Origin of the sequence: Streptomyces longisporoflavus (assembly GCF_014649775.1) — a bacterium.
Classification (GTDB): domain Bacteria; phylum Actinomycetota; class Actinomycetes; order Streptomycetales; family Streptomycetaceae; genus Streptomyces; species Streptomyces longisporoflavus.
In genome coordinates, this window is sequence record NZ_BMTR01000015.1 from 55,802 (window position 1) to 234,904 (window position 179,103).

Consider the following 179,103-nt stretch of genomic DNA (forward strand, 5'->3'; position numbering starts at 1 on the left):
GTGATCGCCTTGCCGTCCGAGTCGCACTTGCCGTTCTGCGGCGTGTTCGTCGAATGGGCGCGCGCGATGCTGCCCTTGACGCCGGTCTTCGTGGTGAACGGCTCCGCCTTCTTGGTGAAGGTGAGGCTCTTCTTGTCCGGTTGCGTGTAGCCGCCGAAGACCCACCACGGCACCTGGTTGACCGCGACCTCGTCGGTGCTCTTCGCGCCGTTCGCGCCCTTGGTGCCGACGGCGCCGAGGGAGGTGTCGTCCTTCGTGCCGTCCTTGTCGTCGTCGGACGAGCACCACTTCGACTTGTAGACCGCCGGTGCGGACATGCCGATGAGGGTGGTGCCGTCACCCTTCTTGGCGTCCTCGAAGCCGATGAAGGTGTCGGGCGTCTGCACCTCCCAGTCGGCCGGGACGTCGAAGGCGGTGCCCCACTTGGGGTTCACCACGACCTGCCAGCCCTTGACCACCGGCTTCGGGCCCTTGTTCGTGCCGCGCTCGGTACCGCCGTCGTCCGTGGAGACGTCCGAACCGGGCTTCTGGGACGCCGACTTGGTCGGAGCCTTGGAAGGCTTGTCGTTCGCCTCGTCGTCCTTGTCACCGCCGAGCACCAGGAACCCGGTGACACCGGCGGCCACCACGACCGCCGTCGCCGCGACAATGGCGACGAGCTTCGTCTTGTTGCCGTTGCCGCCGCCCCCGTCACCGCCGGGCTGCGGCGTCACCCCCATCGGCGCGGTCGGCGCGCTCCACTGCCCCTGCGGCCGGCCCGGCTGCCCCGGCCCCTGCTGCTGATAGGGATTGGGCTGCTGGTATCCCGGCTGCTTGTACGGGTTCGGCTGCTGGTACCCCGGCTGCTGGTACCCCGGCTCCTTGTACGGATTGGGATTCTGGTCCTGCGGGTTCTGCTCGCCCCCGGGCGGCTGCTGTCCTGGCCACATGGCGGGAAACGATACGGGGTCAGGACACCGGGGCAGCGCGGCAGCCCCTGGTGGCAGGGCCTGTGGTGGGGCCTGCGGCGGGGCGGTCGCTCAGGATGGGGACCCGTTGTCGTATTCGCGCACCGTGCTGAGCATCTTCTTCACCGTCGCGTCCGGGACTTCCCCGCTCACGCCCTTGGCGCCGAAGAACGACCACGAGACGAACTTCCCCTCGGAGTCCTTGAATCCGAAGGTGGTGGCCTTGCCGTCCGAGTCGCACTTGTCGTCCTTGGCGACGCCGGAGACCGAGGACGTGGCCACGCTGCCCCGGATGCCCGACTTGGTGGTGTAGGACTCCACCGCGCTGGTCTTGATGTTCTGCCGGTCGGGCTGGGAGTACTGGCCGTACACCCACGTCGCCGAGTTCTCCCTGGCGATCTCCTCGGTGCTCTTCGCGTCGCGGTTGCCCTTGCTGCCGGCCTCGGCGAGCGGCGTGTGGTCCTTGACGCCGTCCCGGTCGGGATCGCTCGTGCACCACTGCTTCTTGAACACGGCGGGCGCCATCATCGCGATCAGGATGCTGTCCTCGTCGTCGGCCTCCCCGACGGCGTCCACCCAGTCCTGCGACTTGAGCTCCCACTGAGGGGGCGCGTCGAAGGCGATGCCGCGCTCGGCGTTCACGACCGTCTGCCAGCCGGCGATCGTCGGCTTCGGCCCGCCGTCCACGCCGCGTTCGGTGCCACCGGACTCGGCCGGTCTCGTCGGCTCGGACGCGGAGGATCGCGCGGGACCCGGCTTCGCGTCGTCCTCCTTGTCACCGCCCAGGACCAGGAACCCCGTCACACCGGCGCCCACTACGACTGCGGCCGCGGCGACGACGGCGATGACCTTGGTCCGGTTGCCGCCCCCGTCGCCCCGCGGGCCCCTGCCGCGCCGCCGGGGACAGTGGGAGCGTTCCAGGGCGCGGGCTGCTGGTATCCCGGCTGCCGGTACGGATTCGGCTGGTCCGGCCCGCCCCCGGGCTGCTGCTCTCCTGGCCACATGGGCAGCAACGATAGGCGATCGCGATCTACGTCCGGGGACTCCTGGCCAAAGAACGCTACTCGTGGGTAACATCGCGCCATGAGCGCTGACCAGATGTCGATAGGCGAGATGCTCGCCGCCACCGTGCCGATGGCCCGGACCCTGAACCTCGAGTTCCGTGAGACCACGCCCGACAAGGCGGTGGTCGCCCTGCCCGACCAGGCCGAGTACCACAACCACGTCGGCGGGCCGCACGCCGGAGCCATGTTCACGCTGGGGGAGTCGGCCAGCGGCGCGATCGTGCTCGCCGCGTTCGGGGAGCAGCTCTCGCGGGCCGTACCCCTCGCCGTGAGCGCCGACATCGCGTACAAGAAGCTCGCCATGGGGCCGGTGACCGCCACCGCGACCCTGGGCCGCCCGGCCTCCGAGGTCGTGGCCGAGCTGGACGCGGGGCAGCGGCCCGAGTTCCCGGTGGCGATCGCGATCCAGCGCGAGGACGGCGCCGTGACCGGCGAGATGACGGTCGTCTGGACGCTGCGCCCCAATAACTGAGTCGCGTACGGGCGTTCACTTCCGTACGTTCGTTGAACACGGCGGCGCCACGTCGGCCGGGCCACGGGGGTCCCGACCGGCGAGGCGCCGTCTTTCGTTCACCTTATTGACACGAGTCAGTGACGGTCATAGTTTTCCGCCGCCAGGTGTCGACGTCATCCAGGGAGTCGCCGCATGAGACGCAGGAGAACCACGGCAGCCACGGCAACCACGAAAAGAGCGGCAAGAGCGGCACATGCGGGAAGGGCGAGGCGCATGGCGTCCGCCCTCGTCGTCATGGCCGCCGCCGCGGCCCTGCTCACCCCGCACCCCGCGCAGGCCGCCCCCGGCAAGGGCACGCTCGTGCGTACGGACGCGGGCTGGGTGCGCGGGGAGTCCACGGCCGAGGGGCGACAGTTCCTCGGCATCCCCTACGCGCGCCGGCCCGTCGGCGACCTCCGCTGGAAGGAGCCGCGGCCGGTCAAGCCCTGGCAGGGTGTCCGCGGCGCGACCTCGTTCGGCAACCGCTGCGTGCAGAGCGCCAGTTGGGACCCCGGCTACGAGAACCCCAGTCACACGGAGGACTGCCTCGACCTCAACGTCTACACGCCCGAGGGGCAGCGCGAGCAGCGCCCCGTCCTGGTCTGGCTGCACGGCGGCGGGCTCACCGCGGGCGCGGGGGAGGACATCGTGCCCGACTCCTTCGCCCGGCGTACCGGCACCGTGGTCGTGACCGTCAACTACCGCCTCGGAGCGATGGGGTTCCTCGCCGGGGACGGGCTCGACCCGGAGGCGTCCGACGGTGTCTCCGGCAACTACGGCATGCTCGACCAGCAGGCCGCCCTGCGCTGGGTGCGCGCCAACATCGACTCGTTCGGCGGCGACCGGCGGCGCGTGACCATCGCGGGCGAGTCGGCGGGCGGTCGTTCGGTCTGTACCCAGCTCGCCTCGCCCACCGCCAAGGGCCTCTACCGCGCGGGCATCGTGCAGAGCGGTGCCTACGGCGACTGCGCGGCCCGCGAGCGCAAGGACGCCCTCACGCAGGGAGCCGCCTTCGCCGAGAAGGCGGGCTGCCCCGACCCGGCGACCGCCCTCGCCTGTCTGCGGAAGAAGCCTGCCGAGGAGATCCTCGCGGCGCAGGCCGGGTTCGACTGGGGCCCGGTGGCGGGCGGCGACTTCCTGCCGGTCCAGCCGGAGCAGGCGTACAAGAACGGGAGCGCCTCCCGCGTGCCGGTCCTGAACGGCGCGAACAGCGACGAAGGACGGCTCTTCGCCTACGGACAGTTCGACGCGCAGGGCAAGCCCCTCACCGAGGAGCAGTACCCGGCCGCCCTCACGCGGGCGTACGGCGCCGATCTTGGCGCCAAGGTCCTCAAGCGCTATCCGGTGTCCGGGCACGCCACGCCCACGCACGCGTACGCCGCCGCCCAGGGCGACCGGATGTTCGCCTGTACGGCGCTGCGCATGGACAGGGCGCTCGCGGGCCGCGGCCCCGTCTACGCCTACGAGTTCGCCGACCGCACCTCGCCGCCCTTCGCCTCGATCCGCGAGGCGGGCAAGACGTTCGACTTCGGGGCGACCCACGTCAACGAAGTGCAGTACCTCTTCAAGCACTTCGGTCTCCCGACACCGCTCAACGCCGAACAGAAGGCCCTGGCGCGGCAGATGGTCCAGTACTGGGGCTCCTTCGTCCACGGCGGCGCGCCGCGCGCGGAGGGCCAGCCCACCGCCCCCGACCAGCGGACACAGCCCGGCCGCGTGCTCTCGCTGCGCACCGCCTCCGCGGGCGGCAACGAGCTGAGCGCCACCGTGGCCCGTGAGCACCAGTGTGACCTGTGGGACCGCGAGGACTCCGCCCCGGCCGACGCCGGGTGAGCGGGTAGGCTGCCCGGCGTGCGCGCTCCGGGGGGATCGCGCACGCCGGGTACACGCACCATCAGCACAGGAGGAACCGGCGTTGCACGTCCAGGAATGGCTGGAGACCGTACCGGCCGTCAGTATCTACGCGCTGGTGGGCGTGATCATCGGTCTGGAGAGCCTGGGCATCCCGCTGCCGGGTGAGATCGTCCTCGTCTCGGCCGCGCTGCTCTCCTCCCAGCACGGCGAGCTCAACCCCGTCATCCTCGGGATCTGCGCCACGGCAGGCGCCATCATCGGCGACTCCATCGGGTACGCGATCGGACGCAAGGGCGGCCGGCCGCTCCTCGCCTGGCTGGAACGGAAGTTCCCCAAGCACTTCAGCGCCGCGAACGTCGGCAGCGCCGAGCAGTCGTTCCAGAAGTGGGGCATGTGGGCGGTCTTCTTCGGCCGCTTCGTCGCCCTGCTGCGGATCTTCGCCGGGCCGCTCGCGGGCGTCCTGCGCATGCCGTACTGGAAGTTCCTGATCGCCAACGTCCTGGGCGGCATCGTGTGGGCGGGCGGCACCACCGCCGTCATCTACTACATCGGTGTCGTCGCCGAGGACTGGCTCAAGCGGTTCTCGTACTTCGGTCTGGCCATCGCCGTCCTGATCGGCGTCGGCTCGATGCTGCTCGTCAAGCGCCGCGCCAAGAAGTCGGCGGCGGCGCGCGAAGCGGGGAACCGCCCGGAGCCGGCGGCCGAGCCGGTGCCCGTTCCGGCCGCCGACTGAAACCTCACCCGGCGTGGGCGTCCCGGTGGGCCTTGGCCAGTTCGACGTACATCGTGCCGTTGAGCGTGACGCCCGCGCGCTCCTCGTCCGTGAGCGGCCTGCGCACCTTGGCCGGCACGCCCGCCACGAGTGAGCCGGGGGGCACGACCATCCCCTGCGGTACGAGCGCCTGCGCCGCGACCAGCGAACCGGCGCCGATCACCGCGCCGTTGAGGACCGTCGCGCCCATGCCGATCAGGCAGTCGTCCTCGACGGTGCAGCCGTGCAGGACGGCGTTGTGGCCGACCGAGACCCGCTCGCCGATCTTCATCGGGAAGCCGAGGTCGACGTGGAGGCTGCAGTTGTCCTGGATGTTGCTGTCGGCGCCGACGACGATCGGCCCGCCGTCGGCGCGGAGCACCGCCCCGTACCAGGTGCTCGCACCGGCGTGCAGCGTCACCTCGCCGATGATGACCGAGGTGGGCGCGGTGAAGGCGTCCTGATCGATCTTCGGGTTCTTGCCGCCGAACCCGGTGATGAGTGCCTCGTGGCCCATCGGATCTCTCCATTCGTACGTGTCTCGCGCCTGGCGGAACCGTACGGGACGGGGTGGGTCCGCCGCCCCGTGGGGTGAAGATCACAGGGTTGCGGACTCACCGGGCCGCGCGGGGCTGAGTAACGTGAGCGCGTGCCGAAGAACAGGAACACGTTCTCATCCGCGGTCGCCGCCTGGCGGCGCCGCGCGACCCAGCGCGCCGTCCACGCGAGCTGGGCGTGGGTGCAGCGGACGGGCGCCGTCACCGCGCAGCGGCCGGGGCGGCTGCGGTTCGGCGCGCTCGGCGAGGGGACCAAGCTGGCCTTCCCGCAGGGGACCGTCTTCGGTGAGCCGTGGATCCGCATCGGCGACCACTGCATCATCGGCGAGCAGGTCACGCTCACCGCCGGGATGATGCCCGACCTCGACCTCGGCCCCGACCCGATCCTGCGGATCGGCAACGGCGTCGTGCTCGGTCGCGGCAGCCATGTCATCGCCGACACGACGGTGACGATAGGCGACGACTGCTACTTCGGGCCCACGGTGTACGTGACGTCCACCAACCACTCGTACGACGATCCGCATGTGCCCATCGGCAAGCAGTGGCCGCGGATGGAGCCCGTCGAGATCGGTCCCGGCTGCTGGATCGGCACGAACGCGGTGATCCTGCCGGGGGCGCGGATCGGGCGGAATGTCGTGGTGGCCGCGGGTGCGGTCGTCCGCGGTGACGTCCCCGACCACGCCGTGGTGGCCGGGGCGCCTGCCCGGGTCGTCCGCCGCTGGGACGCGGAGGCGGGGTGGCAGCCGCCGCTGCGGACGCCCGCGCCGGTGCCTATTCCTGACGGGGTCACGCCGGAGCAGTTGCTTGCGCTGGGGGAGTTGGAGGGGTAGCCGCGTCTTCTGCCGTCTGCGGGTGCCCTGTGGCTGGTCGCGCAGTTCCCCGCGCCCCTTCGGGCGCAGTTCCCCGCGCCCCTTCGGGCGCAGTTCCCCGCGCCCCTTCGGGCGCAGTTCCCCGCGCCCCTTCGGGCGCAGTTCCCCGCGCCCCTTCGGGCGCAGTTCCCCGCGCCCCTTCGGGCGCAGTTCCCCGCGCCCTCTTGCGAGGAACTGTTCAGCTCGCCAGCAATACCGTGCCCACCAGAGCCAGGCCCGCTCCCGCCGCCTGTACCCCGCGCAGGCGTTCCTTCAGTACCGCCCGTGCCGCCAGTGCCGTGATCACCGGGTACGTCGAGGAGAGCACCGCGGCCAGGGTGATCGGGCCGTTCTGGGCGGCGATCGAATACGTGCCGTTGGCCGCGACGTCCGCGAGGCCCACGAAGGCGAGCGCCGGGAGGGCCGCCCAGATCAAGCGCAGGCCCGTGCCCTCCGGGAGCGCGGCGCCGCCGCGCTTCACCGAGACGAACAGCGCGGTGCCGCCCGCGGCGACGTTCGTCACGCGCTGCACGAACAGGGCGAGGAACAGGCCGGTGAGGTTGCTCGACGCCTCGGCGATGAGGGCGAGCACAGCGCCGAAACCGAAGGCCGCGAGGAGGGTGAGCAGGATCGCCTGCCGCTGCACGGGGGCGCCGCGCAGTTCGGGGCCGCCCGCGAGCACGATGCCCACGATGGCGACGGTGAGCCCGGCGAACTGCGGGACGCCCGGCCGCTCGCCGAGGAAGAGGCCGACCGCCACCGGTACGACGACGCCCACGGAGGCGAGCGGTGAGACGACGCTCATCGGGCCGATGGCCAGCGCCTTGTAGAAGGCGAGCATCGCCACCGGGCCGAGGAGACCCGCCGCCACCGCGAACCAGAGCTGCGGCCCCCACTCCGTCCAGCCGCCCGTGGCGACCACGATCACGCCGAGGACGACCACGGCGATGGTCTGCGAGGCGACGACCACGGTGAGAGCGGGGATGCGTCGGGTCAGCAGTCCGCCGCCGAAGTCGGCCAGGCCGTACAGCAGGCTGGTGGCCAGCGCGAACAGTGCTGTCATCGGAATTCCTCGCAGTACAGTGTGGTGAACCATTAAGTGCACCACACCGTAGTTCAATATATTTGACTCTGTCATCCAAAATAATGGACGGAATGTGTCGGACCTCGATCAGCTCACCCAGTCGCTCGCCCGCAACCTCAAGCGCTGGCGCTCGGAACGGGGCTTCACGCTCGACGCGCTCGCGGCCCGCGCGGGCGTCAGCCGCGGCATGATCATCCAGATCGAACAGGCGAGGACCAACCCCAGCGTCGGCATCACGGTGAAGCTCGCCGACGCCCTCGGCGTCAGCATCACCACCCTCCTCGACTACGAACAGGGCTCGCACGTCCGCCTCGTGCCGCCGGAACAGGCGGTGCGGATGTGGTCCACGGAGGCGGGCAGCAGCACGACACTCCTGGTCGGGACCGAGGCGCGTGGCCCCTTCGAGCTGTGGGCGTGGAAGCTGATGCCCGGCGACGGCAGCGACTCCGACGCGCACCCGCCGGGGACCATGGAGCTGCTGCACGTCGCCGCGGGCGAACTCACGCTCTTGGTGGACGGCGTGGAGCATCAGGTGCCCGCCGGGTCGGCCGCCTCGTTCGAGGCGAACGTGCCGCACGGCTACCACAACAAGGGTGCCGAGCCGGTCGAGATGACCATGTCCGTGTCCGTGCCGCCGGCGCACGCCTCGTCGTACTGAGTTCCGCGGCCCGGGGCTCCACGGCCCGCCGGGTTTGTTAGCGTGCGGCCATGCGTGCACCCATGGGGAACTTCGACGACGTTCGCGCCGCGCCCGAGGCCCTCGACCTCCTGGTCGCGCCCGTCGCCGAAGCCCTGCGCGGCTGGAGCGGAAGCGTCCCCGCCGAGCAGGTCATCCACGTCGACACCGACCCGCAGTGGGCCGACACCGCCACCTTCGTGGAGCACTACGGCCGGGACATCCTGGAGCAGTCCGCGAACTGCGTGGTGGTCGCGGGCAAGCGCGGCGGCGCGTCCTCGCTCGCCGCGTGCCTGGTCCTCTCCACGACCCGCGTCGACGTGAACGGCGTCGTGCGCCGCCAACTCGGCGCGCGCAAAGCCTCGTTCGCGACGATGGACACGGCGATCGGCGAGACCGGCATGGAGTGCGGCGGCATCACCCCGATCGGCCTGCCCGCCGACTGGCCGCTGCTCGTGGACGCCGCCGTCGTCGACCTGCCGTACGTCCTGATCGGCAGCGGGAGCCGCCGGGGCAAGCTCATCGTGCCGGGCAAGGCGTTCGCCGAGCTGCCCAACGCCGTGGTACTCGAAGGGCTCGGCGTCGCCTGAAGCGGGGCTCGCGTCGACCGGCGTGGGGCTCGCGTCGACTGCCGCAGGCGGGGCCGAGCCGGCTCATCCGCAGACCCCCTCCTCGCGCAGCCGGGTGATCTCGTCGGGGTCGCGCCCCAGCTCCGCGAGGATCCGCTCGGTGTGCTCGCCCGCGGCAGGCACCGCATCCATGCGCGGCTCCACGCCGCTCAGATTCGCGGGCGGCAGCAGCGCCTGCACGGGCGACGAGCTGCCCGGAATCGCGACCTCCCGCCAGCGTTCGCGCTCGCCGAGCGCGGGGTGGTCGAGGAACTCGGCGACCGAATTGACGCCCGCGTTCGCGATGTTGGCCCGGTCCAGCAGCTCCATCGCCTCCTCGCTGCCGAGTTCGGCGAACCGCGCGGAAATGATCGCGTCGAGCTCCTCGCGGTGCGCGACACGGTCGGAGCCGGTGGCGAACCGCGGGTCGTCGGTCAGCTCGGGCCGCCCGACGACCTGCTCGCACAGGGCGGCCCACTCGCGCTCGTTCTGAACGGAGAGCAGCACGTCCTTGCCGTCGGAGGCGGTGAACGGGCCGTACGGGGCGACGGTCGCGTGCCGGGCCCCGACGCGCGGGGGCTGCGTGCCGCCGTAGCGCGTGTAGTACGCGGGCTGGCTCATCCACTCGCCGAGCGCGTCGAAGAGGGACACGTCGACGGCCGGTGCGCGGCCGGTGGTCGCCCGGGTGAAGAGCGCGGTCAGGATGCCGGTGTAGGCGTACATCCCACCGGCGATGTCCGCGACCGAGATGCCGGCCCGCACCGCCTCGTCGGGCGTGCCGGTCAGCGAGAGCAGCCCCGTCTGACACTGCACGAGCAGGTCGTACGCCTTCCGGTCCGCCCAGGAGCCGCTGATGCCGTAGCCGCTGAGGGTGCAGGGGATCAACGAGGGGTAGCGGGCCTGGAGTTCGGCGGCGCCGAGGCCGAGTCGGTCCGCGGCGCCGGGGGCGAGGTTCTGCACGAACACATCGGCTCCCGCCAGGAGTTCGTGCAGGATCACGAGGCCCTCGTCGGACTTGAGGTCCAGGGTGAGGGACTCCTTGGAACGGTTGAGCCAGACGAAGTAGCTGGCCTGCCCGTGCACGGTGGTGTCGTAGCGGCGGGCGAAGTCGCCGCCGCCGGACCGCTCGACCTTGATCACGCGAGCGCCGAGATCGGCCAGCTGCCGGGTGGCGAAGGGCGCGGCGACGGCCTGTTCGAGACTGACGACGGTGATGCCCTCCAGGGGGAGCTGACCGGACGGATCGTGGTGCGGCGCCATGACTGCCTCTCGTTCGCGGGTGCTGTCCGAGTCGTTACGATCACACAGACCGGCCCCCCGACCGGCGGTGGACGCCCGTCTCGTCAATCGTCCTCGCCCACGACCGACTTGGACACGAGCCGCCCGTCGGCGAAGCAGAGGCGGTAGCCGTCGGACGACATGAAGCGCGTGCTGTAGTACGTGCAGTCCTGGCCGCGCGGGGTCGGGGGAGCACCGTCCGGAGGGCCGTCCCTGGTGAAGTCCGGGAGCCGTGACTCCACTTCGTCGCGCGGCTGCCCGGCCGTCAGGCCCTCGTACACCTCCCGGTCGAGGACCGAGAACACGGAGCTGACCAGGCTGAGAGGGATCATGAGGAGCAGGATTCCGGCGAGGACCGCGAGCGGGGCCAGGACCGCCTGGGCGAGCCGTCGTCTGAGCTGCCGCCTGGCCTGTTCCTGTTCGCGGGCCGACGCGGTCGGCCGGGGCGGGTCCACGGCACGCGGGGCGGCGCCCGTGGCGGGCAGTTCGGCGATCACCTCGAAGCCGCCCTCGTCGGTGGGGGCCGCGCGCAGGGTGCCGCCCGCCAGGCGTACCCGCTCGTCGAGGCCGACCAGGCCGCTGCCGCTCGACGCGACGCCGGGCAGGCGCCCCGCCGCGGGGGCCGGGTCGTTGGTCACCGTCAGGCGCAGCATGTCACCGTCCCGCGTGATCCTGGCCCGGACCTTCGCGCCCGCCGCGTGCTTGGCGGCGTTCGTCAAGGACTCCTGGAGCACCCGGTGCACGGCGAGGGCGACCATCGCCGGCGGGTTCTCCGTGGCTCCCGACCGTTCGAGCGTGACATCGACCCCGGAGGCCCGCGCGCGCTCGACCACGGTGTCCGCGCTCTCGTCCGACGGGGCACGGGGCGGCACTTCGTCGTCGGCCCGCAGTACGCCGATGATCTCCCGCAGCCGTTCGGTCGCCGCGCCCGCGGCCTCGCGCAGTTCGCCGACGGCCGCCTGCTGGCGGGCGTCGAGCGTGGGATCGACCTCCAGGACGCCCGCCTGGACGGCGATGAGGGTCAGGTCGTGGCCGAGCGAGTCATGCATGTCGTTCGCGATACGGGCCCGCTCGCGGATACGGGTGCGGTCCGCGACGGCCCGCTGCTCGTGCTCCATGCGCTCGGCCAGCCGCCAGCCGGTGGCCATCAGGTCCGCGAACTGGCGGCGGAAACGGCCGAGCAGCCAGGGCAGCACCACGGCGGTCAACAGCGTCAGGAGCATCGTGGGCCAGCCCCACAGATCGCTCGCCACGACCGCGCAGAGCACGAGTCCGGCCACCGCGAGCGCCCCGAAGAACCACAGCGCGGGGCGCATCGCCACCGTACGACTGCCGGCGAGGTACCCGAACACGGCGAGTGGCGCCCAGTACGCGGGCGTCAGCATCTCCGGGTCGCTCAGCAGGCTCAGCGCGACCGGCACCGCGAGGGCGGCGAGCGGCCGGCGCCTGCCACACGCCACGGCGGCCCCGAGCAGCGGGACGCCCGCGGCGGCCACGACCGCGTCACGCCCGTCGAGACCGAAGACGCCCGAGACCGGCGGTACGCACAGCAGGAGCCAGAGTCCGATGTCGAGGAGTCGGGAGAACCAGCCTTGTGTGCGGCGCATCCGCACAGGATCGCCGATCACGCGGGGCCCGCGCCTCTGCCGAAAGTAGGGGATCGTTCCTGTGGGCCTCTGTGGGTTCGTGAGTCCCGGGCTGCCTATTGCGCGCCGACAAGGCCCGCCTCGTACGCGAGGATCGCCGCCTGTACCCGGTTCTTGAAGCCGAGGCGGGCCAGGACCTGGCTGACGTACGCCTTCACCGTGCCCTCCACGACATGCAGCCGCCGGGCGATCTCCGCGTTCGACAGACCGGCGCCGACCAGCGCGAGCACCTCGCGCTCGCGTGCCGTCAGCTCTTCGACGCGGGCTCGCGCGGTGGTCTGCCTGCCGAGCTGCCCCGCGCCGAGGTGGGAGATGACCCGCCGCGCGATCGACGGGGAGAGGTACGCGCCGCCCTCGGCGACGGCCTGCACCCCGGCGATCAGCTCGCGCGGATTGCCTGACTTGAGGAGGAATCCGGCGGCGCCCGAGCCGAGCGCGCTCGCGATGTACTCGTCCTCGGAGAACGTGGTGAGCATCGCCACGGCCGTGTCCGGCGCGACCCGGCTCAGTTCGGCCGCCGCCCGGAGGCCGTCGAGGCGGGGCATCCGGATGTCGAGGAGGCAGACGTCGGGGCGGTGCGCCAGCGTCAGCTCGATCGCCTCGCGCCCGTCGCCCGCCTCGGCGACGACCTCGATGCCTTCGGCGGCGCCGAGGATGGCCCGCACCCCGGCCCGGATCATCGCCTCGTCGTCGGCAAGCAGCACTCGGATCATGCGAGCACGCTACCCGGCCCGGCAAGACCCGGGCCCCGAGGAGGACTTGGGGGGAGGGGACGAGGCTGCTCACACCGCGGGGCCTGACCAAGAGATACGGCGAGAAGACCGCGGCCGACGCATCGACGCATCGATGCGCTGTCGATCGCCGAGCCGCAGCGGACCCGGCGGCGGCCTGTACTTCACTTCACTTCCTGCTCACGGCGGCTGCGGAGACGGGGACTTCGCGCACGTGGTGGCCCGGGCGTGCGCCGTCGCCGTTCATCTGATGCTCATGAGTGTCCTGACCGTCGGCCTCGCGGCCATCGTGCGCAGTTCAGCCGGGACCACCACCGTGCTGTTCGTGCTGCTGCTCATCGTGCCGACGATCCCGCGATCGACTCCCCTCGACGCCCCCATCGACTCCCCTCGATTCCCTTCGACTTCCTCACGAACCTGGCGCAGTTCCTGCCCGGGCGGCGGGCACGCAGTTCCTCACGGGCGACGCGGATCTCTCGGTCCCGCCGCCGGACTCCCGCTCCCGGCCACGGCTATCCCCAGGCGTCGCGACGCCTGAGCCGCCTCCGCCGGCCGGGGCCGACCCTTCTCGAACGGAGACCGGATCTGTCATGTCCTCGACATCCACCGCCGCCACGCCCGCTGCCCCTCCTGTCACCAGCACCTACGTCACCTACGTCACCTCCATCGCCGACTCCGAAGAGCAGGTCCGGGCCGCGCAGCGACTGCGGTACCGCGTCTTCGGCGAGGAGATGGGTGCCAGGCTGCACACCCCTCTGCCCGGCCACGACATCGACCCGCACGACGATCTCGCGGACCACCTGATCGTCACCGACACCACCACCGGCGAGGTCGTCGGCACATACCGACTGCTGCCACCGGGACGGGCCGAACGCGGCTACTCGGACGGGGAGTTCGACCTGATCGCGCTGGACGGGTTGCGGTCCTCCACGATCGAGGCGGGCCGCTCCTGCGTGCACCCCGACCACCGCAGCGGTGCCGTGATCAACCTCATGTGGTCGGCGCTCGCCCGCTATGTCCTGCTCTCCGGCCACCGCTATCTGGCGGGCTGCGCCTCGGTCCCGCTCGCCGACGGCGGCAAAGCGGCGTCGAGCGCCTGGCTGCTCGGCACCTCCAAGCACGCGTCGCCGCCCGAACTGCGCGTGCATCCCCGGCGCCCCTGGGTGCCCGCCGGGCCGCCGGTGGAGCGGCCCGCCTACGCCGACCTGCCGCCGCTGCTGCGGGGCTACCTGCGTCTTGGCGCGTGGATGTGCGGGGCGCCCGCGCACGACCCGGAGTTCGACGTCGCCGACTTCTTCGTGCTGCTCGACATGGACCGGCTCGGCGACCGTTACCGCCGCTACTTCCTGGGGGAGACACGATGAGCGCCGGGGTTCTGTGCACCCCGGCCTGCGTCACGCGCTCGGCGTCACGGGTGCCGCCGGCCGAAGTGGTCCGCCGGTACGCGGCGTTGTCGTACGCGATAGGCCGGGGCGTGGCGCAGGGCGAGCGGCTCGCCGAGCCCGGCACGCTGCAGGCGCGGGCCAGGGCGATCCTGGACGCGCTGGGCGTGGGCATCGAGGAGGCGCCCCGGCGGCTGACGGTGCGCGGATCACGCCCGGGCACCCTGATCGTCGCCAACCACATCTCCTGGCTCGATGTCGTCAGCCTGCTCGCCGTGGAGCCGGTGACCGTCCTGGCCAAGCGGGAGGTGGGCCAGTGGCCGGTCATCGGCGCGCTCGCCCGACGGGCCGGTACCCAGTTCATCGACCGCGACGGGCTGCGCCAACTGCCCCGCTCCGTGGCCGACCTGACGGCCACACTGCGCGCGGGCCGCTCCGTCCTCGTCTTCCCGCAGGCGACGACCTGGTGCTCCGTGCCCGGCGGCCGGTTCCGCCGGGCCACCTTCCAGGCGGCGGCCGACGCGGGCGCGCCCGTGCGTCCCGTCACCATCCGCTACTACCAGCACGGCGCCCGCAGCACCACGGCCGCCTTCCTCGGCGACGAGACCTTCGGGGCCTCGCTGCACCGCGTCGCCCGCGCCCGCGGACTGACCGTACGGGTCACCGTGCACACCGCGCTGCACGGCTGCGACCGCCGGCAACTGGCCGCCGAAGCCCAGAGGGCCGTCGCCGCCCACGAGACATCCGCCCACATCTGAGCCATCCCGCGGCTCCCGGGAACTCGGGCGGATCCCGGGAACTCGGGGCCCTGCGTCACCGACTCCTGAACAGGCACGGCCGCGTCGGTTCCGTGCTGTCGCGGTCACAAGTGTCACGAGTGTCAGGAGAGCGGCGATGAGCGATCGCCCCCGCCTTGCCCCGCTCTGCGGGTTTCTCGCCCTGCTCGCGGTGGTCTTCGCGGTGTCGTACGGGGTGGGGGCGGCCGTCGGACCGGATGAGCCGGGCGGGCGGCGGCCCGTGACCGAGACCGGGACGGAGACAGAGACGGAGCCCGGGACCGAGAGCGATGGGCACGATATGGATGGGCACGATATGGGGGGCATGCGCGGTACGCACTCGGGCGGTCACCGATAAATCCTGAAGCTGTCTGAGCGGACCGGGGTCATTTCACGTACCCACCCGGGAAAGAAGTGGCGCGAATGCAAGGATGGCCCCGCCATGACTGCTGGGTGGTGTTCTCGCGCGGTACGGGCTGCGGTGTTCGCGGCCGCCTGCGTGCTGCTCGCTGCCCTGGGACACGTCCTGATGTCGGGGTCCCCGGTGCCCGGCTGGACGCTGGCCGCCGGAGCGGTCGGAGTCGGCGGTACGGCGTGGGCGCTCGCCGGGCGCGAGCGGGGGCTGCCGCTGGTCGTTGCCGTGACGGTGGCCGCGCAGGCCGCGTTGCACTCGGCGTTCTCCCTGGCGCAGGCCGTCGCGCAGCCAGCGGGCGGGGCCCCGCTCGTACGGCGGTGGGTGCAGAACATGCTCTGCGCGGCGCCGATGGGCGCCGACGCGACCGGCAGGGGGCAGGGCTCGGCGATGTCCGCGCCGATGCCTGCCTCGGGGGCGGCCCCCGGGGCGGTGTCCGGGGCAATGCCCATGCCTGCTGTGCCCGCCATGCCTGACATGAGCTCGATGTCCTCCATGTCCTCCATGGAGCACATGGACCACATGGGCGGCGGCCACGACATGAGCGGCATGTCGCCGACCGGCATGCTCGCCGCTCACCTTCTCGCCGCCCTCCTCTGCGGTCTCTGGCTCGCGCACGGCGAACGCGCGGCCTTCCGTGTCGCGCGGGCCTTCGCCGGGTGGCTCGTCGCCCCGTTGCGGGTTCCTCTCGCGCTGCCCGCGCCCGCCCACCGTCCCCGCGTCCGGCCCCGTCTCCACCGTTCGGCGGGCCGGCCGCGGCAGTTGCTTCTCGTGCACGTCATCACTTCCCGGGGTCCGCCCGCGGGGACCGCTGTCGCCTGACAGCTGGTTCCCCGATGCCGTAGCCGCGCGCCATGCCGCTCGTCCCCACGGCTCGGGCATCGGCCGCGCGCACTCCTGCGCGGCCGTACCCCCATCACCCGGATCCGCCGGACGCAGCACAAGGTGCGCCGTCGATGAGACAGGCACGCAAGCGCACCGACACACCGACACACAGGCGCACTATGCGTACGGCGTGTCCGGATCCCGGATTCCCGAGAAGGACACCAGGTGATCATTCCTGCCCTGCCCAGCTCACCCGACGAGTCGATAACGGCCTGGGCGCTCGCCGCCCGCGCCGGTGACCCCGAGGCCGTCGAGCACTTCGTACGTGCCCTGCACCGCGACGTCCGCAGGTACGTGACGTACCTCGGCGGCGACCCGCAGGCCGCCGACGACCTGACGCAGGACACGTTCCTGCGGGCCCTCGGCAGCCTGCACCGTTTCGAGGGGCGCTCCTCCGCGCGCACGTGGCTGCTCTCGATCGCCCGGCGCGCGGTGATCGACAGCCTGCGGCACGCCGCCGCCCGGCCCCGCCTCTGCGACACGGACGACTGGCAGTCCGCCGCCGAGAGGGCCCAGCCGAGAGGCCTGCCGGGCTTCGACGACGGCGTGGTTCTGGCCGACCTGCTCGCGACGCTGCCCGACGAGCGGCGTGAGGCCTTCGTCCTCACCCAGCTCCTCGGCCTGCCCTACGCGGAGGCCGCGCTGCTCACCGGCTGCCCGGTGGGCACGGTCCGCTCGCGCGTGGCGCGGGCCCGCATCTCGCTGATGGAGCGACTGCGGGACGCCGAGTGCCCCGCACTTGTGGGGTCCGCGGCCTGACGCCCGCCCCCTGAACGGCCGCCCGGCCCCCGAGCCGGGCGGCCGCTCCGGCTCCCAGCCCAGTGCGGAGGCCAAGCGCCGCTCCGTACAGGACAGGCCCGCCTGCCGCAGCGCGGCCAGCCGGGCTCCGGCGTGGCGGAGCGCCGGGAGAGGGCGTTGCGGCGGGTGGGGTGAGGCGCGTCCCGCGCCCCCGAAGGGGCGCGGGGAACTGCGCGCTCAGCCCCCACCGGGCCCGCGGCCTGTCGCCGCGCCGCCCAGCGGAGCGTCACCGCAACATGGGCAGTTCGATCGCCGGGCAGCGGTCCATCACCATGTCGAGGCCCGCCGCCCGCGTCCGCTCGTACGCCGCCTCGTCGATGACGCCCAGTTGGAACCACACCGCCTGCGCGCCGATCGCGACGGCTTCCTCGGCGGCCTGGCCCGCGAGGGAGCTGTTGAGGAAGACGTCGACGACGTCGATCTTGAAGGGCACGGCGGAGAGGGACGGATAGCCCTTCTCGCCGTGCACCGTCTCGGCCTTCGGATGGATCGGGACGACGCGCTTTCCGTAGCGTTGCAGGACGCTCGCGACCCCGTACGCCGCTCGTTCCTCGTTCGTGGACAGGCCCACGACCGCCCAGGTGTCCCCGAGTTCCGTCAGGATCTTGCGCACTGTTGCCGGATCGCCGTACACGTCCCGCTCCCTCCGCCGCCGGTGGTTCAGCCGATGGTCGGCCGATGGTCAGGTGACCGCGTCAGACGTTCACGCCGAAGTCCGAGGCGATGCCGCGCAGTCCACTGGCATAACCCTGGCCGACCGCACGGAATTTCCACTCGGCGCCGTGCCGGTAGAGCTCGCCGAAGACCATGGCGGTCTCGGTCGAGGCGTCCTCGGAGAGGTCGTAGCGCGCGATCTCCACGTTGTCGGCCTGGTTCACCACGCGGATGAAGGCGTTGCGGACCTGGCCGAAGCTCTGGCCGCGGTTCTCGGCGTCGTGGATGGAGACCGGGAAGACGATCTTCGTGATCGTGGCGGGCACCGCGGCGAGGTTCACCTTCACGGCCTCGTCGTCGCCCTCGCCCTCACCGGTGAGGTTGTCGCCGGTGTGCTCGACGGAGCCGTCGGGGCTCTTGAGCTGGTTGTAGAAGATGAAGTGCTGGTCGTCGACGACCTTCCCCGAGTCGTCGCAGAGCAGCGCGCTGGCGTCCAGGTCGTAGTCCGTGCCGGTGGTCGTACGGACGTCCCAGCCCAGGCCGACCAGGACGGCGGTGAGGCCGGGGGCCTCCTTGCTGAGCGAGACGTTGCCGCCCTTGGCCAGGGAAACTCCCACGATGTCCTCCTGAGGTCCTGAGGTGATGTGCGTACCGGCCGTGGTCAGGGCCGGATCTGAAAAACTACAACACTGTAGAAGTTGCCGGTGTGCCGCGTGTGTGCCGGGTGCCGCCACCGTTTCCTGCTACTGCGTCCCGATACGATGTGGCGCTCTCCGAGCGGCCGTCAAGAGCCACCGCGCCGTAGACACAGGCCGGTGCGGCGCGGTGGAGCCGGTCAGAGGTCGAACTCGTGCGGCGGCAGGTCGAGCGCGAAGCACGCCTCCCGTACGACGGCACGCTCCGTCTGGTCGAAGTCGCCGTCCGCGCCGCCGATGACGATGCCGATCTGGATCACGGCTCGCGCCTCGGCGGGCTTCTTCTTCGCCTTGGCGACTTCCTGCAACACGCTGACCTTGCCGAACGCGAAGTCGGCGGTCAGCTTGTCGACGTACGTGTCGAAGCGGCGGCGCAACTCGTCGGCGGGGAAGTTCTGCAGCACCTCGTTGGTGGCGATGAGCTGTGCCACGCGCTGGCGTTCGGACGGATCGATGGTGCCGTCCGCGGCCGCCACGAGGGCGCACATCGCCATACTGGAGTCGCGGAAGGCGCCGCTCTTGAGGTCGTTCTTCTTTGCCATGAGCTGGGTCTGCATCGTCGATGCGGATTCCTTGACGCGGTCCCACAGGGCCATGAGTGCTCCGTATGTCGGTGAGTCGGTGAGTCGGTAAGTCGTTGGGTCGGTAGGGCGAGGTTTTTGTTTCTACAACACTGTAGAAACTAGCAGGCGGGCCGAGTGGTCCGCCCGTCGCAGGGAGGACGGACGATGACCGCAGCCGCACAGGAACTGCTCGACGCCGTGACGGCGGAGCTCGCGCCGGACGCGGCGGCCAACCCACTCGTACCGCGGCTCGCGGACGGCACGGCGAACCGTTCCGCGATCACCGCTCTCGCCCTGGAGCAGCGCTCCGTCATCCCCGCCGACCGCCGCTCCTTCCTGCACCTGGCCGCACGCTCCGCCGACGCCGGCGAAACCGAGTGCGAGACCTTCTTCCGCACCCTCGCCAAAGGGGAGACGCTCGCCTTCGACCGGCTCGGAGCCCTCGTCGCGGCATGCGGAGTGGACAAGGCCGGCGCCGACGCGTACGAACCCCGGGCGGGCTGCCAGGCCTATCCCGCGTACGTGGCCTGGCTCGCCCTGAACGGCGCCCCCGCCGACGCGGTCCTCGCCCTGACCGCCAACTTCGCCGCCTGGGGCGCCTACTGCGCGACCCTCGCCGACGCGCTCCCCGCGCACTACGGCTTCAGCCAAGAGGCCTGCGGCTTCTTCGCGTTCTTCGCCGAGCCCGCGCCCGACCTGGAGAGGCAGGCGCTCGCCGCGGTGGGCGCGGGCTTGGGCCGCGGCCTCGACGCGACCGGTTCCGCTCTGCGGTACGGGAAACTGTTGCAGCGCTACGAGGCGATGTTCTGGGAGACGCTCGCCGACCCGGCGCGCGGCCTCTGACCGCCTTCGCCCCCGACCGCCGCGCCGCTACTCCCCGCGCTTACCCCCGCGCCTACCCCTCGCGCAGCTCCGCCAGTTGCACCACGAGCCCGCGGATCAGCGCGTCGAGCCCCGCGGCGAACGCCTCCTCGGCCCGCCCCGCCTTGCTGCCGCCGGCGGTGCTCTCCAGCGCGGCCGCCAGGACCGGGACCCGGGGCGCGTGCCCGGCCGGGTCGATCATCAGCGGCGGCGCCACGAGGTCGAGCGCCGAGCCGAGGAGGAAGGACTCGACGCTGGTCAACGCCCCGATCAGCCGCTCCTGCGGCCATCCGCCGCGGGCAAGCGCGGCCACGACCGCCTCGTACATGCCGAGTGTGGCCGGTGAGCTGATGGTGGTGGTGGCGAGCAGGTCGATGGAGTGCGGGTGCCGTGCGAAGGCGTCGCGGTACGAACGGGCCCATGCGGCAAGGGCGTCGGGCCACGGCAGCGTGTCGAACGCGGAGACGTCCATCTCCTCGACGATCAGGCGCCGTACGCCCTCGATGACCTCGGCGCGGCCGTCCAGATGGTTGTAGAGCGAGGCGGTCCTGACCCCGAGCCGCGAGGCGAGGCGGGGCAGGCTGAAGGCGCCGGCCCCCTCGGCGTCGATCAGCGCGAGGGCCTCCCGCACTATCAGGTCCGCGCCGAGCAGCGGTACGCGCGGTCTCCCTCTGCCCATGGTCCCGTAACTCCCTTCCGCGGATGCGCTCTTCACAGCCGCCCGCGTGCAGAGTACGGTCCTGCTCAGCCCGGACTAAAGGCTTTAGTTTTCGGGCCGCCCCCGCCCGAGCCCCCACAGCAGGCCGGAGTAGCCGCGTGACCGAACCCGCCCCGCACGCCGCCAAGGGTCTGAGCGGCGGCGCCGTCGGCACCTGCGACCTCGTCTTCTTCGTGGTGGCCGCCGCGGCGCCGCTGACCGTGATGGCCGGCGTGGCACCCCTGTCCATCGGCATGGCCGGCCGCGCGGCACCCCTCGGCTATCTGCTTTCGGGGCTGCTGCTCGTCGTCTTCGCCGCCGGCTTCACCGCGATGAGCCGCTTCGTGCGCAACGCGGGCGCCTTCTACGCCTACATCGGGCGCGGGCTCGGACGCCCGGCGGGAGCGGGGTCCGCGTACGTCGCGCTCTACTCGTACAACGCCATCGAGGTCGGACTGCTTGTCGCCTTCGGATGGTTCACCGAGTCCGGGTTCCAGGACCTGACGGGGGTCCGTGTCGCCTGGTGGATCTGGGCGATCACCGGACTCGTCGCCATCGGGGTGCTCGGCTATCTGAAGGTCACGCTCAGCGCCAAGGTCCTCGGCGTCGCCCTGGTCCTCGAAGTCCTCGTGCTCCTGGTCTTCGAGGCCGGGGTCTTCGCGCACGGCGGCGGGCCGCAGGGCCTCGACCCGGCCGCGCTCTCCCCGCGGCACCTGGGCGGCGAGGGCGTGGGCGGCATGTTCGTGCTCGCCGTCGGCGCCTTCGTCGGATTCGAGGCGACGGCCGTCTACGCCGAGGAGGCACGGGAACCGGAGCGCACGGTGCCGCGTGCCACCTGCATCGCCGTGGCGTTCCTCGCGCTCTTCTACACCTTCACGGTATGGATGATCATCAACGCGTACGGGCCCGACCGCGCGCAGGCCGTCGCCGGCGGTGAGGGCGGCGCCGACATGGTCTTCACGGCCACCGAGCGGTTCGCCGGGGCGTGGGCCGCCGACTCCATGCACGTACTGATCATCACCAGCGCCTTCGCCGCGACCCTCGCCTTCCACAACGGCGCCGCCCGCTACTTCTACGCCCTGGGCCGCGAGGGGCTGCTGCCGCGCCGCCTGGGCACCGTGGCCCCCCGGACCCGGGCACCCGCCACGGCGGTCGTCACGCAGTCGGCCATCGCGCTCGTCGTGATCGGCGTGACCGTGGTGAGCGGCGTTGATCCGTACACCGTCACCTTCCTGTGGAGCAACGGCTCCGGCATCCTCGGCGTGATGCTGATGCAGGCACTCACCGCCCTCGCCGTGTACGGATTCTTCCGGCGCGACCGCAGGGGCATGCCCGCCTGGCGGGTGGCCGCGGCCCCGCTGATTGCCTGCGCGGGTCTCGCCGCACTGATCGCCCTGGTATGCGCCAACCTCGATCTCCTGACCGGGGCGTCGGCCGCGGTCAACGCGGCGCTGATCGCTCCGCTGCCCGCGCTGTTCGCGGCGGGAGCGGCACTGGCCCTGCGGATGCGACGGCGCGAACCGCAGGTGTACGAACGGCTGACGACGGTGGACGCGGAGAGCGTGTGACCGGGGAACGGAGCGGCATGACGGACGGGACGCCGGGCGAGACGGCGGACGGGACGGTGACCCGGGTCTTCCTGGGGCGGGTGCGCACGGGAAGCCCCGCTCACGGCGACTCCACGGCACTGGCCGTGCGGGGCGGGCGCGTCGTCGCGCTGGGCGACGAGGCCCGCGCGCTCGCCGAAGTGGCCGAAGAAGTCGTCGAGTCGGGCGACGGGCTGCTCATGCCCGCCTTCGGCGACGGCCACGCCCATCCCCTCTTCGGCGGTCTGGAGAGCTTCGGCCCGCAGATCAAGGACCTCACCTCCGTTGAAGCGATCGTCGCGGAAGTCGCGCGGTGGGCCCACGCACACCCGGACGCGGAGTGGATCGTGGGCGCGTCCTACGACCCCGCGCTCGCGCCCGACGGCGAGTTCGACGCCCGGTGGCTCGACGCCGCCGTGCCGGACCGGCCCGTCGTGCTGCGGGCGTACGACTACCACACGGTGTGGTGCAACACGGAGGCACTGCGCCGGGCCGGCGTGCGCGACACGACGCCCGAGCCGCGCCTCGGCTGGATAGTCAGGCGCCCCGACGGCTCGCCCCTGGGCACCCTGCGCGAGTGGCACGCCTGCGACCTGGTGCTCGACCAGGTGCCGGCCCGCGACGAGGCCGAACTCGTCGAAGCCGTGCGCCGCGCGTGCCTGGCGTACGCGCGAGCGGGCATCACCTGGGTGCAGGACGCCTGGATCGAGCCGGAGATGGCGGAGGCCTATCTCGCGGCGGCCGGGCACGACGCGCTGAGCGTCCGCGTCGACCTGGCCCAGCGCGCCGACCCCGACCGCTGGCGCGACCAGCGCAAGCAGTTCGACGCCACGCGCGCACGCGTGCGCGCCGAGGGCGGCCCGCTGCTGTCCGCGCGCACCGTGAAGTACTTCAGCGACGGCGTGATCGAGGGCGGTACGGCCGCCCTGCTCGCCCCCTATCTGGACGCGCCGCACAGCTGCGGCATGCCCGTGTGGGAGCCGCGCGCGCTCGCCGAAGCGGTGTGCGCGTTCGACGCCGACGGATTCGAGACGCACATCCACGCCATCGGCGACGCGGGCGTACGGGCCGCGCTCGACGCGGTGGAGGCCGCGGTGCTCGCCAACCCCGCCAGGGACCGGCGCCCCGTGATCACCCACGTCCAGCTCGTCGACCCGGCCGACCTGCCGCGCTTCGCCGCGCTCGGCGTCGTCGCCAACTTCGAGCCCCTGTGGGCACAGCCCGACCCGCTGCAGACCGATCTGTCGATGCCGCGGATCGGCGCCGAGCGGTCCGACCGGCAGTACCCGATGGGAGAGCTCGCGCGCGACGGCGTGCGGATTTCCTTCGGCAGCGACTGGCCCGTCAGCTCGTACGAACCACTGGAGGGCATCCAGGTCGCGGTCACCAGGCGCACGTTCGACGGCGACCCGGAGGGCGGCTGGATACCGCGGCAGCGGCTCACCGTGGAGCAGGCCCTTGCCGCGGCCACCAGCGGGGTCGCCCACCAGGCGGGCGCGGACGACCGCCTCGCCCTCCTGCCCGGTGCGCCCGCCGACCTGGTCCTGCTCTCCGCCGACCCGCGCACGGTGGACCCGATGGCCATCCGGCACGTGCGGGTGCTCGGCACGTGGCTCGCGGGAGCGGCTACGTACCGGGCGGGGGAGGAGTGAGGGGCAGGACGATGGCGGTGACGGCGATACCGTCACGTATCAGCCAAGAACCCCTGAAACCCGTCAGCTCGCGCCCCGCCAGCCGCGGCCCCGGCACCAGGAGGGCCGCCGTGAACGTGCCGTCCGGTGCCAGGTCCACCCGCGCGTCCTCGAAACCGAGCCAGCGCCCGGTGAGCGGGAACCACGTCTTGTAGACGGACTCCTTGGCGCTGAAGACGAGCCGGTCCCAGGGAACGTCCGGATGCCGGACGCCGAGCCCGGCGAGCGCGGCGCGCTCCGTCTCGTCCGTGATCAGATTCAGGACGTCGGCGTCGGCGAGCGGGGCGGCCGGCTCCGCGTCGATGCCGACGGACGAGACCGCCGAGTCGCGGGCGACGACGGCGGCGCGGTAGCCCGTGCAGTGCGTCATGCTGCCCACGATGCCCTCGGGCCAGCGCGGCGCGCCCCTGGGGCCCGGCAGGATCGGTACGGGCTCCACACCGAGCCCGGCCAGGGCGGTACGGGCACACTGGCGGACCGTGGCGAACTCGCGGCGCCGCTTGTCCACGGCCCGCGCGACGGCTTCCGCCTCCTCGGGGAAGAGGAAGGGATCGGCCGCGTCCTCGCGGGTCTCCACGACGGTCACGGGCTCGGCTGCGAGCAGTGTCCCCAACACGTCGGTGCTCCGGGGGACTTGGCGTACGCGATTCTCGGGTGACGTCACAACGGATCACCGTACCGGGGCCGTGGCCTGCGCGGGGGCCTACTCTGGCGGGATGCACGACGAGTACCGCACAGTGGCCCGCGAGGCCGTGCACGAGACCGAGATCAACCGCTCGCGCTTCCTGTGCGCCCTCGCCCCCGCGGCCACCGAGGAGGAGGCCCAGGCGTTCGTCGCCCGCATCCGCAAGGAGCACCCGTCCGCCTCGCACAACTGCTTCGCGTACGTCATCGGGGCCGACGCCGGGGTGCAGAAGGCGAGCGACGACGGAGAGCCCGGCGGTACCGCCGGTGTGCCGATGCTCCAGATGCTGCTGCGCCGCGACATGCGGTACGTCGTCGCCGTCGTGACCCGCTACTACGGAGGGGTCAAGCTCGGCGCCGGAGGACTGATCAGGGCCTACGGAGGCGCGGTCGGCGAGGCGCTCGACGCGGTCGGCACCCTGACCCGCAGGCGCTTCAGGCTCGCCACCGTCACGGTCGACCACCAGCGCGCGGGCAAGATCCAGAACGATCTGCGCTCGGCCGGGCGCGAGGTGCGCGACGTGCGCTACGGCACCGCGGTGACCATCGAGATCGGCCTCCCCGACGCCGACGTCGAGGCCTTCACGGCCTGGCTCGCGGACGCGACCGCGGGCAGCGCGGTCTTCGAGCTCGGGGGAGAGGCGTACGGCGACGCCTGACGCCCGGCGGGGCGCGCGCCGGCGACGGAGTCGGGGTTCGTGATGGGGCAGGGGCCGGCAGGCGCTAGCGTGGTGGGTGCTGTCGGCGGGGCCCGTGCTGGGGCGGTCCTCGTTCCGTGGCACCGGAGGGGTTGAGTGAGTATGCGGGCCGGAGCGGCGTCTTGAGAATTCTGCACACGTCCGACTGGCATCTGGGCCGGTCGTTCCACCGCGTGAACATGCTCGGCGCCCAGGCCGAATTCATCGGTCACCTCATCGCCACGGCGCGTGAGCACGAGGTGGACGTCGTCGTCGTGTCCGGTGACGTGTACGACAGGGCGGTCCCGCCGCTCGCCGCCGTCGAGCTGTTCGACGACGCGCTGCACCGGCTCGCGGACCTCGGCATCCCGACGGTGATGATCTCCGGCAACCACGACTCGGCGCGCCGCCTCGGTGTCGGCGCCGGGCTCATCGGCCGCGCGGGCATCCACCTGCGCACCGCGCCCGCCGCCTGCGGAGAGCCCGTGGTCCTCGCCGACGCTCACGGGGACGTGGCGTTCTACGGCCTGCCCTATCTCGAACCGGCGCTGGTCAAGGACGAGCTCGGAGCAAAGCGCGCGGGTCACGAGGCGGTGCTCGGCGCCGCCATGCAGCGGGTGCGCGCCGATCTGGCCGGCCGGCCGACGGGCACCCGCTCCGTCGTCCTCGCCCATGCCTTCGTCACCGGCGGCGAGGCGAGCGACAGCGAGCGGGACATCACGGTCGGCGGAGTGGCCGCCGTGCCCTCCGGAGTCTTCGACGGCGTCGACTACGTGGCCCTCGGCCATCTGCACGGCAGCCAGGCCATCAGCGAGCGCGTGCGCTACTCCGGTTCCCCGCTGCCGTACTCGTTCTCGGAGGCCGCGCACCGCAAGAGCATGTGGCTCGTCGATCTCGGCCCGGCGGGAGAGATCGCCGCCGAACGCGTCGACTGCCCCGTGCCGCGCCCGCTCGCCCGCATCAGGGGAGACATCGAGACGCTGCTCGACGCCCCGGAGCTCGCCGCCCACGAGGAATCCTGGGTCGAGGCGACCCTCACCGACCCGGTGCGCCCCGACGACCCCATGGCCCGCCTCTGCGAGCGCTTCCCGCACACCCTCAGCCTCGTCTTCGACCCGGAGCGCGCCCCCGAGGACCCCGATATCTCCTACGCCCGGCGTCTCGAGGGGCGCACCGACCAGCAGATCGCGGAGGACTTCGTGACCCATGTGCGGGGCGCGGGGCCCGACGAGCGCGAACAGGCGGTGCTGCGGGCCGCGTTCGACACGGTCCGCACCGACGAGACGCTGCGCGAGGTGGCCCGATGAGGCTGCACCGGCTCCGGATCACCGCGTTCGGCCCCTTCGGCACCACCCAGGACATCGACTTCGACGAACTCTCCGCCGCCGGGCTCTTCCTGCTGCACGGACAGACGGGCGCGGGAAAGACCTCCGTCCTGGACGCCGTCTGCTACGGCCTGTACGGATCGGTGCCCGGCCCCCGCCAGGGCAGCGGCCAGGGTGTGACGCTGCGCAGCGACCACGCGGAGCCCGGTGTCCGGACCGAGGTGTGCCTCGAACTCACCGTCGCGGGCCGCCGGTTGGAGGTCACCCGGCAGCCGCCGTGGGAGCGCCCGAAGAAGCGCGGCACCGGCACGACCACGGAGAAGGCGCAGAGCTGGCTGCGTGAGTACGAGCCGGGGGAGGCTGGGCAGGCCGGTGCCTGGAAGGACCTCAGCCGCTCCCACCAGGAGGTCGGCGAGGAGATCACCCAGCTGCTCGGCATGAGCAAGGAGCAGTTCTGCCAGGTGGTGCTCCTGCCGCAGGGTGACTTCGCGCGGTTCCTGCGGGCCGACGCCGAGGCCCGCGGCAAGCTGCTCGGGCGGCTCTTCGACACGCACAGGTTCGCCGCGGTCGAGCAGCGGCTCGCAGAGCAGCGGCGCGAGGCCGAGGGCGCGGTACGGGAGGGCGACGCGGAGCTCCTCGCCGACGCGCACCGGATGCAGCAGGCCGCCGGGGACGCGCTCGACGCCGCGCAGTCGCCGCTGCCCGATCTCTCGCCCGGTGATCCGGGGCTCGCCGACGCCGTCCTGGCCTGGGCCGCCGTGGCCCGCACCAGCGCGCGCGAACGGCACACGATCGCCGGGTGCGCCCTCACGGCCGCCGAGTCCGCGCAGGCCGCTGCGGGGCGCCGCCTCGACGACGTACGCGAACTCGACGCCCTGCAACGGCGGTTCGCCCTGGCGCGGGAGCGGGCCGAACGCCTCCGGGAGCGCGCGGACGAGCACCGGCAGCGGCAGATTCGGATGGAGCGGGCCCGCAAGGCGGAGACGGTCGCCCCCGCGCTCGGGCTGCGCCGGGCCACCGAGGAGGAGCACCGCCGCGCCACCGACGAGGAGGCACGCGCGCGCGGCCACCTGCCCGCCACGTTCGCCGACTCCGGTTCCGCGGGCCTCGCCGCCGCCGCGCGCAAGGCCGCCGAAGAACTCGGCGGCCTCGAATCCGCCCGGCGCGCCGAGCAGCGCCTCGACGGACTGCGTACGGAGCGCACGTCCCTGGAGCGCGAGGAGCGGGCCGACGACGAGCTGCTGCGCGAGGCCGCCGGCTGGCTCGACGGCTGGGCGGCGAGCAGGACCGCACTCCAGGAGCGCATCGACTCCGCACAGGAGGCGGCCACGCGCGCGGAGCACCTGGCGGGCCAACTGGAGCCGGCGCAGCGCAGGTTGGACGCGGCCCGTCGCCGCGACGGCCTCGCGCGGGAGGCGGCGGCCGCCTTTGAGCGCACTCTCGCGGCCCGCGAAAGCACCACCGCGGCCCACGAACACTGGCTGGCCCTGAAGGAGCAGCGCCTCACCGGCATCGCCGCGGAACTGGCCGCGGGCCTGAGTGACGGCGACCCGTGCGCGGTCTGCGGCGCCACCGAACACCCCGCGCCCGCTCCGAAGGACGCCGGTCACGTCGACCGCGCCACGGAGGAGTCGGCGCTCGCCGCGTACCGGCAGGCGGAGGAGCGGCGCGCGGAGGACGAGCGGCAGCTCGGCGAGGTCCGCGAGTCCCTCGCGGCGGCCCGCGCGGCCGCCCTGGGCTCGACCGGCGGGGACTTCGACGACGAGGAGCAGACAGACTCCGCGGACGGTCCTTCCGTCGAGCGACTCGCCGGACTCGTCGAGAAGCTGCGGGCCGAACACGCCGACGCGCGGAGCAGCGCCTCCGGACTGCACGCCGCCCGCGAAGCCCTCGCGCAGGCCGAGCGTGAGCACGACCGCAGGGTCGCCGTACAGCAGGAAGCCGCTGTGCGGGCCGCCTCACGCACCACCCTGCGGGACTCCCTCGACCGCGAACAGGCTTCTCTGGAAGCGGAGTTGAGCCGGGCGCGGGGTGCCAGCGGCAGTGTCGCGGCACGCACCGCCCAGCTGGAGCGCCAAGCCGCGCTCCTGACCGACGCCGCGGAGGCCGCGCGCGTCGCAGACGACACCGCCCAGCGGCTCAAGGACGCCGACGCGCGACTCGCCGACGCCGCCTTCCGCGCCGGGTTCGACACACCGGGGGACGCGGCCGAAGCCCTGCTCGACGATGCCGGCCACCGCGAGCTCCAGCACCGTATCGACGAGTGGCGCAACGAGGAGGCGGCGGTGCGCTCCCTCCTCGCCGAACCGGACGCCGCCGCGGCGGCCGAGCAGCCCCCGGCCGATCTCCGGGCCGCGCAGGAGGCCGCCGAGCAGGCCGACAGGCGGACCCGCGCGGCCGCCTCCGCGCTCGACGCGGCCGCGCGGTGCTGCGCCGAACTCGACCGGCTCTCCGAACGGTCGGCCGCCGGAGCCATGCGGCTCGCGCCGCTGCGCGCCGAGTACGACCGCGTGGCACGCCTCGCGGGACTCGCCGCGGGCACATCGGCGGACAACGAACGCAAGATGCGCCTGGAGTCCTACGTACTCGCCGCCCGGCTCGAACAGGTCGCGGCTGCGGCGACCGCACGGCTGCGGCGCATGTCGTCGGGCCGCTACACCCTCGTCCACTCCGACCACCGCACCGGGCGCGGCCGTTCGGGCCTCGGCCTGCACGTCGTCGACGCCTGGACGGGCCGCGAGCGCGACACGTCCACGCTCTCGGGCGGCGAGACCTTCTTCGCCTCCCTCGCCCTCGCGCTCGGCCTCGCCGACGTCGTCACGGACGAGGCGGGCGGCGTACGGCTCGACACGCTCTTCATCGACGAGGGCTTCGGCAGCCTCGACGACCAGACCCTGGACGAGGTGCTCGACGTCCTGGACTCCCTGCGCGAGCGGGACCGCAGCGTCGGCATCGTCTCGCACGTCGCCGACCTGCGGCGACGTGTCCACGCCCAGCTCTGGGTCGAGAAGGGGCGTGCGGGTTCGGTCGTACGGCGTCGGGGCGGGGCGTGAGGGCGGGCCGGTGTGCGGCGCGGCCGGGGTCAGTTGCCCAGGGGGCGCCTCGGCAGGGGCGAGGAGTAGACGATGCTCGTGGTCACCGACCCCAGGGCGCCGATCTTCCCCGCCACCTCCTCCAGATGGCTCATCGAGCGCGCCGCGACTTTGATCACGAAGCAGTCGTCACCGGTGACATGGTGCGCCTCCAGTATCTCCGGGGTCGCCTCGACCAGGTCGTGGAACGGCTTGTAATTGCCGTTCGGGTAGCGCAGCCGCACGAACGCCAGGATGGGCAGGCCGAGGCGCTCGGGGTCGACCACGGCCGCGTACCCCTGGATCACGCCCGCCTCCTCCAGTCTGCGGACCCGTTCCGTGACGGCGCTCGGGGACATGGAGACGGCGCGCGCCAGTTCGGCGTAGCTGGCGCGGCCCTCGCGCTGGAGGACATCGAGGATGCGCCAGTCGGTGGCGTCCGTGGAATAACCGGTCATGCCTGAGAGGTAACAGGGGAATCCCCGGCCGATCAAGAGGCAGGCCGGGGATCGGCTCTTCTGGGGCGACGTCTGCGCCCGTAGATTTCTGGCCATGAGCACAGCGACGAACACGCGACCGGCGTCCGCCACTGCCCCCGCGACCACGAGTGTCCCGAACCCCGTCCTGCGGGTCGCCCCCGCGACCCCGGCTGCCGCCGCCGCGTACTTCGGTGCGAGCCTCGCCTTCCACGCCGACGTGTCCGACGTGGCGGCGGCGCTCGCCGCCGACGGCGATCCCGGCTTCGTCGTGGTCGACTCCCGCTCGACCGAGTCCTGGGACCAGGGCCACATCCCCGGCGCGATCCACCTCCCCACCGCGCTCATCGCCGAGCAGGCCGAGCAGCTCCTCGACAAGTCCGTGCCCGTCGTCACCTACTGCTGGGGCCCCGGCTGCAACGGCGCGACCCGCGCCGCCCTCGCCCTCGCCCGACTGGGCTTCCAGGTCAAGGAGATGCTGGGCGGCTTCGAGTACTGGGTGCGCGAGGGGTTCGCGTTCGACACCTGGCAGGGCGGTGAGCGGCGCGCTCCCGACCCCCTCACGGCTCCGCTGGACGCGGATAACTGCGGCTGCTGAGGCGGGACGGGGCAGGGCGGGACGGCGGGCGGGTCGCGCGGGTGAGGCGGACCCGCCCCGGCCTCAGAGCGCCGACAACTCGTCCACCAGGTCGTCGAGCCCCAGCGACCCCTGCGAAAGGGCGGCCATGTGCCACGCCTTCGCGTCGAACGCGTCACCGTGGCGCTGCCGCGCGTTCTCGCGGCCGAGCAGCCAGGCCCGCTCGCCCAGTTTGTAGCCGATGGCCTGGCCGGGGATGGAGAGGTAGCGGGTCATCTCGCTCGCCACGTAGTCCGCGGGACGGCTGCAGTGCGCGGCGTAGAACTCCTGCGCCAGGTCGGGGGTCCAGCGCTCGCCCGGGCGGAAGGGCGAGTCCGCCGGGATCTCCAGCTCCAGGTGCATGCCGATGTCGACGATGACACGCAGCGCCCGCATCATCTGCGCGTCCAGGTAGCCGAGCCTGCGTTCGGCGTCCGTGAGGAAGCCGAGCTCGTCCATGAGCCGCTCCGCGTACAGCGCCCAGCCCTCCGCGTTGGCGCTGACCAGGCCGATGGTGGCCTGGTAGCGGGAGAGGTTCTCCGCGACGTGGGCCCACTGAGCCAGCTGGAGGTGATGGCCGGGCACGCCCTCGTGGTACCAGGTGGAGACCAGGTCGTACACGGGAAAGCGGGTGTCGCCCATGGTCGGCAGCCAGGTCCGGCCGGGGCGCGAGAAGTCCTCCGAGGGGCCCGTGTAATAGGGAGCCGCCGCGCCGCCCGGCGGGGCGATGCGGGACTCCACCCTCCGTACCCGCTCGGCGAGTTCGAAGTGGGTGCCGTCAAGGGCCTCGATCGCCTCGTCCATCAGCGCCTGGAGCCAGACCCGTACCTCCTCCACGCCCTCGATGTGCGTGCCGTGCTCGTCGAGGTGGGCGAGCGCCACCCACGGCGTGGCGGCGCCGGGCAGGATCTTCTCGGCCTCGGTGCGCATCTCGCCGAGCAGCCGGTGGAATTCGGACCAGCCGTACGCGTAGGCCTCGTCGAGGTCCAGATCGGCGCCGTTGAAGTAGCGGGACCAGCGGGCGTAGCGCTCGCGGCCCACCGTGTCGGGGGCGCCCTCGATCGCGGGCGCGTAGACGTCCCGCATCCAGTCGCGCAGTGCCACGACCGACGCGGTGGCGGCGCGCGCGGCGGCGTCCAGGTCGGCGCGGAGCGAGTCGGGGCCCTCCGCGGCGAACTCCTCGAACCAGCCGCGGCCCTCGCCGCCGGGCCCCGCCCACTCGCCGAGCTGCTCGATGAAGACGGCCGTCGGCCGGGGCGGAGCGAACAGCTTGCGCTCCAGGCCGAGTTCGAGCGAGGCACGGTATCCCTCGTACGCGGCCGGCACGGCCCGCAGCCGTTCGGCGATCGCCGCCCAGTCCTCGTCCGTCTCGTCCGGCGTCACCGTGAAGATCTCGCGCACCGCGTGCGGGATCGTGTGCAGATTGCCGACCGCGCGCAGCCCCTCGTCGGCCTCGTGCACGGCGAGTTCCGCGGTGAGCCGCTCCCGCAGGAGGCGCGCGCACCTGCGCTCGGCGTCACTGTCGCCGCCGGGCAGCCGCTCCGCGTCGTCGAGCCGGGCGAGCGTGGTGCGGGCGAGCTCCGCGACGGCTTCCTGGCCCGCCGGAGAGGTGTCGGGAAGCTTGCTGTGGCTCGCCCTGACGCCGAGGAACGTGCCGTTGATGGGGTCGAGGGCGATGAGCTCGTCGACGTAGGCATCGGCGACCTGACGCGGCAGCGGCCCGGCGCTCGTGTTCGGACTCGGGATGGTTGTGTCTGACATGCGGACATACTCGTACGCGGAAGACCCCCGCGTCATCAGGATTGGCCGGAGCTTTCCCCTTGGTCATCGGCCTCCGGTCCCGGCGGCAGGAGCGGCCCGCACTCCCACTGCTGGAAGATCAACCGGGTCTCCACGCGCGCCACTTCGCGCCGTGCGGTGAACTCGTCGAGGACGAGCCGCTGGAGGTCCGCCGTGTCGGTCACCGCCACATGCACCAGATAGTCGTCGGGTCCGGCGAGATGGAACACCGACCGGGACTCCGGCAGCGCCCTGATCCGCTCCACGAACGGTCCGACCAATTCGCGCCGGTGCGGCCGCACCTGCACGGAGAGCAGCGCCTCCAGGCCGCGCCCGAGTTTCGCCGGATCGAGCCGCAGCTGATGGCCGAGGATCACGCCGGACCGGCGCAGCCGGGAGATCCGGTCCAGACAGGTCGAGGGCGCGACACCCACCCGGGACGCGAGATCGCGGTACGTGATCCGGGCATCGTTCTGCAACAGCCGCAGTATGCGAAGATCCACCGGGTCCAGTACGACAGAGTCAGCCACTCGCCGAACGTAGCACGGGATTCAACCACCAGACACCGGTCTTTGTTCAGACTTCCACCCATGGACACGAACACGGAATCCCGCACCGGATCCGGCCTCCCGGCCGCCCCCACGGCATGGCCGCGCGCCCTCGCCACCGAGGCCGTGCACGCCGGACGCGACGACCTCGCCGGGCTCGGCCTGCACGCCGCGCCGATCGACCTGTCCACCACGTACCCGTCCCACGACACCCGCGGGGAGGCGGCGCGCATAGACGCCTTCGCCGCCGACGGCGCCCTGGACGACGGTCCGCCCGTCTACGCCCGCCTCGCCAACCCGACGGTCGCGCGCTTCGAGACCGCCCTGGCCCGCCTCGAAGGTACCGAGAGCGCGGTCGCGTTCGCGAGCGGCATGGCGGCGCTGACCGCGGTCCTTCTCGTACGGGGAGCGGCCGGCCTGCGTCATGTCGTCGCGGTCCGCCCGCTGTACGGGTGCAGCGACCACCTGCTGACCGCGGGCCTGCTCGGCTCCGAGGTCACCTGGACCGACCCCGCGGGGATCGCCGACGCCATCCGCCCCGACACCGGTCTGGTGCTCGTCGAGTCGCCCGCCAACCCCACCCTCGCCGAACTCGACCTGCGCGCGGTGGCCGACGCCTGCGGCACGGTGCCGCTCCTCGCCGACAACACCTTCGCGACGCCCGTGCTCCAGCGGCCGGTCGAGAGCGGGGCGCGGCTCGTGCTGCACAGCGCCACCAAGTACCTGGGCGGACACGGCGACGTCCTCGGCGGAGTGGTCGCGTGCGACGAGGAGTTCGCGCGGCAGCTGCGGCAGGTCCGTTTCGCCACCGGCGGGGTGCTGCACCCGCTCGCCGGATACCTGCTGCTGCGGGGCCTTTCCACCCTGCCGGTGCGGGTACGTGCCGCCTCGGCGAACGCGGCGGAACTGGCGCGGCGCCTTGCCGCCGACCCGCGCGTGCGCCGCGTGCACTATCCGCGGCTCGGCGGCGCCATGGTGGCCTTCGAGGTTCACGGCGATCCGCACGCGGTGACCGCCGGGGTGCGGCTGATCACCCCGGCGGTCAGCCTCGGCAGCGTCGACACGCTCATCCAGCATCCGGCGTCGATCAGCCACCGGGTGGTGGACCCGGCGGACCGGCGCTCGTCGGGAGTGAGCGAAAGTCTGCTGCGGCTTTCGGCCGGGCTCGAGGACGTCGAGGACCTGTGGCAGGACCTCGACCATGCTCTCGGCCCGGGCCCGTCCGCGTCAGCCGCTGCCCCCGCTAGTGCGTCTGCTCATGCTGGGAGGGGTCGTACGGCAGGTGTTGTGAGCTGACCGGTGTCGCTTCGAGGCGGGCGGTGATGACCAGGGTGCCCTCCTCGATCTGGTAGTCGAGGGGGAGCCCCAGACCGCGCATCGCGGCGACCATGCCCGTGTTGGACGCCTGCGTCACCGCGTACACGCTCTCGCAGCCCGCCTCGCCGGCCATCGCCACCAGGCGGCCGAGCAGTTCACCGCCGATGCCGCGGCGCTGCCAGTCGTCCTCGACGAGCAGGGCGATCTCGGTCTCGTCGCCGTCCCAGAGCAGATGACCGAGGCCGACGATGCGCCCCGACGCCGTCTGCACCGCCAGGGTGCGGCCGAACCGCGGGCTGAGCAGGTGGTTGAGATAGCGGTCGGCGTCCCGGACCGGACCGTGGTACCGCATGCCGAGCGTGCGCTGCGAGCAGCGCGCGTGCATGGCCTTGGCCGCCTGGACGTCGGCGGTGTCGGCCCGGCGCACGGTGATGGCGCTGCCCTCGGAGAGCGTCAGTACGTCCTGGCTGTGCGGGATGCGCGGGCCGAGCCGGGTGTCGAGCTCGACCAGGGCACGTGCGCGGGCGAACTCGGTGGGCGTGAACGGCAGGTACGGCCGCTCCACGGTGATCACTTCGCCTTCCGGCGCCCGCAGCCGCAGCACCGTCCCCTCCAGGGCGCCCTCGACGGACTTCTCCGCCTGCGGTCCGGATGAGCCCTGCGGCTTCGCGGGCAGCGACCGGATGGTGCAGCGGCCCAGCAACTGGCGCAGTGCGAGCGGGAGTTCGGCGGCGTCCAGGGCGGTGCGGGTGGCGAGGCCCAGGATGCGGGTGGGGGCGTCCACCAGGTCGTGGGCGTCCGCCCGCTCGATCCAGGTGCCCGAGCCGCCCGCGTGCGCGACACCGCGGGTGATCTCGGCCGCGGGCAGGTCGGCGGGCGCGCGCAGCAGGAACTCGTCGACGGTGCCTTCGGCGAGCGGGTGCGTCTGGAGGCTCAGGATGTCGACCTTGCCGTACGCGAGGGCCGTGCACAGGGCGGCGAGCGAGCCCGGTTCGTCCCGCACCGTGGTGCGCATCCGCCACAGCGTCGTCGCCCCCGCCGAGGTCTGCGCGGCGGCGGCCCCGGCCTGCTCCATGGCCGTCACGGGCCCGGGCAGTCGCTGGCCGTGCTGGTCGTGCTGGTCCCGACGCCCGGTGGTGTGCGGCCGGGCGCCGGTATCGTCCGCCGCCGGGGGCGCGTGGTTGTGGCGGCGTGCCCACCATGTGTGGAACCCGACCGTGGCGAGCAGCGCCACGGCCGAGATCACGAGCAGGGCGGGACCGTCGGGCCCGTGCCCGACCATGTTCGCCACCGCGTCCGCCACGGCCACCGCCGTGAAGAGGGCGGCGAGCTCCACCAGATCCCGCCGCCAGTGGTGGACAGGGCGGCCGTGTTTGGTTCGCTTCACATCAGGCATGTCTGCACTCATACAGCCACTGTGGAGGAAGGGTGTTGCGTGATCACGAACGTTCTGTGACTGACGAGTTAAGAGGCCTTCTGCCCGTTTAATTCCTCTTTGCTCGCCCTTGGTGTCCGGGCATGCGCTTTCGTTGTGCGCTCGGGGCCATGATCACGCCTGTCCCACCCGCCCCGGCTGCAGCACCTCGGTGAACAGCACCCCGCCGCCCTCCTGCCGCAGCCGCACGGTCAGCTCGCCGCTGTCGCCGTCGATGTCGACCTCGCCGAAGTACTGCGGGGTCTCGGCCGGTGACGTGTTGGCCCGGTTCGGTGCCTTGACGAAGCGCTGCTCGGGACCGAACGTCCCGTCGAGTTTGAGCGCCTGGAAACCGCCCGCGGCCAGCGGCCCGGAAACGAACTCCCAGAACGGCGCGAAGTCCTTGAACGCCGCGCGCGAGGGATCGTAGTGCTGGGCCGACGTGTAGTGCACGTCGGCGGTCAGCCACACCGTTCCGGTGACCTTGCGGTGCTTGATGTGCCGGAGGAGTTCGGCGATCTGGAGCTCGCGGCCGAGCGGCGCGCCCGGGTCGCCCTGGGCGACGGCCTCGAAGTTCGCCGAGCCGTCGGGCACGACGAGGCCGAGCGGCATGTCGGATGCGATGACCTTCCAGGTGGCGCGCGAGCGCGAGAGCTCGCGCTTGAGCCAGCTCAGCTGCCGGGCGCCCAGGATGCCTGTGGTGTCGTCGGGCTGCCGGCCGGGTGAGTTGGCGTTGCGGTAGGAGCGCATGTCCAGGACGAACACATCGAGGAGCGGGCCGTGCCGCAGCACGCGGTACACCCGCCCGTCCTCGTCGCCCGGCGGCAGCGTCGAGATGGGGTAGTACTCGCTGAAGGCCCGCAGGGAGCGCCCGGCGAGGACGTCCACGTTCTTCTCCGTATAGCGGGCGTCGGTCAGGATCTGCCCCGGATACCAGTTGTTGCGCACCTCGTGGTCGTCCCACTGGACGATCGAGGGGACCTGCGCGTTGAAGCGCCGCAGGTTCTCGTCGAGCAGGTTGTAGCGGAAGGCGCCCCGGAACTCCGCGAGCGACTCGGCGACCTTCGACTTCTCCTCCGTGGTCACGTTCCGCCACACGCTGCCGTCGGGCAGGGTGACGCTGGGCAGGATGGGCCCGTCGGCGTAGATGTTGTCGCCGCTGCACAGGAAGAAGTCCGGGTTCCTGCGGCGCATCTCCTCGAAGACGCGCCAGCCGCCGCGGTCCGGGTTGATGCCCCAGCCCTGGCCCGCGATGTCACCGGACCACAGGAAGCGCACCCCCTCCTTGCGCCCCTTCGGCGTCGTACGGAACGTGCCGGTGACCGGCTCTCCCGTGCGTCTGGGGTCGTCGGGGTCGGCCAGGACCACGCGGTAGTGGATCTGCTCGCCCGCGGGCAGCCCGCGCAGCCGCGTCGTCCCCGTGAAGTCGGTGTCCGGGCCGAGCAGCGGCCCCTTCCAGCGAGTGGGGTTGCGGAACGACTCGGTGGCCGACGTCTCCACGATCATCCGGGCCGGCCGGTCGGAGCGCACCCACACCAGACCCGCGTGCGCCGTCACGTCACCGGCCTGCACGCCCCACTCGGCCCGCGGGCGCCCCGACCGGGCGAACGCCGGAGCGGCCCCGGCGATGGACGGCACGGCGAGCGCCGCCGGTACGGCGAGCGAACCGCGCAGCACACTGCGCCGGCGCGGGGACGGGCTCGGCTGAGGATGTGACATGAATGCGCCTCCAGTGACAGGTCGGACCAGTGTGCAGGGCCACAACTAGCGGTGCGCGGCGGCGCACACGCAAACCACAAGTGAACAACTGCCGGAGACGCAAGGGAACCGGTGTGCGAACGCCGTGTTGTCCACATCCCCGGTCGCCGTCGTCTACATCCCCGGTCGCCGGTCGGAAGTCGCACCTCCCCGCCGCGCGCCCGAGGTCTGACGGCCGATGCGCGAAGATCCGGCGGCTGCCTACGCTCGGGGCGGCGGAGGCACGCGATCGAACGCGCCGCGTCGGCGCGTCACGTCGACGCGCCAGGCACCACGCATCACGCACACGCAACAGCACCACGCATCACGTCGCCGCATTACGAGGGGGAGCCCCATGCCTTTCAACGGTCAGAGCCACATCCGCATCGCCCGCCCGTCCCGCGACCTCGCGGCGGCGGAGCGCTTCTGGGTGACGGGCCTCGGCCTGGACGTCGTGTGGCGGTCGGAGGGCGGCGACGCTCCCGGCGAGCACGACCTGCTGATGGTCGGCAGGCCGGACGCGTCCTGGCATCTCGAACTCGTCCACGAGGCCGGCAACCCGGTCCTGCCGCGGCCCACGGAGGAGGACCTGCTCGTCATCTATCTCGACGAACCGGTCCCCGACGAACTTGTGGCCCGCCTGGAGGTGCACGGCGGCACACGTGTCCTGTCTCCCAACCCGTACTGGAACGAGTGGGGCGTCACCGTCGAGGACCCGGACGGCTACCGCCTGGTGCTCTGCACGCGCGCGTGGTCCAACTCCTGAGCCGCTCCGGCGAGGAGCCGCACCCCCTCGGCGATCTGCGCGGGCGTCAGGTGGGCATAGCCGAGCACGAGGCGCACGTCCGGGCCGGTCGCCGAGCCGTAGTCGCCCAGCGTGCGCAGCGCGACCCCGGCCGCCGCGGCCCGCCGCAGGAAGGCCTCCTGCGGGCCCCACCGGCCGGGCAGCCTGGCGATGACGTGCAGACCTGCGGCGATGCCGGTCACCTCCGTACCGGGAAAGTGCTCGTCGAGCGCCGCGACGAGCGCGTCCCTGCGTTCGCGGTAGGCGCGCTGGCAGCGGCGCAACTGGCGGTCGTAGTCGCCGCGTTCGACGAAACGCGCGAGCAGGGCCTGGTCGAGTGCCGGGTTGCCCAGGTCCATCATGCGCTTGCGGGCGACGACCTCGTCGATCATCGACTCCGGTGCGAGCAGCCACCCCAGGCGCAGCCCGGGAGCCAGCGACTTGCTGACCGAGCCCGTGTACGCGACATGTTCGGGGTCGAGTCCCTGCAACGCGCCCACCGGGGCGCGGTCGTAGCGGAAGTCCCCGTCGTAGTCGTCCTCGATGATCAGGCCGTCCACGGACCGCGCCCAGTCGAGGAGTTCGGCCCGCCGCGGGGCCGAGTAACCGATGCCCAGGGGGAACTGGTGGGCGGGCGTGGTGACGACCGTGCGCAGTCCCTGTTCTCTCAGTACGCCGGTGTCCACCCCCTCGTCGTCGACGGGGACCGGCACCGTGGCGACCCCCGCCGACGCGAACAGCTCGCCGTGCTGCGGGCTTCCGGGGTCCTCGACGCCGACGGCACGCTCCCCGCGCGCGTGGAGCACGAACCCGACCAGTGCCATGGCCTGGGCCACGCCGGAGCAGACGACGATCCCCTCCGGGTCGGCGACCACCCCCCGGCGGCGCACGAGAAGTCCGGCGAGGGCCGTCCGCAGCCGGGGCAGGCCCCGCGGATCCGGGTAGCCCAGTGCGTGGTGGGGCAGTTCGGCCAGGACACCGCGGTGGGCCGCCGCCCACGCGGCGCGCGGGAACAGGGACAGATCGGGGGTTCCCGCGATGAAGTCCACGCGCGCGTGGACGGGCCGCGGCGCCAGATCGCGCGTGCCCGGAGCGGCTCTCCGTGCCGCGCCGCCCACCCAGGTTCCCGCGCCCCGGTCGCTGCGCAGGTACCCCTCGGCCGTCAACTGCTCGTACGTCTCCGTGACGAGCCCCCGTGAGACACCCAGGTCGGCGGCGAGCGACCGGCTGGACGGCAGCCGCGTCCCCGGCGCCAGCTGCCCGGATCTGACCGCGTCGCGCAGCGCCGACCGCAGGCTGCGGCCACGGCTGCGGGCGGGTGCGGACGCGGCGGGCAGCAGCAGCTCCCAGGCGGGGGTTCCGGCCGCCGAAGTCATCGGGATGCGCCTCCTGTACGTGAGGGACCACAAGGAGCCCGCGGAAAGTGGTCCCCGAACAAGCCCCGGAAGTGGACCTTAAACCGGTCCGCGTCCGTTCCTAGCGTCAGGGGCATGAACACGAACCTCACCCGCGGGTCCCTGCTCGCGGCCCTCGCCTGTCTCCTCGTCGGCGGCTCCTTCACCGCCAACAGCCTCCTCGGCGACTACCCGTACGCGGGCGGCCAGTTCCTGCGCTACGGCCTGGCCTGTCTGCTGCTCCTGCCGCTGCTCGGGCGGGGCGGGACGGCGCCGCTCGCCCGCCTCACCCGGCGTCAGTGGGGGCGGCTCGCGGTCCTCGCGGCGGTCGGCATGGTCGGCTTCAATTTGGCGATCCTCGCCGCCGAGCGCACCGCGGAACCGGCCGTGCCGGGTGTCTTCGTGGGATGCGCGCCGCTCGTCGTGGCGGTCGTCGTGCCGCTCCTGGAAGGGCGGCAGCCGCAACGGGCCGTCATGTACGGGGCTCTGATCGTCGCGGCGGGAGCCTTCACCGTGCAGGGGTGGGGGCGTACGGACGCCGTCGGCATCCTCTTCTCGGTGTGTGCGCTCGCGGGCGAGGTGGGGTTCGCGGTGCTCGCCGTTCCGGTGCTGCGGCCGCTCGGCCCGAAGCTGCTGTCCGCCACGGTGTGCGGGATCGCCGCCGTCGAGTCCGCCCTCATCGGGGTCGTGGTCGACGGCGGGGGCTTCCTGCGGATGCCCGGCACCACCGAGGCGGCGGCCCTGCTGTGGCAGGCGGCGATCGTCACCGTCATCGGGTTCGTCTGCTGGTACTCGGGCATCCAGCGCATCGGCGCCGAGCGGGCCACCCTCTTCTCCGGTCTGATCCCCGTGGCGGCGGCCTTCACCGCCCCCCTGGTCGGGACCGGCGCCTACGGCGTCCCCCAGGCCGTGGGAAGCGCCCTCGTCGGCGCCGGGGTGGCCCTGGGCTCCGGCGTGCTACGCGGCCGGCGACCGGCGGCACGTGTCGAGGACGACGCGCGCGACGAGGGCCGGATCGTCGTTCATCGGGACGTGCCCGCAGCCGGGAAGGCGCACGAGGCGGGCCTCGGGGACGGCGTGCTTGGCCCGGACTCCCTGGCGGCGCAGCAGGATGCGGTCGCGCGCACCCCAGGCGACGGTGACCGCGAGTCCGGGCACGTCGTCACCGAAGAGCACGTCACGCCCGGCGGCGAGGGTCTGCTCGAACCCCTTGGCGTCGCGCAGCGCGAGCGTCTCGGCGACCACGGCCTCGGGTGACCGGCGGCCGGGGCGGGCGTAGATGGTGCTGGTGAGCGCGGCGCGCCCGGCGGCGGACCGCGAGAGCCGCTCTATCAGCGGCAGCGGAAGGAGCCGCGCCCCGCGCCGCATCGCGAGCAGGGTGTTGAAGGCGTAGCGCCGCTCGCCGGGCGTCCAGAAACCGGCGGGGGACAGGGCGGTGACCGAGCGCACGAGCTTCTCCCGGCCGAGCTCCAGGGCGAGCAGCCCGCCGAGGGAGTTGCCCGCCACATGCGGCCGCTCGATGTCCAGGGCCTCGCACAGCGCACCGAGCACGGACACCACCGTGGTGATGTCGTAGGGAAGCTCGTCCGGAAGCGCGGGGGACTCGCCGAAGCCCGGCAGGTCCACGGCTATCACGTCGTACTCGGCGGCCAGGATGCCGAACACCGGGTCCCATGCCTGGCGGTGGTGGCCGATGCCGTGCAGCAGGAGCAGCGGCTCGCCCTCGCCGGCGCGTTCGTAGGCGACGGACAGGGTCCGCGGGCCGCCGGACGATTCGACGCTGAAAGACACCTCTGCGGCCATTGCTGCTCCAGTCCCCGCCGCCCGGCGGCGGTCCTCAGACACCTTAGACACCTTGTCAGCAACAATTACCGCTCAGTAGCCTCCAGTTCAAGAGGGCGGGGGCCGCGAGAGCCCGACCGTCGGTGTGGGACGCGCCGCACCCGTTCCGCCTGGACAGCGGGCGGCCGCGTCCGCTGGGATGGACGAGTGGCGACCGACACCGTGACCGACGTCTTCGAAGAGCACCGGCCCGTCCTGATGGGCGTGGCCTACCGCATGCTCGGCCGGGTGGCCGACGCGGAGGATGTCGTGCAGGAGGCCTGGCTGCGCTGGTCGGCGGCCGATCAGGAACAAGTGCGCGAGCCGCGTGCCTACTTGGTGCGCGTCACCACACGGCTCGCCATCGACCGGCTGCGCCACGTGCAGTCCCGGCGCGAGTCCTACGTGGGCCCGTGGCTGCCCGAACCGCTCGTCACCGACTACGGCCCGACCGTCCCGGACACCGCCGAGCAGGCGGTGCTCGCCGACTCCGTCTCCATCGCCGTCCTTGTCGTACTGGAGTCCCTGTCACCCCTGGAGCGGGCGGTGTTCGTGCTGCGGGAGGCCTTCGGATTCCCGTTCTCGGAGATCGCCGCCACGCTGGATCGCGGCGAGCCGGCCGTGCGCCAGCTCGCGGCGCGGGCCCGCAAGCACGTCGACGAGGGGAAACCGCGCTACACCGTGGATCCGGGCGAGCGGCGCGACCTGACCGAACGGTTTCTCGCCGCGGCGGCCGGCGGCGACCTGGACGGCCTGATGTCCCTGCTCGCTCCGGACGTACGCCTGGTCGGCGACAGCGGGGGCAAGGCGAAGGCGCCGCTGCGCGTCATCGAGAACGCCGACAAGGTGGGCCGTTTCCTCGACGGCGCGGCCCGCAGGGGCGTACCGGGCGGAGCGGTCGTCGAGACCCGGTTCCTGGAGGTCAACGGCGCCTATTCCGCGCTGATCCTGGTCGACGGCAAGCCGGACTCCGTCTTCCAACTGGACGTCGTGGACGGGCGGATCGCCAACGTCTACATCATCCGCAACCCGGACAAGCTGCTCGGTTTCGCCTCCTAGAACGCGGACGACAGACCCCCGTCACTCAAGGCGGGGGTTTTGTCTTGTTCGCAACGTGCGCGTGGACCGACGCCAACATCGCGTGAATGCTCTGTGGCATCGTCCCTGTGCGCGCTGTAACGGATCGAGGATTGGTCTTGACCAAGGGTGGGTGCCGCTCTATCGTCGCCAGAGATAGTGCAGGAACCTTTAATAAACAAGGCGCTAAAAAGCAGCCGGCACACGGGGATTGCGGAGGACAGGGTGGGGACCACGCAGCTGGAAACGGCTCCGGAGCCGAAGTACTGGCACCTCAAGACCGTGCTCAGCGAGGCACTCGACTCCGAGTTCGCCGTCGGCGAGATCCTGCCCAACGAGCGTGATCTCGCGGCCAGGTTCGGCGTCGCGCGCGCCACGCTGCGCCAGGCACTGGAGCAGCTGGAGCTCGAAGGCAGGCTGCAGCGCCGCCGCGGCGTCGGCACGACCGTCGCACCGCCGCGGGTGGGCGTGGCCGTCGGTTCCGCGCAGGGCACGTGGCCGGGCGAGGTCGGCGACGCCTGGCAGCCCGCCGACTGCGCACCGGCGGTCCCGCCCGCGGACGTGGCCCGCATGCTCGAGACCGCCGCCGACGAGCAGGTGCACGTGGTGCGCCGTACGCGCGTCTCGCACGGCCAGCCGGTGGCCGCCGAGCTCCTGTACGTACCGGCGTCGTCCGTGGCCGAGCTCTCCGCCATCGACGCTCCGTCCGGACCCTCACGCGCGCGTGGCGTGCTGCGCGAACTGCACCGGCTCGGCCTCGAAGGACAGGACCGCGCCGTCGAGCTCGGCTCGGCCCGCGCGGACGACGCCAAGGCCCTCGACCGGCTGCCCGGCGCCCCGGTCCTCGTCGTGACGACCCGCTTCTTCGCCGAGGGACGCACCGCCGCGGTGTCCGTGGCGACGTACCGCGCCGACACCTGCCGTCTCACGTTCGGTGACGCGGGCGGCGTCGAGATCCACCACGGCCCGGAGCGCCAGGCCTCCTGACCCCGCTCTTCCCGTGCACGGCGCGTCGCCTCAGCGGCGCGCCGTCACCGTTCCCTCCACCGCGAACAGCTGCTCCTCGACATGGTCGAGGGCAAGGCGCAGCGCGCCCGTCGCGATGGCGGCCTCGCCGAGCATCGACAGGGCCACCCGGGGCGGGCGCAGGCAGTAGCGGGCCAGCTCGCGGCGCAGCGGCTCAAGGACGCCGTCCAGACCGGCCGCCCAGCCGCCCACGACGACCAGTTCGGGGTCCAGGGCGAGCACCAGCGCCGCCACGTCGTGCACCAGGCGCTGGATGTACCGCTCGACGGCCTGCCGCGCCCGCTCGTCGCCCTCGCGCGCGTGGGCGAACACCTCTGCCACGGCCTGCTCGTCGAGCGGGTGCAGCGGCTCGTCCGTGGTCGAGAGGAGCGTCTCCGGGGTCACGTCACGGCCAAGCAGGTGCAGGGCGCCGATCTCCCCGGCGGCGCCGCCGTACCCGCGGTGCAGTCGCCCGCCGATCAGCGCGCCGGCTCCGGGGCTGAGCCCTGCAAGGACGAACACCACGTCGTCGGACTCGGTCGCCGCGCCCTTCCAGTGCTCGGCCACCGCCGCCGTGTTCGCGTCGTTCTCCACCAGGACCGGGCACTTGAAGGACCTGCGCAGACGCTCGCCCAGCGGCAGCCCCGTCCACTCCGGCAGCGCGGTGCCGAGCCGGACCGTGCCGTCCGCCTCCACGATGCCGGGGCTTCCCACGCCCACCGCGCGCAGGGAGCTGCGGGCGATCCCGCCACGGCGCAGCAGATCGGCGACCGCCGTGCGCAGGCGCTCGATGCGCTCGTCCGCCGAGGCCGTCTCGGCGACGTCCCTGGCCGTCGTGCCCATCACCCGCCCGTCCAGATCCGACAGGACGGCGGCCACCCGGTGCGGGCCGATCTCCAGGCCGAGCAGATGTCCCGCCTCGGCCCGGAAGCGGAACCTCCGCGCGGGCCGTCCCTGGCGTCTTGCCGCGCCTTCCTCGGCGGCGGTCTCCACCACGAGCCCGGCCTCGATGAGCCCCTCGACCACGCCCTCGACGGTCGGCCGGGAAAGGCCGGTCACCCGGGTGATCTCGGTGAGTGTCGCGAAGTCCGCCGCACGCAGAGCGTGCAGCACCACCGCGGAGTTGATCCGCCGCAGCAGAGAGGGATCCCCGCCGGTCAGCCGCCCCAACGTCCGTCCTCCCAGCTCGTGCGCATGATGGGCGGATCGTACTCGCCGGGGCCGACCACTGCGAGTGCCGGGCCCACCCGTGACGCAGAGTGCCGACCGGTCATGGCTACCCCGGCGCGACGAAACCGGACTCGTACGCGGTGATCACCGCCTGCGTCCGGTCGCGGGCCCCCAGCTTCGCGAGCACGGAACTCACATGGGACTTGACCGTCTCGGCGCCCACGATCAGCTCCCCCGCGATCTCCGCGTTCGACAGGCCGCGCGTCATCAGGCGCAGCACGTCCGACTCGCGCTCGGTGAGCGCGGCCCGCTCCAGGGCGGCCCTGGCCGCGGTGTTGCCCGGCCGCTGCCCGTACTCGCCGGCCAGTTGCCGCACCGCGGCGGGGAACAACAGCGACTCGCCCTCGGCGACGAGACGGACGGCGTTCACGATCTCGGCGGGCCGGGCGCGCTTGAGAAGGAAGCCGTCGGCGCCCGCGCGCAGCGCCTCGTACACGTACTCGTCGTTCTCGAAGGTCGTCACCACGAGGATCTTCGGCGGGTCCTGCACGGTGCGCAGGACCGCGCGCGTGGCCTCGATGCCGTCCAGGAGCGGCATGCGGACGTCCATGGCGACCACGTCGGGCCGCAGTCGGCGCACCAGGGGGATCACCGCGGCGCCGTCGGCCGCCTCGCCCACCACCTCGATGTCGGGCTGCGCCTCCAGGACGGCGCGCAGACCGGCGCGTACGAGGGGTTCGTCGTCGACGAGGAGGACAGTGACCGGCATCCGGTCAGCGTAGGTCACCCGAGCGGCAGCTCGACGTGCACCTGCCATTCGCCGTCGCGCGGACCCGTGGCGGCCCGCCCGCCGAGCAGCGTGGCCCGCTCCCGGATGCCGCGCAGGCCGCTGCCGCCGCGGCCGGTGATCTCCGTGCCCGCCGGCAGCGCGTTGCTCACGTCGATCTCCAGGGCCCTCTCGCCGACCGCGACCCGCACCCGTACCGGCACGGGCCCGCAGTGCCGCAGCACGTTCGTGAGGGCCTCCTGGAGCATGCGGTAGGCCTCGCGGGAGACCGGGCCCGGCACACGCTCCACGGGGCCCGACACGTCGGTGTCGACCTTCGCTCCCGAAGCCCGTGCGGAAGCGAGGAGTTGGTCGGCTTCGGCGAGTGTGGGGCGCCGGCTCGCGCGCTGTCCGTCCTCGCGAAGGACACGCAGTACACGCTCCAGGTCTTCCAGGGCCGCCCGGCCCGTCTCCTCGATCGCGCCGAGCGCGCGGTCGGTGAACGCGGGGTCGGCAGCGGCCCGTGCGGCCCCCGCCTGGACCACCGCGACGGTCAGCGCGTGGCCTATGGAGTCGTGCAGTTCCCGCGCGATCCGGTTGCGTTCCAGGAGCTGTTCGGTGCGCTCCTCCAGGGCGGCGAGGCGCTCTTTGGGGGAGGGACCGAGCAGTTGCCGGGCGGCCGACGTCATCAGGCGGCCCGCGGCCACCATCACCGCCAGGAGCACCACGATCGGGACCGGCACGAGCAGCGCGTTGGCCGGGTCCGGTCCCGGCAGGGGAAGGAGCAGTCCGGGTTCCTCGGCAGGGTCCGACGACGCCGCGCCCACCAGTGCGAGCGAGGTCCCCAGGAGCTGAATCGTCACCAGCATCGCCGCGCAACCGGCCTCCAGACGCAGCACGAGCCACACCGCCGTCCTGCCCCGGTCGCTCCAGGACGCGGAAGGGGCGACGGAGACGCCGGAATCTCCGTCGTCCCCCGGCACGCGCGCGTGCTGCCCCGGAAACAGCATCAGCCGGGCCTGCAACCCTTCCGCCCGGCGCATGGACGGCAGCACGGCGGTCGCAGCCACGAGCGGGATCGGCTGGACGGCGATCAGCAGCCAGTCGGCGACCGACGGGTCGCTGAGCCCGGGATAGATGAACGCGAGGATCAACGCGATGGCCGCCCCGATGAGCAGGTGCAGCCAGCGCGTATAGGTCACCGCGCTGGTGACCGGCCGGAAGAAGCGGGGCATCACGTCATCGTGCCAGCCGCACACGCCCGTCCGGCTCCCCCGTGAGGGGGAGACGAACCCCCTGGCCGGGGGAAGTGCCCGCCCCTGTCCGCCCGCGAGTGTGGACCCATGACCAGCATCGACGTCCAGAACCTCACCAAGGAGTACGGCACCACCCGCGCCGTGGACCAACTGACCTTCACCGTCCGGCCGGGGAAGGTCACCGGGTTCCTCGGCCCCAACGGCGCCGGCAAGTCCACCACCATGCGCCTCGTCCTAGGCCTCGACCGGCCCACTTCGGGCACCGCGACGATCGGCGGCCGCCCCTACGCGAGCATCGACGAACCCCTGCACCACGTGGGGGCCCTGCTCGACGCGCAGGCCGCGCACGGATCGCGTACCGCACGCAACCACCTCCTCGCCCTCGCCGCCGCCAACCGCATCCCCGCGCGCCGGGTGGCGGAGGTGCTCGAAGAGGCGGGGCTCGCCGCCGTGGCGGGGCGCAGGATCAAGACGTTCTCGCTCGGCATGCGCCAACGCCTGGGCATCGCGGCCGCGCTGCTCGGCGACCCGCACGTCGTCATGCTGGACGAACCGTCCAACGGCCTCGACCCCGAGGGCATCCTCTGGATCCGCGAGCTGATGCGGCGCCTCGCCCGGGAAGGCCGTACGGTCCTGGTCTCCAGCCATCTCATGAACGAGACGGCCACGTTCGCCGACCACTTGGTGGTCCTCGGCAGGGGCAGGCTCCTCGCCGACACCTCGATGCGGGACTTCATCGCGGCGCACAGCAGCCCGCGGGTACGGCTGCGCACCCCCGAGAGCGACCGGCTGCGCGGCCTCCTGACGGACAAGGGGTACGCGATGACGGCGCAGGACGAAGGGCGCTGGACGGTGGAGGGCGCGCAGGCCGAGGAGATCGGGTCCATCGCCGCGGGGCACGGCATCGCTCTCCTTGAACTCTCCGACGAACAGGCCTCCCTGGAGCAGGCCTACCTCGCCCTCACGGCCGACGACACCGAGTTCGCCGCCACCGCCACGACGCCCCGCCAGGAGGCTTGACCATGTCGACGACCGCCGTGCTCCGCTCGGAGTGGATCAAGATCAGGTCGGTGCGTGCCAGCCTCGGTTCGCTCATCTCCGTCTTCGTGGCCACCCTCGCCATCACCGTGCTCGCGTTCGCCTCGGTCGGGACGGCGGAGGCCGAAAACGCCGACTACGAACCGCTCTTCTTCGCCTTCTACGCACTCAACTTCGGCCAGGTCGCCGCCATCAGCTTCGGTACGACGGCGATGTCCTCGGAGTACCTGAACGGCGCGCTGCGCGTCTCGCTCTCCGCGGTGCCGCGCAGAGGGCTTTTCTACGGGGCCAAGGTCGCGGTGGTGGGCGCGCTTGCGCTCGGCGTGGGCCTCCTGACGAGCTTCGCGGGGTTCTTGTCCGGCCAGGCGTTCATGGGGGAGTACGCCATCGGCCTCGGCCATGACGGTGCCCTGCGGGCGTGCGTCGGCGGGGGCATCTATCTCGCGCTGATGGCGCTGCTCGCCGCGGGCCTGACCACGCTGCTGCGCAGCGGGGTTGCCGTCCTGAGCATCCTCATCCCGTTCACGCTCATCGTGCCCTTCGTGATCGGGGATGTCGCGAACGGTGTCGCGGGCTTCCTGCCGGACCGAGCGGGTCAGCAGATCCTGCACGAGAACCCGACGGGAACTCTGGGACCGTGGGCGGGACTTGCCGTCACGGCGGCATGGGCGGCCGCGGCGCTGCTCGCGGGCTGGTGGGCGCTGCGGCGACGCGACGCGTGAGGCGTATGTCCGGATCGTGACGCCGGGGGCCTGACGGCGGGCCAGTTGTCAGTGGCGGCCGCTTTACTGGATGCCATGAGTACCGCACAGCATCTCGCCGCGATCGACCTGCTGCGCTCACGGGAGTTCCCCGCGGAGCACGGCAGGTCGGCGGGCGGCGACGGCGGTCCGGGGTATCGCATCGCCGAGTTACTGACGAGTGACGGCTTCTGGGAGGACGACGGCACGCAGTGGGAGGCGACCGCCGATCAGTACGAGGCCGAGCGTGACGGCCTGTCGGTCCTCCTCGCCGACCGCTGGGGCGAACCGCAGATATTCAGCCTGGGGGGCCTCTTCGAGCGGACGCTGAGCGGTGGCGAGGACGGGACGGGCGAGGACATACCGGAGCCGTGGGGCTCGCTGAGCTCCTCCGTGCCGGACCTCCACCTGTGGCGGGCCGACGGGAGGTGGATCGCCCTCGGCGTCTCCCAGTGGGACAGGGAACTGCCGTTCCAGCTCCTCGCCGTCGTCACGGAGATCGATCCCCCGTAGCAGGCGCGTTTGTGCCGGGTGCGTCCGCGGCGGGCGCCTCCGCAGCGGGCGCGTGGAGGACATGGATGCGGATCGGGCGACCGCAGTGGTGGTCGACGGCGCCCCGCTCCACGCGCATCCCGAGCTTGTTCATGACGCGTTCGGAAGCGTTGTTGCCCACCTGGACGATGCTGACGACCCGCTCGAGGCCGCGGTCGGCGAAGCCGAAGTCGAGAGCGGCCCGTGCCGCCTCGGTGGCAAGGCCCCGCCCCCAGAAGGGACGCCCGAGCCGCCAGCCGATCTCCACCGCGGGCAGCACCTCGGGGAGGTAGTGCGGCACGGAGAGCCCGGTGAACCCGGCGAGTTCACCGGTGGCGCGGATCTCCACCGCGAAGAGCCCGAAGCCCTCGGTCTCCCATTCGTGCTCCCACATAGCGATGCGGGAACGCGTCTGCTCCTCGTGCTCGTGGACGGAGCCATCGCCGATCCACCGCATCACCTCGGGATCGGAGTTGATCACGGTCATCGGGGCGACGTCCGACGCGCGCCAGCGTCGGAGTATGAGGCGCGGCGTCCGGATCAGGGGCATCGCGGGTCAGCCCCGACCGCTGGCGAGGCCGAGTTCGTCGCCTTCGCGCGGGGCGAAGTGGCGGGCCACGTCGGCGTCGGTCACCTGCGTGAGCTCGGCGGGGGACCAGTGCGGATCGCGGTCCTTGTCGACCACCTGTGCGCGGATGCCCTCGACCATGTCCGGCGCGGTGATCGCGGCGGCCGATACGCGGTACTCCTGGTCGAGCACCTCCTCCAGCGAGCCGAGGTCGCGGGCCCTGCGCAGGGCGGCGAGCGTCACCTTCAGGGCGGTCGGCGACTTGCCGAGGATGGTCTCGGCGGCCTCCTTGGCCGCGCGGTCGCCCGAGTCGTACAGCCGCTCCACGATCTCCTCCACGGAGTCGGCGCAGTAGCAGGCGTCGATCCACTGGCGGTGGGCGGCGAGCTCCCCCTCCGGCGCGGCGGTGGCGAACTCCGCGACGACCTCGCTCACATCACGTTCGGCCAGCGCGGCCGTGAACTCCGGCAGGCGCTCCGAGGGTACGTAGTGGTCGGCGAGGCCGCACAGCAGCGCGTCGCCCGCTCCCACCGCCGAGCCGGTCAGCGCGAGGTGCGTGCCCAGTTCGCCGGGCGTCCGCGTCAGCAGATACGTACCGCCGACGTCCGGCACGAAGCCGATCCCGGTCTCCGGCATGGCGATCCGGGAGCGCTCGGTGACGATCCGTACGCTGCCGTGCGCCGAGACGCCGACCCCGCCGCCCATCACGATGCCGTCCATCACGGCGACGTACGGCTTCGGGAAGCGGGCGATGCGGGCGTTGAGCCGGTACTCGTCACGCCAGAAGGCCACGGACGCGGCGCCGCCGCCCGCGCGGATGTCGTCGTGGATGGAGCGGATGTCGCCTCCTGCGCAGAGCCCGCGGTCGCCGTTGCCGGAGAGGACGACGGTGGTGATGTGCTCGTCCCTCTCCCACGCGGAAAGGGCCTCGTCCATCAGGCGGACCATGGCGTGGTTCAGCGCGTTGATCGCTCGGGGACGGTTCAGCGTGATGTGGCCTGCGCGGCCCTCTGCGTGGAGGAGGACGGGGGCCTCCTCGTTGGCTGCTGTGGTCATGGGGGCAAATCTAGACGGCCGCTTCGCGGCGGATGTCTCCCGCCCACCCGGCGGATGTCTCCCGCATCGCGCCCTCGACGCAGAACAACCCCCTAGCCGTCCCCCTGGAACGCCCCCAGAATCCGCTCCGCCGCCAGCGTCGCCGTCAACGTGCCCTCCCGTACCCGCTGCTCCAGGTCAGGGGCCAGCTCTCGTACCGCCGCATGCCCCCGCAGCCGGTCCAGGAGTTCGTCGTGCACCATCGTCCACGTCCAGTCGACCTGCTGGTCGCGCCGTTTGGCGGCGAGACGGCCCGTGGAGTCGAGGAGCGTACGGTGCTGTTCCAGGCGGTCCCAGACCTCGTCGAGGCCGCTGGACTCCCGGGCGCTGCAACTGAGCACCGGCGGCGTCCAGGCGGCGTCGGCAGGGTGCATGAGCCTCAGGGCGCCCGCCAGCTCACGCGCCGCCGAGCGCGCGTCACGCTCGTGCGGGCCGTCCGCCTTGTTGATGGCGAGGACGTCCGCGAGTTCCAGGACACCCTTCTTGATGCCCTGCAACTGGTCGCCCGTACGGGCCAGGCTGAGCAGCAGGAACGAGTCGACCATGTTCGCGACCGCCGTCTCCGACTGGCCCACGCCCACCGTCTCCACGAGCACCACGTCGTACCCTGCCGCCTCCATCACCACGATGGACTCGCGCGTCGCCTTCGCGACCCCGCCGAGCGTCCCGGCGGTGGGCGAGGGACGCACGAAGGCGGCCGGATCCACCGCGAGACGTTCCATCCTCGTCTTGTCGCCGAGGATCGAGCCGCCCGTCCGGGTCGACGACGGGTCGACGGCCAGGACCGCGACCCGGTGCCCGAGCCCGGTCAGCATCGTGCCGAGCGCGTCGATGAACGTCGACTTGCCGACACCGGGCACCCCGCTGATGCCGATCCGCCGCGCCCGCCCGCTGTGCGGAAGCAGCTGGGTCAGCAACTCCTGCGCGAGCGCCCGGTGTTGCGGACGGGTCGACTCGACGAGCGTGATGGCGCGCGCGATCTGCGCCCGCTTCCCGTCGAGCACGCCCTTGACGTACGCGTCGATGTCGATCCGCGGCGCCGCCATGCTCACAGCTCGTGGCCGAGGTCGGCCGCCAGTCGCTTCACCAGGTCGTACGCGGCATCCGGGATCACCGTGCCGGGCGGGAAGACGGCAGCGGCACCCATCTCCAGGAGCGTCGGCACGTCCTGCGGCGGGATCACGCCGCCCACGACGATCATGATGTCCTCGCGGCCCTCGGCGGCCAGCTCCGCACGCAGCGCCGGTACGAGGGTCAGGTGGCCGGCGGCGAGCGACGAGACGCCGACGATGTGCACGTCCGCCTCGACGGCCTGGCGCGCGACCTCCGCCGGGGTCTGGAAGAGCGGGCCGACGTCCACGTCGAAGCCGAGGTCGGCGAAGGCGGTGGCGATGACCTTCTGCCCGCGGTCGTGGCCGTCCTGGCCCATCTTGGCGACCAGGATGCGCGGCCGGCGCCCCTCGGCCTCCTCGAAGGACCCGACGAGCGTACGGGTGCGTTCCACGGACGGGGACGAGCCTGCTTCGGTGCGGTACACACCGGAGATCGTACGGATCTGCCCCGCGTGCCGCCCGTACGAGCTCTCCAGGGCGTCGGAGATCTCGCCGACCGTGGCCTTCGCGCGGGCCGCGTCGACGGCCAGGGCGAGGAGGTTGCCCTCCAGGCCCGGGCCGGGGTCCCGCCCGGCCGCCGCGGTGAGTGCCCGCAGCGCGTCCTGGCAGGCCGCCTCGTCGCGCTCCGCGCGCAGGCGTTCCAGTTTGGCGATCTGCTGGGCCCGCACCGAGGAGTTGTCGACCTTCAGCACGTCGATCTGCTCGTCGGTCTCCACGCGGTACTTGTTGACGCCGATGACCGGCTGGCGCCCCGAGTCGATCCGCGCCTGCGTACGCGCCGCGGCCTCCTCGACACGCAGCTTCGGGATGCCCGCGTCGATGGCCTGCGCCATGCCGCCCGCGGCCTCGACCTCCTCGATGTGCTGCCAGGCGCGGCGAGCCAGGTCGTGCGTCAGCTTCTCGACGTACGCGCTGCCGCCCCACGGGTCGATCGTCCGCGTCGTGCCCGACTCCTGCTGGATGAGCAGCTGGGTGTTGCGGGCGATGCGCGCGGAGAAGTCGGTCGGCAGGGCGAGCGCCTCGTCCAGGGCATTCGTGTGCAGCGACTGGGTGTGGCCCTGCGTCGCCGCCATCGCCTCGACGCACGTACGCGTGACGTTGTTGAACACGTCCTGCGCGGTCAGCGACCAGCCCGAGGTCTGCGAATGGGTGCGCAGCGAAAGGGACTTGGCGTTCTTCGGGTCGAACTGCTTGACCAGCTTCGCCCAGAGCAGGCGCGCCGCGCGGAGCTTGGCGACCTCCATGAAGAAGTTCATGCCGATCGCCCAGAAGAAGGAGAGCCGCGGCGCGAACGCGTCGACGTCCAGGCCCGCTTCCTGACCGGCCCGCAGATACTCCACGCCGTCCGCGAGGGTGTACGCGAGCTCCAGGTCGGCCGTCGCGCCCGCCTCCTGGATGTGATAGCCGGAGATCGAGATGGAGTTGTAGCGCGGCATCTTCTGCGAGGTGTACGCGAAGATGTCGGAGATGATCCGCATCGAGGGCTTGGGCGGATAGATGTAGGTGTTGCGGACCATGAACTCTTTGAGAATGTCGTTCTGGATGGTCCCGGCCAGCTTCTCCGGCGGTACGCCCTGCTCCTCGGCGGCCACGATGTACAGCGCGAGTACGGGGAGCACCGCGCCGTTCATCGTCATCGACACCGTCATCTTGTCCAGCGGGATGCCGTCGAAGAGCTGACGCATGTCGTAGATCGAGTCGATGGCCACGCCCGCCATGCCGACGTCACCCGTCACGCGCGGGTGGTCACTGTCGTAGCCGCGGTGCGTGGGCAGGTCGAAGGCGACCGAGAGGCCCTTCTGTCCGGCCGCGAGGTTGCGGCGGTAGAAGGCGTTGGACTCCTCGGCCGTGGAGAACCCGGCGTACTGGCGGATCGTCCAGGGCTGGTTGACGTACATCGTCGGGTAGGGGCCGCGCAGATACGGCGCGACACCGGGGAACGTCTCCAGGAAGTCGAGGCCTTCGAGGTCGGCGCCCGTGTAGAGCGGCTTGACCGCGATGCCCTCCGGGGTCTCCCACACCAGGTCGTCGTCGGCCTTGCCGGTGGACTCCTTGACGGCGCTGCGCCACTGGTCCTCGGCAACTTCGGAGGTGGCGTCGGGCGTCAGGCCGACGCCGGTGAAGTCGGGGATCGCCATTACGCCACTCCCATGTGGTCGAGGGTGGAGGAGAGCACGGACACGGCGTCGCAGCCCGCGAAGACGTACGCGTCGACGGCTGCGGACTCGGCGGACTCGGCGGGGCGCCCCGCGAGGAACACCCGCCGCGCGCCCGCCGACTTGAGCGCCTCGGCGACCTCGGCGGCCTGCTCCTCGTAGAGCGCGTCGCTGGAGCACAGGCACGCCACCGTGGCACCGCTGGCCTTGAACGCGTCGGCGGCCGTCGTCGCGTCCACCGTCGCCGGGTCGTGGACGGCTTCGATGCCGCCTGCCCGGAAGAGGTTCGAGGCGAAGGAGGCCCGCGCGGTGTGCGCGGCCGCGGGGCCGAGCGCGGCGAGGAACACGCGGGGGCGGGCCCCCGTAGAGGCCAGGTGCTCGTCCGAGCGCGAGCGCAGGACCTCGTAGGCCTCGTCGCGGCGGACGCGCGGCAGACCGCCCGCCGCCCCGGCCGGCGAGGCCACGCGCTCGACCGGTCGCTCCGTCAGGTTCGGGAACTCGCTGACGCCGGTGATCGGTTCACGCCGCTTGGCGAGCTTCTCGCTGCGCTTCGCCCAGGTGGCGGCGAGGCGTTCACCGATCAGGCCGGAGCGCAGGGCCGCCGCCTGGCCGCCCGCGCGCTCGATCTCCTGGAAGAACTCCCAGCCCGCGTGCGCCAGTTCGTCGGTGAGCCGCTCCACGTACCAGGAGCCGCCCGCCGGGTCGATCACGCGGGCGAGGTGCGACTCCTCCAGGAGGATCGTCGAGGTGTTGCGGGCGATGCGGCGCGCGAACGCGTCCGGCAGGCCGAGCGAGTGGTCGAAGGGCAGGACGGTCACCGAGTCCGCGCCGCCGACGCCCGCACCGAGGCAGGCCACCGTCGTCCGCAGCATGTTCACCCACGGGTCGCGGCGCGACATCATGACCGGCGAGGTCACCGCGTGCTGGCGCTGCGCCCCCGCGTCCGGGGCGCCGCAGACCTCGGCAACGCGGGCCCACAGCCGCCGGGCCGCCCGCAGCTTGGCGATGGTCAGGAACTGGTCGGCGGTGGCCGCGTACCGGAATTCCAGCTGGGCGCAGGCCGCCTCCACCGAGAGCCCCGCACCGGTCAGCTCGCGCAGGTAGGCGACCGCCGTGGCGAGCGACGCGCCGAGCTCCTGCCCGGCCGAGCCGCCCGCCTCGTGGTACGGCAGGGCGTCGACGGTCAGCGCGCGGAGGTTCGGGTACTCCCGGCCGCACAGCCGGGCCAGTTCGACCACGTCAACCGGGTCGAGCCGTTCACCCGTGCGTGCCTCGTGGCCGAGGGGGTCCGCGCCGAGGGTGCCGCGCGCCGCGTCCTTCGGGACGCCCCGCTCCTCGTAGAGACGGAACAACTCACGCGCCGCGGGCCCGACTTCGCTGCCCGCGTCCAGGGCGACCGGTGCCAGGTCCAGATAGACGCCCTGGAGGGCGCGCGCGATGCCGGAGACGGGGAGCGTGCCGGGTCCGACGCCGAGCCACAGCGAGGTGACGCCGTTCTCCAGGTCCGCGAGCACGGTCTCGTTCGTGCCGGCGGGGTCCGCGGTCGCATGCCGCTGCCGTACGTCCCAGCCGGCCGCGGCACTGCCTGCGGCGGTAGCGCCCCTGACAAAGGGGGCGAAACCCGGATAACCGGCGTCAGGCGCGGTGTCACGGGCGGTGTACAGCGGGCGGGTGCTGAGCCCGTCCTCGAGTGCGGTGGACAGCGTTTCCTCGGCGGCCGGCCCCGATACGTCCTTACCCGATTTGCGCAGCACGCCTTCCACCAGGCGCTGCCACTGCTCATGGGTCGCATCAGGGAACTCGGCGGCCAGGGAAAGCCCGTCGTCAGGCAGGACCGTCATGGGCAAGATGCTAGGGCGCAACCCCTGGCACTGGGTGCCGTACAGGGCTGTGACCTTGGCCTCTTCCGAACGCTATTGATCTCAAACGAGCAGGCGGCTACGGCGGGGCGGGCGCCGGGGCCCGCCGCGGACACATCGCGACGTCAAGCCCGTCAAGCCACCGTCAACGCGGCGCCCGCCCCCGTCAACGTCCCGTCATGGAGGACGGGCGGCACTGGGGCCCGGGCATAGCTTCGGTACAGGCCCCCTGGTTCCCGGCCGGAGCCGGAGGGCCCCCGTTCACCCGAGCAGCTGCTCAAGGAGGAACCCCCATGACCGAGCCCCAGTGCGGCGAGGACCCCGAGCCCTGCGAACCCGGCCCGGCCGGACCGCTCTTCGTCCCCGTCCGGCCGGGACCCGCGGGCTGCGTCGCCCGCCTGTTCCGTACGCCCGTCGGCGGCCGTACCGCCGTCGCCTTCACCAGCCCGCAGCGGCTGAGCGCCGCCCTCGGCGACCGCCAGGCCTGGATCAGGCTCTCGGAGCCCGCGCTGCGGGCGCTCACCGAGCCGCTCGGCGTCCGCGAGGTGACCGTCGACCCGCGGCTCGCGGCCCACCCCGTCGCCGCACCCGGAAGGCGCGTCCCCGTGTGGCGCGAGTGGGACCGCGAGGCGGCCGGCGCGCCGCGCGTGACCGGGGCCGCCGTCGTGGTCGGCGCCCTGACCGCCTGGACCGCCTGGACCGCCTGGACCGGCTGACCGGCTGACCGGCTGACGGCACGGACGCGAAGCAGCAGCGGAAGAGCACGAGGACGAGGCGAAGAGAGAACCTGCCATGACCACCCTGCACGAACCCCTGGCGCCGGGCGCCACCGCCGACGACGACCTGTCCGTCTGGCCCGCGACCACCGCGCGGCTCGCCCACGGCGACCTCGCCGTCGGCGGCGTACCGCTCACCGAGATCGCCGGACGCTTCGGTACCCCGGCCTACCTCATCGACGAGGACGACGTACGCACACGCTGCCGCACCTACCTGCACGCCTTCCCCGGCGCCGAGGTGCACTACGCCGCCAAGGCCTTCCTGTGCCGGGCGATGGCCCACTGGGTCGCCGAGGAAGGGCTCGGGCTCGACGTCTGCTCGGCGGGAGAGCTGGAACTCGCGGTGACCACGGGCTTCCCCGCCGAGCGCGTCATCCTGCACGGCAACGCCAAGAGCCCGCAGGACCTGAATGCCGCGCTGCGGCTCGGTGTCGGGCGCATCGTCATCGACAGCGCGTCGGAGATCGCGCGGCTCGCGGCGGCCGTGCCGCCGGGCAGCCGACAGAAGGTGCTGGTCCGGGTGGTGCCGGGCATCGCGGCGGGCGGCCACGCCAAGATCCGCACCGGGACCGACGACCAGAAGTTCGGTCTGTCGATCGCCGACGGCTCCGCGCAGCACGCCATCGCCCGTGTCCTCGGCCAGCCAGGCCTCGAACTGACCGGCCTGCACTGCCACTTGGGCTCGCAGATCACCACCGAGAAGCCGTTCCTGGCCGCCGTACGCCGGTTGGTCGGCCTGATGGCCCGCGTCAAGGAGCAGCACGGCGTCATCCTCCCCGAACTGGACCTCGGCGGCGGCCACGGCATCGCCTACCGCCCCGGCGAACCGGCCCTCGACATCACCGCGCTCGCCCGCAAGGTGCGCGCCGCGCTGACGGAGAGCTGCGCGGCGGCCGGACTCGCCGTGCCCAAGCTGCTCGTCGAACCGGGCCGCGCCATCGCGGGCCCCGCCGGGGTCGCCCTCTACCGCGTGCTCGCCGTCAAACGCACCGGCGGACGCACCTTCGTCGCCGTGGACGGCGGGATGAGCGACAACCCGCGGCCCGCGCTGTACGGCGTGCGGTACGCGCCGCGCCTGATCGGCCGCCGCTCCACGACGCCGCCCGCGCCGGTGACGGTCGTCGGGCGGCACTGCGAGGCGGGCGACGTGCTCGCCTCCGACGTCGAACTGCCGGGCGACGTACGGCCGGGAGACATCCTGGGCGTGCCGGTGGCCGGTGCCTACCACCTCTCGATGGCGTCCGGCTACAACCTCGTCGGACGCCCGCCCGTGGTGGCCGTCGCGGACGGGCACGCGCGGCTCCTGGTGCGGCGCGAGTCCCTGGAGGACTTCCGCAGCAGGGACGTCGGCCTGTAACCCCCGGGGCCCGCGCCCCTCAGGAGCCGAGATAGCGCAGGACGGCGAGCACGCGGCGGCTGTAGCCGGTCGTCCCGGCCAGTCCCAGCTTGTCGAAGATCGCGGCGATGTACTTCTCGACGGCACTCCGCGAGACGTACAACTGCTCGGCGATCGCCGCGTTGGTGTGCCCCTGCGCCATCTTGCCGAGCACCTCGCGCTCCCGCGGCGTCAGTCCCTTGAGCGGGTCCGTGTGGCTGCTGAGGGTCAGCAACTGCCGTACGACTTCCGGGTCGAAGGCCGTCTGGCCCGAGGCGACCCGCTCAAGGGCGTCCAGGAACTCGTCGACCTGGACGACCCGGTCCTTGAGCAGATAGCCGACGCCCTCGGTGGCGGTGGTCAACAGCTCGGTCGCGTAACGGCGTTCGACGTACTGCGAAAGGACGAGCACGCTCGTCCGCGGCCACTTCGCCCGGATCTCCAGGGCGGCCCGCAAGCCCTCGTCGGTGTGCGTGGGCGGCATGCGCACGTCGATCACGGCGGCGTCCGGCGGATCGTCCGCCACGGCGGCGAGCAGGGCCCGCGCGTCACCGACCGAGGCGGTGACGGTGTGCCCCTCGTCCGCGAGCAGCCGGGCCAGGCCCTCCCGCAGCAGCGTCGAGTCGTCGGCGAGCATTACGCGCATGGCAGCTCCGCGGATATGAGAGTGGGCCCTCCGGCGGGGCTGGCCACGGTGAGGGTGCCGTCCAGGGCGGCCACGCGCCGGGCGAGCCCGAGCAGACCGCCGCCGGACGGATCGGCGCCGCCCTGCCCGTCGTCCTCGACGCGCAGGTGCAGCACGGCGCCGCGCCGCTCGGCGCGGACGGTGACGAGGGTGGCGCCGGAGTGCTTGACGGCGTTGGTGACGGCCTCGGCGGCGACGAAGTACGCCACGGCCTGCGCGGTCGGGGGCGGGGTTTCCCGCAGGTCGCAGTCGAGCCGTACGGGGATCGAGGCGCGCTCGGCGACCGTCTCCAGGGCGGCCGCGAGCCCGCCTTCGTCGAGCGCGGCGGGGTAGACGCGCCAGGCGACGTCGCGCAGCTCGACGAGGGCCTGCTGCGTCTCCTCGTGGGCCTGCGCGAGGAGCCGGGCCGACTTCTGCGGATCGGCGGCGCGACGGGCCCGGCCGAGGAGCATGCCGAGGGCGACGATGCGCTGCTGGACGCCGTCGTGCAGATCGCGTTCGACGCGGCGCCGCTCGTCGTGCACGGCCTCCACGACCCCGGCGCGGCTGGCGACGAGTTCACCGATCCTGCGCTCCATGAGCTGCCCGTCGTTCGGGCCGAGGAAGCGGCGTGCGTGCCGTTCGTCGGCGAGCGCGACGCCGTACGTTCCCTGAACGCACAGGTAGAGCAGGAAGAGGCCGGCGATCGAGGAGAGGATCAGGGTGCCGGGGGCGCGGATGTCGGCGACGAACCAGCCCCAGACCGCGAGCGAGGCGTAACCCGCCCCGAGCAGCGCGCAGGCGAGCACCACCCCGCCGAGCAGGCCGAAGGACCAGCGCGACGCGATGTAGTTCACGGCGGGGCGACCGGTGGGTGCCGCCGCGAGCTCCGTGCCGAAGAAGGCGGCCATACGGCGCCGCTCCAGTTCGGCGAGCCGGCGGGCACCGGCCTCGATGCGGGCCTCGGCGCCGCGCCCGGTGCGCCGCCCGAGCGTGGCGAGCAGCCACACCCCGGCCACCAGGGCGAAGGCCAGCTCGATGACCGCGGTGACGGCGCCGGCGAGTACGCCGGCCGTCACCCGGAGCCAGCGCTGTAGATGCGTACGCATGATCGATCACGCTAGCCCGGGGGCCGGGACGCGGGGACTGCGGAAAACCACAACGCCGCCCTGCGGTCCACCGCACACGACGTCTGTGGCCCCCCTCATACCGCTGCGGCACCGCCGCTTCGTACCGTCGGGAGCATGATCCTCAACTCGGCGCACGAAGCCACCGCCGCAGGCGAAGAACCCGCCAGCGGTGTCGCGGGCTGGGCCACCGACCTCATGGACACGCTCGGCGCCGTCGGCGCCGGAGCGGCCATCGCCCTGGAGAACCTCTTCCCGCCGCTGCCCAGCGAGGTGATCCTGCCGCTCGCCGGGTTCGCCGCGAGCCAGGGCAAGTTCAGCCTCCTCGCGGCGCTGTTCTGGACCACGGCGGGCTCCGTGATCGGCGCGCTCGCGCTCTACGCGGTCGGCGCGCTGCTCGGCCGGGAACGCACCCTCGCCATCGCCGCCCGCCTGCCGCTGGTGAAGGCGTCCGACATCCAGCGCACGGAAGAGTGGTTCGCCCGGCACGGCACCAAGGCGGTCTTCTTCGGCCGGATGATCCCGGTCTTCCGCAGCATGATCTCGGTCCCGGCGGGCGTCGAGCGGATGCGGCTGCCCGTCTTCCTCGCCCTGACGACCGCGGGCAGCCTCATCTGGAACGCCGTGTTCATCCTGATCGGCCACGCGCTCGGCGCACGCTGGCACCAGGTCACCGACCTGGTGAGCCTGTATTCCAAGGGCGTCCTCGCCGCGGTGGCACTGGCGGCGCTGACCTTTGCGGTGTTGCGGGCGAGCGCCCCGAAGGGGCGCGGGGAACCGCGCGACAAGCCACGACGCGCCCGCAGAAAGGGAAGCCCCCGCCGAGAGTCCTAAAGAATCGCCCCCGGCGCGTAGGAAGCGGCCTCGGGGTGCTCCTTGAGCACGGCCTCGATCTGCGCGACGACGGCGGAGACCTGGTCGCCCGCCGCGCCCGTGAAGGACAGCTTGTCGGCCATGAGCTCGTCGAGCTCGGCGCGCTCCAGCGGAATCCGGGAGTCGGCGGCGAGCTTGTCGAGGAGTTCGTTGCGCTCGGCGCCCTGCTCGCGCATGGCGAGGGCGGCGGCGACGGCGTTCTCCTTGATGGCCTCGTGCGCCTCCTCGCGGCCGACGCCCGCCCGCACCGAGGCCATCAGGACCTTGGTCGTGGCGAGGAAGGGGAGGTAGCGGTCCAGCTCACGAGCGACGACGGCCGGGAAGGCGCCGAACTCGTCGAGGACGGTCAGGAACGTCTCCAGGAGCCCGTCGAGCGCGAAGAACGCGTCGGGCAGGGCGACACGGCGCACGACCGAGCAGGAGACGTCGCCCTCGTTCCACTGGTCGCCCGCGAGCTCGCCGGTCATCGACGCGTAGCCGCGCAGGATGACCGTGAGGCCGTTGACGCGCTCGCAAGAGCGGGTGTTCATCTTGTGCGGCATCGCGGACGAGCCGACCTGACCCGGCTTGAAGCCCTCGGTGACGAGCTCGTGCCCGGCCATCAGACGGATCGTCTTGGCCAGCGACGAGGGGCCGGAGGCGAGCTGCACCAGGGCGGTGACGACCTCGTAGTCCAGGGAGCGCGGGTAGACCTGGCCGACCGAGGTGAAGGCGCGGTCGAAGCCGAGGTGCCCGGCGATGCGCTGCTCGAGATCGGTGAGCTTGTCGGCGTCGCCGCCGAGCAGGTCGAGCATGTCCTGGGCCGTGCCGACGGGGCCCTTGATGCCGCGCAGGGGGTAGCGGCGCAGCAGGTCGTCGACGCGGCGGTAGGCGACGAGCAGTTCGTCGGCGGTCGTCGCGAAGCGCTTGCCGAGGGTCGTCGCCTGCGCTGCGACGTTGTGCGAGCGCCCGGCCATGACCAGCTCTGCGTACTCGCCCGACAGCTTCCCGAGGCGCGCGAGGACCGCGACGGTGCGGTCGCGCACCAGCTCCAGGGAGAGGCGGACCTGCAGCTGCTCCACGTTCTCGGTCAGGTCGCGGGAGGTCATGCCCTTGTGGACCTGCTCGTGCCCGGCGAGCGCGTTGAACTCCTCGATGCGGGCCTTGACGTCGTGCCGCGTGACCTTCTCGCGCTCGGCGATCGACGCGAGGTCGACGTCGTCGATGACCCGCTCGTAGTCGGCGATGGCGGCGTCCGGAACCTCGATTCCCAGGTCCTTCTGCGCCCGCAGGACGGCGAGCCAGAGCTGACGCTCCAGCTTGACCTTCTGCTCGGGCGACCAGAGGGTGGCGAGCTCGACGGAGGCATAACGCCCGGCGAGGACGTTCGGGATACGGGGCTTTGCAGGCGCGGCAGTCACGTGCACGGAGTTTACCTGCCGTCCGACCTGGCCTTTGACCGTCCCTACAGTCCGCGGGGCCCGGGGCATTGGAGCATCGTCCAGGGGACGCCCGGGTGCCCGCCCCCGCTGTGCCGCAACTCCTGGTGATCCACGTGCGTCTAGGCTTCGAGCATGGAGCAGCGCGAGATCATCCAAAGAGTCGTCGGCATCCTGACCGAAGCGATCGAGATGCGCCGACAGGTGCGGGAGAACCCGGACGGCGAAGTCGAACCCAGCGGCGCGGTGGGCACGATGCTCGAGGAGATGCTGCCGCGCATCGAGATCCCGGCGGACGCCTCCCCGATCGAGGTCGCCGAGGTGGTGGGCCGGGAACTGAGTCCCGTCATCGAGCAGATCACCTCGGCCTTCGCCTTTTCCTTCGCCCAGCTCGCCGAGGCCCACGACGAGGGGCGCACCGACGTGACATCGGCGGACGTACTGCAGTCGATCGCCCTGCACTTCGAGGACGAGGTGGAGGACTGAGGACGAGGGAGGACTGAGGACGAGAGGAGGACCAGGGACCCCCGCAAGGACCCCGGGGCCCGCGCACGGCCGATCTATGCTGTGACGCCTGATGCGGCGGGGGTGGGCGAGGGATGGATCAGGGACTGGCGGCCATACTCGGCGCCGCCGTGGGGGCGATCGCCACCGGGGCGGCGGCGCTCGTCACGGCGTCGTCCGCGTCGCGTCTGAACAAGAGCAAGGCGCGGCAGGAAGCGTGCCTCGCCTATCTCACCCTGCTGGCACAGATCCGTGTGGACCTCGTCGACCTCGGCCGGCGCTCACGGCCGCATCCGGCCGATCCGTACGAGCCCCTCGATGCCGCGACCGCGCGGGCCCGCGCCGCCGACATCGACGCCCGGTACCGCGAGCTCATCACGAAGCACGCGGTACTGATGCTGGCCGGACCCCGCCGGGTCTACCGGCAGGCGGTGCGGACCTCGGACCTGGTGGCCGAACCGCTGATGCTCGTCCTGCGGTGGAGCGCGGGCCCCGCCCCGTCCGCGGTCCCCGCCGAGCACGTGCAGGCGTTCGACCGCGGCATGGAGGCCCTGGCCCGCGGCCTTGCCGAGTTCGCCGACACGGCCAGGGAGAGTACGTAGGGCGTGCCCGAGCGCGAGGGGCCCTCGCGCTCAGGTGCGCGGGTCCTCGTACGGCAGCAGTTCCGGCCGCTTGGCCGGCAGGCCGTCCCCGGAAGAGCGGCCCGTGAGGCGGCGGCCTATCCACGGGACCAGGTGCTGCCGGGCGAAGCGGACGTCGGCCACGCGTCGCGCCGCCCAGTTCGGCGGTGCGGTGGCCGGGAGCACGGCGTTCCAGTCGTCCTCGGGGTCGTAGCCGAGGGACTGCCACACGGCTTCGGCGACCCTGCGGTGGCCCTCGGCCGTCAGGTGCAGCCGGTCCACGTCCCACATGCGCTGATCGCCGAGGACGGCCGACCCGTACAGGTCCACGACCGTGGCTCCGTGGCGCGCCGCCAAGTCGTCGATGTGGACGAAGAGTTCTTCCATGCGGGGGCGGAAACGCTGGAACACGGGGCCGTTCCGGCCGGGGCTGTGCATCAGGACCAACTGCTTGCAGGCGGGGGCGAGGCGCTCGACCGCCTCCTCCAGGAGGTCGCGTACGCGGCCCATGTCGCACTTGGGGCGCAGCGTGTCGTTGAGGCCGCCCACCAGGGTGATCACGTCGGGCTGCATGGCGGCCGCGACGTCCACCTGCTCGGCGACGATCTGCCCGATGAGTTTCCCGCGCACCGCGAGGTTCGCGTACCGGAAACCGGGGGAGACGGCAGCCATCCGGGCGGCGAGCAGATCGGCCCAGCCGCGATAGGTGCCGTCGGGCAGCAGGTCCGACATGCCCTCGGTGAAGGAGTCGCCGACGGCGACGAGACTGGTGTAGTTGGCATTCATCTGCATGGCAAGGAGCGATCGTACATGGAGCTACGACCCTTCGCCGTGGCAGCGGACGCGGCCACCGTGGCGAGCTGGCCGGCCTCCGCCGACGAGGTGGCCCTGTGGTGCGGCCTGCGGGAATTTCCCGTGCCCGCGCGGGTCGTCGCGGGATGGCAGCTGGGCGAGGACGTGCGGGGCCACGTCCTCGTGCAGGGGGAGCGGCTTCTCGCGTACGGGGAGGTGTGGTGCGACGAGGAGGAGGACGAGGCGGAACTCGCCCGCATCATCGTGGCGCCCGATGCCCGTGGGCGGGGCGTCGGCCGGAGCCTGGTGCGCGGCCTTGCCGGTCTCGCCCTGCGGGTCGGCTACACCGAGATCTTCATGCGCGTCCATCCGGGGAACGCCGCCGCCCTGCGCTGCTATCGCGGGGCCGGGTTCGTGCCCGTCGATCCCGCTCTGGCCGCGGAGTGGAACGCCCCGCAGCCGGTCAGCTATGTGTGGCTGCGGCATGCGGGGGCGTGAGGCGTCCTACTCGGCCGGAGTGCCGGCTTCCGGGTCGGTGGTCGTACGGCCGATCAGCCGTTCGTAGCGCTGCCGGGCCGCCTGCGGAGTGCCGAGGCCGAGGCCGAAGGCGATCTCCGGCCAGGTCATGCCGCGCCCGCGCGCCATCTTCAGGAGGGCGGCCTCCACGTCGTCCATATCCGCGCGTGCCGTCGGCACGAGCGTCAGGGCCGCGGTGATGTCCGCCTGGTCCACCTCCGGCTCGTCTTCCGCGCGGTCCGCGATCCCGGTCATCAGGAACGTCACGAGCCGTACCGCCTCGTGGGGGAGCACCATCGTGGCGTGCACCTGCCTGTGCCGCTGTTCGGGGGTGGCGGCGTGCCGTTCGGCGATGCGGAAGAGGGAGGCGGGGGCACGACCCGCGCGCACCTGGTCGGGGTGCGTGGGGCTGAAGGGGTCGGTTTCGTCGGGCTGGGGCTGGGGCTGGGGCTGCTGCGGAGTGGCGGGCATGGGAATCAGCATCTGCGGCACACTTCATGTTGTCAATGCTTCGTTGTGAACAGTTTGTTTGCACCGGCCTCGGGTGATCCAGTCGCCGGTCGGGGAGTGGTGTGGAACCGTAGAAAACGTCACAAATGCCATCTGCGGTCGACTCGCGGTCAACTCGCCGTCATCCCGCGGTCAACCTGGTGAGAGGGGAAGCCCGTGTCATCGAAGCGACGCCGGAAGAAGAAGGCACGCCGTAAGAACGCGGCCAACCACGGCAGCCGGCCCCAGTCCTGACCGCCGTCCGCGCGGCGGATTCCGGGTGATCCCGTCAGCACCCTTGCCACCCGGGTCAACGGGTGAACAATGGTGCAATGTTGGAGTTGTTGCGAGAAGTCGGCGTGGAACTGCCGGGCGGCGCGGGGCTGTTGAAGTTCGGGATGACCCCCGGTGAGGTCCTCGAGCTGCTGCCTCCCGACCGGGTCACGCACCACCGTCAGTGCATGGGGCTGACCCTGGGCCAGTACGCGGAGCTTCGGCACGCGCACGACGCCTGGCTCGGCGGCCTCCTCTACGAACCGGAGTGGAGCTTCGACGCCGAACTCGACGGGGTCGTCCTGGGGTTCGGCGGTGGTGGCCCCGGGGCCACGGAACGCCTCGCCCGCGTGGAGATCCAGGCGCGGGCCCGGACGGACGGGCCCGAGGCGATCCCGGTGGCCTGGGACGACATCGACCTGTTCGGCTACCCCGCCGCGGAGATCGTCGCCGTTCTGCCCGGCGTCGCCGCGGCGCCGGACGCGCCGCCGCTCGCCGAGATGGGGGTGGACGAGCTTGGCCTGCGGCTCTCGCGGGCCACGCCGACCGCGGAGCACTGGGAACGGGTGACCCTCCTGGGGCCCGGAGCCGGCAGCTGGGGCGCCTGCTGCGCGGGCGGGCTCGTCTGCGCGGAACAGGGGGACGGGCTCGTGGGGATCATGTATTGAGGGGCTGAAGGGCTGAGGGGCCGAGGGTCATGTGCTGAGCGGCCGTACCGGGCGGCGGGGCCTCGGTCGCCGGGGTCACCGCCCGGCACCGCACCGGCCGGGCCACGGGCCGCCGGGATCAGCGGCCCGCCGCGTCCTCCAGCGCCGCCAGTATCCAACTCCGCGACTCCGCCGGGTCGATGACCGCGTCGATCTCAAGGGCCGCCGCGGCGTTCACCGCCTTGCCGTGTTCGTACAGCTCGGCGACTCGGGCCTCGAACGCCTGCTGCCGTTCAGCGGGATCGGCGATCGCGGCAAGCTCCTTGCGGTAGCCCAGACGGACGGCGCCCTCGAGGCCCATCCCGCCGAACTCGCCGCTCGGCCACGCCGCCGTGGCCACGGGCGCACGCGTGGAGCCGCCCATCATGGCCATCGCGCCGAGCCCGTACGCCTTGCGGAGAACCAGGCTCACCAGCGGGACGCGCAGCTGGGCGCCGGTCACGAAGAGGCGGGAGAAGTGCCGTACGGTCGCGGTCCGTTCGGCGTCCGGGCCCACCATGAAGCCCGGCGTGTCGCAGAGCGAGACGACCGGAAGCCCGAACGCGTCGCACAGCCGCAGGAAGCGCTCCGCCTTGTCCGCCGCGTCGCGGTCGATCGCCCCGCCCAGATGACCGGGATTGTTGGCGAGCAGCCCCATCGGCCGCCCCTCGACACGCACGAGCGCCGTGACGATGCCCGTACCGAAACCGCGCCGCAGCTCCAGGACCGAGTCCGTGTCGGCGATGCCCTCGATCGCGGCCCGCACGTCATAGGCACGGCGCCGGTTCTCCGGCACCGCGTGCCGCAGCAGTCGCTGGTCAGCGGCCTCCCAGCCGCCTGCGTCCCCTTGACCGTACGAGCCTTCGTCCCCTTGGCCGTACGAGAAGTAGGCGAGGTACTGCCGTGCCACCCGCACCGCTTCGGCCTCGTTCTCCACCGCGATGTCCACGACCCCGTTCGGCACCTGGACGGAGAGCGGGCCGACCTCTTCGGGGCGGTACACGCCGAGACCGCCGCCCTCGATCATCGCCGGCCCGCCCATTCCGATGCTGGCCTCCGGCGTCGCGATGACCACGTCGCAGCAGCCGAGCAGGGCGGCGTTGCCCGCGAAGCAGCGCCCCGACGCGATGCCCACCAGCGGGACCTGCCCGCTCAGGCGGCCCATCTGGTGGAACGTCGGCACGTCGAGACCGGCGACCGACGCCGTGTCGGTGTCTCCCGGGCGCCCGCCGCCGCCCTCGGCGAACAGCACGACGGGCAGCCGCCGTTCCCCGGCCAGCTGGAGCAGCCGGTCCGTCTTGCGGTGGTTGCGCACGCCCTGGGTGCCGGCGAGCACGGTGTAGTCGTACGACATCGCCACGCATCGCACGCCGCCGATGCGGCCGGTGCCGGTGACCATGCCGTCGGCGGGCGTCGAGGCGATCAGGTCGTCCAGGGAGCGGCGACGGCGCTGGGCGGCGACGGCGAGCGCGCCGTACTCGGTGAACGTGCCGTCGTCGCACAGGTCCCGGATGTTCTCGCGTGCGGTGCGACGCCCGATGCGGTGGCGCTTGGCGACGGCCTCGGGGCGGTGCTCGTCCAGGCCGAAGGCGTGCCGGGCCCGGACTTCGGCCAGGTCGGGGCGGACGGCGTCCGGGTCCACGGCCGTCTCGACGTGCGCCGCGGCGGCCTCGTCCGCCGTCGACGCGTCGACCGTCACCAAGGGGCGGCCCTCCGCCGTGGTGTCACCCACGCGCGCGTGCACGGCGGTCACGGTGCCGGAGGCGTCCGCGCGCAGGACGTGCTCCATCTTCATCGCTTCGAGTACGAGCAACTGCTGCCCCGCCACGACCTGTTCGCCCACCGCGACGTCGACGGTGACGACGGTCCCGGTCATGGGGGCGGCGATCGTCGCGTCGCCCGGCACCGCCCGCGGCAGCTGCGGTTCATCGGGCAGCAACTCCGCGATGTGCTCGGCCACGAAGCCCGTGTGTGCTCCGCCCGCGGTGAAGCCGGGGTGGGCGAGAAGCGCGCGGAGCAGCGGAATTCCGGTGCGTACGCCTTCGACGGTGAAGTCCGCGAGGGCGCGGGACGCGCGTTCGCAGACCGCCGCGAAGTCCCCGTGGGGGACGTGCGTGATGACCTTCGCGAGCAGCGAGTCGTAACGCGCCCCGATCTCCGAGCCGTTGCGCGCCGCGGTGTCCACCCGCACCCCGGGGCCCGTCGGCAGGTCGAAGCGGGTGAGCGTGCCCGTGGAGGGGAGCGCGGTGCCGTCGGCGGTCGGGGTCTCGGCGTTGACGCGCGCCTGGAGCGCGTAGCCGCGCGGCTCGGGCGGCGGGCCCGAGAGGCCCAGCGACACGAGCGAGTCGCCCGCGGCCAGGCGGAGTTGTGCCACCACGAGGTCGACGCCCGTCACCTCCTCGGTCACCGTGTGCTCCACCTGGAGGCGCGGGTTCGCCTCGATGAAGTGGAACTCCTCGTCCGTGACCAGGAATTCGAAGGTGCCGAGCCCCGCGAAGCCGCACTCGCGGGCCATGCGAAGCGCCGCGGAGACAAGTTCCTCCCGCATGGCCGCGGACAGGCCGGGCGCCGGAGCGATCTCGACGAGCTTCTGGTGGCGGCGCTGGGCGCTGCAGTCCCGCTCCCAGAGATGGGTGACCTCGCCGGTCGTGTCGCCCAGGATCTGCACCTCGATGTGCCGGGCGCCGACCAGGAGTTCCTCCGCGTAGAGCTCCGCGCGCCCGAAGCCCTGCAAGGCCTCCGAGCGGCAGCGCTCCCAGGCGTCCGCCAGGTCGTCCGGGTGCAGCACGGCCCGCATGCCGCGCCCGCCGCCGCCACCGACGGCCTTCACCATCACCGAGCCCGACGGGCCGAGCCCGGCCAGGAACTCGGCGGCCCCGGCGAGGGTCGTGGCACCGTCGGTGCCCGCCAGGACGGGTACGCCCAGGCGTACGGCGAGCTCACGCGCGCGTGCCTTGTCGCCGAACAGGCCGATCACCTCGGGGGAGGGGCCCACGAACCGCAGCCCGGCTTCCGCGCAGCGCGCCGCGAAGTCGGCGTCCTCGCTCAGGAAGCCGTATCCGGGGTGCACCAGTTCGCACCCGGAGCGCCGGGCCGCGGCGAGCAGCGCGTCCCCGTCCAGGTAGGCGGCGGGACCCGCCCCGCCCAACGGCTGCGCCTCGTCGGCCAGTCGCACATGCCGCGCGGCGGCGTCGTCCTCGGCGTACACGGCGACCGTACGCAGGCCGGCCGCCGCGGCGGCCTGCAGGACGCGGACGGCGATCTCCCCGCGATTGGCGACGAGTACGGCGGCGGAACCCATGGAGCCCTCCTGAAGTCCTCCGGAAGTCTGGCGCCGCCATGCTCATTGACATTGGCGTCAACGTCAATAAGCTCGCCGCGTGGCACGCAACCAACAGCCCTGGGCGACCCGCACCGCCCGCGACCGCAGCGACGCTCCGGCCCGCGGGCGGCTCCTGGACGCCGCCGAGACCGTGTTCGCCCGGCGCGGCTACGGCGCGACGACCATCGCCGACATCACCGCCGAGGCGGAGGTCTCGCGGGCGGGCTTCTATGTGTACTTCGCGTCCAAGGAGGAGATCTTCCGCGTCCTCGCGGTGCGCGTGCGGGACGCGTTCCTCGCCGCGCAGGACGTGCCGGGTGTCGACCAGGACGACGTCCGCGAGGTCGTCGGGGCGTCCACCGCAGCGTTCATCGCCGCGTACGCCCGGCATCTGCCGCTCCTGCGTCTCCTCGAACAGCAGGCGCAGACCGACGACGACGTGCGCGCCGTGTGGCAGGAGACCCAGGAACGCCCGATCCACCGCTCCGCGCGCTACATCCGCCGTCTCGCGGCCGAGGGCAGGGCCGCTCCGGTCGCCGATCCGCTCGCCGTGGCCCGGGCGGTCGGCGGCATGAGCATCCAGTTCGCCCGTCTCACGGCGAGTGACCCGAGCGGGTACGACGCGGCCGTGCGCGACGTGACCGCCATGTTCCTGCACCTGCTCGGAATCGGTCCCGACCGCTGATCTCCCGTGGCCGGCCTGCGTGGCTCACGACTGCCGGCGGGTGAGCGAGGCCAGATGGTCCCAGGCGGCCCGCGCCGTGAAATCGGCCTGGCCGCCCCGCAGCAACAGGCCCGCCGACGCGAAGGCCTCCGCGTCCGCGTGGGCGGTGACGTAGGGGATCGCGATGCAGCGCATGCCCGCCGCGTGCGCCGCCGCCGCCCCCGGAGCGGCGTCCTCCAGGACGACGCAGTCGGCCGGGTCCGCGCCGAGGAGCGCGGCCGCGGCCAGGAAGACGTCCGGTGCGGGCTTGCCGTGCGCGACCTCGTCGGCCGAGACGACCGTGGTCAGGAACGCGTCGAGCCCGGTGCCGGAGAGGATCGCCTCGATGGCGGCGCGGGACGACCCGGAGGCCACGGCCATCGGCACTCCGGCCCCGTGCAGCCGCTCGACGAACTTGCGCATCTGAGGGAAGACGTGGGTGTCGGCGCGGGCCAGGGCGAGATAGCGCCGGTCGAGCTCGGTGAGCAGTTCCGCCACCGGTACGCCGATGCCGTACCGGTCCTTCCAGGTGGCGAGGGTCTCCCGGGTGCCGATCCCGACGTACCGCTCGTTCTCGGCCCAGGTGTACTCGACCCCGTGCTCGGCGAGCAGCTCGCGCGAGGCCCCGTAGTAGTTCGGCTCGCTGTCCACGAGAGTGCCGTCGAGATCGAAGATGACGGAGATGCCGCCGAGGTCGCTCATGCCGTCAAGCATGCCAAAGCCGCAGATCACCGCTGCTGAGGGGCGGCGGCGGCCCGGCCGATCGACTCGACGAGCGGAAGCAGGCGGTGCGGGACACGCTCGCGCAGGGCCATCTCCGTACGGGTACGGACCACGCCCGGCATCTGGATCAGCTGCTGGACGACATCCTCCAGATGTCCGTTGTCCCGGGCGACGACGCGGGTCAGCAGATCACCGCCACCGGTGATCGAGAACGCCTCGATGATCTCCGGCACGGCGGCAAGCGCGTCGCCCACTTCGTCCAGATGCCCCTGCGTGACCTCGATGTGCACGAAGGCGAGCACCGGATGCCCGAGCGCGGCAGCCGAAAGCGACGGCCCGGTCCCGGTGATGACCCCGTCCCGCTCCAACCGATCGAGCCGAGCCTGCAAAGTCCCCCGGGCAACCCCGAGCACCCGCGCATACTCCCGCACGCTGGTACGGGGCTGCTCCAGAAGGAGCCGCAGAATCCGGGTGTCGAGCTCATCGACGGCCATGACGCAGGATCTCCCCGACTAGGAGGGGCGGAACCTCGCGACTGTACCAATGGAACAGTCCGGGCCGCCTCAGCGAGCGCGCTGGACCGCCCGTACCGCCTCGATCAGGGCCGTGATGCCCCGGTCCGTCTTGGTGCGGGGGCAGCCCGCGTTCAGGCGTAGGTGGCCCGGGGAGCCGTAGGACGTGCCGGGCATGATGGCTGTCTTTTGTGTTTCGATCAGTTCGCGTTGCAGGGCCTCGTCGCTCACGCCCAGGGGGCGTACGTCGATCCAGGCGAGGTAGCCCGCTTGGGGCGGGGTCCAGTTCAGGGTCGGGAACGCCTCGGTCAGGCGGTCGGCGATCAGTTGGAGGTTGCCGCGCACGTAGGTGCCCAGGGCGTCCAGCCAGGGGGCTCCCTCCCGGTAGGCCGCGATGTGGCCCACCAGGGACAGCACTGCCGGTGACGAGAGGCCGTCCGCTTCCTTGAGCCGGCGCAGGTACGCGTCGCGAGTGGCCGAGTCGCCGAAGATTCCGTAACTGCCCGTCAGAGCAGGGATGTTGAAGGACTTCGAGGCCGATGTGACGATCGCCCAGCGGTTGCCCTCGGCGGAGTGCAGGGACCAGGGGCGGTGGACGTAGGGGGGATGCGCGAGGTCCGAGTGGATCTCGTCGCTGATCACCGCGACGCCGTACCGCGCGCACAACTCCGCCATGCGGTCGAGCTCGGCCTCCGTCCACACGTGGCCCGTGGGGTTGTGGGGGGAGCACAGGAGAAGGATCGACGTGGTCGGCAGGGCCAGCAGGCGTTCCAGTTCCTGCCAGTCGCCGAGCCCGCAGCCGAGCAGCCGTCGTTCGTGCGCGGCGATGGTCTTGGGGAAGGCGTCGTAGGTCGGGGTGTGCACGACGACGCCGTCGCCGGGGCGCGACCACAGGCGCAGGAGCTGGGAGATCTGGTAGATCACGGACGGGCCGTAGACGATCGACTCCGGGCGCACCTCGGCCGCGTGGCGCGTGCCGTACCAGTCGACGACCGCGGAGAGGAAGTCGTCCTGGCGCCAGCGCGAGTAGCCGAGCACGCCGTGGTCGAGCCGGCCGCGAAGCGCCGAAAGCACCTCGGGCGCCGTCTCGAAGTCCATGTCCGAGATGGTGAAGGGCAGCAGGTCGGGGACGCCGAAGCGGTCCTCCACGTAATCCCACTGCGTACACCAGGTGCCGTGCCGGTCGACCGGGGCGTCGAAGTCGTAGAAAGGTGCGGGCACCGGTCAGCCCACCTTGACCATCGGCGCGATCGCGTCCTTCACCGACTGCACCTGCGGGCCGATGATCACCTGGACGTTGTGCGCGTCGAGCTTGATCACTCCCACCGCTCCCAGCTTCTTCAGACGCGCCTCGTCCACCTGCTCCGCGTCCGCGACCGTCATGCGCAGCCGGGTGATGCAGTTGTCCAGGCTCTGGATGTTCCCGGCGCCGCCGATCGCGTCCAGGATCGCCACCGCGTCGTACTTCCCCGCGATCAGTTCCCGCGGAGCCGCGTCCGTCGAGTCCGTGGCTGCCTCGTCCTCCGCCGCTTCCTCCTCCGCGGGCTCGTCGCGGCCCGGCGTCTTGAGGTCGAAGCGGACGATGGCCCAGCGGAAGAGGAAGTAGTACGCCGCGAACCACACCGCGGCGATGACCGGGATCAGGTACCACTTCGTGGTCGTGCCCTGCAGGACGCCGAACACGAGCCAGTCGATGACATTGCCGTCGGTGTTGCCGATGAACACGCCCAGTACGGCGGCGGTCAGGAACCCGAGGCCGACGAGGACGGCGTGGATCAGGTACAGCCACGGCGCGATGAACAGGAACAGGAACTCGAGCGGCTCGGTGATGCCGCCGACGACGCACGCGACGACGCCGGAGACCAGGAGCGCCTTGATCTCCGGGCGCATCTTCCTGTTCGCGCAGTGGTACATCGCAAGGGCCGCACCCGGAAGCCCGCCGAGGTAGACCGCCATCTTGCCCTGGGACAGGAAGTGGGTGGCGTTCGTGACCGACTCGCCGGGCGCGCCGGAGCAGTTGAGCTGCGCGTAGAAGAGATTGAGGGCGCCGGAGACCTGGTCACCGCAGACCGCGCCCGAGCCGCCGACATCGGTGAAGCGGAACATGGCGACGAGGATGTGGTGCAGGCCGATCGGCCGCAGCAGCACCTCGCCCATGCCGAAGAAGAACGGGCCGAAGACGCCCGCGTGGCCGATCGCGCGCCCGATGTCGGTGATCCAGCCGTTGAACGTCGGCCACACCAGCGGAATCAGCAGGCCGAGCAGGCTGAGTACGAGCGTCGAGATGATCGGGACGAACCGCAGACCGCCGAAGAAGGCCAGCGCGTCCGGCATCCGCTGCGTACGAAACCGCTGGTGGAGGACGCTGACAACGATGCCAACAGCGACGGCGCCGAGCAGTCCCGTATCGATGGACTGGATGCCGATCACATCGGCGATGCCGTAGTGGGCGATGGCCTTCTCGTCCTCGAGGTCCACGCCCTTGGCGGTGAGGTAGAAGTTCACCGCCAGGTTCATGGCCGCGAAGCCGACGAAACCGGAGAACGCCGCGACGCCCTTGTCCTCGCGGGCCAGGCCCAGCGGGATGGCTATCGCGAACAGCACGGGCAGGAACTTGAAGGCGACGAGGCCGGTGCCGGCCATCCACGTGAAGACGAGGTGGAAGCCCTCGCCCTGGAGGAAGGTCAGATTGTCCGTGACGGCCTCGCTGGAGAGCGAGGAACCGATGCCCAGCATGATGCCGCAGAACGCGAGCAGGGCCACCGGGAGCATGAACGTCTTGCCGAGGCCCTGGAGGAACTCCCAGAGCGCGGACTTGGTCTTCTGCATGTGTGCGGGTCTTTCGGGCCTGAGCGGAGGCGTGCAATGACCGGCCCGTGGATACGGTGTGCGCGCCGCGGGCCAGGACGGCGGCCGGTCACATGCCGGCCGCAGGGATCGCCTGTCGATCAGCGTGGAAAGTCCGTCGATCCACGCCGAAGGTCGATCGATCCGCCCCGACGGATGAGATCACAGCAGCTCGTGGACTGTCCATGGTCGAAAGTCCCGACCCCCCTGGGCGTCCCCCGGCCCGGTGCCGGGCGGCGTCAGGCGGCGTCAGCGGAGCGGCACGTCAAGGCGGGCCTTGCGGTGGCTGAACGTGGCGATGGAGTGCGGCCCGTGGTAGTTGCCGACACCGCTCTCGCCGACGCCGCCGAACGGCAGGTCGGGGACGCGGAGATGAGCCATCGGAAGGCCGAAGCCGAGCCCGCCCGACGAGGTCTCGTCGGCGAGGCGCTGCCGCGTCGTCTCGTTCTCGGTGAATCCGTAGAGGGCGAGCGGCTTGTCGCGGTCGTTGATGAACGCGATCGCCTCGTCGAGCCCGTCGACGTTCACGATCGGCAGTACGGGACCGAAGATCTCCTCCCGCATCACCGGCTCGTCGGGCTTCACGTCGGTGAGCACGGTCGGCGCGATGTAGACGTCGTCGCGGTCGCTCTGCCCGCCGAACGCCGTCGTTCCGGAGTCGAGGAGGGCGGACACCCGGTCGAAGTGCCGCTCATTGACGATCCGCCCGTACGTCTGGGAATTCTTCGGGTCAGCGCCGAACACCCGCTCCACGGCCGTGCGCAGCTCCTCGGCCAGCGCGGCGGCGGTGTCCGGGTCGGTGAGGACGTAGTCGGGGGCGACACACGTCTGTCCCGCGTTGCGGAACTTGGCCTCGGCCAGGCGTGTGGCTACGGCGGCCACGTCCACGTCACGGTCGACGAACGCCGGTGACTTGCCGCCGAGTTCGAGGGTGACCGGGGTGAGGTGCTCGGCGGCGGCACGCATCACGATGCGGCCGACGGTGCCGTTGCCGGTGTAGAAGATGTGGCCGTACCGCTGGGCGAGCAGCGCGGTGGTCTCCGGCACGCCGCCCTCCACGACGGCGACCGCGTCCGTGTCCAGGTACTCGGGGATGAGCCGGGCGATCAACTCCGAGGTGGCCGGGGTGACTTCGCTGGGCTTCAGGACGACGGCGTTGCCCGCGGCGAGCGCGCCCACGAGGGGGACGAGCAGCAGCTGGACGGGGTAGTTCCACGGCGCGATGATCAGGACGGTGCCGAGCGGTTCGTACCGCGTACCGGCGGTCGAGCCCTCGGGCAGCCCCGCGAGCGCCTCGGGCGCGAGCGGCTGGGGGCTCAGCCACTCCTCCAGATGGGCCAGCGTGTGGTCGATCTCCCGTACGGGGAAGTCGACTTCGGCGGTGTACGCCTCGGTGCGCGGCTTGCGCAGATCGGCGTACAGGGCGTCCGCGATGTCCTCGCGGTGCTCCGTGAACAGGGAGCGCAGCTGGGTGAGCTGCTGCCTGCGCCAGGCCAGGGGCTTGGTGCGGCCGGAGGCGAAGGTGGCCCGGAGCCCGGCGACGAGCGCCTCGGGGTCGAGTGCTTCGGGGGCGTTCATGAGGGTTCTCCTCGGGGTCTGTGCGTGTGGGGGGGGTGCGTGTGTGTGGGGCGGGGAGAAGGGAGTGAGGTCAGCCGGCCGGCGTCGTGACCGGTGAGCCGAGGAGTCCGGTCAGGAGCGCGTCCGTGGCGGGGACGAACAGATCGCGCCCGTCGGACACGGACTCCAGGCCCATGACGAGGGCGATGCAGATGTCGGCGGCCTCGCCGGGGTTCGCCGAGGCGGGGGTCCCCGCCTCGGCGAACAGATCGACGAGTATCCGCCGCAGCGAGCCGGTGAAGCCGTGGCAGATGTCGCCGAAGAGGCGGGTCTTCTCGTCGAGGAGCTCGGCGGAGTGCGGCGAGTCCCCGGCCAGGCGCAGGACCAGGTCCAGCTTGGCGTCGAGGACGCCCCGGATGCGCTCGGCGATCGGGGCGTCCTCGGCCGCCGCCTGCCGGGCACGCGCGAGCGCCTCGGCGTGCAGGCGCTCGGCGAGCTTGCGGAACGCGTCGTCCTTGTTGCGTACGTACTGATAGACCGCTGACCGGGACACGCCCATCGTGGAGGCGATGTCGTCCATCGTCGTGCGCCGTACGCCATACCGGGTCAGGGAGTCGTAGGTGGCGTCGAGGACCTCGTCGAGCCGGTCGGTGGCCATGAGGTCAGGCCAGCTTCTTGAGGAGCTCGTCCGCCAGGGGCGCCGCGGACGCCGGGTTCTGACCGGTGATCAGGTTGCGGTCGACGACCACCTTGGGGGCCCAGGCCGGGCCCTCCCGGAAGTCGGCGCCCGCCGCGACGAGCCGGTCCTGGAGCAGCCACTTGGCCTTCTCGGCGAAGCCGGCCTGCGTCTCCTCGGCGTTGGTGAAGCCGGTCAGTTCGTACCCGGCGAACGCGTTGGAGCCGTCCTGGCGGGTGGCCGCGAGCAGCGCGGCCGGGCCGTGGCAGACGACGCCGAGCGGCATGCCGATCTCCAGGGCCGTGGTGAGGAGCCTGCCGGATTCCGCGTTGACGGCGAGGTCCTCCATCGGCCCGTGCCCGCCGGGGTAGAAGACGGCGGCGTAGTCGGCGAGGTCGACCTCTTCCAGCTTGAGCGGTTCGAGGAACTCGCTGCTCTCCGCGAGGCTCGCCGCGACCTTGTCGGCGGCCTCCTGGCCGCCGTTGACCTCCGGCGCGAGGCTGGCCTGGTCGACGGTCGGCACGACGCCGCCCGGTGTCGCGACCACGACCTCGTGTCCGGCGGCCTTGAACGCCTCGTACGGCGCGACGGCCTCCTCGGCCCAGAAGCCGGTCGGGTGCTGGGTGCCGTCGGCCAGCGTCCAGTGGTCGGCGCCGGTCACGACGAACAGAATCTTGGACATGTGTCTCTCCGAGGCTGTGATGTCTGACGTTCTGTGCTCAGAGCGTCAGGTGGTGCTGTCCTCGAAGGTAGGCGGGTGTACCCGATGAAATCCAATAGGCTGACCCATATGGGAGATAGGAATTCCGATGGGTCGACGGGAATAGCGACGGAAGGAGGGGATGCGGCGGGAGCGGCGGGAACCGCTCCGGATGCCGCCGCCGGGGGCCCGCTGGACCTGAACCTGCTGCGTACGTTCCTGGCCGTCCACCGGTCGGGCTCTTTCACCGCCGCGGCCCGTCTCCTCGGCCTTTCGCAGCCCACCGTCACCACGCAGATCCGGGCCCTGGAGCGGCAGGTCGGCAGGGAACTGTTCGAGCGGCTGCCGCGCGGTGCCGCCCCGGTGCCGTTCGCGGACGCCCTCGCGGCGCGTGTCGTCGATCCGCTCGACGCCCTGGCCGCGGTCACCGGACACGGCGGCCCTCTCGACGGCGCCCCCGCGGAACCCGTACATCTCGCGGGCCCGGCGGAGATGCTCTGCCACTGCGCGCTGCCCGCGCTCGCGCCGCTGGTCGAGCAGGGGGTCCGGCTGCGCGTGACGACGGGCCTGACGGACCGGCTCCTGGACGAGCTGCGGGCGGGACGGCACGATCTGGTGATCGCCACGGCCCGCCCCCGCGGGCGCTCCCTGAGTGCCGTGCCTCTCGCGGACGAGGAGTTCGTCCTGGTCGCCGCGCCCACATGGGCCGAGCGCATCGGCGGCGTCGGGCGGATCGCGGCCGACGGCCCCGCCGTGCTGCAGGGCACGCCGCTTGTGACGTACGCCGAGGATCTGCCGATTGCCCGTCGCTACTGGCGGCACGTCTTCGGCAAGCGGCTGACCTGCGAGGCTTCCGTCACGGTCCCGGACCTGCGCGGCGTCCTCTCGGCCGTCGTGGCGGGCGCCGGATTCTCCGTGCTGCCCCGCTATCTCTGCCGTGACGCGCTGGCCGCCGGCGCGCTGGTCCTCCTCCACGACCCGCAGGACGCCCCGATCAACACCGGCTTCCTGGTGCAGCGCCCCGGCTCCGCGGACAACCCGCATGTCGCCCTCGTGCGCGACCACCTCGTCCGGTCGGCCCGCACCTGGTAGCCGGGCGCGCCGGCTACGCGCCCGCCGCGTCCTCGGCGATCCGCTCCCACTGGGCGCCCATGGCCGCGGCCAGTGCCTGTGCGGCCGACAAGGGCCGGACCATCACCATGAACTCGTCGATCAGTCCGTCCTCGTCGACGTGGAGGAAGTCGCAGCCGGTGATCCGCCGGTCGCCGACCCTCGCCTCGAAGACGAGGGCGGAATCGCGTCCTCCGGCGTCGTTGATCTCGCGTACGTACCGGAAGTCCTCGAAGACCCTGGTGACGCCCCGCAGGATCGCGGAGGTCGTCGCCTTGCCCGTATAGGGCCGGAACACGACCGGACTGGTGAAGACGACGTCATCGGCGAGCAGGGCCTCCATCGCCGCGTGGTCGCCGGCCTCGACTGCCTTGCGGAAAGCCTGCATGGGCACACCCCGGTTCTCGTCGATAGTCGATGGTAGTCAATTTGTTGAGTAGGTGCGTTGGAGAGTAATCACATCGGTGTACGGTGTCCAGATGTCTCTCAAGTACGCGGTGCTCGCGGCGCTCCTGGAGGGCGAGTCGTCCGGATACGACCTGGCCAAGATCTTCGACGTGTCAGTGTCGAACTTCTGGTCCGCGACGCCGCAGCAGCTCTACCGCGAGCTGGAGCGCCTTGCGGGGGACGGCCTGATCGACGCGCGTGTGGTGCAGCAGGAACGCAGGCCGAACAAGCGGATGTTCACGCTCACCGAAGCCGGCCTGCGCGATCTGCACGCCTTCGCCGCCGAGCCGCCCCGGCCCATCGCCATCCGGGACGAACTCATGGTCAAGGTGCAGGCCATGGACGGCGCCGACCCCGCCGCCACCCGCGCGCTGATCGAGGAGCGCATGGAGTGGTCGCGCGGCAAACTCGCCCGCTACGAACGGCTGCGCCGCCACCTCCTCGGCGGCCGCGACGAGACGGAGTACCTGCGCGACGCCGAGCGCATCGGCCCCTACCTCACACTGATGGCGGGCCGCTCCCTGGAGGAGTCGAACCTGCGCTGGGGCGAACAGGTCCTCGAGATTCTCGACCGGCGCTTCAACTACGCGGGTACAACCGGTACTTGAGGAGACAGGAGTGGAGAAAGAAGTGGACGAGAAGACGGCACTTGACGCGGTGTCCGAGGCAGCGAAGGCCGGCGTGGAAGCAGCGCCGCCGCGCGCGGTGCTCACCGACTTCGGCGGTGTGCTTACGACCAGTGTGTTCGACTCGTTCCGCTCCTACTCCGCGCGGGTGAGCGAGGATCCGCTGCTGATCGAGCGGCTGTTCCGGGAGGACGCGGAGTCGTCGGCGCTGCTCGTGGAGCACGAGTGCGGGCGGCTCAGCGAGGCCGATTTCGAGCGGGGCATCGCGGCGCGGCTGCGCGAGAAGGGCGTGGAGGTGGAACCCGCGGGGCTCGTCGCCGCGATCGGGGCGGGGATGCGACCGGACGAGAAGATGATCGCGGCGCTCGTCGGACTGCGGGCCAGGGGTGTCCCGGTGGCGATCGTGTCGAACGCCCTGGGCGACGACTGCTACCGGGGATACGACATGGAGGCGCTCGCGGACGTCGTCGTGATCTCCAGCGAGATCGGCTCCCGCAAGCCGGGCCGCCGCATCTACCGGACGGCCTGCGACCGCCTCGGCGTCGAACCGCCCGCCTGCGTCATGATCGACGACCTGGAACACAACCTGAGCGGAGCGGCCCGCCTCGGTATCCGGGGCCTGCACCACGTGGACAGCACCGAAACGGCGCGCGCCCTGGGCGAGTTGTTCGGCGTCGACTCGCTCACGGAGGCCTGAGGTCTGAGGTCTGAGGCCTGAGGTCTCAGGCCCCACGCGCCGGAGCCGGCCGGCGGCCGTCCGCACGCCGGGCCCGGGGGTGCCGGGCCCGGCGTGAGCGATTTGCCTCGCTAGCCTGCCGCGTACACGTCCTCGACGTAACGCCCCTGCGCGGTCAGCTCAGCCAGCCACTGCTCGGAATCCGCCGCCGTGGCTCCCGGCGTGCGCTCCCGGTGCAGTGTGCGCAGGGCGTCGCGCACGCCCGGTGCCATGCGCGAGCCGTCGCCGCACACATACACCCGGGCTCCGGCCGCCAGCAGGCCCCACACCTCGTCGGCCTCCGCCGCGACGCGGTGCTGCACGAAGGCCGCCCCGTCGACGGGGGAAGCGCTGAAAGCAGGGCGCATCGAGACCGCGCCGGCGGCCTCCGCGGCGCGCAACTCCGCCGCGTGCAGGAAGTCGGCGTCCGGAGCGTCGCACCCGAAGTAGCAGACGGCGGGCGCGAGCCGGGCTCCCTCGGCCGTCAGCTTGGCGCGGTCCGCGATCGTGCCGCGGAACGGCGCGAGCCCGGTGCCCGCGGCGATCATGATGACGGGCGTCGGGTCCGCGTGGTCGATGCGGAAGGCATCGCGGCACGGCTGGACCCTCGCCAGGACGGTGTCTCCCGGGCGCACCGCGTTGAGGTGCCCGGAACCCGTGCCGCGGTACAGCGCCCCGCTGCCCGAGCGGGCCGGGGCCTCCAGGAGGGACACCATCAGGTCGGCGTGCCCGGGGCGCACCGCCGGCGAGGAGGACACCGAGTAGTGGCGGGGCCGCAGCGGCGTGAGCACGGCGAGCAGACGCGGCCACTCCAGGGCCCCGCGCAGTGCCGGGCAGTCCTCGACCAGTTCGAGCAGCGTGCGCCCGTCGGCCGCGCGGGCCGCGTCGTCACCGGCCAGGGCGTCCAGGAGGGCACGCTCCGGCGGGCAGGGGTTGGCCGCTGCGAGCACCGCCAGCTGGCCCGCGGTGGGCCGCCCCTGCAACTCCACGTGGTGGGACAGGAGTTGGCGCACCGTCAAGGGGCGGTCCAGGGCGAGCCCGTCCCGGCGGGGGCGGCTCGCGCGGATGTCGAGAACCGCCTCCGGGTCCACGCCGAGCGCCGCGGCGGCCCGGTCGACGAGCGCGGGGTCGTTCACGGGCAGCACGCTGAGATGGTCGCCCGTGCGATAGGTGACGCCGTCGGGCAGAGCGAGCCGTACGAAGCGCTTCCTGCGGGGATGTCCGGGCGCGGTCAGGTCGTAGGCCTCACTGACCGTCATCGGGACGAGCCCGTGCCGCTCGGCGATCGCGTCCAGAGGGCCGCCGGTCAGCTCGCGGACCTCGTACGCGTCGAAGGAGGCAGCGGCGTCCGGGGCGTCCGGCGCGTCGGGGTCGCCGTACCGCTCCAGGAGAGCCGTCCGCAGCCGCGCCGTGAACTCCCGCACGGCGCCGCCGAGATCCCCCGAGGCGTCGGCCGCCGTACGCTCCAGGAGCCGGTCGCCGCCCAGCTCCGCGAGCCGCTCGTCGAAGCGCGTCGGTACGTGCTGGTACGTGGCGGCCCAGTTGCGGTCGCCCACCCCGAGGACCGCGTACGTGACGTTCTCGGCGGTGGCCGCGGGGGCGCCGTCCAGCCAGGCGGCGAACACGGTGGCATCGTCGGTGGGGCGGCCGTTGTACGAGGCGGCGGTGATGACGACCGGACGGTCGGCGGGCAGCCCGCCGGCGTAATCGTCGAGCGGCGCGACCTCGGTCTCGCAGCCCACCGACGCCGCTTCGTCCGCGAGCCGCGCGGCGAAGTCCCGGCAGGTCCCGTAGTTGCTGCCGTGCAGGAAGAGCGCGCGGGTGCCGGGCGCGACACGAGCGGGCAGGGCGGCGGCGTCGGGCACAGCAGCCGCCGCACCGGAGGTGCTGCCCGGCAGTGCGCCGTGTACGCGGTCGGCGGCGGTGCGCGGTGTCAGCGTGAGCGTGAAGCCGTCGGGCTTGAGGGTGAGCGTCTCCTTGACGGTGAGGCGGTAGTCGGCGTGGTCGTGCAGCCGGTAGCGGTGCACCAGCATCCCGAGCAGCATGGTCGCCTCGTGCAGCGCGAACTGCCGCCCGATGCAGGCCCGTTCGCCGGTGCCGAACGGCTTGAACGCGTGCGGGGAGCGCGCGGCCTCCGCCTCGGCGGTGAAGCGCGAGGGGTCGAACAGCTCCGGGTTGTCGCCCCACACCGGCTGCCGGTGCAGCATCGGAGCGAGCACGGTGACGCCCTGCCCGGCCCGCAGCGGGATACGGCCGCCGAGGAGCGTGTCCTCGCGGGCGTGCCGGCCGAACGCGGCGGCCGTCGGCCACAGCCGCAGCGCTTCGTTGAGCACCTGACGCGTGTACGTGAGCCGCCCGACGTCCTCGAAGGTCGGCTCGGGATCAGTGGCGTCGCCCCACAGGGCATCGACCTCGCGCCGCACGAGGTCGAGTACGGCGGGGTGCTTGGCCAGGTAGTACAGGGCGAACGACATCGCGCCGGACGTCGTCTCGTGCCCCGCGATCAGGAAGGTGATCACCTGGTTGCGGATGTTGGCGGTGTCCAGCCTCGAGCCGTCGCCGGGGTGCGCGGCGCTGAGCATGAGGCCGAGCAGATCCTCGGCGGGCCCGGCGCCCGGCGTGCCGTCGGCCCGCGCGGAAATGACGTCGTCGACCACCTGCGCCAGGTAGTCGGCATCGGCCCGGAAGGCCGCGTCGGCCGCGGCGTGGTCACTGCCCGGCGTACGGCTCAGGCGGGTCATGCTCCACTCCAGGCAGCGGACCATGGACTCGATGAAGGGATGCGGCTCGGCCCGCTCGAACGAACCGAAGTCGTAGCCGAACCCGGCAAGACCGATCGTGTCCAGGGTCATCCGCGTCATGTCGCCCGGCACGTCCACGGGACGCCCGTCCCGCGCGCCGCGGTCCCACGCCTCGACGAGCCGCCGTGCGACGCGCAGCATCGTCGGGTGGTACGTACGCATCGAGCCGAGCGCGAAAGCGGGCATCAGGATGTCGTGCGCCCGTGCCCAGTTGGGCTCGTCGTTGTACGCGGTGAACAGTCCGTCGGCGGTGAACTCCCGCACGTTCTCCAGGGCGGGTCCCACATGCTTGGCGAAGCGGGACTCGTCGGCGAGCTCGGTCACGAGATCGAGGTCGCTCACGAACAGCGCGTCGCGGCCGTGCAGCCGCCGTCGCAGCACGGGCCCGTGGCGGCGGATCAGGTCCATGGCCTGCTGCAGCGGGGCGGGCCCCGGCCCGGTGGCGGAGATGTCGATCAGCGGCACACCGTCGAGGCCGGATCCGGCGTCGCGGGGGAGCGGTGCGGTGGTGGTGGGGGGCATGGCGTGACAACTGCCTTTCGCCGTACGGAAGTCACTGCTGCCCTACCTTCGTCGCCGCTCCCCGGCGGATTGCACCGTCCCACTACATGATTGTGTAGTGATGAACAATGCCCTGCTCTTGACTGCTCCTGGCTGGAAGGAGTCGCTCCGTGGACTCCGTGACCTCCGAGGACCACGGGACGCCCGTGCGGTCCGCGGACTCCGTGCTGTGGCGCAACCGCGCCATGCTCCTCTTCAACCGCATCCCGATGCCCGTCGCGGTGTGCGACGCGAACGGCGCGATCATCCTCGCCAACCCGGCGATGACGGCGGAGTGGGGTGAGACCTCCGGGAGCCTGCGGGGCCGCAGCGTGCTGGAACTGTTCCGCCCCGAGGAGAAGACACAGGTCCTGCGGATCGCGGAGGCGGTACGGCTGCGGCGCCGCTCGCGCTATCCCGTCGCCGTGCACTGGCAGGCTCCCGACGGGACGCGGCGGCACGGCGAGCTGACGGCGGAGCCGGTGAGCGACACGGTCGATGAGGTTCCCGGCCTGCTGGTGCTGCTCCGGGTCCTGGGCGAGGACCCCGCCCCCGCCGAGGCGCCTGCCGCAGCGGCCTCCCCGGCCGAGGCCAGGATCCTGGCCCTCCTCGCCGGTGGCGCGAGTACGGCGCAGGCGGCCCGCGAGACAGGCCTCACTCCGGACGGCGTCACCTACCACCTGCGCCGTCTCGCGGAGCGCTGGGGCGCGGCGAACCGGACGGAGCTGGTGGCGCGTGCGTACGTGCTGGGGGTGCTCACTGCCGGGGTGTGGCCGCCGGCTGCCTGAAGCGGGCCCGCCGGGTCAGTTCGGGGTGTCGCTCGACGCGGACGAGGCCTTGCGGTACTCGGCGTTGATGCGCTGCGCCTCTTCGAGCTGATCCTCGAGGATCACGATGCGGCAGGCCGCCTCGACCGGGGTGCCCTGGTCCACCAGTTCGCGGGCGCGCGCGGCGATCCGCAGCTGGTAGCGGGAGTACCGCCGGTGCCCGCCCTCCGAGCGCAGCGGTGTGATCAGTCGTGCTTCACCGATGGCCCGCAGGAAGCCTGGTGTGGTGCCGAGCATCTCGGCGGCCCGCCCCATGGTGTAGGCGGGATAGTCGTCGTCGTCCAGACGACCGGTAAGCGGGGTATCCGCAGTCATGTCACCTCTTTATGCCACGCGTCGAGGGGCCCTGGTGCCGTACGGCACCAGGGCCCCGAAGGAAATTCAACACCATCTGTCGGCCCAGTCGCTGCGCCGACCTACTGTTTCCGCCGTCCGGCCCCAGAACAGAACAGGGGCGGGAAGCGGGGATCGCTGATGCGTGACCGAGGACCACCTTCCAATCCGGGGTCTTGCTGCACCCGGCCGAAACGATCCTGGCCGGGCGATCCTGATGGCGTCTGCTCCTCCGTTTCTCCCGCTTGGTCTATAGCTACGGGAGAAACCCTAATCATGTGATCGCGCAATGTCTACTGTCGCGAGCATAGATTTTGTGTGACGCGTGGAGCGGTGCGCTACCCGCGGACGGGGGTGCCGAGCAGTGTCGACGCGGTCTCGAGCGGGGTGAGGGCGCGCGGTGCGGGGGCCTCGGAAGGTGTACGGCAGGTGAAGCCGAGGAGCGTCATGGCGCGGGTGACTTCCCCGGCGCTGAAGTCACGGCGGTCCTGCCGGGTGATGACCGCGCCCACCTGCTTGATGGGGTAGTGGCGGCGGCCGATGATGACGGAGTCACCCGTGACGGGCTCGGGCTTGACCCCCTTCATCGCGTCGAGCACCCCATGCTTGGTGAGGTCGAACGGGAAACGGGCGATGACGCAGCGCATGATGCCTCACAGATGCGGAGAGGGGCCGGTGACGGGGGAGGGGCGATCAACGCGCGAGGGCGAGAACGTCCCGTAGGCGGACCTGGTCCGTGTAGAGGGGGCTTTCACGGACGGCGATGAGCCGGGCCCTGGTGATCAGGCCCGTACGCTGGTCGTTCTCGTCGCACAGGAACAGATGGCGGGCTCGTGCGCCCGCCATGACCGAAAGGGCGAGCTCGACGGTCATGTCGTCACGGACTCGCGGTCCGCCCGAAGTCTGAACCGGCGTCAAAGGTGCCTCCTGCTGAGGGTGGGTGTACTGGACGGTCGTACAGGCTCTAGGCCGCCGGGCTGGAAGCGGACGGCCCCTGCGCGGCGGGACCCTGTGCGGCGCGGCGCGGTGCGCGGTCGGCGCGCCGGTCCCTGGGACTGCGGCGGCTGCGTGCGGAGGAGGCACCGGAGCGGCGGGGGCGCTCCGTGACCGGCGCGGTGATGGTGACCGGGACACCCGAAGGGGCCTGTGCGCCGGTGATGCGGTTCAACTCCTCGTCGCCGGAGCGCACTTGAGCGGTCTGCGGGGTGATGCCCGCGGCGGCCATCAGGCGGCTCATGTCGCGTCGCTGGCCCGGCGTCACGAGCGTGACGACGCTGCCGGACTCGCCGGCGCGGGCGGTACGCCCGCCGCGGTGGAGGTAGTCCTTGTGGTCGGTGGGCGGGTCGACGTTCACGACCAGGTCGAGGTTGTCGACGTGGATCCCGCGGGCCGCGACGTTCGTCGCCACCAGGACCGTCACATGGCCGGTCTTGAAGTGGGTCAGGGTCCGCGTGCGCTGCGGCTGGGACTTCCCGCCGTGCAGCGCGGCGGCGCGGACGCCGCTGCTCAGAAGGTGATCGGTGAGCCGGTCGACGGCGTGCTTGGTGTCCAGGAACATGATCACCCGGCCCTCGCGGGCCGCGATCTCGGTGGTCGTACGGTGCTTGTCCGCGCCGTGCACGTGCAGCACGTGGTGCTCCATCGTGGTGACCGCGCCCTGAGAGGGGTCGACGGAGTGGACCACCGGGTCGGAGAGGTAGCGGCGGACCAGCAGGTCGACGTTGCGGTCGAGCGTGGCCGAGAACAGCATCCGCTGGCCCTCGGGGCGTACCTGGTCGAGCAGCGCGGTGACCTGGGGCATGAAGCCCATGTCGGCCATCTGGTCGGCCTCGTCGAGGACGGTGATGCCGACCTGGTCGAGGCGGCAGTCGCCGCGGTCGATGAGGTCCTTCAGGCGGCCGGGCGTGGCGACGACGACTTCCGCGCCGGACCGCAGCGCGCCGGCCTGCCTGCCGATCGACATGCCGCCGACCACCGTGGCGAGCCTGAGCCGCAGGGCGCGGGCGTACGGCGTGAGCGCGTCGGTGACCTGCTGGGCCAGTTCGCGGGTGGGGACGAGGACCAGGGCGAGCGGCCGGCGCGGCTCGGCGCGCAGACCGTCCGTACGGGCGAGGAGCGCGAGGCCGAAGGCGAGGGTCTTGCCCGAGCCGGTGCGGCCACGGCCCAGTACGTCGCGGCCCGCGAGGGAGTTGGGCAGCGTCGCCCCCTGGATCGGGAACGGCACGCTCATGCCCTCGCGGCCGAGAGCGGCGAGCAGCGGCGCCGGCATCGCGAGATCCGCGAACGCCTCTACGGCCGGGAGTGCGGGAGTGACCGTGACCGGCAGGGCGAATTCGCCCTGCGGCGCGGATGGCCGACGGCCGCGGCCACCGGCCGAACGGCCCGGAGCGCCGGAGCGCCCGCGGGACGGCGCGCCGTGGCGGGCGTAGGAGGAGGGGGCGTTCGTGCGTGTGCGGTTCATGCGGAACCTTCCTTGATGCGGCGCGTACCAAGGAAATTCCGCGGTGCAAGCGCGAGAGCGCGGCGCGGAGATTCGCGAGAACGGCCGGGGAGATGCGTGCGGCGAATCCGGCGGCAAATTCTGCGAGCGGATGCGCGGGAACGAGTGACGTTCCGGACAGGGGCGGCGCGGCGGGGAGACGAAACCGATGACGAGGTCACGGTTTTCGTACCGCTGATCCGAGGCCCTGGATGGTGCGGTAAATGCACGAGCTGGGGCCCGCACCCCAAGGTGCGGGCCCCAGCTACGAAGTACGCGTGAGCGTCAGGCGGGAACGATGTTCTCGGCCGTCGGGCCCTTCTGGCCCTGGGCGATGTCGAAGTTCACCTTCTGGCCTTCCTGGAGCTCACGGAAGCCCTGGGCGGCGATGTTCGAGTAGTGGGCGAAGACGTCGGGGCCGCCGCCGTCCTGCTCGATGAAGCCGAAGCCCTTTTCCGAGTTGAACCACTTCACGGTGCCATTAGCCATGTCTATCTCCTTCGGGGCAGTGCCCGGAGTCCGCACTGTGCAAAACTCCGCGTCGCCGCGATGATTACCCCGCCGGAAATGACCGGAAATACAAAAGTGCTCTCACCGGCCGGCAAAGGCGATGAGGGCACTTGAAGTTTCTTGGGAACCACAACTGCAACTGAGAACGACAGTAGCACGGTGCAGTCGGATCTGCGCGGTCAGCAATTCAATTCCGGGCGTCACGCAAGAAATACTCAGAGCGCCTCGCGGTGATTTCTCATACGGCCGGCACACATATTGCTTCGCTCGAAACACAGCGTTTCTCCGCGGCTGCCGCGGCGGATGCCGCAGCGGGGCCGCAGCGAGGGCTCATCCGGCGGCGAGGACCAGGGCGTAGGAGCCCAGGCCGACCATACGGCTGCCGGGGACCGGCGTCGGGTCGCGGCCGATGTACAGATCGCCGACGGCGCCCGTTTCCGGGTCGAAGGTGACTTCGGTCAGCGTGCCGATGTCCTCGCCGAACTCGGTCAGGATCCGTTTGCCCAGCAGCCTTTTGTGCGCCCGTGAGTGCGGGCTCTCCCGGCCCGCCTCGGCCGCGGCGGTGTCGACGATCACCGCGTCCGGACCCATCCCGCGCACCTGCGCCCACGGCACGCTGTCGCCGCTCCCGGTGCTCTTGAGGTACAGCTCCGAGACCCGGCAGGCCAGCGGGTCGATGCCGAGGCCGGCCACCTCCCCGGCGGGGAGCGCGTCCTCGGCGCTGATGACGGAGAGGCCCAGGACCTGGCTGAGCAGCATCATCGCTCGGTTCCCTTCCTCAAGTCCGCCGCGGCCAGGTCGTCCACCGCCCGCTCGGCCAGCCGCGCCGGTATCACCAAGGTGTCCCCGGTCATGGCCAGCCGGCCGTGCGCCGGCAGGAACGCCCGGCGTTCGTGCCGCCCCATCGCCTCGGTGGTGGCGACGTGGAAACCGGCCACCCGGCCACTGGTGCCGCCCTCGACCACCGCGTCCAGTACGGTGCCCAACTCAAGCCCCGCGTCGCTGAGTACGCGGGCGCCTCGCACCTGCCCGGAGCCGGCCTCGCCCTTGTCCACGACCGCGTCCCTGGCCTGGAGCACCTCGACGGCGGGGATCATCACCGCGTCGGGGCCGAGCGCGTGGACGCCGGACCAGGGCAGGCTCTGCTTGAGGGGGCCGGAGAGCAATCCGCGGCCCGCCAGGGTGAAGCCGGTGATCTGCCCGCCCGCCGCGTCGAAGACGGTGTCCTTGATCTGCGCGACGGCTTCTCCGCCGAGCGTGACCACGGGCCGCTTGGTCAGGTCGGCGACGAGCATCAGCGTGCTCATCGCATCCCCCCGCGTCCCCCGCGCCGGCCCCGGCGGACCACGATCGCGCCGCCGCCGCGGCGCCTCGCCTGCGTTCCGAGGATCGCACCGGCCAGCAGGAGCAGTGCCACAAGCACCGCGGTCAGCCACATCCACCAGATCACGGCCGTCCCCTCCCTGTCTTCCCTGTCCTGCTCATCCCGCGGGGCGTCCGAGTTCCCCCGAATGGGGCTTCCATACGGAAAGTCAAGTCACGGGAATGTAACGGGAGATGGTGGGTAGGAGCCCGTGCACGGCGCGCTCCCGCCCCCGGGAGCGCCCACTGTTCAGGGAGTGACGATGGTGGCCTCGACGACCAGCAGTCAAGGACCGACGGTGTCGGTCGCCGAACGACATACCGCCGGCCCCGACAGCGAGACCGACTCCGACACCGCCGCAGCCGCTCGGACGGCCGCCGAGCAGCCTCAGCCTTCCGCGGGCGGACGCCGCATGGCCGAGGTGAAGGCTCTGTCCAAGGCGCTCTTCGCCCGCCTGGACGCCGTGGAGGAAGGAACCCCCGAACACGCCTACGTACGCAACACGCTGGTCGAACTGAACCTCAACCTCGTGCAGTACGCGGCCCATCGGATGCGCCCGCGCGACGAATCGTACGAAGACGTCGTCCAGGTGGGCACGATCGGCCTGATCAAGGCGATCAACCGCTTCGACCTCCAGCGGGGCGTGGAGTTCCCCACCTTCGCGCTGCCGACCATCATGGGCGAGATCAAACGGTTCTTCCGCGACACCACCTGGGCCGTGCGCGTCCCCCGTCGGTTGCAGGAACTCCGCCTGGACCTGGTGAAGGCCACCACCGATCTCGAGCAGACGAACGGGCACACCCCCACCACGGCCGAACTCGCCGAACACCTGGACCTGGACGAGGCCGAGGTCAGCGAGGGCCTGACCGCCGCCAACGGCTACACCACGGCCTCCCTGGACTTTCCGGCCGACGGCGTCGACTCCGACGACAGGCTGGCCGACCACGTGGGCTACCGCGACCCGGAGCTGGACAAGGTCGAGGACCTGCACACCCTGAAGCCGCTCATCGCCGCGCTCCCGGAGCGCGACCGCAAGATCCTCGCGATGCGCTTCGCCGCCGACATGACGCAGAGCGAGATCGGTGCGGAGCTGGGCATCTCCCAGATGCACGTCTCGCGCATCCTGACCCGGATCCTCGGTCGGCTGCGGGCCAAGCTCCTCGACAAGAAGTAGCCGGACTCCTCGTCGGGAGGCGGCCCGCCGGAGCTCTCGGCAGGAGCAGCGGGGCCTTTCGGCAGGAGGTGGCGAGGGCGCGCCCCGATATGTTCCGGGAGAGGCTTCTGTGCCGTCTCGGTACGATGGGCCGCGGGGGTGCGATGTCCACGGAGACCCATCGCCTGACCATCACCGAGCTCGCGAGTTGCTCCGACTGCGCGGTGCTGCGGGTCAGCGGCGAACTCGACCAGTCCTGCGAGGAGTTCTTCCTGCGTACCCTCGGCGCCCGTGTCGAGGCCGGGCACCGGCATCTGGTCCTCGACGTGACGGCGTTGATGTTCTGCGACTCGCGCGGGCTGAACTGCCTGCTCGCCGTGCGCTGGCTGCTCGCCCGCCGCGACGGCAGGCTGCTGCTCGCGGGCGCGGGGCGGCGCCTCTCGGAGATGCTGGCGCTGACCGGCAGCACGGAACTGCTCCCCGCCCACCGCACGGTCGGCCGGGCCCTGCTGACCCTGCCGGGGGACCAGCGCCCCCTGTGGCCGCCGGCAGAGCCGTAGGAGCAGTGCGCCGAGGAGCGCGCCGACCGAACGGCCGCCCCACGAGGCTCAGTGGCGGCCGCGGAACTTGCCGAGCATGCGCCGGGCCTGCGCCCGCTTCCGGGGATCGGCCGAGGCCCGGCGGGCCTGGCGGACCGTGCGCTGTCCCTGAGGGCTACGCACGTACTGCTTGATGCGGTTGATGACTCCGGGCATGGCGACTCTCCTCTTCCTTGGCTCTTCCTTGCCGCTGCGTTGACTCCGCATTGGTGTCGAGAGCGCACGGTTACCCCGCCCCCTGCTCCCGAAACGGGGGGGAGCGCCGCGCCGGCCGGGGCGTGGTCCGTTGGCCCGCTCGTGGCTCGGGACGAGCGTACAAGAGTGGGCCAATGGCACAGTGAAACGTGTGCCTGTTGAGCCAGGAGGACTCCAGATGGTCTGATGTGTCTGTCGATGGCGCTGCGGATTTCCGCGGCGCCTTTTTCATGGAGGCAGTTCGAATTTCTGGCGGTCAGTTCGACGGAACTGGACGCGAAAGGGGCGGGGAAGCTGTGCTGAAGAGCGTGTTCACGGCGCCGGACCCGGGGCGGACGCGGTTGCGTTTCGCCACCCGGGCCGTCATCGGCATCACCCTCGCGGTGACCGTGTGCGGTCTGGCCGGGCACTCGCTCGCCGCGGCGATCACCGGTGGGCTCGCGGCGCTGCTCGCTCTCTTCACCGTGGGCGACGCGACGGTCAGGGGGCAGGCCGTCACCACGGCCCTGCTGCCCGCCGTCGGGTTCCCCGTGCTCGCCCTCGCCGCGGCACTGCACGACGTGCCCGTGGCGCGGGACGCCGCATTCCTCGCCGTGATGGGCGTCGGCGTGTACGCGCGCCGGTGGGGGCCGCGCGGGCACTCGCTCGGGGTCTTCGCCTTCATGATGTTCTTCGCGACGCAGTTCCTGCACACGGGGCCGGGCCAGCTGCCCGAGCTGTTCGCCGCCATCCTGCTGTCGCTGTGCGCCTCGTCGGCCGTGCGGTTCGGCCTCTGGTGCTACGAGCGCCGCCTGCCGCCCCCGGCCGTGCCCGCACCGCCGGGCGGCAGGGGCCTGGCGAGGACGACCACGCGCCAGGCGGTCCAGGCGACGCTGGGCGGCGCCTTCGCGCTCGCGGCCGGACAGGTGCTCTCCGACCAGCGGTGGTACTGGGCCGTGGGCGCCACCTGGTGGGTGTTCGTGAACACCGCGTCGAGCGGGGAGACCCTGGTGCGGAGCTTCCGGCGGGTGCTCGGCACGGTCATCGGCATCGTCGCCGGCTTCGTCCTCGCGATCCCGCTGCACGGCGCGCCCGTGCCCTCGGCGATCATCGTCGCCGTCAGCGTCTTCGGCATCTTCTACACGGCCGCGGTCTCGTACACCTGGATGATGCTGGCGGTCACCGTGATGGCCGGCGTGCTCTACGGCCTCCTCGGGGTGCTCGACCCCGGGCTGCTCGCCCTGCGGGTCGCGGAGACCGGCGTGGGCGCGCTCGGTGCCGTACTCGCCGTGCTCCTCGTGCTGCCCGTCACCACCCACGCCACGACCAACGCCTGGATCGAGCGCGCCCTGCGGTGTGTCCACGTGTGCACCGCCGAGGCCGCGGCCCGGCTCGCCGGTTCCCGCAGCGCCGATCCCGCGCCGCGCGTCGCCGAACTGGAGCAACTGCTCGGCAAGGTACGGATCTCGCTGGCTCCGCTGGTACATCCGTTCAGCCCGCTGCGGGCCCGCAAGGAACGCGCCCGACAGGTGCTCGCCCTGCTCGACGCCTGCGCCCGCGAGGTACGCGGGCTCGCCTCGATCGCCGCGGACCCCGAGGCCTCGCACGACGACCGGCTCGCCGCCGCCTGCTGGCGCGTGGAGGCCGCCGTGGAGGCGCTCACCTCGCCCGAGCCGGGGCGCGGACCGGCCGCCGATGCCGTCACCGTGCCGCAACCGGCCGCCGCCGAGCCCGTGCTCGCCCATCTGCACGGCCTGGAGAAGGCACTCGTCGAACTCGCCGAGCCGCTGCGCACCCCCACCCGTACGCCGCTGATCGGGGCCTGAGCAGGCACGATCCCCGCCGCCGGCCGAAACCGGACGGGTCACGCCGATCGATGGGACCGAACGGCGAGACATGAGGTGGCCCATCGCGTGGTAGACGGACTTCCGCTCCTTCGGGCGCCGGGCCGAGCCGTGCGCCTCCGCCGGAGGGTGCTGCCGGACCATGAGGCGCGCGGCCGAGAGGGATGCTGACCATGCCGGAGGAATCACCGTCGATCGTGCATGACGTGTCGGTCGCGGCAGCCGTCGGGCGACACGCGCTGCCCAACCGGCTCTGTACCGCCTTCACCCAATCCCTGGGCGCCCAGCGGGCAGCCCTGTCCTGGCTGCCCCGGCTCGAACACTGGCAGCTCCTGCACGCCACCGACGAACACGCCCTGCAGGCCGAGGCCGCCCAGTTCACCCGCGCCGACGGCCCCTCGGTCAGCGCGGCACTGGGGATGCAGCCCGTGTTCGTGCCCGACCTGCGCGACTACCCGTGCCGCACCGGACCGCCCCTGACCGAGGAACTGCCCGGCACCCGGCGGGTCCTGGCGCTCCCGCTGCACGCCCGTCACACACCCGTCGGCGTGCTGTGCCTCTACTACACCGAGCACACCGACGTGACCCCCACCCACATCACCCACGCCCAGCGCGCCGCGGCACTCGCCCTGGACGCCCTGATGCGCTGGCGGCCCGTGCACGCGGGCAGCGGATGCCGGCGCCCGGTGTGGACCACAAGCACTCGCGCCGCGCGCTGGGAGCGCATCCACCGGGCGGCCGAACATGTCGCCGCCCGCCAGGACTGCGCCGTCGCCGAGGGGCTGGCGTGGCTGCAGGAAGTGAGCGCCGGCGACGGCCACTCGCTGCTCGACGTGGCCGACTCCGTCCTGCAGCCGTCCCGCGCCCACCACACCGACACGCCCGAAGGAGGCAGCGGCCGTGAACGAGCCCGTGAACGAACCCGTGGAAGTGCTGCTTGACCGCGTCCGCGAACGCGGAGGCTACGTACGGCGCCAGGAGGCCGCCGGGGCGGTACAGAGCGTCCTCGAGGTCCTGGGCGCGCATCTGGTGGGGGACGACCGCACGGATCTTGCCCGGCTGCTGCCCCGGCAGTGCGGCCCGCTGCTCTCCGAGGGCGCACCGGCCAGCGAACCCCTGACGCCCAAGGCCTTCATCGCGGAGGTGGGCGCCCGTGTCGACGTCGACGCGGCAGGGGCCCGCCGTGCGGTCACGGCGGTGCTCGCCACGGTCGCCGAGGTCGCCGACGACGCCCTGCTGCGCCGCATCCTCACCCAGCTCCCGCCGGGTCACGCCGGTCTGTTCGGCCGTACGGACCCCACATGACGATCGGCGCACCATCCCGCTCGCAGCTCACCGCAACCCTTTGACCGGAGGTCGTGATGGCACGGACGGTTCCACAGGGCAAGACCGTGAAGGAATCAGGGAGCCGGAACGCTCCCGGTGCGCCGCCGCTCTCCGGCTGGGCGCGTGCGATGGCCATGCTGCTGGCTTTCGCGGGGACGGTGGTCTTCGCCGTCCTCCTCGCCCGCCTGACGCTGGAGCCCTCGGCCGCCTCGGAGTCCCTGACGCACAGCAATCTGCGCCCCGGCGATTCGATCCGTGACTATCTCGCGCAACCCGCGTTCCGCGACACCGTCAAACAGCTCGGCGGCAACATCGTCCTGGGACTGCCCTTCGGCATGCTGCTTCCGGTGCTCGTGCCCCGCGCCCGCGGGCTCGTGCGCGTCATCGTCGTCACGGCCCTGGTGATGCTCCTCGTCGAACTGGCCCAGGGGATGCTCGTCACCGGACGGGCCTTCGACGTCGACGACGTCCTGCTCAACACCACGGGCGCCGTCCTCGGCTACCTCCTGGTCGGCCGCAGGCTGGGCCGCGCGGTGCATCCCCGGCGGCGGCACTGGTGGCACCGCTTCACGAAGCGGCCCAACGCCACGCGTTAGCGGCCGACGTGCCGGGCGCGGCCGCGGGTCACACGGTCAGGCGGTCAGGCGGTCAGACGGCCGATGGCCTGCGGGTCGAGGCCGGTCAGCCGGGCGATGCGCGGCGCGGGAATGCCCGCGGCCAGCGCCCGGTGCACCAAGGCCTCCCAGTCCGCGGTCGTCTGCCGGAACTCCAGCAGCTCGCCCTCCATGTCCGTGACGGACTGGGGCGCGCACTCCCGCTGGACCCGCAGCGCCTCTTCCTCGCTCAACGGAATGGGCAGGCGCTCGGCATCCTCGGGGATGAACGCCTCCGCGTCGGCGGGCAGCACCCGGACCAGCTCGGACGAGGCCGAGACGTCGTGAGCCTGCAGCCAGCCGTGGACGGCGGGGCTCTCCGCGCACTCCAGGGCGCCCACGGAGGCCAGCGCCGCGCCCAGACGGGGGTGCCGGTCGGGGAGAAGGAAGAGGTAAGCGTCGTCGGCCATCGCGGGTGCTTCGCCTTCTGGTTCGGACTGTCTGCCTATCTGCGGGGGCACTGATGCCGGCCGCCCCCGCGGGCGGCCGGGACCCGCTGTGCCCCGCCGTCCCTCGGCGGCGCGTGTCAGCGGGTGGTGAGCATTCCCGCGCGCAGGCGGGAGAGGGTGCGGGTCAGGAGCCGCGAGACGTGCATCTGGGAGACGCCGAGACGCTCGCCGATCTGCGACTGGGTGAGTTCGTCGACGAACCGCAGCCGCAGGATCTCCCGGTCGCGCTCGCTGAGCTGGGCGAGCAGCGGGGCGAGGGCGTGGAAGTCCTCCACGAGCTCCATGGCGGGGTCCTCCTCGCCGATGAAGTCGGCGATGGCCGCCTGGCTGTCGTCGCGGTCGCCGTGGACGGCCGCGTCCAGGGACGTGGTGTTGTAGCCGTTGGCGGCCTGGCGGGCCTCGATGACCTCCTCCTCGGTGAGGTTCATCAACTCGGCGAGTTCGGCGACCTTCGGGGCGCGGCCCAGGCGGGTGCTCAGCTCGTCGGTGGCCTTGGCAAGCTCGACGCGGGCCTCCTGGAGGCGGCGCGGAACATGGACGGCCCACGAGGTGTCGCGGAAGAACCGCTTGATCTCACCGACGATGTACGGCACGGCGAACGTGGCGAACTGGACCTCGCGGGAGAGCTCGAATCGGTTGATGGCCTTGATCAGGCCGATCGTGCCGACCTGGACGATGTCCTCCATGTCGTCACCGCGGTGGCGGAACCGGCCGGCGGCGTACCGCACGAGCGACATGTTCATCTCGACGAGGGTGTTGCGGGCGTACTGGTACTCCGCGGTGCCCTCCTCCAGCGTGGCGAGCCTGGAGAAGAACAGCTTCGACAGGTCACGGGCGTCCTTCGGCTCGACCCCCTGGGGCGAGACGATCTCCGGCAGTGCCGCGATGCCGGTGTCCGTCGATGTCCCGGTGACCACAGTCATGATTTCCCTCCCGATTCGCCGGCCGCCCGTCGTCCCCGACCGGCCGGTGAGGCGCACGTACCCAGCCCCGGATGCTTCATGCCCCCCATGGCGCAACAAGATCCGGCAGGCGTCCGAGGGTTACAGGTTCCGTATTGCCGGGCAAGTGTGCATCTCGGACAGCGGCCACCCCCTATTCGGACAGCGGCCATCCCATACGAGGAGGGCTCATGAGGACGCACGGGATGCGACTGGACACCGTACCGGCGGACCGGGCGGTCTTCGACAAGACCCCTGAAGCCGTCGCCCACGCGCGGGATTTCGCCCGCGCCTTCGTCGGCAGGCTCCGGCCCGCCGTGAATTCGCAGGACGCCGCGAGCGTGGAACTCGCGGTCTCCGAACTCGTCACCAACGTCATACGGCACGCACGCGGGAGCTCGTGCTCGCTGCGTCTGCGAGCACAGCAGGACGGCATCGAGGTGCTGGTCGGCGACGCCGATCCACGGCCTCCGCGGGAACGGGCGCCCGACTTGGCGGGCGGCACCGGCGGTTTCGGCTGGCCCATGGTCCGTCAGATGGCCAAGGAGGTCACCGTGACCAGGGAGCCGAACGGCAAGACCATTAGGGCCCTCCTGCCCCGTTGAAGGACCCGCGCCGCCGTACGACCCCTGCCCGGGCTCGATACGTACGGCATGAGAACGCGTTGCCCGGGCAGGAGAGGTCAATGGACGACCTGTCTCAGCTACTCCAACAGACCATGCGCCGCCGTCATCTGACGCCACAGGCGATCGCGGACAAGACCGGAATCCGTACCCCGCGCATCCGGGCCTTCGCCCAGGACGGTGCCGAAGGGCCCGTCCGCCCGACCGAAGCGGAACTGACGGAACTGGCCGGCGCCCTCGCACTGCCCGCCATCAAGGACGCCGCGCGGCCCGCGGCCGCGGCAACCTGACCTCTCCCTGATCTCTTTCTGACCTGACCCGAGCACTGTGGTCGCGGCACGGACATCCGACCCCGTCCGAGGTGTGTGCACCCGGCACATACAGGGTGGATCAGCCCGTCGGAGGGGCGCGCGGCGAGAGCGGTGACGCCCTGGTGCGGATTCCCGTCTGGCGCGTCGGTCTGGAGCGCGTTGGTCTAGACCGCCTGCTACCGTCTGCCGCACGAGCGCCCCCTGGACACGGTGCTCGGTCGAGAGTCGAGAGGGGAACGCAGTGGCGGGCAGGCAGGGCGGGAGTCAACGGGCGTACATCGGGTCCTTCACCGCGGCCGGCGGGGCGGGGATCCTGTCCGCCGCCGTCGACGCGGACAGCGGCGCGCTGACCGTCCTGGGCGCCACCGACACGGTCGCCGACCCCTCCTACCTCGCCCTGTCGGCCGCGGGCGACACGCTCTACGCCGTCAGCGAGACAGCGGACGGTGCCGTCGCCGCCTATCGCGTCGACGGCGACAAGCTGGAGCAGGCCGGGCCGCCGGTCGCGGTCGGCGGGGCGGCGCCCACGCATCTCGCCGTGCACGCCGGACACGTCCTGACCGCCAACTACGGCTCCGGCAGCGTCACCGCCGTGCCCGTGCGCCCCGACGGCAGCCTGGCCCGCACCCCCTCCGGCGTCCTGGCGCACACCGGCGCGGGGCCCCACCCGCAGCGCCAGCAGGGGCCGCACGCCCACCAGGTGCTGCCCGACCCGAGCGGCCGCTGGGCGGTGAGCGTCGACCTCGGCACCGACTCCGTGCGCGTCTGCGCGCTCACCGAGGCGGGCGAGCCGGCCCTGCACCGCGAGGTCGCGCTGCGGCCCGGCTCGGGACCGCGGCACCTCGCGTTCCACCCGCGCGGCGATCGCGCGTACGTCCTGAACGAACTCGCCCCCACCCTCACGATCTGTGCCTGGGACGCCGCGGAGGGAGCCCTCAAGCCGCTCGGCGAGGCGGCCGTCCTGCCGGGGCCCGCGGAGGGGGACGGCGAGGCTTACCCCTCCGAGCTCGTCGTCGCGCCCGACGGCCGCTTCCTGTGGACCGCGACCCGCGGCCAGGACGTCATCTCGGTGCTCGCCCTGGACGCGGCGGGGGACCGGCCGCGGCTCGCCGCCACCGTGCCGTGCGGCGGTCACTGGCCGCGTGACCTGGCCATCGACCCGTCGGGGCGGTTCCTGTACGCGGCCAACGAGCGGTCGGGCGACGTGACCTGGTTCGCGGTGGATCCGGAGACGGGCATTCCGCGGCGCGCGGGCTCGATCGAGGCGCCGGCCGCCTCCTGCGTGATCTTCGACTGAGCCACCGCGCCCGCGTACGCCGATGGGCCCGCCCCCTGCATCAGGGGGCGGGCCCATCGGCGTAACGGCATCAGGTCTGCCGGCGCGGTGCGGTCAGTGGACCGGCGCGCCCGACGGCTGCTGCGGGGCGATCCCGAGCGCCGTCGTGTACTTGGAGAGGGCGAGCTTGCCGATCGCCGGGTAGGCGCCGAGCGACTCGGCGACCGAGCAGCCGGCCTCCTTGGCCGCCGTGTCGAGCAGGCCCGCGTCGATCTCGGGACCGATGAGGTAGGGAGCGAGCGCCAACTGCGTGGAGCCGGAGCCGCGCAGTTCCTCGGCCATGTTCGCGATGGCGCCCTCCTGGTCGAGAGCGGCGGCCATCACCGGGACCGCGAGGCGGGCGGCGAGCAGCATGCCGGTGATCCCGGCGGCCTGCACGGCCTCCTCGCCGCCGACCGTGGCGAGGACGATGCCGTCCGCCGCGGTGGCCACGGTGAACAGCCGGGCGCGGTCCGCGCGGGCGAGGCCGGCCTCCGAGAGGCGCACGTGCAGCGCCTCGGCGAGGAGCGGGTGCGGGCCGAGCACGTCCGTCAGCTCGGCGGGCGCGCGGCTGTCCATCACGGCCTGCCGCACACGCCGCATCAGCGCGTTGTCGGGGCCCGCGAGGAGCGGCACCACGACGGCGACGGGCCCGTCGGGCTCGGCGACCTCCGCGCCCGCGGCGCGCGCCTGCTCGAAGCGCGCGGTGCGCTCGGCGGCGGCGTGCGCGAGCACGGACTGCAGCGAGGGGAACTCAGGGAACGAGGTGGTCGTGGCGTCCTCGGTCCCGTCGAGGTACCCGATGCGTGCGTCGAGGCCGGGCAGCTCGGAGCGGGCGATGCTCACGACCTCTTCGGCGAGGCTGCGCGTGGCGGTGCTGGGTACGCCCGGTACGGCGAGAACGAGCGCGGGCGCGTTCTCGGGAGCCGCCACGGGCTCCGGGCGGCGGTGCCGACCGGGCTGGCGGGGTCGCGGCATTCGTACGGGCAGGCCTGATGCGGGCCCGGTGGGGGAGCTCATGGCCCCGCATGCTACTGGTCTTCGGGGCTTCACTGTTCGGGGAGGGTACAGGCGGGCGGTATAAGTCCACTTTTGTCTTATGAGTTACGTAGAGGGCAACTGTCGCATTACGGAGTGGTCAACTGTCGTCCTGCGTGTGCACGCTCAGCATGCGCGGGTCGAGCGGCAGCCGCAGCCGGCCCGCGGCGACATCCGCCGCCATGCGCACGGCACCGTCCAACGGGTCCCCTGCCGCGGCAACGAGCCGTACGTGCCGCAGGCGGTCCGCCAGCTCCGCCTCCACCGGACCGAGCAGCGCGTCGCCCATCTTGAACAGGCCGCCCGTCAGCGCGACTTCGGGGCGATCGCCCCGGCCCACCCGGTCGGCCGCCGGGCAGACGGCGGCCGCGGCATCGGCGATGTGCCGGGCGGCGTCGCGCAGGATCGCGCCGGCCACGGGGTCGTCGGGGGCGCGGCGTGCCACTTCGGGCGCGAACGAGGCGAGCATCGCGGGCCGGTCCGTACGGGGATAGAGCCGGCCGGGCAGACCTTGCACGGGGCCGAACAGTTCCTCGGCGCGGGCGAGCAGCGCCTTGGAACCGCCCCGCCGCCCGTCGAACGCCCGCATCGCCGCTTCGAGGCCCGCGCGGCCGATCCACGCGCCGCCGCCGCAGTCGCCGAGCAGATGCCCCCAGCCGTCGGCGCGGTGCCAGGCGGACAGGTCCGTGCCGATCGCGATCATGCCGGTGCCCGCGGCGACGACCGCGCCGGGACGGTCGCCGAGCGCGCCCGCATAGGCGGTGACGGCGTCCGCGGCGAGCACCAGACGCCGTACCCCCAGAGCCTTCCGCAGCGCGGCGGGCAGCTCCGCGCGCAGGTCGTCGCCGAGGGTGGCCATGCCCGCGGCCCCGATGGCCACGGCGGTGATCCGCCCGCCGCCGGCCTGGTCGAGCAACTCCCGCGCCAGCGGCTCGAGCTGCTCCATGAAGTGCTCGGCGTCCATGCCGAGCGCTCCGGTGCGCACCGGCTCCTTCGAGCTCACCGGGGCGGGGCGGGCGAGGCCGTCGAGCCGGTCCATGGCGACCCGTATCCCCGAGCCGCCCGAGTCGACCCCGAGGACACACACGGCGTCCGTCACGGAAGCCGCCAGTCCACCGGCTGCCCGCCCTGCTGGACGAGGAGGTCGTTGGCGCGGCTGAAGGGCCGCGAGCCGAAGAAGCCGCGGTCCGCCGACATGGGCGAGGGGTGCGACGACTCGACGGACGGCAGCGGGCCGAGCAGCGGCCGCAGATTGCGGGCGTCGCGCCCCCACAGGATGGAGACCAGCGGGCGCCCGCGTGCGGCGAGCGCCCTGATGGCCTGTTCGGTGACCTCTTCCCAGCCCTTGCCCCGGTGCGCCGCCGGGCGCCCCGGGGCCGTGGTGAGCGCCTTGTTGAGCAGCAGGACGCCCTGCCGGGTCCAGGGCGTGAGGTCGCCGTTGGACGGCTGCGCGATGCCCAGGTCGGAGCCGAGCTCGCGGTAGATGTTGATGAGGCTGCCGGGCAGCGGGCGCACCTCGGGCGCGACCGAGAACGACAGCCCCACCGCGTGCCCCGGGGTCGGGTAGGGATCCTGGCCGACGATGAGCACCCGCACTTCGTCGAAGGGCTGCTGGAACGCGCGCAGGACGTTCGGCCCGGACGGGAGATAGGTGCGTCCCGCGGCGATCTCCGCGCGCAGGAAGGCGCCCATCTCGGTGATCTTCCCGGCGACGGGTTCGAGGGCCTTCGCCCAGCCCGCCTCGACGATTTCATGCAAGGGTCGTGATGCCACGGCGTCACCCTACTGCCGTAACCGGGGCGCCGATCAACCGATGGCCGCCGACCTGACGCACAGTACGTCGGGCAGGTGGGACGCCAACTCCTGCCAGCTGTCGCCGTCGTCCGCCGATGCGTACACCTCGCCGTTGCGATTGCCGAAGTAGATGCCCGCCGGGTCCTGGTCGTCGCTGCACATCGCGTCGCGCAGCACGGTGCCGTAGTGATCCCCCGTCGGGAGGCCCGCGCTGAGCGGCTCCCAGTTCTCGCCGGCGTCGCGCGTGCGGTAGACACGGCAGCGGTGGTCGGCGGGGACGCGGTCCGCGTCGGCGTTGATCGGGAAGACATAGGCCGTGTCCGCGCGGTGCGGGTGGGCGACGACCGAGAAGCCGAAGTCGGAGGGCAGGCCCTCGCCGATGTCCGTCCAGTGCGCGCCCGCGTCGTCGCTTCGGTACACGCCCCAGTGGTTCTGCAGATACAGGCGGTCCGGGTCCACGGCGTCGCGCGCGACCTTGTGCACGCACTGCCCGAACTCCGGGTTCGGGTCCGGCAGGAAGACCGCGGAGACGCCGCTGTTCGACGGGGCCCAGCTCTTGCCGCCGTCCCGGGTGCGGAAGACTCCGGCGGTGGAGACGGCGACGGTCACCGAGTCGGGGTCGCGGGCGTCGGTCAGCACGGTGTGCAGGCCCTCGCCGCCACCGCCGGGCACCCACCGGTCGCGCGTGGGGTGCTCCCAGAGCGGGCGCACGAGTTCGAACGTCTCGCCGCGGTCGAGCGATTTGTACAACGCCGCCGGTTCCGTGCCCGCGTACACGACGTCCGGTTCGGCGGCGGCGGGGTGCAGTTGCCAGACACGCTCCAGGGAGGCGTCGGTGTCCTTGGGGAACTTGACGGCGGCCTTGGCCGGTTCCGTCCAGGTCTTGCCGAGGTCGTCCGAGTGAAAGACGGACGGGCCGTAATGGGAACTGTCGCCGCCCGCCAGGAGACGTGGCGTGTCCCCGCGGGTGTCGATGGCCACCGAGTAGATCGCCTGGGCGTTGAAGTACGGAGTGTCGTCGAACTGCCAGGTGCTCGAGCCACTGGGCCTGCGCCCGATGAAGAGGCCTTTGCGGGTGCCTACGGTCAGGATGATCTCAGCCATGAGGGCCACCTTCGGGACGTCGTTGTCTCAGGTACGGCTCAGTCTGCACCCCGGCACTGACAGTCACCCTCGGGAAGCGCGTCCTCGCAGGTCGCAGCAGGTGTGGCGGATGTTGCGCGGGCCCCGGCAGCTCACTCGGGCCGGTCGGGCGCGGACAGCTCCGCGGCCACCCGCGCGATCGTCTCCGGACCCACCCGGCAGCACCCCCCGATCAGCCGCGCCCCCGCGTCACGCCAGCCCGAGACCCGGCCCGCGACGAAGCGCCGCGGCCCGCGCCACGTCCTGGCCGCCGCGTCCCAGCTCTCGCCGCTGTTGGGGTAGACCACCACCGGTTTGCCCGTGATCCGCGCGGCGAGGCGCACCGCCGCGTCCGCGTCCGCGGGGTCGCAGCAGTTGACGCCGACCGCGATGACCTCGTCGGCGTCGGCGGCCAGGGCGAAGGCCTCCGCCAGGGGCTGGCCCGCCCGGGTGTAGCCGCCGGAGACCGTGTACGAGAGCCAGGCGGGGATCTGAAGGCCGCGCACCGCCCGCAGCAGCGCCCGCGCCTCGTCCGTGTCCGGGACCGTCTCCAGGGCGAACACGTCCGGCTCCGCGTCGGCGAGGACCTCCAGGCGCGGGCGGTGGAAGCGTTCGAGCTCGGCGACCGTCAGGCCGTACCGGCCCCGGTACTCCGAGCCGTCCGCGAGCATCGCCCCGTACGGTCCCGCGGACGCGGCCACCCACACGTCGCGGCCCGCGTCCGCTCCCGCCTCGCGCGCCGACTCCACGCTCAGTCGCAGCAGTTCGGCGGTGCTCACGGCGTCGATGCCGTGCCTCGCGAAGCCCTCGAACGTGGCCTGGTAGCTCGCCGTGATGGCGATGTCCGCGCCCGCTCCGTAGTACGCGCGGTGCGCCGCCGTGACGGCTTCCGGTTCGTCGGCGAGCAGCCTCGCCGACCACAGGGCGTCGCTCAGGTCGTGCCCGGCGGCCTCGAGCTGGTTGGAGAGGCCGCCGTCGAGCACGAGCGGGCGGCGGGTCAGGGCATCCGCGAGTTTCACACGGTCGGCTTTCACACTGCCGACGCTAGCCGAGGCGCGGACAGCGGGAAGTGACACGCGACCTGGTGTCCCGCACTGTTCGGCGTGGACACCGGCGGCTCCGTGGTGGCGCAGACCTCTTGCGCCATGGGGCACCGGGTACGGAAACGACAGCCCGACGGGGGCTTGGCCGCCGACGGTGTCTCGCCCTCCAGGGGAGTGCGGTCCAGGCCCTCGGCCGCCCGCGGGTCCGGCAGGTTGACCGTGTCGAGCAGTCCCCGCGTGTAGGGGTGCAGCGGCTGCGCGTACACCTGCTCGGCCGGGCCCGACTCGACGAGCTTGCCCAGGTACATCACGCCGACCGTGTCCGCGAGGTGGCGCACCACCGCCAGATCGTGCGAGATGAACAGATACGTCAGCCCGCGCTCCCGTTGCAGCTCCCGCATCAGGTTCAGGATCTGCGCCTGCACGGAGACGTCGAGCGCGGAGACCGGTTCGTCGGCGACCACCAGATCGGGGGAGAGCGTCAATGCCCTTGCCAGCCCCAGGCGTTGACGCTGGCCGCCGGAGAACTCGTGCGGGTAGCGCCGCACGGCGCCGCGCGGCAGGCCGACCGCGTCGAGCAGCTCCGCGATCAGCTTCTCCTGGTCGGCGCGGCTGCCGACGCCCTGGATCACGAGGGGCTCCCGCAGGATCTCGCCCACGCGCATCCGGGGGTCCATGGCAGCCGTGGAGTCCTGGAACATCAGCTGTACGCGCCGCCGGTGCGCGCGCCGCTCCGCCCGCGACATCCGCGCCGGGTCGTGCCCCTCGAAGCGCACGACCCCGGCCGTCGGCTCCTCCAGGCCCGCCACGATCCGGCCGAGCGTGGTCTTGCCGCACCCGGACTCGCCGACCATGCCGAACGTCTCGCCCCTGCGGATCTCCAAGGAGACCCCGCCCACGGCGCTCACCGTGCCCCGGCGGCGCGAGAAGGCGCCGCCCTTGAGGGGGAACTCCTTGACCAGCGAGTCGAGTGCGACGAGTACGTCTCCGGGTGCGCGCGGCGCGGGCACGGCCGGCGGGACGACCACCTCCGCCTCCGAGGCGTCGTCCGGCACCGGATGGAAGCAGGCGAACCGGTGCTCGCCGCCGCGCACGTCGTCGTCCGCGAGCCGAGGCTCGCGCGTACGGCATTCGTCGGTGGCGAAGGTGCAGCGCGGTGCGAACCGGCAGCCCGTCGGGCGCGCCGCCAGGTTCGGCGGCAGGCCCGGGATCGTGTGGAGCGCGGAGCCGCTGTCCGCGGCCCGCTCGGGGAGCGAGGCGAACAGGGCTTCGGTGTAGCGGTGCCGGGGCCTGGCGAACAGGCCGCGCACGTCGGACTCTTCGGCGACCTTGCCCGCGTACATCACCGCCACCCGGTCCACCCGGTTGGCGATGACGCCCAGGTCGTGCGTGACCAGGATCATCGCCATGCCGAGCCGCTCGCGCAGACCGTCGATCAGCTCCAGGATCTGGTGCTGTGTCGTCACGTCGAGGGCGGTGGTCGGCTCGTCGGCGATGAGCAGTTTGGGCTCGCAGACCAGGGCCATGGCGATCGCCACGCGCTGGCGCATGCCGCCCGACAACTGGTGCGGGTAGGCCTTCATGCGCTCGGCGGGCTGCGGCATGCCGACCAGGCGCAGCATCTCCTCGGCCCGCGTCCAGGCCTCTTTCCGGCTCAGCTCCGGGCGGTGCAGGACGAGCGGCTCCGCGACCTGCGCGCCGACCGTCATCGTCGGGTTCAGCGAGGTCAGCGGATCCTGGAAGACCATGCCGATGGAGTTGCCCCGTACGTCCTGGAGGACGGGGGCCGGGGCGGCGGCCAGGTCGCGGCCGTCGAACATGACGCGTCCGCCGGTGACGGCGCCGCCGGGCGGAAGCAGGCCGAGGACGCTGAGCGCGGTCATCGTCTTGCCGCAGCCCGACTCGCCCACGATGCCCAGGGCCTCACCCGGGGCGAGTTCGAGGGAGATCCCGTCGAGGGCGTGGACGGTGCGTTCGCGCGAGGCGATGTCGACGCGCAGGTCTTCGATCCTGAGCAGTGGCTCGGTCATCTCTTCGCTTCTCCCTTACTTCCGCAGCCGGACTTCGAACGCGTCCCGCAGGCCGTCACCGATGAAGTTGAACGCGGCGACGACCAGGACGATCGCGATGCCCGGCGGGAAGATCAGCCACCAGTAGCCGTTCTGCGTGTAGGTGATGCCGGCCGAGAGCATCGAGCCCCAGTCGGCCGAGGGCGGCGGAATGCTCAGGCCGAGGAAGGCGAGATAGCTGACGTAGAGGATGGCGTCGGCGATCTGGAAGGTGCAGTTGACGATGACCGTGCCGATCGCGTTCGGCACGATGTGCTTGAACACGGCCCGCGCACCGCCGCCGCCCATCATCCGCATCGCCTGTACGTACTCGCGGTCGCGCAGAGAGAGTGCCTCGCCGCGCACCAGGCGTGCGGGGGAGAGCCAGGCGACCGAGGCGATGATGACGATGAGGACGCCCTTGCTCGGCGTGATGATCGCGGCGACCACGACGAGCAGGAACATCGCGGGGATCGCGAGCGCCGCGTCCGTGATCCGCATCATGGCGGCGTCCACCCAGCCGCCGAAGTACCCCGCCACCGCGCCGTACACCGTCCCGAAGAGCGTCGCGAGGAGGCCTGCCGCGAGGCCGATCTCAAGCGACGTCTGCCCGGCGACCATCAGCCGCCCGACCATGTCGTAGCCGAGATCGGTGGTGCCGAGGAGATGGCCGGAGCCGCCCGGCGCGAGGTTGGCCTGCGACAGGTCGGTGTGCACCTGTTCCGTCGGGTGGAGCAGCGGCCCGAGGTAGCTGAAGGCCAGGAGCAGGAGCAGAACCACCACGCCCGTCAGGGCGAGCTTGTTGCCGGTGAAGACCCGGAGCGTGCGGCGGGCCAGGGAAGGCGTGGCCTGCGCCGCCGCCTCGTTCCCCGGAGCGGCCCCGGGGGTGACGTCTGCGGTCGCGGTACTCATGCCACGCTCCGTATCCGGGGGTCGAGGACGGCGTACAGGATGTCGGTGAGCAGCGAGCCGACGACGGTGGCGACACCGACGACGAGGGTCACGCCGAGCAGGACAGGGAAGTCGGAGCCCTGCGCGGCGTTCCAGAACAGCAGCCCCATGCCGGGGTAGTTGAACATCGACTCGACGACGAGCGCGCCGCTGAAGAGCGTCGGCAGATAGAGGCCGAGCAGCGTCGCGAGCGGGATCAGCGCGTTGCGCAGGACGTGCCGGACCATGATCCGGCGGCTCGACTGGCCCTTGGCCATCGCGGTGCGGACGTATTCCTCGGTGAGGTTGTCCAGGACCGCCGAGCGCATGTAGCGGCTGAACATCGCCACGATACCGAAGGCCATGGTGACGACCGGGAGCACCAACCCCGTGAAGTCGCCGAGCAGTTCACCGACGCTCTCGCCCTGCGGCGCCTCGGCCGGGAGGATCGGCAGCACCTGCGCGAACAGGATGATCATGATGAGGCCGAGGAAGAACACCGGCGTCGCGTAGAGGAGGAAGGCGAGCCCCGTCAGGGCGTAGTCCGAGGCCTTCCCGCGCCGCACCGCCTGGAGCAGGCCGAGCGGTACGGCGATGATCACCGCGAGCGCGGTGGAGAGCACCGTCAGGAGCAGGGTCTTCGGCAGCCGCTGCTTGAGCAGGTCGAACACCGGAGAGTTGAGCTTGAAGGACTCGCCGAGGTCGCCGGTGAACAGTCGCTTCAGATACATCAGGTACTGCTCCGGCAGCGAACGGTCGTACCCCTGCTGGTGGTTGAAGTGCTCTATCTGCTGCGGGGTGCCCTTGGGGCCGAGGATGGCGCGCGCCGGGCCGCCGGGCAGCAGGTGGAGCAGCGTGAAGACGATGACCGAGACCAGGAACAGCACGACGAGCGCCTGAAGGAAGCGCTTGACCAGAAAGCCGGTCACTTGTCGGCTCCCTTCTTCTTGACGTAGTACCAGTCCTGCGGCGCGAAGGTGACGGTCGGGTTCTGGTTGACGCCCCGCAAGTCGTTGCGGATCACCGACACCTGGTAGGCGGGGTTGGGCATCCACATCACGGGGAGCTGCTCGGCGAGGTATTCGCCGTACTCGTGCACGGCCTTCATGTCGGGCGAGTACTGCACCGCGCGAATGATGCGGTCGGCCTTCTTGTCGCTGTAGTTGCCGAAGTTGGCCGAAGCGCCGGTGGAGAAGAGCTGCTCACCGCTGGGGTTGAGGGGGTAATACCAGCTTCCGGCCGTCCCGAAGAACGACATGTCCCAGTCGCAGCCGGGGTCCTTCGCCTTGCAGGGCACGGAGTTGCCGAGCACCGAGTTCAGCGGTTGCTGGCGCACGGTGAGGTCGATCCCGGCCTTGGAGAGCGAGGACTTGAGCTCCTGCATCATGTTCGTCGTCTCGGTGGAGCCCGACTGCGAGAGCAGGGTGAGTTCGAGCGGGGCGTTCTTCGCGATGCCCTTGCCGCACTCGTCCGGTCCCGTTCCGGGGCGCACGCAGCGTGCCGTGCCGTCCTCGGTCCGCCAGCCGTGCGCGGTGAGGAGGCGCCGCGCCTTCTGCACGTCGAAGGGGTACCGGTTCTTCTCCATCGCGTCGGAGAGGTACTGACTCTTCGGCGTGACCGGCACCGGGCCCAGCGTCGGCGTCGCGCTGCCCTGCCAGACGACGTCGCTCATCGCCTTCTGGTCGACGAGGTGCTGCATCGCCTGCCTGATGTAGAGCTGGTCCGTCATCGGGCCCGCGTGCGTGGAGTTGAAGTTGTAGACGATGTACGTCGCCGCCCAGCCCTCCCACGGGTCGACGCGGTAGCCCTTGTCCCGGAACTTGTCCTTCTGCGCCATCACCGACGGCGGGATGTAGCCGTAGTCGACGCCTCCCGAACGAAGGACGTTGTACTCCGAGTCGGCCGTGGTGAAGGGCTTGAAGACGACCTTGTCGAGGTGCGGGCGCTGCGACTTCGGCCCGGTGTACTTCTCGTTCGGCACAATGGTGACCTGGCCGCTGTCGCGCCAGCCCGCCAGCTTCCACGGCCCGTTGACCGTCTTCCAGAGCGGGTCGGAGCCGTACGAACCGAGGCTCTTGGCGTGCCGCGTGAGCCGTGCGAAGACGCTCTTGGCGCCGTCCTTCGTGCGGTCCCAGTCGCCGACCTCGCCGCCGTCCGTCTTGGCGTCCCAGGCGTGCTGCGGCAGGGCACGCATCAGGGTGAGCTGGTTGGCGGTGAACCAGTCGGGGTTGTACGCGCGGCTCAGGTGCAGGCGCACGGTGTGGTCGTCGACGGTTTCGAAGCGCTTGACGTTGTCGGGCATCGTGCCGACCGAGTAATTGCCCCAACTCGCTTTGTTCGCCTTGACGAGGTTGAACCAGAACTCGATGTCGCGCGCGGTCACCGGCTTCCCGTCCGACCACGTCACGCCCTCGCGCAGCGGCACCGTCACGGTCTTGTTGCCGTCGCTGAACTCCGGCCGCGAGCCGAGCGTGCTCGGGCCGTGCGTGGTCAGCTCGCCCTTGTCCTGCACGGCGTCGTACACCGGCATGAAGAGCAGCGACTGGATGCCGTAGTTGTACGAGGCTCCGTAGCCGGGGGCGCCGATCGGGAAGATCCAGTTCGGTGTCGCGGCGGGCGGCAGCGCCATCGTGGCGGTACCGCCCTCGACCGGAGTGCCGCCGGTGGGGCCCATGTCGACGCGACCGCCCTCCTGCGTGCAGCCGGTCAGCGCCGTGAGGGCGAGCGCGACGGCGGATGCCGCGGCGGCTATCGGAGCGCGGCGCCGCGCGCGGGGACGTGATCGCCTTGGGCGCATGGCGAAGGGCCTCCAGGGATGCGAGAGCCGGACCGTGCCGGAGATCGACGGGCGGCGCCTGAACGCTAGATCTGGCGGCAAAATCAAGTCAAGAGCTTCGTTCGGCAAGAAGTCCTAAAGTCAGAGGCCCTGGCCAACTTGGTTCGATGACGCTTAGTGTTCCTCTCGATGTCGAATGAACTGATCGAACCAACCGGGGCGACACGGCAACTGGGGGCGACATGACCGGAACACCGCACGACGAACCGGGGTCGGCGCAGCACATCCTGCAACTGGTCTCGTCGGGCGCCGCCTCGTCCCGGGCCGATCTCGTACGGGAACTGGGGCTCGCCCCTTCCACCGTGTCGCTGCGCGTGCAGGAACTCGTCAGCGCGGGCGTACTCACCGAATCCGGCGAGGGAGCCTCCCGCGGCGGCCGCCGCCCCCGGCTGCTCAGCGTCCGCGCACAGGGCGGCGTCGCCCTCGCCGCCGACCTCGGCAGCCATCACGCGCGCATCGGCGTCGTCGACCTCGGCGGCACGGTCCTTGACGCCGTCGACCTGCCCCACGACATCACCGCGGGGCCCGAGTCCGCCGTCGACTGGCTCTGCGGCCAGGTCACGGAACTCGGCGCCCGGCAGCGCGAGGCGGGCCGCACCGTCCGCGCCCTCGGCGTCGCCTTCCCCGGCCCGGTGCAGCCGGCGGAGGGCCGCGTCCTGAGCCCCTCCCGCATGCCCGGCTGGCACCGCTACCCGCTGCGGGACGTCCTGGCCGAACGCCTCGGCATGCCCGTCACCGTCGAGAACGACGCCACCATGATGGCCGTCGGCGAGCACCACACCGCACGCCCCGGACTCGACCACATGGTCGTCGTCAAGGCGGGCCGCGGCATCGGGAGCGGCGTCATCGTGGCCGGCCGCCCGCACGACGGCGCCAACGGCTCCGCGGGCGACATCAGTCACGTACGCATAGAGGCGGCGGGCGACCGGCCGTGCAGCTGCGGGAACATCGGCTGCCTGGAGACCGTGGCCAGCGGCGCCGCCCTCATCCGCGAACTCGCCCTGCACGGCGTCGAGGTGGCGGACACCACCGCACTCCTGCGGCTCGTCGCCGACGGCGACCCGCAGGCCACCACCCTGGTCCGCACCGCGGGACGGCACATCGGCACGGTCCTGTCCGTCGTCGTGAACTTCTTCAACCCGCAGGCCGTGGCCCTCGGCGGTGTCCTCGCCACCGCCGAACCGCTCGTCGCCGCAGTCCGCGGCGTCCTCTACGAGCGCTGCCTGCCCCTGGCCACCGCGGACCTGGAGATCACCACCACCGTGACGGGCCGCGACGCGGGCCTCCTCGGCGCCGGTCTCACCGCCCTGCGCCGGCACCTCCCCATCTCCCCGGCACCACAGGACCCGTCGTCCCAGGAAGAGAGCGTCCGAGCATGACCACCCCCGCGGCGAACCCGCGTCGCCTCCGCATCGGCATCGGCGGCATCGGCATCGAGTCCTCCACGTTCTGCCCGCACCGCTCCACCGCGGACGACTTCCGCCAGACCCGCGGCCGGGAACTCCTGGACCGCTACACCTGGACCCGGCCGGAGTCCGACCTCTCCCGCGAGGTCGAGTGGGTGCCTCTCCTGCACGCGACCTCGCTGCCCGGCGGCCCGGTGGAGGCGGAGTCGTACCTGATCCTCAAGGACGAACTGGTCACGCGCATACGGGAAGCGGGCCCGCTGGACGGCCTCGTGTACGACATCCACGGCGCGATGAGCGTCATCGGCCTGACCGACGCCGAGGCCGATCTCACCGAAGCGGTCCGTGCCGCACTCGACGCGGTGGGCACTCCCGACGGCGGCCGCCCGATGATGTCGGCCGCCATGGACCTGCACGGCAACGTCTCGCGCCGGTTCGCCGAGCCCGTCGACCTGCTCACCGCGCACCGCCTGGCCCCGCACGAGGACGCCTGGGAGACGCGCGAGCGGGCCGCCCGCAATCTCGTGCGCTGCCTGCGCGAAGGAACCCGGCCGCACCGCGCCTGGGTGCAGGTGCCCGTGCTCCTGCCCGGCGAGAAGACCAGCACCCGACTTGAGCCCGCCAAGTCCCTCTACGCCTCGCTCGCCGAGATCGAGAAGCTGCCCGGCATCCTCGACGCCGCGATGTGGGTCGGTTACGCCTGGGCGGACGAGCCGCGCTGCAAGGCCGCGATCGTCGTCACCGGCGACGACGCCGAACTGGCCGCCGCCGAGGCCGAGAAGCTGGCCCGCCGTTACTGGGACGCGCGGCGCGACTTCGTCTTCGTCGGGCCCACGGGTGACGCCGAGGAGTGCATCGAGAAGGCGGTGGCCTCGGACAAGCGGCCCTTCCTGATCAGCGACTCCGGCGACAACCCCACGGCCGGCGGCGCCGGCGACCTGGCGTACATGCTGGGCAAGCTCCTGGAGAACGACGCGATCCGCTCCGGCGAGGTCACCGCCGTCCACCCCGGCATCACCGACCCCGTCGCCGTCGCCCGCTGCTTCGAGGCCGGCGTGGGCGCCGAGGTCACCCTGAGCGTCGGCGGCAAGGTCGACGCGAACCACGGCGGCCCCCGCGAACTCACCGGCACCGTCGTGGCGTTGCAGCGCGCCGCCGACCAGAAGGACCGGGCGGAAGGCGGCGCGTACGACCGGGGCGTCGACATGGCGGCCGTGCGCACCGGCGGCGTGACCGTGATCCTGGTCGAGCGCCGCAAGCCCTTCCACACCCTCGCCGACTTCACGGGCCCCGCGGACGGCGGCCTCGGCATCGACCCGCGCACCTTCGACCTGGTCGTCGTCAAGATCGGCTACCTGGAGCCCGAGCTCTACCACATGGCGGCCGACTGGCTCCTCGCCCTCACCCCCGGCGGCGTCGACCAGGACCTCCTGCGGCTCGGTCACCACCGGGTGGAGCGACCGCTCTACCCGTTCGACGACGACGCGTACGAGGCGGGGGACGGCCCCGCCCTCACGGCGACCCGGCTCGGCACGCTCGACGGGTGATCGGCACGCTCGCCGGGTGACGGGCACGCTCGCCTGGTGAGAAGGGGCTTCACCTGCCACAACGCTTCTGCGAGGGTGATCCGTCCGAGCCGCGAAACCCCGTACGGAGGAGCCCCATGAAGCGCGCCGCCACGCTGTCAGCCCTGGTCTGCCTGCTCGCCGTCACCGCCGCCGCGCCCGCGTCACCCGACAGCGGGCGCGGCAAGGGCGGCCACCACGGCAGCCGCAGCCTCCTGGACTCCGTGCCGAAGTCGGGCGTCCTGAAGGTGTGCACCACCGGCGACTACCGTCCCTTCACGCACCTCGACCCCGCGGACAAGACGTACAGCGGCGTGGACATCAAGATGGCCGAGGACCTGGCCGAAAGCCTCGAAGCGAAGCCCGAGTACGTGGCCACGACCTGGGCGAACCTGACCAAGGACGTCGCGGCGGGCCGCTGCGACATCGCCGTCGGCGGCGTCTCCGTCACCCTGCCGCGCGCCCGCCAGGTCTACTTCAGCGAACCGACCCGCGAGGACGGCAAGACGCCGATCGTGCGCTGCGCCGACAAGGAGGAGTTCGGCGAGGGCACGCTCAAGGACATCGACAAGCCGGGCACCACCGTCATCGTGAACCCCGGCGGCACGAACGAGGAGTTCGCGCGCGCCAACATCAAACAGGCCACGATCAAGCAGCACCCCGAGAACACCACGATCTTCCGGGAGATCATCGAGGGCCGCGCGGACGTGATGATGACGGACGCGAGCGAGACCCGCTACCAGGCCAGGATCCACCCCGAACTCTGCTCCCTGCACCCCGACAAGCCCTTCACCTTCTCCGAGAAGGCCTACGCGCTGCCGCGCGGGGACGAGGAGTTCAAGGAGTACGTCGACCAGTTCACGCACCTGGCGACACACGACGGCACGTACGCCGGGTACGAGGCCGAGTGGATGGGCGCCCCCTCGGGTTCCTAGTTCCGCAGGCCGCGCCGGTCAGGGGTTATCCCTGAGTGGGACCCCGATGCCGGCCTCGCGGGGCCGTCCTACCGTCCAGGGCATGGCTTCCTTCCGTGATCGGTGTATCCACAGCCGGCAGGGTGGTCGACTCGCCTCGACCACCACCGCCGACATCGACTCGCTCGTGGCCGGGCTCAAGGACCGGCCGCGTGTCGTGCTGCACTTCCACGGTGGACTGATCGACGACGTGCTGGGGTTCGCCACCGCCCAGCGGCTCGCGCCCGTGTATCAGGCGACCGGCGTCGATCCCGTCTTCTTCGTGTGGAGCAGCGGGCTGCTCGAAACCCTGCACGGCAACCTGCCGCGCATCCTGGAGGAGAGCGCCTTCCGCACGCTGCTCAACAGGGTCACCCGGTACGTCACCGGCACCGTGTTCGGGCAGCCGGGGCAGCGCGCCGCCGGCCTGGCCGCCACGCCGAGCCCGGCGGCGGTGGCAGCGGAACTCGCCCGGGTACGCACGGGCCATGAGCCCTACGCGCGCATGATCGTGCCGCCGGACGTACCGCCGCTGGGCGAGTCCGAGCAGCTGCGGATCGCCGCGGAACTCTCTGCGGACACCGAACTGGCCGAGCGCACACAAGAGATCGTGAACGCGGCGCTCGACAAGGACAAGCCGCAGACCAACGAGCCGGCCGTCGCGGCGCGAGACGCCATCGGGGGGCGTTCCGCGGCGGCCACCCTCATGTCACCGGACGTCGTGGCCGACCTCGCGGCCAGGGCGGGGCCCGGGGAACGGGCCCTGGTGAGCACCGCGCTGATCGTGCGCAAGACCGTACGGGTGGTCGCCGCGGTCGTCGGCCGCTTCCGGCAGCGCACCGACCACGGGCTCTATCCCACCGTCGTCGAGGAGATCCTGCGCGAGTTCTACCTCGCCAACGCGGGCGCCGCGATCTGGGACGCGATGAAACGGCAGACCGCCGACACCTTCACAGGACCGGACGACGAGGTCCGCGCGGGACGGTACTTCCTCGACCGGTTCGCCGAGCTGCTCGCCACCGGGACCCGACCGCAGGTGACCGTGGTCGGCCACAGCGCGGGCGCCGTGTTCATCGGCAACCTCCTCGACGACCTCGCGCGCAGGCGCGCCGCGGCCGACGACCCGCTCCCCGCCGACTTCCGGCTGCGGGACGTGGTGCTCCTCGCGCCCGCCTGTACGGTGGCGCAGCTCGCGCCCGTGGTCCGCCGGCAGAGCGAACTCTTCGACCGCTTCCGGATGTTCACCATGACCGACCCGGCCGAGCGGGCCGACCACCTCGTGCCGTTCCTGTACCCGAGGTCGCTGCTCTACTTCATCTCCGGAGTCCTGGAACGCGGACCGTCCGGGCAGCCCGCCGTCACGCCGATCGCGGGAATGCAGCACTGGTACCTCGACGCCGCCGCCACCGGACCCGACTCCGACGACCTGCGCGCGTTCCTGCGCGCCGACCCGGAGCGCACCGTGTGGTCACCCGGCGAGGGCGGCCCCGGCCTGAACGCGGGGGCCCGCAGCCACATCGCGTTCGACAACGACCCGGAGATCCTCGCGAGCGTGGCCGCCATGCTCGCGGACTGAACGGCGCCAGGAGCGAGCGAGGGGGAGAGCCCGATGAACGACCTGCACTACGCCGTGGTCGTCGGCATCAACCGTTATCCGGCCATCGGCGACCTGCAGGGGGCCAGAGGTGATGCCGCGCGGTTCCGCGACTGGCTCGTGGCCCCGGACGGCGGTGAGGTGCCCGAAGCCAACGTCAGGCTGGTGACCGCCTCCGCGGAGGAGGAACTCGTCGCCGACTTCATGTGCGCCATACCGACCAGGGAGAACGTCAACCAAGCGCTCTACCGCGCCAACCTCGCGGTCAGACGGGCGGTGGAGAGCCGCCCCGAGGAGGAACGGCACGCCGCCCGGCAGCGGACCCGGCTCTACCTCTTCCTCGCGGGCCACGGCTTCAGGCTCAGCGACACCAACACCGCACTCCTGATGGCCAACGCCGCCATCGACCTCCTCGGCAACCACGTCGCCGTACGCCCGTACCTTGACTGGTACGAATCGGCCGCGCCCTTCCGGGAGATCGTCTGCTTCGCCGACTGCTGCCGCACCGGCAACAGCGTCGGCGCCCTGTCCTTCGGGCCGCCCTTCACCGCCGCCGAGACACGCGAGGAAGTCGACTGCTTCATCGGGTACGCCACTTCGAGCGGCGACCCCGCCTACGAGGAGCAGAACGCCCGACCCGACCTCGCGCGCGGGCACTTCACGACCGCGCTCCTGGACGGACTGCGCGGCGGCGGCGCCACCCCGAAGGGCCTGATCACCTCGGACAGCCTCGCCGACTACGTCGTACGGCACGTCGAGGACCGCACCCGCACGCTGCTGGTCCCGCAACAGCCCCGGTTCATCAAGGGCAACGATCCGATGATCTTCGCGCGGGGCCTCGAAGGGGGGACGTACCCGGTCAGGCTCTGCTTCCCCGACGGGTTCCGCGGCTGGGTGCAGCTGCGCGGCGGCGACCCCGGCGAGCCGCCGGTGCGGCTGTACGTCGAGGAGGCGGAGAGCGTCGAGAAGCTCGCGCCCGGGCTCTACCGCTGCACGCCGGAGAGCTGGAACGCGGCCGACTTCCGCAACGGCGGATTCTTCGAGGTAATGACAGGTGGTGGGAATGGTGTCCAGCTCTGAGGACCAGTGCCCGGCAGGGGCCGGCACGGAACGCGTGCCGTTCGTCGTCATACCGGACACCCCTTCGGTCCTTGTCACCGTCACGGACTCCGCTTTTCGCGAGGTGGCCCACGCGATGGGCACCATCGACACCGTGCTGCCGGCCGGCATCTACCGCATCGAGCAGCGGTTCGGCGGAGAGGTGGAGAGCCGCTTCGTCGAGGTCGGCCCACAACCGTTCACCGAACGCCTGCGACTGCCCGGCCTGCCCACGCCCACTCCCGTCGAGGGGACCCCCACGACCCGTGCGGACCACCGTGCCGCGGCGGTGCGCTGGAGCACCCGGACGACGTACGGCGACGGCTCGCCGACCCTGATGGTGCTGATCCGCAATCTGCGCAGCGGCTGGCAGCTCGACCCCTATGCCCTGGAGATCGCAGGACCGGACGGCAGGCCCGTCGACGGCGGAGCCCGCGGCTGGGAGCCCTCGGGCGGCGAGGGATGGTCGGCGTGGAGCGGTGAACTGCCGCCCGGCGGTTACCGGTTGCGCACGCGCAGGATGCCGGCCGACGGGCTTCCCCTGGCACAGGCGCTGCACGTCCTCGAAGGCTGGACCACCCTGGTGTTCGTGAGCAACGGACCGCAGGGCCCGCAACCGCAGTTCGCCTCGGTCCAGATGGTGCGCCACGGCACCGGCTGGACGCCCGCGGACCGCGCGTTCGATCTGGCCCTGGAGGCCGCGCTCTCCGGGCTGCGGCAGGGCATCGACCTCGTGCCGGCCCGGCACCTCCTCGAACTGGTCCGCGCCGGGAACGACAACCCGTTCCTGGGAATCGTGGGGGCGCACGCGCTGCTGCTGCATCCCGCTCCCGATCTCGGACAGATCCACGGGGTCCTGCGCAACCTCGTCCACCTCGCACCCGTCCAGCCGGACATCGCCGCGCTGTGCACCCTGATCGGCGAACCGGTGGAGCCCGTCACGTCGCCACCCATGCTCGCCGCCTCCTGCCGTCTCCTGGTCGGGGCCGACACCGCCGACCCGGGCATCCTGGAGGACGGTTCGCCGGCCGAGAGCGTGGCCGCGCACCTCGTCGGGCGGGGCGTGTGGACGACCTGGCTGGAGCAGGAGCGGCTGCCCGGACCCGGCGCGCGGGCTGTCGCGGGGCGCGCCGGCACCGACCCGGTGGCGCCGGGGGACGCCGCCGGGTCGGGGCGCAGCCGGGCCCTCGACCCGGTCGGCCGGGTTCAGCGCTATGTGCGGGAGGTCGCGAGCATCGAGGGCAGAAGCGTCGACGACGTGCTGAGCAGCATGCCGCCGAAGGACCTGTGCCGCAGGACCGGCTTGCCGCACAGGGCGGTCGACCGGGCCATCGAGGAGCTCAGGAGCCCACCGGGGGAATGACCGGAATGACCGGGCAACGGCGACGGCCGGGAGGCACTGCCTCCCGGCCGTCGCCGTGTCCGACGCTTCCCCGTCACCGCGCGCGGCACCCCCGTGTCCGTGCGTGGCAAAGCGCCGGCAGGGCCTGCCGGCCGCGTCCCCCGACACGGCCGGCAGGTGTAAATGGGACGACCTGCGGCCCGCGCACCCCCGAGCGCGCGCGGACAGCCAGGCCGACGGTGACGTCGTGGTGGCGCGTCACCCGTTTCCGCGAAGCCCCCGCCGCAGTCGGGCCCGTCATGGCCGCGCGGCTTCCCCGGCGGTGCCGGTCAGGCCAGCGCATGGCGCACCATCATGCGGAACTGTTCCGAGGGTTCGATGCCGAGCTCCGAGCGGAGCAGGCCGCGGAACGCCTTGAAGTGACGTACCGCCTCCGCGAGGTTGTTCTCGGCGAGGTGCACCGTCACGACCGCCCGGTGCGCGCTCTCGCGCAGAGGGTCGATCCGGGTGCTCTCCAGGGCGGCCTCCAGGGCGGGGGCGTACTGCTCCCGCAGGACGAGCCGCGCCGAGAGGGCCTCGAGCGCGTGCAGCCGCAGCTGATGCAGCCGCTCGCGCTCGAACACCACCCAGTCCTGGTACCAGCCGGGCAGCAGCTCACCCATGCCCATCAGCGCGGCGCACGCGGCCCCGATTCCCTCGGTCGGGGCCGCGAGTATGCGGTGTGCCGTGGCGGTGAAGTCCTGGATGTCGAGACGGACCCGCCCGCTGAGCCCGAGCACCCCGGGCCGGGGGTCGGTGACCGCCGAACCCGCCGTGCCAAGACGCCAGATGGCGGTCCGCAGACAGGCACGCGCACGTTCCTCGGCGACCTCGGGCCACAGTGTGCCCGCGAGCACCGAACGCGTCGCGGGGCCCCGCAGACCGAGCAGCGCGAGCAACTGCTGCCCGCTGGCGGAAACGTCGACCTGAGGGCCGCCGTCCCCGTCGCCGCGGCTGAGGTGGAATCCGCCGAGGAGCTGAAGACGCAGGGCCGGTGGCGCGTCGCCGCGTACCGCCTGACAGTCCGTGACAGCCATCTGTGCACCCCCAGTCGTGCATCCCGTCCCCTGACCAGCCATGAAGTTACGCCGTGCGGCGGCAAGGGTGCCTCAGGGAGCTGCCCAGGGATTACCCCGGTTTGCCGGGGCCCCGGCCAAGGGGGCCGGTCAGGACGAGGTACGTCGCTCCTGGGGGGCGAAGTGCTGCACGAGCCCGATGCGCGAAGTGATCCCGAGCTTCGTATAGGTGTGGCCCAGGTGGTACTCGATGGTCTTGACGCTCAGGGCGAGGGCCGTGGCGATCTGCCGGTTGGTGAAGCCCTGCGACGCCAGCCGCGCGACGGCCAGCTCCTGCGGCGTGAGCCCCTCGGCGGCGGAGACGGAGTCGGCCGCCGCCGGGTCGTGCGCGGGCCGCGGGGGCGCCGCGCGCCCGCAGGCGTCCAGCTCCCGTTCACACCGCGCCAGGTAGGGGGCGGCACCCAGTTCGCTCATCGTCGTGTACGCCGCCTGGAGCTGGGCCACGGCGACCGAGCGGCGGCCGAGCCTGCGCAGGAACGCCCCGTGATCGAGCTGGACGCGGGCGCGGCCGAACGGCGCCGGGATCTGCGCCGCCTGGTCGTGCGCGCGCAGGAACGCCGCTTGGGCGCGGTCCGTCTCCCGGCGCGCCGCGTGCAGATTGCCGCGCACCCGAGCCGCGGTGGACAGCGCCGCGTGCTGCCCGCGCTCCGCTGCCCGCTCCTCGTAGGGGAGAAGGACCGCTTCCGCCTCGTCGAGCTCGCCGAGCTGGATGAGGGCGTCGACCAGGAGTTCACGCCAGGACACCACGCCGGGTTCGTTCACCCCGTCGTGCGTGGCGAAGCCGAGCAGCGGCCGCAGTGCCTCGACGACCCGCTCCGGCTCCGCGCGCGCCTCGGCGAAGGCCCCGTGCGCGGAGGCCGCGTAGGCGTAGGCGAGGGCGCTCTCGTCGCAGCCCGGCGCGTCCAGGGCGAGCCGCAGATGGGCCGAGGCGCGGTCCCAGGTGCCGCGGGCCGACAGGATCCAGCTGGCGATGGCATGTGTGACGGGCTTGAGCCACGACTGCTCGGTGTCGTCGGCGATCGACGCGGACGCCTCGGCGTGGATCAGCGCCTCGTCCCAGTCGCCGAGCCGGTGCAGGGTCTGCGCGAGCGCGGACGCCGAGAGGAGACGCAACGGCACGGTGCCCCTGCGGCAGTTGGCGACGGCGCCGAGCAGGTCGGCGCGCGCACCCGGCAGATCGTCCGACCACAGCCTCAACTGGCCGCGCGCGAGCAGCAGGTCGATGTTCGCGGGCGGGACGAGGAGGGGGTCGGGGAGGTCACCGGCGAGTTCGATGCCCTTCTTGGCGAAACCGCTCAGACCGAGGGCGAGGAGGTGGTTGAAGCGCAGCATCCGGCTCGGCCCCTGGAGGGTGGAGAGCCGCTGCGCGCGCTCCGCCCACTGGGCGGCGTCGGCGGAGCGTCCCCGCATCACGGCGGCGTAGCTCAGCTGCTCGGCGGCCCGCGCGGCCAGGGACGGATCGCTCTCGTGGTCGCACTGGTTCCAGGCGTCGAGGAGCAGCGTCTGGGCCTGCTCCATGCGTCCCTGTACGCGGGCCACATAGCCGCGTACATATCCGCGCAACGCCGGATCGGCGCCGGCCGGAAGTCCGGCCGCGAGCTCCGCCGACTCGTGCACCCGGCCGTCCAGGAGCAGCGCCTCGACCGCCTCGACGGCGAGCCGGTCCCGCTCCATGCCGGTCGTCGCCACGCGTGAGGCGTGCCGCAGATGGGTTCCGGCGACCGCCCACTGTCCGGTGGCCGCCTCGCGCCGGGCGCACGCGGCGAGGGCGGCGGCGAGATGCTCGTCCGGGCCCGTGGCGGCGAGCACCCGGTGCCGCAGGCTCGCGTAGTCGTCGCCGACCAGGGCGGCGGCCCGCGTGTGCAGATCCGCCCGGTGCGCGGGCCCGATGTCCTGGTAGACCGCGGCGTGGACGAGCGGATGCGGGAAGGCGATCTCGGGCGCGGCCCCCGGCTGGGTCTCCCTCAGGATCCCCGCCCTGACGGCTCGTTCGAGCGCGGGAAGCGGGGTGCTGACACGGGCGAGCGAGGCGGCCGTGCTCAGCGGGCAGGAGAGCCCGAGGACGCTGACCGCCTGGACGAGCCGCAGCGCCTGGGGGCCGCACTCCGCGAGGTTGGCAAGGACCAGCATGGCGTACGACCGGGGGGCGGGCAGCGGCGTGGTGACATCCCGCAGGACGTGCGAGGGCACCTGGTCCAGGAGCGCGCGGGCGTGCAGCGGATTGCCGTGCGTGTGGTCGCGCAGGCGTACGGACGCGGTGCGCGGGAGGCGGTCGTTCCACAACTGTGCGCCCAGGGAGGCGAGTTCGTCCGGGCTGAGCCCGTGCAGCGGGATCCGCCGGGTGCGGACGTCGGCGAGCAGCCGGCGGATGCCCTCCGGCAGCTGGGGAGCCTGCGGGTCCCGTGCCGTCACGATCGCGAGGACCTTGTCGACGCGCAGCCGCCGCAGCGCGAACGTCAGCGCGTTCAGGGACGCGGAGTCGGCCCAGTGGGCGTCGTCGAGCACCAGGATGACCGGGCCCTTGTCCTGCAACTCGCTCAGCAGGTCGAGCAGCCCGAAGCCGGCCGCGAGCGGCGGCAGGGTGCCGGGCGCCGAGCGGGGTGTGCGGACCAGCGAGCCCAGGCAGTCCGGCAGCGGGATCGGGCTCTGCCCGACGAACTGGGCGAGCACCCCGCAGGGCAGCGCGCTCTCGTTCTCCTCGCCGCTGGCCTGCAGCACGCAGGCGTCGCCCGCGGTGTCCAGGAACCTGCGCACCAGCGCGCTCTTGCCGATGCCGCCGGGCCCGTCGATCAGGACGAGGCGCGGCGTTCCCTCGCGCGCCTGGCCGAACTCCTCCTGGAGCGCGGCCAGTTCGCGCGTACGGCCGGAGAACGCCTCATGGGGCGCCGGTGGCCGGGCGTGGCCGTACAGTGTGTCGCCGGTCGTCATCACCGCCCCCACATGTCGGCACCCGGTACGGGCGCCAGGACTGTGACGGCGACGCGTGCCGGGCGCATGGCCCTGAACGTCCACGATGATGCCGACACCGGCCCGGGTACAAGCAGATTCCCCGCTCCCGCGGGGCTGTTTGCCATCCCGTGGGATCAGCAGCCACAGGAGTCGCCGTCCGTCGCGGAAGCCGGTTCTCCGGTCTCGGCGGCGGCGGTGTCCGGCGGTTCGAGCAGCGACAGGAGTTCGAGCCAGCCGTGAAAGGGCGTGCGGTGGCCCGCGTCCCCTTCCTCGTCGCTCTCGTCCACCACGTTCCCGTGGACGCCCCCCGGCGAGCGGAACACCTCGATGACGTAGCGCACAACGCCCTCCCGAGGGCCGGTACGGCCCCGAACCGTGACACATCGCGACAGGTCCACGGTAGGAACCCCGCTGCGCCCGCCGCTTCGGGGAGTCACCTAGGGATGACCCCGGGGCCCGGTCCCCGGCCAAGGCCGTGTGGCCCCGAACGGCTCCTGGAATAACGTACGTTCCGCTGTTTCACGTCACTCTCTGTGGCATCCTTGCCCTCCACACGCATCAGTTGCACGCAGGGGGTGTCACATGACTGCGCCGACGGAGCGAGCCCCCGAGGGCGGCGGAACAAGCGGTGGGACACGCGGTGGGACACGTGCACCGGACGCCGGCGAGAAGACCTTCCTCGGGCAGCAGTTCACCCTCCACCTCGCGGCGATGCTCGTCCTGGTCGCCGTCGCGGTCTGGGGCGGTACGGCCGCGACGGTGACCGCGGCCACCCTCTTCATCGCGTACGCGTCGACCATGACGGGGCGTGCGGCCAGGAGCGAACGGCCCGAGGCGGCGCAGCACTTGCGGGCCTTTCTCGGCGCGATGTTCGTCGCGCTGGTCGTCGGCGTGGTCGCCTGGGGCATCCGCTCGTCGGTGCTCGCGGCGCAACCGGTCGACGTGACGCCCCGGGCGCGGCTGACGGGCGCCACCCTCGACGCGGACGGTACGGCGAGGCTCACCGTGAAGGCCGATCCGGGCGACAGCGGCGAACTGCGGGTGACGTTCGCGGCGCGGGACGGGGTGGCCGGGGGCTCTCCCTGCCTGGCCCTGAGCAGCCTGCGGTTCCAGGGCACGGACATAGACGCGAAGGGCCCGGTCGGCCTCAAGCGCACACTCACCACCACGCTCGACCTGGTGGACGGCACGGGCCCCGAGGTCTCGGCCGACATCCGGCTTGACGACGGCGACGACTGCCGGGTCAGCCTCACGCTCGAGAAGGCGGAGTACCGCCGGTAGCCCAAGGGAGACCTCATGTCCTGCACCGCCCGGCGTCCGCGGCTCGCCGCCGCCGCATGCCTGCTCGCCTTCAGCCTGACCGCCGCGTGCGGCGGCGGGTCAGGGGACCGCTCCGACCACGCCGAACCCACCGGCGACCGTGTCACGAAGAGTGAGGCGCCACCCTCGCTGTTCACCGAGAAGACGCTGAACGTCGCGGTGAAGAAGGGGCAGCCGGGCTTCAGCACGCGCAGCGAGGAGGAGGACGACTTCGCCGGTTTCGAGGCGCAGTTGGTGGAGTTCCTCGCCTCGAAGCTCGACTTCAAGGCCGCGGACTGGGACGTCCAGTCACGCGACCGCGAGAACGTCCTGCGCGACGGCAGCATGGACCTGGTGGTGGCCACCTACTCCGTCACCGACCCGCGGGACAAGGAGGTCGACTTCACTGCCCCGTACTTCAAGACGTACCAAGGGGTGCTGATCCGCAAGGACTACACCGGCATCAAGACGCTCGCGGACGTCGACGGCAAGCGGGTGTGCAGCGTGCGCGGCTCCACCGGCGACCCGGACAGCGAACAGGACGACAAGGCGAAGAGGGCCATCCGCGCCGCCCTGGGCCAGGAGGTGGTGGCCGAGCTCCGCAACAGCTACAAGACCTGCGTCAACGAACTCATCAACGGCAACTTCGAGGCCGTCTGGACGGACAAGATCATCCTGGAGGGCTTCGCCCAGGACCCCCGGTACGCCGACAAGGTCGAGGTGGCGCGGGACATCACCGTCAAGAACCGGCAGTTCTACGGGATCGGCCTGCGGGAGGGCCGGCGCGCGGACTGCCGGCGCCTGAACGACGTCCTGGAGGACTTCCTCCAGACCCGCTGGTCGCTGGCCTTCCAGACGTACTTCCCGAAGGTCACCGCCCGTACGAGCGCCTTCGAGCAGGACTACAAGCCCACCGACTCCGAGTTCCGCAAGCTCAAGCAGACCTCGTGCGGCGCCAAGTAGTCCCGCTCGTGCGGGCTCGACGGGGGATCAGACCATCCGGTGGTACTGCTGCGGGGTGGCGACCTCGCCGCCGAGTTCGTTGGCGGCGTGCCGGGCCCACGAGGGGTTGCGCAGGAGTTCGCGGCCCAGGAGGACGGCGTCCGCCTCGCCGTTGGCGAGGATCTTCTCGGCCTGCCCGGGTTCGGTGATCAGGCCCACGGCCGCCACGGGCAGCGAGGTCTCCGCCTTTACGCGGGCCGCGAACGGCACCTGGTAGCCGGGGCCCGTCTTGATGCGCGCGCCCGGCGCGTTGCCGCCGGTGGAGACGTCCAGGAGGTCCACGCCGTGGGCGTGCAGGTCCTTCGCGAGGCGGACCGTGTCGTCGGCCGTCCAGCCCTCGCGCTCGTCCTCGGGGTTCTCCGTCAGCCAGTCGGTCGCGGAGATCCGGAAGAAGAGGGGCAGCTCCTCGGGCCAGACGGCGCGGACGGCGTCGACGACCTCCAGGGCGAGCCGGGAGCGGTTCTCGAAGGAGCCGCCGTACTCGTCGGTGCGGTGGTTGCTGAACGGCGAGAGGAATTCGCCGATGAGGTAACCGTGGGCGCCGTGGATCTCGACCACCTCGAAGCCGGCGTCCAGTGCGCGCCGTGCCGCGTCCGCGAACTGGCCGACGACGTCACGGATCTCTTCGCGCGTGAGCTCGTGCGGCAGGAGGTGGCCCTCGTCGAAGGGGAGCGCGCTGGGTGCCACCGGCTGCCAGCCGTGGTCCTCCTGGCCGACGGGCCCGCCGCCCTTCCAGGGGCGGTCGGTGGACGCCTTGCGGCCGGCGTGGGCGATCTGGATGCCCGGCGTCGTACCGTGGGTCTTGAGGAAGCCGGTGACGCGGCGGAACGCCTCGACCTGCGTGTCGTTCCATATGCCGAGGTCGGCGGGGCTGATGCGGCCCTCGGGGCTCACGGCCGACGCCTCGACGAGGATCAGGCCGGTGCCGCCGGCGGCACGCGCCGCGTAGTGGGCGAAGTGCCAGTCGTTCGCCACACCCGCGTTCGGCCCGAACACCTCGGCCGAGTACTGGCACATCGGTGCCATCCACACGCGGTTGGGGATGGTCAGCGATCGCAGGGTGTAGGGCTCGAACAGCGCGCTCACGGCGGACTCCATTCGTCACGGACTTCGGGGCGTCACGGACTTCGGGACTCCTCGTACGATAGACCTCGTAGTACGGCAGATGTCAAACTACGATGGCTCTCGTACTATGGAGGCCTTCGAGAAGACGTGAAGCCCCGAAAGACGTGAAGCCCCGACGAAGTGGAGCCGTCATGACCACCGCCGCACCGAGCAGCACCCGCGCGCTCGATCACCCGACGCGAGCGGAGATCCGGCTCGAGGGCGTGCTCCACGCGCTGTCGGACCCGATGCGACTGCGGGTCGTGCGGCAGCTGGCCGCGGACGATGCGGGACTCGGCGGGCTCTCCTGCTCGCAGATCGACCTGCCCGTCACGAAGTCCACGAGCACGCACCACTTCAGGGTGCTGCGCGAGAGCGGCGTGATCCAGCAGATCTACCGCGGCACGGCCAAGCTGAACGGCTTGCGCAGGGATGATCTGGAGGCGCTGTTCCCGGGGCTCCTGGACACGGTCCTCACCGCGGCAACGGCACAAGCGGAACGAGTGAGCGCCCCGTAGGACGGCCCCGTAAGGGGCGCGGGGAACTGCGCGACAAGCCCCCGCGAAGCCGCAGGCAGAACTACGCCCCCGACTCCCCGCTCAAGCCCCGCGCAGCGTCCCGCAGCCCCGGCCAGTCCGGGATCTTCACGGGCCCGCGGCCCAGCGAGAGGCCGAGCGCCGCCTCCGCCCGCTCGATCGCAAGCCAGCCCTGCCACTCGACGGGCCGCAGCCCTGCCGCGCGGAGAGCGGCCAGCGGATCTTCCGGAACCCCTCTCCGCACGAGAGCCGGCGCGTCGTCGAGCAGGGAGAGCACCGTCTCCTTGGCGCACGGACGGTTGGTCCCGATGACGCCGGTCGGACCCCGCTTGATCCAGCCCGCCACATACTCGCCGGGTGACGCGGCGCCCTCCCGCAGCACCCGCCCCGCCGCATGCGGCACCGTGCCGAGCGCGGGGTCGAACGGCAGCCCGTCGATGGGGACCCCGCGATAGCCGACCGAGCGCAGGACCAGCTGCCCCGCGATGTCCTCGTACTGCCCGGAACCCGTCACGCCGCCGTGCCCGTCCGGCAGCGTCCGCTCGAACCGCACCCCGCCGACCCGCCCCGCGGCCTCCGTCACGGCCACCGGACGCAGGAAGAAGCGGAGCCGGATGCTGCGCGGCAGGTGCTGCGCCGGGCGCTCGGCCCAGGCCCGCATCACCTCGATGTTGCGGCGCCCCGCCGCGGGCAGTCCGGAGGGATCGGCGTACGCGGGATCGAGCGCCAACTCGGCCGGGTCCACGATCACTTCGGTGTCCGGCAGCGAGCCGAGCTCGCGCAGCTCCTTGGTGGTGAAGCGCGCCTGCGAAGGACCGCGCCGCCCCACCATGTGGACCTCGCGCACCCGGCTCCCGGCGAGCACGCCGAGCGCCTCCTGCGGCATGTCGGTGGGCTGCAGCTCGGCCACGCCGCGGGCCAGCATCCGGGCGACGTCCACGGCGACGTTCCCGACGCCGATGACGACGGCGGACTCCACGCCTGCCACGAAGCCGTCGGCCGTCGCGTCCGGGTGCGCGCTGTACCAGGAGACGAACTCCGTGGCCGAATGGCTTCCCGGCAGGTCCTCGCCCGGCACGCCCAGCTTGCGGTCCGCCGCCGCGCCCACGCAGTAGACCACCGCGTGGTAGTGATCGAGCAGGCGCGCGGCGGGGAGCCCGCCGGGGCCGATCTCGATGCCGCCGAGAAAGCGGACATTCTCGTGCTCCAGGACCGAACGCAGGTTGTTCTGGAGGGACTTGATCTTCTCGTGGTCCGGCGCGACACCGTAACGGACGAGGCCGTACGGGCAGGGCAGGCGGTCGATGACATCGACGCGCACCCCCGGCACGCGGTCCTGCTGGACGAGGGACTGCGCGGTGTAGACCCCGCTCGGTCCCGATCCGACGACGGCGACCTGCAGCACGGCGGTGCTCCTTCCGCGAGGCGACCTCGGGGGATGAATTCAGCATCGCACCCGCGTGCGCCGAGGGGGAGATGCGGTGCGGGGCGCGTTGATCCGGGCCCCCGCTCCAGGCCCGCCCGACACGCTCCGGGACCGGCCTGCGCCCCCAGGGTCGCGGCGGGGGCTTGTGCGGCGCCTGTGCCGCAGCGGGGCCTCCCTGGGAGGCCCCGGAGGCGCTGTACGGACAGGATGCCGGCTACCGGCCCTCCCGGCGTATGGCGGCCCGGGGGGGACGGCAGGGCTGAGGGGCGCGCCGTGGTGCTTACCGCGCCGGGGCGGGTGTGTTACCGGGGGCCGTGGGTGGCTCGGGCTCGTTCCCGCTGCCGGGGGCGCGGGCGCCCTGCCAGTCTGCCGCGACCGCCGCGTGGGCCGTGCCGGGGCGCTCACCGTGCCCGGGCGGGTGCCCGGGCGGGGGCGTTGCCGGCCGTTGCCGCGGGGCGCTCGGGCTCATCTCCGCCGGTCGGGATGTGGGCGCCCCGCCCGCCGCGACGGCCCCCGCGGCGCTCACCGTGCCCGGGCGGGTGTCCACGTCAGGGTGTCGCCGTGATCCGGCCTGGTGGCGCGGAGGTGGTCCCGTAGCGCGGTGAGCGCGGGATGCGGATTGTCGCGGTGCCAGATCAGGCAGTGCGGATAGACCGGCATCGGATCGTGCACCGCGATGCGCCGCAGGTCGTCGTCGGCGGGCCAGACGAGACGGGTCAGCTCGCCGACGAGCGTCGCGAGATCCGGGGAGCCGGCGATCGTGTCCAGGAGCGGCTCGGTGCCGAAGGCGGGCCCCGTCGCCTCGATGGTGAGCCCGAAGGCGGCGGCGAGATCCTCGTAGTAGGCGGCCCACTCGGTCCCGGCGACGAGGCCGGGCATCCAGATCCTGTGCCCGGTCAGCTGCGCGGGAGTGACCGCGCGGGCGGCCGCGAGCGGGTGGGCGGGACCGACGAGGAGCTGGACGGGCTCGTCGAACACCCGGACGGCCTCGATGCCGTCGGGCAGCTCCCCCGCGGGCAGGGTGAGGGCGCGGAAGGACGCGTCGATGCTGCCCGACCGGACGGCGGAGAGCGCCGCGTCGGCGTCGAAGAGCGTCACGACGTCGAGATCGGTGCCGGGATGCGCCCTGGAGAAGCCGCTCAGCAGCCCCGCGGGCGCGAGCCGCCGCCCGATCACGTCGACGCGCAGCGCACGGCGGCCGGGCCGTACCGACGCCGCCGCCCGCTGCTCGGCCCGCAGGAGTTCCCGGGCGTGGGGCAGGAACGCCTGCCCGTCGACGGTGAGCCCGGCCCCGCGCGCGGTGCGGGTGAACAGCCGCACCCCGAGCTCCTTCTCCAGCGCGGCGACCCGCTTGGAGACGGCCTGCTGGGTCACCCCGAGCGCGGCGGCGGCCTCCCGGAACTGTCCGGCGTCCGTGACGGCGACGAAGGTGCGCACGGCTTGGAGATCCACGCGGGCCATCCTAGAAGTACAACCGCTGGTTGTACGAGCACCCGCCGCGGTTGTTTGACCTGCGGGACCGTCGCCGGTTTGGATGCCGCAGGCCGCAAAGAGGCTGCTCGGACGGGGCGGCGAAAACGTAATGGGGGCATCGGCGTGGAAGCCAGGAGGCCCCTCGGGCGGCAGTTCGGATGGCTGTGGGCGGCCTACGCGGTCAGCGCGTTCGGCACGCGGCTCGCCTTCGACGCGTTCCCCTTGATCGCGATCCTCGCCCTGGACGCGGGCCCGGCACAGGTGTCGGTCCTCGCGGCGGCGGGGGTCGCGGTCGGTGCGGTGGTCGCGGTGCCGCTCGGGCCGTGGGTGGAGTTCCGCCGCAAGCGGGTGGTGATGATCGCGACGGACCTGATCCGGTGCGCGGCACTGCTCAGCATCCCCGCCGCGTACGCCTTCGGCCTGCTCGGCTTCGGGCAGCTCCTTGCCGTGGCCGTCGTCGTCGGCGCCGCCGACATCACCTTCACGGCGGCGAGCGGCGCATGCCTCAAGGCGCTCGTACGGCCGCAGGACCTGCTCGTCGCCAACGGCCGCCTGGAGTCCACGAATTGGACGGCCCTGGTGCTGGGGCCTCCCCTCGGCGGGGCGGCGATCGGGCTCTTCGGGCCGGTGATGACGGTGGTGGCCGACGCGGTCAGCTATCTGCTCTCGGCCCTGGGCATCCGCGCGATCGGCGGCAAGGAGTCGCACCCCGTGCGCACCGCGCCGCCCGCCAGGTTCCGGGCGCGCGACCTGCTCGACGGATGGCGGTACATCCTGGCGGGCCCCGTGCTGCGCCCGTTGTTCTTCAACACGCTCCTCAACAACGGTCTGATCATGGCGACGTCGCCGCTTCTGATCGTCCTGATGGTCGGTGAACTCGGCTTCGCCCCCTGGCAGTACGGCCTGGCCTTCGCCGCGCCCTGCGTCGGCGGTCTGATCGGCTCGCGGCTCGCCCGGCCGCTCGTCGAACGCTTCGGCCGGCACCGGGTGCTGCTGACCGCGGGGACGCTGCGGGCGTGCTGGCTCTCCGGCCTGGCCTTCATCGGCCCCGGGGTCGCCGGGCTCGTCCTGGTCGTGGTGGTCGAGTTCGGCCTGATCACCTGCTCGGGCGTGTTCAATCCGGTGTTCGCCACCTACCGGCTCGACCACACCCCGGCGGACCGCGTCGCCCGTACCCTCTCGGCGTGGTCGGTCACCAGCAAGCTCAGCATCGCGGCCATGACCGGTCTCTGGGGCCTGCTGGCCGCCGTCACGGGCCCGCGCACCGCGATAGGCATCGCCGGCGCCCTCCTCCTGGCCACACCGCTGCTCCTACCGCGCCGCGACCACGCCCCACACGAAGACCGGGACGTAACCGCCGCCCAGAGCCAGACCTGAGGCCCCGTACCCCCGCGCCCGCGTGCCCCGCACGCCCACGCCCCCAGAGCCTTTCAGGCCGCCCCCTCACATCTCGCGCATCCGCGTGATCTCCGCCGTCTGCTGTGCCACCACGTCGTTCGCCATCTCCTCGACCTGGATGTTGTTGCCGTCGGAGAGCAGGTCCGTCGCCATCGTGATCGCGCCGTTGTGGTGCGTGATCATCAGCTTCAGGAAGAGTTCGTCGAACGTCTTGCCCTTCGCGGCGCGCAACTGCTTCAGCTGCCCCTCCGTCGCCATGCCCGGCATCGTCCCGTGGTCGTGCCCGCCCTGCTTCTTCGGGCCGCCGTGGCTCTTGAGCCAGCCCTTCATGGCGCCGATCTCCGGGCGCTGCGCAGCAGCGATGCGGTCGGCGAGGCGCTTGACCTTGGTGGACTCGGCCCGCTTGGGGGCGAGTTCGGTCATCGTCAGGGCCTGGCCGTGGTGCTCGATCATCATCTGGGTGTAGGTGAAGTCCGCCGAGTTGGGGGAGTCGTCGTCGGTTCTCTTCTTGGCCGCGTCCTCGGCGGACATGGTCGCCGCGGTCTCACCCGGCTTGCCCGGAGCGATCACGGAGGGGCCGGTCGCGGCCTTCTTCTCCGGCTTAGAACCGGAATCGGAGCCTCCTGAGTCACAGGCGCCGAGCGCGAGAACGGCGGCCGTGAGGAACACGGCGACGGCGGGCGTACGACGGTGGTGCACGGCTGCCTCCTGTGGCGCGCGGGAGAGTTGAGGACCGTCCTAGCACGCTTACGAGCGTGATTGATCAAAAACTTTCATTACAGGTGCGTTGCCATCTGTTGATCTGTGCATGAGGAGCACGATACTGCGGGGTGTCGTGACCCGTTCAACTACGAACGGCGACTAGGGAGGACGCAGTGACCCTGTTGAACAACCCCCGAACACGGCGCAGACGCATCGGCGTCGGCGCGGCCGCGCTCGGTCTGATTGCCGCGCTGTTCAGTGCGGCGCCCGCCGGAGCGACGCCCGACCCGGGCGACTCGCCGGCCGCGCCCAAGAGCGTGTCGAAGAGTGATGCCGCCGACGCGAAGGCGGCCATCAAGAGCGGTGAGATACCCGCGCCCGGCGAGATCGTGCACTCCGGCAACATCAAGCACCTCGCCAACATCCCCAAGGACGCGCTGCCGGGCACCAACTCCGACCTCGCGTTCCAGGGGAAGTACGCCTTCGCGGGCAACTACGACGGCTTCCGCATCTTCGACATCAGCAACCCGAAGAAGCCGCGAACCGTCTCGCAGGTCCTGTGCCCGGGTTCGCAGAACGACATCTCCGTCTCCGGCAACCTGCTCTTCCTCTCCACCGACTCCTCGCGCAGCGACAACTCCTGCAGCAGCACCTCGCAGCCCGCGACCGAGAAGTCCTCGTGGGAGGGCATGAAGGTCTTCGACATCAGCGACAAGTCGAACCCGAAGTACGTCTCCGCCGTCGAGACCGCCTGCGGCTCGCACACGCACACCCTGGTGCCGGAGAAGCGGAACGTCTACGTGTACGTCTCCTCGTACTCCCCGAGCGCGACGTTCCCGGACTGCCAGCCCCCGCACGACGGCATCTCCATCATCAAGGTGCCCCGCAAGGCCCCGCAGAAGGCCGCGGTCGTCGACTTCCCCGTCCTCTTCCCGGGTGAAGGCCCCGACGGCGGCGGCAACCCGGGCGGTCCCACCAACCCCGGCGTCTCCAAGACCACCGGCTGCCACGACATCACCGTGCTGCCCTCCGAGGACCTGGCCGCCGGCGCCTGCATGGGCGACGGCATCCTCTTCTCCATCAAGAACCCCGAGAAGCCCAAGGTCATCGACCAGGTCCAGGACAACAAGAACTTCGCGTTCTGGCACTCGGCGACCTTCAACCAGAAGGCCGACAAGATCGTCTTCACCGACGAGCTCGGCGGCGGCAGCGGCGCCACCTGCGACGCGGCCACCGGCCCGGAGCGCGGCGCCAACGGCATCTACGACGTCGTCGGCAAGGGCGACAAGCGCAAGCTGGTCTTCAAGAGCTACTACAAGATCCCGCGCCACCAGGCCGCGACCGAGAACTGCGTCGCCCACAACGGCTCGCTCATCCCGGTCAAGGGCAAGGACCTGATGGTCCAGGCGTGGTACCAGGGCGGCGTCTCCGTCTGGGACTTCACCAACTCCTCGAAGCCGAAGGAGATCGGCTACTTCGAGCGCGGTCCTCTCAGCGCGGACACGCTCCAGCTCGGCGGCTCGTGGTCGGCGTACTACTACAACGGTTACGTCTACTCGAACGACATCGCCAAGGGCTTCGACGTCCTGAAGATCGACGACAAGCGGACCGACCCCGCCGAGCGGGTCCGCGTCCGTGAGCTCAACGTCCAGACCCAGCCGGACTACTTCGACTGACCGGACTACTCCGGCTCACCGGACCAGTCCGGCTGACCGGACTGTTCCGACCGGGTGGACCGCCGGTCGGACCGCGTCTCCTGCGCGGCCTGATCGTCCACTCGCTGATGCGTCCCGCCGGGCGGCTCGTCGCCCGGCGGGACCCCCAGTTCCCACGCGAGCCCGTACCGCTGGAACAGCTCGGCCCGCAGCGCGCCCGGCGGCATCGGCGCCCCCGGCAGGAGCACCGCGAAGACCGCGCCCATCAGCAGCGCGCGCAGCAGCGGATAGTCGGTGTCCACATCGAGCGACCCATGCCGTACGACGGTGTCGCGGAGCAGTTCGGCGAGGTGCTGCTGCTCCGGGCAGCGCACGAATCCGTCCGCCTGCAAGATCCCCGCCATGTGCGTGCGCATGAGGAGGGGCTGCTCTCTGGCGAGGCCCAGGATCGCGTCGATGGCACGGGCCAGGCGCTCCTCGCCGTCGGCGGTGCGCGGCTCCCGTTCCAGTGCGCTCTCCACCGTGCGGTGCATCAGGCGGTGCACCGCCGATTGCAGGAGCTGCCGCTTGCCGGGGAAGTAGTACGAGACGAGGCCGCGGGCCGAGCCCGCGCGGTCGGCGATGTCGCCGAGTGTCGTCGCCTCGTAGCCCCGCTCGCCGACGAGGTCGACCGTGGCCTGCAGGAGCCGTTCCCTGGAACGTCTTCGCAACTCTTCATTGACCGATGCGCTACGCGGGGACATCCTGTAACTCCTGCGTTGACTGGCTCCGAGCCAGTATACTCAGCGTGGCTCGGACCAAGACCCTCAGCGGGCATCTGGTCCGGTGCGACCCGGGCAGGCAACACCGCGGGGGAGTGTTGCCTGCTCACGGGTGCCGATCGGCCGAACCCTCCTTACAGTGGGCCGGGGGGCCGAGGAGGCGTACTGAGATGGACCAAGAGCAGATTCTGTCCCGGATCGCGTCGATGGTCGACGACGAGCGGACGCTGCGGGAATCCCTGGCGCCGGGCGCGATCGACGTGGCGACGGAGCGCGCGAGGCTCGGCGCGATCGAACGCGAACTTGACCGGTGCTGGGATCTGCTGCGTCAGCGGCGCGCGAAGGCAGAGTTCGGCGAGAACCCCGACGAGGCACGGGTGCGTCCTGCCGCGGAGGTCGAGGGCTACCGCTCGTAGAGCCCGCCGTCCGGGGTGCCTCCCGACGCCTCGGCCCCGTCGCAGCTCTTGTCGACGAGGCCGATGACGGTGCGAGGTGCGTCCGGCCTGCGGGCGGCGGCGAGGGGCGCGTCACGGCCGGAGGCCGCGACTGCCCACGCGGCCGGGGCTGTCCCACGAACCCGTTGCGCGAAAGCCGAGTTCGGCGACGACCCCGATGAGGCACGGGTGCGTCCTGCCGCGGGGGTCGAGGGCTACCGCTCATAGAGCCCCGCCGTCCGGGGCCTCCCGGCGCCTCGGGGCGAAGTGCGGCCGACCTGCGGGCGGCGAGCGCCGCGTCGCGGCCGGAGGCGGCGAGTGCCCACCCGGCCGGGGTTGTTCCGCTGGCCCGTTACGCGGGGTCGGTCGTGCGGGGGGCAGGGCGTTGCGCGTACGTGGCGATCGCCACCGCCACCGCCAGCGCGCCGAGCAGCCAGCCGCCGAGGACGTCCGTCGGCCAGTGCACGCCGTTCCAGACGCGGGTCACGCCGACCCCCACGACGGAGACCACGGCGATCGTCACCCCGGTGCGCCACACGGCGGGCCCGACGCCGTACAGGCGCAGGAGCCACAGGAGCAGTCCGCAGACGACCGTCGCCGTCATGGCGTGCCCCGAGGGGAAGGCCGCGAAGTGCGCGGAGTCCACCGGGTCCGGCCAGGTCGGGCGCGGCTTGTCGACCGCTGCCTTGAGCCCCTGCTGCACCACGGTGCCCACCACGCAGGTGACCGCGAGCCACAGCGCGAGCCGGTAGGCGCCGCGGGAGGCGAGCCACAGGACGACCGCGGCGATCAGCGCCCGCATCGTCCACGGGTCCCACACCCAGTCGGTGAGGACGCGACTGGTCTGGGTGAGTCCGTCGTGCGCGACGGCCCAGCGGTGCGTGGTGCGCGAGATGTCACCGTCGAGGCTGCGCAACGGGCGCCACTCCAGCTCGACCAGGAGGATCAGCAGGAGCGCGGGGACACACAGGAGTGCGGCGGCGAGCGTGGCGCGGGACTTGGCCGGGCGCGGGGGGCTCGGCGGCGTGGCGAGTGGTGCGGCGGAGTGCATGAAATGATCCTCGCCGACGGGCACCGGCGAGGGCCATCCCGGTGCGGGATCCCGTGGCGGAGAGACGCGGATTCCCCGGCTCGGGGCGGCTTCGCCCGGGCTTCGGTTCCGGCGCGGCGGGCTCAGGCTTCGGTTCCGGCGCGGCGGGTTTCGGCTTCGCTCAGCCCAGCGCCCGCAGTCCCGGTACGAACGTCACCAGGAGCGGGACCACCGGCACCAGTGCCGCGGCTGCCGTCAGTCGCAGGCGCCGGGCCGCGGTGAGGCGCGGGCGGGCGGACAGCAGGCGGTGCACCCGCTGCGGTACGTGCGCCTGCGGGGTCGGGCAGGGGCCGAAGACGCCCCGGTCTTCGTTGAGCTCGATCAGGGCGAGGGCGATCGTCAGGCGCCCGAAGCGCCGCGAAGCCACGTCGTCGGCCGCCAGCTCGACCAGGCGGTGCATCTCGTCCCGGAACGCGGCGAAGACCGGCACCTGAGGGAACCCCGCGGCCAGCGCGCCCGAGCAGTGCAGGAGCCAGTCATGGCGCGCTTGGGCGTGCCCCTGCTCGTGGGCGAGCACCGCATCCAGCTGACGGCCTTTCAGGCGGCGCAACGCGGCCGTGGTGATGACCAGTTGGGGCGCCGTGCCCGGCAGCCACCAGGCGTCGGGGCGCTCGCCCTCCAGGACGACGAGCCGGTCGGCGCCGGGCTCCTCGCCGGGCAGCAGCGGAGCACGCAGGAGGAGTTCGGCCCGCCGCTTGCGGCGCCTCGTCCGCGCCCGGGAGATCTCGCGGGTCAGCATGGCCGCGGTCCAGATGCCGCCGAGGGCCAGCGCCACGGCGGTCGCGGGCGCCCAGAAGTCGCCCGCCCCCAGCGCGTACGCGTCGACCACGTCGTGCGGCGCGGGCGCGAAGACATGACCGCGCACGGCCTGCCACGCGGCGGCGGCGCTCACGGTCATCGACAGGACGCAGCACATCAGCACACCCGCCACGACGCACTGCCACGCCCACAGCGCGACCACCGGTTCGCGCTCCGGCCAGTCGGCGCGTGCGAGCAGGCGCGGGGCGACGACGGCGGTGAGGGCGCCCAGCAGCAACAGCGCAACGGGGAGCAACATGTGTCAAGACTATGAGTGCGGCGCTCCCGGAGGGTATGGCCTATCGCCGCAAGTGACGCACGCCACGGCCGATCGCAGGGATATCACCCCTTACGGCCCCGCCGCGCCGGGCGCTCGCGTCCTTGGCGCCGTCCTACAGCGTGAGGAGCATCGCGATCATGGCGATGCCCATGGACAGCCGGCACACCATCGCGAGCTCCGTGCGGTCGCCCCACCCCGTGACCGTCCCGCCGCCCCCCGTCTCCGCCGCCATGGTCGGTACGGGCAGGAGGCGGACCCCGGACCACAGCACGTATCCCGCGAAGTACAGCAGCAGCGCTCCGGTCAGCGCCGGTGCGCCACCGCCGCCGTGGCCCGTGTGTGCGGCGGGGGTCGTGGCCATGGCCGCCGCCATGTAGACCATGGCGCAGGCGCCGACCAGATGATGCAGGTGGTGCCGATCGCGCCGGGCCGCCCACAGGGCACGCAGAGCCGCCACGCCGAACACGGCCGCGTACCCGAGCCAGGCCCACCGCGGCGGGGTGAGTACGACCGCGGGCACGGCCATCAACGCCATCCCGAAGCCCATGAGCGCCTCGCCCCCGGCCGCGCGGCGCTGTTCCTCGATCCTGCTGCGCATCCGCAGCAGACAGTAGGACCCGGTCGCCGCGCACAGCGCGACGAGCAGCCAGCCGGCCTGCGCCGGTCCGTGCACCGCGCACCTCCCCGATCGGATCGACGGTGTCGTCGGGTCGATGCCCTCGCACAGGGGGGTCGTATGCGAGCGCACGGGTGTACGCGGGGAGCGCGGAGGGAGCGGACGCGGGGTGACGGAGGAGACTTCCGAGGTAAATCGTTTTCAAGTAAAACACTTGCTAATGTTCTTGGTATGAGCAGCACGCCACCCCCTTCGCCCCGCACCTTCGGCCCTCCCCGTGCCCGCCGACTCCCGCTCGCCGGTGTGCTGCGTCCCGGCAAGCCGTCCGACATCTGGTTCAAGCCCGCGTCGAGCGTGGTCGTCGCCACCGCGATACCGAATCTGACGCTGCTCGCGCTCGGCCGCCTCGACCTCGTGATGTACACGATGGCCGGATCGTTCTGTGCCCTCTACACCCACAACCTCCCCTACGCCGCACGGGCCCGCGCCCTCGCCGGGGTCGTCGCCGGGATGCTGGCCAGTGTCGGCATCGCCATGGTCGCCGCCTCGCTCACCACGTCGGCGGCCGTGCTCGTGGCCGTCGGATCGCTGCTCGCCGCCGCGCAGAAGACGCTCTGCGACGCGACCCGCATCGGCCCGCCCGGCCACCTCATCTTCACCTTCATCAGCTCCGCCACCCTCTTCGCGCCGCAGGCCATCGGCCAGGTCCCCGGCCACCTCGCCCTCACGCTCGGCGCCGGCGCCATCGCCTGGCTGGTCGGCATGGCCCCCGCCCTGCTGCGACCGCACGGCCCCGAGCGCCGCGCCACCGCCAGGGCCCTGCGTGCGGCGGCCGCGTACGCCGAGGCAGCCGGGCCCGCCCGCGAGCGCGCCCGGCCCGTTGCGGCGGCGGCCGTCCACGCCGCCTGGCAGTCCCTGCTCGCCACCGGCGCCCGCACGGCGGCGCGTCGCGCCCTGGAGCGCCTGGTGATCCGCGCCGAGGACACCCTGGCGGCGCCGTCCGCGGCCGACCCCGCCCAGCTGCGCTCCTGGGCCGCCGGCCTGCGCGGCACGGGCGCGGTGCCGCGCCCCGGCGACGTACGGCCCGGCGCTGAGGACGAACTCCTCGGAGTGGACGCGGAGCTGGCGGCGCGCTCCCCGAAGGGTGCCCTCTGGCGGCGCCTGGGCCCCGGCTCGCCGCTGCTGCCCATCGCGCTGCGGACGGCCGTCGGCTGCGCGCTCGCCGGGTACGCGTCCCTCGCGCTCGGCGTCGGCCGCCCCTACTGGGCCCTTGTCACCGCGGCCTCGCTCTACCAGGCCAACGTCACGCTCACCTGGAACAGGGGAGTGCAGCGCGTGGTCGGCAACCTCGTCGGGGTGCTCGCCTTCGCCGCGATCGTCCCGCTGGCCCACCTCAGCCATGCCGCGCTCATCCTCTGCTGCCTGGCGCTGGCCTTCGGCGCGGAGGCACTGATCGGCCGCAACTACTGGCTGGGCACGGTGTGCGTCACGCCCATGGCGCTCCTCGTCACCGAGTTCGCGCGTTTCCAGCAGCCCGGTGACCTCATCCTCGACCGGGTCGTGGACACGTTCGTGGGCGCGCTGCTCGGCATCGTCGCGGCGATCGCCGTCACCAACCGGCGCGCCGCCGACCACATCGAGCTGGCCATCGACGCCACGGACCGCGCCCGCGCCCGCGCCGAACAGGCCCTGGCGGCCCCGCGCCGCGATCCCGGCATCCTGCGCCCGGCGCGCCGTGACCTGACGGCCGCCCTGGTCGACCTGCGCACCGCCCACGACGCGGCGGCGGGCGAATGGTGGCAGCGCGCCCTGCCCGACCAGCGGGTGATGGCCGCCGAACAGGCAGGACACCGTACGCTCGCGGCGACGGTACGCGGCACGCGGCACGGCGAGCGCGTACGGGTGTGACCAGCCGGGCAACGCGCAAGGGCGAGGACAGGGGCGCATGAGGAACGGGAGCGACCGGAACGAGGCGGCGGCGAAAGCCGCGGCGAGTACGGGGGACGCGGGAGACGCGGGAGACGGTGCTGCGGGCGGTGCGGGCGGTGCGGGCGGTGCGGGCGGCAGTGCTGCGGTGCGCGCTGGGGGCGATGGTGCGGGAGATACGGGGGGCAGTGCTGCGGTGCGTGCGGCCGACGGAGCTGCGCTCGAAGTCGCGTCCGGAGCCGCCGCGGACGGAACCGTGCGTGCGGCACATGGTGCTGCGGGTGGTGCCGGGGGCGGAGTTGCCGCGGGTGAATCCGTGTCCGGAGCCGCGGGCGGTTTCGTGCGTGCGGATCACGGTGCTGCGGGTGGTGCCGGGGGCGGAGTTGCCGCGGGTGGATCCGTGTCCGGAGCCGCGGGCGGTTCCGTGCGTGCGGATCACGGCGCTGCGGCTGGTGCCGGAGGCGGAGTCACCGCGGGCGGTTTCGTGCGGGCGGCGGGCGGTGGGCCCGGTGTCCCGCCCCGTGACACCGGGGCAGGCGATGGGCCCGGCGTCGCGCCGCGTGACACCGTCGCCGCGGTCGTGCGGCAGTGGCAGGCGGTGCGGCCGGACATCGACACAGGTCCGATGGAAGTCATCGGCCGCATCAACCGGTGCGCGGCCCTCCTGCAACAGGCCGAGGACGCCCCGCTGCGCCGCGCCGGCCTGACCCGTCCCGAGTTCGACCTCCTCGGCGCGCTGCGCCGTACCGGCCATGAGCTGACCCCCGGTGAACTGGCCCGCGAGACCTTCTCGTCGGGGGCCGCCGTCACCAAACGTCTCAAGCAGCTCCAGGAGCGCGACCTGGTCGACCGGCGCCCCGACACCCGTGACCGCCGTGTCTCGCACGTCGGCCTGACCGACACGGGCCGCGACCTCGTCGACTCGATCCTGCCCGACCAGCTCGCCTACGAGACGGTGGTCCTCGCCGGGCTCGACGAGGACGGGCAAGGCCAACTGAGCGGCCTGCTGGGGGAGTTGCTGCAACAGCTGGAAGGGCGGCTCGGGCTCTCGCCGGGGTTTCGCGGCTGACGCCCGGCGCAGCCCGGACGCCCGGCACAGCCCGTCAGTGGTCCTCGACCGAGGCCGCCGGCATCTCCCTCGTCTCCGGCTCCACATGCCGTGTGATCCCGTGCTGTCCTGAGTGACCCTCCCCGATCCTCCCCGCGCCTCCGCCCCGCCCCTCTCCGCTTCTCTCCGCCCCCCAAGGAGTCCCCCCATGCCCCCCACAGCCGAAGACAGCGGCGAGCAGGGTCCGCCGGATCCCGTGGCCTCGCCCCTGGACGGGCTCCCCGCCCTCGACGGCGTGGCCCGTCCCTCCCTCTGGCTGCTCCTCGTCCCCGTCCTGCTCTACGGCGCCGCCCCGTTCGTGGCCAACCGCGTCGAGCCGCGCATCTTGGGTGTCCCCTTCCTCCTGGCCTGGGTCATCGCCGCCACGGTGATCAGCCCGCTGGTCATCTGGCTCGCCGCCCGGCTCGATCCCGCGTACCGCGCCAACGCCGTCGAGCCCATCCCGGCCGACGACCTGCCGGGCACCGACGCCGAAGGAGGCCGTCGATGAACGGCTCGGCAGCCGTCGCGACCACCATCTTCGGGCTCGCGATGGTCGCCACCATCGGCATCGGCCTGTGGAGCGCCCGCGGCCGGTCCAAGGGCCTGGCCGAATGGTCCGTCTCCAGCCGCGGACTCGGTGTCCTTTTCATCTGGCTGCTCATGGCGGGCGAGACGTACACGAGCTTCTCGTTCCTCGGCACCGCGGGCTGGTCCTACTCTTTCGGCGCGCCGATCCTCTATCTGGTCGCCTATCTGACCGTCGGTTTCGCCGTCGCGTACGTCGTGGGCCCCGCCCTGTGGACGTACGCGAGCCGGCACGGCCTCATCTCCATCGCGGACATCGCCGAATTCCGTTTCCGCTCGCGCCCGGTGGGGATTCTCGTCGCCGTCGTCGCGACGGTCTTCATCGTCCCCTACATCCAGGTGCAGATTCAGGGCATGGGCGTCGTCGTGAACGCGATGACGTACGGCAGCGTCGATCTCAAGGTCGCCGCCGTCATCTCCTTCGTCGTGGCCGAGGTGTTCATCCTCGTGTCCGGTCTGCGCGGCTCGGCCTGGGTGAGCGCGCTCAAGGACATGCTGGTGATCGTCGCCGTCGTGTTCCTCGCCGTGTACATCCCGATGCACTACCTCGGCGGGGTCGGCGACCTCATGCAGCGCATGGTGACCGAGAGGCCCGAGTGGCTGACCTTCCCCGGCCACGAGTCCGGCGGGCGCAACGCCATGTGGTTCCTGAGCACCGTGGTGCTCAACGCCGTGACGATCACCATCTTCCCGACCACCGTCGCCGGTTACCTCAGCGCGAAGAGCCCGAACGCGCTGCGCCGCAACGCGCTGCTCCTGCCCTGGTACCAACTGCTTCTGTTCGTCCCGATGGTGGTCGGCGCGACGGCACTGTTCGTGATGCCGACCCTGGGCAACCCCGACCTCGCCCTCTTCAGCCTCGTCACCGACTCGCTGCCCTCACCCGTCGTGGCGTTGATCGGCGTCGCGGGCGCGCTCTCGGCGATCGTGCCGATGAGCGTGTTCATGCTCTCCATCGGCACACTGTGGGGCCGCACGATTCTCGGCGGCGGCAACGGCGCCGATCCGCGGGCGAGCCGCCGGACATCGGGGAAGCCGGGCGACGCCGACGACATGCGGACCAAGCGACTGTCGCAACTGGTGTGCGTCGTCGCCGGGTTGATCGCCCTCGCGGGCAGCCTCTTCTACCCGAACACCCTCGTGGAGCTCTCCGTCCTGTCGTACGAGGGACTGGCCCAGCTCGTGCCCGTCGTGCTGCTCGCCCTGTTCTGGCGGCGGCTGACCGCGCGGGCCGCCGTCTGCGGAATGCTCACCGGGCTCGCGGTGATGACCGCGCTGTGGGCCACCGAGAACGACCCGTACCACGGGGTGAACGGCGGCGTCATCGCGCTCGCGGCCAACCTCGTCGTGCTGCTCGCGGTCGTGTTCCTCGCACCGGGCGCCGGACCGGCCCTGCCGCGCGAGGGTTCGGCACAAGCCGCCGTGCGGGAGACACGATGACGGACGGCGAGGTCTTTGAGGTGCCGGGGCTCCGGGAACCCGTGGAGATCCGGATCGACCAGTGGGGCGTCCCGCATCTGTACGCCGCGTCGCAGGACGACCTCTTCCTGGCCCAGGGCTTCAACGCCGCCCGCGACCGCCTCTTCCAACTGGACCTCTGGCGGCGCCGCGGACTCGGCCTGCTCGCCGAGGTGCTGGGCGAGGGGTACGCCGAACACGACCGCGCGGCACGGCTGTTCCTCTACCGCGGCGACATGGCCGAGGAGTGGCGGGCGTACGGGGACGACACCGAGCGGGTGACGACGGCGTTCGTCGACGGCATCAACGCGTACGTGAGGCTGTGCCGTACGAACTCCCGTCATCTCCCGCCCGAATTCGCCCTGCTGGAGTACGAGCCGTCGTACTGGCAGCCCTCCGACGTGGCCCGCATCCGCAGCCACGGCCTGCAGTACAACCTGCACGAGGAAGTCGCCAGGGCCCTCACCCTGCGGGACCACGGCCCGGGGACGGAGGACCTGCGCCGCCGCCGCGAGCCCGCCCCGCACCGGCTGCGCGTCCCCGAGGGGCTCGACCTGTCCGTCATCCCGTCCGACGTCCTGCGGGTGTACGAGCTGGCCACCACGCCCCCGTGGGCGGCGGGCACCGCGCCCCGCCAGGGCCTTGACGGCTCCAACAACTGGGTGATCGCCCCGTCCCGGACCGCCACGGGCCGCCCCCTCCTGGCCAACGACCCGCACCGCGGGATCGCCCTGCCCGCGTTGCGCTACCTCGCGCACCTGTCGGCGCCGGGCATCGACGTCATCGGGGCGGGGGAACCGGCCCTGCCCGGCATCTCCATCGGCCACAACGGCCGGGTCGCGTTCGGCCTGACGATCTTCCCGATCGACCAGGAGGACCTCTACGTCTACCGCACGAACCCGGCGAACCCGCGCGAGTACTGGTACGAGAACCGCTGGGAGCCGATGACGCGCGTCACGGAGTCCGTCCCGGTGCGCGGCGGCGAGGCGATCGCGGCGGACCTGTGGTTCACGCGCCACGGCCCGGTGATCCGCGAACTGCCGGACCAGAACGCGGCGTTCGCGGTCCGCGCGGCCTGGCTTGGCCCGGGCATGGCCCCGTACCTGGGCAGCATGGACTACATGCGGGCGACGAGCCCCGACGAGTTCGTCACGGCGATGCGCCGCTGGGGAGCCCCCGGCGAGAACCAGGTCTACGCGTCCCCGGACGGCACGATCGGCTGGCGCCCCGCCGGCCGCGTCCCCGTCCGCCCCAACTGGGACGGCACGTTGCCCGTCCCCGGCGACGGCCGCTACGAGTGGGCCGGCTTCCTCGACGTGGAGGAACTCCCCTCGGTCCGCGACCCGGCGCGGGGCTGGTTCGCCACGGCCAACCAGCTGAACCTGCCTCCCGCGTACCCGAACGCGGAGAAGACGGTCACGTACGACTGGTACGCACCGACCCGCCACGACCGCATCACGGAGGAACTGGGCGAACACGCGGCCTGGACGGTCGAGGACTGCGTACGCCTGCAGACGGACTACGTGAGCCTGCCGGCACGACGACTACAGACGCTGCTCGCCGCATTGCGGGGCAAGCCCCCGGCGGCCGCAACTTCAGCGCTCGGCGCGGTGGCCGGCCCTGGTGGGGCTCCGGTGCTCGGCGATGCGGTGGCCGATGCTGCCGGGTCCGGTGGTGGTGTGGCCGGGGATGCTGTGGTGGGCGACGGCGCCGACGACGCGGCGGGTCTTGCCCGGCCCGGCTGCCCTGCCGGGCTCGACCGCCCTGCCGGGCTCGACCGCCCTGCCGGGCTCGACCGCCCTGCCGGGCTCGACCGCCCTGCCGGGCTCGACCGCCCTGCCGGGCTCGACCGCCCTGCCGGGCTCGACCCCGCTGCCGACCGCGGCGAACCGGCCGCCGGCCACGGCGAACCACCCACCACCGGTGATCTCCTCACCGTCGCCCTCGCCCTCCTCAGAGACTGGGACGCCCGTCTCACCGCAGAGTCCCCGGCCGCCGCCGTCTTCGAGGTCTGGTATCGGCGGCATCTGAGGCCTGCCCTTCGGGCTCGGGCGCTCGGGGGGATTGTGGGGGAGGGGGCGCGGGAGGCCGCTTTGGCGCGGGTTCTTCCCGCGGAGGACGCGGCGGCGGATGCTCGTGTCGATCTGGAGCTGCTGGACGCGGATCCGGATCCCGCGCTGCTGCTCGGGACGCTGGACGCCGCCGTCGGGGAACTCGCCGGGCTGCTGGGCGCCGATCCGGACGGCTGGTCCTGGGGCGCCCTGCACCACGCCCATCCGCACCATCCCATCGCCGCCTTGCTCGGCGGACCCGCCCCGGAATGGGCCTCCGTAGGCCCTGTTCCGCGCGGCGGCAGCGGGGACACCGTGGGAGCCGCCGCCTACGGGCCGGGGTTCCGGCAGACCACGGGGGCCACCTTCCGGATCGTCGTGGACGTCGGCTCCTGGGACGACTCCGTGGCGATGAACTCGCCGGGGCAGTCCGGCGTTCCGGGCAGCCCGCACTACGACGACCTGTTCGCGAGCTGGGCCGCCGACGCCTCCTTCCCGCTCCTCTACTCCCGCGCCGCGGTGGAGAAGCACACGCGGCGGACGATCACGCTGCGACCGCCCGGCGCGACGCGGGTTCAGGAGGCCGAAGATCCGAACGGCAAGTAGTCCACCTCGTATCCGAAGCAGCGGGGACCGGCCAGGGCGAGCCCGGCCGGGGTGGTCCAGCGCGGGTCGCAGCGGGCGGCGAAGACGCTGACGCGCAGCCCGTAGCGCAGGCCCTCCGCGGTCACCGGGTCGCCGGTCTCGCCGTCCAGAACCAGATCAGGTCGGGCGTGGTCGCGACGGTCACCCCGTCGCGCGTGGCGAGCAAGTGCTCGTTCTGGAAGCCGAGTTCGAGCACCCGGCCCGCGTCCTCGCGCGTCCCCTCGATCCGGGCGTGCCCGCGCGCGAAACCCCCCTCCGTACGACGCATCACGTCGACCACCTTGCCCGTCAGAAGCGGCACACCCGCCAGCACCACCCGTGCCGCCGCCACCGGATCCCGGTGCGCGGCACGCGCCTCGCGCACCGCCGCCCCGAGCCGGCCGGCGAGCGTCAGCGTGGCGGGCACCAGGCCGGCGGCGAGCTGATCGCCGCGCAGCACTGTGTCCGCGCAACTGATCTGGCAGCCGAGTTCCACGCACACCGCACGCGCGATGCGCTCGGCCGTGTGGTTGTCGACGGCCTCGACGACGACCGTGTTGCCCTTGTCGTCGGCGAGCGCCATCGGCGAGATGCTGATCCCGGCAAGACCCGGCAGCACCATCTGCGCCTCGGGGAACGCCCTCCCCATCGCGTCCTCGTCCACGAGGGGAAGACCGGTCCGCGCGGCGCACGCGATCGGCAGCATCGAGTTGACCCCGCCGACCTCCAGCGGAGCCAGGTGAGTGGCCCGGCGCCCGATGTGTCTCTCCAGGGCCCGCAGCGCCGCCGCGTCCTCCCGGCCGTTGGGCACGCGCTCCAGGAGGACGGTGGGCGCGCCCATGCCGGAGACCGGGACGACGGTCGCGTCGGCGCGCACCTCGTCGATGCGGACGAGCCGCACGGGCCCGTGCGAACGGATCGCCTCGCGGGCGAGCAGCTTGCCGATGTACGGGTCGCCGCCACCGCCCGTGCCGAGGATGCCCGAGCCGCGGGCGATGTCGTCGAGGTTGCCGAGGGTGATCTCACGCATCGGCTGTCGCCCCGGCGCCGCACCAGGTGATGTCGCCGATCCGCCGCAGGTCCAGGTCCCCCACCGCTTTGACGCGGATGCGGGTCGCGCCGCCGGGCAGATAGGCGAGCGGCACCTCCTCGATGTCCACGACGCGTACGCTGCCGGGCCGTGCCCCGGCGTCCAGGGCACGGCCGAGGGCCTCGTCGCGGGCCTCGGCGAGCACCGAATCCCTGCGCCCGTCGGGGACGCGGAAGACCCGGTCGACCTCTCCGCCGATCTGCGCGATCGCCGCACCCACCGCGTTGGCCACGCCGAAGTGCGCGGGCCTTCGCACATCGGCGAAGCCGGGTAACGGCTCGGGCATCAGAACGGAGCCGCCGCCGACGGCGACCACCGGAAGGGCCGCCGCCGAGGTCCGCATCCGGTCGACGCCCTCCGCGAGCCGCCCGGCGATGCGCTCCAGGGCCCGCTCGGTGAACTCCGGCTCCAGATGGGCGACATGAGCGCTGTCCCCGATGTCCGCCCGGCCCGCGGCCACCGCGAGATCCGTCGCCGTCAGCCGCGTACCGCCGAAGACGAGCGCCTCCCGCGTGAGCAGATGACCCACCGACCGCGGGCCCGTCCCACCGCGGCGCGACACCAGGGACCCGCCCCCGATGCCGAGCGAAAGGACGTCGGGGATACGGAAGTTGACCCGTATCCCCGCGGCCTCGCTCTCGCCCGCCGCCTCGCGCGGAAAGCCCCCGGTGAGCATCCCGATGTCGGCCGTGGTGCCGCCCACGTCGATGACCGCGCAGTCCCCGACCCCGGACAGGAGGGCCGCGCCCCGCATCGAGTTGGTCGGCCCCGACGCGAACGTCGCGACGGGGCACGTGCGCGCGAAGTCGACGTCCATCAGCGTTCCGTCGTTCTGCGAGAGGAAGAACGGTGCCGTGATCGACAGCTCGGCCAGCGCCTTGCCGAGGGATTCGACGATCACGGTGGCCAGGTCCCGCAGCGACGCGTTGATGATCGTGGCGTTTTCGCGCGCGAGAAGACCGACCCGGCCGAGATCGTGCGAGAGCGAGAAGTGCACGCCCTCGCCGAGCTCGGCCCGCAGGATCTCGGCGGCCTGCCGCTCGTCCGTCTCCGCGACCGGCGAGAACACCGACGACACGGCGACCGAGGTGAGCCCGCGAGCGGCGATGTCGGCCGCCGTGCGCTTGAGCTCCTCCGGATCGAGCGGCGAAAGCGGCCTGCCGTCGAACTCGCGCCCGCCGTGGCAGAGATAGCCGTACCCGCCGACGGCCGCCCGCTGCCGGGCGGGCCAGTCCGCCATGGGCGGCACGGCGGCGGTGGCGGGAAGACCGAGACGTACGGCCGCCACGGGGGTGAGCCGGGCGCCCTCCACGAGCGCGTTGAGGAAGTGCGTGGTGCCGATCATCACCGCGGTGACGGATTCGGCGGGCGGGTCCAGGGCCCGCACCGCGGCGGTGACCCCGGAGGTGATGTCGGGCGTGGTCGGTGACTTGGCGGCCGCGAGCACGCGGTCGTCGTATCCGAGGAGGACGGCGTCGGTGTTGGTACCACCGACATCGATGCCGATACGCATGGTGGCGGAGCCCTTCGTGTGGCGACGGGTGACGTGGCGACGGGTGACAAGGCGACGGGTGGCGTGGCGACGGGTGACGCGTAGTACGGACGTGACGCACGCCGTGATCAACCTGGCGGCGGGGCGGCGGTGCCCGGCCGTCCGGCGGCGGCATCGGCCATCGGGGCCCGCGGGAAGCCGGGGCGGCACCTGCTTCCGCCACTGCCCTGCCACCGCCGGTCGCCGGCCGCTCACGGCCGACAGCCCGTACCGGGGCGGCACAGGCGCCGCCCCGATGCGGGCTGCTCGGTCGTTCGGTCGTTCCCCGCTGTCGGCGCCAGGGGGGGGCCTCTGACGGATCTCCGCCGCGTCGCGGCGGCGCCCGGCGCTCTCCCGTGCCTCAGGGGCGCGGGTGGACCCCCGCGCCGGCCGCCCCGGCAGAAAGCCCGGGTACGCCCGGCGCGAGGGCCCGCGGCCGGCATTCCCCCCGGAAACCCCCTAGGGGAACAGTGGCTTCTCCGGGGCCATCGACCGCCTCGCCACCTCGGACGTCACCCTGGCCTGGATCTCCTCCGGCGAGAGATAGACGTCCGTCATCTCGAAGTCCCTGAGCGTGGCGGGCCGTTGGGCCTGGAACCCGGTGCGTACGTAGTCGTCGCCGGCGAGGGCGTTGAGCCCCCAGTTCGCGGCCGTGCGGAAACGGGCGGTGAGGGTGCGCAGCGCCCCCAGGTGATAGCCCCGCGCGACGATCTGAGCGGGCAGGCCGGACAGCTGCACGCCCATCGGCTTCGACACGGCCTGGATGCCGCCCAGGTCGACGACCAGGCCCATGTCCTTGTGCCGGTAGTCGCTCAGGGGCGTGCCCCGCACGGCCGCGGTGACGTTCCTCGCGGCGGCCCAGCCCTGCCGCATCGCGTGCTGCGCGGTGGGCGGGCACGTCGCGTCGCCGCCCTTGACGAGGTCGGGGACGGCCGCCGCGTCGCCGAGCGCGAACACGCCGTCCAGGCCGGGCACCGTCAGGTCCGGCCGGACCACCAGGCGGCCCTTGTTGGTCTCGGCGCCCAGCGTGGCGATGAGCGGGCTCGGCGCGACACCGGCGGTCCAGATCAGCGTCCGGCAGGGCAGCGTGCGCCCGTCGGTGAGGGTAACGGTGTCCTCGGTCGCCTTCTCCACCGTGACCCCGAGCGACACGTGAATCCCGCGCCGGCGCACTATGTCCAGGGCCTTCTCCCCGAGCCGGTCGCCCAGTTCGGGCATCAGCTTCGGCGCGACGTCGACGAGATGCCAGTTGATCTGCGTCGGGTCGAGCCCCGGATACCGCTTGGTGGCGGCACTCGTCAGGCGGTGCAGATACGCCGCCGTCTCCGTGCCCGCGTAACCGCCTCCGACGACCACGAACTGCAGCCGGGACTCCCGCTCGGCACGGTCGGAGCTCGCCGCCGCCAGGCTCAGCTGCGAGATGACGTGGTCGCGGATCCACGCGGCCTCGGCCAGTGTCTTCACGCCCACGGCGTGCCGGTCGACACCGGGGATGTCGAACTGCCGGGTCACGCTGCCCGGAGTCAGGACCAGGTAGTCGTAGCGCTCCACGACCTCCTCGCCGTTGATCTTCCGTACGATCACGGCCTTCGCGTGCGGATCCACCCCGATGGCCCCGCCCGGCACGATCGCCGTCCGGCGCAGCATGCGGCGCAGCGGCACCGCGACCGACTGCGGGGTGAGCACGCCCGACGCGACATGGGGGAGCAGCGGCAGATACAGCTGATGGTCCTGCGGGCTGATCAGCCGCAATTCGGCGTCCTGCGCCTTGAGCGTCCGCTCCAGCTTGTGCGCGCACTCCATACCGGCGAAGCCACCGCCGATGATCAGAATCCGGGGACGTTGCATAAGAGATCGCTCCAGGGTTGGGCTCACCCGAGCCAGGCGAGCGTGGCGACGACGAAGGCCCGGACACGCGGGTCCTCCTGGGCGAGGAGTCCGGTTCATCCTCCGACGGCGGGCGGCCCGGCGCACGTCGGGTGCGCCGGGCGGGGAACCCGGGTACCCCCGATCCGTCGGTTCAGCCGTCCGCTCCGGCTGTGGAAGGTTCACGTGCGGTGGAAGGTTCACGTGGTGACGGAGCCGCCCTCGCGGGCGATGTCCTGGACGATGCTTCGCGTCACAGACTGTCCCGGCTCGTACTGCCTGTCGAGCGCCCCGTCCTGACCGTCCCCTCCGAGCGCCGTCGTCGACAACCGACGGGGGCGGGGCGGCCGGCGCGGGCGGGGCGGCAGGCGGGGGCGGGGCGGCAGGCGGGGCGTCTCAGATGCCGGGCCGGTAGCGGATGGGATGGTCCTGCGGTACTTCGACGATGACGATCCTGACGCCGTCCGGATCCGCGATCCACATCTCGACGAGCCCCCAGGGCTCCTTCACCGGCTCCCGCACCACCTCCACCCCCCGCGCCACGAGATCCGCGTGCGCCTCCCGCGCGTCCGCCACCTGCAACCACAGCTGGAGGCCGGGCGCGGGCGGGGTCTCGGAGCGGCCGGAGACCTCCAGGAAGCCGCCGCCGAGGAAGTAGACCGTGCCGCGTTCGGGCCCCGTACCGAACTCCCGGTAGACCCCGAGCCCCAGCGCCTCGCCGTAGAACGCCCGGGAGCGGTCGGGGTCGGTGGGACGGAGAAGGATTCTGCTGCTCAGTACATGCACCATGCAGCCGCACCTTAGCGGGGGGATACGCTCGGCGGTGCCTCGCCCGCGCCGCGCCGGACGGCGGCGGGCCAGAGAGCCCAGCGAGACCAGAGCTCAGCGAGACCAGCGAGACCAGAGAGATCGGAGAACCCGCCCCATGGACACCGCCCCGCGCCTCGGCACGGACGACCTCACCTTCCGCGCCGCCACCGACGCGGACGTAGACGCGCTCGTCTCGCTCATCGAGTCGGCGTACCGCGGCGACTCCAGCCGGGCCGGCTGGACCACGGAGGCGGACATCCTCCAGGGGCAGCGGACCGATCCGCAGGGGGTCATCGACGTCATAAAGTCGCCGGTCAGCAAGCTGCTCACGGTCGAGCGCGAAGGCCAGATCGTCGCCTGCTGCCAGCTGGAACAGCGCGGCGAGCACGCCTACTTCGGGATGTTCGCGGTGAGCCCGGCGCTCCAGGGCGCGGGCCTCGGCAAGGTGATCATGGCGGAGGCCGAGCGGATCGCCCGGCAGGCGTGGGGCGCGAAGGAGATGCACATGACCGTGATCTCCGTACGCGAAGATCTCATCGCCTGGTACGAGCGGCGCGGTTACCGCCGTACGGGAAAGATGACGCCCTTCCCGTACGGCGACGAGCGCTTCGGCATTCCGCAGCGGGACGACCTGCAGTTCGAGCTGCTTGTCAAGCCCCTCGGCTGAGCCCGGCGGCGACGGACGGCGCGACGGACAGTGCGACGAGCGGTCGGGCCGTGCAGCGGTCAGGCCGTGAAGCGGCCCGTGCGCTTGATCTCCGGGTAGTCCGTGGTCGCCCCGTCCAGTTGCAGCGCGCGCACGAGCCGCAGATCGTCCTGCGAGTTCACCACCCAGCCGATGATCCGCAGGTCGGCCTTCTTGGCACGCTCGACGATCTCCAGCGTCAGCCGCCGGATGTTCAGGACGAGGGTGGTGGCGCCGACCGCCGTGGCACGCTCCACGACGTCGGTGCCGTAGCGGCTCGCGACGAGCGCGGTGCGTACGCCGGGGACGAGGCGCGCGATCTCGGCGATCGCCTCGTCGTGGAAGGAGATCACCTCCACCCGGCCGACCAGGTCGCGCCGGTGCATCACCTCGGCGAGGGCGCGGGCGGCGGCCACGTCCTTGATCTCGGCCTGCAGCGGCGCCTTGACGGCGTCCAGGACCTCTTCGAAGACCGGGATCCGCTCGCCGCGCCCGGCGTCGAGCTCACGCAGCTCGGCCAGGGTCTTCTCGGCGATCGGTCCCTTGCCGTCGGTCGTACGGGCCACGTCGGCATCGTGCATGACGACGAGGGCGCCGTCCTTGCTCAGATGCAGATCGAGCTCGATGAGATCGAGGCCCGCGGCCTGCGCGGCGATGAAGGACCGGAGGGTGTTCTCGGGTTCGACACCCATGACCCCGCGGTGACCGATGGTGAGGAAGTTCAAGGTTCACTCGCTTCCGTCGACGGCGGCTCGGTGGCCGCGGGGCGAGGACAGGGGTGCCACGCGGCAAGGTCGCAGCCTAACGGCCCGCTTCCGCGATGGAACCTTCCGTACGGGGGTGCCAGGAGGAATCGGAGTCGTCCGCTCGGCTCCCCACGATGCCGAGCAGAAGCCCGGTGATGACGGCGGCGGCAAGGACGGCGCGGGTGCTCACGGGTGCACTGCTCCATACGGCGGGGGCGGCTGACCCCGCCCGTCCTACCGGCAGGAGGCCCCGCACCGCGAGCCACGTCACCCCTGGGTGGGCGAGTCCCCGGAGGGTTGACCGGGGAGTTGAACGGGGGGCGTGGGGCCGGTGATTTCGGCTTGATCGGTGCGCATCGCGGGCTCGGGTTCCGCGTGCTCCGGTTCCGCGGGCCCGGCAAGCTCCGTGAGGTCCGCGAGCATCGCCTCCGCCAGTTCGATCTCCGCCTCCAGGCGCCGGCAGCTCCAGCGCAGGGCGATCTGCGGATGCGTCCACGCCTCCTGGCCGTCCGCGCGGGCCAGCGCGTCGTGAATCTCCTTCAGCTCGCCCCGTGTGTGCGCGATGTGCTCGCTGACCAGGGCCCGCAGATGACCGGGCGCCGCCAGATGCCCGAGCCAGACCCGCAGGAGCAGCGGGTGTTTCAGGACGGGCGGTCCCGCGTCCCGGACGCCCCCCGCCCATCCGACGAGCGCGGCACGGCCCTCGGCCGTGATGGCGTACGACCGCTTCGTGCGGGGCTCCTCGGGTCCCGAGCGCCGCGACGTGGCGTACCCGAGCGCTTCGAGGCGGCGCAGTTCGGCGTAGATCTGGCTGATGGCGGGCGACCAGTAGAAGTGGCGGAGCGAGGCGTCCGCCCACTTCTTCAGTTCGTACCCGGTGCGTTCGCCCGGGAAGGAGAGCAGGCCGAGCACGGCCCACGCGGTCGGCGGCAGCCCGGCGGACCGCTGCGGCGAGGTGGGGCCGGGAGCTGCCATATGACTGATTGAAGTGAACGTCACAGTGCCGGCGCAAGATGTGTGCGATGCGAACCGTGCGCGGGGGTATAGGGGCTTCATGAGTGATCTCCAGGATCAGGGACCGCATATCCGCAAGCTGCTCGCCGCCACCGACCGCCTCGCGTTCCACCGCGTGGCCGTCCGGTCCTGGCCGGCCGCGGAGCCGGTCCTGCCGCGGCTGAGCCGCAGCGCCGACCACGGCCTGCTGTGGTTCGGCATCGCCGCGGGGATGTGGGCGTTCGGCGGCGCGCGCGGCAGGCGTGCGGCGGTGCGCGGCATCGCCTCCCTGGCCCTCGCCTCGGGCACGGTCAACACGCTGGGCAAGAGGGCGGTGCGCCGCTCGCGGCCGGTCATGGACGCGGTGCCGGTGATAAGGCACCTCTCCCGGCAGCCGATCACCAGCTCCTTCCCGTCCGGACACTCTGCCTCGGCGGCCGCCTTCGCCGCGGGTGTGGCCCTGGAGTCGCGGGGGATGGGCGCGGCCGTGGCCCCGGTCGCGGCGTCGGTGGCCTTCTCCCGGGTGTACACCGGAGTGCACTACCCCAGCGATGTCCTGGTCGGCGCGGCCCTCGGCGTGGGCGCCGCCTACGCCGTGCGCGGCATGGTGCCCTCCCGGGCGCAGCTGCCGCCGCCCGCACGCCCCCGTACGGACGCGCCCGCGCTGCCGGAGGGCGAGGGCCTGGTCGTGGTGGTCAACCCCTCCTCCGGGGCGCAGCCTCAACTCCTGGACCCGGTGCGGCAGTTGAAGACCGCCCTGCCCCGCGCGGAGGTGATCCTCTACGAGGAGGAGGCGGGGCCGCTGCCCAAGGTCCTGGACGAAGCGGCCAAGGACGCGGCGCGGCGCGGCGGCGTCTTCGGCGTGTGCGGGGGAGACGGCACGGTGAACGCCGCCGTGACGCCGGCCCTGCGGTACGACGTGCCGCTGATGGTGCTGCCCGGCGGAACGTTCAACCACTTCGCCGCCGACCTCGGCGTCGACACGGTCGCGGACGCCTGCGTCGCCCTCGCCACGGGCAGTGCCGTACGGGCCGACGTCGGCCGGGTGAAGCCGCTGGCCGGGATCGGCCCCGACGGGCGGACGTACTCCGACCCGGTGTACTTCCTGAACACGTTCAGCCTCGGCGCTTACCCCGAACTCGTGCGCATCAGGGAGGAGTGGTCCCCGAAGATCGGCGGCCCGCCCGCCGCCCTGCTCGGCGTGGCCCAGATCCTGCACACCGGGAAGCCGTTGCGCGCGGTGGTGAACGGCAAGGCCAGGGACATGTGGCTGCTCTTCGCGGGCAACGGCGCCTACCGCAGCACCGGCATCGCCCCGGTGCGCAGGCACGATCTGGCCGACGGACTGCTCGACGTCCGCATCGCGAACGGCGGGAGCTTCGCGCGCAGCCGGCTGCTCGTCTCGGCCCTCGCCGGCCAGCTGGCCAAGACCCGGCTCTACGCGTCGGCCAAGACGCAGCGTCTGGTCATCTCGGGCCTGCCGGAGGACACCCGGATGGCGTACGACGGCGAACTCGCCCCGGCGCCCGCGTCGCTGCTCCTCGACAAGCTGCCCGAGGCCCTCACCGTGTACCGCCCGACCCCCGACTGACACCGGCCGGGCCGCGGCGCGGGCACCCGGATGTGTTACGCCAAGCGGAGCATTCGGCGTGCGCGCCGGTCCCGTCGCCACTGTGCTGGCCCTCATGGGCTACGACATAGACAGCCCGCGCGAAGCGGGCACCACACGACGTGACGTACTGAGCGTCGCCGCGGGTCTGATGGCAGGCGGCGCCCTCACGGTGGCGGGTCCGGCGAGGCAGGCCGCCGCGGAGTCCGACGCGGCGCGGGCCGCGACGGAGTCCGACGGCGGCTGCGGCGTCGGCTACGACGCGGAGTTCGAGGAGGCCCTCGCCGAGGGGGACGAGGCGACCCCGGACTCCCGCGTGCTCGCCCCCGAAAAACCCCGCCGAAGATTCACCCTGCCGCTGCGCCGGCGCTACCGCGTGAGTTCCCGCTACGGCGTACGCGGCGACTGGGCCGCCGGGCACCACACGGGCATCGACCTCGCCGTCCCGAAGGGCACCGCGGTGCACGCCGTCGGCGCGGGCACCGTCGTACTCGCTCGCTGGTCGGGGGCGTACGGCAAGGCGGTGACGGTGCGGATGCGGGACGGGCACTACGCCGTGTACGCGCACCTCTCCCGAATCTCGGTACGCCGGGGGGCCCGCGTCGGCGCCGGCGACCGCATCGGCAGGAGCGGGGCCACGGGCCGCGCCACCGGACCCCACCTCCACCTGGAGATCCGGGCCCGGCGCGGCTACGGCTCGGACGTCAATCCGGTCCGCTATCTCGCGAAGCGCGGGGCGCGGCTGTAGCGCGGGCGGGGCCCGGTGACGCGGTACTTACCGTCGAGTAGGGTCGAGCCTCCGTCGTCACTCCAGGAGGCAGCATGTCCCCGGTGCCCCGTTCGCCCCTGCTCCTCGCCGGTCTGCTTGCCGGGGCGGGTGTCGCGCATCTCGCCGCTCCGAAGCTGTTCGACGCCACGGTGCCGCGTTCCCTGCCCGGTTCGCCGCGGAGTTGGACGTACGGGAGCGCCGTGGTCGAGTTCGCGCTCGCGGCCGGCGTCGCGCTGCCCCGCACCCGGCGCCCCGCGGCGCTGGCCACGGCGGCGTTCTTCGTGGGCGTGTTCCCCGCCAACGTGAAGATGGCGGTGGACTGGCGCGGCCGCCCCGCCCCGCTCAGGGCCGCGGCGATCGGCCGCCTCCCGCTCCAGGTCCCGCTCGTGCTGTGGGCCAGGAACGTGGCGGAGGCGGCGGCCCGTCGCGCCTCCTAGCGCCGGCTCAGGGTGCCGCGGCCCGCGACCGCCGTGGAGGTCGTCGTGGTGTGGGCGAGGCGCGCGGTCCGTGTCGGGACGTCGACCGTGTAGGTGTCCACGGTCATGGTCCGTTCGGAGACCTTGAGGACCATGAAGCCCACGTCGGAGAAGTTCTGCCAGGCGGCGGGGTGGTCGAAGTGGGCCCTGCCGTCACCGGACTTGGCGGCGGCCCCGCAGACGATCTGGCGGGTGCCGGCCGTGCGGGTCGTCGGCTCCAGGACCTGGAGGGTGTGGTCGTGCCCGGACAGGATCAGGTCGGCCCGGCCGCACACCACCTGTTCGTACAGCTCCTTGAGGTGGATCCCGCTCGTGTAGTGGCCGATGACGAAGCCGTCGTACGAACCGGCGCTGCCGTGCTTCCCGTTGTTCAGGTACGGGTGGTGGCCCAGGACCACCTTCCAGCGGGCGCGGGAGGCGGAGAGCGCGGTGTCCAGCCACTGGCGCTGGGCACGCATGTAGGGGCCGTCCCAGCGGTAGTGCGGCGAGATCTGGGCGACCGTCGAGGCGACGGGGTTGGTGTCGAGGGCGAAGAACTCCACCACCGGGTCGCCGCGTCCGGGCCCGTCGGATGAGGGCAGGGCGACGTTGTAGTAGCGGCCGGGCATGTACCAGCGAGGCGAGGACGCCGCGTAGGAGACCTCGCGGTCGCCGCGCGAAGGATCGCCGCCGCTGCCGGGGATCAGGCCCGAGCAGTCGTGATTGCCGAGGACCATGAGCCAGGGGACGTCAATGCCGGTGTTGGGTATCTCGAACTTGTCCCGGAACTCGGAGTCGTGGTCGGACTCCGGCCCGTTCTCGTAGATGTTGTCGCCCAGACCGACGGCCAGCGAGATCCCCTCGTCACGGCACACACGCCGGGCGGCCTCGGTGACGGCGAGCTGTTCCTCGCCGCCGGTGCCCGCGTCGCCGGTGACGAGCACGGCGAACTCCCCCTGCCGGTTGGGCCCGTCGGGGAACGGGAACTTCGCGACGCCCTGCGCCGCCGCGGCCCGCCCCGCGCCGGTGGGCAGCACGGCGAGCGCGGCACCGGCGGCCGCACCGCCGAGCAGCGTGCGGCGGCCAAGGGCAATGGCCTGCGGGCCCCATGTGGCGGCGAGGTCAGCGGCGAGCGGCGCGTCGGCGCGCAACCACTGTTTCTCGGTCAAGTCCGCCCGCGGCGGTATCAGTTCGTCATCGCACATCCGAGCGTTCTCCCATACCGACCCGGACAGGGGAAGACGATCAGGCGAATTACCGGTGGAGATCTCCGGCATGGTGAGGCCGGCACAGGGTCACCGGCGTGGAGCTCGTACGCCGACCGGCTCACGCACGCCGTCATGGCGACGCTCATGGACGACCCCGACGCCCTGCCCCGCGCCGCCCTGGACCACCTGGCCGAACTGGCAGAGGGTGGACAGATCCCGGTCGCCACGGCAAAGGAGCAGGCCGCACATGTCTGAACAGCACCACCCCGCGTCCCCGCAGGCCGCCCCCGCATCCCCGCTCGCCGGCCTGAAGGTCGTCGACCTCTCCAAGATCCTCGCCGGGCCCTACGTCACCATGTCCCTCGCCGATCTCGGCGCGGACGTCATCAAGGTCGAGCACCCCCGGGGCGGCGACCCGACCCGCGCCTGGGGCCCGCCCTTCAACGGCCCCGACGCCACGTACTACCTGGCGGCCAACCGCAACAAGCGCTCGGTGACCCTCGACCTCAAGTCCCCCGAGGGGCAGGAGGCCGTGCACCGGATGCTCGCCGACGCGGACGTCCTGGTGGAGAACTTCCGCCCCGGCAGCTCCCTCGCCGACGCCTTCGACTACCGCGCCCTCAGCGAGCGCTACCCGCGCCTGGTCCTGCTCCACATCTCGGCGTTCGGCGACAGCGGGCCGCTTCGCGACGAGCCGGGGTACGACATGGTTGCCCAGGCGAGCGCCGGTCTGATGTCCCTCACCGGCGAGCCCGACGGCCCGCCCGTCAAGGCCGGTTACGCCATGGGCGACCTGGGCGCCGCCCTCTTCGGCCTGATCGGCGTCACGTCGGCCCTCGTCGAACGCGAGCGCACGGGGCGCGGCCAGTACGTCACGACCTCCCTGTACGAGTCCCAGCTCGCCCTGCACATCAACTGGGCCACCGGCTACTTCGCCACCGGCGAGCGGCCCGCACGCCTCGGCTCCGGCCACCCCAGCCTCGTCCCGTACCAGGCCTACCCGGCGTCCGACGGCCACTTCGTGATCGCTGTCGGCAGCGACGCGCTCTTCCGCCGCCTCAGCCGGACGCTGGGCCACCCCGAGTGGGCCGACGACCCGCGCTTCGCCACCAACCGCGCCCGCGTCACCCACCGGGGAGCCCTCAACGCCAAGCTGGAGGCGGTCCTCGTCGACGACACGGTGGCCCACTGGTGCGCGTTGCTCGCCCCGCGCGGCGTCCCCGTCGCCGCCATCCGCACCCTCGACGAGGTCTACGACTGCCCGCAGACCGAGGCGCTCGGCATGGTCCAGAAGGTCGACCACCCGGACGTGGGCCCGCTCCGGCAGGTCGCCTTCCCCGTCAGTTTCCGCGGCGGGCGCCCCGCCGTGCGCACCGCGCCGCCCACGCTCGGCCTGCACAGCCGGGACGTACTCGCCGAACTCGGCTACGACGAAGCGGCCATCGACCGCCTGCTCGCCGACGTGCGGCACCCGCAGCAGCCCCACCGCCCGCAAGGAGCCTGACCCTGCCGTTCCCCGCCCTCGACGCCGCCGCCCCGCCGACCCGCTCGCCCGTCAAGCGCCCAGCGTGTGCAGCGCGGCGCCCGCCAGCGTTTGTACGCCCGGCAGCAGGACCGAGAGGTCCGGGGCGAACAGCGGGCTGTGGTTGGCCGGTACGCCGGTGATCTTCTCGGCGACTTCCTTGCCCGGCGCCGCCTGCCAGGTGGCGTGCGCCGTCGAGGGCACGAACCAGAAGTCGTAGGGCACCCCGGTGGGCACGAGGACGGAGAAGTCCTCGCTGCCCATCGCGGGGCCGAAGTCGATCACGGCGTCCTCGCCGACGATGTCGCGGTGCACGGCCGCGATCTCGGCGTCGAGCGCGGCGTCGTTGACGGTGGCGGGGAAGCTCGCGCCGACCGTCACCTCGGGCGGCACGGGGCACCCGGCGGCCAGGCACTCGCCCTCGGCGATGCGGCGGACGGCGGCCAGGACGCGCTCGCGCACCGCCACGTCCCGCGTCCGCAGATTCAGGCCGAGCCGGGCCTCCGCGGGGATGATGTTGGGCCGCAGGCCCGCATGGAACTGCCCGGTGGTGAGCACCACCGCGTCCGACGCGGACACCTCGCGGGACACCACGGTCTGCAGCCGGGTGACGATGTAGGCGGCCGTCACCACCGGATCGACGGTGGCCTCAGGACGTGAGCCGTGGCCGCCGACTCCGTGCACCACGATCTCCACGTTGTCGGCGGCCGACATGATCAGCCCCGGCGTGTGGGCGACGAGTCCCGCCGGTCCGGGGGCGACATGCTGGCCGTAGACCGCGTCGGGCCGGGGGAAGCGTTCCTGGAGCCCGTCGGCGACCATCGCGCTCGCCCCGCCGCCCGCCTCCTCGGCGGGCTGCCCGATCACCACGAGCGTGCCCGTCCAGGTGTCGCGGGCCGCAGAGAGCGCCTCGGCCGCGAACGTCAGCCACGTCACGTGCGTGTCGTGGCCGCAGGCGTGCATGACGCCGTCCACGGTGGAGGCGTACGCGAGGCCGGTGGTCTCCTTGACGGGCAGCGCGTCCATGTCGCCGCGCAGCCACACCACGGGCCCGTCACCGTTCTCCAGGACGCCCACGACACCTGTGCCGCCGACGCCGGTGGTCACCGCGTACCCGGCGTCGCGCAACCGTCCGGCGAGGATCCCGGCCGTGCGGTGCTCCTGGAAGGAGAGCTCGGGGTGGCGGTGCAGATCCTGGTAATAGGCCTCCAGGTCACTCGCTCGCAGCCCTGAGGTCACGTCCAGGGCCAGGCTCGCTGCGGTGGCTGCCATCCGTATCCGGCTCCTTGCGGTCGAGGTGTTCGAGGCACGGGAGGTACGAGATCACCTTCGCACAGCACGCGCGGCCTCGCCCCGAGCGACGGCGACGTCAGCGGCAGCGGCTTGCCGCCGCGGACGGGGGAGCGGCACGCACCGCCGCTCGCCAAGTGGCGCCCTGTGCAGCAAAGTTGATGTATTCGGAAGCCATGCTCCAGTACGCTCCGTGCGACATTGACCACCCGCCGCACAGCGGCCACGTCAGGCACGGGGGTGCCCGGATGAGCCGGGAGCTGGGATTCGAAGGGCTCATCGAGGACGAAGGCTTCTTTCCCGGGCTGTTCGGCCGGAACGCCAGGGGCCGTGACGAGAAGCTCCTGTACGGGCCCGACCTGCCCGTCGTCCTGCTCACCGGCGGTCCCGGCATGGGCAAGCAGCGGCTCCTCGAACTGCTGCGGGACCGGTTCGGGCGCAGGGTGCCGGTGGCGTACGCGGACTGTGCCGACCCGCGGTACGCGGCGGAGGCCGGCCGCAGGCCCGCCTGCCGCTCGGAGGCGACGGAGACGATGTACGACGTCGCCCTGCGGATGAGCGAGTGGGAGGGGCCCGGCGGCGCGCTGCCCACGCCCCGCTTCTTCGCCGGAATGGCCGCGGTCGCCGCCGGCGCCCGGCTGCGGCGGCGCGAACTGGAACAGGAACTGGAGCGCTACCGCACGCTGTTGCGCCCCCGCCGGGCGCTCGGCCGGTTCATGCGCAATCTGCTGACCGGCTACCTCTCCGCGCTCGCCGGGGTCGTCGCCCCCGCTGCGGCGCCGCTGGTGGGCGCCGGCCTCACGGAGTTCCTGGAGAAGCTGGCGAGCACCGGCGCCGAACCGGTGCGGGCCACCTACGGCGATTATCCCGGCGCCGCGGGCAGCGCGGGCACGGGTCTGCGGCTGCTCGCCCACGACTTCCAGGAGGGCGGCGAGGAGCGGCGGTTCGCGGAGGGCTTCCTCTTCCGCGCCCTGCGCGAGGACCTGGACGCCGCCTACACCGGACTCGGCGCCGCACTCAACCGCGTCGGCCGCCCCGCCGTACTCCTCCAGCACGCCAACTGGCCGGTGGGCCGCGGACTCCTGGCGGCGGCGCTCGCCGACCGGGCCGACGGGCACCGCGAGCGTACGGTGCTCGTGGCGAGCGAGCGGGTGGGCGAACCGCTGTTCCTGGCCGACGAGCCGCGCACCGAGGAACGCGCCTACTACCGGCCCGACCAGGAGGAGCCCCCCGACTGGCAGCGGCTGCCCGCCCGCGGCCGTCTGGGCCAGGGCGTACTGATGCTGCGGATGCCGCTGCTCACCACCGAGCACATCCACAAGGAGCTGCAGCAGCACACGGGCGGCGCCCCCGAGGCGGCGCGCCTGCGGCGGGCGCAGAGCGCGGTGCACCGGCTCTCGGGCCGCCGCCCGCGCATGGTGCAGCGCCTGGTCGAGGCGGCCGGAGAGCTCCCGGAGCTCGACAACGACCGGGAACTCCTCGACCAGCCGGCGGGACTCGACGGGGCGCCCCTCGCCGTACGGGACGTGCTGCTCGCCGAGCTGGTGCTGCGACAGCTGCCCGAGCGGCTCCCCGCCGAGCACACCGGCCGCTGGCTCGACCTGCTGACCCAGCTCTCGGTCGCACACACCGGCGACTGCGCCCGCGCCCTGCTGCGCAGCCCCGAGCTGGAACGACTGGCGGGCGGGCTCACCGCGGACGAGGTGGGCAGATATCTGCACGAAAGCGGCTGGCCCGCCTGCGAACGGCACTTCATCGGAGACTTCGGCCTCCGGCAGCTCCTGATGAGCAGACTGCACGGACCGCCGGAAGCGGGCACCGAGTGGCGCCGCAACCACAGCCTCCTGCACACCCACTACCGCAGCCGGGCCGAGGCCCCCGACCGCGCCTTCGGCACCACAGCGGCCCACGGCCTCAACCACGACCTGGTCGCCAACGGCCCCGAACGCGCCGTGCACCACCTCGCCGCCCGGTTCCCGGCGGACGGCGTGGGCGCCGAGGAGTGGTGCGACCAGCTGCTCGCCCTCGCCCAGGCCCCCTCGCCCGGCGGCCACGACGAACGCCACGCCCGGATGACGGTGGCCCGCGTCGAGGGCACCAGGCTGGAGCGCCAGCTCGACGAGTTGCTGCACGCCGTGTGGCTCTGCGAGGAGCGCACCCGGCCGCCCGACATCGCCGCGGCGGACCGGATGGCGCAGCTCCTCCAGGAGCTGGCCCGTGAGTACGCCGGAGCGGCGCCCGTGCTCACCGCCCGGGCCGGACGGTGGGACCGCCGCGCCCGCAACCGGCAGCCGCTCCAGTCCTGTTCCTGCACGTCCCACATCGGAGAGGGGAGCTGAGGGGATGTTCCAGACCGTCGCCGACCGGCTGCACGACCACCTGTGGAACACGCTCCTGAAGAAGATCATCACGTGCGCCCTCGCCGCCCTCCTCGCCGTCGGGGCGTACGTCCTCGTGTCGCGGATCACCGAGCAGGCGGACGACTGCGCACAAGGCGTCTCCAAGTCCGGCGGCGAGTGCATCGGCGTCAACGGCTCCGGCTATGACTTCGGCGTGCCCGGGATAGCCCCGGTCGCGGAGCGGATCGCGGAGGAGAACCGCCGCATCGACAAGCGGCCGCACGTCACCGTGGCGATGATGCTCCCGTTGCAGCCCGAATCGAGGGCCGAGCGGCGCCAGCTGCGCAGCGAACTGCAGGGCGCGTTCCTGGCCCAGTACATCGCCAACCGCGAGCCGGGAAAGCCGGTGGTGCGGCTCGTGCTCGCCAACCCCGGCAAGGACTACCTCCGGCAGGACGAGGTGGTTCCTGACCTGGTGCGGATGGCGCACTCCAAGAGCGACAACCTTCGCGCGGTGACCGGATTCAACCTCTCCCTGGACGCCACCAAGGAGGCGGTGCGCAGCCTCACCGAGCAGCAGGTGCCGGTACTCGTGGCACGGGCCTCGGCGAGCTCGCTTGCCAACCGGGAGAGCAAGGACGGAACGTACGACTTCAAGGGCCTCGCCCGGATCATCCCCACCAACGAGCAACAGGCCAGGGCCCTCGCCGCGTTCAACGGCAGCCGCAAGGACCGGCAGACCGTCCTGCTCCGCGACACCCGCCCCGACCCGTACGTGCGCTCGCTGGCGAGCGCCTTCCAGGGACTCCCGGAGGACGGCCCGGCGGGCCCCGACGACATGACCTTCACCTCGCCCGGCGTCGCCGACCCCGGCGACGTCGACAACCAGTTCAGGCCGACGGTCAACACGATCTGCAACTCGGGCGCGGACACCGTCTACTTCGCGGGCCGCTCGACACATCTGCGGCTGTTCCTCAAGCGCCTGGCCAAGGAGGCGTGCACGGAGCGGAAGTTCACCGTGGTCTCCGGTTCGGACGCGGCCTCGCTGAACAACCGCATGACGGACGAGGACTGGGCCGGACTCCGGGACAGCTCCGGCAAGCCGCGCCTGACCGTGCAGTACGCGGCGCCGGCCCACCCCGACGCCTGGGACGCCAAGGTGCGGGCCTGGCAGGAGGACCGGAAGAAGGAGACGGGGAAGACACCGCCCGCGTCGCGGGCTCCCGCCTCCCTGCGAGATCCGCAGGCCGCGCTGGAAGAACTGAAGGACACGATCGCCGCGCTGGAGTCCGCGGGCCGCGACATCGGCGACGTGGAACTGGGCGACTCCCGCACCATGATGGTGCACGACGGGGTACGCACCGCGGTCGAGGCGATCCGCGGCGCGAAGCCCACCGGAGAAGCGGCGCCCACCGCCGAGCAGGTGGGCAACCGCTGGGCCACGATGCAGTCGAAGAACCGCGTGAACGGCACCAGCGGCCGCATCTGCCTGACCAAGGCGGGCAACCCGTACGCCAAGCCGCTCGCCGTCGTCACGTTGCGGCCCGGCACGGAAGCGGGCCCGGGGACGCTGGCCTTCGTGGACCTGGCCTGGCCGTCCGGCAAGCCGCAGCCGGAGGACTGTGTCGTTCGGAGCGGGTAGGCGCGTCAGTCCGCATCAGTCCGCATCAGTCCGCGTCAGTCCGCGTCAGTTCTTGACGGCCCGCGCGATCCGCTCGGCCGCCAGGGCAGGCGTGATGTGCGTGGTGTCGACCACCTCGGCCTCGTCGTGCAGCCACGTACGGGCCGCCTCGGCGTACGGCTCCAGATACTTGAGACGGAACGCCGAGGGGCCCATGACGGTGTCCCCCTCGATGCGGCCCCGGAGGGTCTCCTGGTCGGCGTGGAGAACGAAGTGCCGTACGGGGATGGAGTATTGGGCGAGGCCCGCGCTGATCTCGCGCCAGTACTCCTCGACCAGGACGGTCATGGGCATCACGAGGGTGCCGCCGGTGTAGTCGAGCACGCGGCGTGCCGTCTCGACGACGAGCGGCCGCCAGGGCGGCCAGTGCTGGAAGTTGTCCGTACCGGGCAGCCCCGGTGTGATGTCCATGAGCGTCTCGCCGACCTTCTCGGCGTCGAACACCCGTGAATCCGGGAGGAGTTTCTGTACGAGCGCGCTGGTGGTCGTCTTGCCCGCGCCGTGCGTGCCGTTGAGCCATACGATCATGTCCCGCAGGCTAGCCCGCCCGGGCCGCGGGCCGTCCGGCGAACGTCAGTGGACGACGTCGAAGACGTTCTTCTGGAGCCCGTTGGCGTACGCCTCGTGCTCGACGAGCCGCAGCTTCTGGGCGTCCTTGTCCGTGTCGCTGAACAGCCGCTTGCCCGCGCCGAGAAGCAGCGGGAAGACGAGCAGGTGGTAGCGGTCGATCAGACCGGCGTCGGAGAGGTTCCGGTTCAGGGTGGCGCTGCCGTGCACGATGATCGGGCCGCCTTCGGTCTTCTTCAGCTCGGCCACCTCGTCGAGCGAGCGCAGAATCGTGGTCGGCCCCCAGTCCGGCACCAGGGCGTTCTCGCCGAGGCTGGTGGAGACGACGTACTTCGGCATCGGCTTGTAGCCGGCGAAGTCCTCCATGCCGGGCCAGACCGGGCTGAACGCCTCGTAGCTGACGCGGCCAAGCAGCATCGCCGCGGCCTCCTGCTGCTCCCGGCCCTTGATCTCGAAGGCCTCGGGGAGGAACTCGATGTCCTTGAAGGTCCAGCCGGCGTTGCGGTAGCCGGGCTCGCCGCCCGGAGCCTCCACTACGCCGTCGAGCGAGACGAAGGCGGTGCTGATCAACGTACGCATGTCAAGGTCTCCTAGGTGAGTCTTCTCCGGGTGCCGCCCGGCGCATCATCCTCGCGGCTACAGGGTCTTCGACCGAGGGGCGTGCGGAAACTAATCGGTGGAGTTTCGCACGGCATGCGACAGCGGCATGGTCGTCCCGGAGTCCGGAAAGGCGTTGTCCGCCCCTGCCTGCTCGTTCTACTCTTGCGCCGAGGCCCGCCCCCAGCCCCCGGAACGGCCCGACCACCCCGCTCGCGCTCCGGCGCCGGGCGGAGGCGTCGTCGGTGACTCAAGGCCGCCGGGTCCGTACCTCCTTGCAGCGGACGCACGGACACCGGCCTGTCCCGCCGGTCGGTGCGTCAGGGGCCACTCCCGCGGCTCCCGGTCACCACTCGGTGCGGACACCTGCTCCCGGGGCGCCAGGGGGAGCCTGCCCCCGGGAGTGCCGCGGTCGCCGCCGCCGAATCCGGCGGCGGCCGCGGGCTCGGGCAGCGCCGTCCACCGCCGGAGCACACGCTCCTTACCCGCCTGCCGGGCGCCGACACCTGATGGCCCCGCCCGCGTTCGCTATCGGCCCCCCAGGTGATTCCGTGTGCCCGGTAGCAACTCGCGCGCGCAGCCCGGAGGGTGGGACACAAGCCCATGAACTGGATGGTTGCCCATGCGGCGGCCGCCGCGGATCGGCTTCCCGTTTCCGCGATCGGGGCGCGCAGCGGATACGGTGCTCTGGTGATTGTTGGGGAGGGAACGGTGCCAGGGACCGCGCTGCTGATCGCCGCCGCGCCGGTCGGCAAGGCCCGTATGGTCGATGCGGCTTCCGTGCTGCCCGTACTCGCCGCGGTGTCGCCGGCGGTGCTCGCCGGTACCGCGACAGCGAGTGTGGTGGAGCTGGCGGACCCGCTCGACCCGCAGACAGTGCTCACCCGGCTGCGTGCGGCCGCGATGGCGCCGGGGCCTTTGACCGTCTACCTGGTCGGGCAGTTGCACCTCGACCGCCGCCAGCAGATGCAGCATGTGGCCCTCGCGCGGACCACGGCGGCGACGGTGCGCTACACCGGATTCCCCTGGCACTGGATCGGCCAGGAGCTGCGGCTGCGCCCGCCGGGCAGTACGACCGTCATCGCCGACCTGCACGCCGACGCGGACAGCTGGCAGCAGTTGGCGCAGCGCCCCCTGGACGTCGGGGCGGGTGTGGCGCTGTACGGGCGGGTCGCTCCGCCGCCGGGTCGGCGTGCGCGTGACGTCGCCGTGCCCGCGTACATGAAGGCGTTCGCGACGGTCCTGCGCAGCGGGCACCGGCCGCCGCTGCCCGACCTGCATCAGCATGTCGCCGCGCAGGCGCTGGAGGAGGGCGCGCCTGACATCGTGCTCTCCGCCGACCCCGCGGGCGGTCACGCAGACGCACGGAACCGGGCGCCGGCGCCGTTGCCGGCACAGCAGCAGGGCACTGCCCCCGGCATGCCGCCTTCCACGGCTCCGCGGACCAGCGGCACCGATCCCCACGCGGCGATCACCAAGGCCGTGGAGGCGGGGCGGCACGGCGAGGCCGCGGCCATGGCGGCGGCTTGGGAGCAGGAGGCCCTGCGGACGTACGGGCGCTCCTCGCCCGAGGTGGTGCACTGGATGGAAGTGCGGGGGCACTTGGCGATCTTCGCCAAGGAGCCGGCCCGCGGCTGCGAGATCTGGCTCGCGGTGGTCTCCGCCAGGATCACGGCGGGGCAGGCCCCGGACGCGCCCGACGTCGAGTCCGCCGCGGACCTGGCCCACCACCAGTGGGAACAGATCCGCGACCCGGACACGGTCCGCCGACTCGGCCCGGCACTCGTGGACTTGCGCCGCCGAGTACCGGGCCGCCAACGCGGCACGGTGAACCTCGTCCAGCAGCGCTTGGTGCAGTTCCATACTCAGGTCGGCTGAGGGGGCTGTCGCGGGACGGGGTGGTTGAAGTTCCTGTCACGGCGCGGGGCGGCTGGGGTCCGGTCGCCGCCCAGCCGGCTGCGGGCGCCGTCGCGGCACGGGGTGGTTGAGGTGCCGGTCGTCACACGGGGGTGGCTGAGCTTCCGGTCGCCGTCCAGGTCGGCTGAGGGTGCCTTCGTAGTGCAGGGCGGCCGAGGGTCCCGTCGTCGCCGCGTGGGCCGGCCGCGGTTCCGGTCGCCGCACAGGCCGACCGCGGTTCCCGTTGCCGCGCGGGTCGTCTGCGGTTCCCCTCGCGGCGCAGGACGGCTGCCGTACCCGCTTCACGCCTGCCGGCGGGAGTCCCCCTCCCCGTCCGGTGCGCCGAACCATCTCGGCAGTTGGGTGAGCAGTTCCTGCTGATCTTCGCCGGCCCATGCCACGTGGCCGTCCGGTCGCAGCAGTACGGCAGGGACGTCCAGTTCCTCGCTGACGTCGATGACGTGATCGACGCGGTCGGCCCATCCGGTGACCGAAAGCCGGCCGGTCTGGTCGAGCAGCAGTCCGCGGCCCTCGTGCATCAGTCCGTAGAGACGGCCGCGCTTCAGCTGCACGTCCCGCATCCGGCGGCCGAGCAGTTCGTGGCCCTCGGCCGCGCTCCCGCCTCCCTCCCCGACCCCGTCCGCGCTGAAGTCGTAGCGGACGTCGACCGCGGTGATCATGCCGGTCACGTACCGGTTGACCTCCTCGAAGTCCATCAGCCTGGAGAACAGCTCCCGCAGGGCCGTCGCCCCCGGATCAGTGCCGAGCAGCGTGATCTGCGCGCGGGTGTTGTCGATGACGCGCGCGCCCACCGGGTGCCGTTCGGCGTGGTAGGTGTCCAGCAGCCCGTCCGGCGCCCAGCCGCCCACCGCCGCGGCCAGCTTCCAGCCCAGGTTGAACGCGTCCTGCACGCCGAGGTTGAGCCCCTGTCCGCCGGTCGGCGGATGGATGTGCGCCGCGTCGCCGGCCAGGAACACCCGCCCGACCCGGTAGCGCTCGGCCTGCCGCGACGCGTCGCCGAACCGGGAGAGCCAGCGCGGCGAGTGCACGCCGAAGTCGGTGCCCGCATGGGCCCGCAGCTGCTGCTTGAAGTCGTCGAGGGTCGGCTCGGCCGCACGGTCCTCGGCCACCCCGTCGGCGGGCACGACGACCCGGCAGACCCCGTCCTCGCCGGGCGGGGTGACGCCGAACCGCAGGTGGGTCTTGCGGACCTCCTCGACGACGGCGACGATCGTCGCGGGATCCTCGGTCGTCTCCATCTCGCCGAGCAGCGTCTCGACCGTGGCCGCCACACCGGGGAAACCGACGCCGAGCAGCTTGCGCACGGTGCTGCGGCCGCCGTCGCATCCGACGAGGTAGCGCGAGCGCAGCCGCGTGCCGTCCGCGAGCTCGACGGTCACCGCGCCCCCGTCCCCGCCCTTGTCCGCCCCGCCGTCGTCCTGGCTCAGACCGACCACTTCGCAGCCGCGCCGGATCTCGGTGCCGAGTTCCACGGCGTGCTCGTGGAGCAGCCGCTCGGTGACCGGCTGCGGGGTGGCGATGCCGTACGGGTGAGCCGTGTCGAGGCGCTCGGGCCACGGCTTCATGATGCCGCCGAAGAGCCCGCCGACCCGGAACTTCTCGTTGGCGGCGAGGAACCGGTCGAGGAGGCCGCGCTGATCCATCACCTCGACGCTGCGCGCGTGCAGGCCCTGCCCGCGAGACTGCGGGGTCGGCTCCGCCAGCTTCTCGAGGACCACCACACGCACGCCGTGCAGACGCAGCTCGCTCGCCAGCATCAAGCCGGTGGGTCCGCCGCCGACCACGATCACGTCAATCATCGTTCTCATTTCGCTGGGTTCCGGGCTGAGGCCGATGATTCTGCGACAGGACCCGGGCCTTGTGGCAAGGCCCCCCGTGAGCTATATCTTGATGGTGGCAAGGAGTTCGAACACTCCTTGCCTTTGTCGTGTCCGGCCGCAGAGGACGCTCGACGAGGGGCGTCACCGCATGAACACTGCCGACATCCTGTCCGAGGACGAGCAACTCGTCGTCCGTACGGTGCGGGACTTCGTCGACCGGTCGGTGAAGCCGGTCGTCCGGGAACTCGAGCACTCCGACACCTACCCCGAAGCCCTGATCGAGCAGATGAAGCGGCTCGGCGTCTTCGGCCTCGCGATCCCCGCGGAGTACGGCGGCACCCGGGTCTCCATGCCCTGCTACGTCCTGGTCACCGAGGAGCTCTCCCGCGGCTGGATGAGCCTGGCCGGTGCGATGGGCGGCCACACCGTGGTCGCGAAGCTGCTGCTCCACTTCGGTACGCGGGAGCAGCGGCGCCGCTGGCTGCCGAAGCTGGCCACCGGTGAGGTCCGGGCGACCATGGCGCTCACCGAACCGGGCGGCGGCTCGGACCTCCGGGCGATGAGGACGGTGGCGCGCAGGACCACGGACCCGGACATGCGCAAGGACGCGCAGGAGTACGTCGTCGACGGGTCGAAGACCTGGATCACCAACTCCCGCAGGTCCGGCCTGATCGCCCTGCTGTGCAAGACCGACCCGGCCGCCGTACCCGCGCACAAGGGCATGTCGATCCTGCTGGTCGAGCACGGCCCCGGCCTGACGGTCTCGCGCGACCTGCCCAAGCTCGGCTACAAGGGCGTGGAGAGCTGCGAGCTGTCGTTCGACGGCTACCGGGCGCCGTCCGACGCCCTGCTGGGCGGAGTGGAGGGCAAGGGCTTCGCGCAGATGATGAAGGGCCTGGAGACCGGACGGCTCCAGGTGGCGGCGCGCGCACTGGGCGTCGGCCGGGCGGCGTTCGAGGACTCCCTCGCCTACGCCCGCAGGCGCGAGTCCTTCGGCCAGCCGATCTGGAAGCACCAGTCGATCGGCAACTACCTCGCCGACATGGCCACTTCACTCACCGCCGCCCGCCAGCTCACCCTGTACGCGGCCAGGGAGGCGGAGGCGGGCCGCCGCGTCGACATGGAAGCGGGCATGGCCAAACTCTTCGCCTCCGAGACGGCCATGAAGATCGCCCTGGACGCCGTGCGCATCCACGGCGGTTACGGCTACTCGACCGAGTTCGACGTGGAGCGCTACTTCCGTGACGCCCCGCTGACGATCGTCGGCGAGGGCACCAACGAGATCCAGCGCAACGTCATCGCGAAGCAGTTGGTGGAGCGAGGCGGCCTCGACGGCTGACACGCGGGCGGGGTCACTGATGGCGGTGGCTCACCACATTGATCACACGGCCGTTGGGGTCCCGTACGAAGAACCGCCGCACGCCCCACTCCTCGTCCCGCAGGGAATGCACGATCTCCGCGCCGCTCTCGAGCACCGCGGCGTGGACCGCGTCCACGTCGTCGACCTCCACACTCATGTCGGGCACCACGGGCGCGGTGGCGTCGTGGCTCATGAAGGTGACTTGTGCCGTGGGGTTGGAGGGAGAGCCGAGCGTCATGACCCAGCCGAGGTTCATGACCTCCTCGAACCCCAGGAGGCCGTAGAAGTCCCGGCTCTCCTCCATGGCGTCTGTCCGGACATCGGGCATGGCACGGCGGATGGTCATGGTCGGCTCCTGTCGGCAGGTGCGGCGGGACGTCCCCCCCGATTCTGGCTCAGTCCCTTCCGGGTCGGCGCACGGGCGATTCCGGGTCAGTGCACGGGCGCGGGCGTCGCGGCCTCCCACGCGTAACCGTCCGGGTCGGTGAAGGGACCGGCGTCACCGCTGACCACGAGCCGGTGCGATCCCGTGCCGTCCGGCGACAGACCGAGGTCCTTGGCGAGGGCGCGGCGCCGGTACAACGCCAGCTTGAAGGGGCTCGACCCGCTTTCGAACTCGCAGTACACGCGGCCGAAGCTCTTGGACACGTAGAGGCCCTGCCCGACGTAGAACCGCTTGCCGGCGCCCACGTCGGCCACCCCGAGCAGGAGCACCATCTCGTCGATCCGCCGGGTGGCGGGACCGGTGTCCTTCTTCGCCGAGGTCGCCACCTTCCAGACCGTCCCGTCCGGGGCCTGTACGACACCGCCGTAGCCCCAGAGCGACTTCGCTGCGGGCTTCAGCGAGGTGGCGCCCTCGGCGAGGGCGGCGTCGACGAGGCCGTCGACGTCGGCGGGCTGCGACACCGTGAGGGCGAGCGTGAACCCGCGGAAGCCGGTGGTGGGCTCCTCGGAGGCGCGCAGACGTATCTGCGACTCCAGACCGAAGGCCGTGGTGTAGAAGCGAAGGGCGGCCGCGGGATCGGCCACGCCGAGGGTGACGGATTCGATGATTGCCATGCCCGCCACGCTAGGCAGTGCGCCGCTTCCGGTGCTTCTTCATTCCTGACCGGTCCGGCGGCCCGGCGTCCCTGCCCTCCTTTGATCCGGGTCGCGGAACTTCGGTGCGCGGGAAGCCGTTGGCATGGATGACGTGCGGAACGCGCGCATACGTAGCGAACAGGTAGCCGAGGTGGCACGGATGGCGATGTGGGACCGGATCAAGGACCAGGCCAAGGGGTTGCAGCAGCAGTCCCAGGGGGCGCGGGGCTCCGGAGGGGGCCACGGAAGGCCGGGGTCGGGATCCTCGGGCGGGTCCAAGGCCCAGCTGGTGGGCGTGCTCAAGTCCCAGCTCACCTCCCTCAAGACGGAGCTCAAGAGCGGTGCGTACCGCGACGCCAGCATGGCCATGTGCGCCCTGGTCGCGGCCGCCGACGGCTCGGTCGACCCGGCCGAGCGGCAGCACGTGGAGTCGCTGATCCTGCAGAACGACGTCCTGAAGAACTTCCCGCCCGAGCAGCTCCGGACGCGCTTCAACAAGCACGCCGACCAGCTGACGTTCAACTTCCAGCAGGGCAAGGCCGAGGCCATGCAGGAGATCGCCAAGGCGGCGAAGAAGCCGATGGAGGCCAAGGCGGTCGTGCAGACCGGCTTCGTCGTCGCCGGCGCCGACGGGTACATCGTCCCGGCCGAGGAGCAGGTCCTGCGCGAAGCATGCGCGACGCTCGGCGTCTCGCCGCAGGAGTTCGGTCTCTGACCCACGCGTGAAGAGGCAACCGGGGCCCGCACCTACTGGTGCGGGCCCCGGCCGTTTCCGCACACCCGCCCGCCCAACCGGCGAAGTGCCCCCGCGACATCCCTTGCTACTTCAGTATCTGACGACTAGTCATATGGCTATTCGAAACAAGGGCGTCACTCCGCAGCCGACTCCGCGAACGCGGCGGACCGGCGCAACTCCCGGGAGGGCACATGAAGTTCTCCGTCATATTCGAGGCGCAGCTCGCCGACCCCACCGTCGAGCGGGAGCACCAACTGATCCGCGACTGCGTCGAACAGGCCGTCCTCGCCGAGGAGATGGGGTTCGACCGCATCTGGGCGGTCGAGCACCACTCCCTCAAGTGGTACGCCCACATGAGTGCCCCGGAAATCTTCCTGACCTGGGTCGCCGCGCGCACCAGCACCATCCGCATCGGCCACGGCGTGGTCTGCATGCCGTTCGCCTTCAACCACCCGGCGCGGGTCGCCGAGCGCGCCGCCATGCTCGACCTGCTCTCCGGCGGACGGCTCGACCTCGGGGCGGGGCGCGGCGGGACGCTCCAGGAGACCTCGCTCTGCGGCGTCGACAGGGAACGTACGACCCAAGAGGTCGAGGAAGCGCTCCAGATCATCGGCAAGGCCTGGGCGAGCGACGAACTGGAGCACCACGGCCCGCTGCTCGACATCGACCCGCACCCCATCCTGCCCCGCCCGCACCAGACCCCGCACCCCCCGCTCTTCCTCGCCTGCAGCAGGACCGAGACCCTGAAGCAGGCCGCCGAACTCGGCATCGGTGCCCTGGTGATGGGCTTTGCCGGGCCCGAGTCCATCGCCGCGATGCGCGCGGCGTACGACACCGCGATCGCGGGCCGCGGCGAGGCGCGCTTCGTGTCCGGCGTCGTCAACGACCACTTCGCCGTGCTCTGCCCGACCATCGTGCTCGACGACCGCGAGGCCGCTCGGCGCGTCGGCATCCGCGGACAGCGGTTCTTCGCACAGTCCATCGGCCACTGGTACGGCGGCGCCGGCATCCCCGACGAGGCCGTGGTCGAAGGGGCCGACGAGGCCGCCGCGATGCGCGAGGCCGCCGAGCAGGTCGTCGCGCGGCTGCACGAGCACGACATCCCCGTGCGGCCCGCCGCCACGGCCACCTTCAACGCCGATCACGCCTACGGGACCGCCGACGACGCCATCGCGTACGCGGAACGGCTCGGCGACGCCGGTGCCGACGAGATCATGTGCCTCATCCAGATGGGCACAGTCCCGCAGGAGGCCTGCATGGAGACGCTGCGGCAGTGGGGCGAGAAGGTCATCCCGTACTTCCGCGCCCGGGAGTCCGGGTGACGGCGCCCGGGACGGACAGGGAGCGCCTGGCCCCGGAGGCGCGGCCCCTCGTCGACGCGCTGAGCGCGGCGTTCCCCGACCTCGGCGGCACGGTCACGGACGCGGCCGAGGCCCGCCGCATCCTCGCCGCGGCTGCCCCTTCCGGCAAGGCGGCACAGGCCGTGGGGGCGGTCGCCGACCGTGTCATTCCAGGCCCCGCCCACGCTCCCGACCTGCCCGTACGCGTCTACCACCCGCCAGGCCCGCGGGGCGTGCGCCGCCCCACCGTCGTCTTCTTCCACGGCGGCGGCTACACCCTCTGCGGCCTCGACTCCCACGACGCCACGGCCCGCACGCTCTGCGCCGCGTCCGGCGCCGTCGTGGTCTCCGTCGCCTACCGCCTCGCCCCCGAGCACCGCTTCCCCGCGGCGGCCGAGGACGCCTACGCGGCGCTGTGCTGGGCCGCGGCCCGGGCACGGGCGGGGGAGCTAGGCGGGGAGCCGGACGCCGTGGTGACGGCGGGGGACAGCAGCGGGGGAGGACTCGCCGCCGTCGCGCCCCTGATGGCGCGGGACCGCGGGGGGCCGGCCGTGGCGCTCCAGGTGCTGATCTACCCCCTGCTCGACGCGGGACAGGGGAGCGGCTCGTATACGTCGAACGCGACCGGCTACTTCCTCACCGCCGCGCACCTGCGCTGGTTCTGGGAGCAGTACCTCGGCCCGGACGGCGACGGCACCCACCCCTACGCCTCGCCCTCGCGCGCGGACCTGTCCGCGCTGCCGTCCGCGCACATCGTCACCGCGGGCTGCGACCCCCTGCGCGACGAGGGCGGGGCATATGCGGACGCGCTGGGGCTTGCGGGGGTACCGGTGACGCGGGGGCACTACCCGGGGATGTTCCACGGCTTCCTGGGCTTCCCGCGGCTCCTGGACGAGGCGCGGGCCGCGGTGGCAGATGTGGCAGAAGCGATCGCCTCTACGGTGTCCGGCAGGAAAATCAGCGGTGATGTTGGGGGTCGCACAGGATAATTTCCCGAACCTCCTCTTGTGGTGGAGAACGTCGTCCGCATACGGTGTTCTGACGCGAGGTTCTCCCGTGGAGGTTGACAAGTGACGGAAATTCTTGTGCAGAGGGTTACGGAGGATGCGGTTCCTCCCGCGAGCGGGGGTGTCCCCGTGGAAAGGGTCGTGGAGCACCCGGCCTGGCCGATGCTCAAGGACGCCGTGGAAGAGATCCGCCCGTGGCAGTCCGCGGACGGCTCGATCGACTTCGACGCGGAGGGCGCCCCGGCCAGGGCCGTGGCCGAACTCGCCGTCGACCGCGTGATATCCGGGATCGAGCAGCTCGCCCCGCTCCTGCCGCACGACGCCGCGTATCACCGGGCGCTCGGCGCGGACCTGCGGCGCTGGGCCGACGACGGTTTCAAGGTGCCGGACTTCCTCGACTCGCTGCTCGCCTTCCAGCCCGCGGCGGACCGCCGGGACGGCCTCCAGCACCTCGTGGTCTTCCCGATGTACACGCAGAACGGCAACCCGGACCGCAATCTCGAAGCGGTCGTGCTGCGCATGGTCTGGCCGGACTGGCTGGCCGAGCTCGAGCGCACGCGCTACGACAACCCGCTGTTCTGCGGCATCACCTTCGAGGACTTCACCGCCGGTTACGACACGAACTCGGCCGTGCTCTTCCCGGAGACCATCGCCGTGCGCGAGGCCCCCGAGCGCTTCAGCTGGGGCGGCATCTTCTGCGACCGCGAGGCCGCCCGCTTCCGCCGCGTCACCGAGGCGGCCGTGGACATCCTCGGGCTCGAACTGCCCGACGACATCCGGGAGATGGTCGGCGACCAGGACCGCTGCCAGCAGGCGTTCGTCCTGTGGGACATGGTCCACGACCGCACCCACAGCCACGGCGACCTGCCGTTCGACCCCTTCATGATCAAGCAGCGGCAGCCGTTCTGGATGTACGGCCTGGAGGAGCTGCGCTGCGACCTCACCGCCTTCAAGGAGGCCGTGAAGCTGGAGGCCGAGGGCATCCCGCAGGCACGCGACGTGCAGTACGCCGTCCTCTTCGACCGGATGTTCCGCTTCCCGGTCACGGGTGACCGCGTCAAGAACTACGACGGGCTCGGCGGCCAGCTGCTCTTCGCGTACCTCCACAAGCACGACGTCGTGCGCTGGACCGACAACAAGCTCAAGATCGACTGGCAGCGTGCGCCGCAGGTCACGAACCAGCTGTGCGCCGAGATCGAGGAGCTCTACCGCGCGGGCATCGACCGCCCCAAGCTCGTGCACTGGTTCGCCGCGTACGACCTGGTCTCCCGCTACCTCGCCCCGCACCCGGGATCGCGCTGGGCCAAGGGCCCGGACGCCCTGGATGTGCAGCTTCCGCCCCGAAAACTGGTCGACGACGTGCTTCCCGACGAGTTTCCGCTCAGCATGTTCTATGAGGCGCTCTCCAAGAAGCTCAAGCGAGTGATCGCCGAAACCAAGGGCATCACCGGTGCGAGCGCCGAGCAGGTCGCCGCATGACCGAGGGCACCACCAAGGAGGCGAGGACGATGTCCGCACTCGACGGAGCCGTGGTCGCGGTCGCGGGAGCAGGCGGTCCGGCAGGCCGTGCCACGCTGCTGAGGCTCGCGGAGGCCGGTGCCACGGTCGTGGCGTCCGACGCCGACGCGGCGCGCCTGGCGGAGGCCGTGGACGCCGCGCGGTACGCGCACGGCGGGGCGACGGTCACCGGCGACACGGTCGACCTGCTCGACCTGGACGCCACCCGCGGGTGGGCCGCCCGCACGGAGAAGGAGTTCGGCCGGATCGACGGCCTGGTCCATCTCGTCGGCGGCTGGCGGGGCAGCAAGAACTTCGCCGAGACCGACCTCGCGGACTGGGACCTGCTCGAAAAGCTCCTGATCCGCACGGTGCAGCACACCTCGCTCGCCTTCCAGGACGGCCTGCAGCGCAGCGACCGCGGCCGGTACCTCCTGATCAGCGCGGCCGGCGCCTCCAAGCCGACCGCGGGCAACGCGGCGTACTCCGCCTCGAAGGCCGCAGCCGAGGCCTGGACCCTGGCTCTCGGCGACGCCTTCCGCAAGGCGGGGGGCGAGCAGGGTCCGACATCGGCGGCTGCGATCCTGGTGGTCAAGGCGCTGGTGCACGACGCGATGCGCGCGGAGCGGCCCAACGCGAAGTTCGCGGGCTTCACGGACGTGACGGAGCTGGCCGACGCCATCGCCGGAGTCTGGGAGCGGCCCGCCGGAGAAGTGAACGGAACCCGCCTGTGGCTGACCGAGAAGCCGTGACCGCTCGCGACCCCCGCGACAGAGAAGCCGTGAACCCTCCGAAGACCGACGCACGCCGTCATCACGACCCGGACGTACGGGGGTTCGCCAGCGACAACTACGCGGGCGCCCACCCGGAGGTGCTCGCGGCCATCGCCCTCGCCAACGGCGGTCACCAGATCGCGTACGGCGAGGACGACTACACCGCCAACCTCCAGCAGGTCATCCGCGGCCACTTCGGCCCGACGGCCGAGGCGTTCCCGGTCTTCAACGGCACCGGGGCCAACGTCGTCGCGCTCCAGGCGATCACCGACCGCTGGGGCGCGGTGATCTGCGCGGAGTCGGCGCACATCCACGTCGACGAGGGCGGCGCCCCCGAGCGCATGGGCGGCCTCAAGCTGCTCACGGTGCCCACGCCCGACGGCAAGCTGACTCCGGAGCTGATCGACAAGCAGGCGTTCGGCTGGGACGACGAGCACCGGGCGATGCCGCAGGTCGTCTCGATCGCGCAGAACACCGAACTGGGCACGCTCTACACGCCCGAAGAGATCCGCGCGATCTGCGACCACGCGCACGGGCTCGGGATGAAGGTGCACCTCGACGGCTCGCGCATAGCGAACGCCGCCGCGTCCCTCGACGTCCCCATGCGGACGTTCACGAACGCGGTCGGCGTGGACATCCTGTCCCTGGGCGGCACGAAGAACGGCGCGCTCTTCGGCGAGGCCGTGGTCGTCATCAACCAGGACGCCGTCAAGCACATGAAGCACCTGCGCAAGCTGTCCATGCAGCTCGCCTCCAAGATGCGCTTCGTTTCGGTGCAGTTGGAGGCGCTGCTCGCCAAGGACCTCTGGCTGCGCAACGCCCGGCACGCCAACGAGATGGCGCAGCGCCTCGCGGAGGGCGTGCGCGCGGTGCACGGCGTGGAGATCCTCTACCCGGTGCAGGCCAACGCGGTCTTCGCGCGGCTGCCGCACGACGTGAGCGAGCGGCTCCAGAAGCAGTACCGCTTCTACTTCTGGGACGAGGCGGCGGGCGACGTCCGCTGGATGTGCGCGTTCGACACGCGCGAGGAGGACGTGGACGGATTCGTCGCGGCCCTCAAGGAGGAGATGGCGCGCTGATCCGGCGCCACCCGCCGACTGTTTCTGCATAGGTATACGGCTGACCGCAATTGCATTGACGCGCGGTCGGTCGTATTCCTATGCTCCCGTGCCATGCAGCTGATCCAGGAAAACCCTGACCTGTCGGCGTACTTGGCTGCCGACGACGTGGTCGACCACCATCATCCGCTGGTCCGCGAGACGGCGGCCGGTCTTGCAAAGTCATCCGCCGATACGTACGAGTACGCCCGCGCCGCCTTCGAGTTCGTGCGCGACGCCGTCCCGCACTCGCAGGACTCGGGCCGCATGGAGGTCACCTGGCGCGCCTCCGACGTCCTTCGGGAGCGCACCGGCATCTGTACCGCCAAGTCCCACGCCCTGGCCGCCCTGCTGCGCGCCGAGGACATCCCGACGGCGTTCTGCTACCAGCGGCTGCGGGACGACAACACCAGCGGCTACTCCCTGCACGGCCTCGTCGCCGTACGCCTCGACGGCGCCTGGCACCGTCAGGACCCGCGCGGGAACATCCCCGCCGGGGTCGACGCGCAGTTCCGTCTGGGCGAGGAGCGGCTGGCCTGGCCGGTGGACCCGGAGTCCAATGAAGTGGACTATCCGGTCCTGTACGCTGAACCACACCCGGTGGCGCTCCGGGTGCTCGAAGAAGCACGCGACCGGCTGCACCTCTGGCAGATCTACCCCTCAGAACTGTGACGCACGAACTGTGAGGCACGACGGACCATGACCATCGACCTGACCGTCTCCGAAGAGGTCCGCGCCCTCGCGCCCGGCTTCACCCACGTCGCCGTCGAGGCCCGCGGGCTCGTCAACGGACCCAGCACCGAGGCGACCGCGCTCCTCCTCGACGAGGCCGCCCGCCGCCTCGCCGGGCGGCTGGAGGGCCGGGCCCCGCACGAGGACCCGCACATGGTGGCCTGGCGCGCGGCGTACACCGCCTTCGGCGCGAAGCCGTCGCGTACGCGCAACTCCGCCGAGGCACTCGCCAAGCGCGCCCTCGCCGACGGCGGCCTGCCGCGCATCAACACCCTCGTCGACGTCTACAACGCGATCAGCGTCGCCCACCTGATCCCGGTCGGCGGGGAGGACCTGGACCAGATCAAGGGCGGCATGCGCCTGGTGCGGGCCACGGGCACCGAGGACTTCGTGACCATGGCCGGCGGCGAGCGGACCGTCGAGCACCCGGACGCGGGCGAGGTCGTCTGGTGCGACGACGAGGGCGTCACCTGCCGCCGCTGGAACTGGCGCCAGGGACCGCGCACCCGCCTCACGGAGGAGTCCGTCAACGCCATCTTCCTGCTGGAGGGGATGGGGCCGGACTCCGGGGTCGAGGCCGCGGGCGACGAACTGGCCGAGCTGCTCGAAAAGTTCAGCCCCGGTGCGCGGCTCACCGTCCGCGCACCGGAGCGGGCGTCCGAGCGCCCGGAGTAATCGATTCAGCTGGCCTCGGCGGCCTTCACCTCGGCGGGCGTCGGGGCGGTGCCGCCGAGGTGCGCCGGCATCCACCACGTGTCGTCCGGTCCCTTGGGACGTACGGGATAGGCGCGCTGCGCGGCCTCGAGGAGTTCCTGGCAGCGGTCACGCAGGCGCCGGGTGATCGCGCCCGCGAACTGGTCCTGCGGGGCCTCCACCGGCTCGCCGACCCGGATCGTGATCGGGATGTGGCTGCGCTTGAAGTTGCGCGGCTGGCCCTTGGTCCACAGCCGCTGGGTGCCCCACAGGGCCATCGGGATCAGCGGGACCCCGGCCTCCTGGGCCAGGCGCGCGGCGCCCGACTTGAAGCTCTTCAGCGTGAACGAAGGGGAGATCGTCGCCTCGGGGAAGACACCGATGATCTCCCCGGAGCGCAGCGAGTCGAGTGCGTGCTGGTAGGCGGTCTCGCCCTGCTTGCGGTCGACGGGGATGTGCTTCATCCCGCGCATCAGCGGACCGGAGATCTTGTGCCGGAACACCGACTCCTTGGCCATGAAGCGCACGAGCCGCTTCTGCGGCAGGGCCGCGAGGCCGTCGAAGATGAAGTCGAGATAACTGATGTGGTTGCTGACCAGCACCGCGCCGCCCGTGCGAGGGATGTTCTCCGACCCCTTGCAGTCGATCTTCAGGTCCCAAGCCTTGAACAGCGTTTTAGCGGCACCGATGACCGGACGGTAGACAAGCTCTGCCATGGGTGGGGAGGGCCCTTCGTGTCTGCCTTGGGAGGGGGCTCCCGGCGGGAAGTTACGCAGCCGTAGGTTTTTCGGCGTTGCGCAGATCGTGCCCCAAGAACGGACGGCTGACCACCCATCGTGCCCCGCGGGCGCGAGATTCTCGTCACGTCGGGAATGTCCGCGCGCGCACGGGCGCTGAAGTCGGGGAAGGTTGGATCATGACGCGAGGGCGGGAGGCTGACGTGCGGATACGTGATGCGGAGGACCGCATCGAGGCTGCCGGGAACGGCACTTGGGCCGGCCGCGAACTGGGCCGGCGCGCCACGCTCGTGCAGTTCTCCAGCGCCTTCTGCCAGCCTTGCCGTGCCACCCGCAGAATCCTCGCGGAAGTGGCCGGAATGGTGCCCGGTGTCTCACATGTGGAGATCGACGCCGAGGCGGAGCTCGAACTCGTGCGGGAACTGCGCATCTCCGGGACGCCGACGGTCCTCGTGCTCGACGCGGACGGACGGACCGTGCTGCGTGCGACCGGGCAGCCGCGCAAGATCGATGTCATCGCCGCTCTCGGCAAGGCCGTGTGAGACGTGGGGCACGGGGGAGGAGGGCGTGATGACACCGGTTCAGGGCTCCGCGAGCCGTCTTTCACATCGCGGAACGGACTTGACTGCACCAGGCACCTATCGCCAGCCTGCTCCCATGCCTCCGGAGCTCCTTCTCTACGAGCGCGTCCACGTGGACCTCGCCCGTCATGCAAGTGCGCGCTGTCCGGGCTGATGAGCAGCCACGGAACCGCTCGTACCCCCTGCAGAAGGACAATTCCATGACGGCCACGCCCGACCTCCGCACTCCCCGCCTCGCATCGCCCGACCTCCTGCGCTCCGTTTTCCGGCGGCACGCGGCGGGAGTCGCGGTGATCACCGCTCAGGGCCCCGCGGGGCCCGTCGGCTTCACCGCGACCTCGCTCGTCTCGGTCTCCGCCGAACCGCCGATGCTCTCCTTCGGCATCGGGACGGGCGCCTCCAGCTGGCCCGCCGTATCGGAGGCCGAACACGTCGGCGTCCACATACTCGGCGAGCACCAGCTCGACCTCGCCTCGACCTTCGCGCGCAGCGGCGCCGACCGCTTCGGCGCGGGCACGCGCTGGTACGAGGGGCCCGAGGGTGTCCCCGTGCTCGACGGCACGCTCGCCTGGCTCGTGTGCAGGGTCGCGGCGCGGGTGCCCGCGGGTGACCACCGGATCGTCCTCGCGGAGGCCGTGGTGGGCGACCCCTCGGGCGTGGGCCGGCCCCTGCTCTACCACCAGGGGCGCTTCAACGCGCTGCGCGACTGAAAGTTCCCGCGCGGCCTTCTCGCGCCCGTTTACAGGGCGTCGGAAAGGTCACAGTTCAAAGCGCTTGCTTAGTGGGAATGAAATGGGTGTACTGGCGAGTAATATTCTGGTCGGAGCGCGGGCCGCCCCGACCGGGATCCGCCCCTTCAGGCGCCTATGCTGCCTGCAAGAAGGCAGTGGCCAGAGCCAAGGCAGCAGCCCAGTAAAGACGATGCAGTAGGAGAGCCGGCGTGAGCTTGAGGATCGTTGTCACCGTGAAGTACGTGCCCGACGCCACCG

Annotated in this window: 172 protein-coding genes and 1 pseudogene (1 of these 173 running past the window's edge); 85 read left to right on the plus strand and 88 right to left on the minus strand. The window is 72.1% G+C overall.

Annotated elements, in window-relative coordinates; all coding sequences use genetic code 11:
• A protein-coding gene (locus tag IE226_RS28130; protein WP_190084206.1) for a DUF8017 domain-containing protein crosses the window boundary here: on the minus strand, positions 1-929 show its 5' portion. It extends 142 nt beyond the left edge of the window; 929 of the gene's 1,071 nt are visible here — the first part of the coding sequence; the start codon lies at positions 927-929; its stop codon lies beyond the left edge, outside the window.
• A 90-nt stretch (positions 930-1,019) separates the two neighbouring features.
• Positions 1,020-1,949 carry a DUF8017 domain-containing protein gene (locus IE226_RS28135; protein WP_308429552.1) on the minus strand — a complete coding sequence of 310 codons (930 nt, stop codon included), beginning with the start codon at positions 1,947-1,949 and terminating at the stop codon, positions 1,020-1,022.
• 81 nt (positions 1,950-2,030) lie between these two features.
• On the opposite strand from IE226_RS28135, the gene IE226_RS28140 reads away from it, so the two are divergent.
• From IE226_RS28140 to IE226_RS28150, 3 genes are all read left to right on the plus strand, one after another.
• Complete coding sequence (locus IE226_RS28140; protein WP_229871583.1) at positions 2,031-2,483, plus strand: DUF4442 domain-containing protein; 453 nt, start codon at positions 2,031-2,033, stop codon at positions 2,481-2,483.
• 255 nt (positions 2,484-2,738) lie between these two features.
• Positions 2,739-4,337 (plus strand): carboxylesterase/lipase family protein, encoded by a 1,599-nt coding sequence (locus tag IE226_RS28145; RefSeq protein ID WP_190084207.1) that lies wholly within the window; start codon positions 2,739-2,741, stop codon positions 4,335-4,337.
• Between the two features lie 82 nt (positions 4,338-4,419).
• A complete protein-coding gene (locus IE226_RS28150; protein WP_190084208.1) occupies positions 4,420-5,091 on the plus strand; it encodes a DedA family protein in 672 nt (223 codons plus the stop codon).
• Between the two features lie 4 nt (positions 5,092-5,095).
• On the opposite strand, the gene IE226_RS28155 is transcribed toward IE226_RS28150, so the two are convergent.
• Positions 5,096-5,626: a gamma carbonic anhydrase family protein gene (locus tag IE226_RS28155; protein ID WP_190084209.1), complete on the minus strand. Its 531-nt coding sequence runs from the start codon at positions 5,624-5,626 to the stop codon at positions 5,096-5,098.
• Positions 5,627-5,758: 132 nt separating this feature from the next.
• Between IE226_RS28155 and IE226_RS28160 the strand changes: the two genes are divergently transcribed.
• Entirely contained in the window at positions 5,759-6,496 is a 738-nt protein-coding gene (locus IE226_RS28160) for an acyltransferase (RefSeq protein WP_190084210.1), read from the plus strand.
• A 217-nt stretch (positions 6,497-6,713) separates the two neighbouring features.
• On the opposite strand, the gene IE226_RS28165 is transcribed toward IE226_RS28160, so the two are convergent.
• Positions 6,714-7,577 (minus strand): DMT family transporter, encoded by an 864-nt coding sequence (locus IE226_RS28165; RefSeq protein WP_190084211.1) that lies wholly within the window; start codon positions 7,575-7,577, stop codon positions 6,714-6,716.
• Between the two features lie 94 nt (positions 7,578-7,671).
• Between IE226_RS28165 and IE226_RS28170 the strand changes: the two genes are divergently transcribed.
• Positions 7,672-8,256: an XRE family transcriptional regulator gene (locus tag IE226_RS28170; protein ID WP_190084212.1), complete on the plus strand. Its 585-nt coding sequence runs from the start codon at positions 7,672-7,674 to the stop codon at positions 8,254-8,256.
• Between the two features lie 50 nt (positions 8,257-8,306).
• Complete coding sequence (locus tag IE226_RS28175; RefSeq protein ID WP_190084213.1) at positions 8,307-8,864, plus strand: YbaK/EbsC family protein; 558 nt, start codon at positions 8,307-8,309, stop codon at positions 8,862-8,864.
• 63 nt (positions 8,865-8,927) lie between these two features.
• On the opposite strand, the gene IE226_RS28180 is transcribed toward IE226_RS28175, so the two are convergent.
• From IE226_RS28180 to IE226_RS28190, 3 genes are all read right to left on the minus strand, one after another.
• Positions 8,928-10,142: a CaiB/BaiF CoA transferase family protein gene (locus IE226_RS28180; RefSeq protein WP_190084214.1), complete on the minus strand. Its 1,215-nt coding sequence runs from the start codon at positions 10,140-10,142 to the stop codon at positions 8,928-8,930.
• 83 nt (positions 10,143-10,225) lie between these two features.
• Positions 10,226-11,767: a sensor histidine kinase gene (locus IE226_RS28185; RefSeq protein WP_190084215.1), complete on the minus strand. Its 1,542-nt coding sequence runs from the start codon at positions 11,765-11,767 to the stop codon at positions 10,226-10,228.
• Positions 11,768-11,862: 95 nt separating this feature from the next.
• On the minus strand, positions 11,863-12,519 hold the full coding sequence (locus IE226_RS28190) for a response regulator (protein ID WP_190084216.1): 657 nt from the start codon (positions 12,517-12,519) through the stop codon (positions 11,863-11,865).
• A gap of 608 nt (positions 12,520-13,127) precedes the next feature.
• Between IE226_RS28190 and IE226_RS28195 the strand changes: the two genes are divergently transcribed.
• The 4 genes from IE226_RS28195 to IE226_RS28210 all read left to right on the plus strand — a co-directional run bounded on the left by IE226_RS28195 (position 13,128) and on the right by IE226_RS28210 (position 16,751).
• Complete coding sequence (locus IE226_RS28195) at positions 13,128-13,901, plus strand: GNAT family N-acetyltransferase (protein ID WP_190084217.1); 774 nt, start codon at positions 13,128-13,130, stop codon at positions 13,899-13,901.
• Positions 13,898-14,677, plus strand: coding sequence for a lysophospholipid acyltransferase family protein (locus tag IE226_RS28200; RefSeq protein ID WP_190084218.1), 780 nt, complete (start codon positions 13,898-13,900; stop codon positions 14,675-14,677). The genes IE226_RS28195 and IE226_RS28200 overlap by 4 nt, the downstream gene beginning before the upstream one ends.
• A 460-nt stretch (positions 14,678-15,137) precedes the next feature.
• Positions 15,138-15,929: a hypothetical protein gene (locus IE226_RS28205; RefSeq protein WP_190084219.1), complete on the plus strand. Its 792-nt coding sequence runs from the start codon at positions 15,138-15,140 to the stop codon at positions 15,927-15,929.
• A 228-nt stretch (positions 15,930-16,157) separates the two neighbouring features.
• The gene (locus IE226_RS28210) at positions 16,158-16,751 is read left to right on the plus strand and encodes a sigma-70 family RNA polymerase sigma factor (RefSeq protein ID WP_190084220.1); all 594 of its coding nucleotides are present in this window, start codon (positions 16,158-16,160) and stop codon (positions 16,749-16,751) included.
• Positions 16,752-17,016: 265 nt separating this feature from the next.
• Here the strand turns inward: IE226_RS28210 and IE226_RS28215 are convergent, their stop codons facing one another.
• The 3 genes from IE226_RS28215 to IE226_RS28225 all read right to left on the minus strand — a co-directional run bounded on the left by IE226_RS28215 (position 17,017) and on the right by IE226_RS28225 (position 18,735).
• Positions 17,017-17,424 carry a CoA-binding protein gene (locus tag IE226_RS28215; protein ID WP_190084221.1) on the minus strand — a complete coding sequence of 136 codons (408 nt, stop codon included), beginning with the start codon at positions 17,422-17,424 and terminating at the stop codon, positions 17,017-17,019.
• 61 nt (positions 17,425-17,485) lie between these two features.
• Positions 17,486-18,061 carry a TerD family protein gene (locus IE226_RS28220; RefSeq protein ID WP_190084222.1) on the minus strand — a complete coding sequence of 192 codons (576 nt, stop codon included), beginning with the start codon at positions 18,059-18,061 and terminating at the stop codon, positions 17,486-17,488.
• 218 nt (positions 18,062-18,279) lie between these two features.
• Complete coding sequence (locus IE226_RS28225) at positions 18,280-18,735, minus strand: tellurite resistance TerB family protein (RefSeq protein ID WP_190084223.1); 456 nt, start codon at positions 18,733-18,735, stop codon at positions 18,280-18,282.
• 132 nt (positions 18,736-18,867) lie between these two features.
• Between IE226_RS28225 and IE226_RS28230 the strand changes: the two genes are divergently transcribed.
• Positions 18,868-19,545, plus strand: a complete 678-nt coding sequence (locus IE226_RS28230) for a TenA family protein (protein WP_190084224.1) — start codon at positions 18,868-18,870, stop codon at positions 19,543-19,545.
• Positions 19,546-19,597: 52 nt separating this feature from the next.
• Here IE226_RS28230 and IE226_RS28235 read toward each other — a convergent pair whose 3' ends face one another.
• Positions 19,598-20,242: a TetR/AcrR family transcriptional regulator gene (locus IE226_RS28235; protein WP_190084225.1), complete on the minus strand. Its 645-nt coding sequence runs from the start codon at positions 20,240-20,242 to the stop codon at positions 19,598-19,600.
• 137 nt (positions 20,243-20,379) lie between these two features.
• Here IE226_RS28235 and IE226_RS28240 point away from each other — a divergent pair, with 137 nt between their 5' ends.
• Complete coding sequence (locus IE226_RS28240) at positions 20,380-21,828, plus strand: APC family permease (protein ID WP_229871584.1); 1,449 nt, start codon at positions 20,380-20,382, stop codon at positions 21,826-21,828.
• Entirely contained in the window at positions 21,825-23,498 is a 1,674-nt protein-coding gene (locus IE226_RS28245; protein WP_229871585.1) for an amidohydrolase, read from the plus strand. Before IE226_RS28240 ends, IE226_RS28245 begins: the two co-directional genes overlap by 4 nt.
• Here the strand turns inward: IE226_RS28245 and IE226_RS28250 are convergent.
• Positions 23,473-24,153, minus strand: a complete 681-nt coding sequence (locus IE226_RS28250) for a 4'-phosphopantetheinyl transferase family protein (RefSeq protein WP_190084228.1) — start codon at positions 24,151-24,153, stop codon at positions 23,473-23,475. The genes IE226_RS28245 and IE226_RS28250 overlap by 26 nt on opposite strands.
• Before the next feature lie 100 nt (positions 24,154-24,253).
• Between IE226_RS28250 and IE226_RS28255 the strand changes: the two genes are divergently transcribed.
• The 3 genes from IE226_RS28255 to IE226_RS28265 all read left to right on the plus strand — a co-directional run bounded on the left by IE226_RS28255 (position 24,254) and on the right by IE226_RS28265 (position 29,276).
• Complete coding sequence (locus IE226_RS28255; RefSeq protein WP_190084229.1) at positions 24,254-24,880, plus strand: YigZ family protein; 627 nt, start codon at positions 24,254-24,256, stop codon at positions 24,878-24,880.
• Positions 24,881-25,041: 161 nt separating this feature from the next.
• Positions 25,042-26,205 (plus strand): exonuclease SbcCD subunit D, encoded by a 1,164-nt coding sequence (locus IE226_RS28260; protein ID WP_190084230.1) that lies wholly within the window; start codon positions 25,042-25,044, stop codon positions 26,203-26,205.
• Positions 26,202-29,276 (plus strand): AAA family ATPase, encoded by a 3,075-nt coding sequence (locus tag IE226_RS28265; RefSeq protein WP_190084231.1) that lies wholly within the window; start codon positions 26,202-26,204, stop codon positions 29,274-29,276. Before IE226_RS28260 ends, IE226_RS28265 begins: the two co-directional genes overlap by 4 nt.
• A gap of 29 nt (positions 29,277-29,305) precedes the next feature.
• On the opposite strand, the gene IE226_RS28270 is transcribed toward IE226_RS28265, so the two are convergent.
• The gene (locus IE226_RS28270) at positions 29,306-29,752 is read right to left on the minus strand and encodes an Lrp/AsnC family transcriptional regulator (protein ID WP_190084232.1); all 447 of its coding nucleotides are present in this window, start codon (positions 29,750-29,752) and stop codon (positions 29,306-29,308) included.
• A 94-nt stretch (positions 29,753-29,846) separates the two neighbouring features.
• Here IE226_RS28270 and IE226_RS28275 point away from each other — a divergent pair, with 94 nt between their 5' ends.
• Entirely contained in the window at positions 29,847-30,368 is a 522-nt protein-coding gene (locus tag IE226_RS28275; protein WP_190084233.1) for a rhodanese-like domain-containing protein, read from the plus strand.
• Positions 30,369-30,431: 63 nt separating this feature from the next.
• Here the strand turns inward: IE226_RS28275 and IE226_RS28280 are convergent, their stop codons facing one another.
• The gene (locus IE226_RS28280) at positions 30,432-32,147 is read right to left on the minus strand and encodes a DUF885 domain-containing protein (protein ID WP_190084234.1); all 1,716 of its coding nucleotides are present in this window, start codon (positions 32,145-32,147) and stop codon (positions 30,432-30,434) included.
• A 35-nt stretch (positions 32,148-32,182) separates the two neighbouring features.
• Positions 32,183-32,695, minus strand: coding sequence for an Lrp/AsnC family transcriptional regulator (locus IE226_RS28285; RefSeq protein WP_190084235.1), 513 nt, complete (start codon positions 32,693-32,695; stop codon positions 32,183-32,185).
• Between the two features lie 60 nt (positions 32,696-32,755).
• Here IE226_RS28285 and IE226_RS28290 point away from each other — a divergent pair, with 60 nt between their 5' ends.
• Positions 32,756-34,009 carry a trans-sulfuration enzyme family protein gene (locus IE226_RS28290; RefSeq protein WP_190084236.1) on the plus strand — a complete coding sequence of 418 codons (1,254 nt, stop codon included), beginning with the start codon at positions 32,756-32,758 and terminating at the stop codon, positions 34,007-34,009.
• On the opposite strand, the gene IE226_RS28295 is transcribed toward IE226_RS28290, so the two are convergent.
• On the minus strand, positions 33,957-35,426 hold the full coding sequence (locus IE226_RS28295; protein ID WP_229871586.1) for a GNAT family N-acetyltransferase: 1,470 nt from the start codon (positions 35,424-35,426) through the stop codon (positions 33,957-33,959). The genes IE226_RS28290 and IE226_RS28295 overlap by 53 nt on opposite strands.
• A gap of 153 nt (positions 35,427-35,579) precedes the next feature.
• Positions 35,580-37,163 (minus strand): alkaline phosphatase D family protein, encoded by a 1,584-nt coding sequence (locus IE226_RS28300; RefSeq protein ID WP_190084238.1) that lies wholly within the window; start codon positions 37,161-37,163, stop codon positions 35,580-35,582.
• A 373-nt stretch (positions 37,164-37,536) separates the two neighbouring features.
• Here IE226_RS28300 and IE226_RS28305 point away from each other — a divergent pair, with 373 nt between their 5' ends.
• Complete coding sequence (locus IE226_RS28305) at positions 37,537-37,947, plus strand: VOC family protein (protein WP_190084239.1); 411 nt, start codon at positions 37,537-37,539, stop codon at positions 37,945-37,947.
• Here IE226_RS28305 and pdxR read toward each other — a convergent pair.
• Entirely contained in the window at positions 37,905-39,341 is a 1,437-nt protein-coding gene (pdxR, locus tag IE226_RS28310; RefSeq protein WP_190084240.1) for a MocR-like pyridoxine biosynthesis transcription factor PdxR, read from the minus strand. The two genes, IE226_RS28305 and pdxR, sit on opposite strands and share 43 nt — an antisense overlap.
• A 114-nt stretch (positions 39,342-39,455) precedes the next feature.
• Here pdxR and IE226_RS45465 point away from each other — a divergent pair.
• Positions 39,456-39,860: pseudogene (locus IE226_RS45465) on the plus strand (EamA family transporter); the annotation flags it as partial.
• 456 nt (positions 39,861-40,316) lie between these two features.
• Here the strand turns inward: IE226_RS45465 and IE226_RS28320 are convergent.
• On the minus strand, positions 40,317-41,162 hold the full coding sequence (locus IE226_RS28320; protein WP_190084370.1) for an alpha/beta fold hydrolase: 846 nt from the start codon (positions 41,160-41,162) through the stop codon (positions 40,317-40,319).
• Between the two features lie 186 nt (positions 41,163-41,348).
• On the opposite strand from IE226_RS28320, the gene sigJ reads away from it, so the two are divergent.
• Together sigJ and IE226_RS28330 are read left to right on the plus strand one after the other, a co-directional pair.
• Positions 41,349-42,239, plus strand: coding sequence for an RNA polymerase sigma factor SigJ (gene sigJ, locus IE226_RS28325; protein ID WP_190084241.1), 891 nt, complete (start codon positions 41,349-41,351; stop codon positions 42,237-42,239).
• Between the two features lie 243 nt (positions 42,240-42,482).
• Positions 42,483-43,244 (plus strand): GntR family transcriptional regulator, encoded by a 762-nt coding sequence (locus tag IE226_RS28330; protein ID WP_190084242.1) that lies wholly within the window; start codon positions 42,483-42,485, stop codon positions 43,242-43,244.
• Between the two features lie 30 nt (positions 43,245-43,274).
• Here IE226_RS28330 and IE226_RS28335 read toward each other — a convergent pair whose 3' ends face one another.
• The 3 genes from IE226_RS28335 to IE226_RS28345 form a co-directional block, all read right to left on the minus strand.
• Positions 43,275-44,432, minus strand: coding sequence for an ROK family transcriptional regulator (locus tag IE226_RS28335; protein ID WP_190084243.1), 1,158 nt, complete (start codon positions 44,430-44,432; stop codon positions 43,275-43,277).
• Positions 44,433-44,538: 106 nt separating this feature from the next.
• A complete protein-coding gene (locus tag IE226_RS28340) occupies positions 44,539-45,201 on the minus strand; it encodes a response regulator transcription factor (protein ID WP_190084244.1) in 663 nt (220 codons plus the stop codon).
• Between the two features lie 14 nt (positions 45,202-45,215).
• A complete protein-coding gene (locus IE226_RS28345) occupies positions 45,216-46,433 on the minus strand; it encodes a sensor histidine kinase (protein WP_190084245.1) in 1,218 nt (405 codons plus the stop codon).
• Between the two features lie 108 nt (positions 46,434-46,541).
• Between IE226_RS28345 and IE226_RS28350 the strand changes: the two genes are divergently transcribed.
• From IE226_RS28350 to IE226_RS28360, 3 genes are all read left to right on the plus strand, one after another.
• A complete protein-coding gene (locus IE226_RS28350; RefSeq protein ID WP_190084246.1) occupies positions 46,542-47,474 on the plus strand; it encodes an ATP-binding cassette domain-containing protein in 933 nt (310 codons plus the stop codon).
• A 2-nt stretch (positions 47,475-47,476) separates the two neighbouring features.
• On the plus strand, positions 47,477-48,214 hold the full coding sequence (locus IE226_RS28355) for an ABC transporter permease (protein ID WP_190084247.1): 738 nt from the start codon (positions 47,477-47,479) through the stop codon (positions 48,212-48,214).
• Positions 48,215-48,289: 75 nt separating this feature from the next.
• Complete coding sequence (locus IE226_RS28360; protein WP_190084248.1) at positions 48,290-48,745, plus strand: hypothetical protein; 456 nt, start codon at positions 48,290-48,292, stop codon at positions 48,743-48,745.
• Here the strand turns inward: IE226_RS28360 and IE226_RS28365 are convergent.
• The 5 genes from IE226_RS28365 to mutA all read right to left on the minus strand — a co-directional run bounded on the left by IE226_RS28365 (position 48,723) and on the right by mutA (position 55,535).
• Complete coding sequence (locus IE226_RS28365; RefSeq protein ID WP_190084249.1) at positions 48,723-49,313, minus strand: GNAT family N-acetyltransferase; 591 nt, start codon at positions 49,311-49,313, stop codon at positions 48,723-48,725. The genes IE226_RS28360 and IE226_RS28365 overlap by 23 nt on opposite strands.
• A 6-nt stretch (positions 49,314-49,319) precedes the next feature.
• The gene (locus IE226_RS28370; protein ID WP_190084250.1) at positions 49,320-50,387 is read right to left on the minus strand and encodes an enoyl-CoA hydratase/isomerase family protein; all 1,068 of its coding nucleotides are present in this window, start codon (positions 50,385-50,387) and stop codon (positions 49,320-49,322) included.
• A 92-nt stretch (positions 50,388-50,479) separates the two neighbouring features.
• Positions 50,480-51,472 (minus strand): methylmalonyl Co-A mutase-associated GTPase MeaB, encoded by a 993-nt coding sequence (gene meaB / locus IE226_RS28375; RefSeq protein WP_190084251.1) that lies wholly within the window; start codon positions 51,470-51,472, stop codon positions 50,480-50,482.
• Between the two features lie 2 nt (positions 51,473-51,474).
• Positions 51,475-53,676 carry a methylmalonyl-CoA mutase gene (gene scpA, locus IE226_RS28380; RefSeq protein ID WP_190084252.1) on the minus strand — a complete coding sequence of 734 codons (2,202 nt, stop codon included), beginning with the start codon at positions 53,674-53,676 and terminating at the stop codon, positions 51,475-51,477.
• Positions 53,676-55,535, minus strand: a complete 1,860-nt coding sequence (mutA, locus tag IE226_RS28385) for a methylmalonyl-CoA mutase small subunit (protein ID WP_190084253.1) — start codon at positions 55,533-55,535, stop codon at positions 53,676-53,678. The genes scpA and mutA overlap by 1 nt, the downstream gene beginning before the upstream one ends.
• 311 nt (positions 55,536-55,846) lie before the next feature.
• On the opposite strand from mutA, the gene IE226_RS28390 reads away from it, so the two are divergent.
• On the plus strand, positions 55,847-56,269 hold the full coding sequence (locus IE226_RS28390; protein ID WP_190084254.1) for an SAV_915 family protein: 423 nt from the start codon (positions 55,847-55,849) through the stop codon (positions 56,267-56,269).
• A gap of 76 nt (positions 56,270-56,345) precedes the next feature.
• A complete protein-coding gene (lysA, locus tag IE226_RS28395; RefSeq protein ID WP_190084255.1) occupies positions 56,346-57,686 on the plus strand; it encodes a diaminopimelate decarboxylase in 1,341 nt (446 codons plus the stop codon).
• Between the two features lie 19 nt (positions 57,687-57,705).
• On the opposite strand, the gene IE226_RS28400 is transcribed toward lysA, so the two are convergent.
• Together IE226_RS28400 and IE226_RS28405 are read right to left on the minus strand one after the other, a co-directional pair.
• Complete coding sequence (locus IE226_RS28400; protein WP_229871596.1) at positions 57,706-58,341, minus strand: response regulator transcription factor; 636 nt, start codon at positions 58,339-58,341, stop codon at positions 57,706-57,708.
• Positions 58,341-59,477 carry a sensor histidine kinase gene (locus IE226_RS28405; RefSeq protein ID WP_190084257.1) on the minus strand — a complete coding sequence of 379 codons (1,137 nt, stop codon included), beginning with the start codon at positions 59,475-59,477 and terminating at the stop codon, positions 58,341-58,343. The genes IE226_RS28400 and IE226_RS28405 overlap by 1 nt, the downstream gene beginning before the upstream one ends.
• Positions 59,478-59,612: 135 nt before the next feature.
• On the opposite strand from IE226_RS28405, the gene IE226_RS28410 reads away from it, so the two are divergent.
• Complete coding sequence (locus tag IE226_RS28410; RefSeq protein ID WP_190084258.1) at positions 59,613-60,329, plus strand: DedA family protein; 717 nt, start codon at positions 59,613-59,615, stop codon at positions 60,327-60,329.
• Here IE226_RS28410 and purB read toward each other — a convergent pair.
• A complete protein-coding gene (purB, locus tag IE226_RS28415; RefSeq protein ID WP_190084259.1) occupies positions 60,326-61,768 on the minus strand; it encodes an adenylosuccinate lyase in 1,443 nt (480 codons plus the stop codon). The two genes, IE226_RS28410 and purB, sit on opposite strands and share 4 nt — an antisense overlap.
• Positions 61,769-61,921: 153 nt before the next feature.
• Between purB and IE226_RS28420 the strand changes: the two genes are divergently transcribed.
• Positions 61,922-62,272 carry a hypothetical protein gene (locus IE226_RS28420; protein ID WP_190084260.1) on the plus strand — a complete coding sequence of 117 codons (351 nt, stop codon included), beginning with the start codon at positions 61,922-61,924 and terminating at the stop codon, positions 62,270-62,272.
• A 113-nt stretch (positions 62,273-62,385) separates the two neighbouring features.
• Positions 62,386-62,892: a hypothetical protein gene (locus IE226_RS28425; RefSeq protein ID WP_190084261.1), complete on the plus strand. Its 507-nt coding sequence runs from the start codon at positions 62,386-62,388 to the stop codon at positions 62,890-62,892.
• Between the two features lie 30 nt (positions 62,893-62,922).
• Here the strand turns inward: IE226_RS28425 and IE226_RS28430 are convergent, their stop codons facing one another.
• The gene (locus IE226_RS28430; RefSeq protein ID WP_190084262.1) at positions 62,923-63,702 is read right to left on the minus strand and encodes an SGNH/GDSL hydrolase family protein; all 780 of its coding nucleotides are present in this window, start codon (positions 63,700-63,702) and stop codon (positions 62,923-62,925) included.
• A gap of 18 nt (positions 63,703-63,720) precedes the next feature.
• Between IE226_RS28430 and IE226_RS28435 the strand changes: the two genes are divergently transcribed.
• A complete protein-coding gene (locus IE226_RS28435) occupies positions 63,721-64,200 on the plus strand; it encodes a GNAT family N-acetyltransferase (RefSeq protein ID WP_190084263.1) in 480 nt (159 codons plus the stop codon).
• A 6-nt stretch (positions 64,201-64,206) separates the two neighbouring features.
• On the opposite strand, the gene IE226_RS28440 is transcribed toward IE226_RS28435, so the two are convergent.
• Positions 64,207-64,689, minus strand: a complete 483-nt coding sequence (locus IE226_RS28440; protein ID WP_190084264.1) for a DNA-binding protein — start codon at positions 64,687-64,689, stop codon at positions 64,207-64,209.
• Between the two features lie 195 nt (positions 64,690-64,884).
• Here IE226_RS28440 and IE226_RS45535 point away from each other — a divergent pair, with 195 nt between their 5' ends.
• Together IE226_RS45535 and IE226_RS28445 are read left to right on the plus strand one after the other, a co-directional pair.
• The gene (locus IE226_RS45535) at positions 64,885-64,962 is read left to right on the plus strand and encodes a 50S ribosomal protein bL37 (protein ID WP_472980334.1); all 78 of its coding nucleotides are present in this window, start codon (positions 64,885-64,887) and stop codon (positions 64,960-64,962) included.
• Positions 64,963-65,039: 77 nt separating this feature from the next.
• The gene (locus IE226_RS28445) at positions 65,040-65,648 is read left to right on the plus strand and encodes a hypothetical protein (RefSeq protein ID WP_190084265.1); all 609 of its coding nucleotides are present in this window, start codon (positions 65,040-65,042) and stop codon (positions 65,646-65,648) included.
• 118 nt (positions 65,649-65,766) lie between these two features.
• Here the strand turns inward: IE226_RS28445 and IE226_RS28450 are convergent, their stop codons facing one another.
• On the minus strand, positions 65,767-68,967 hold the full coding sequence (locus IE226_RS28450) for a carboxyl transferase domain-containing protein (protein WP_190084266.1): 3,201 nt from the start codon (positions 68,965-68,967) through the stop codon (positions 65,767-65,769).
• Between the two features lie 79 nt (positions 68,968-69,046).
• Here IE226_RS28450 and IE226_RS28455 point away from each other — a divergent pair, with 79 nt between their 5' ends.
• Entirely contained in the window at positions 69,047-69,673 is a 627-nt protein-coding gene (locus tag IE226_RS28455) for a TetR/AcrR family transcriptional regulator (RefSeq protein ID WP_190084267.1), read from the plus strand.
• A gap of 24 nt (positions 69,674-69,697) precedes the next feature.
• On the opposite strand, the gene IE226_RS28460 is transcribed toward IE226_RS28455, so the two are convergent.
• The 7 genes from IE226_RS28460 to IE226_RS28490 form a co-directional block, all read right to left on the minus strand.
• Positions 69,698-70,393 (minus strand): HAD family hydrolase, encoded by a 696-nt coding sequence (locus IE226_RS28460; RefSeq protein WP_190084268.1) that lies wholly within the window; start codon positions 70,391-70,393, stop codon positions 69,698-69,700.
• Positions 70,394-70,419: 26 nt separating this feature from the next.
• Entirely contained in the window at positions 70,420-70,908 is a 489-nt protein-coding gene (locus IE226_RS28465) for an Lrp/AsnC family transcriptional regulator (RefSeq protein WP_190084269.1), read from the minus strand.
• A 69-nt stretch (positions 70,909-70,977) separates the two neighbouring features.
• The gene (locus IE226_RS28470; RefSeq protein ID WP_190084270.1) at positions 70,978-72,147 is read right to left on the minus strand and encodes a MalY/PatB family protein; all 1,170 of its coding nucleotides are present in this window, start codon (positions 72,145-72,147) and stop codon (positions 70,978-70,980) included.
• A gap of 3 nt (positions 72,148-72,150) precedes the next feature.
• Positions 72,151-73,755, minus strand: coding sequence for a maltose/glucose-specific PTS transporter subunit IIBC (malX, locus tag IE226_RS28475; protein WP_190084271.1), 1,605 nt, complete (start codon positions 73,753-73,755; stop codon positions 72,151-72,153).
• A gap of 267 nt (positions 73,756-74,022) precedes the next feature.
• Complete coding sequence (locus IE226_RS28480; RefSeq protein ID WP_190084272.1) at positions 74,023-75,351, minus strand: aldehyde dehydrogenase family protein; 1,329 nt, start codon at positions 75,349-75,351, stop codon at positions 74,023-74,025.
• A gap of 70 nt (positions 75,352-75,421) precedes the next feature.
• On the minus strand, positions 75,422-75,988 hold the full coding sequence (locus tag IE226_RS28485) for a TetR/AcrR family transcriptional regulator (RefSeq protein WP_190084273.1): 567 nt from the start codon (positions 75,986-75,988) through the stop codon (positions 75,422-75,424).
• Between the two features lie 4 nt (positions 75,989-75,992).
• Positions 75,993-76,688 (minus strand): type 1 glutamine amidotransferase domain-containing protein, encoded by a 696-nt coding sequence (locus IE226_RS28490; protein ID WP_190084274.1) that lies wholly within the window; start codon positions 76,686-76,688, stop codon positions 75,993-75,995.
• Positions 76,689-76,796: 108 nt separating this feature from the next.
• Between IE226_RS28490 and IE226_RS28495 the strand changes: the two genes are divergently transcribed.
• Entirely contained in the window at positions 76,797-77,798 is a 1,002-nt protein-coding gene (locus IE226_RS28495) for a LysR family transcriptional regulator (RefSeq protein WP_190084275.1), read from the plus strand.
• Positions 77,799-77,811: 13 nt separating this feature from the next.
• On the opposite strand, the gene IE226_RS28500 is transcribed toward IE226_RS28495, so the two are convergent.
• Positions 77,812-78,204, minus strand: coding sequence for a nuclear transport factor 2 family protein (locus tag IE226_RS28500; RefSeq protein WP_190084276.1), 393 nt, complete (start codon positions 78,202-78,204; stop codon positions 77,812-77,814).
• A 91-nt stretch (positions 78,205-78,295) separates the two neighbouring features.
• Between IE226_RS28500 and IE226_RS28505 the strand changes: the two genes are divergently transcribed.
• Both IE226_RS28505 and IE226_RS28510 read left to right on the plus strand, forming a co-directional pair.
• Positions 78,296-78,871: a PadR family transcriptional regulator gene (locus IE226_RS28505; RefSeq protein ID WP_190084277.1), complete on the plus strand. Its 576-nt coding sequence runs from the start codon at positions 78,296-78,298 to the stop codon at positions 78,869-78,871.
• A 10-nt stretch (positions 78,872-78,881) separates the two neighbouring features.
• Positions 78,882-79,586: an HAD family hydrolase gene (locus IE226_RS28510; protein WP_229871587.1), complete on the plus strand. Its 705-nt coding sequence runs from the start codon at positions 78,882-78,884 to the stop codon at positions 79,584-79,586.
• Between the two features lie 110 nt (positions 79,587-79,696).
• Here the strand turns inward: IE226_RS28510 and IE226_RS28515 are convergent, their stop codons facing one another.
• Positions 79,697-82,927, minus strand: a complete 3,231-nt coding sequence (locus IE226_RS28515) for a cytochrome P450 (protein WP_190084278.1) — start codon at positions 82,925-82,927, stop codon at positions 79,697-79,699.
• 224 nt (positions 82,928-83,151) lie between these two features.
• Here IE226_RS28515 and IE226_RS28520 point away from each other — a divergent pair, with 224 nt between their 5' ends.
• Positions 83,152-83,733, plus strand: a complete 582-nt coding sequence (locus IE226_RS28520; protein WP_190084372.1) for a PAS domain-containing protein — start codon at positions 83,152-83,154, stop codon at positions 83,731-83,733.
• Between the two features lie 15 nt (positions 83,734-83,748).
• On the opposite strand, the gene IE226_RS28525 is transcribed toward IE226_RS28520, so the two are convergent.
• From IE226_RS28525 to IE226_RS28555, 7 genes are all read right to left on the minus strand, one after another.
• Positions 83,749-84,087: a helix-turn-helix domain-containing protein gene (locus IE226_RS28525; protein ID WP_190084279.1), complete on the minus strand. Its 339-nt coding sequence runs from the start codon at positions 84,085-84,087 to the stop codon at positions 83,749-83,751.
• 356 nt (positions 84,088-84,443) lie between these two features.
• Entirely contained in the window at positions 84,444-84,752 is a 309-nt protein-coding gene (locus IE226_RS28530; protein ID WP_190084280.1) for an SCO5918 family protein, read from the minus strand.
• A 46-nt stretch (positions 84,753-84,798) separates the two neighbouring features.
• Entirely contained in the window at positions 84,799-84,978 is a 180-nt protein-coding gene (locus IE226_RS28535; protein WP_190084281.1) for a CBS domain-containing protein, read from the minus strand.
• A gap of 91 nt (positions 84,979-85,069) precedes the next feature.
• A complete protein-coding gene (locus IE226_RS28540; protein ID WP_190084282.1) occupies positions 85,070-86,566 on the minus strand; it encodes a DEAD/DEAH box helicase in 1,497 nt (498 codons plus the stop codon).
• Between the two features lie 303 nt (positions 86,567-86,869).
• Positions 86,870-87,073 carry a cold-shock protein gene (locus IE226_RS28545; RefSeq protein WP_190084283.1) on the minus strand — a complete coding sequence of 68 codons (204 nt, stop codon included), beginning with the start codon at positions 87,071-87,073 and terminating at the stop codon, positions 86,870-86,872.
• Between the two features lie 351 nt (positions 87,074-87,424).
• On the minus strand, positions 87,425-87,856 hold the full coding sequence (locus tag IE226_RS28550; RefSeq protein ID WP_190084284.1) for a PRC-barrel domain-containing protein: 432 nt from the start codon (positions 87,854-87,856) through the stop codon (positions 87,425-87,427).
• Positions 87,853-88,401 (minus strand): PRC-barrel domain-containing protein, encoded by a 549-nt coding sequence (locus IE226_RS28555; protein ID WP_190084285.1) that lies wholly within the window; start codon positions 88,399-88,401, stop codon positions 87,853-87,855. The genes IE226_RS28550 and IE226_RS28555 overlap by 4 nt, the downstream gene beginning before the upstream one ends.
• Positions 88,402-88,719: 318 nt before the next feature.
• Here IE226_RS28555 and IE226_RS28560 point away from each other — a divergent pair, with 318 nt between their 5' ends.
• Both IE226_RS28560 and IE226_RS28565 read left to right on the plus strand, forming a co-directional pair.
• Entirely contained in the window at positions 88,720-89,631 is a 912-nt protein-coding gene (locus IE226_RS28560; RefSeq protein ID WP_190084286.1) for an RNA polymerase sigma factor SigF, read from the plus strand.
• A gap of 143 nt (positions 89,632-89,774) precedes the next feature.
• Positions 89,775-90,170 (plus strand): STAS domain-containing protein, encoded by a 396-nt coding sequence (locus tag IE226_RS28565; RefSeq protein WP_190084287.1) that lies wholly within the window; start codon positions 89,775-89,777, stop codon positions 90,168-90,170.
• Between the two features lie 48 nt (positions 90,171-90,218).
• Here the strand turns inward: IE226_RS28565 and IE226_RS28570 are convergent, their stop codons facing one another.
• Positions 90,219-90,365, minus strand: a complete 147-nt coding sequence (locus IE226_RS28570) for a hypothetical protein (RefSeq protein WP_190084288.1) — start codon at positions 90,363-90,365, stop codon at positions 90,219-90,221.
• A 335-nt stretch (positions 90,366-90,700) separates the two neighbouring features.
• Between IE226_RS28570 and IE226_RS28575 the strand changes: the two genes are divergently transcribed.
• The 4 genes from IE226_RS28575 to IE226_RS28590 all read left to right on the plus strand — a co-directional run bounded on the left by IE226_RS28575 (position 90,701) and on the right by IE226_RS28590 (position 94,149).
• Positions 90,701-92,209 carry an FUSC family protein gene (locus tag IE226_RS28575; protein WP_190084289.1) on the plus strand — a complete coding sequence of 503 codons (1,509 nt, stop codon included), beginning with the start codon at positions 90,701-90,703 and terminating at the stop codon, positions 92,207-92,209.
• 191 nt (positions 92,210-92,400) lie between these two features.
• Positions 92,401-93,168: a GAF domain-containing protein gene (locus IE226_RS28580; RefSeq protein WP_190084290.1), complete on the plus strand. Its 768-nt coding sequence runs from the start codon at positions 92,401-92,403 to the stop codon at positions 93,166-93,168.
• Entirely contained in the window at positions 93,128-93,532 is a 405-nt protein-coding gene (locus IE226_RS28585; protein ID WP_190084291.1) for a DUF2267 domain-containing protein, read from the plus strand. Before IE226_RS28580 ends, IE226_RS28585 begins: the two co-directional genes overlap by 41 nt.
• A 56-nt stretch (positions 93,533-93,588) precedes the next feature.
• Entirely contained in the window at positions 93,589-94,149 is a 561-nt protein-coding gene (locus IE226_RS28590) for a VanZ family protein (RefSeq protein ID WP_229871588.1), read from the plus strand.
• Between the two features lie 44 nt (positions 94,150-94,193).
• Here the strand turns inward: IE226_RS28590 and IE226_RS28595 are convergent, their stop codons facing one another.
• Together IE226_RS28595 and IE226_RS28600 are read right to left on the minus strand one after the other, a co-directional pair.
• Positions 94,194-94,616, minus strand: coding sequence for a DUF6003 family protein (locus IE226_RS28595; protein ID WP_190084292.1), 423 nt, complete (start codon positions 94,614-94,616; stop codon positions 94,194-94,196).
• 116 nt (positions 94,617-94,732) lie between these two features.
• The gene (locus IE226_RS28600; RefSeq protein WP_190084293.1) at positions 94,733-95,578 is read right to left on the minus strand and encodes an RNA polymerase sigma factor SigF; all 846 of its coding nucleotides are present in this window, start codon (positions 95,576-95,578) and stop codon (positions 94,733-94,735) included.
• A 209-nt stretch (positions 95,579-95,787) separates the two neighbouring features.
• On the opposite strand from IE226_RS28600, the gene IE226_RS28605 reads away from it, so the two are divergent.
• The 3 genes from IE226_RS28605 to IE226_RS28615 all read left to right on the plus strand — a co-directional run bounded on the left by IE226_RS28605 (position 95,788) and on the right by IE226_RS28615 (position 97,827).
• The gene (locus IE226_RS28605; protein ID WP_190084294.1) at positions 95,788-96,201 is read left to right on the plus strand and encodes an ATP-binding protein; all 414 of its coding nucleotides are present in this window, start codon (positions 95,788-95,790) and stop codon (positions 96,199-96,201) included.
• Between the two features lie 80 nt (positions 96,202-96,281).
• Complete coding sequence (locus IE226_RS28610; RefSeq protein ID WP_190084295.1) at positions 96,282-96,509, plus strand: XRE family transcriptional regulator; 228 nt, start codon at positions 96,282-96,284, stop codon at positions 96,507-96,509.
• A 262-nt stretch (positions 96,510-96,771) separates the two neighbouring features.
• Positions 96,772-97,827, plus strand: coding sequence for a lactonase family protein (locus IE226_RS28615; protein ID WP_190084296.1), 1,056 nt, complete (start codon positions 96,772-96,774; stop codon positions 97,825-97,827).
• Between the two features lie 93 nt (positions 97,828-97,920).
• On the opposite strand, the gene IE226_RS28620 is transcribed toward IE226_RS28615, so the two are convergent.
• The 9 genes from IE226_RS28620 to IE226_RS28660 all read right to left on the minus strand — a co-directional run bounded on the left by IE226_RS28620 (position 97,921) and on the right by IE226_RS28660 (position 108,617).
• A complete protein-coding gene (locus IE226_RS28620; RefSeq protein WP_190084297.1) occupies positions 97,921-98,865 on the minus strand; it encodes a sirohydrochlorin chelatase in 945 nt (314 codons plus the stop codon).
• A 118-nt stretch (positions 98,866-98,983) separates the two neighbouring features.
• Positions 98,984-99,982: an N-acetylglucosamine kinase gene (locus tag IE226_RS28625; protein WP_190084298.1), complete on the minus strand. Its 999-nt coding sequence runs from the start codon at positions 99,980-99,982 to the stop codon at positions 98,984-98,986.
• Positions 99,979-100,656, minus strand: coding sequence for a uracil-DNA glycosylase (locus IE226_RS28630; protein WP_190084299.1), 678 nt, complete (start codon positions 100,654-100,656; stop codon positions 99,979-99,981). Before IE226_RS28630 ends, IE226_RS28625 begins: the two co-directional genes overlap by 4 nt.
• Before the next feature lie 33 nt (positions 100,657-100,689).
• Positions 100,690-101,781: a WD40/YVTN/BNR-like repeat-containing protein gene (locus IE226_RS28635; protein ID WP_190084300.1), complete on the minus strand. Its 1,092-nt coding sequence runs from the start codon at positions 101,779-101,781 to the stop codon at positions 100,690-100,692.
• A 131-nt stretch (positions 101,782-101,912) separates the two neighbouring features.
• Positions 101,913-102,833 carry a homocysteine S-methyltransferase gene (gene mmuM / locus IE226_RS28640; protein WP_229871589.1) on the minus strand — a complete coding sequence of 307 codons (921 nt, stop codon included), beginning with the start codon at positions 102,831-102,833 and terminating at the stop codon, positions 101,913-101,915.
• On the minus strand, positions 102,830-104,872 hold the full coding sequence (locus tag IE226_RS28645; protein WP_190084301.1) for an ABC transporter ATP-binding protein: 2,043 nt from the start codon (positions 104,870-104,872) through the stop codon (positions 102,830-102,832). Before IE226_RS28645 ends, mmuM begins: the two co-directional genes overlap by 4 nt.
• A 15-nt stretch (positions 104,873-104,887) precedes the next feature.
• Positions 104,888-105,802 carry an ABC transporter permease gene (locus IE226_RS28650; protein ID WP_190084302.1) on the minus strand — a complete coding sequence of 305 codons (915 nt, stop codon included), beginning with the start codon at positions 105,800-105,802 and terminating at the stop codon, positions 104,888-104,890.
• Positions 105,799-106,749 carry an ABC transporter permease gene (locus IE226_RS28655; protein WP_190084303.1) on the minus strand — a complete coding sequence of 317 codons (951 nt, stop codon included), beginning with the start codon at positions 106,747-106,749 and terminating at the stop codon, positions 105,799-105,801. The genes IE226_RS28650 and IE226_RS28655 overlap by 4 nt, the downstream gene beginning before the upstream one ends.
• On the minus strand, positions 106,746-108,617 hold the full coding sequence (locus tag IE226_RS28660) for a peptide ABC transporter substrate-binding protein (RefSeq protein WP_190084304.1): 1,872 nt from the start codon (positions 108,615-108,617) through the stop codon (positions 106,746-106,748). The genes IE226_RS28655 and IE226_RS28660 overlap by 4 nt, the downstream gene beginning before the upstream one ends.
• Before the next feature lie 221 nt (positions 108,618-108,838).
• Here IE226_RS28660 and IE226_RS28665 point away from each other — a divergent pair, with 221 nt between their 5' ends.
• From IE226_RS28665 to IE226_RS28690, 6 genes are all read left to right on the plus strand, one after another.
• The gene (locus IE226_RS28665; RefSeq protein ID WP_190084305.1) at positions 108,839-110,035 is read left to right on the plus strand and encodes an ROK family transcriptional regulator; all 1,197 of its coding nucleotides are present in this window, start codon (positions 108,839-108,841) and stop codon (positions 110,033-110,035) included.
• Positions 110,032-111,609, plus strand: a complete 1,578-nt coding sequence (locus IE226_RS28670) for a M81 family metallopeptidase (protein WP_190084306.1) — start codon at positions 110,032-110,034, stop codon at positions 111,607-111,609. Before IE226_RS28665 ends, IE226_RS28670 begins: the two co-directional genes overlap by 4 nt.
• A 116-nt stretch (positions 111,610-111,725) precedes the next feature.
• The gene (locus tag IE226_RS28675; RefSeq protein ID WP_190084307.1) at positions 111,726-112,562 is read left to right on the plus strand and encodes a transporter substrate-binding domain-containing protein; all 837 of its coding nucleotides are present in this window, start codon (positions 111,726-111,728) and stop codon (positions 112,560-112,562) included.
• A gap of 82 nt (positions 112,563-112,644) precedes the next feature.
• The gene (locus tag IE226_RS28680) at positions 112,645-114,156 is read left to right on the plus strand and encodes a hypothetical protein (RefSeq protein ID WP_190084308.1); all 1,512 of its coding nucleotides are present in this window, start codon (positions 112,645-112,647) and stop codon (positions 114,154-114,156) included.
• A gap of 33 nt (positions 114,157-114,189) precedes the next feature.
• A complete protein-coding gene (locus IE226_RS28685) occupies positions 114,190-115,254 on the plus strand; it encodes a caspase family protein (RefSeq protein WP_190084309.1) in 1,065 nt (354 codons plus the stop codon).
• Positions 115,238-116,635 (plus strand): hypothetical protein, encoded by a 1,398-nt coding sequence (locus IE226_RS28690; RefSeq protein WP_190084310.1) that lies wholly within the window; start codon positions 115,238-115,240, stop codon positions 116,633-116,635. The genes IE226_RS28685 and IE226_RS28690 overlap by 17 nt, the downstream gene beginning before the upstream one ends.
• A 308-nt stretch (positions 116,636-116,943) precedes the next feature.
• Here IE226_RS28690 and IE226_RS28695 read toward each other — a convergent pair whose 3' ends face one another.
• From IE226_RS28695 to IE226_RS28705, 3 genes are all read right to left on the minus strand, one after another.
• On the minus strand, positions 116,944-117,690 hold the full coding sequence (locus IE226_RS28695) for an AfsR/SARP family transcriptional regulator (protein WP_190084311.1): 747 nt from the start codon (positions 117,688-117,690) through the stop codon (positions 116,944-116,946).
• Positions 117,691-117,819: 129 nt separating this feature from the next.
• Entirely contained in the window at positions 117,820-120,657 is a 2,838-nt protein-coding gene (locus IE226_RS28700) for a helix-turn-helix transcriptional regulator (protein ID WP_190084312.1), read from the minus strand.
• A gap of 155 nt (positions 120,658-120,812) precedes the next feature.
• The gene (locus tag IE226_RS28705; protein WP_190084313.1) at positions 120,813-121,019 is read right to left on the minus strand and encodes a hypothetical protein; all 207 of its coding nucleotides are present in this window, start codon (positions 121,017-121,019) and stop codon (positions 120,813-120,815) included.
• 241 nt (positions 121,020-121,260) lie between these two features.
• On the opposite strand from IE226_RS28705, the gene IE226_RS28710 reads away from it, so the two are divergent.
• Together IE226_RS28710 and IE226_RS28715 are read left to right on the plus strand one after the other, a co-directional pair.
• The gene (locus tag IE226_RS28710; protein WP_190084314.1) at positions 121,261-121,959 is read left to right on the plus strand and encodes a hypothetical protein; all 699 of its coding nucleotides are present in this window, start codon (positions 121,261-121,263) and stop codon (positions 121,957-121,959) included.
• Positions 121,960-121,974: 15 nt separating this feature from the next.
• Positions 121,975-122,940 carry a transporter substrate-binding domain-containing protein gene (locus IE226_RS28715; RefSeq protein WP_190084315.1) on the plus strand — a complete coding sequence of 322 codons (966 nt, stop codon included), beginning with the start codon at positions 121,975-121,977 and terminating at the stop codon, positions 122,938-122,940.
• A gap of 27 nt (positions 122,941-122,967) precedes the next feature.
• On the opposite strand, the gene IE226_RS28720 is transcribed toward IE226_RS28715, so the two are convergent.
• On the minus strand, positions 122,968-124,065 hold the full coding sequence (locus IE226_RS28720; protein ID WP_190084316.1) for an NADH:flavin oxidoreductase/NADH oxidase: 1,098 nt from the start codon (positions 124,063-124,065) through the stop codon (positions 122,968-122,970).
• Between the two features lie 170 nt (positions 124,066-124,235).
• Here IE226_RS28720 and IE226_RS28725 point away from each other — a divergent pair, with 170 nt between their 5' ends.
• Positions 124,236-124,601, plus strand: a complete 366-nt coding sequence (locus IE226_RS28725; RefSeq protein WP_190084317.1) for an ArsR/SmtB family transcription factor — start codon at positions 124,236-124,238, stop codon at positions 124,599-124,601.
• Positions 124,602-124,662: 61 nt separating this feature from the next.
• On the opposite strand, the gene IE226_RS28730 is transcribed toward IE226_RS28725, so the two are convergent.
• Both IE226_RS28730 and IE226_RS28735 read right to left on the minus strand, forming a co-directional pair.
• Positions 124,663-126,024 (minus strand): FAD-dependent oxidoreductase, encoded by a 1,362-nt coding sequence (locus tag IE226_RS28730; protein WP_190084318.1) that lies wholly within the window; start codon positions 126,022-126,024, stop codon positions 124,663-124,665.
• A gap of 543 nt (positions 126,025-126,567) precedes the next feature.
• Complete coding sequence (locus IE226_RS28735) at positions 126,568-127,497, minus strand: LysR family transcriptional regulator (protein WP_190084319.1); 930 nt, start codon at positions 127,495-127,497, stop codon at positions 126,568-126,570.
• 144 nt (positions 127,498-127,641) lie between these two features.
• Here IE226_RS28735 and IE226_RS28740 point away from each other — a divergent pair, with 144 nt between their 5' ends.
• The gene (locus IE226_RS28740) at positions 127,642-128,895 is read left to right on the plus strand and encodes an MFS transporter (RefSeq protein WP_190084320.1); all 1,254 of its coding nucleotides are present in this window, start codon (positions 127,642-127,644) and stop codon (positions 128,893-128,895) included.
• Between the two features lie 66 nt (positions 128,896-128,961).
• On the opposite strand, the gene IE226_RS28745 is transcribed toward IE226_RS28740, so the two are convergent.
• Complete coding sequence (locus tag IE226_RS28745) at positions 128,962-129,615, minus strand: DUF305 domain-containing protein (protein WP_190084321.1); 654 nt, start codon at positions 129,613-129,615, stop codon at positions 128,962-128,964.
• Positions 129,616-129,791: 176 nt separating this feature from the next.
• Between IE226_RS28745 and IE226_RS28750 the strand changes: the two genes are divergently transcribed.
• Positions 129,792-131,294, plus strand: coding sequence for an LVIVD repeat-containing protein (locus IE226_RS28750; protein ID WP_190084322.1), 1,503 nt, complete (start codon positions 129,792-129,794; stop codon positions 131,292-131,294).
• 5 nt (positions 131,295-131,299) lie between these two features.
• Here IE226_RS28750 and IE226_RS28755 read toward each other — a convergent pair whose 3' ends face one another.
• Positions 131,300-132,016 (minus strand): TetR/AcrR family transcriptional regulator, encoded by a 717-nt coding sequence (locus IE226_RS28755; protein ID WP_190084323.1) that lies wholly within the window; start codon positions 132,014-132,016, stop codon positions 131,300-131,302.
• A 188-nt stretch (positions 132,017-132,204) separates the two neighbouring features.
• Here IE226_RS28755 and IE226_RS28760 point away from each other — a divergent pair, with 188 nt between their 5' ends.
• Together IE226_RS28760 and IE226_RS28765 are read left to right on the plus strand one after the other, a co-directional pair.
• Positions 132,205-132,450 (plus strand): DUF2630 family protein, encoded by a 246-nt coding sequence (locus tag IE226_RS28760; protein ID WP_190084324.1) that lies wholly within the window; start codon positions 132,205-132,207, stop codon positions 132,448-132,450.
• Positions 132,451-132,513: 63 nt separating this feature from the next.
• The gene (locus IE226_RS28765; protein WP_190084325.1) at positions 132,514-132,696 is read left to right on the plus strand and encodes a DUF2630 family protein; all 183 of its coding nucleotides are present in this window, start codon (positions 132,514-132,516) and stop codon (positions 132,694-132,696) included.
• A 124-nt stretch (positions 132,697-132,820) separates the two neighbouring features.
• On the opposite strand, the gene IE226_RS28770 is transcribed toward IE226_RS28765, so the two are convergent.
• The 3 genes from IE226_RS28770 to IE226_RS28780 form a co-directional block, all read right to left on the minus strand.
• Entirely contained in the window at positions 132,821-133,519 is a 699-nt protein-coding gene (locus tag IE226_RS28770; RefSeq protein ID WP_190084326.1) for a phosphatase PAP2 family protein, read from the minus strand.
• 160 nt (positions 133,520-133,679) lie between these two features.
• Positions 133,680-134,615, minus strand: coding sequence for a M56 family metallopeptidase (locus IE226_RS28775; RefSeq protein ID WP_190084327.1), 936 nt, complete (start codon positions 134,613-134,615; stop codon positions 133,680-133,682).
• A 133-nt stretch (positions 134,616-134,748) separates the two neighbouring features.
• Positions 134,749-135,309 carry a DUF5134 domain-containing protein gene (locus tag IE226_RS28780; protein ID WP_190084328.1) on the minus strand — a complete coding sequence of 187 codons (561 nt, stop codon included), beginning with the start codon at positions 135,307-135,309 and terminating at the stop codon, positions 134,749-134,751.
• A gap of 174 nt (positions 135,310-135,483) precedes the next feature.
• On the opposite strand from IE226_RS28780, the gene IE226_RS28785 reads away from it, so the two are divergent.
• The 5 genes from IE226_RS28785 (at position 135,484) to IE226_RS28805 (ending at position 142,968) form a co-directional block, all read left to right on the plus strand.
• Positions 135,484-137,160, plus strand: coding sequence for an FUSC family protein (locus tag IE226_RS28785; RefSeq protein ID WP_190084329.1), 1,677 nt, complete (start codon positions 135,484-135,486; stop codon positions 137,158-137,160).
• Between the two features lie 502 nt (positions 137,161-137,662).
• Complete coding sequence (locus tag IE226_RS28790; RefSeq protein ID WP_190084375.1) at positions 137,663-138,247, plus strand: MarR family winged helix-turn-helix transcriptional regulator; 585 nt, start codon at positions 137,663-137,665, stop codon at positions 138,245-138,247.
• Between the two features lie 187 nt (positions 138,248-138,434).
• On the plus strand, positions 138,435-138,776 hold the full coding sequence (locus IE226_RS28795; RefSeq protein ID WP_190084330.1) for a DUF3311 domain-containing protein: 342 nt from the start codon (positions 138,435-138,437) through the stop codon (positions 138,774-138,776).
• Positions 138,773-140,293 (plus strand): sodium:solute symporter family protein, encoded by a 1,521-nt coding sequence (locus tag IE226_RS28800; RefSeq protein WP_190084331.1) that lies wholly within the window; start codon positions 138,773-138,775, stop codon positions 140,291-140,293. The genes IE226_RS28795 and IE226_RS28800 overlap by 4 nt, the downstream gene beginning before the upstream one ends.
• Positions 140,290-142,968: a penicillin acylase family protein gene (locus tag IE226_RS28805; protein WP_190084332.1), complete on the plus strand. Its 2,679-nt coding sequence runs from the start codon at positions 140,290-140,292 to the stop codon at positions 142,966-142,968. Before IE226_RS28800 ends, IE226_RS28805 begins: the two co-directional genes overlap by 4 nt.
• Here the strand turns inward: IE226_RS28805 and IE226_RS44240 are convergent.
• The 5 genes from IE226_RS44240 to IE226_RS28825 all read right to left on the minus strand — a co-directional run bounded on the left by IE226_RS44240 (position 142,938) and on the right by IE226_RS28825 (position 148,262).
• Positions 142,938-143,093 carry an S-methyl thiohydantoin desulfurase domain-containing protein gene (locus IE226_RS44240; protein ID WP_229871590.1) on the minus strand — a complete coding sequence of 52 codons (156 nt, stop codon included), beginning with the start codon at positions 143,091-143,093 and terminating at the stop codon, positions 142,938-142,940. The two genes, IE226_RS28805 and IE226_RS44240, sit on opposite strands and share 31 nt — an antisense overlap.
• A complete protein-coding gene (locus tag IE226_RS28810) occupies positions 143,090-144,016 on the minus strand; it encodes an S-methyl thiohydantoin desulfurase family protein (protein ID WP_229871591.1) in 927 nt (308 codons plus the stop codon). Before IE226_RS28810 ends, IE226_RS44240 begins: the two co-directional genes overlap by 4 nt.
• Positions 144,009-145,589, minus strand: a complete 1,581-nt coding sequence (locus tag IE226_RS28815; protein ID WP_190084333.1) for a hydantoinase/oxoprolinase N-terminal domain-containing protein — start codon at positions 145,587-145,589, stop codon at positions 144,009-144,011. Before IE226_RS28815 ends, IE226_RS28810 begins: the two co-directional genes overlap by 8 nt.
• A gap of 477 nt (positions 145,590-146,066) precedes the next feature.
• A complete protein-coding gene (locus tag IE226_RS28820) occupies positions 146,067-147,455 on the minus strand; it encodes an NAD(P)/FAD-dependent oxidoreductase (RefSeq protein WP_190084334.1) in 1,389 nt (462 codons plus the stop codon).
• 414 nt (positions 147,456-147,869) lie between these two features.
• Positions 147,870-148,262 carry a VOC family protein gene (locus IE226_RS28825; RefSeq protein ID WP_190084335.1) on the minus strand — a complete coding sequence of 131 codons (393 nt, stop codon included), beginning with the start codon at positions 148,260-148,262 and terminating at the stop codon, positions 147,870-147,872.
• A 136-nt stretch (positions 148,263-148,398) separates the two neighbouring features.
• Between IE226_RS28825 and IE226_RS28830 the strand changes: the two genes are divergently transcribed.
• The gene (locus IE226_RS28830; RefSeq protein WP_190084336.1) at positions 148,399-148,950 is read left to right on the plus strand and encodes a GNAT family N-acetyltransferase; all 552 of its coding nucleotides are present in this window, start codon (positions 148,399-148,401) and stop codon (positions 148,948-148,950) included.
• A 59-nt stretch (positions 148,951-149,009) separates the two neighbouring features.
• Here IE226_RS28830 and IE226_RS28835 read toward each other — a convergent pair whose 3' ends face one another.
• The 3 genes from IE226_RS28835 to IE226_RS28840 all read right to left on the minus strand — a co-directional run bounded on the left by IE226_RS28835 (position 149,010) and on the right by IE226_RS28840 (position 150,689).
• Positions 149,010-149,693 (minus strand): glycerophosphodiester phosphodiesterase, encoded by a 684-nt coding sequence (locus tag IE226_RS28835; protein WP_190084337.1) that lies wholly within the window; start codon positions 149,691-149,693, stop codon positions 149,010-149,012.
• A gap of 76 nt (positions 149,694-149,769) precedes the next feature.
• Complete coding sequence (locus IE226_RS44910; RefSeq protein WP_268251294.1) at positions 149,770-149,904, minus strand: hypothetical protein; 135 nt, start codon at positions 149,902-149,904, stop codon at positions 149,770-149,772.
• 77 nt (positions 149,905-149,981) lie between these two features.
• Entirely contained in the window at positions 149,982-150,689 is a 708-nt protein-coding gene (locus IE226_RS28840) for a PadR family transcriptional regulator (protein ID WP_190084338.1), read from the minus strand.
• A 79-nt stretch (positions 150,690-150,768) separates the two neighbouring features.
• On the opposite strand from IE226_RS28840, the gene IE226_RS28845 reads away from it, so the two are divergent.
• The 3 genes from IE226_RS28845 (at position 150,769) to IE226_RS28855 (ending at position 153,522) form a co-directional block, all read left to right on the plus strand.
• Complete coding sequence (locus tag IE226_RS28845; RefSeq protein ID WP_190084339.1) at positions 150,769-152,298, plus strand: bifunctional phosphatase PAP2/diacylglycerol kinase family protein; 1,530 nt, start codon at positions 150,769-150,771, stop codon at positions 152,296-152,298.
• 58 nt (positions 152,299-152,356) lie between these two features.
• A complete protein-coding gene (locus tag IE226_RS28850; RefSeq protein WP_229871592.1) occupies positions 152,357-153,064 on the plus strand; it encodes a M23 family metallopeptidase in 708 nt (235 codons plus the stop codon).
• A gap of 74 nt (positions 153,065-153,138) precedes the next feature.
• Entirely contained in the window at positions 153,139-153,522 is a 384-nt protein-coding gene (locus IE226_RS28855; RefSeq protein WP_190084340.1) for a DoxX family protein, read from the plus strand.
• On the opposite strand, the gene IE226_RS28860 is transcribed toward IE226_RS28855, so the two are convergent.
• Positions 153,519-154,745, minus strand: a complete 1,227-nt coding sequence (locus IE226_RS28860) for a metallophosphoesterase (RefSeq protein WP_190084341.1) — start codon at positions 154,743-154,745, stop codon at positions 153,519-153,521. The two genes, IE226_RS28855 and IE226_RS28860, sit on opposite strands and share 4 nt — an antisense overlap.
• A gap of 135 nt (positions 154,746-154,880) precedes the next feature.
• On the opposite strand from IE226_RS28860, the gene IE226_RS44915 reads away from it, so the two are divergent.
• On the plus strand, positions 154,881-155,003 hold the full coding sequence (locus IE226_RS44915; protein ID WP_268251295.1) for a hypothetical protein: 123 nt from the start codon (positions 154,881-154,883) through the stop codon (positions 155,001-155,003).
• Positions 154,996-156,252, plus strand: coding sequence for a CaiB/BaiF CoA transferase family protein (locus IE226_RS28865; RefSeq protein ID WP_190084342.1), 1,257 nt, complete (start codon positions 154,996-154,998; stop codon positions 156,250-156,252). Before IE226_RS44915 ends, IE226_RS28865 begins: the two co-directional genes overlap by 8 nt.
• Positions 156,253-156,303: 51 nt before the next feature.
• Here the strand turns inward: IE226_RS28865 and IE226_RS28870 are convergent, their stop codons facing one another.
• Positions 156,304-157,542: an amidohydrolase gene (locus IE226_RS28870; protein ID WP_190084343.1), complete on the minus strand. Its 1,239-nt coding sequence runs from the start codon at positions 157,540-157,542 to the stop codon at positions 156,304-156,306.
• Positions 157,543-157,808: 266 nt separating this feature from the next.
• Between IE226_RS28870 and IE226_RS28875 the strand changes: the two genes are divergently transcribed.
• Complete coding sequence (locus IE226_RS28875) at positions 157,809-159,899, plus strand: hypothetical protein (protein WP_190084344.1); 2,091 nt, start codon at positions 157,809-157,811, stop codon at positions 159,897-159,899.
• A gap of 4 nt (positions 159,900-159,903) precedes the next feature.
• Positions 159,904-161,541 carry an ABC transporter substrate-binding protein gene (locus IE226_RS28880; RefSeq protein WP_190084345.1) on the plus strand — a complete coding sequence of 546 codons (1,638 nt, stop codon included), beginning with the start codon at positions 159,904-159,906 and terminating at the stop codon, positions 161,539-161,541.
• A 45-nt stretch (positions 161,542-161,586) separates the two neighbouring features.
• Here IE226_RS28880 and IE226_RS28885 read toward each other — a convergent pair whose 3' ends face one another.
• A complete protein-coding gene (locus IE226_RS28885; RefSeq protein WP_190084346.1) occupies positions 161,587-162,108 on the minus strand; it encodes an AAA family ATPase in 522 nt (173 codons plus the stop codon).
• Positions 162,109-162,153: 45 nt separating this feature from the next.
• Positions 162,154-162,726, minus strand: coding sequence for a dihydrofolate reductase family protein (locus tag IE226_RS28890; protein ID WP_190084347.1), 573 nt, complete (start codon positions 162,724-162,726; stop codon positions 162,154-162,156).
• Between the two features lie 729 nt (positions 162,727-163,455).
• On the opposite strand from IE226_RS28890, the gene IE226_RS28895 reads away from it, so the two are divergent.
• Positions 163,456-164,622, plus strand: a complete 1,167-nt coding sequence (locus IE226_RS28895; protein ID WP_190084348.1) for a hypothetical protein — start codon at positions 163,456-163,458, stop codon at positions 164,620-164,622.
• A 320-nt stretch (positions 164,623-164,942) separates the two neighbouring features.
• Here the strand turns inward: IE226_RS28895 and rox are convergent, their stop codons facing one another.
• Complete coding sequence (gene rox / locus IE226_RS28900; protein WP_190084349.1) at positions 164,943-166,460, minus strand: rifampin monooxygenase; 1,518 nt, start codon at positions 166,458-166,460, stop codon at positions 164,943-164,945.
• A gap of 169 nt (positions 166,461-166,629) precedes the next feature.
• Here rox and IE226_RS28905 point away from each other — a divergent pair, with 169 nt between their 5' ends.
• Positions 166,630-167,820 (plus strand): acyl-CoA dehydrogenase family protein, encoded by a 1,191-nt coding sequence (locus IE226_RS28905; RefSeq protein ID WP_190084350.1) that lies wholly within the window; start codon positions 166,630-166,632, stop codon positions 167,818-167,820.
• Positions 167,821-167,833: 13 nt separating this feature from the next.
• Here IE226_RS28905 and IE226_RS28910 read toward each other — a convergent pair whose 3' ends face one another.
• Together IE226_RS28910 and IE226_RS28915 are read right to left on the minus strand one after the other, a co-directional pair.
• On the minus strand, positions 167,834-168,187 hold the full coding sequence (locus tag IE226_RS28910) for a VOC family protein (RefSeq protein ID WP_190084351.1): 354 nt from the start codon (positions 168,185-168,187) through the stop codon (positions 167,834-167,836).
• Positions 168,188-168,273: 86 nt separating this feature from the next.
• Positions 168,274-168,900 (minus strand): VOC family protein, encoded by a 627-nt coding sequence (locus tag IE226_RS28915; protein WP_190084352.1) that lies wholly within the window; start codon positions 168,898-168,900, stop codon positions 168,274-168,276.
• A gap of 181 nt (positions 168,901-169,081) precedes the next feature.
• On the opposite strand from IE226_RS28915, the gene IE226_RS28920 reads away from it, so the two are divergent.
• From IE226_RS28920 to IE226_RS28955, 8 genes are all read left to right on the plus strand, one after another.
• Complete coding sequence (locus IE226_RS28920; protein ID WP_190084353.1) at positions 169,082-169,636, plus strand: tellurite resistance TerB family protein; 555 nt, start codon at positions 169,082-169,084, stop codon at positions 169,634-169,636.
• A gap of 212 nt (positions 169,637-169,848) precedes the next feature.
• Entirely contained in the window at positions 169,849-170,979 is a 1,131-nt protein-coding gene (locus IE226_RS28925) for an LLM class flavin-dependent oxidoreductase (protein ID WP_190084354.1), read from the plus strand.
• Positions 170,976-171,986, plus strand: a complete 1,011-nt coding sequence (locus IE226_RS28930) for an alpha/beta hydrolase (protein WP_190084355.1) — start codon at positions 170,976-170,978, stop codon at positions 171,984-171,986. Before IE226_RS28925 ends, IE226_RS28930 begins: the two co-directional genes overlap by 4 nt.
• 81 nt (positions 171,987-172,067) lie before the next feature.
• Entirely contained in the window at positions 172,068-173,483 is a 1,416-nt protein-coding gene (locus IE226_RS28935; protein ID WP_190084356.1) for a DUF6421 family protein, read from the plus strand.
• Positions 173,480-174,253, plus strand: a complete 774-nt coding sequence (locus IE226_RS28940; protein WP_190084357.1) for an SDR family NAD(P)-dependent oxidoreductase — start codon at positions 173,480-173,482, stop codon at positions 174,251-174,253. The genes IE226_RS28935 and IE226_RS28940 overlap by 4 nt, the downstream gene beginning before the upstream one ends.
• A 29-nt stretch (positions 174,254-174,282) precedes the next feature.
• Positions 174,283-175,353, plus strand: a complete 1,071-nt coding sequence (locus IE226_RS28945; RefSeq protein ID WP_190084358.1) for a threonine aldolase family protein — start codon at positions 174,283-174,285, stop codon at positions 175,351-175,353.
• A gap of 93 nt (positions 175,354-175,446) precedes the next feature.
• Complete coding sequence (locus IE226_RS28950) at positions 175,447-176,043, plus strand: transglutaminase-like domain-containing protein (protein ID WP_190084359.1); 597 nt, start codon at positions 175,447-175,449, stop codon at positions 176,041-176,043.
• A gap of 27 nt (positions 176,044-176,070) precedes the next feature.
• Positions 176,071-176,778 carry a B3/B4 domain-containing protein gene (locus IE226_RS28955; protein ID WP_190084360.1) on the plus strand — a complete coding sequence of 236 codons (708 nt, stop codon included), beginning with the start codon at positions 176,071-176,073 and terminating at the stop codon, positions 176,776-176,778.
• Positions 176,779-176,783: 5 nt separating this feature from the next.
• On the opposite strand, the gene IE226_RS28960 is transcribed toward IE226_RS28955, so the two are convergent.
• Complete coding sequence (locus IE226_RS28960; protein ID WP_190084361.1) at positions 176,784-177,512, minus strand: lysophospholipid acyltransferase family protein; 729 nt, start codon at positions 177,510-177,512, stop codon at positions 176,784-176,786.
• Positions 177,513-177,712: 200 nt separating this feature from the next.
• Between IE226_RS28960 and IE226_RS28965 the strand changes: the two genes are divergently transcribed.
• Together IE226_RS28965 and IE226_RS28970 are read left to right on the plus strand one after the other, a co-directional pair.
• Entirely contained in the window at positions 177,713-178,075 is a 363-nt protein-coding gene (locus IE226_RS28965; RefSeq protein WP_190084362.1) for a TlpA family protein disulfide reductase, read from the plus strand.
• A 239-nt stretch (positions 178,076-178,314) separates the two neighbouring features.
• Complete coding sequence (locus tag IE226_RS28970; protein ID WP_190084363.1) at positions 178,315-178,824, plus strand: flavin reductase family protein; 510 nt, start codon at positions 178,315-178,317, stop codon at positions 178,822-178,824.
• The last annotated feature ends 279 nt before the right edge of the window (positions 178,825-179,103 follow it).

What these genes read in the sequence shown, in the direction of transcription:
- IE226_RS28770 (WP_190084326.1), bottom strand. Translation starts at nt 133,519, where the DNA reads ATGCACTCCGCCGCACCACTCGCCACGCCGCCGAGCCCCCCGCGCCCG.
- IE226_RS28520 (WP_190084372.1), top strand. Translation starts at nt 83,152, where the DNA reads ATGCTCCTCTTCAACCGCATCCCGATGCCCGTCGCGGTGTGCGACGCG.
- IE226_RS28430 (WP_190084262.1), bottom strand. Translation starts at nt 63,702, where the DNA reads ATGCAGATGAATGCCAACTACACCAGTCTCGTCGCCGTCGGCGACTCC.
- IE226_RS28410 (WP_190084258.1), top strand. Translation starts at nt 59,613, where the DNA reads ATGATCCTCAACTCGGCGCACGAAGCCACCGCCGCAGGCGAAGAACCC.
- pdxR (WP_190084240.1), bottom strand. Translation starts at nt 39,341, where the DNA reads ATGACTTCGGCGGCCGGAACCCCCGCCTGGGAGCTGCTGCTGCCCGCC.
- IE226_RS28360 (WP_190084248.1), top strand. Translation starts at nt 48,290, where the DNA reads ATGAGTACCGCACAGCATCTCGCCGCGATCGACCTGCTGCGCTCACGG.
- IE226_RS28810 (WP_229871591.1), bottom strand. Translation starts at nt 144,016, where the DNA reads ATGCGTGAGATCACCCTCGGCAACCTCGACGACATCGCCCGCGGCTCG.
- IE226_RS28540 (WP_190084282.1), bottom strand. Translation starts at nt 86,566, where the DNA reads ATGAACCGCACACGCACGAACGCCCCCTCCTCCTACGCCCGCCACGGC.
- IE226_RS28800 (WP_190084331.1), top strand. Translation starts at nt 138,773, where the DNA reads ATGAACGGCTCGGCAGCCGTCGCGACCACCATCTTCGGGCTCGCGATG.
- IE226_RS28295 (WP_229871586.1), bottom strand. Translation starts at nt 35,426, where the DNA reads ATGCCTGATGTGAAGCGAACCAAACACGGCCGCCCTGTCCACCACTGG.
- IE226_RS28445 (WP_190084265.1), top strand. Translation starts at nt 65,040, where the DNA reads ATGTTGGAGTTGTTGCGAGAAGTCGGCGTGGAACTGCCGGGCGGCGCG.
- IE226_RS28530 (WP_190084280.1), bottom strand. Translation starts at nt 84,752, where the DNA reads ATGCGCTGCGTCATCGCCCGTTTCCCGTTCGACCTCACCAAGCATGGG.
- IE226_RS28725 (WP_190084317.1), top strand. Translation starts at nt 124,236, where the DNA reads ATGACCACCGCCGCACCGAGCAGCACCCGCGCGCTCGATCACCCGACG.
- IE226_RS28400 (WP_229871596.1), bottom strand. Translation starts at nt 58,341, where the DNA reads ATGCTCGCCGACGACTCGACGCTGCTGCGGGAGGGCCTGGCCCGGCTG.
- IE226_RS28865 (WP_190084342.1), top strand. Translation starts at nt 154,996, where the DNA reads ATGTCTGAACAGCACCACCCCGCGTCCCCGCAGGCCGCCCCCGCATCC.
- IE226_RS28180 (WP_190084214.1), bottom strand. Translation starts at nt 10,142, where the DNA reads ATGGCGCCGCACCACGATCCGTCCGGTCAGCTCCCCCTGGAGGGCATC.
- IE226_RS28500 (WP_190084276.1), bottom strand. Translation starts at nt 78,204, where the DNA reads ATGCAGGCTTTCCGCAAGGCAGTCGAGGCCGGCGACCACGCGGCGATG.
- IE226_RS28960 (WP_190084361.1), bottom strand. Translation starts at nt 177,512, where the DNA reads ATGGCAGAGCTTGTCTACCGTCCGGTCATCGGTGCCGCTAAAACGCTG.
- IE226_RS28785 (WP_190084329.1), top strand. Translation starts at nt 135,484, where the DNA reads ATGAGCAGCACGCCACCCCCTTCGCCCCGCACCTTCGGCCCTCCCCGT.
- IE226_RS28910 (WP_190084351.1), bottom strand. Translation starts at nt 168,187, where the DNA reads ATGACCATCCGCCGTGCCATGCCCGATGTCCGGACAGACGCCATGGAG.
- IE226_RS28645 (WP_190084301.1), bottom strand. Translation starts at nt 104,872, where the DNA reads ATGACCGAGCCACTGCTCAGGATCGAAGACCTGCGCGTCGACATCGCC.
- IE226_RS28390 (WP_190084254.1), top strand. Translation starts at nt 55,847, where the DNA reads ATGACCGAGCCCCAGTGCGGCGAGGACCCCGAGCCCTGCGAACCCGGC.
- IE226_RS28830 (WP_190084336.1), top strand. Translation starts at nt 148,399, where the DNA reads ATGGACACCGCCCCGCGCCTCGGCACGGACGACCTCACCTTCCGCGCC.
- IE226_RS28685 (WP_190084309.1), top strand. Translation starts at nt 114,190, where the DNA reads ATGAACGACCTGCACTACGCCGTGGTCGTCGGCATCAACCGTTATCCG.
- IE226_RS28885 (WP_190084346.1), bottom strand. Translation starts at nt 162,108, where the DNA reads ATGATCGTATGGCTCAACGGCACGCACGGCGCGGGCAAGACGACCACC.
- IE226_RS28950 (WP_190084359.1), top strand. Translation starts at nt 175,447, where the DNA reads ATGCAGCTGATCCAGGAAAACCCTGACCTGTCGGCGTACTTGGCTGCC.
- IE226_RS28515 (WP_190084278.1), bottom strand. Translation starts at nt 82,927, where the DNA reads ATGCCCCCCACCACCACCGCACCGCTCCCCCGCGACGCCGGATCCGGC.
- IE226_RS28940 (WP_190084357.1), top strand. Translation starts at nt 173,480, where the DNA reads ATGACCGAGGGCACCACCAAGGAGGCGAGGACGATGTCCGCACTCGAC.
- IE226_RS28535 (WP_190084281.1), bottom strand. Translation starts at nt 84,978, where the DNA reads ATGACCGTCGAGCTCGCCCTTTCGGTCATGGCGGGCGCACGAGCCCGC.
- IE226_RS28490 (WP_190084274.1), bottom strand. Translation starts at nt 76,688, where the DNA reads ATGTCCAAGATTCTGTTCGTCGTGACCGGCGCCGACCACTGGACGCTG.
- IE226_RS28265 (WP_190084231.1), top strand. Translation starts at nt 26,202, where the DNA reads ATGAGGCTGCACCGGCTCCGGATCACCGCGTTCGGCCCCTTCGGCACC.
- IE226_RS28875 (WP_190084344.1), top strand. Translation starts at nt 157,809, where the DNA reads ATGAGCCGGGAGCTGGGATTCGAAGGGCTCATCGAGGACGAAGGCTTC.
- IE226_RS28765 (WP_190084325.1), top strand. Translation starts at nt 132,514, where the DNA reads ATGACGGTGCGAGGTGCGTCCGGCCTGCGGGCGGCGGCGAGGGGCGCG.
- IE226_RS28600 (WP_190084293.1), bottom strand. Translation starts at nt 95,578, where the DNA reads ATGACTGTGGTCACCGGGACATCGACGGACACCGGCATCGCGGCACTG.
- IE226_RS28710 (WP_190084314.1), top strand. Translation starts at nt 121,261, where the DNA reads ATGACTGCGCCGACGGAGCGAGCCCCCGAGGGCGGCGGAACAAGCGGT.
- IE226_RS28280 (WP_190084234.1), bottom strand. Translation starts at nt 32,147, where the DNA reads ATGTCAGACACAACCATCCCGAGTCCGAACACGAGCGCCGGGCCGCTG.
- IE226_RS28355 (WP_190084247.1), top strand. Translation starts at nt 47,477, where the DNA reads ATGTCGACGACCGCCGTGCTCCGCTCGGAGTGGATCAAGATCAGGTCG.
- IE226_RS28370 (WP_190084250.1), bottom strand. Translation starts at nt 50,387, where the DNA reads ATGACCACAGCAGCCAACGAGGAGGCCCCCGTCCTCCTCCACGCAGAG.
- IE226_RS28805 (WP_190084332.1), top strand. Translation starts at nt 140,290, where the DNA reads ATGACGGACGGCGAGGTCTTTGAGGTGCCGGGGCTCCGGGAACCCGTG.
- IE226_RS28605 (WP_190084294.1), top strand. Translation starts at nt 95,788, where the DNA reads ATGAGGACGCACGGGATGCGACTGGACACCGTACCGGCGGACCGGGCG.
- IE226_RS28465 (WP_190084269.1), bottom strand. Translation starts at nt 70,908, where the DNA reads ATGGCCGTCGATGAGCTCGACACCCGGATTCTGCGGCTCCTTCTGGAG.
- IE226_RS28920 (WP_190084353.1), top strand. Translation starts at nt 169,082, where the DNA reads ATGGCGATGTGGGACCGGATCAAGGACCAGGCCAAGGGGTTGCAGCAG.
- rox (WP_190084349.1), bottom strand. Translation starts at nt 166,460, where the DNA reads ATGATTGACGTGATCGTGGTCGGCGGCGGACCCACCGGCTTGATGCTG.
- IE226_RS28405 (WP_190084257.1), bottom strand. Translation starts at nt 59,477, where the DNA reads ATGCGTACGCATCTACAGCGCTGGCTCCGGGTGACGGCCGGCGTACTC.
- IE226_RS28955 (WP_190084360.1), top strand. Translation starts at nt 176,071, where the DNA reads ATGACCATCGACCTGACCGTCTCCGAAGAGGTCCGCGCCCTCGCGCCC.
- IE226_RS28305 (WP_190084239.1), top strand. Translation starts at nt 37,537, where the DNA reads ATGCCTTTCAACGGTCAGAGCCACATCCGCATCGCCCGCCCGTCCCGC.
- IE226_RS28480 (WP_190084272.1), bottom strand. Translation starts at nt 75,351, where the DNA reads ATGAACGCCCCCGAAGCACTCGACCCCGAGGCGCTCGTCGCCGGGCTC.
- IE226_RS28595 (WP_190084292.1), bottom strand. Translation starts at nt 94,616, where the DNA reads ATGGCCGACGACGCTTACCTCTTCCTTCTCCCCGACCGGCACCCCCGT.
- IE226_RS28610 (WP_190084295.1), top strand. Translation starts at nt 96,282, where the DNA reads ATGGACGACCTGTCTCAGCTACTCCAACAGACCATGCGCCGCCGTCAT.
- IE226_RS28175 (WP_190084213.1), top strand. Translation starts at nt 8,307, where the DNA reads ATGCGTGCACCCATGGGGAACTTCGACGACGTTCGCGCCGCGCCCGAG.
- IE226_RS28435 (WP_190084263.1), top strand. Translation starts at nt 63,721, where the DNA reads ATGGAGCTACGACCCTTCGCCGTGGCAGCGGACGCGGCCACCGTGGCG.
- IE226_RS28205 (WP_190084219.1), top strand. Translation starts at nt 15,138, where the DNA reads ATGACTGCTGGGTGGTGTTCTCGCGCGGTACGGGCTGCGGTGTTCGCG.
- IE226_RS28525 (WP_190084279.1), bottom strand. Translation starts at nt 84,087, where the DNA reads ATGACTGCGGATACCCCGCTTACCGGTCGTCTGGACGACGACGACTAT.
- IE226_RS28665 (WP_190084305.1), top strand. Translation starts at nt 108,839, where the DNA reads ATGACCGGAACACCGCACGACGAACCGGGGTCGGCGCAGCACATCCTG.
- IE226_RS28915 (WP_190084352.1), bottom strand. Translation starts at nt 168,900, where the DNA reads ATGGCAATCATCGAATCCGTCACCCTCGGCGTGGCCGATCCCGCGGCC.
- IE226_RS28235 (WP_190084225.1), bottom strand. Translation starts at nt 20,242, where the DNA reads ATGGGCAGAGGGAGACCGCGCGTACCGCTGCTCGGCGCGGACCTGATA.
- mutA (WP_190084253.1), bottom strand. Translation starts at nt 55,535, where the DNA reads ATGACGGTCCTGCCTGACGACGGGCTTTCCCTGGCCGCCGAGTTCCCT.
- IE226_RS28715 (WP_190084315.1), top strand. Translation starts at nt 121,975, where the DNA reads ATGTCCTGCACCGCCCGGCGTCCGCGGCTCGCCGCCGCCGCATGCCTG.
- IE226_RS28225 (WP_190084223.1), bottom strand. Translation starts at nt 18,735, where the DNA reads ATGGCCCTGTGGGACCGCGTCAAGGAATCCGCATCGACGATGCAGACC.
- IE226_RS28365 (WP_190084249.1), bottom strand. Translation starts at nt 49,313, where the DNA reads ATGCCCCTGATCCGGACGCCGCGCCTCATACTCCGACGCTGGCGCGCG.
- IE226_RS28855 (WP_190084340.1), top strand. Translation starts at nt 153,139, where the DNA reads ATGTCCCCGGTGCCCCGTTCGCCCCTGCTCCTCGCCGGTCTGCTTGCC.
- IE226_RS28775 (WP_190084327.1), bottom strand. Translation starts at nt 134,615, where the DNA reads ATGTTGCTCCCCGTTGCGCTGTTGCTGCTGGGCGCCCTCACCGCCGTC.
- lysA (WP_190084255.1), top strand. Translation starts at nt 56,346, where the DNA reads ATGACCACCCTGCACGAACCCCTGGCGCCGGGCGCCACCGCCGACGAC.
- IE226_RS28620 (WP_190084297.1), bottom strand. Translation starts at nt 98,865, where the DNA reads ATGAGCTCCCCCACCGGGCCCGCATCAGGCCTGCCCGTACGAATGCCG.
- IE226_RS28890 (WP_190084347.1), bottom strand. Translation starts at nt 162,726, where the DNA reads ATGCGTACGTTGATCAGCACCGCCTTCGTCTCGCTCGACGGCGTAGTG.
- IE226_RS28570 (WP_190084288.1), bottom strand. Translation starts at nt 90,365, where the DNA reads ATGCCCGGAGTCATCAACCGCATCAAGCAGTACGTGCGTAGCCCTCAG.
- IE226_RS28140 (WP_229871583.1), top strand. Translation starts at nt 2,031, where the DNA reads ATGAGCGCTGACCAGATGTCGATAGGCGAGATGCTCGCCGCCACCGTG.
- IE226_RS28195 (WP_190084217.1), top strand. Translation starts at nt 13,128, where the DNA reads ATGTCCTCGACATCCACCGCCGCCACGCCCGCTGCCCCTCCTGTCACC.
- IE226_RS28185 (WP_190084215.1), bottom strand. Translation starts at nt 11,767, where the DNA reads ATGCGCCGCACACAAGGCTGGTTCTCCCGACTCCTCGACATCGGACTC.
- IE226_RS28420 (WP_190084260.1), top strand. Translation starts at nt 61,922, where the DNA reads ATGGAGCAGCGCGAGATCATCCAAAGAGTCGTCGGCATCCTGACCGAA.
- IE226_RS28755 (WP_190084323.1), bottom strand. Translation starts at nt 132,016, where the DNA reads ATGTCCCCGCGTAGCGCATCGGTCAATGAAGAGTTGCGAAGACGTTCC.
- malX (WP_190084271.1), bottom strand. Translation starts at nt 73,755, where the DNA reads ATGCAGAAGACCAAGTCCGCGCTCTGGGAGTTCCTCCAGGGCCTCGGC.
- IE226_RS28320 (WP_190084370.1), bottom strand. Translation starts at nt 41,162, where the DNA reads ATGGCCGCAGAGGTGTCTTTCAGCGTCGAATCGTCCGGCGGCCCGCGG.
- IE226_RS28580 (WP_190084290.1), top strand. Translation starts at nt 92,401, where the DNA reads ATGCCGGAGGAATCACCGTCGATCGTGCATGACGTGTCGGTCGCGGCA.
- IE226_RS28560 (WP_190084286.1), top strand. Translation starts at nt 88,720, where the DNA reads ATGGTGGCCTCGACGACCAGCAGTCAAGGACCGACGGTGTCGGTCGCC.
- IE226_RS28695 (WP_190084311.1), bottom strand. Translation starts at nt 117,690, where the DNA reads ATGGCTGTCACGGACTGTCAGGCGGTACGCGGCGACGCGCCACCGGCC.
- IE226_RS28505 (WP_190084277.1), top strand. Translation starts at nt 78,296, where the DNA reads ATGTCTCTCAAGTACGCGGTGCTCGCGGCGCTCCTGGAGGGCGAGTCG.
- IE226_RS28165 (WP_190084211.1), bottom strand. Translation starts at nt 7,577, where the DNA reads ATGACAGCACTGTTCGCGCTGGCCACCAGCCTGCTGTACGGCCTGGCC.
- IE226_RS28680 (WP_190084308.1), top strand. Translation starts at nt 112,645, where the DNA reads ATGGCTTCCTTCCGTGATCGGTGTATCCACAGCCGGCAGGGTGGTCGA.
- IE226_RS28860 (WP_190084341.1), bottom strand. Translation starts at nt 154,745, where the DNA reads ATGTGCGATGACGAACTGATACCGCCGCGGGCGGACTTGACCGAGAAA.
- IE226_RS28635 (WP_190084300.1), bottom strand. Translation starts at nt 101,781, where the DNA reads ATGGCTGAGATCATCCTGACCGTAGGCACCCGCAAAGGCCTCTTCATC.
- IE226_RS28820 (WP_190084334.1), bottom strand. Translation starts at nt 147,455, where the DNA reads ATGCAACGTCCCCGGATTCTGATCATCGGCGGTGGCTTCGCCGGTATG.
- IE226_RS44915 (WP_268251295.1), top strand. Translation starts at nt 154,881, where the DNA reads ATGGCGACGCTCATGGACGACCCCGACGCCCTGCCCCGCGCCGCCCTG.
- IE226_RS28425 (WP_190084261.1), top strand. Translation starts at nt 62,386, where the DNA reads ATGGATCAGGGACTGGCGGCCATACTCGGCGCCGCCGTGGGGGCGATC.
- IE226_RS28670 (WP_190084306.1), top strand. Translation starts at nt 110,032, where the DNA reads ATGACCACCCCCGCGGCGAACCCGCGTCGCCTCCGCATCGGCATCGGC.
- IE226_RS28925 (WP_190084354.1), top strand. Translation starts at nt 169,849, where the DNA reads ATGAAGTTCTCCGTCATATTCGAGGCGCAGCTCGCCGACCCCACCGTC.
- IE226_RS28565 (WP_190084287.1), top strand. Translation starts at nt 89,775, where the DNA reads ATGTCCACGGAGACCCATCGCCTGACCATCACCGAGCTCGCGAGTTGC.
- IE226_RS28345 (WP_190084245.1), bottom strand. Translation starts at nt 46,433, where the DNA reads ATGCCCCGCTTCTTCCGGCCGGTCACCAGCGCGGTGACCTATACGCGC.
- IE226_RS28795 (WP_190084330.1), top strand. Translation starts at nt 138,435, where the DNA reads ATGCCCCCCACAGCCGAAGACAGCGGCGAGCAGGGTCCGCCGGATCCC.
- meaB (WP_190084251.1), bottom strand. Translation starts at nt 51,472, where the DNA reads ATGGCGGCGCCGCGGATCGACATCGACGCGTACGTCAAGGGCGTGCTC.
- IE226_RS28970 (WP_190084363.1), top strand. Translation starts at nt 178,315, where the DNA reads ATGACGGCCACGCCCGACCTCCGCACTCCCCGCCTCGCATCGCCCGAC.
- IE226_RS28675 (WP_190084307.1), top strand. Translation starts at nt 111,726, where the DNA reads ATGAAGCGCGCCGCCACGCTGTCAGCCCTGGTCTGCCTGCTCGCCGTC.
- IE226_RS28660 (WP_190084304.1), bottom strand. Translation starts at nt 108,617, where the DNA reads ATGCGCCCAAGGCGATCACGTCCCCGCGCGCGGCGCCGCGCTCCGATA.
- IE226_RS28145 (WP_190084207.1), top strand. Translation starts at nt 2,739, where the DNA reads ATGGCGTCCGCCCTCGTCGTCATGGCCGCCGCCGCGGCCCTGCTCACC.
- IE226_RS28340 (WP_190084244.1), bottom strand. Translation starts at nt 45,201, where the DNA reads ATGCCGGTCACTGTCCTCCTCGTCGACGACGAACCCCTCGTACGCGCC.
- IE226_RS28905 (WP_190084350.1), top strand. Translation starts at nt 166,630, where the DNA reads ATGAACACTGCCGACATCCTGTCCGAGGACGAGCAACTCGTCGTCCGT.
- IE226_RS28815 (WP_190084333.1), bottom strand. Translation starts at nt 145,589, where the DNA reads ATGCGTATCGGCATCGATGTCGGTGGTACCAACACCGACGCCGTCCTC.
- IE226_RS28155 (WP_190084209.1), bottom strand. Translation starts at nt 5,626, where the DNA reads ATGGGCCACGAGGCACTCATCACCGGGTTCGGCGGCAAGAACCCGAAG.
- IE226_RS28270 (WP_190084232.1), bottom strand. Translation starts at nt 29,752, where the DNA reads ATGACCGGTTATTCCACGGACGCCACCGACTGGCGCATCCTCGATGTC.
- IE226_RS28845 (WP_190084339.1), top strand. Translation starts at nt 150,769, where the DNA reads ATGAGTGATCTCCAGGATCAGGGACCGCATATCCGCAAGCTGCTCGCC.
- IE226_RS28690 (WP_190084310.1), top strand. Translation starts at nt 115,238, where the DNA reads ATGGTGTCCAGCTCTGAGGACCAGTGCCCGGCAGGGGCCGGCACGGAA.
- IE226_RS28760 (WP_190084324.1), top strand. Translation starts at nt 132,205, where the DNA reads ATGGACCAAGAGCAGATTCTGTCCCGGATCGCGTCGATGGTCGACGAC.
- IE226_RS28590 (WP_229871588.1), top strand. Translation starts at nt 93,589, where the DNA reads ATGGCACGGACGGTTCCACAGGGCAAGACCGTGAAGGAATCAGGGAGC.
- IE226_RS28290 (WP_190084236.1), top strand. Translation starts at nt 32,756, where the DNA reads ATGGACACGAACACGGAATCCCGCACCGGATCCGGCCTCCCGGCCGCC.
- IE226_RS28300 (WP_190084238.1), bottom strand. Translation starts at nt 37,163, where the DNA reads ATGTCACATCCTCAGCCGAGCCCGTCCCCGCGCCGGCGCAGTGTGCTG.
- IE226_RS28555 (WP_190084285.1), bottom strand. Translation starts at nt 88,401, where the DNA reads ATGAGCACGCTGATGCTCGTCGCCGACCTGACCAAGCGGCCCGTGGTC.
- IE226_RS28650 (WP_190084302.1), bottom strand. Translation starts at nt 105,802, where the DNA reads ATGAGTACCGCGACCGCAGACGTCACCCCCGGGGCCGCTCCGGGGAAC.
- IE226_RS28230 (WP_190084224.1), top strand. Translation starts at nt 18,868, where the DNA reads ATGACCGCAGCCGCACAGGAACTGCTCGACGCCGTGACGGCGGAGCTC.
- IE226_RS28450 (WP_190084266.1), bottom strand. Translation starts at nt 68,967, where the DNA reads ATGGGTTCCGCCGCCGTACTCGTCGCCAATCGCGGGGAGATCGCCGTC.
- IE226_RS28485 (WP_190084273.1), bottom strand. Translation starts at nt 75,988, where the DNA reads ATGGCCACCGACCGGCTCGACGAGGTCCTCGACGCCACCTACGACTCC.
- IE226_RS28545 (WP_190084283.1), bottom strand. Translation starts at nt 87,073, where the DNA reads ATGGCTAATGGCACCGTGAAGTGGTTCAACTCGGAAAAGGGCTTCGGC.
- IE226_RS28880 (WP_190084345.1), top strand. Translation starts at nt 159,904, where the DNA reads ATGTTCCAGACCGTCGCCGACCGGCTGCACGACCACCTGTGGAACACG.
- IE226_RS28550 (WP_190084284.1), bottom strand. Translation starts at nt 87,856, where the DNA reads ATGATGCTGCTCAGCCAGGTCCTGGGCCTCTCCGTCATCAGCGCCGAG.
- IE226_RS28350 (WP_190084246.1), top strand. Translation starts at nt 46,542, where the DNA reads ATGACCAGCATCGACGTCCAGAACCTCACCAAGGAGTACGGCACCACC.
- scpA (WP_190084252.1), bottom strand. Translation starts at nt 53,676, where the DNA reads ATGGCGATCCCCGACTTCACCGGCGTCGGCCTGACGCCCGACGCCACC.
- IE226_RS28275 (WP_190084233.1), top strand. Translation starts at nt 29,847, where the DNA reads ATGAGCACAGCGACGAACACGCGACCGGCGTCCGCCACTGCCCCCGCG.
- IE226_RS28870 (WP_190084343.1), bottom strand. Translation starts at nt 157,542, where the DNA reads ATGGCAGCCACCGCAGCGAGCCTGGCCCTGGACGTGACCTCAGGGCTG.
- IE226_RS28255 (WP_190084229.1), top strand. Translation starts at nt 24,254, where the DNA reads ATGCACGACGAGTACCGCACAGTGGCCCGCGAGGCCGTGCACGAGACC.
- IE226_RS28965 (WP_190084362.1), top strand. Translation starts at nt 177,713, where the DNA reads ATGACGCGAGGGCGGGAGGCTGACGTGCGGATACGTGATGCGGAGGAC.
- IE226_RS28495 (WP_190084275.1), top strand. Translation starts at nt 76,797, where the DNA reads ATGGGAGATAGGAATTCCGATGGGTCGACGGGAATAGCGACGGAAGGA.
- IE226_RS28200 (WP_190084218.1), top strand. Translation starts at nt 13,898, where the DNA reads ATGAGCGCCGGGGTTCTGTGCACCCCGGCCTGCGTCACGCGCTCGGCG.
- IE226_RS28190 (WP_190084216.1), bottom strand. Translation starts at nt 12,519, where the DNA reads ATGATCCGAGTGCTGCTTGCCGACGACGAGGCGATGATCCGGGCCGGG.
- IE226_RS28825 (WP_190084335.1), bottom strand. Translation starts at nt 148,262, where the DNA reads ATGGTGCATGTACTGAGCAGCAGAATCCTTCTCCGTCCCACCGACCCC.
- IE226_RS28440 (WP_190084264.1), bottom strand. Translation starts at nt 64,689, where the DNA reads ATGCCCGCCACTCCGCAGCAGCCCCAGCCCCAGCCCCAGCCCGACGAA.
- IE226_RS28700 (WP_190084312.1), bottom strand. Translation starts at nt 120,657, where the DNA reads ATGACGACCGGCGACACACTGTACGGCCACGCCCGGCCACCGGCGCCC.
- IE226_RS28840 (WP_190084338.1), bottom strand. Translation starts at nt 150,689, where the DNA reads ATGGCAGCTCCCGGCCCCACCTCGCCGCAGCGGTCCGCCGGGCTGCCG.
- IE226_RS28460 (WP_190084268.1), bottom strand. Translation starts at nt 70,393, where the DNA reads ATGAGCGACCTCGGCGGCATCTCCGTCATCTTCGATCTCGACGGCACT.